The organism is Microbaculum marinisediminis (assembly GCF_025397915.1).
In the GTDB taxonomy this organism is placed as follows: Bacteria; Pseudomonadota; Alphaproteobacteria; order Rhizobiales; family Tepidamorphaceae; genus Microbaculum; species Microbaculum marinisediminis.
The window spans coordinates 1-183,901 of record NZ_JALIDZ010000012.1; the positions used below are offsets into that span (position 1 = coordinate 1).

The window sequence follows — 183,901 nt, forward strand, 5'->3', positions numbered from 1 at the left end:
CGCGACGTCAGACCAGCATCGACATGGGCTTCTCGATGAAGCCCTTGAATGCGCTGATCAGCTCCGAGCCGAGCGCGCCGTCGACGGCACGGTGGTCGGTCGACAGCGTGCAGGTCATCACCGTGGCGATGGCCAGCGCATGGTCCTTGACGACGGCCCTCTCCTCGCCCGCGCCGACCGCCAGGATCGTCGCGTGCGGCGGGTTGATGACGGCGGAGAAGTCCTTGATGCCGTACATGCCGAGATTGGAGATCGCCGTCGAGCCGCCCTGGTATTCCTCGGGCATCAGCTTGCGCGCCCTGGCGCGGGCGGCGAAATCCTTCATCTCGTTGGAAATCGCCGACAGCGTCTTCTTGTCGGCATCGCGCACCACCGGCGTGATCAGGCCGCCGGGAATGGCGACGGCGACGCCGACATCGGCGACGGAGTGCTTCAAGAGGCCGCTTTCGGTCCAGGTGACATTCGCCTCCGGCACCGCCTTCAGCGCCAGCGCCTGCGCCTTGATGACGAAGTCGTTGACCGACAGCTTGTAGGCCGGGCTGCCGTCCACCACGGTCGCCTGCGCGTTGATCTCGCTTCTGAGCTTCAGCAGCGCGTCGAGCGCCACGTCGACGCTCAGGTAGAAATGCGGGATCGTCGACTTCGCCTCGGTCAGTCGCCGCGCGATGACCTTGCGCATGTTGTCGTGCGGAACGACCTCGTAGGTCCCGTCCCGGAACAGCGCCCGGATCTTGTCGTCGGACGGTGCCTGGATCGGCGCAGGCCCGGCAGCCGGGGCACCGGCGGCAGCGGCTGCTTTGGGCGCCGCCTTGGCGGCGCCGGATGCGGCGGCCGCTTCGATATCGCGCTTCACCACCCGTCCGTGCGGGCCTGAGCCCGAGATCGCGGAGAGATCGAGCCCCTGCTCCTTCGCCAGCCGTCGCGCCAAGGGCGAGGCGAAGACGCGCGCGCCGCCGGCATCGTGCCCGTTGGCGGCCGGAGCACTCCCGCCCTTAGAGGCGGGCGCCGAGGCGCCCTCTTCGGGCCGCGGGCTTGGCGGTGTTGCGGCGGCCTCCTCCCGAGGCGCCGGCGCGGCCGGTGTCTCGGCGGCTGGCGTGGCTTGTGCCGGCGCGCTCGGCTTCGGCGCCGCGGCCTCCGCGTCCTTCAGCGCGCCCGCGTCCTCGCCCTCTTCGAGCAGGATCGCGATCTTCTGGTTGACCGGCACGTCGGCGGTTCCGGCGGCCACGAGGAGCTTGCCGACGGTTCCCTCGTCGACCGCCTCCACTTCCATCGTCGCCTTGTCGGTCTCGATCTCGGCGATGATATCGCCCGGCGCGACCGCGTCGCCTTCGTTTACGAGCCACTTGGACAGCGTCCCGACCTCCATGGTCGGCGACAGCGCGGGCATCAGGATGTCGATGGGCATGGTCGTTTCCTAGCGATACCTGGGACGGCCTTGGTTCGGTGTCCGACCGTCAATCCTTGTACGTCACGGCCTTCACCGCCTCGATGACCTCCTTCACCGAGGGCAGCGCCAGCTTCTCGAGATTGGCGGCATAGGGCATCGGCACGTCCTTGCCGGTGACGCGCAGCACGGGCGCGTCGAGCCAGTCGAAGGCCTTGTCCATCAGCTGCGCGGCGATCTCCGAAGACACCGACGCCTGCGGCCAGCCTTCCTCGACCGTGACGCAGCGCCCGGTCTTCTTGACCGACTGAACGATCGTGTCGACATCCATCGGCCGGATCGTCCGCAGGTCGATCACCTCGGCGTCGATCCCCTCGGCGCGTAGCTCCTGGGCCGCCTTCAGCGCATAGGTCATGCCGATGCCCCAGGAGACGATCGTCGCGTCCGACCCTTCCTTGGCCACCTTCGCCTTGCCGATCGGCAGCACGAAATCGTCCATCATCGGCACCGGGAAGGTGTGGCCGTAGAGGATCTCGTTTTCCAGGAACACGACCGGATTGGGGTCGCGGATGGCCGCCTTCAGCAGCCCCTTGGCGTCGGCCGCCGAATGCGGCTGCACCACCTTGAGCCCCGGTACGTGGCTGTACCAGCTCGCGTAGTCCTGGCTGTGCTGGGCGGCGACGCGGGAGGCCGCGCCGTTGGGCCCGCGGAACACGATCGAGCAGGTCACCTGGCCGCCGGACATGTAGTGGGTCTTGGCGGCCGAGTTGATGATCTGGTCCATCGCCTGCATGGCGAAATTGAAGGTCATGAACTCGACGATCGGCTTCAGCCCCGCCATCGCGGCGCCGACGCCCAGGCCGGTGAAGCCGTGCTCGGTGATCGGCGTGTCGACCACGCGGCGCGGACCGAACTCGTCCAGCAGCCCCTGCGAGACCTTGTAGGCGCCCTGGTATTCGGCGACTTCCTCACCCATCAGGAACACCGCCTCGTCGCGGCGCATTTCCTCCGCCATGGCGTCGCGCAGCGCCTCGCGCACCGTCATCTCGACCATCTCGGTGCCTTCCGGCACCTCGGGCAGAGCCTCGGCCTGCTCGGCCGGGCGGGTCTGGGTGGACAGCGCCGGCTGTGCGGCCGGTGCTTCAGCGGGCGCTTCGGCCGCGGATGCTTCGGCGGGGGGTGCCGTCGGGGCGGCCTCGGGTTCGGGCTCCGCCGGCTTCGGCGCAGGCGCGGCCGCGGCGCCCTCGAGCGCGCTGGCGTCCTCGCCCTCGGACAGGATCAACGCGATCGGCGTGTTGACCTTCACCGCCTCGGTGCCCTCTGCAACCAGGATCTTGCCCAGCGTGCCCTCGTCGACCGCCTCGACCTCCATGGTCGCCTTGTCGGTCTCGATCTCGGCGATGACGTCGCCGGCGGTGATCGCATCCCCCTCCTGCTTGACCCATTTCGACAGCGTGCCCTCTTCCATCGTCGGGGAAAGGGCGGGCATCAGTACTTGTACCGGCATGTATCGTCCCTCCCCGGCTCAGCGCAGCACGTCGGTCCAGAGCTCCGACGCGTCGGGCTCCGGATCGGTCTGGGCGAATTCGGCCGCCTCGTTGACGATACCGCGCACGTCGCGGTCGATATCCTTCAGCTCGCCCTCTGCGACCTTGTGCTCCTCGGTCAGGCGCGCCTTCACCTGCTCGATCGGATCGTGCTCCTGGCGCATCTTCTGGACCTCTTCCTTGGACCGGTACTTGGCCGGATCCGACATGGAATGGCCGCGATAGCGATAGGTCAGCATCTCCAGGATGAAGGGTCCATTCCCCGCACGGCACCATTCGGCTGCTTCCTCGCCGGCCGCGTGCACGGCGCGCACGTCCATGCCGTCGACCTGCTTGCCCGGAATGTCGAAGGAGGCGCCGCGATGCGACAGATCCGTGGTGGCCGAGGCGCGGCTGATGCTCGTGCCCATGCCGTACTTGTTGTTCTCGATGACGTAGACGACCGGCAGCTTCCACAACTTCGCCATGTTGAAGCTTTCGTAGACCTGGCCCTGGTTGGCCGCGCCGTCGCCGAAATAGGTATAGCTGACGTTGTCGTTGCCGCGATACTTGTTCGCGAAGGCCAGGCCGGTGCCCAGCGACACCTGGCCGCCGACGATGCCGTGTCCGCCGAAGAAGCCCTTCTCGACGGAGAACATGTGCATCGAGCCGCCCTTGCCCTTGGAGTAGCCGCCCCGCCGGCCGGTCAGCTCGGCCATGACGCCCTTCGGGTCCATGCCGCAGGCCAGCATGTGGCCGTGGTCGCGATAGCCGGTGATGACCTGATCGCCGCCCTTGGCCATCATCTGCATGCCGACGACGACGGCTTCCTGGCCGATGTAGAGATGGCAGAAACCGCCGATAAGCCCCATCCCGTACATCTGCCCGGCCTTCTCCTCGAAGCGCCGGATCAGCAGCATCTCGCGATAGGCTTCGAGCTCCTGTTCCCTGGTGAAATCGGAAGCAGGACTGCCACGAAGCGACGTCTTCGTCCCAGCGCGAGATTTCGCCTTCGCGGCCGGCTTCGATCGAGACCGGGGTTTCGCCGCCGCCGTGCGACGGGAGTCGGATTTGGCGCGAGCCGCCATGCGGGTCCTCCCTGGATGCCCAGTTGTTGCGCAAGAGGTATCGTACCCGCGATCGAAAAACCAGTGACAGAGAAAAATTATCTAATAATACAACCTATTGATAAATATAGAAAAACAGGTTTTTAACCGAAAAACGGTTAAACTAGGGGTGACCGCTGCGGAACCCCGCTTAGCGTTGCCCGCGCATGATCACAATATCGTTGGGATGGGCGACGTTGAGCAGGACGCGCGCCCGCTCTTCCAGCATATCCGGATCGAGGCTTTCGGGCCGCAGCAGCGCCACATGCTGCTCCAGGGACTCCCGTTCCCGGCGCAGATCGGCAAGCTCCTGTTCCAGCTCCGCGACCTCGGCGCGAAGCTGCTGCGAGGCATAGAAGCCGCGCGCGCCGGTAAGGCCGTGATAGACGAAATAGCCGATCACGGCGGCGCCGATTACGGGAATGAGAATTCCGGCCGTCGAGGAACGGACGGTACGCCTCGCCATGGCAAAAGCCTCCACAGGGATTACGGACGGTATCGTCGGCCAATCCCGTTAAGGCTCGATTAACTCTGCCGGCGCGCCATGGCGATTGCAGTGGACGGGCGCCGACGGCCGCAGGCCGCGCCGGTTCCGGTGTCCCGGACATCGCCGGGGGCGTCCCGGACATGGTCGGGGAACTCCAGGCCCCCTTACGGGATTGCCGGGCCTGCGGCCCGGCAATCAAGTCGTGTCGGAGGAGCGGCGCTCCTAGAACGCCTTCAACGCGGCCCGGCCGGCATAGAGCGCGGTCACGCCGAGCTCTTCCTCGATCCGCAGGAGCTGGTTGTACTTCGCCAGCCGGTCGGACCGGGCGAGCGAGCCGGTCTTGATCTGTCCGCAATTGGTGGCGACGGCGAGATCGGCGATGGTCGAATCCTCGGTCTCGCCGGAGCGGTGCGACATCACCGCGCGATAGCCGGCCCGATGCGCCATGTCGACGGCTTCCAGCGTCTCGGTCAGCGAGCCGATCTGGTTGACCTTCACCAGGATCGCGTTGGCGACGCCTTCCTCGATGCCGCGCGACAGACGCTCGGTGTTGGTGACGAACAGGTCGTCGCCGACGAGCTGGCAGCGATCGCCGATCGTCTCGGTCAGCATCTTCCAGCCGCGCCAGTCGTCCTCGTCCATGCCGTCCTCGATCGAGACGATCGGATAGGCGTCCACCAGCTCCGCCAGGTAGGCGACCATGTGCTCGGGATCGAGCACCTTGCCCTCGCCCTTCAGCTGATAGCGGCCGTTCTCGAAGAACTCGGTGGAGGCAACGTCGAGCGCCAGAACCACATCCTCGCCCGGCTTGTAGCCCGCCGTCTCGACCGACTTCATGATGAAGTCGAGCGCCTCTCGGGCAGAGCTCAGGTTCGGGGCGAAGCCGCCCTCGTCGCCGACATTGGTATTGTGGCCCGCGGCCTTCAGGCCGCTCTTGAGCGTGTGGAACACCTCCGCGCCCATGCGCAGGCCCTCGGCGAACGTCTCCGCGCCGACCGGCATGATCATGAATTCCTGGATGTCGATCGGGTTGTCGGCATGCGCGCCGCCATTGACGATGTTCATCATCGGAACCGGCAGTACACGCGCGTTGACGCCGCCGACATAGCGATACAGCGGCAGCCCCACCGCGTCGGCCGCGGCCCGCGCGACAGCCAGGGAGACGCCGAGGATGGCGTTGGCGCCGAGCCGCTTCTTGTTGGGGGTGCCGTCGAGTTCATTCAGAACGGCGTCGATCTGGACCTGTTCTTCCGCGTCCATCCCCGCCAGCGTGTCGAAGATCTCGCCGTTGACCGCGTCCACGGCCTGGGTCACGCCCTTGCCGAGATAGCGCTCGCCGCCGTCGCGCAGCTCGACCGCCTCGTGCGCGCCGGTCGAGGCGCCGGAAGGCACCGCGGCGCGGCCGATCGTCCCGTCCTCCAGAACCACGTCGACTTCCACGGTCGGATTGCCGCGGCTGTCGAGGATCTCGCGGCCGACGATGTCGATAATGGCGGTCATTTTCGTCCTTTCCGGTGCTTACAGCATGCGTTCAGGGGCTAATAGCCGAGCCGCCTGCCACAGGAAAGGGCCATTGGCGCGAAAACCGCCACGTGCGCCCGTGTCCCGCGTGCCGCGGCCCTTCTTCGAAGTGCGCGCCCGAAGGCTTTGCCGCCATGACCGACACCGACCCGCAGCTCGGTCGCGACGGTCCCGCTCCCGACCTCCCCCCGAAGCGGCGGTGCTCGACCGCGTGCCCGCCCCGCACCCCGACTACGTGCTCCGGCAGACGGGAGCGGCTCCGACAGGCCTGCGGGGCCCGGATCGGGGCGTGGCGCCGTACAGGGGGCGCGGCTAGAGCCGGACCGGCCGCCCCTTCGCCACCGTATCGAACGCCATCAGCGTCTCAACCAGCGCCGGCAGATCCTTCATCGCGATCATGTTCGGGCCATCCGACGGCGCCTTGTCGGGATCCGGATGGGTCTCGATGAAGACGCCGGCGACCCCGACGGCGACCGCGGCGCGCGCCAGCACCGGCACGAACTCCCGCTGGCCGCCCGAAGACGTCCCCTGCCCGCCCGGCTGCTGCACCGAATGGGTGGCATCGAAAATCACCGGCGCGCCGAGGCCCGCCAGGATCGGGAGCGACCGCATGTCGGAGACCAGCGTGTTGTAGCCGAAGCTCGCGCCACGCTCGGTGACCAGCACGTTCGGGTTGCCGAAGCCCGCGACCTTGTCGACCACGTTCTTCATGTCCCAGGGCGCCAGGAACTGGCCCTTCTTGACGTTGACGACGCAGCCGGTCTCGGCCGCGGCCTTCAACAGGTCGGTCTGCCGGCACAGGAAGGCAGGGATCTGCAGCACGTCGACCGCTTCGGCGACCATCGCGCACTGCCAGGTCTCGTGCACGTCGGTGAGCACGGGAAGCCCGGTCGTCTCGCGGATTTCGGCGAACACCGGCAGCGAGGCGTCGAGGCCGATGCCCCGCGCGCCCGACGCGCTGGTGCGGTTCGCCTTGTCGTAAGAGCTCTTGTAGACGAGCCCGATGCCGAGCGTTTCGGCCATTTCCTTCAGCGCCCGCGCCGTCTCCAGCGCGTGTGCCCGGCTTTCCATCTGGCACGGCCCCGCGATCAGGCAGAGCGGCCTGTCGTTGCCGAAGCTGGCCGGTCCGATGCTGACGGTAGCGTTTACGCCTGACATGTCGTCTCCCGCGAAGTGAGCCGTCGGGCCCGATGGTGCTCGACCGGTGATTCCGCCAAGGTGTTTACATCGAGGTGTTTACGTCAAATGGCCTGAAGCCGCGAGAGCAGACGCGCGACGGCGTCGTCCAGATCGCAATCCGCAGTATCGATAACCACGTCCGCTGTGTCCCACGGCTCGTAGTGCCGCGCCACCACCGCGTCCCAGGTCGGCAGCGCGAACCCCGGAATATCCGGCGCCCGCGTCTCGACCCGGCGGCGATTCTCGTCCTCGTCCGAGCACAGGATTTCCACCTCGACGGCCCGGACGCCGGCCCGCTCCGCCACCGCCTGCCAGGCCTCCCGCGTGATCGCGATCGGATTGACGGAATCCGCGATCACCGTCCGGCCGAGCCTTAGGTTGTCCTCCGCGACGACATAGGCGACCTGGTAGCCCGCGTCCTCCATCGACTGGACGACCTTGCCGGTCTCCCGCAGCGCCTGCTCGATCGTATCGATGCGGAGGTGCACCGCGCCTAGCCGGCGCGCCAGGTCCCGCGCGATCGAAGTCTTCCCGCTCCCGGGCAGTCCGCCGAGAATGATCAGCACGTCAGGTCCGCACCGCCTCGAAGGCAATCGCCGCGCCCAGCGTCTCGCTTGCCGGCACGATCAGCCTGTCGCCGCGTCGCTCGAAGGGAATTCCGGCGCGTTCCAGGCAGTCCGCCGCCGCCTCCAGACGCTCCACCCCGATGACATAGGCAGCAAAGCGCGGGCTGCGGTAGTCCGCGACCGGGACCGCGTCGCCCCACGTCGCCGCCACCGCCGCCGGCGTTTCGATGCGGATCCGGCCCCGCGCCGTCTCGACCGTCAGGCCCATGCTGGTGGCCCGCACCTCGCGCGTCCCCACGAAGGCCTCGTAGAACATGTGGTGGTCCGCCGGTGTGTCGGCGACCATCACCACCTCCAGGACCGTCTTCGCGGTGTTGGCGTGGCGCTGGTAGTCCGGTTTCCAGAAGTGCTCCGGCGCGCGCTGCTGGCAGGTGAAGAAAGCCGCCTCCGGAGCCGACGGATCCGACGCGAAAGCCAACGTGAAGCCGACCCGCGCGAGCGACCCGTCGGGCAGCTTGGCGTCGCGGCCGAACGCGAACGGCACATAGGCCTGGATGCCCGCCTCGGCGAAGGCTTTCGCGTCACCAGCAGCATCGCTTGAGTCGAGCACGAGCATGCTCATGCCCTCGAATTGCTCGAGAAAGCGGAAATTGAAGCGCGGAAAACTGAATTGTCCGGGCTCGGGTACCGGAAACAGGTCGGGATCGATGATTCCCAGCAGTTCCAGGAAACAACCGTCGAGCTGGACCAGATGGTTCTCGGTGCCGAAGGGATGCTGCGCCTTCGGTGTCACCGTGAAGCCAAGACGTTCGTAGACGGCGCGCGCCCGGTCGAGACCGTGCACGGCAAGAACGAGATGATCGATACCACGAGCCATGATCGAAGCGGCTTAACGCGTCACGCCGCCGCTGGCAATCACGCCGACGGTCACACCAGGCGGCTCTGCTCGACCGCGGCCGCGATGAACGAGCTGAACAGCGGGTGCGGGTCGAACGGCCGCGACTTCAGTTCCGGGTGGTACTGCACGCCGATGAACCACGGGTGCTCGGCGAATTCCACCGTCTCCGGCAATATCCCGTCCGGCGACATGCCGGCAAAGCGCATCCCGTGCTGCTCCAGCCGGTCGCGGTAGGCGACATTGACCTCGTAGCGGTGCCGGTGGCGCTCGGAAATCTCGGTTGCGCCGTAGATCCCGGCGATCTTGCTGCCGGACTGCAGAGCGGCCGGATAGGCACCGAGCCGCATCGTGCCGCCTAGATCGCCTTGCGCGGCGCGTTTCTCCAGATCGTTGCCCTTCAGCCACTCGGTCATCAGGCCGACGACCGGCTCGGCGGCAGGGCCGAATTCCGTGGAACTGGCGTTCTCGATGCCGACCAGGTTACGGGCCGACTCGATGACGGCCATCTGCATGCCGAAGCAGATGCCGAAATAGGGCACGTTGCGCTCCCGCGCGAAGCCCGCGGCCGCGATCTTGCCTTCCGCCCCGCGCTCGCCGAACCCGCCGGGAACCAGGATGCCGTTGACCTGCTCCAGGAACGGGGCGGGATCCTCGCGCTCGAATACTTCGGACTCGATCCAGTCGATATTGACGCGCACCCGGTTGGCGATACCGCCGTGCATCAGCGCTTCGTTGAGCGACTTGTAGGCGTCCTTCAGGCCCGTGTACTTGCCGACGATGGCGATCGTCACCTCGCCTTCGGGATTGCGGACCCGCTCCGCGATCTCCACCCATTTCGACAGGTCCGGCTCGGCGCCGGGCTCCATGCCGAAGGCACGCAGGAGTTCGTCGTCGAGCCCCTCGTCATGATAGGCCAGCGGCACGGCATAGATCGTGTCGACGTCCCGGGCCTCGATCACCGCGGATTCGCGCACGTTGCAGAACAGCGCCAGCTTGCGCCGCTCGTCGTGCGGGATCGGCCGGTCGCAACGGCACAACAGGATGTCGGGCTGGATGCCGATGGAGCGCAGCTCCTTCACCGAGTGCTGCGTCGGCTTGGTCTTCATCTCGCCGGCGCTCGGAATGTACGGCAGCAGGGTGAGATGGATGAACACCGCATCGCCGCGCGGCAGCTCCTGGCCGAGCTGGCGGATCGCCTCGAAGAACGGCAGCCCCTCGATGTCACCGACGGTGCCGCCGATCTCGACGAGCACGAAATCGACGCCCTCGTTTCCGCGCCGCACGAAGTCCTTGATGGCGTCGGTGACGTGCGGGATCACCTGGATGGTGGCGCCGAGATAGTCGCCGCGCCGCTCCTTGGTGATGATGTCCTGGTATATCCGGCCCGTGGTGATGTTGTCGTCCTGCGAACAGGGCACCCCGGTGAATCGCTCGTAATGGCCGAGATCGAGGTCGGTTTCGGCACCGTCATCGGTGACGAAGACCTCGCCGTGCTGATAGGGGCTCATGGTCCCCGGATCGACATTGAGATAGGGATCCAGCTTCTTCAGCCGCACGGTAAACCCGCGCGCCTGTAGCAGCGCGCCGAGCGCCGCTGAAGCGAGACCCTTGCCGAGGGAGGAGACCACGCCGCCGGTTATGAATACGTACCGCGCCATGGGCCCCGAAATTAACTCCGTCGCGAACGATTCGGGGAGTCGTTTTACGCCTCCCCACCCGATTTTCGACATGCAAACCGACCTGCCGCTACGGACAGGTCGGATTTCGTGAAGTCACCGAGCCAGCGACCGTGCCGGCTCCTGTGCCAGTTACTGTGCCGACTACTGTGATTGCGGCGCCTGCGGAGACGCGGGCTGCTGCTCTTGTTCCTCGAGCCGCTTGATCTGATCGAGGACGTTGGCGCCGCCCGTGCCGTCTGCCGGAGCCTCGCCCGCCACCGGCGCACCCGCCGGCGCCCCCATCGGCGCGCTGTCGAAGATCGACGGCGCCTCGCCGCCGCTTCGCGCAAGCAGCGTCAGCACTATCGAGGTCGCGAAAAACGCCGCAGCGAGAATCGTGGTGGTGCGGGTCAGGACGTTCGCGGTGCCGCGACCGGTCATGAAGCCGCCGCCACCGCCGCCGCCGATGCCAAGGGCACCGCCTTCGGACTTCTGCAGCATTACTACGGCAACGAGCGCCACGACCACCATGAGGTGGATGACGATGATGACGGTTTCCATCTTCGATACAAATCCAGATGTCGGGAATTCGCAGGCCTTTTACACCGGGGAAGCCCGACGCGCTACCCCGGCACAATCATTTCGATCAGCTCGTGATCTGGCGATAGGCTTCGGCGATTGCAAGGAAATCGGAAGCTTTCAGGCTTGCGCCGCCGACGAGCGCCCCGTCCACGTTGGCGACCGCCATCAGTTCGACGGCATTCGACGGCTTGACCGAACCGCCGTACAGCACGCGGGTTCTCGCCCCTTCCTCGCCGAAACGATCCTTCAGCCGCTCGCGGATGAACCCGTGCACCTCCGCGACGTCCTTGGCCGTCGGCGTCATGCCCGTGCCGATCGCCCATACCGGCTCATAGGCAACGATCATGCGCGCGGCCATCGCGCCGTCCGGAATCGAGCCGGCGAGCTGCGCCCCGATCCTCTCGAGGGTCTTGTCGTCCTTGCGCTCGGCCTCCGTCTCGCCGACGCAGACGATCGCGGTGAGGCCCGCCCGCCAGGCCGCTTCGGCTTTGGCGCGCACCATCTCGTCGGTTTCCCCGTGATCCTGCCGCCGCTCCGAATGGCCGACGATCACCGCCGCCGCGCCGGAGTCGGCCATCATCCCGGCGGAGATATCGCCGGTATGGGCGCCCGAATCCTTCGCGTGGCAATCCTGCCCCCCGACCGAAAGCGACGACTGGAGCGCGATCTGGGAGAACGCCATGACCAGCGTAGACGGCGGACAGATCATTAGATCGACCCGCTCCTTCAAATCGTCGTCATACCCTTCGATCATCGCGCCGAATTCGGCGGCCGATGCTCTAAGGCCATTCATTTTCCAGTTTCCGGCGACAAGCGGCCGAATGTCGGGTGTCATGTTCTCTACTTTCTTGATGAAGCTGGCGCTGCATAGCAGATCGGCGGAATAAGTCGAACCCAATCGAAAATCGGAAGCTCAGGACCGCTGAGCGACGCCGAAAAGACCGGATCGCGACAGCTTCGGCGTCATAGCGCGACTTTCCATGAGGACGACCGGCAGCGGGGCATCACCGAAGACGTCGAAAAGCGCCGATTGCTCCTCCAGCCCCCAAACCGTTCTGTCCGTACCGGCCTTGTAGTCGTAGCCGGGACCGAGACGGAACGTGAGCCGGAGACCTTCCAGCGCAAGCTCCTCCTGAATCGTCGCGGCGAGCATCCGCGTCGCCTTCTCGACGCACAGCCAGCCGGCGGTTTCGATGAACAGCGCGTCCACCGGTTCGGCCGCCTCAAATCGGCGTGCCGCGGCGGCGTCCATCCCCGCCCCAAGCGTCAGGACGAAGACGATGACCTCCGTCGCTTCGCCCAGCAGCCGATCGAAGGCCCCGCAATTGAACCGGTGCCCCCCGGCAAGCGTCAGAACGCCGTCCGCGACGGAAACGATCGGCAAGCGGACATAGCGGGCCTCGGGCGATGCGATCCCGGCAATCTCGCCGCTCACCCGCTCGGCGATGGTCCGCACGCGTGGTCGGATACGGGCAGGATCCCGATACCCATGAACGCGAAGAAGCCGATCCGGGTCGGCGGCGAAGCCCGCGCTCCGCCAGGACATCACTCCGGGGCTGTTTCCGGCGCCACCCACGGAAGCCCCGCTCAGCCGTCCGTGCCGGCGATAGCGGCCGCGCGAATCGCGTCGTATTGAGCCTCGATTTCCTCGGCCAACGCCTGCGCCGCGCTGATGGCGTCGCCGTCGCGCTCCACCGGTCTGCCGCGACGCCACGCCTCCAGGTATTGGTCGGTGCCCGCCAGGCCGCGGCGTATGGCGACAAGGTCGATCAGCTCCTGGAAACGGGCACTTAATTGTATCTTGTGGCTACCGCTCACATCGCGGGCCTCGATCATCGAGGGGATTTCCTGCCACGTCAGGATGCTGCATTTCGCCATCGCAATCGCCTCCGGCAGCAAGTTCGCTTATATACCCTACCCGGCGGCTTGAAGACGACACGCCGCAATCGCGAATTCGACTGGCGTATCTGCGACCCAGAAGGACCGCTTGCCGCTTGGGCACGAGATTCCTAATATGCGCGCCCTTAGCCGGCCGGAGTCGTGCCGGGTAACGAAGACAAATCAAACGGATACCGTATCGCTATGTTGGAAGCCTTGCGTCGTAGTACGTCCGGATGGATTGCGAAGATCTTGTTGGGGCTGTTGGTGCTCAGCTTCGCGGTCTGGGGCGTCGCCGACATTTTTTCCGGCTATCGCGGTACCGACGTAGCCGAAGTCGGAAATACGCCGATCACGATCGACGAGTTCCGCTCCTCCCTGCAGCAGGAAATCCAGCAGGTATCGCGCCAGGTCGGCACCTACCTGACCATGGATCAGGCCCGTTCGATCGGTCTCGACAACCGTGTCCTCGGACGTCTGATGGCAGAGGCAGCGCTCAACGACGAGGCCAAGACCATGGGCCTCGGCGTGACCGACGCGGTGATCGCCGAAAGCATCCGCAAGGATCCGGCGTTCCAGACTCCCGGCGGACAGTTCGACCGCACCTACTTCGAACAGGTGCTGCGGTCCAACGGCTTCTCGGAAGCCGGTTTCGTCTACCAGCAGCGAAACGTCCTGATGCGCCAGATGATCGCTGAGGCGGTCGGCGGCGACGTTCGCGCCCCGGAAGTTCTCGAAAAGGCCATCGACCGCTTTCGCAAAGAGACGCGGTCGGCTGAGTTTATCGTCATCACCCCGGCAATGGTCGATACCGTTCCCGATCCGACCGAGGAACAGCTCCGCAGCTACTACGACGAGAACAAGGTCGACTTCCGGGCCCCGGAATACCGGAAGGTCGCCATACTCGCGATCGCACCGGCGGAACTGGCGAACGAGATCGAGGTGAGCGAGGAGGAACTGAAAGCCTCCTATGACGCCGATCCGGGCCGGTTCGGCGCTCCGGAGCGCCGCACCATCGAACGGATCGTCTTCAGTGACGCCGCCGCCGCCGAAACGGCGCGCGCGGAAATCGCCGACGGCAAGAGCTTCGAGGACGTGGCGGCCGAGCTCGGCCTCACCGAGGACGACCGCAAGCTCGGCACCCTGACCAAAGACGGCATCCTCGACCCGGCAATCGGCGAAGCCGCGTTTAATCTCGAGATCGGCGAGATCAGCCAGCCGGTGCAGGGCACCTTCGGCCCGGTGCTGGTGCGCGTGACCGAGATCGTGTCCGGCGTGAACAAGACCTTCGAGGACGTTCGCGACGAAATCCGTATCGATCTGGCCACGCAGAAGGCCAAGGATCAGATCCTCGACGTCTACGACGCGATCGAGGACGACCGCGCCGCGGGCATGACGCTCGCCGAAATCGGCCAGAAGCAGGGCCTGCCCTACCGCGAGGTCGAGGCGATCGACAGCAACGGGCTGAATCCGGAGGAAAGCCGCGTTTCCGGCCTTCCGGAGTCGCCGCAGTTCCTTTCGGAAGCCTTCGCGACCGACATCGGCGTCGAGGCCGATCCCCTCCAGACCCGCGGCGACGGCTGGGCCTGGTTGGAGGTGCTCGATATCACCCCGTCCCGCGACCTGGCGTTCGAGGAAGCCCGCGACAAGGTCGCCGAGGCGTGGCGCGCCGACGAGACCCGCAAGGCCGTCGAGGCGAAAGCCAAGGACGTCGCCGAGCAGATTCGCGGCGGCGCCGGCTTCTTCGCCGTGGCCGAGGAACTGGGAACCACGTCGGGCCTCGTCGGCCCGATCGCGCGCGGCGCGACCGATGGTCCGTTCGCCGCACCGGCGGTGCAGCTCCTGTTCACGACGCCGGAGGGCGAGATCAACGCGACCGCCGCCGCGCAGGCGCCGCAGCGGGTCGTCTTCCGCGTCACCGACATCGATATTCCGCCGTTCAAGCCCGGCGAAGCCGAGGAATACACGGCGGAAATCGAGGACGGCATCTCCAACGATCTGCTCAGCCAGTACCTGCAGGAACTGGAGAAGCGCATCGGCACCTTGATCAATCAGGAAGCCCTGCGGGTCGCTCTCGGCGAGAGCAGCCTGTGACACCGCCCTCTACGCCAAGGGCCGCGTCATGGCTTTGATCGAGCCGGCCTACGACGGTTTCGAGGAACGCTATCGCGTCGGCGCCCCGCAGGTGGTCTGGACCCGCCTCGTCGCCGATCTCGAAACCCCCGTCTCGGCTATGCTGAAGATCGCCGGTGACAGGCCGAACAGCTTCCTGCTCGAATCCGTCGAGGGCGGCGCCGTGCGCGGCCGCTACTCGATCATCGGCATCGCGCCCGACGTCGTCTTCCGGGCGTTTGGAAACAAGGCCGAGATCAATACCAGCCCGGACGCCCAGCCCGATGGCTTCCGGCCCTGCCCGGAACCGACGCTGGCCGCCCTGCGGCGCCTGATCAACGAGGCCCGCGTCGACCTGCCCGAGGACCTGCCGGCGATGTCGGCCGGCGTGTTCGGCTACATGGCCTACGACACGGTGCGGCTGATGGAGGATCTGGGCGATCCCAACCCCGATCCCTTCGGGTTGCCGGACGCCATATTCGCCCGGCCGACCATCATGGTAATCTTCGATTCCGTGAAGGACGAGGTCACGGTGGTGACCCCGGTGCGCCCCTCCGCGGACCTGTCGGCGAGCGCCGCCTATACCCGTGCCGTCGACCGGATCAACGAGGTCATCGACGCGCTCGACCGTCCGATCGAGAAATCGGCGAGCGCCGATACCGACGACGTCATCGGCCGCGCCCCGGTATCGAACACCACACCCGCCGAATACCGCGCCATGGTGGAGCGCGCCAAGGACTACATCGCCGCCGGCGACATCTTCCAGGTCGTCCTCAGCCAGCGCTTCGAGGCCCCGTTCACGCTGCCGCCCTTCGCCCTCTACCGGGCGCTGCGGCGGGTCAATCCGGCACCGTTCCTGTATTTCCTGAACTTCGCCGACTTCGCCGTCGTCGGGTCGAGCCCGGAGATCCTGGTGCGGCTGCGCGAGGACAAGGTGACGGTCCGTCCGATCGCCGGCACCCGCCCGCGCGGCGCGACGCCGACCGAGGACCGCGCCAACGCCGAGGACCTGCTGGCCGACCCGAAGGAACGCGCCGAGCACCTGATGCTGCTCGATCTCGGCCGCAACGACGCCGGCCGCGTCTCCAAGGTCGGCTCGGTGAAGGTCACCGACCAGTTCTTCCTGGAATACTACAGCCAGGTGATGCACATCGTCTCCAACGTGGAAGGCGAGATCGATCCCTCGCGCGACTCCATCGACGCGCTGATCGCCGGCTTCCCGGCGGGCACCGTCTCTGGCGCGCCGAAGGTCCGGGCGATGCAGATCATCGACGAGCTGGAAAAGGAAAAGCGCGGCATCTACGCCGGCTGCGTCGGCTATTTCTCCGCCGACGGCGACATGGATACGTGCATCGTGCTAAGAACCGCGGTGGTGAAGGACGGCAAGATGTACGTTCAGGCCGGCGCCGGAATCGTCGCCGACTCCGTGCCGGAAAACGAGCAGCGCGAGTGCATCAACAAGGCGCGCGCGCTGTTCAGGGCCGCCGACGAGGCTGTGCGCTTCGCCTCGGCGGCGAACCGCGGGCAATGATGTAGGGTGCAACGGGAAGCGCTGAGCTGGCGATGATCGTCCTGATCGACAACTACGACAGCTTCACCTGGAACCTCGTCCATTTCCTGGGCGAGCTCGGCGCGCGCGTGCGCGTCCACCGCAACGACAAGATCGCGGTCGAGGACGTGCTCGCCGGCGATCCGACCGGCATCGTGCTCTCGCCTGGCCCCTGCACGCCGAACGAAGCCGGCATCTGCCTCGACCTGATCACGCGCGCCGGCGGGTCGGTGCCGATCCTGGGCGTCTGCCTCGGCCACCAGGCGATCGGCCAGGCCTATGGCGGCACCGTGGGGCGCGCGCCGACGCTGATGCACGGCAAGCTGAGCGAGATCAGCCATACCGGCGCCGGCGTGTTCCGCGGCATCGACGGGCCGTTCCACGCCACCCGCTATCACTCGCTGATCGTCGAACGCGACAGCCTGCCGGAAGACCTCATTGTCGACGCGGAGACCGAAGACGGCATCGTCATGGGTATGCATCATGCCACCCATCCCGTCTTCGGCGTCCAGTTCCATCCCGAAAGCATCGCCTCCGAGCACGGGCATCTGATCCTGCGCAACTTCCTCGAGGCATCCGCCGAGTGGCACAGGCGCGCCGCCTGATACGCGCCAAGCGCTTGCACCAGCGGGCGTTTTGCGGCACGACAAGATCGCACAGGACGAAGAGATGCAACCGACGAGCCTCAAGGACTTCATCGCCAAGGTCGCCGCGGGCGAACCACTGAGCCGCAAGGAGGCGACGCACGCCTTCGACATCATCATGTCTGGCGAGGCGACGCCGACGCAGATCGGCGGCTTCCTGATGGCGCTCAGGGTGCGCGGCGAGACCGTCGACGAGATCGCCGGCGCGGTCACCACCATGCGCGCCAAGATGCTGCCGGTGAAGGCCCCCGCGAACGCCATCGACATCGTCGGCACCGGCGGCGACGCGGCCGGCACCTACAACATCTCGACCTGCGCGGCGATCGTCACGGCGGCCTGCGGCGTGCCCGTCGCCAAACACGGCAACCGCGCGCTGTCGTCGAAGTCCGGTGCCGCCGACGCGCTTGCAGCGCTCGGCGTCGATATCGAGCTTTCCCCGGGCCGGATCGCCGACTGCATCGCGCAGGCCGGTGTCGGCTTCATGTTCGCGCCGGCCCATCACGCGGCGATGAAGCATGTCGGCCCGAGCCGGGTCGAGCTCGGCACCCGGACGATCTTCAACATCCTCGGCCCCCTCTCCAATCCGGCCGGCGTCAAGCGCCAGATGATCGGCGTCTTCGACCGGCAGTGGATCGTGCCGATGGCCGAAGTGCTGTCGTCGCTCGGCTCCGAGCATGTCTGGGTCGTGCACGGCAGCGACGGCCTCGACGAGATCACCACCACCGGGCCGACCTATGTCGCCGAACTGGTCGACGGCGACGTCCGTACCTTCGAGATCGCGCCGGCCGATATCGGCCTGCAGACCGCCAGCCCCGACGACCTGAAGGGTGGCGACGCGGCAACCAACGCCGCGGCGATCCGCGCCCTGCTCGGTGGCGAGCACAGCCCCTTCCGCGACATCGTCGTCTTCAACGCCGCCGCCGCGCTGGTGGTCGCCGGGCAGGCGGCGACGCTTACCGAGGGCGCCGAGATAGCGGCCAGGGCCATCGATGCCGGCGACGCGCTCGCCGTTCTGCAGAAACTCGTCACCGTATCGACCGCGTGAAGCCATGGCCGACATCCTGAAGAAAATCGAGGCCTACAAGCGCGAGGAGATCGCCGCCGCCAAGGCCGCCCGGCCGCTGGTCGATGTCTGCGCGGCCGCGCGCAGCGCGCCTCCGGTCCGCCCGTTCAAGGAGGCGCTCGACGCCCGTATCGCCAGGGGCGAGACGGCGCTGATTGCGGAGATCAAGAAGGCAAGCCCGTCGAAGGGCCTGATCCGCCCGGATTTCGATCCGCCGAAACTCGCCGGCGCCTATGAGGCCGGAGGCGCCGCCTGCCTGTCCGTCCTGACCGATGGCCCCTCGTTCATGGGCAGCCCCGACTATCTGACCGCCGCGCGCGACTCCGTTTCCCTGCCCGTCCTGCGCAAGGATTTCCTGTTCGATCCCTATCAGGTCGACGAGGCCCGCGCCTGGGGCGCCGACTGCATCCTGATCATCATGGCCGCCGTCACCGACGACGAGGCCGCCGCCCTCGAGAACGCCGCCGAGATCTACGGCATGTCCGTCCTGATCGAGATCCACGACACGGCCGAGCTCGACCGGGCGCTGCAACTCAGGTCGAGGCTGATCGGCATAAACAATAGAAATCTCAGAACCTTCGATACATCCCTTCAGACATCAATCGAATTGGCGAGGGCTGTACCGGACGGCTATACCCTGGTCGGCGAGAGCGGCATCTTCACGCCCGCCGACGTGGCGCTGCTTGCCGATGCCGGCATCCATGCGATCCTCGTGGGCGAAAGCCTGATGCGCCAGGACGACGTCACCGCGGCGACCCGCGCGCTGTTGTCGCGAACCGCCGCCGACGCGGCCGTATAGGCTGGAGCGAGCCCCGCCCATGTGCGCCGACAAAGCCCTCACCCACCTCGACGAGACCGGCACGGCGCGCATGGTGGACGTCTCCGGCAAGGCGGTCACCGCCCGTTCGGCGACGGCGGAGGGCTGGGTCCGGATGGCGCCCGAGACAATGGACCTGATCGTCCGTGGCGAGGCCAAGAAGGGCGACGTGCTCGGCACCGCCCGCATCGCCGGCATCATGGGCGCCAAGCGCACCCACGAGCTGATACCACTCTGCCATCCGCTCGGCCTGTCGAAGGTGTCCGTCGATCTCGAGCCTGTTGCCGCCGACAGCGCCGTGCGCGTGACGGCGACGGCCAAGGTGACCGGCCAGACTGGCGTGGAGATGGAGGCGCTGACCGCCGTCGGCGTCGCCTGCCTCACCGTCTACGACATGGTCAAGGCGGTCGATCGCGGCATCGAGATCACCGGCATTCGCCTGCTGGAGAAATCCGGCGGTCGCTCCGGCAGCTGGCACGCCGACGACAGCGGACAGGATGGCTGAGACCATGGCCCTCCTCCCGGTCGAAGAAGCCCTGCGGCGCATCGTCGACGGCGTTCCCCCCAGGCCCGCCGAGCGGGTGCCCCTTGACGACGCGCTGGACCGTGTCCTCGCCGAGGACATCGCCGCCAGGCGCACGCAGCCGCCATGGGACACCTCGGCGATGGACGGCTATGCGGTGCGCGCCGCCGACGTCGCGACCGTGCCCACAACACTGCGCGTAATCGGTGCGGCCCCTGCCGGCCATCCCTTCGAGGGAACAGTCGGGGCGGGCGAGGCCGTGCGGATCTTTACGGGAGCCCCCCTGCCCGATGGCGCCAACGCGATCGTCATCCAGGAAGATACCGAGCGCGCCGGCGACGAGGTCACCGTTCTTGAATCCTCCGGCATCGGCCGGTTCGTGCGCAAGCGCGGGCTCGACTTTGCCGAAGGCGACGTACTGCTCAGCGCCGGCCGCCGCGCCGACCCGCGCGCCATCGCCCTCGCCGCCGCGATGAACCATGCCGACCTGTCCGTTCATGGCCGGCCGAAAGTCGCAATCCTGTCGACCGGCGACGAGCTCGCCCTACCCGGCTCCGATCCCGGACCGGAAAAGATCATCGCGTCCAACGGCTTCGGGCTTGCGGCCATCGTCCGGCGGGCCGGCGGCATTCCCGTCGATCTCGGCATCGCCGCGGACGACCGTGAATCCCTCGCCGGTGCCGTCGCTAAGGCACGGAAGTCCGGGGCCGATGTTCTGGTGACCCTCGGCGGCGCATCCGTCGGCGAGCATGACATCGTCCAGGACGTTCTGGTCGCCGAAGGCCTGTCGCTCGATTTCTGGAAGATCGCCATGCGGCCCGGCAAGCCGCTGATGTTCGGCATGTTCGGCGCGAGCCGCTTCCTCGGACTGCCCGGCAATCCGGTCTCGGCGATGATCACCGCACGGCTGTTCCTCGTGCCGCTGATCCACGCGCTGTGCGGTCTCAGGGAAACCCAGTCCGGCGAGACCAACGCGCGCCTCGGGGCCGATCTCGGCGAAAACGATCAGCGCCAGGACTATCTGCGCGCGATGTCCAGCATCGATCCCGACGGCACCCTCGTCGTCACCCCCTTCGGCCGGCAGGACAGCTCCATGCTGGCCACGCTGGCCAGGGCCGATGCGCTGATCATCCGCCCGCCTTTCGCCCCGGCCGCGACGGCGGGCGAGACCTGCCGCGCGCTCCTGATGGATTTCTGAGGGCGGCCCTCGCGCGGCGCATCAGCGCCGGACGAGATGCTTCCGGCAATAGTCGTAAATCCGGTATTCCTGGCGCCAGAACGTCTTCAGGTTGTCGATGGCCTTTTCCGAAAGGGCCGGTCCTTTCGAAGGCGCCTGATGCTCGGTCTGAAAGGCCTCGGCGATCTGCTCGCGCGACAAGCCGGCGGGCTCAAGCAGACGGAAGACGTCGTCGTTCAGGTGCTCCAGCTCGGCGACGCAGTAGATCCTGTCGGCTGCCTCCTTCAACGGGGCAACGCCGCCGAGATGGAACGCATAGCCGCGCCGCAGATGCCCGATAGCCTGCATGGCGAATTCCGCGGCCGAACGCATCCGTTCGTCGTCGGTGACGAGCGCCTCGGCGAGATCGTTGGCGGTGGGGAAGTAGGAGAAGGCGACGGCCTCGTCCGTGCTCCAGGTGTGGTGATGCGCCGGCCGGCCGCTGCGAAGGCGACTGTTGAAACCGGACACGAAACGGGTCGACGGCTCGCGAATGACGAATCCGACCTTGCAGGACGGCGATTCTTCGAGAACCCGCTGCAGCGTGATCCGATGGCCGACTTTCTTGATCTTGATGTCCTGCCCGTCCTTCCGGAACTTCCTCAGGAACCGGCCGATCGACGTTCCACCCGTCTTGCCGATATGGAGGAGAACATAGTCCTCGAGAATGAGCGACTTCTTGCTCTTATTCGGTTTCCGTTTGGACTTTGATCCGAATGCACGCGGGATGACCATCCCCAATGCCCTTTCATGATATTTCTTTGCGACTGCCCGCGGCGACATAAGCTCGACCGACGTGATCTGGCGGCTGGTGGGTATGGTCATCCGACCGGTTCGCCGGTATCCCTAGCCGGATCGGTCGAGGCTTACAATCGCGATGAACGACCGCGTGCCGCGACCCGCCAGGCCGGATGGTGGCCCCTCGCCGACCCGCACGATCCCGGAGCAGCGCGCCCCCGTGCCCACACTGCGTCCATGCGATATTTGCCATTGCCGAACACAACAAGAACATGTATGTTTGTTCTTGATTTGTACACAATCCGGCGCCCAAAGACGGGCGGAAGCGGCAACGGGAGCGCGCAATGCTCACGCGGAAACAGCATGAATTGCTGATGTTCATCCATGAACGTCTCAAGGAATCGGGCGTGCCCCCGTCCTTCGATGAGATGAAGGAAGCGCTGGACTTGCGCTCGAAGTCGGGCATCCATCGACTGATCACGGCGCTCGAGGAGCGCGGCTTCATCCGACGCCTGCCGCATCGCGCCCGCGCGCTCGAAATCGTCCGGCTGCCCGAGTCGGTGGCGCCGGGGCTAGCCGCGCGCGGCCGCGGATTCGCGCCGAGCGTCATCGAGGGAAGTCTCGGCAAGACACCGCCGCCACCCCCGCCGGAGCCGGTAGAGACCGAGGCCGCCAACTCGAACGCGGTGGCCGTCCCGGTCATGGGCCGCATCGCCGCGGGCACGCCGATCTCGGCGATCCAGAACCACAGCCATTCGATCCAGGTGCCGGTCGAGCTTCTGTCGAAGGGCGAACATTTCGCCCTGGAGGTGCGCGGCGACTCGATGGTCGACGCTGGCATCCTCGACGGCGACACGGTCCTGATCCGCAAGACGGATGCCGCCGACACCGGCGACATCGTGGTGGCGCTGATCGACGACGAGGAAGCGACGTTGAAGCGCCTGCGCCGCAAGGGCGCGTCGATCGCCCTGGAAGCGGCCAACCCGGCCTACGAGACACGGATCTTCGGTCCGGATCGGGTTGCCATTCAGGGCCGGCTGGTCGGCCTCATCCGCCAGTACTGACGACGCCTGCCGGGCTCAGCAGCTCGGGGGCTTAGGGTCCCCGGCGCGTCCAGGGACGATCGCCGGACCGGTCCGCCGCCGTCTCGATGGCAATGCCGTTGGCCGTCTTCGTGAGCGTGATCGCGCCGGACCGCGCGGCATCCTGCGGACCGATCACGATGGCGTCGTCCCTGCACCACTGAGGCGGCGAGATCGGTGTGACGACGACGTCCGCCCAGGCGCAATCCTCCGCGAACGCCACCGGATCGCTCACGTAGGAAACACGCAGACGACCATTGTCGGCGACGCAGGCCCACGTATCGCAGGCCGCCCGTCGTCGCGGGGTCCCCTCGGGCACGAGTCCGGCGCTGCGCAGCCAAACCTCCACCTCGTAGTCCGATCCGGGCTTTGGCAGGAACGCCAGCGCGCCGTCCTGCATTCTCAGCGCCGCCATCCGTAGGTCCCGCGCGACGAAGAGGTCCGGCGGGTCGGAGACCGCACTCAAGACGACGCCGGCCGCAATGAACGGCACCCCCAGGAGGCGCACGCCCGTGCGCCAAAGCAACAGCCAGAGCCCGCCGGAAATCGTCAGGAGCAACGCGGCCACGGGCACCTGCGAGACCATGCGCACCGCCCCCTCCCAGCCGGCGACCGCCCTCGCCACGGCGAGAACGCCCTCGATCCCCAGCCCCATCGGGACAAGCGCGAGGCCTTCCAGGCCGAAGGGCATGAGCAGCACCGCGGCAAGCGCGGACGGCATGACCAGCACGCTGACGAGCGGCATCGCGGCGACATTGGCGATCAACCCGTAGACCGCCACGCGGTTGAAGTGATAGGCGGCGAACGGCCCCGTCGCCAGCCCGGCTATCAGCGCGGTGAACACGAGCCCGAGCACCGCCCGGACGAGAAAGCGGACCGGCGGCGCCATCGCGCTTTCACTCCGCGAAAGCGACCACCACCGCAACGCCTCGTAGGCCGAGACCAGGGCGACGGTCGCGGCGAACGACATCTGGAAGCTCGCCGTCACCAAGGCTTCGGGCGTCAGCACGAGCACGATCGATGCGGCGATCGCGACGTTGCGCAGGGTGATCGCCGGCCGGTCGAGCAGCACGGCAACCAGCATGATCGCCGCCATGATGAAGGCGCGCTGCGTCGCGATCGAGGCGCCCGAGAGCACCAGGTAGCCGAGCCCGCCGATCAGGGCGATCGCCGCCGCCCACTTCTTGATCGGCCGGGTCAACGCGAGACTAGGCGATAGCGCCAGACAGGCACGGGTGAACCAGAACAGCGTGCCGACGACGAGCATCATGTGCAGGCCCGAGATCGCCAGGATGTGCGCCAGGCCGGAGGCGCGCAGCGCGTCCTCGTCGGCGTCCGGTATAGCGCCACGCTCGCCCGTCACGAGCGCGGCCGCGATCGCGCCGACGGAGCCGGGCAGCGACTGCCGGATTCGCGCCGCGATGTAAAGGCGCGTCCGCTCGATCGCGGTCCCGAGCCGCACTGGCAGTCCGACATCCCGCGCGGTCTGGACCGGTTTCGGCGCGCTGGTCAGGAACCCGACGCCGCCGATGCCGGCGAACCAGGCCCGCCGGGCGTAATCGAAGCCGCCCGGCACCGCGGCGTCCGGCGGCGGCAACAGCATCGCGTCAAATCGCACCGCCTGTCCTGGCGTCGGCACCGACCAGCTGCCGCGCATCCACAGCGACAGCAGGGTCGGCAGCTCCGCAGCGGCATCGCGGCCGATCCGCTCCGGCGCCACCGTGAGCCGTGCCGCGCCGTCCTCCCTGAGGTCGACCCCGATGATCCGCCCGGTCACCGGAACCGGATATCCGGTCTCGGACACGACCGGCGCGGCGACCCAGCGGCTGCGAAGCCCCGCGTCCAACATGCCCAGCGACGCCAGGAACAGGCCGATGAACGCGATGCCCCCGAGCCGGCCCGGGCCGCAGCGGACAGCGACGATCCCGGTGACGACGCACAGGACCAGCACCGCCGCGAGCACAGGTTCCCGCGGCAGCGCGAAATAGGCCGCGATGCCGGCGCCGAAAGCGACGGGACCCCAGAGGAACAATCGCTCGCGCTCGCTGTCGGCGATCCTTCGGACCGAAACGCGGCGCGACAGGCGGCTCGACAGGCCGAGCAGCGGCGCCGGCAACGCCGGCCATCGCCGCGCCGCCGCGGAGCGCGATCTGCCGATCAAGGACGCGTCGTCGGACACCGCAGTCCCCCTGGGGCCGCGCCGAAGGTTTGGGCGCGACCGTTGCCCACACCGCTTCTATCTGCGCCGGCCGCCGTGCTACACAACGCCCAGCCTACACCGCACCATCCATACTAGACCGCACGAGAAACCGGCCGCCACCTGTCATGTCCAAACCTGAGATCGTCACCCGCTTCGCCCCCTCGCCGACCGGCTTCCTGCATATCGGCGGCGCACGCACCGCCCTGTTCAACTGGCTCTATGCCCGCGGACGCGGCGGCAAGATGCTGCTGAGGATCGAGGATACCGATCGCGCGCGCTCGACCGACGAGGCGATCGCCGCGATCGTCGACGGCCTGAAGTGGCTGGGCCTGGATTGGGATGGCGAGGCGATCTCGCAATACGCCCGCGCCGAGCGGCATCGCGAGGTGGTCGAGGACCTGTTGGCCCGGGGCAAGGCCTACCGGTGCTACGCGACACCCGAGGAACTCGCCGAGATGCGCGAGACGGCGCGCGCAGAGGGCCGCCCGCCACGCTACGACGGCCGCTGGCGCGACCGCGATCCCTCGGAGGCGCCCCAGGGCGTCAAGCCGGCGATCCGCCTCAAGGCGCCGACGGAGGGCGAGACCGTGGTCGACGACCACGTCCAGGGGCGCGTCGTGTGGCAGAACAAGGATCTGGACGACCTGATTCTGCTGCGGTCCGACGGCAACCCAACCTATATGCTCGCCGTCGTCGTCGACGACCACGACACGGGCGTCACCCACGTCATCCGCGGCGACGATCACCTGACCAACGCCGCCCGCCAGACACAGATCTATCAGGCACTCGGTTGGGCCGTGCCGGAGATGGCGCATATCCCTCTGATTCACGGGCCGGACGGCGCGAAGCTGTCGAAGCGCCACGGTGCGCTCGGCGTCGATGCCTACCGCGCCATGGGCTATCTGCCGCAGGCGATGCGCAACTATCTGGTTCGCCTGGGCTGGAGCCATGGCGACGACGAGGTGATGTCGAGCGAACAGATGCTCGAATGGTTCGATCTCGACGCCATCGGCAAGTCTGCCGCCCGCTTCGATTTCGCCAAGCTGGAGAATCTGAACGGCATCTACATGCGGCAGACGCCCGATGCGGAGCTGTATGACGCGCTGATGGAGAACCTGCCCTATCTGCCCGAGGGGCCGGCGTACGAATCCCGGCTCGACGCGGTAAAGTCGGACCGAATCCGACAGGCGATGCCGGGCCTGAAGGAACGCGCGAAGAATCTCGCAGAACTCCTTGAAAGCACGAAATTTCTTGTCGAGGACCGCCCATTGTCTCTGGACCAGAAGGCCGCCAAGATACTCGACGACGGCGCACGAGAGACCCTGAGCGCAGTCCTGCCTGTCCTTGAAGCCGCCCCACAGTGGGACGCGGCGAGCCTCGAAGCGGCGGTGAAGGCTTTTGCGGAGACCTCCGGCCGCAAGCTCGGCACGGTCGCCCAGCCGCTCCGTGCCGCGTTGACGGGCCGGGCGACATCGCCCGGTATATTTGACGTTCTGGCGGTGCTCGGCCGCGAGGAAAGCCTTGCCCGCATTGCCGATCAGACCGCTTGACCGTACCGGTCCCGCCCTATGTATCGACGATCCTGCCAACGCCCGGAGCTTGCCGATCCCGCTCAAATCGGGTACCGAGACAGTCATATTCCTACCGAACCGCACTCCAGCCGACCGTGGGAGCGAATCCGTATCCCGACGAGCCGAACCTGGGCTGTGCGGGTGCCCGCCACCAGGACAGGAGCCACCTGCCCATGAATGACAAGAACGTCACCGCCGCCAACACTGCGACGCTCAAGCTCGGCGACGCCGAGCATCAGTTTCCGGTCTATCCGGGCACGATCGGACCGGATGTCGTGGATATCTCGCGACTCTACGCCGACGCCCACGCTTTCACCTACGACCCGGGCTTCACGTCGACGGCGAGCTGTGAGTCGAAGATCACCTATATCGATGGTGACGAAGGCGTGCTGCTCTATCGCGGCTACCCGATCGACCAGTTGGCCGAGCACGGCGACTTCCTCGAGACCTGCTATCTGCTGCTCTACGGCGAACTGCCGACACAGGGCCAAAAGGCCGATTTCGATTTCCGCGTGACGCGGCACACCATGCTGCATGAGCAGATGATGCGCTTCTTCTCCGGCTTCCGCCGCGACGCCCATCCGATGGCGGTGATGGTTGGCGTGGTCGGCGCCCTGTCGGCGTTCTATCACGACTCCACCGACATCTCGGACCCGTATCAGCGCATGGTCGCCAGCGTCCGAATGATCGCGAAGATGCCCACGATCGCGGCGATGGCCTTCAAGTATCATGTCGGCCAGCCGTTCATGTATCCGCGCAACGAGCTCGATTACTCCTCGAACTTCATGCACATGTGCTTCTCGGTGCCGTGCGAGGAATACAAGGTCAATCCGGTGCTCGCCCGCGCCATGGACCGCATCTTCATCCTGCACGCCGACCATGAGCAGAACGCCTCGACCTCGACGGTCCGGCTCGCCGGCTCCTCGGGTGCAAACCCGTTCGCCTGCATCGCCGCCGGCATCGCCTGCCTGTGGGGCCCCGCGCACGGCGGCGCCAACGAGGCGGCCCTGAACATGCTTTCGGAGATCGGGTCGGTCGACCGCATTCCGGAATTCGTCGCCCGCGCCAAGGACAAGAACGACCCGTTCCGCCTGATGGGCTTCGGGCACCGGGTCTACAAGAACTATGACCCGCGCGCCAAGATCATGCAGAAGACCTGCCACGAAGTGCTGGCCGAGGTCGGCATCAAGGACGATCCGCTACTCGACGTGGCCCTGGAACTCGAGCGCATCGCCCTGCAGGACGAGTACTTCGTCGAGAAGAAGCTGTATCCCAACATCGACTTCTATTCCGGCATCACGCTGAAGGCGCTGGGCTTCCCGACCTCCATGTTCACGGTGCTGTTCTCGGTCGCCCGCACGGTCGGCTGGATCGCCCAGTGGAAGGAGATGATCGAGGATCCGAAGCAGAAGATCGGCCGTCCGCGCCAGCTCTACACCGGCGCCACGCGGCGCGACTACGTTCCGGTATCGATGCGCAAATAGCGCATCATCTCCGAATTCAGATTTCTATGGCCGGGGCGCCAGTGCGCCCCGGCCATTTTTTTCAAGGACATCCAGGACGACGGCGGCCGCCTTCCGGCTCGGGTTGTCGCCGTCGATCAGCGTCGCGTCCCGGACCTTGTCGATTGCGGCCAGTTGCCTACGCCGCTCCGGACCGTCGTCGAACAGTGGATCGACCGCGTCCGACAGCGTCTGCGGATCGCATCCCTTATGGATGTACTCCGGAAACGCGTTCTCGCCGATCACCAGGTTGGCCATCACCACCGAATGGGTGCGCACCATCCAGCGCAGCGCCGCGGTCAGCGGATCGAGCCGGTAGGTGACGACCATCGGCACGCCGGCAAGCGCCAGCTCGAGCGTGACCGTCCCGGACGCCGCCAGCGCGACCCGGCCGGCGGAGAATGCGTTCCATTTCTCGAATTCGCCCGAAACGACACGCGGTCTGACCGGCCAGTCCGCAACCTCCTGGCTGAGCCGATCGGCCAGATGCGCGACCGCGGGGAGGACCGGATCGAAGTCCCTGCCCTTGTCGCGCAACGCCTTTAGCGTGTCGCGGAAGACCGGCATGAGCCGCTCGACTTCAGTGATGCGGCTGCCGGGCAGCACCAGTAAGGTCGGCTTGCCACCCGCCTGTGCCGCCCTGCCCGGCATCAGCGCCAGCCGCTCGACCGCCGGATGCCCGACATAGACGCAGTCGGGACCCCCGAGACGCCGGTGTACGGCCGGTTCGAACGGGAAGACCGCGAGAACCCGGTCGATATAGGCGCGCATCTTCCGCGCCCGCCAGGGCCGCCAGGCCCAGACGGTCGGGGAGACGTAGTCGACGATCGGAAGCCTTGGCAACCGCCGGCGCACGCGTTTGGCGACCTGATGGGTGAATTCCGGACTGTCGACGATGATCAGGATGTCCGGCTCGAAGGCAACGACGTGATCGACGGCTTCATGTACGCGTCGAATGAGGCCCGGCAGCCGAGCAAGGATCGCGAACGGCCCCATGACGGCGATCTCGGACAGTGGAAATACGCTCGTCAGGCCCGCGCGTTCCATCTCCGGGCCGCCGACTCCGGCGAAGGATATCGTCCGATCCGCATCGGCCTGCATGGCTTCCATGAGGCCGGCACCGAGATGATCGCCCGAGGATTCCCCCGCGATCATCGCGATGCGAAGCGGACGCGACTGCGATCGCTCCGGAACCTGATCGCTCATGGCCGGCGGCTTGATCCGCTACCGGTGTCGATCCCGACGAAGAACAGACCGGCTTCGTCGGCCGCGCGGCGCACGTCGTCGATGCGCGGCACCAGCACCCTTCCCGCCTCGACGGCGATCCCCTCGAGGCCCGCATCCTTGGCCACGCGTATCGTTTCCACACCGGCGACCGGCATGTCGAGCCGAAGTTCCTGGCCGGGCTTCGCCGACTTGATCAGGACGCCCGACGGCGGCGGCACCGATATCCGCCCCTCTCGGCGCAGGTCGGAGCAGCGGGCCACCATCGCATTGGTGCCCTCCGCAGCCTCCACCGCGATCACGCGCCCGTCGAGCACGATGACCGCCTGACCGATATCGAGTGGCCCCATCTGGCGAATTGCCTGGAAGCCGTAATCGATGTCGGCGCGGGCCTTTCGCCCGGGCTTGACGCGTCCCAGCGTTCCGGTCGGCGCGACCAGACGCGGCACGACGTCGGCCGGGCCGACGATCCGGAAGCCCTCGCTTTCGAATATCTGGACGACACCGTTGACCACCTTGTCGTCGCCGCCGCGCTTGAGGCGCATGATGGCCGGCAGCAGCGCCGCCTTGACGGCGCTCATGTCCCATTCGATGTCGGAAAAGCGGGGCCTTCGGAAACTGCCCGCCATCAGGACGTCGCGGCAATTGCGCTCGACAAGCAGCGCCTTGAGGCGCCCGGCGGCGCCGATCGGAAGCCGCGCCGTCGGAAAGGCGGAGAAATCCGCGTCCGCCTCACCGTCCACTGCGATGACGAACAGGGAGCGCCCGGTGTTCCGGACCTCTTCCGCGACGAGGCGCGGCAAATCCCCGGCGCCAGCGATTATGGCCAGCGGTCCCAGGCTTGCCTCCTCCCGGCTCGCCGGATCCGCAGACATCCCGTCACCCTCCGCGTCCGCTACGCGGGGTGCACAAGGCCCGATCGGAATCGGCCCGGATGAAATCGACCACCTTTGTGACCAACGGATGTTCGGGGAACAGCTGGGCGACGTCTTCCACCCGTTCCATCAGCGTGCCTTCGTTCGAAAACAGCAACCGATAGGCCTGGCGCATCGTGTGGATCTGTTCGCGATCGAAGCCATGCCGCTTGAGGCCCACGATATTGAGCCCTCCCAGATGGGCCCGGTTTCCGAGAACCGATCCGTACGGGATGACGTCGTTCTCGACGCCGCTCAAGCCGCCGACGAAGGCATACTCACCGATCCGCACCCATTGATGGACGGCCGCGAGACCGCCGAGGATGGCGTGATCCTGCACCTGGCAATGGCCGGCCAAAGTCGCGTTGTTGATGAAGAGCACATTGTTGCCGACCTTGCAGTCGTGCGCGACATGCGATCCCACCATGAAATAGCAGTTGTCGCCGACCGAGGTCTCCATGCCACCGAACGCGGTGCCCGGGTTCATGGTCACCTGCTCGCGAATGACGCAATCGGTGCCGATGAGCAGACGGCTCGGCTCCCCCGCATATTTCAGGTGCTGGGGCGGTTGGCCGAGGGACGAATATGGATAAATGCTGGTGCGCGCGCCGATGTTCGTATGCCCGTCGAGCACCACGTGCCCGACCAGCTCCACGTCATCTCCGAGTTCCACATCGTCGCCGACGATGCAGTATGGACCAATCTTGACCCTTTCGCCGAGGCGGGCCCCTTTGCCGACGATAGCCGTCGCGTGAACATCTGCCATGGAATATGCTTTATTTATCCGCGATCATCGCACTGATTTCAGCTTCCGCGACCAACGCACCATCGACGCGGGCTTCGGCCGCATACTTCCAGATCGTGCGGCGATTGCGGATCTTGCGAACATGGTAATGGACGACATCACCGGGAACGACGGGCTTTCGGAACTTGCACTTGTCGATGGTCATGAAATAGACGAGCTTCGGCTGCCCCGACGCGTACCGTAAAATACACACAGCACCGGCCGTCTGCGCCATTCCCTCGACGAGCAAGATTCCCGGCATCACCGGCCGATCCGGGAAATGACCGGTGAAATGCGGCTCATTGATGGTCACGTTCTTGATGCCGACACAGGATTCGTCACTGTCGATGTCGACGATCCGGTCTACCATCAAGAAAGGATAGCGATGCGGCAATAGCTCCAGAAGCCGCAAGATATCAAGCGACTCGAGCGTTTGCTGGTCAGTCATGCTCGCGCTCATGTCCATTTCCGTCTGCCTTCTCCTGCGGCCGTCGCTCCGCGATATAGTCGTGAGCGAGCTTTTGAAGCGCCGCAACCTCTTTCAGCCATACGCGCGCCGGTCTGGCGGGAACCCCGCCGTAACGGCCCCCCGGCGCCAGATCCTCCTTTACGGCGCTGAGCGTCGCTACCTGCGCGCCATCGCCGATCGTGACGTGATTCATGACTCCGGCCTGCCCGCCAATCGCAACGAAATCACCCAAGGTGGCGCTTCCGGCGATTCCGACCTGGGAAACGATGACGCAGTGCCGACCGATGACAACGTTATGGCCTATCTGGACCATGTTGTCGATCTTGGTCCCCTCGCCGATCACGGTGTCGCGCAGGGCGCCCCGGTCGATCGTCGTATTGGCTCCGACCTCCACATCGTCCTGAATGATGACGCGGCCGATCTGGGGAATTTTCGCGTGCCCCTTGGCGCTCATCGCGAATCCGAAACCGTCCTGACCGATCCGCACGCCCGGGTGAAAGATGACCCGGTCCCCAACCAGCGCATGAAGCACGGTCGCGGCCGGTCCGATCGAGCAATCCCGCCCGATCTGCACCCGTCTGCCGATGACGCTACCCGCGAGCACGCGCGTCCCGCGGCCGATCCGCGCCTCTGCACCGACGATCGCGCCGGGTTCTACGACGGCCCCCACGTCCACGATCGCGGTCGGATGGACACTGTCGCCCGCCGGTGCATCGTCCCAGACCCGCGCCGGGCGCGCCGCATCCGGATAGAAGCGCCGAACGATCTCGTTGAATGCCACCGAAGGGTTCGTGACCACCAAGGCAGCGCAGCCCGCAGGCACCTGCTCGGCGCTGCGCCGGGCCACGACACAGGCGCGCGCGCCGGTCGCCGCCAGATCGGCCGCGTATTTCGGGTTGTCGAAAAAGGAGATCTGCGTCGGCCCGGCGAGTTGCAGTGTCGCGACGTCCTCGACGACACGGTCCCCGTCGCCGGCCTCGATCTGACCATCGATCCAGCCTGCGATCTCACTCAGCGAAAACGGGCCGGCCCGCTCGAAGAAACGAACATCATCCATTTCGGGAAACTACCCCAACCCGGGCATACTTTATACAGACCAGAAAGCAGGGGCTTTCCAGCCGGATCGCAAAGACATGTCTGGCCCCGCGGCCCGTTGCCGGATCAGACCGGTCACCGGAGATTGCAGCAAATCCATCGGACCGGGTGAAAATGGAGAGGCCGGCATGACGCCGGCCCCAACCGTCAGAACTGCTTGCCCGCGCCGAAGCGGAAGATCTGCGTGTTGTCGTAGTCTTCCTTCAACACGGCGTAGCCCAGATCCGCGCGCAGCGGACCGAACGGCGAGTCCCACAGCAGGCTGAAGCCAACCGAAGCGCGCGGCTCCGTGTCGTCGACATAGCAGCCATTGGCCCCACCCGGCACCACGCCCGTCCAGCCGCCCGGGTTCACCGAGGAACATTCCGCTAGCGTCAGGGTCAGCTGCCGGCCACCCGGCTGGGTGATCATCAGCGGCCCGGTGTCGCCGACATCGAACAGGATGCCCGCATCGGCGAAGAACGCGCCACGGAAACCGAACTCGTCCGGAACGAACGGAATCGGGAACTGAACCTCGGCCGTCGCCGCGGCGTACACCTTGCCGCCGAGCGCGTCGCGCTGGCCGCCCGGGGTCAGGTCGCGCGGACCGTAACCCGAGGTATCGAAGCCGCGGATCGTCTCACCGCCCTTGAAATAGGTGTCGGTGACGGGGATGTCGTACCCACCCCAGCCGTTCATGACACCGCCCGTCAACTTGACGAGGCCCACGACCTCCGGCGCCATCTCCTTGTAGTAGCGCGCCTCGGCGTCCGAACGCAGGTACTTCGCATCGCCGCCTGCGCCAGCCAGATCCTGCGAGAACCGCAGGTACAGGCCGTCATGCGGACGTGTGAAGCTGTCGAGCGTCGAATAGACCAGGTCGTAACCGAAGACGGAGTAGAGCCGCTTGCCCTGCGCCGCGTTGATCGCGATCGAGGCTTCCGGCGCGAAGACATCCGCGATGCCGTCGCCGTTCGTGTCGCCGCCGTTCGGGAACCGGTAGATCGGGCCGCCCGGAGTGGCACGCGCGGGAACGCCGCAGGTCTGCATGGCGAGCGAGGCGGCCGTATTCGGCCCGCAGCCGTCCATCAGATAGGAGTTCGTCTGGATATCCGACTGATAGATCCGGTAACGGCCCTGGAACGACGTCTCCTGGTTCAGCTGGAAGCCGAGACGGGCGCCGCCACCGGCTGCCATGGCCTTATAGGACGACGTGTCGGTGTAATCGAGGTCGCGATAGAAGACGTCGATACCTGCCGCCAGACGCCGCCCCAGGAAGAACGGCTCGGTAAAGCTGAAATCGAAGGCCTGCTTGCGCTCGCCAATCGAGCCACCGATCGTCAGGATCTGACCGCGGCCGAGCAGGTTGCGCTCGGTGATGGACAGGTCCGCAACGAAACCGTCGCGCGTGGAGTAGCCGCCACCGACAGAGATCTCACCCGTCGGCTGCTCGACCACGTCGACATTGACCACGATGCGATCCGGCGCGGAGCCCTGGGCCCGGCTGATGTTGACCGACTTGAAGTACCGCAGATCCTCAAGCCGACGCTTGGCCCGATCGATCATCACGGCATTGAAGGCATCGCCCTCGGCGAAATCGAACTCGCGACGGATCACCCGGTCGAGAGTCCGCGTATTGCCGCGGATGTTGATGCGCTCGATGTAGACGCGCGGCCCTTCCTCGACGACATAGGTGAGGTTGATCGTCTTGTTCTCGTAATCCCGGTCGCCGCGCGGACGCACCTGGGCGAACGCATAGCCGGAGTTGGCGAGCTCAAGCGTCATGTCCTCGAGCGTGCTCTCGACGAGATCGGCGTTGTAGGTGTCCCCGGCGCGCGTCTTGATGATGCCGCGCAGCGATTCCGGATCGACGTCACGCACATAGGCCTGAACGTCTACGACGCCGAAATCGTACTTGTCCCCCTCGTCGACCGTGACGGTGATGTAAAAGGCGTTGCGCTCGCGATCGAGCTCGGCGACCGCCGAAATGACGCGGAAATCGGCATACCCGTGCTTGAGATAGAAGCGGCGAAGCAGCTCCTGATCCGCCTGCAGACGCTCCGGATCGTAAACGTCCGTCGCCTTCAGCCAGCTAAGCCAGTTGCGCTGCGTCGTTGTCATAACGTCGCGCAGCGTGTCGTCGCCGTAGGCGCGATTGCCGATGAAATTGATCCCGACGACACTGGTCTTGTCGCCTTCATCGATCTCGAAAACCAGATTCGCGCGGTTGTCCGGCAAATCAATCACTTTCGGCACGACCTGCGCACCGAAACGGCCGGAGCGACGATAGATCTCCAGGATCCGCTGCGTGTCGCCCTCGATCTTCGCGCGGGTCAGAACGGACCGCGGCTGCGACTCGATCTCCGAGAGCAGAACCTCGTCCTTGACCTTCTTGTTGCCCTCGAACGACACGATATTGACGATCGGGTTCTCGACAACCTTCACCACGAGCGTGCTGCCGCGCATGGTCAGGCTCACGTCGGCGAACAGCCCCGTGGCGAACAGGGTCTTCAGCGAGTCGTCCGCGCCATAGGCGCTGTAGGACTGCCCCGGCTGTATCGAAACATAGGACTTGATCGTCTCGGCATCGACGCGGCGATTGCCTTCGACCTCGATCGTCCGGACAGTCTGCGCCTGAGCCGACGCGACACCGAACCATTCACCCCCTTGCGGGGCCGACATCAGGGCCACCGACACGACAACCAGGCCAGCACCACGCTTTAGAAACCGCACAATTGAATTCATCGGGTTGTCGATCCTTAGATCCCTCTGACCTTCTTGTTCTGCGCGCTTTCCACGCACACTACCAGCGGGGCGCTGAGCGAATCCGCCCATCCCGTCGCGTTTGTAACGGCTTTTAACTGATATGAAAACAGGCATTCAGCCGCCCCACCGACTCCTGTTCAAAGCGTTGCACGGGGGCAACGACTGCCTACAAACGACCGGCGATATTGACGATATCGTTCCACGTCGCGAACAGCATTAGCATTAGCACCATAGCCAATCCGAGCCGGAACCCGATATCGATCGCCCGCTCCGACAAAGGACGCCCACGCACGGCCTCTATGCCGTAAAAAAGCAGATGTCCCCCGTCGAGCATTGGTATCGGTATCAGATTCAGGAAGCCGATTGAAATGGATAAAACCGCCGTGAGGTTCATAAGTGCAAGAAAGCCAAGTTTGGCGACCTCGCCGGACATTTCCGCGATCCGGATCGGACCGCTAAGCTGGTCCGCGGACTCGCGGCCCACTATGATGCCGACCAAATAGTTTACGGTCCGTTCAATGACGAACCAGGTCTCCTTGGTGCCTTCCCAGATGGCGCCCGGCACGGAATACCGCACCTGCATAATCTCGTCGGGTTGAGCGCTGCGCTGAATTCCAAGCAGCCCGATCCGGTGCTTGTTGCCGAACCGGTCCTCGACCTCACGCAAATCGGGCGTTGCCGTCAGGGTCACCCTCTCGCCGCCGCGATCCACCTCGAATTCGAGCGGAACATCTGCGCTGACGCTGACGATGCGCTGCATGTCCGAGAAGCTCTCGATCGGCTCGCCCGATATCGAGATAATCGTATCGCCAGGTTCGAAACCCGCCGTTGCGGCCGCGGAATCCGGGGCAATGGCATCGACCTGCGGCGGCGTCACGAACTTGCCGACGGTCGCAAAGACCGTGGCAAAGATAACGATTGCGAGGATGAAGTTGGCGAACGGCCCCGCCGCGACGATCGCCGCCCGCTGTCCGATCGACTTGAAGTGGAAGCTGCCGCGCCGCTCCTCTTCTGTCATAGCGGCAAGCGCCTCGGGATCGGCGGAGCTCGCGACGGAATCGTCGCCGTAGAACTTCACATATCCACCGAGCGGGATCCATGACAGCCGCCAGCGCGTTCCGTGCTTGTCGTAGAATCCGCCGATTTCGAGTCCGAATCCGATCGAGAACGTCTCGATCTTTACGCCACACCAGCGCGCCACGAGAAAATGGCCGAGTTCGTGGAAGAACACGACGATCGTAAGAACGAACAGGAACGGCAGCACATAGGAAATGGCGCCGCCGCCGAACGCTCCCAAAGTATCGAGAAAACCCATCAGAATTCCTTCCGCCGGCTTCGTCAAACCGCCCGGTCGAGCCGCTCGGGGATTACGGCATGCGCGACATCGCGCGCCCAGCGATCAATTTCAAGCGCATCCTCGAGCGAGGCCGGTTCGCCCGCGCCTTCAAGTATCTGCTTCTCCAGAACATCCTCGACGATCTGGGATATATCGGGAAAGCGAATTCTATTTTGAAGAAATAAATTAACCGCGATTTCGTTGGCAGCGTTAAGAACGGTCGCCGCCCCGCCACCGGATTCCATGGCCCCGATCGCAAGCCTCAGAGCCGGAAACCGCTCGAGATCGGGCTTTTCAAAGGTCAGTTTGCCCAACGCCGCAAGATCGAGGCGCGGCGTCGGCGCTTCGATCCGGTCCGGCCAGGCCAGACTATAGGCGATCGGCGTACGCATGTCCGGTTCCGAAAGCTGCGCGACCACCGATCCATCCCGATAGGCGACGAAACCGTGCACGATGCTCTCCGGGTGGACGAGGACGTCCAGGCATTCCGGCGCGATATCGAACAGATGGTGGGCCTCGATCAGCTCCAGCCCCTTGTTCATCATCGTCGCGGAATCGACCGAAATCTTCGCCCCCATGGACCAGTTCGGATGGCGTACCGCTTCCTCCGGGCGGGCGTCCGTCAGGCGATCGACCGGCCATGTCCGGAAGGGACCGCCGGAGGCCGTCAGCGTCACCCGTTCGATATTCTTCGTTTGCGCGGGATCGAGCGCCTGGAAGATCGCGCTGTGCTCGGAGTCTACGGGAAGAATACACGCGCCGGATTGGCGCGCGGCGTTCATGAAAAGCGCCCCCGCCGACACGAGGCATTCTTTGTTGGCGAGCAGAATCGTGGCGCCGCGCCGCACCGCGGCAAGCGTCGGCGCCAGCCCCGCGGCACCAACGATCGCGGCCATAACCCGGTCCGCGGGGCGCGTCGCCGCCTCGACCAGCGCCTCCGGCCCTGCTCCGGCTTCGATTCCGCTTCCCGCCAATGCGGCCTTCAGATCCGCGTAGGCGTCCGGGTCGGCGACCACGGCGAACGTCGCGCCATGCTTCCTGGCCAGATCCGCGAGCGCGACCGCGTTGCGGTTAGCCGTCACCGCCTCGACGGAATACCGATCGGGCACGCGGCCGATCAGATCGAGCGTATTGAGCCCGATCGAGCCGGTGGCGCCGAGTATGCTGATCCGTTGTGGGGCGTTCGAAGTTGTCATCGCTCTTCCGGCGCACCCTACCATACCAACACTCCCGCACCAGCCGCATCGGGGCCGGACCGCAGGATTCCGAGCGCCGCCGCGAGGACGGCCACCACGACGAGGCCGTCGATCCGGTCCATCAATCCGCCATGCCCGGGAATGAGGCGACTGGAATCCTTGACGTCGTATCGCCTCTTGAAGGCCGATTCCCCGAGATCGCCAAGCTGGGACGCAATCGACAGGAGGGCTGCAAGCCAGATCGGCGCGGCAATGCCATATGCCGCAACCTGAAAGAACAGCCAGCTCGCGCCAATCGCCGCCGCAAGCCCGCCGATGAACCCGGCCCAGGTCTTCTTCGGCGACAGGCGCGGGGCGAGCTTTGGACCACCAATCAGGCGGCCGAACACATAGCCGCCGATATCCGTCGCCCAAACCAGCACCAAGAGCCAGATGACGGCAACAAGGCCAAAATCGGGATCGGAGCGTAGCGCGACCAGCGCGATCCCGGGCAATCCGCCGTAAAGCACGCCGAGCCACAGAGCCGAAGCCGGACCGTCGCCCCTCGCCTTCGCCTGCGCGAGGCCAGCGCCCGCGCCAAGCACGAGGAAGGCGGCGAGCACGAATCCACTCGCGAACCCGATCACCGCGACCGCGGCCGCAGCCCCGCCGATGACGGCAGCCGCGTCGACATAACGCGAGCGGCTGATGCCGCTCCATTCCGATACCAGGATCGCCGATGCCAGGGCGGCCAGCATCACGAACGCCCAGCCGCCGAACCAGACCGCCCCGAGGACGACGGGCGCAAGCACGGCCGCCGACAGGACGCGCATGCCGAGGTCGCCCGCACGGCCGCTCGGCGGGGGGCCCGACAAACCGGACGGCTGGGTCATGTTACGATCCCGTGTGCGCCACGAGCCCGCCGAACCGGCGTTCGCGCGTGCGGTACTCCTCGATGGCCGACATCAAGGCGTCCCGCCCGAAGTCGGGCCAGAACAGGGGCAGGAACACGAACTCGGTATAGGCACACTGCCACAGAAGGAAATTGCTGATCCTCTGTTCGCCGCTCGTCCGGATAAGCAGATCCGGATCGGGAACGCCGGCGGTATCGAGAAAGGCCTCGAACTGCGCTTCGTCGATCGCGGCCGCGTCGAGGGTCCCCGACGCCACGGCCTCGGCGATTCCGCGCGTCGCCCGCAGGATCTCGTCACGGGCGCCGTAGTTGAAGGCGACGACGAGCGTAAGGCCTTCGTTGTCCCGGGTCAGGTCCTCCGCCTCGATCAGCAGGGCATGGATATCGGATTCCAGATCGTCGCGCCGGCCGATCACCTTCACCCGGACCCCGTTGTGGTGGAGCTCGGCCAGGTCCTTGCGGATGAAGCGGCGCAGCAGCGCCATCAGGTCCAGGACCTCGGATTGCGGCCGCGACCAGTTCTCCGAACTGAAACTGTAGATTGTGAGGTATCGGATACCGATCTCACCCGCCGCCCGCACCGTGCGCCGGAGCGCTTCCACGCCGGCCCTGTGCCCCTGCGCGCGCGGCAACCCTCGCTGCGCCGCCCAGCGCCCGTTCCCGTCCATTATGATGGCGACATGTTCGGGCACGTCTGACGTCTGGCTGCCGCCGGGCTTTGCAGTGGCCTTCGCTTCCATTCCTTGCACCGCCCTGGACGATTGCGGAGTGACCTTAGACTTGCAGGACTTCCTGTTCCTTGGCAGCCAACGTCTCGTCAATCTCGGCGATCGTCGAATCGGTCAGCTTCTGAACGGAATCGGCATGCTGGCGATGCTCGTCCTGGCTCATCTCGTGGTCTTTCTCCAGACGCTTGAGATGTTCCATTCCGTCCCTACGCACGTGGCGAACGGCAATACGGGCGTTCTCCGCATATTTGTGCGCAACTTTGACAATCTCCTGGCGCCGCTCGGCGTTCAGCTCCGGAATGGGAATCCGCAGATTCTGCCCGTCCATGACCGGATTTAGCCCGAGATCGGCCTCTCGTATCGCCCTGTCGACGGCGCCAACCAGCGTCTTGTCCCACACGTTGACGGAAATCATGCGCGGTTCCGGAACGCTGACCGTGGCGACCTGGTTGATCGGCATCGGCGACCCATAGGCCTCGACCGTCACCGGCTCAAGGATAATGATCGAGGCACGGCCGGTCCGCAGCCCGGAGAACTCGGTCTTGAGAACGCTGACCGCGCCCTGCATTCGCCGTTTCAGGTCCGCAAGATCGAAACTGCCGTCCATGATGCGTCTCCCGCCCGTCAACCGGGCCGATTCGTTCGGATATATCGGGTTGCCCGATGATGAAATGATACGTCAGCCGCTGACAAGGGTCGCGCGCCCCGTACCCGCAAGCACCGCGTCCAGCGAGCCCGTTTCATTAATGTCGAATACGATTATCGGGATCGCGTTGTCGCGGGCAAGAGCGAATGCGGCGGTATCCATAACCTTCAGGTCGCGGTTCAGCGCCTCCGCGAATGTCAGCGTGTCAAAACGCCTCGCCCCCGGATTGGTTCGGGGATCCGCTTCATAAATGCCGTCGACCTGCGTCCCCTTGAGCAGGGCGTCGCAGTTCAGTTCCGCGGCACGTAACGCCGCGGCCGAATCCGTCGTGAAGAACGGGTTCCCGGTGCCGGCCGCACAGATGACGATCTCGCCCGCATCAAGGCATTCGAGCGCACGGGCCCGGGTGTAGGTCCCGCATAGCGCCTCCATCGGGATCGCAGACAGGGCCCGCCCCTTGCCGCCCGCCTCGTCGATCGCGCCGGCCAGTGCAATCGCATTCATCACCGTGGCGAGCATTCCGATGTGATCGGCACGTGCGCGGTCCATCCCGCGCGCCGCGCCTGCGACACCGCGAAAGAGGTTGCCACCGCCCACGACGATCGCGATCTGAGTGCCGCCCCGCGCTGCGGCGACGGCTTCGCCGGCGATCCGCCCAAGGACGCCCACGTCTATGCCGAAAGCCCCCTCGCCCATCAGGGCCTCGCCCGAGACCTTGAGCAGGACGCGTTTGAATTTGGGAGCTTCCGGCATGGGAGGCGAACCGCCTTAGAGCTGCGCTTTAGCCACGTGCTGCCGCGGCAACCTCGGCGGCGAAATCGGCTTCTTCCTTCTCGATGCCTTCGCCGAGAGCGAAGCGCTCGAAACCGACAACCTTGATCGGCGCGCCGACATCGGCTTCCGCGGTCTTCACCGCCTTCTCGACGGTGTTGTCCGGATCGATGACGAACGCTTGCTTCAGAAGCACGGATTCCTCGTAGAACTTGCGGATGCGCCCTTCGACCATCTTCTCGACGATCTCGTCCGGCTTGCCGGATTCCTTGGCCTGCTCGCGATAGACCGCACGCTCGCGCTCGACCACCGTGGCGTCGACACCATCGACGTCGACGGCGAGCGGATTGGTTGCCGCGACATGCATCGCGATCTGCTTGCCTAGCGTGGCGAGCTTGTCCTTGTCGCCGGCGGACTCGAGCGCGACCAGCACGCCGATACGGCCAACGCTCGGCCCGGTGGCCGAATGGATGTAGGAGGCAACGGCGCCCGGCGTCACTTCGAAACCGGCACTACGGCGCAGTGACATGTTCTCGCCGATCTGGCCGACCATCTCCTGGACGTGGTCTGCGACGGTCTTGTCGGTGCCCGGAAAGGTCGCCTGCGAGAGCGCCGCGAAATCGCCGCCGACCGACAGCGCGACATCGGCGATCTTGCGAACCATCTCCTGGAACAGATCGTTGCGCGCAACGAAGTCGGTCTCGGCGTTGACCTCGACGACAACGCCCTTGTTGCCGTCGCCGGCAACGGCGACCAGGCCTTCGGCGGCCACGCGGCCGGCCTTCTTGGCGGCCTTGGACAGCCCCTTGGCCCGCAGCCAATCGACAGCCGCTTCCATGTCGCCGTCGGTCTCGGCCAGAGCCGCCTTGCAATCCATCATGCCGGCGCCGGTCTGGTCGCGCAGCTCCTTCACCATGCTCGCGGTGATGTTAGCCATATTGGCCTCCTGAACTTTTTGACGTCAACGCGGCCGGCCGGGCCGACCGCGCGCGTGATTTCATGACTGCAACGCAGTCGTCTTACTCGGCTTCGCCTTCGGCAAGACGACGGGCCTGATCGATCCAGCCGTCACGCGTGATACGGCCGTGCAGCGTCAGCTCCTCGTCGATCTTCTGGATGTCGTCCTCTCCCAGCGCAACGATCTGCCAATAGTGGAAGACGCCCATGTCGTTGAGCTTCTGCTCGAGCACCGGACCAACACCGGAGATCTTCTTCAGATCGTCCGGGGCACCGCGCGGGGCGGCCAGCAGTTCGAAGGTCGGCGCAGCCACTTCCGGCACGACGATCGTTTCCTCGGTGGCCGGCTTCGCCTCTGCGACCACCTCTTCCGCCTTGGGCTGGTCCTTCGGCTTCGGCGCTTCTGCCAACGCGGGCTCGATCACGGGCTCTTCGGACGCTCCGACATCGACGCCCATGTCGCCCTGCCCACGCGAAATACCGTCGATCGCCGCACGTGCGACCATATCGCAGTAGAAATTGATGGCGCGGCCGGCGTCGTCGTTGCCCGGCACCGGATAAGAGATGCCGTCGGGATCACAGTTCGAATCGACAATCGCGGCGACCGGGATGCCGAGACGGCGCGCTTCCTTGATCGCGATCGATTCCTTGTTGGTATCGATCACGAACAGCATGTCGGGCTGGCCGCCCATGTCCTTGATACCGCCGAGAGACCGTTCCAGCTTCTCGCGCTCACGGGTCAGCTTGAGGCGCTCCTTCTTCGTCAGCGCCATGGCCTCGCCGGAATCGCCGAGCAACTCCTCGAGCTTGCGCAGCCGCTGGATCGAATGGGAAATGGTCTTCCAGTTGGTCAACGTGCCGCCGAGCCAGCGCGCATTGACGTAGTACTGGGCGCTGCGGCGCGCCGCATCCGCAACTGCCTCGGACGCCTGGCGCTTGGTGCCGACGAACAAGACACGACCGCCGCCGGCGACCGTGTCGCTCACCGCCTGCAGCATGTGGTGCAGCATCGGCACCGTCTGGGCGAGATCGAGGATGTGAATATTGTTGCGTTCGCCGAAGATGTACGACGCCATCTTCGGGTTCCAGCGGTGGCTCTGATGTCCGAAATGAACGCCCGCTTCCAGAAGCTGACGCATGGTAAAGGTGGGCAGAGTCATGGCCCTTTGGTCTCCATATCCGGTTGATCCTCCGCGGGCAGGAGCCGGAACCTTCGGTCCCGACACCGGACTGCGCGGCCACGACGAGGCGGCACGCGCGGAATTGCCCGCGTGTGTGATGGGCGCCTTATATGGGGTCTTCGGCCCGGATTCAAGCGCTTACGGGAAAGGAGCGAACGCGCGCGGCGTTCACGGCAGTCCTCAGAATTCGTGCACGTCGACGACGCCGGGAGCGGCCCGGATCGCCGCGGTAACCTGTGGTGCGACCCGGTAGCGATTGGGCAGGCGGATCTCCACCTCCGAGCGCGGTTCATCGACCATCACGACGATCGAGACCTCGCCGTCGCCGGCCTCGCCTAGGCGCTTGGCGACGCTGTCGACCGAGGCCTTGCCGCGCACGAAGATGCGGATGCCGCCGGTGACGGTCTCGGCGATATCGTCGAGCTTGCGCAGTGACTGCAACCGGACCCGCTGCATGTCGCCGAACTGGTCGACCTGGACCAGCGCCTCGATGCAGGTGCCCGGCTCCAGTATCGGCCGCGCCTCGGCGAGCAGCTCCGAAAAGGCGACCGCCTCCACCTGGCCGGTCGGGTCCGACAGGGTGATGATGCCCATACGGCTGCCGTTGCGCGTGCGGGTTTCCGATTTCGAGCCGATGAAACCGGCGAGCCGCCCCGCGGTCGCCCCGCGGCGCATCGCCTCCTCGAACTCGGCGATCGGCTGGACACGACGCCGCTCCAGCACCGCCTTGTAGCCGTCGAGCGGATGACCGGACAGAAACATGCCGATGGAATCGTATTCGCGGGTCAGCCGGTCTGCCGGCAGCCACGGATCGATATCGGGCAGAGGCAGCGGTTCGGGCTTGCCGCCCCCGAACAGCTCCGACTGGCCGTTGATTCGGGCATCCTCGCTGCGCGCCGCCGTCGACAGGATCATCTCGACGCCTTTGGCCACCCGCGCGCGGTTCTTGTCCAGCTCGTCGAAGGCACCGGCCGCCGTCAGACTTTCCAGCGCGCGCTTATTGACGAAACGCGGACTGATGCGGTGCGCGAAATCGGCAAGATCGCTGAACGGCCTGGAACCGCGCAACTCCACGATGTGCTCGACCGCCTGCCGGCCCACATTGCGCAGGGCGGCGAGCGAATAGCGGATTACCCCGTTCTCCACCGAGAAATCGGCCTGCGACTTGTTCACCGAGGGTGGCGCGATGTCGATCCCCATCCGGGCCGCCTCACGGCGGAACAAATTGAGCTTGTCGGCATTGCCCATGTCGAGCGTCATTGAGGCGGCGAGGAACTCGGTCGGATAGTTCGCCTTCAGATAGGCGGTCTGATAGGCGACGAGCGCATAGGCCGCCGCGTGCGACTTGTTGAAGCCGTAGTCGGCGAACTTCGCCAGGAGTTCGAAGATGTACTCGGCCTGATGGCTCTCGACGCCATGCTCAACCGCGCCGTCGACGAAGCGCTTGCGCTGCTTCTCCATCTCGGCACGGATCTTCTTGCCCATCGCCCGGCGTAGCAGGTCGGCTTCGCCGAGCGAGTAGCCGGCGAGCTCCTGGGCGATCTGCATCACCTGTTCCTGGTAGATGATGACGCCGAAGGTTTCCTTCAGGATCGGCTCGATCTTGGGATGAATGTAGTCCGGCGTTTCGCGACCGTGCTTGCGGTCGTTGTAGGTCGGGATATTGGCCATCGGTCCCGGCCGGTAGAGCGCGACCAGCGCCACGATGTCTTCGAAGCGGTCCGGCTTCATCCCGAGAATGGCCGAGCGCATGCCGCCCGATTCCAGCTGGAACACGCCGACCGTCTCGCCGCGCGACAGCATCTCGTAAGTTTTTTTGTCGTCTAGCGGCAATGCATCCAGATCAATCTCGATGCCGCGCTGCGCCGCCAGATGGATGGTGACATCCAAGATCGTCAGGGTCTTGAGGCCGAGGAAGTCGAACTTCACCAGACCCGCCGCTTCCGTCCACTTCATGTTGAACTGGGTCGCCGGCATCGCCGAGCGCGGGTCCTTGTAGAGAGGGACCAGCTGGTCGAGCGGACGGTCGCCGATGACGACGCCGGCGGCATGCGTCGAGGCATGCCGGAAGAGACCTTCGAGCTTCAGTGCGATATCGAGCAGCCGGCCGATCGCGGCATCCTCGTCCCGTGCCTGCTGCAGCCGCGGCTCGCCGGCGATGGCATCGGCCAGCTTCACCGGGTTGGCCGGGTTGGCCGGAATCATCTTCGACAGCTGATCGGCGCGGCCATAGGGGATTCCGAGCACGCGCGCGACGTCGCGCACCACGGCACGCGCCTGCAGCGTTCCGAAGGTGATGATCTGGGCGACCTGGTCGTGGCCGTACTTGTCCTGCACATAGCCGATCACCCGGTCGCGGCCGTTCGGACAGAAGTCGATGTCGAAGTCCGGCATCGACACGCGTTCGGGGTTGAGGAAGCGCTCGAACAGCAGGCCGAACCGGATCGGATCGAGATCGGTGATGGTCAGCGTCCAGGCGACCAGCGAACCGGCACCCGACCCACGGCCCGGCCCGACCGGGATGTCGTGCGCCTTCGCCCATTTGATGAAATCGGAAACGATCAGGAAGTAGCCGGCATAGGCCATGCGCTCGATGACGCCGAGCTCGAAGGCGAGCCTTTCGCGATACGTCTCCGCGTCCATGCCCGGCGCGGTGCCGTGCATATCGAGCCGCCGTTCCAGGCCCTCTTCGGCCTGCCGGCGAAGCTCGGCCGCCTCGTCGACCGCCGCCCCCTCCCCGTCACCGACGGTGAAGCGCGGCAGGATCGGGTTGCGCGTCGTCGGCCGGTAGCTGCACCGCTCGGCGATTTCGACCGACGACCGGAGCGCTTCGGGCAGATCGGCGAACAGCGCCATCATCTCGGCGCGCGACTTCATGTAGTGATCCGGCGTCAGCTGTCGCCGGTCTGGATCGGCGACCATGCGGCCTTCGGCGATACAGATCAGCGCGTCGTGCGCCTCGAAGTCCTCCCGCACGGCAAAGAACGGCTGGTTGGTGGCAACGAGCGGCAGATCGAGATCATAGGCGAGATCCACCAGCGTCGGCTCGACCGCCCGCTCCGAATCGATACCGTGCCGTTGCAGCTCGACATAAAGGGACTTCGGAAACAGCGCCGCCAGCCGCTCGAGTACCTCGCGCGCCACGTCGCCGTTGCGCTGAGCTATTTGCCGGTCGATGGGCCCCTCCGGGCCGCCGGTCAGCGCGATCAGGCCGTCCGTCCGCCCCGACAGGAGCGCCTCGGGAATGCTCACGTCCCCCGGTCCGTCGCCGTCGATCCAGGCGCGCGAGACCAGATGCATGAGATTGCCGTAGCCGGTCTCGTCGCGCGCGATCAGCACCAGCGACGGCAGCGGCGCCTTGCGCACGCCGCGATTGCCTTTCTCCTCGAGACCGAAATCAACGGCGAGCGTTACCCCGATGATGGGCTGGATTCCGGCTCCGGCCGCCTTCTCGGAAAATTCCAGGGCCCCGAACAGGCTGTTGCGATCGGCGATGCCGAGTGCCGGCATCGCGTCCTTGCCGGCAAGATCGATCAGTCGCGCAATGGGCAGCGCGCCTTCGAGCAACGAAAAGGCCGAATGGGATCTGAGATGAACGAAGCCCGGCATAGAGGTCTCCCCGGCCGATTGTACCGGCCGTTACCGCCACCATACAGACCCTCTCGATTCGCGCCGCCCGGCCTTTGATCAAATCCGCACACCACTGTGGACAATCCCCCGCCCACAGACCGTTCGGCGATCAGCCCGCGCCGACAGCGAGTCCCGCCCAGACGAAGACCGACTGCGCGAATGCAACAACTGCGAAAAACGCTGCGAGATCCTGGACCATCATCCCCTCCTAGAATTCAAGTTCAACTAAGATGTTCATGTTTTGTTCTTTTGTCAATATCCGATCTCAATCGGCAATTCATCGGCTTGAAGAGGCGCCGGGCGAACGCCCGGCAATCGCCTGCCCTGACCCGCGCGCAACACTGGCGAAAATTCCAGTCTCTCTCCGTGCCGCAGCGGAAATGCGACACTGAACTCGTGCTAGATTGCCTCCCAATCTGTCAGATCGTGGTGCACCCCAATGCGCACTTTTCCGAACGCCGCTGTTTCGCTCCTCCTTGCCCTGACGGCCTCCCCGGCCGCAGCGCAGGAGCGCGAGTGGGTCACCGGCACGTCCGAAACCGGCGTCGAGATGATGTACGGCACGCCGGACAGCGACGACATCCTGTTCGCCATTCGTTGCGACGCGAAGTCCAAGGAAATCTTCGTCGGCTTCGCCCATATGCCGATCGGCGTGCGAAACGGCGACGCGATCGATCTGACACTGGTCTCCGAAGCCGGCGAAACCGTGCTGCCGTCCCAGGTGACCTATCTCGAGCCGATGGATATCTGGCTTGTCGAGTCGACGGACGTTCCCGCCGCCGACCTGCGCCGCATCGTCACCGGAGGCTCGGCGCTCAATGTCATGGTCCAGGATGGCGGCGAGGAAATTCCCCTCGCCGGTGCCGCCGAAGGCTTCGAGGCGTTGTTCTCCGCCTGCGGCCCGCAATAGCGCGCGCTTCAAAGCTCGATCAGCTTGCCTTCGCGCAGGGTCACACGCCGGTCCATCCGTTCGGCGAATTCCAGATTGTGCGTGGCGATCAGCGCCGCCAGTCCGGTGCCGTGCACCAGGCGCAACAGGATATCGAACACATACTCGGCGGTATCGGGATCGAGATTGCCGGTGGGTTCGTCGGCGAGCAGGATATGCGGCGCATTGGCGACCGCACGGGCGATGGCGACGCGCTGCTGTTCACCGCCCGAGAGCTCGCCGGGCCTGTGGGTCTTGCGTTCGCCGAGACCGAGGAAGGTCAGCAACTCGCCCGCCCTCTCCTCCGCGACGTCCTGGCCGAGGCCGGCGATACGCTGCGGCAGCGACACGTTCTCGAGCGCGGTGAATTCCGGCAGCAGGTGATGGAACTGATAGACGAACCCGATCTGGCGCCGCCGCACAGCGGTGCGCTCGCCGTCGTCCATCCGCGTGGTATCGACACCGCTGATAAAGACGGTTCCCGTGTCCGGTCGTTCCAACAGCCCGGCGACATGCAGCAGCGTCGACTTGCCGGCACCCGATGGCCCGACCAGTCCGACGATCTCGCCGGGCTTCATCTCCAGCTCGATCCCGCGCAGGACATGCAGGGCGCTGTCGCCCTGCCGATAGGTGCGCTCCACGCCGCTCAGCGCCAACGCGGGCACGCTCTCCGACTCGCTGTAACCGCCCTCCGTCATCGCCATCACTCGTAGCGCAACGCGTCGACCGGATCGAGCCGCGCGGCCCGCCAGGACGGATAAAGGGTGGCGAGGAACGACAGGACCAGCGCCATCACGACGACGGAGATAACTTCTTGCACGTCCATCTCGGCCGGCAGGCGGCTCAGGTAATAGAGTTCCGGCGAGAACAGTTCCGTCCCGGTCAGCCGCGACAGGAACTGCCGGATCGACTCGACGTTCCAGCACACCAGAGTGCCCAGGATCAGGCCGGCAAAGGTGCCGACCACCCCGATCGCCGCGCCGGTGATGAAGAACACCCGCATCACCGTTCCGCGCGTCGCCCCCATCGTGCGCAGAATGGCGATGTCGTGGCCCTTGTCCTTCACCAGCATGATCAGGCCCGAAATGATGTTGAGCGCGGCGACCAGCACGATCATCGTCAGGATCAGGAACATGACGTTGCGCTCCACCTCGAGGGCGGAAAAGAAGGTCTGGTTGCGTTGTCGCCAGTCGCTGACGAAGATCGGCCGATCGATGGCCGTGTCGAGTGCCATTCGGAAATCGTCAACGGAATCCGGATCGTCCAGGAACACCTCGATCCCGCTGGCCAGCGTGTCGAGGTTGAAATAGGCCTGCGCCTCGTCGAACGGCATGAAGATGAAGGCGCCGTCGTATTCGGACATGCCGATCTGGAAGATCGCCGCGACCGGATAGGACTTGATCCGCGGCGTCGTGCCGAACGGCGTCACCGCTCCGCGCGGCGAGATGATCGAGATCCGATCCCCCACCCGCAGCCCCAGCTTTTCGGCGAGCCGGATGCCAACCGCCACGCCGCCGCCGTCGTCGAACCCGTCGAGCGTGCCCTGCAGGATGTTCTGGGAAATCGTTCCCAGCCGCTCCAGATCCGCCTGCCGCATGCCGCGCACCAGGGCGCCGAAGCCGCCCACGGCGGACGAGGCCATCGCCTGCCCTTCGACGAACGGAAAGGCCAGGGTCACGCCGTCCATCTGGTCGATTTTCGCGTCGACCTCGTCGAAGTCCGTGAAGGGCGTGTCGTAGACCTGAACGATCACGTGACCGTTGAGGCCGAGGATCTTGTCCATCAGCTCGGTGCGGAAGCCGTTCATCACCGCCATGACGATGATCAGCGTGGCGACGCCAAGCATGATGCCGAGGAAGGAGAAGCCGGCGATCACCGAGATGTAGCCCGCCTTGCGCTGCGCCCGCAGGTAGCGCATGGCGATCATCCACTCGAATGCCGCAAATGGCCGGGTTTCTTGCGCCGTGTCGCTCATCGTCCCGCCATTCGTACCAGATTCACCGGTATCGGGTGCGAAAAGCTCAACCGATCAATCTGGCGAGCGCGGAGTCCACCGACAGCGACTGTTTCTCGCCGGTCGCACGGTTCTTCAGCTCGACACTGCCTTCGGCCAGCCCTTTCGGTCCGACAACGAGCTGCCAGGGCAGCCCGATCAATTCGGCGGTGGCGAATTTCGACCCAGCCCGCTCGGCCGTGTCGTCGTAAAGCACGTCCAGCCCGGCCGCCGTCAGCTTCGCGTAGAGATCCTCGCATGTTCCGTCCGTCGCGGCGTCGCCGCTCTTCAGGTTGATCAGCCCCACATCGAACGGGGCGACGGACTGAGGCCAGATGATTCCGGCATCGTCGTGGCTTGCCTCGATGATTGCGGCGACGAGTCGCGACGGACCGATTCCGTACGATCCCATGTGTACCGGCTTCTCGGTTCCGTCGGGCCCGGCGACGACCGCCTTCATCGGCTCGGAGTACTTGGTGCCAAAGTAGAAGATGTGACCGACTTCGATGCCGCGCGCCGAGATGCGCCGGTCTTCGGGAATGTCGGCCTCGAACTTCGCGGGATCGTGCTTCTCGTCGGTCGCGGCATACGAGCCGAGCCATTCATTGACGATCGGCGACAGGTCGCCGTCGAAGTCGGTGTCCTCGCCCGGGATCGGCAGGTCGAGCAGCGCCCTGTCGCAGAACACCTCGCTCTCGCCGGTCTTCGCCAGGATGATGAACTCGTGGCTCATGTCGCCGCCGATCGGCCCCGAATCGGCCGCCATCGGGATTGCCTTCAGACCGAGCCGGGCGAAGGTGCGCAGGTAGGCCACAAACATCTTGTTGTAGGAGCGCCGCGCCGACTCCTGATCGAGGTCGAACGAATAGGCGTCCTTCATCAGGAACTCGCGCGAGCGCATGACGCCGAAGCGCGGGCGCACCTCGTCGCGGAACTTCCACTGGATGTGGTACAGGTTGAGCGGCAGGTCCTTGTAGGAGCGGACATAGGCCCGGAAGATCTCGGTGATCATCTCCTCGTTGGTCGGACCGAACAGCATGTCCCGTTCGTGCCGGTCCTGAATGCGCAGCATCTCCTTGCCGTAGTCGTCGTAACGCCCGCTTTCGCGCCACAGGTCGGCGGCCTGGATCGTCGGCATCAGCAGTTCGATCGCGCCGGCGCGATTCTGCTCCTCGCGGACAATCTGTTCGACTTTCTTCAGGACCCGGTGGCCGAGCGGAAGCCAGGCATAGATGCCGGCCGCCTCCTGGCGGACCATGCCCGCGCGCAGCATCAATCGATGCGAGACGATTTCGGCTTCCTTGGGGGTCTCTTTGAGGATCGGCAGGAAGTAGCGTGACAGGCGCATAGGGGCTGGGAATCCAATGTGTTGGGTGTCGCGGGCGACACAAGCGCATCGGCGACGAAAAGACAAGGCCGACGATAGCCTTCCCGGCAACGCTCGATCGGCGGCGACGTGACAATCCGGTCAGCCGGACCATCCAGCAGCGGAAATGGCATTGTTCACATTGCGAACAATCGCGCGGATTGCGGACGAAATGTTGCGATTGGCATTCACGACAAGAAACATATTGCAACGGTCGAATGGCTGCGTATTGTAGCAGCCACAAAAGGCCAAATGCCCAGGCGCACCTTCGAGAAGGTGACATCGGCCCAGGTCTCGGGAGGAAGCTGCTCTTATGCCGGCGCAGTTCGGCGCAGAGCCCTGTGGTTAGGTGGAGGCCGCCGGACCATAGCGAGAAGACTTTTAAGAGCAAGGCGAAAGCCTTGCTTTTTTATTTCCAGTCCTTCGGCGTGAAATCCGGCAGCAACGGGATGTCGTCCAGCGTCAGCCCGCCATAGCCGATGACGGCATAGAGGATCGCGAAGAGCACGGCCGACACCAGCGTCGTGGCGATCAGCTTGCGTACCAGAAGCGGCCGTTCGGGCGCGCTTTCCGTCGACCCCGGAACCACCTCGCCCGACTCCTCCTGGGAGCGCACGCCCCAGGGCAGCACCGCGAACAGGACGATCCACCAGAGAACGAAATAGACTGCAATGGCGCTTGTGATCGGCACGGTCAGAACCCCCGGCTCAAGCCTGTTCCAACTCGACGAGCGTACCGCAGAAGTCTTTCGGGTGCAGGAAGAGCACCGGCTTTCCGTGTGCGCCTATCTTCGGTTCGCCGCTGCCGAGCACCCGCGCCCCGTCGGCGATCAGCTTGTCGCGGGCGGCGATGATGTCGTCGACCTCGTAGCAGATATGGTGGATGCCCCCGTCCGGATTGCGCTCCAGGAAACGCGCGATCGGCGAATTCTCGCCATAGGGCTCCAGCAGCTCGATCTTGGTATTGGGCAGGTTGATGAACACGGTGGTGACACCGTGATCCGGCTGCGGGACGGCCTGCGACACCTCGGCGCCCAGCGTGTCGCGATAGGTGGCCGTGGCGGCCGCGATATCGGGCACCGCGATGGCCACGTGGTTCAGACGTCCGAGCATGTTGTCCCCTTTACCAGGCGCGAGTACGAGCTTCGCCGCGGCTCATACCGCGACGACGAAGACATGACAAACGGGCTTTTTGCCCCAGCCCGCCATCACCGCGTTGCGTACGGCCCGGCGCAGCGAATCCTCCAGCGCATCGGGATCGCGCCGCCGCGCCCGCGGCATCCCCGCCATCACCTTCTCGACCGCGTCGTGAACGATCTCGAGAAACGGCTCGTTGTTGCCGTCACGCTCTGGAACGCCGTCGAGTTCGACCTCCACATCGCCGACCAGGTCGCCCCGGGCGTCGACGGCGAGCGCCACGCCGACGAAGCCGACATAAGCGAGCTTGCGCCGCTCGCGGACGGAATCGCTGTCGGAGCGGACGATCAGCCGCCCGTCCTTGTAGAGCCGCCCCACCGGCACCTTGTCCACGATCTCGGCAGCCCCCGGACCAAGTCGCACCATGTCGCCATTGTAGGCGGTGACGACCTGCCCGACTTTCATCTCGCGGGCCAGCCGTGCGTGCGCGGCCAGATGCTGCGCCTCTCCGTGGACCGGAACGGCGATGTCGGGCCGCACCCAGGCATACATGTCGCGCAGCTCGTCCTGACGGGGATGCCCCGACGTATGAACGAGGGCGTCGCGGTCCGTGACTATCTCGATCCCTGCCCTGACCAGCGCATTGACGACCGTGCCGATCTCCCGCTCGTTTCCCGGGATGGTGCGGGCCGAATAGACGACGCGGTCGCCTGAGACCAGTTTCACGTTCGGGTGGCTGCCGGCCGCGATCCGCGTCAGCGCGGCGCGCGGCTCGCCCTGGCTGCCGGTGCACAACAGCACCACCTTGTCGCGCGGCAGCGAGTCGTACATCTCCTCGCCCAGAAACGCCGGCAATCCGTCGAGCAGGCCGTTTTCGCGGGCGACCGTGATCACGCGCTTCATCGCGCGCCCGACCACGACGACGCTGCGACCGGCCGCGGCGGCCGCCTCGCCGATCGATCGGATGCGTGCGACGTTGGAGGCGAACGCGGTGACCGCGACCCGATTCGGCGCGGTCGCGATCACCTCGGCCAGCCCCTTGCCGACGTCTCCCTCCCCCGGCGACCGCCCGTCGCGCAGGACGTTGGTCGAATCGCAGATCATCGCCCGGCAGCCTTCGTGCCCGAGCGCGATGAAAGGCGCGGGATCGAACGGCGCGCCGACCACCGGATCCTTGTCGATCTTCCAGTCCGCGGTGTGCAGCACGGTGCCCGCCGGCGTCCGGATGACCACGGAGTTCGGCTCCGGGATGGAGTGCGTCACGGGTATCAGCTCGATGTCGAACGGACCGACCGAGAAACGCCCTCCGACCGGAACCGTCTCGATCGGAATATCCGGCGCGCCCGGCTCCTCCTGGATCTTCGCCGCCAGGAGACTGCCGGTGAACGGCGTCGCGTACACCTTCGCCCCGAGCCGCGGCCACAGGTCCGGCAGCGCCCCGAAATGGTCCTCATGGGCGTGCGTCAGCAGGATGCCGACGAGTTCGCCGTGCTCCGCCTCGATGAACGAGATGTCGGGCAGGATGAGATCGATCCCCGGGAGGTGCTCCTCGGCGGCGAAGCTGACGCCGCAATCGACCATCAGCCAGGACCGCCGGCCCGGCGTGCCATAGCCGTAGAGGCCGAGGTTCATGCCGATTTCGCCGACACCGCCGAGCGGCAGGAACACGAGATCCGGTTGGCGCGCCATGGTCGGCTCCTCTAGTCTGTCCTGGGCATCGACGCGGCATCGCCGAAGTGAACGTCACCCGCCGACACCAGAACCCGCTCGCCGGCGGCGGTCCGCACGACCAGCCGGCCGTCGGCATCAAGCGTCTCGAATGTACCGCGAACCTCGCGCGGCCCCGATGTCACCGCGACCGGCCCGCCGACCCCCGACGCCCGTTCGAGCCAGGTCGACCGGATCGCGTCCATGCCCCGGCCGTCATCCCATTGTGCGCAACGCTCGACCCAGCAATCCGACAGCACGGCGAACAGGTCTTCCGCGGTAACGGTCGCGCCCAGATCGGCCAGGCACGTGGCCGGATACGGCACACCGTCCGGCGCGGAGACGACGTTGACGCCGATGCCGACGACGACCGCCGACGCATCGTCATTGCGCGATTCGCCTTCCAGCAGGATCCCGGAGAGCTTTGCTCCGCCGGCAAGCACGTCGTTGGGCCATTTCAGCGTGATCGACGCGTCTCCGATGGCCAAGCGCATCAGCGCATCCGACACAGACAGCCCCGCCACGAAGCCGAGCGTCGCGGCGACATTGACCGGGACCGATGTCGTAAGAAGCAGGCTCGCGGCGAGATTGCCGGGTGGCCCCTGCCAGGCCCGGCCCCGGCGCCCGTGGCCGCTGGTCTGCGACGCCGTGACGAACCACATCGGCCCGCCCTCGCCGGTGCGAACGCACTTCAGGGCCTCGTCGTTGGTCGAGCCGACGGCATCGAAGGCTTCGAGGCGATAGCCGGCGCGCGCGGCGGCGGGCCCGAGCGCGAATCCCATGGTCAGAAGAGCGACTTCGCCGCCGTCCCCGCGGCCTCGACCAACGGCGCCGGATAGACGAAGTAGAGCAGCACGACCACGCCGCTGATGCCGAGCACGGCCTTCAGCTCGCCACCCATGTGCTCGAACGGCGCCACGGGCTCGTCGAAATACATGATCTTGACGATGCGCAGGTAGTAGAAGGCGCCGATGACGCTGGTCAGCACGCCGATGACGGCAAGCGCGTAGAGTTCGGCCTCGATCGCGGCAAGGAACACGTAGAACTTGGCGAAGAAGCCGGCGAGCGGCGGAATGCCGGCGAGCGAGAAGAACAGCACCGCGAGGAAGAACGCCGCCGTTCCGCTGGTACGCGACAATCCGGCAAGATCGTCGATCGTCTCAACGGTCGTGTCGCCACGCCGCATGGAGAGGATGAAGGCGAAGGTGCCAAGCGTCATCGCCAGATAGATCGACATGTAGACGATGACGCCCTGCACGCCCGCCTCGCTGCCGGCGGCGAGCCCGACGAGCGCGTAGCCCATGTTGGCGATCGACGAGTAGGCCATCAGCCGCTTGATGTTGCGCTGACCGATCGCGGCGAACGCCCCGAGCGCCATCGACGCGATCGAGATGAAGACGATGATCTGCTGCCAGTCGGTGGTGACCGTCGGGAAGGCTTCCACGACTACACGGATCAGCATGCCGATCGCCGCGATCTTCGGCGCCGAGGCAAAGAAGGCGGTGACCGGCGTCGGCGAGCCCTCGTAGACGTCAGGCGTCCACATATGGAACGGCACGGCCGAGATCTTGAAGGCAAGACCGGAGAGGAGGAAAACGAGCCCGAACACGACCCCGACCGAGGAGCCGCCGGAGGCCACTGCGTCCGCGATCCCCTCATAGGAGACCGTGCCGCAGAAGCCATAGATCAACGAGGCGCCGTAGAGCAGCATGCCGGACGCGAGCGCGCCGAGCACGAAATACTTCATGCCCGCTTCCGTCGAGCGCACCGAATCCCGCTGGATCGCCGCGAGCACGTAGGCGGCCAGGCTCTGCAGTTCGAGCCCCATGTAGAGCGAGATCAGGTCGGTCGCCGAGACCATGACGAACATGCCCGCCGTCGCGAGCACGATCAGCACAGGATACTCGAACCGGGTCAGCCGGCCGAACCGCATGTAGTCGACCGACAGCAGGATCGCGACGGCCGAACCGATCGCAATCAGCGTCTTCATGAACTTCGCGAACGGATCGAGCTGGAAGCTGCCGCCGAAAATCGGCTCGGGATCGGCCGGGACCAGCCAGACCAGCACGCCGGCGGCGATCACCAGCGCCATCGACAGGCCCGCGGTTATGGAAACCGAGGCGCTGTCCTGGCGAAACGCGCCGAACATCAGCGCGGCCATGGCGCCGACGACCAGCAGGATCTCCGGAGCAATCGACATGAGGTTCAGGGTCATCGGATTACCTCGTCAATTGCCGATCGCGGCAAGCTGGGCGGCGTTCTGCAGGGCCGCTTGGTATTCGGTTACGAGATTTTCGACGGAGACAGCGGTCACGTCGAAGACCGGCATCGGATAGACGCCGAACAGGATCGTCAGGAAGACGAGCGGAGCCAGGATCACCACTTCGCGGGTGGTCAGGTCCTTGATGCCGCGCAGGTTCTCCTTCTCGATCGTGCCGAAGATCACCCGCCGGTAGAGCCACAGGGCATAAGCCGCAGACAGGATTATGCCGAAGGTGGCGAATACCGCGACCCAGGTGTTCACGGAGAACGCGGCCAGCAGCGACAGGAATTCCCCGACGAAACCGGACGTGCCCGGAAGCCCGACATTCGCCATGGTGAAGACCATGAACGCGGCGGCGTAGAGCGGCATCCGGTTGACCAGCCCGCCATAGGCGGCGATCTCGCGGGTGTGCAGGCGGTCGTAGACGACGCCGACGCACAGGAACAGCGCGCCCGAAACGATGCCGTGCGAGAGCATCTGGAAGATGCCACCCTGGATTCCCTGGACGGTGCCGGTGAACACGCCCATGGTCACGAAGCCCATATGGGCGACCGACGAATAGGCGATCAGCTTCTTGATATCTGTCTGCACCAGCGCGACCAGCGAGGTGTAGATGATCGCCACCACCGACAGCGTGAACACGAACGGCGCGAACATGTCGGAAGCTTCCGGGAACATCGGAATCGAGAACCGCAGGAAGCCGTAGCCGCCCATCTTCAAGAGAATGCCGGCCAGGATCACCGATCCCGCCGTCGGCGCCTCGACATGCGCGTCCGGCAGCCAGGTATGCACCGGCCACATCGGCATCTTGACGGCGAAGGAGGCGAAAAAGGCAATCCAGAGCCATGTCTGCATGTTCGCCGGGAAATCGTGGGCGAGCAGCGTCGGTATGTCGGTCGTGCCGGCGTCCCAGTACATCGCCATGATGGCGAGCAGCATCAGCAGCGAGCCTGCCAGCGTGTAGAGGAAGAACTTGAAGGCCGCGTAGACGCGCCGCTTGTGGCCCCAGATGCCGATGATCAGGAACATCGGGATCAGGCCGCCCTCGAAGAACAGGTAGAACAGCACGAGGTCGAGCGCGGTGAAGACGCCGATCATCAGCGTCTCGAGCACCAGGAACGCGATCATGTATTCCTTCACGCGCACGTCGATCGCGTACCAGCTCGCCAGGATGCAGGCCGGCATCAGGAAGGTCGTCAGGATCACGAACAGCATCGAGATGCCGTCGACGCCCATGTGATAGGAGATCGTCCCGCCCAGCCAGTCGCGCTTCTCGACGAACTGGAAGTCGGCCGTCGTGGGATCGAAGTAGATCCAGATCAGCAGCGACAGCAGGAAGGTGATCACCGTCGTCCACAACGCCACGAAACGGGCGTTGCGTACGGCGATCTCGTCGTCGCCGCGGATGGCGAAGATGAACAGCGCCCCGACAAGCGGCAGGAACGTGACGACGGAGAGGATCGGCCAACCGGTCATATCAGTGCGCCCCTCCGGCGAACATGTACCAGGTGATGAGCGCGGTGACGCCGATCAGCATGGCAAAGGCATAGTGGTAGAGATAGCCGGTCTGCAGCTGCACGACCCGGCGCGTCACGTCGATGACGCGCGCCGAGATACCGTCCGGACCGAAACCGTCGATTAGCCAGCCGTCGCCCTTCTTCCAGAGGAAACGGCCGAGCCACTTCGCGGGCCGGACGAACAGGAAGTCGTAGATCTCGTCGAAGTACCACTTGTTGAGCAGGAACTTGTAGAGAAGGTCGAACTGCCGGGCGAGCGCCGGGGCGGCAGCCGGATTGCGGATATACATGTACCAGGCCACGACGAAACCGGTCACCATCATCACCGTCGGCATCCACACGATGATGGCGGGAACCTCGTGCATGGCATGCAGGATGTGGTTCTCCTCGCCGAGGAAGATCGCCCCGCGCCAGAAGGCCTCATAGTCCGCACCGATGAAGAACGACTTGAACGCGAGGCCCGCGCCCAGGGCGCCGATCGCCAACACGAACAGCGGCACGAGCATGACCATCGGCGATTCGTGTACGTGCGCCTGCACTTCGGCCGAGGCCCGCGACTTGCCGTGGAAGGTCATGAAGATAAGCCGCCAGGAATAGAACGCGGTCAGCATTGCGGCGAACAGCGTCAGGCCGAAGGCGTAGCCGGCCATCGGGTTCTCGCCCACGAAAGTCGCCTCGATGATCGCGTCCTTCGACACCCAACCGGCCGTCAGCGGGAACCCGGTCAACGCCAGGGTGCCGATCACCATCATCCAGTAGGTCACCGGAATCTTGGTGCGCAGGCCGCCCATCTTGCGCATGTCCTGCTCATCCGACATCGCGTGGATCACCGCGCCGGACCCGAGGAACAGGAGCGCTTTGAAGAAGGCGTGGGTGAACAGGTGGAAGATGCCCGCCGAATAGGCGCCGACGCCGATCGCGGCGAACATGTAGCCGAGCTGCGAGCAGGTCGAATAGGCGATCACCCGCTTGATGTCGTTCTGGACGAGGCCGATCGTCGCCGCGAAGAACGCCGTCGTCGCGCCGATGAAGGTGACGACGGTCAGCGCCGTATAGGACAGCTCGAACAGCGGCGACAGGCGCGCGACCATGAATACGCCGGCGGTCACCATGGTGGCCGCATGGATCAGCGCGGAGACCGGCGTCGGGCCCTCCATCGCGTCCGGCAACCACGTGTGCAGCAGGAACTGCGCCGACTTGCCCATCGCGCCCATGAACAGCAGCAGGCAGACGATGGTCAGCGCATCGATGTCGCTGCCGAAGATGTACAGCGTCCGGCCGGTGGCGTCGGCGGCATTGGCGAACACGGCGTCGAAATTGACCGAGCCGAACAGCACGAACACGCCGAAGATGCCGAGCGAGAAGCCGAAGTCGCCGACCCGGTTGACCACGAAAGCCTTGATCGCGGCGGCGTTTGCCGACGGGCGCTGGTACCAGAAGCCGATCAGCAGGTACGAGGCCAGGCCGACCCCTTCCCAGCCGAAGAAGAGCTGCACGAAGTTGTCCGCCGTCACCAGCATCAGCATGGCGAAGGTGAACAGCGACAGATAGGCGAAGAACCGCGGCCGGTTCGGATCGTGCGACATGTAGCCGATCGAATAGACGTGCACGAGCGCCGACACCGTGGTGACGACGACGAGCATCACCGCGGTCAGCGTATCGATGCGGAAGGCCCAGTCGACCGACAGCGAGCCCGACGCGATCCACGGCAGCACGGAGACCTGAACGTCGCCGTCCTTGAGACCGACGTCGAAGAACGCGACCCACGATAGGATCGCGGCGATGATCAGGAAGCCGGTGGTGATCAGCTCGGCCGCGCGCGAACCCTGGGCCGCCGGGGCATGGCCGTGTCCGTCGCCGTTCGCCTCGTGGCCGCCGTTGTCGGCATGCATGTCGAGGCCGCTGGGATGCCGGTTGTGGGCCCCGACCAGAGAAATGATGCCGCCGAGAATGGCCCCGAGCAGCGGCAGAAAGACGATCGCCGAATACATTTGAGCGCTCAGCCCTTCATCATGTTGACGTCCTCGACCTCGATCGAGCCGCGATTGCGGAAGAAAACCACCAGGATGGCGAGACCGATGGCCGCCTCGGCGGCCGCGACGGTCAGCACCAGCATTGCGAACACCTGCCCGACGATGTCGCCGAGATGGGTGGAGAAGGCCACCAGATTGATGTTGACGGCGAGCAGCATCAGCTCGATCGACATCAGGATGACGATGACGTTCTTCCGGTTCAGGAAGATGCCGAAGATGCCGAGCGTGAACAGTATCGCGGCAACGGCGAGATAGTTGGAAAGGCCGATTGCCATGTTCAGATCCCCTTTCCGCTCTCGACCTTGCGAACCTCGATCGCGGTTTCCGGATTGCGCGCCACCTGGGCGGCGATCGACTGGCGCTTGACGTTCGGCTTGTGGCGCAGCGTCAGCACGATCGCGCCGATCATGGCGACGAGCAGGATCACGCCGGCCATCTGGAAGAAGAAGACGTAGCGCGTGTACAGCACCTCGCCGATCGCCTGGATGTTGCTGACGGACGGGTCGGCCGGGATCGGCGCGGCGATATTGGCGGCGACGTTCGGCGATATCACCCAGCCGCCAAGGACGAGCAGCAGTTCAACGAGCAGGATGAAGCCGATCAGCGCGCCGACCGGCAGGTAGTTGAGGACGCCCTCGCGCAGCTGCACGAAATCCACGTCGAGCATCATCACGACGAACAGGAACAGCACCGCGACCGCGCCGACATAGACGACGATCAGGATCAGGGCGAGGAACTCTGCCCCCAGCAGGATGAACAGGCCGGCGGCGTTGAAGAACGCGAGGATCAGAAACAGCACGGAATGGACCGGGTTTCGCGACGCGATCACCATCACCGCGGAGGCGATCATCACCGCGGAGAACAGATAGAAAAAGGCAGTCGCGACGATCATGGTCCGGCAGATCCCCCGGTGAGGCAGAGCGCCGGGAATCCGGCGGGCGCGGCCTCTATAGAACGGTTACGGATACGCGTCTACCAACCCTCGGAAGGGGTCAGCGGTAGGGCGCGTCGAGCTCGATACTCTTGGCGATCTCCCGCTCCCAGCGGTCCCCGTTCGCCAACAGTTTGTCCTTGTCGAAGTACAATTCCTCGCGTGTTTCCACAGCGAATTCGAAGTTCGGTCCCTCGACGATGGCGTCCACCGGACAGGCTTCCTGGCAGAAGCCGCAGTAGATGCACTTCACCATATCGATGTCGTACCGCGTGGTGCGGCGGGTCCCGTCGTTGCGCCGCGGCCCCGCCTCGATCGTGATCGCCTGGGCGGGACAGATCGCCTCGCACAGCTTGCAGGCGATGCAGCGCTCCTCGCCGTTGGGATAACGGCGCAACGCGTGCTCGCCCCTGAAGCGCGGCGAAATCGGCCCCTTCTCGAAGGGATAGTTCAGTGTCGCCTTCGGCTTGAAGAAGTACCGCATCGCCAGAAAGAAGGCGGATACGAACTCCTTCAGAAAAATCGAACGGGCGGCCTGATCCAGCATGGCCATGTTGAAACCTCTTGGTTCTACGGCGCCCAGCCGGTGAATTGCAGGACTCCTGCCACGGCAGCGACCATGAACAGGGAGATAGGCAGAAAGACTTTCCAGCCAAGCCGCATCAGCTGGTCGTAGCGGTAGCGCGGCACGAACGCCTTGACCATGGCGAACATGAAGAACACCGCGCAGACCTTGAGGACGAACCAGACGACGCCTGGGATCCAGGTGAACGGCGCGACCTCGAACGGCGGCAGCCATCCGCCAAGGAACAGGATCGTCGTCAACGCGCACATCAGCACGATGGCGACGTATTCGCCGAGCATGAACAGCAGATACGGCGTGGAGGAATACTCCACCATGTAGCCCGCCACGAGCTCCGATTCGGCTTCGGCCAGATCAAAGGGCGGGCGGTTGGTCTCGGCCAGCGCCGAGATGAAGAAGATGACGAACATCGGCAGCAGCGGCAGCCAGAACCAGCCGAACAGCCCCCACGACCCACGCTGGGCCTCGACGATGTCGGTGAGGTTCAGTGACCCGACGCACAGCAGCACCGTGACCAGCACGAACCCGATCGAGACCTCGTAGGAGACCATCTGCGCGGCGGCGCGCAACGCGCTCAGGAAGGGATACTTCGAGTTCGACGCCCAACCGCCCATGATGACGCCGTACACGCCGAGCGAGGAGATCGCGAAGATATAGAGGATGCCGAGATTGATGTCGGCGATCACCCAGCCCGAATCAAGCGGGATCACCGCCCAGGCCGAAAGCGCCAGGATACAGGTGACCAGCGGGGCGAGCAGGAACACGCCCTTGTTGGCACCGTCCGGGATCACCGGCTCCTTCAACACGAACTTGAACAGGTCCGCGAAGGACTGGAAAAGACCGAAAGCGCCGACGACGTTGGGACCGCGCCGAAGCTGCACCGCGGCCCAGATCTTCCGGTCGGCGAGCAGCAGGTAGGCGATAACCACCAGCAGGCAGACCAGCAGCAGAAGACTCTGCGCGGCAATGATGATCAGCGGCCAGAGCCAGGTCCAGAAAAACTCAGCCATGGGTACCGGTCGCCTCCCCTCGGCGCGCCCGCTCCAGCGCACTCATCTCCGCCATCACGGCCGAGGCGCGTGCGATCGGATTGGTCAGATAGAAGTCGCCGACCGCGCCGACGAACGCCGCCTTGTCGAGCTTGCCGCCCGCCTTCGCCAGCGTGGCGACTGCATCGGCCGGCGCCGCTTCGATCGAATCGCGCCGCAGGAAATGCGGATGCGCCTCGTACAGCGCGCCGCGCAATTGCGCCAGCGTGTCGAACGGCAGCTTGTTGCCGAGGACGTCGGACAGGGCGCGCAGGATCGCCCAGTCTTCCCGGGCGTCGCCGGGCGGGAAACCGGCACGGTTGGCGACCTGCACCCGCCCCTCGGTATTCACGTAGGTACCGGACTTCTCGGTATAGGCGGCGCCCGGCAGGATCACGTCGGCGCGATGAGCGCCGCGGTCGCCATGCGTACCGATATAGACGACGAACGGCCCGGCCGGCACCTCGATCTCGTCGGCGCCGAGCAGGAACAGCACGTCCGCCCCGCCGTCGAGCATGCCGGCAACGTCGTTGCCGCCCTCGCCCGGAACGAAACCGATGTCGAGCCCGCCGACACGCGCCGCCGCCGTATGCAGCACGCAGAAGCCGTTCCATTCGCCCTCGATCGCGCCGCTTCCGGCCGCGATCGTCGCGGCCGTCGCAAGAACCGCCGCGCCATCCGGACGGGCCAAGGCGCCCTGACCGACGATGACCATCGGCTGCTTGGCCTCCTTCAGCACCTTGGCGAAGGCGTTGCCGCCCGAGGCGATCTCCGAAAGCGTGTCGGGTCCGGCGCCGAGATAATCGTAGTCGTAGGTCAGGTCCGGCTGCTCGCCGTGCACCACGCCGACCTTCAGGTCCCCGAGCAGCCAGCGCGCGCGAAGGCGCGCGTTCAGCACCGGTGCCTCGTGGCGCGGGTTTGACCCGACGATCAGGATCGCGTCGGCCTCGTCGATGCCGGCGATGCCCGCGTTGAACAGATAGGACGCGCGTCCCGCCTTCGGATCGAGCTTCGCGCCGTCCTGACGGCAGTCGATCGAAGCCGCGCCGAGGTTGTCCATCAGGCCCTTCAGCGCGAACATGTCCTCAACGCTGACGAGGTCGCCGGCAACCGCGCCGATCTTGTCGGGGCTCGTCGCCTTCACCTTTTCCGCGATCGCGGCAAACGCATCGTGCCAGGACGCCGGCTTCAGCTTGCCGTTCTCCCGCACATAGGGCTTGTCGAGACGCTGCGTCCTCAGGCCGTCCCAGATGAAGCGGGTCTTGTCGGAGATCCACTCCTCGTTCACATCGTCGTTGTTGCGCGGCATCACGCGCATCACTTCACGACCGCGCGCATCGACCCGGATGTTCGAACCGAGCGCGTCCATGACGTCGATCGACTCGGTCTTGTTCAGTTCCCACGGTCGCGCCTGGAAGGCGTAGGGGCGCGAGGTCAGCGCACCGACCGGGCACAGGTCGATGACGTTGCCCTGCAGCTCCGACGACATCGCCGATTCCAGGTACGTCGTGATCTCCATGTCTTCGCCACGGCCGATGGCGCCGAGCTCGGGCGCGCCGGCGACCTCCGTGACGAAGCGGATGCAGCGCGTGCAATGGATGCAGCGCGTCATGATCGTCTTGACCAGCGGCCCGATATACTTGTCCTCGACGGCGCGCTTGTTCTCGTGGAACCGGCTGGAGTCGAGACCGTAGGCCATGGCCTGGTCCTGCAGGTCGCATTCGCCGCCCTGATCGCAGATCGGGCAGTCGAGCGGGTGGTTGATGAGCAGGAACTCCATCACCCCTTCGCGCGCCTTCTTGACCATCGGCGTTTTGGTGAACACCTCCGGCGGCTCGCCGTTCGGCCCCGGCCTGAGGTCGCGCACGGCCATGGCACAGGACGCGGCCGGCTTCGGCGGACCGCCCTTCACCTCGACCAGGCACATCCGGCAGTTGCCGGCGATCGAAAGTCGCTCGTGGAAGCAGAAACGCGGGATTTCGACGCCCGCAACCTCGCACGCCTGCAAAAGCGTGTACTCGGCCGGGACGTCGACCTCGGTACCGTCGATGAGGATCTTGGTCATCCGTCTCGCCTCTTACTCCGCCGCCACCAGAGCGGGTTCAGCCTTCGGATTGGCCGCATATTCGTCGATGCGCCGCTCGATCTCGCCGCGGAAATGGCGGATCAGGCCCTGGATCGGCCACGCCGCCGCGTCGCCCAGCGCGCAGATCGTGTGGCCCTCGATCTGATGGCTCACCTCGAGCAGCATGTCGATCTCGCGCTTCTGCGCCTCGCCGCGCGCCATGCGCTCGACGACGCGCCACATCCAGCCGGTACCTTCCCGGCACGGCGTGCACTGGCCGCAGCTCTCGTGCTTGTAGAAATAGGAGATGCGCGCGATCGCCCGGATGATGTCGGTGGACTTGTCCATGACGATCACGGCGGCCGTGCCCAGACCGGTCTTCAGATCGCGCAGCGTGTCGAAATCCATCGACAGGTTCTGGCAGGTGTCGGCCGGCAGGCACGGCACCGACGAGCCACCGGGGATGACGGCCAGCAGGTTGTCCCAGCCACCGCGCACGCCGCCGGCATGCTTGTCGATCAGCTCGCGCAGCGGGATGCCCATCTCTTCTTCCACGTTGCACGGCGTGTTCACGTGGCCGGAAATGCAGAACAGCTTGGTGCCGGTGTTGTTCGGCTTGCCGAGGCCCGCGAACCAGGCCGCGCCGCGGCGCAGCACTTCCGGAACGACGGCGATCGACTCGACGTTGTTGACCGTCGTCGGGCAACCGTAGAGGCCCGCGTTCGCCGGGAACGGCGGCTTCAGGCGCGGCATGCCCTTCTTGCCCTCGAGGCTTTCGAGCAGCGCGGTCTCCTCGCCGCAGATATAGGCGCCGGCGCCGTGATGGACGTAGATGTCGAAGTCCCAGCCGTTCTTGTTGTTCTTGCCTACCAGACCGGCCTCGTAGGCCTCATCGATGGCGGCTTCCAGGTGCTCGCGCTCCCGGATGAACTCACCGCGAACGTAGACGTAACAGGCATTGGCGCGCATTGCGAAGGACGCGATCATGCAGCCTTCGATGAGCTGGTGCGGCTCGAATCGCAGGATGTCCCGGTCCTTGCAGGTGCCGGGTTCGGATTCGTCGGCGTTGACCACCAGGTAGTGCGGCCGTTCGCCGACTTCCTTGGGCATGAACGACCACTTGAGCCCGGTCGGGAAGCCCGCGCCGCCGCGGCCGCGAAGCCCCGAGGCCTTGACCTGGTCGATGACCCAGTCCTGCCCCTTGGCCAGGATTTCCTTGGTGTTCGACCACGCCCCCCGGCTGCGCGCGCCCTTCAGGCGCCAGTCGTGGATGCCGTAGATGTTGGTGAAGATGCGGTCCTTGTCGGAAAGCATTGGCTATTTCCTCTTTCCGGTCCGCTTGGAGAATTCGGTCTCGCCGCCCTCCGCAAGGGTCTTGGCCTGGGAAATCCAGTCCTCGCGGCCGATGCGGCCCTTGAACTTCAGGTAGCCGTCGACCCACGCGACCTGATCCGGCGTCAACGCGGCGATCTGGTCAAAGTGGAAGATACCGAGCGAATGCAGCAGACCCTCGATCTTCGGGCCGACGCCCGAGATCTTCTTCAGGTTGTCCGCCTTGCCCTCGCGTGGCGCCTCCAGGCCTGTCGGCTTGTGTTCGTCGGACAGCGCGGCCGGCTCGGCCTTCGCCGGCTTCGCCGGTGCCTTCTTCGGCTCCTTGGCAGTCTTCTCGGCGGCTGCCTTGTTGGGGGCCGCCTTCTCGGTGGCTGCCTTGGCAGCGGTAGCCTTCGCGGCAGGCGCCTTGGCGGGCTTCGCCTCGCCGTTCAGAACGGTAGGCCCGCCCTGCGGGGCGGAATAGTGCCGGTCGACCTGCGGCCCCGGCTTCGGCGTCCGGCCCGCGGCGAAATCGTCCAGCAGTGCCTCGAAGCTCTCCGGTGTCAGATCCTCGTAAGTGTCCTTGAACACCTGCACCATCGGCGCGTTGACGCAGGCGCCCAGGCACTCGACCTCTTCCCAGGAGAAATCGCCGTCGGCGGACAGCTCGTGCGCGTGCCCGGCGATGCGCTTCTTGCAGATCGAAATCAGGTCGCCCGCCCCGCGCAGCATGCACGGCGTCGTGCCGCAGACCTGCACGTGTGCCTTCTTGCCGACCGGCTGGAGCTGGAACATCGTGTAGAAGGTCGCGACCTCCAGCACCCGGATGTTCGGCATGTCCAGCATCTCGGCGACACAGCGGATCGCGGGCTCGGAAACCCAGCCTTCCTGTTCCTGCACCTTCCACAGAAGCGGAATCACGGCCGAGGCCTGGCGCCCCTCGGGATAGCGTTTGATGGCTTTTTCGGCCCAGGCCGCGTTGTCCGCCGTGAAGGCGAACGAGGCGGGCTGTTCGTGCCAGAGACGACGCACAGACATCAGCGATCCACCTCGCCGAACACGATATCGATAGAGCCGAGGATGGCGGAGACGTCCGCCAGCATGTGCCCCCGGCACAGGAAGTCCATTGCCTGCAGATGCGCGAACCCGGGCGCGCGGATCTTGCAGCGATACGGACGGTTGGAACCGTCGGACACGAGATAGACGCCGAACTCGCCCTTGGGCGCCTCTACGGCGGCGTACACCTCGCCCTCGGGCACCTTGTAGCCTTCGGTGTAGAGCTTGAAGTGGTGGATGAGCGCTTCCATCGAGCGCTTCATCTCGCCGCGCTTCGGCGGCACGACCTTCTGGTCGGTCGAGCTGACCGGCCCCTGCCCGTTCGCCGATGAGAGCTTCTCGACGCACTGCTTCATGATGGCGGTCGACTGGCGCATCTCCTCCATCCGGATGAGATAGCGGTCGTAGCAATCGCCGTTCTTGCCGACGGGAATGTCGAATTCCATTTCCTCGTAGCACTCGTAGGGCTGCGCCTTGCGCAGGTCCCACGCCGCGCCCGAGCCACGCACCATCACCCCGGAAAAACCCCAGGCCCACGCGTCCTCGAGTTTGACGACGCCGATGTCGACGTTGCGCTGCTTGAAGATGCGGTTGTCGGTGAGCAGCCCCTCGATGTCGTCGCAGAGTTCGAGGAACGGATCACAGAACGCGCCGATGTCGTCGATCAGGTCCGGCGGCAGATCCTGGTGCACGCCACCCGGCCGGAAATAGGCCGCGTGCATGCGCGCGCCCGACGCCCGCTCGTAGAAGATCATCAGCTTCTCGCGCGCCTCGAAGCCCCACAGCGGCGGGGTCAGCGCGCCGACGTCCAAGGCCTGCGTCGTGACGTTGAGCAGATGCGACAGGAGCCGGCCGATTTCCGAGTAGAGCACGCGGATGAGCTGCGCGCGCCGCGGCACCTCGATGCCGAGCAACCGTTCGGTGGCGAGCGCGAAGGCATGCTCCTGGTTCATCGGCGCGACATAGTCGAGCCGGTCGAAATAGGGCACCGCCTGCAGATAGGTCTTGTACTCGATCAGCTTCTCGGTGCCGCGGTGCAGAAGGCCGATATGCGGATCCACCCGCTCGACCACCTCGCCGTCGATCTCCAGCACCAGGCGCAACACGCCGTGCGCGGCGGGATGCTGCGGCCCGAAGTTGATCGAGAAATTACGGACTTCCGCCTCAGCCATCACGCGACTCCGGCTTTCCAGTCATCATGGCGATCAGTTCCGGGCCGGTCATCCGTTGTGTCTCGTTGGCGAACGCATAATTGGACGGCTGCTCGTCGACGAAAATCTCGCTGACGAACCGGAACGCCGCCGGATCTTCGAAGGCTTGCGCCGAAACCGCGGTATGCGATCCGTCGCTCATGCGCCAGTACAGCGTCGATCCGCATGACGAGCAGAATGCGCGCTCGCCCCACTCCGACGACGCGTAGACGCCAAGGCTGCTGTCGTCGCCGACCTCGATGGCGTCGCACTCGACCGCCATGAAGACGCCGCCGGACCAGCGCCGGCACATGCTGCAATGGCAGACCGCCATCTCGTCGCTCTTGGGCGTCGCCGTAAAGCGCACCGCCCCGCACAAACAGTGGCCTTGCCGGTTCTCCCCGCTCACGAGCCAGCTCCCTTACCCGCCTTCTCGTCGCCCGGCAGCACGTAGTCCACGCCCTCCCACGGCGACAGGAAGTCGAAGTTGCGGAATTCCTGGTTGAGCCTGACCGGCTCGTAGACGACCCGCTTGGCCAGGTCGTCGTACCGCACCTCGACGAAGCCGGTGAGCGGAAAATCCTTGCGCAGCGGATGCCCCTCGAAACCGTAGTCGGTGAGCAGGCGCCGCAGGTCGGGATGGCCGGAGAACAGAATGCCGTACAGGTCGTAGGCTTCCCGCTCGAACCAGTCAGCGCCCGGCCAGAACTCGGTGAGACTGGGCACCGGCGTCGCCTCGTCGGCGGCGACCTTTACCCGAATTCGCTGATTCTGGCGCGGCGACAGGAAGTGATAGACGACATCGAAGCGCTGCTCGCGTTCCGGCCAGTCGACACCGCACACGTCTATAATGCAGACGAACTGGCAGCGCGCGTCGTCGTGCAGGAAACGCGCGGTCTCGAGCAGCTTGCCGGTGGACACCGTCAGCGTCAGATCGCCATGGGCGACGGCCCACGTGACATTGTCCTCCCCAAGGGCTTGGACAATGTACTCGGCAAGTTCGGTCAGGGCCTCGTCCATACCGCTCCTCTCGGAATTCCGCCGGTTCTGGAATCAGCGTTCGATCGTGCCGGTGCGCCGTATCTTCTTCTGAAGAAGCAGCACGCCGTAGAGCAACGCTTCGGCGGTCGGGGGACAGCCGGGAACGTAGACGTCGATCGGGACGATCCGGTCACACCCGCGAACGACGGAATAGGAATAGTGATAGTAGCCGCCGCCATTGGCGCAGCTGCCCATGGAGATGACATAGCGCGGCTCCGGCATCTGGTCGTAGACCTTGCGCAATGCCGGCGCCATCTTGTTGGTCAGCGTGCCGGCCACGATCATCACGTCGGATTGGCGCGGGCTCGCGCGCGGTGCAAAGCCGAATCGCTCCGCGTCGTATCGCGGCATCGACATCTGCATCATTTCGACCGCGCAGCAGGCGAGCCCGAACGTCATCCACATGAGCGAGCCGGTCCGCGCCCAGTTGATCAGCTCGTCGGTCGCCGTGACGATGAACCCCTTGTCGGCGAGCTGGGCGTTGATATCGGTAAAGAACGGATCGTTCGCTCCGACCGGGCGCCCTGTCGCAGGATCGATGACGCCCTGCGGCGCCGGCGCAACGAGCGGCTGGTCCTTATGGATCAATCCCATTCCAGTGCTCCCTTACGCCATTCGTATATGAAGCCGATCGTCAGCACGGCAAGGAAGACCATCATCGACCAGAAACCGAAGAGGCCGACTTCCTTGAAGGCGACCGCCCAGGGAAAGAGGAATGCCACTTCCAGGTCGAAAATAATGAAAAGGATCGAAACGAGATAGAATCGCACATCGAATTTCATGCGGGCATCGTCGAACGGATCAAATCCGCACTCGTACGCCGACAGCTTCTCCGGATCGGGATTCCGATAGGCAATAACGAAGGACGAGACCATCAAGGCCAGCCCGATCACCGCCGAAATTCCGATGAATACCGCGACGGGCAGATAGTCGTGTAGGATGTCCGGCATGTCGCCTCGGCACCGGTTCTGCGCCGACGCGGAAATGCCCGGCGCGGGTCGAATAACGGCGGTAGGCTTAGCCCACGCTCCGGATGAGGGCAAGCGTACGAAGGCCCAATTTTCCACGATTTTTTGACTGTTGCCGGCATTCTATTCCACCATGGATGGTACATATGCCAATATGCCGCCCGCGACGCAGCCTGCTGCAGCGCACAACTGCGGCATTTTGCCAGCCCCCGATGCGGGGGATTCTGTAGCGTGCTTATCTTGTTCCAGGAGTACCCGGTGTCGGTCGGACGGAAAGTTTTGCCACTTGCGCTGGCCGGCCTGGTGCTCGGCGGCTGTGCGAATTCGCAACAAAGCCCCCAGACCCAGTCCTTCGGCTTCGCCACCAACGGCGAGTCCGCACCGCCTCCGGCGTTCCGGCCCGCTTCGGCGCCGGCCCCGAACGCCTACGCGCCGCGGGTCGATATCCCCGTCGGCGCGCCGATCGTCGAATTCCGCTCCCGAACCGGCCCGGACATCATCGGACATACCTATCTGGTCTTCGGGTATCAGGGCGAGAACGGCACGATCGTGGAGCCGGACCAGATCGGCCTGTATCCCAAGGATTTGTCCGGATTCGCCGTCGGCATGGGCGGGATGGCGGAAGCCACCACCGAGCCGGTTTCCCTCGACATCTCGATTCCGCCCAGCAATGTCTACCGCCACCAGTTGACCGAGGACGAATACGCACGCCTGTCGGCGGCTGCTGCGGCCGCGCGCGCCAATCCGCCGAAGTGGAATTGGACACGGTACAACTGCAACACCTTCGTGGCCGACATGGCCGAGACCGCGGGCATGCAGACGCCCGCCGGCGGCACGCTGCTTGCCCCGGTTCTGTTCGTCGAGAAGCTGAAGTCGTTGAACACCTGACCGGCCGGATAGCCCCGGGAAGTTGAACGGTCGGGAACCGAACGGTCGGTGATGGAACAGGCGGGACCGGAACGGGCCCCGCCTTCGCCGGGAATCAGTCTTTGTCCCGTTGGTGTCCCTGGGATTTCACCGCGGAATGCCGCCGGTGGTCACCCGGTGGCGAGAACAGATGTTCCGGAACGGCGGCAGGCGATTGGTGCGGCCTGCGGCACCAAGCGCACAGATGAAACGAAAGATCACGGGGTCCCGAACAGGACGGACAGAACCTCGATCCAGACACAGCGATTCTCCATTTTAGGGCTGCATTAAAAGGGGGATATGAGTCGTTCGGCTTCTCCGAAGCCGTCGCATCGACAAACATTTGAATGGGTCTGTGAATTCGTCGGCGCCTACGCCGCGCTGCGGCGGTTAAACGGCCAAGACGGGATTTCCAGCGGCGCGAAGCTCTCGGCATCAGCGCGGCCCCAGCGGACATACCAATCGGCAAGCTCCGGGATTTCCTCGCCTGAAACGAGAAAGCCGTCCGGCAGATAGGGATGGGCCTCGTTGCCATCGAGGAAGCTGTTGTCTTCCTGACGGAACATGAGGTGATAGGGCAGGAAGTCGCTGGGGTGCTTGAGGCCGGCTGCACCGGCGATCTCGCCGAGTGCCTTCATGGTATTGCGATGGAATCGCGCGACCCGCTCACTCTTGTCGCCGACGTCGATCGCCCGCTGACGAACCGGGTCCTGCGTCGCGATTCCGACCGGACAGCAGTTTGTGTGGCAGGACTGCGCCTGGATGCAGCCGACCGCGAACATGAAACCGCGCGCGGCATTGCACCAGTCCGCGCCCAAAGCCAGCGTGCGGGCGATGTCGAACGCGGAGACGATCTTGCCGGCCGCGCCGATGCGGATTTGATCGCGAAGCCCTGCCCCGCGCAACGTGTTGTGAACGAAGGTCAGCCCTTCCAGCATCGGCATGCCGACCCGGTTTGCGAACTCCACCGGGGCCGCGCCCGTTCCGCCCTCCGCACCGTCCACCACGATGAAGTCGGGCACGATGCCGGTCTCAAGCATCGCCTTGACCATGCACATGAATTCGCGGCGATGGCCGATGCACAGCTTGAACCCGACCGGCTTGCCGCCGGAGAGGTCGCGCAACTGGCCGACGAACTGCATCAGGCCGATCGGGGTCGAAAAGGTGCTGTGCGCCGCCGGAGAGACGCAATCGATCCCCATAGGGATACCGCGCGCCTCGGCGATTTCAGGCGAGATCTTGGCTGCCGGCAACATTCCGCCATGGCCGGGCTTGGCCCCCTGGCTCAGCTTGATCTCGATCATCCTGATCTGGGGGTCGGCGGCGAGTTCGGCGAACTTCTCCTGTGAGAATCCGCCATCCTCTCTGCGGCAGCCGAAATAGCCCGACGCGACCTGGTAGATCAGGTCGCCGCCGCCCTCGCGGTGATAGCGGCTGATGCTGCCCTCGCCGGTATCGTGCGCGAAGCCGCCCTTGGCCGCACCGGAATTGAGCGCCAGAATCGCGTTCGCGGACATCGAGCCGAAACTCATCGCCGAGATATTGAAGAGGCTGGCGTCGTAGGGCTGCTTGCAGGCGGGCCCGCCGACACGCACCCGGAAATCGGTGTCGGCAATCGACGTCGGGGTCGCCGAATGCGTCAGCCACGCATAGCCCGAGCCATAGACGTCTTCCATGGTGCCGAAGGGCCGCTTGTCCTCCGCGCCCTTGGCGCGTTGATAGACAAGCCCCCGCTCCTCCCGGCTGAACGGCACCTCGTCGTGATCGCTCTCGATGATGTACTGGCGGATTTCCGGCCGGAAGCTTTCCAGCAGGAAGCGGATGTGCCCCGCGACCGGATAGTTGCGCAGGATCGCATGCTTGCGCTGGCGCAGATCATGGATGCCGAGCAGGAACAGCGCGCCCGCGAGGATCGCCGGGACAAGCAGCCACGCGCTGTAGAGGGCGGCGCCGACGAACGAGGCGAGCGATACGAGCGCCACGATGACGAAAACGGCGTAGCGTTGGTAGTTGTAGAGGATCTTCATCATCGCGGAGTGATCAGTCGTAACGTTCCGGAGGGACAGGGAATTGCGCGGATCGACATGGTAGTGTCGTGGTGGCGACCGACGCCAGCCACACGCGTCCCGAACCATGGCGGATATTCGTGAAGAATTGCTTCAGGTCCGGATCGCTGGACTGCCGCTTACCGTATGTCCTGTCGACCGTGGCACCGGACCGGGACGCCTTTGCACGTCCCGGTCCGATACGCGAACCAAAAGATGGGGCAACGTGCCGCATCCTTCCGGATTCGCAACGATCTAGAAATCCGCGCCTTCCAGCTTGGCGATCAGCGCGTTGCGGTCTTCTACCGATTTGATCCGCACCGTCAGTGCCGTGCTTTTCGACGGCACCTGCGGCGGCAACGAAAACGCGACATCAGGCAGGGCCTCGGCCGCCCACTGTTTGAAGCGGGGCAGCTTGTTCGGGCCGCGGAGAGGAAAGGTGTGGCTGTATCTGAAGCTCATTGCTGGCTCCTTTCTGCAAATGCAGGGAACCGCCCGCGCACACCCGTGCGCGGCGCCGGTTCTCCAGTTCTCGATTTCGGGGTGACGGTCTGTCCTGGTGCCGCTCTTGCCATCGCAGGTAGCGACACCAGGCTGTCAGCCGATTTTCGGGTTGCCTTTGAGAAGAGCAGATGTCGCGGCGCGGACGCGCAGCATGCCCGATGTTTCGACGTCACTGTCCATCGGGACACCGTTCCGTCTGCACCATTGTGTCCGGCCGCCCCTTGCCGCGGGACCGGACGAAATCGGCAAGCTCGGCATCGTCGAGCCGGTCGGCGGCCTCCTCCACGGAGAACCAGCGACGCTGCCTCTGCTCCTGCTCCCGCCAGGTGCTCAGCGTGCCGTGCACCCTCATGCCGAACACGGTGACGCGGCACGGCTCGACCGAGCCGTCGTCCAGGGTTTTCATATAGAGATAGTCGGTCAGCGGGCCGGGATGGATGTCGCCGATCACCCCGGCCTCCTCGAACGCCTCGCGCGAGGCGGCAATGACCGGCGGCTGATCCTCGATCGGCCATCCCTTGGGTATGATCCAGCGCCCTCGCCTGCGCGAGGTGATCAGCAGGATCCGCATCTTCCCGTCGCGCCGCGTGCGCCAGGGCAGCACACCGAACTGCTGCAACGCGGCGCCATCGGTATCGGAATCCGACGGACCGACCCATGTCTCGACAGTCATTGCAGGCCTCCCTCGCCAAGCGACGAACCGGACGCCGGCGGAGACTCCCGCTTGGTATCGGTGCGCGGAGTCGCGAGTTGCGTCGGAACGGCTTTGAGGGTCTTGCACCACGGGCAGCGGTTGGCCGCGAGTGGAAGCTGCCTGTTGCAGGCGGGACAGAATGGACGGGATCGGGAAAGGGCCATGAATTCGCTCCGACGCGACGACGCGTGAGCGTCGCAGAAATGAACCGCGGTTCTTGAAGATTGGTCCCCGGAGCGGAGGAAGTATTGCGGCGTTATGGGTTCACGGGACGCCCGCTCCGGGTTGCAGAGCGTGGTTGATCCGTGAGCCTCGATGTCCTGACGAGCGTTCTCATGCACATGCTGTCCATCTAGGCATCGATTGTGGCGAATTGAAGGGCCAGCTCTGTCCCGCCGCCTTATTTCCCACTTTATTTCAGTGCGTTACGCGGGTCGCCCGCTATTGCCCGGCGCCAGCGCACGAGAGCGAGGCCGGGCGCGCGGCCGCGTGTTTGCCTTCCCATCGCGGGTCGCGAAGTACGCGCCTGGCGCTGACCTGGAAAACGCTTTCGACAAGCGCGTCCGTGAGCACCGCACTTACCGGTCCGTCGGCGACAATGCGTCCTTCGGCGACGACGATGATCCGGTCCGCGTAATCCGCGGCCAGGTTGAGATCGTGCAGTATCGCCAGCCCGCCGCCACCGGCGCGGACATGCTCGCGCGCGATGTCGAGGATCCGGAACTGGTGACGGATGTCGAGGCTCGCCGTCGGCTCGTCGAGGAACAGCCAGTTGGCGACCTCGCCTTCTCCAGCCCGCTCCGCTGATGACCACTCCACCGCCGGCCCGAGCTGGCAGAGCACGCGGGCAAGCTGAACGCGCTGCTGTTCGCCGCCGGACAGCCGCTGATAGTACCGCGCCTCGTAGCCGACGAGATCGACCTGCCGCAGCATGTCGCTGATCGTCGCTTTCGCTGCCCGGCTTGCGTTCGCGCCGGCCCGCAAACCGAGCGCCACCACCTCGTGCACCGTGAACGGGAACGCCAGATGCTGGGACTGCGAGAGGACCGCGCGCCGCCGGGCCAGATTGCGTCCGTCCCAACGCGCGATCGGCGTGCCGTGGAAACGGACCTCGCCCGATGAGGGCTCGAGATCGCCGATCAGCGTGCGCAACAGCGTCGTCTTGCCGGCGCCGTTCGGACCGATGATGACGGTGAACTCCGCCGGCGACAGACGCAGGCTTGCTCCCTTCAGCACCTCCCGCCCCGCGAGGCGAACCGTTACCGAATCGGCTTCCAGCATCTCAGAGATCCACGATCGAGCGCTGCCGGAGCAGCAGCCAAAGGAAGAACGGCGCACCGAGGATCGCCGTGACGATGCCGATCGGCAGTTCCGCCGGCGCCACCACCGTGCGTGCGATCATGTCCGCCCCCACCAGCAGGACCGCACCGAGTAACGCGCAGGTCGGCAGCAGCCCCGCGTGACGCGGGCCGATGACCAGGCGCAGCAGATGAGGCACGACGATGCCGATGAAGCCAATGGGTCCGGCCACGGCGACCGAGGCGCCGACGGCCGCGGCGACCGCGAAGATCGCCAGCCTCTTGACCGACTGGACCGGCGTGCCGAGATGGCGCGCCTCCCCTTCCCCGAGCAGCATGGCGTCGAGCCCAGCGGCCAGTCCCGGCAAGACGGCCAGCACAAGAATCAGGAACATCGTGGCGACCCCGACCTTCTCCCACGTCGCACCGGTCAGGCTGCCGAGCGTCCAGAAGGTGAAGTCGCGAAGCTGCCGGTCGTCGGAAACGAAAATCAGCATGCCCGTCGCCGCCCCGGCGAGCGCGCCTATGGCGATTCCGGCGAGCAGCATGGTGGCGACCGACGTGCGCCCCTGCCGCGTCGCGATGGCGTAGAGCAGGGTCGTGGTGATCAGCCCGCCGATGAAGGCGGCGAGCGGCAGCATACAGAAGGCCAATCCGCCGAGAACCGCGCCGAGCGTCCCGGCACCCAGCACGATCACCGTCACCGCGGCGAGCGCGGACCCGGCGGTCACGCCGACGAGCCCCGGATCGGCCAGGGGATTGCGGAACAGCCCCTGCATGACGGCACCGGAGACCGCGAGCGCGGCGCCGACGACGAGGCCGAGTAGCGTCCGCGGCAGCCGGATGTCGAGAACGATCATCGTGTCGCCGGCGCGCTCGCCGATGTCGAAGAGCGCCCTGGCCGCGCCGGCTGGGGTGAACCCGCTCGGGCCGACGGCAAGCGAAAGGAACCCGGTGACGACGACGAGACAAGCCAGCACGCCGCCCAGCAGAACGGCATGGCCGGAGCGGTCTCCCGGGGAGCGCCGCAGCGAGATGGCCAGGCTCATTGCGCCGTCGCCCATGCGCGCGCAGGCAATTCGGGCAGGTCGTGCCCAGGATGGATCGCCGCAGCGAGATCGCGGACCGCATGGGCGACACGCGGACCGAAGCCGAGCAGGTAAAGCCCGTCCATCGCGACGATCCGGCCGTCCTGCGCCGCCGGCGTATGCGACAGCGCCGGATGCGACCGGACCTCTTCGAGGCTCGCCGCGTGATCACCCCGGGCCATCATGACGATGACCTCGGGCGCGGCTTCCAGCACCGCTTCGTCGTTGACCGGCTTGAAGCCGGAGAAGCCCGACAATGCGTTTTCCGCCCCGGCCAGTTCGATCATGGCGGCGGCCGACGTGCCCTCGCCTGCCGCCATCACGCGGCCATTGGCGAGCGACAGAATGAACAGGACTTTCGCGGGGCTTTCGATCCGGCCAACGGCCTCCCGAACGACGGCGAGATCGGCCGCCACCGCGCCTGCCAGCGCCTCACCGGCCTCCTCCGCGCCCATCGCCTTCGAAACGAATCGGATCTTGTCGGCGACGCCACCGGCGTCGGCCCGGCTCGGCACCAGCACGAACGGAACGGACGCGGTTTCCAGGAGCGCGATCGCCTCGGGCGGTCCGGCGCCGTCCTCGGCGAGGATCAGGCTCGGCTCCGTCGACAGCAGGCCTTCCGGCGACAGCGCCCGCATGTAGCCGACATCGGGCTTCTCGGCGAGCGCGCGCGGCGGATAGAGGCTCGTCGTGTCGATCGCCACGATTCGGTCATCAAGGCCGAGCGCGTAGAGGATCTCCGTGACCGCCCCGCCGACCGAGACGACTCGACCGCGATCTTCGACGACCACCGGGCGTCCCGAGGCATCGGTTATCTCCACCGGGTTCGAGTGGGCGATTTCGGAATGGGCAGTTTGGGACTGGGCCGGTCCGGCGGCGATGAATAGGGCCAGAGCGCCTGGCATCACCGATCGCAAACAACGGCCGGCCAAGGCATGCGAGGCAAACGATCGAGGCCCTTCGGGCACGGTCATGGGCGGTCTCCCGGTTCGAAAAAAGGGACTCACGAACGAGGCGCTGATACGCCTTCCATTAAACTTGACTGTAATAGTCGTATTAAACTAGAACGCAAGCTATTGGCAATCGACGCCTCCCGCCGGAGACCGTCGAACGCCGCTGTCAGCAAGCCAAAGACCCTCAGGTTGAGTAGCAAGCCGCGCTTTTTCCAGAAGGCGCTTTCGCTAGTCGCACTGGGGGCTCAGATGACGCTGCACCGCAACCGTTTCCGCACTTTCCGTTCCACCTTGCTTCTGTCGACGGCGCTTGCCGTCGCCGCCGGCGCGGCCGGCGCACAGGAAGCCGACGTCACTAACGTCCACCTCGACGAGATCACCATCGTTCCCTCCAAGACGGAGGAAGAAGCGGTCGATTCGCTGGCGTCGGTGAGCGTCGTCAATCAGTCGGAGCTGCAGATCCTGCAGCCGACCACAACCCAGGACATCTTCTTCGGGATGCCGAACGTCACCGTCGGCGTGTCGCAGGATGCAAGCCACGCCGGCTCGAGCTTCAACATCCGCGGCCTGCAGGATTTCGGCCGCGTACAGGTGATCCTCGATGGCGCCCGCAACAATTTCCAGCGCAACGACCACGGCGCGACCTCCACGGTCTGGATCGAGCCGGAGATGATCAACGCCGTGACCGTGGTGCGCGGACCCGTCTCGAACACCTACGGCTCCGGCGCCATCGGCGGCGTCATCGTCTTCGAGACCAAGTCGGCATCCGACTTCCTGAAGCCCGACGAGACGATCGCCGGTTCGATCAAGGGCCGCTACGAGACCAATGGCGACGGCAGGACGACCGCGGCAACCGGGGCGGCGCGCATCGGCGAGGCCTTCGACGTGATCGGCAATGTCGTCTACCGCGCGGCCGACGACTACGAGGACGGCAACGGCATGACCGTCCCCTATTCGCGCTACGACGTGCTGGGCGGTCTGGCCAAGGCCCGGTTCCGCCCCGCCGACGGCCACGAGATCACGCTGGGCTGGGTCGGCAACCACGACAACTGGTACGAATCCGGCACCGTTCAGGACGTCACGCTGGACGAGAATACCTTTACCGGCAAGTACACCTTCTCCACGCCCGACAATCCCTGGATCGACCTCACCGTCAGCGGATTCCACGTCGACGCGGATCAGTCGCAGACCTCGCAGGATCCCGCGTTCCGCTACAATCCGGCAACGGGCCTGCCGGTGTTCGTGCCCGCCGGCGCAACCCGCGAGTTCACCCTGCAGACGACCGGTTTCGACGGCTGGAACACGTCGCGCTTCGACACCGGGCCGCTACGTCACGCGGTGACCTACGGCGGCGACTGGTTCCGCGACACCGCGGAGACAATCGATCCGCTGAGCGGCGCGCAGGTCTACAATCCATCCGGCAAGCGCACCGCATACGGCGCCTACATCCAGGATCAGATCGAGTACTCGAACTGGCTGGAGGTGATCGGCGCCCTGCGCTGGGACGGCTATGAGCTCACCGGCAGCGGCGTCGACAATTCCGACGCCCGCGTTTCGCCGCGCCTCACCATCGGCGTGAAGCCGTTCGAGGAATCCTTCCTGCACGACGTCCAGATCTACGGCACCTACGCGGAGGGCTACCGCTCGCCGAGCATCATCGAGACGCTGATGACCGGCCTGCATCCCTCCGGCGTCGCATTCCCGTTCCTGCCCAATCCGAACCTGGTCCCGGAAACGGCGAAGACCTGGGAAATCGGCATCAACGTCAAGCGCGACGACGTGCTGGCGCCCGGTGACGGCTTCCGGATGAAGGCGGCATGGTTCCACAACGACGTCGACGACTATATCGGCCTCACCTACCTGTCGCCCTTCGATCCGACGGCCGGCTGCGCCTTCGTGCCGCTTCCCTGGTCGATCCCGATCTGCGCGCAATACCAGAACTTCGACCGGGTCGAGATCCAGGGCTTCGAACTGGAGGCGGTCTACGATACCGGCTGGATGTTCGCGAGCCTCCAGGGCTCGGCGATCACCGGGCGGGACTTTTCGACCTCGCCCGCCTCGCCGCTCCTGTCGGTGCCGCCCGACCAGGTCACCGGCCGCCTCGGCTTCCGCATGCTCGACGAAAAGCTGACCTTCGGGGGCGAGCTGCAGATGGTGCGACCCTATCGGGTCGGGAACTACGCGACCAACCCGGTGCTGCAGAGCTCGATCATCGACGGCTACGAGCTGGTGAACCTGTTCGCCTCCTACGCGCCGAACGACAACCTGCGCTTCGACGTCCGATTGGAGAACGTCTTCGACGTCGCCTACGGGAATTACCTCAACGTCGCCGCCGGATCGCCCATTCTCGAGCAGGGCTTCAACGCCAAGTTCGCCGCGACCCTGCGCTTCGGCGTGGACGGTGAGGAGCTGCCGGACGAGCCGGCCGCCTACAAGCCGTAATCTTCGGGAGCCCACACCATGAACGCCCGCGAGCCCGTAACCGGAAACGCCCCCCTGTCGCACGGCAGGGGGCCAATCCCCCGGTCCCGAAGCCGGTCTCGGCTTTCGTTCCTGGCCGCTATCGCCATGCTGGCGCTCCCGCTCCTGCCGGTCGGCGCCGGTTCGGCGAACGGCAAAGAGACAGCAATTCTGGTCGAGCTCAACCGGCTCGAAACGGTCGAGACCGCCTGCCGGCTGAGTTTCGTTCTGACCAATGGCCTGGACGTTTCCATCGAGACCCTCTCGGTCGAAGCGGTGTTGTTCGACACAGACGATCGTGTCGACCGGTTCCTCCTGCTGAAGACCCGCCCCTTGCCAAGCGGGCGTACGCGCGTCCAACAATTCGACGTGGCCAGCCTGTCCTGCGGACGAATCGCGCGCATCCTGCTCAATGATGTGACCGCATGCTCGGGCGACGGTCTGACGCCTTCGGCCTGTCTCGCCGCGCTCCGGCCGGCCAGTCGGGCGGACGTGCCCTTTACGACCGTGCTCGCCCCGATGGGTGACTAGTCAGGAGAAGACATGGACGAGACAACCGCACCTTCCGCGCCATTGCCCGGGCCCGGCCTCGCCGACGACGGCGTCGGCGGCGCAATCCTCTCGGGCCTGCATCAGATCCTGGACCTGGGAGGTCCGATCGTCGCGCTGTTGCTGGTCCTGTCCGTGATCGCCCTGACGATCGCGCTGGTGAAGGCCTGGCAATTCGTGCGTCTGCGGCCCGCGCGGATCCACCTGATCGCCGCCGTCGAGCGCTGGCGTCGCGGCGAGACCCGGCTGGCTGCCGAACAGGCCGCCCTCTGGAGCGGTCCCCTCGCCGCCGTCGTCAATAGCGCCATGACCGGACTTCTCTCCGGCGCGAGCGAGGATCACGTCCGCGAAGACGTCGAGCAGACCGCCGACGAGGCCGTCGGCGAGCTGCGCGCCTATCTGCGCGGGCTCGAGGCGATTGCCCAGGCCGCGCCGCTGCTCGGGCTCCTGGGCACCGTCATCGGCATGATCGACGCCTTCCGAGTGCTGGAATCGAGCGGCGGCGATGTCGACCCGGCCGGGCTGGCCGGCGGTATCTGGGTCGCACTTCTGACGACGGCCGTCGGCCTCGCCGTAGCGATTCCCGCGGCACTCCTGTTGCACTGGTTCGACGGGCGCGTGGACGGCGAACGGCGGACGATCGAGCGACTTGCGACCTTGGTCCTGACCAACCCGCCGCTGGCCGACGAGGCGGCGGATCCGGCGACAGCGGCTCCGGCGACGGTCGCGTTGCATCCGACAGCGGGCCGCGGCCATGCGCACTAGGTCCCTGCCCTCCATACGGCGAACGACCAGTCTGACGGCACTGGTCGACGTCGTCTTCCTTCTGCTCCTGTTCTTCATGCTGGCGTCGAGTTTCTCGCGCTTCTCCGAGATCGACGTGACCCTCGGCGGCAGCGGTGCCCCCGATATGCCGGTCGCGGAGCTGGCCAATGTCCTGCTCACGGTCGATGCGGATCGCCGTTTTGCCGTAAACGGTTTCGCCGTCGCCGCGGATACGCTTGCCGAGACCTTGCGCGACCTCGGCTCGGCCGAGACCCAGCGGATCCTGCTCAGGCCGACGACCCGGGCGACGGCGCAGGATATCATCACGGCGCTGGAAACCGCGCGCGGCGCGCGCGCCGGCGACGTCGTTCTGGTGCACTGAGGCGGATCGATGCGACTCTCCCCTCCCCCCAAACGCCGGTCCGACGACGGCATCGTGCCGCTCATCAACATCGTCTTCCTGCTGCTCATCTTCTTCCTGATCGCCGGCACCATCGCGCCGAAACCGGAGATAGACGTCGCCTATCCGGAGTCGGAGAGAAGCCCGGGCGCCAACGCGCCGGCGGACGCGGTCTACGTGTCGGCGGACCGTCGGATTTCCTATCGTGGCTTGCCGGTGGATCTCGGCGGGCTGGCGGCGATGGTCGGGGCGACCAATCCCGCATCACAGGATGCGCCGCTCGCCGTGGTCGTCGATCAAGCGCTGCCCGCGAAAGAGCTGTCTCCCGTGCTCGGCACCCTCGCCGCCGCCGGCGTCGTCAGGATCCGGCTGATCACCAGGCGCGGGGGCGGGTCGTGATCGGGGCCAGGCAGTGGGCCATCGCTGCCGCGATCGCGGTCGGATTGCACGGCATCGCGCTGGGCCTCGCCGGATACCCGTCCAAGGTGGCGATGGAAGGGGCGGCAGGCCGGCCCGGAACGGTGTGGGGTTTGCCGGTCGAGACGATCGCGGATGTCGTCGATCTCGCCGCCGAACCGACCGAGACCGGCGAGCCGCAGGCCACGGACACCCCGGAGAAGCCAGAGACGCTTGAGACGGCCGAGACGCCGGAAACATCCAAACCTGCCGGGACATCCGACGTTGCCGAAGCCGTGGCCGCCGATACCCCGGATGCACTCCAGCCGCCTGTCGGCCCCGAAACAGAACCGCTTGCGAAACCGACCGACGACGCCGCACAGGGTCTGGATACCCCGGCGCCCTCATCCTGGGACGGCGGCGAGGCGATCGCGGCACTGGAAACCGAATCGGCCGAATCAGCGGAGCCCGCCGCAACGTCCGGGGTCTCAGACCCGTCAGTCCCAGAACCGCAAATCTCCGCCCCCCGGGTCGCGGCCCTCGCCCCGGTCGATGAGGCCGAGCCCGTCACGGCCACCGACATCACCACACCGGTCCCCAGGGTCCGGCCGGCCGATGTCCCGCGCGTCGCGGCACCGCCAATAAAGCCCGAACCCGCAAAGAAGACGGCGCCGCAGCCGAAGGCCGCCGTCAAGCCATCCCCCTCGCAGTCCGCCGCGCGCACGCCTCCCGCGGCTGCGCCCGCCGGCGAACAGGTCGGCGGCGCCGGCAGGCAGCCATCGGACGGCGGACGGCACCTCGTCTCTTCCTATGCCGGCCGTGTGGCCTCGCATCTGCAACGGCACAAGCGCTACCCGAAGGAGGCCGCCACCAGGCGCCTGTCGGGCACAGCGACCATCACCTTCACCATCGCCGCCAACGGCCAGGTGCGGGCCGCGCGCCTGTCGCGCAGTTCCGGAACGAGCGCCTTCGATCGCGAGGTCGTCGCGATGGTCGGCCGCGCCGCGCCGTTTCCACCGATCCCGCAGGCGCTCGGCAGAAGCACCATGACCTTCACCGTCCCCATTCGTTTCAAGCCGCGTTGAGAAGACCGGCTCGAGCACCCATGTCTCAAGCAGAAGGGAGAATACCGATGTTCATCGCCATGAACCGTTTCAAGGTCGTCAAGGGCTCGGAAGCCGATTTCGAGAGCGTCTGGCGCAATCGCGACAGCCACCTCGACGACATGCCCGGCTTTGTCGAGTTTCATCTGCTGAAGGGGCCGGAACGGGACGATCACACGCTTTATTCTTCCCATACGGTCTGGAAGGACCGCGATGCCTTCGAGGCGTGGACCCGGTCCGAGGCCTTCCGCCAGGCGCACAAGAACGCCGGCAGCAACAAGCCGCTCTATCTCGGCCATCCCGAATTCGAAGGCTTCGAATCGGTGGTGGACCTGAAGAAGACAGCCGCGGCCGCCTGAATCGGCCGACGGCCGTCAGGAATGAGGTCCTCCCTCCTCCCGGCAGATCGGATCGTTTCGGATCACCGGGGCGCCGACGCGTCGGCGTGAAAAAGAACGGCACGGTCGCACCCAGGCGGCCGAAACACGACGCGGGCCCATGGCCCGCGTCGTCATGTGCTGGGATGGTTGCGACCCATAGTGTGTGCCAGCGCCGGGGCCGCGCATGGTGTCGAAGGTGTCCACGCGGCCGGCTTCAGCGCGGCTTGGCGAAGGGAATCCCGAGGGCCGCGGGCATCCGGCTGCTGCGCGAGCCGACCGCCAGCGAGACGATGGCCACGACGTATGGTGCGATCACGAAGAACTGGTAGGGCACCGCGGGAAAGATCGTCTGCAACCTGATCTGGGCCGCGTCGGCGATGCCGAAGACCAGCGCGACCAGCACGGCCGCCACCGGATTCCAGCGCGCGAAGACCACACAGGCGATGGCCAGGAAGCCACGTCCGGCGGTCATATTCTCCACGAACCCCCAAAGGTGCGCGGTCGACAGGAACGCTCCGCCCGCGCCCGCGAATCCGCCGGCGACCAGGACGCACAGGAACCTGACGCGGTCGACGTTGATTCCCGCCGAATCCGCGGCAACCGGCGTCTCCCCGACGGCCTTGATGATCACACCGAGCCGCGTGGCCCTGAACATGTAGGCCATGGCAATTGCGGACGCGACCGCGAGATAGACCAGCGCGTGCTGTCCGAACAGGATGGGCCCGATCACCGGGACGTCCGCGAGCCCGAGAATGTCCAGTTCGCGAAATCCGGGGATCTTGACCGCCGCCCCCGCCTCGCCGAGCGTCAGCCGATAGCCGTAGCCGGACAGGCCGAGGCCGAGGAACAGGAGGGCGATCCCCGACACGATCTGCTCGGTCTTGAGGCGCACCACGAAATAGGCATGCACGCCGGACATGGCGACACCGGCCACGATCGCCGCCAGAAGGCCCACCCATGGGCTTCCCGTATAGACGGCAAACAGGACGGCAACGAAGGCGCCGACCAGCATGATGCCCTCGATGCCCACGTTGATGACTCCGGCCCGCTCCGAGAGCGTCTCGCCGATAGCCGCGAGCGCGATCGGCGCGGCAAGCCGGATCCCGGCCGCGAGCAGCGAGCTCAGGAATACCACCTCATCCATTGGCCGATGCCCCCCGCATTCCGCCCGGGCCGCGGCGCAAGGCGATGCTGGCCGCAAGGAAGATCAGGATGATCGCCCCCTCCATGATGTTGATCAGCGGGAACGGCACAACACCGTTGCGCGCCAGCGCGCCAAGGCCTGAGTACAGCAACGAGAAACCGAACGCCGACACCGGAACAAGAAGCGGATTGAGGCGAGCGACCAGCGCCACGGCTATCGCGGCGATGCCGAAGCCCGGCGCGAACCCTTCCTGAAGACGGCCGTACAGTCCGGCCACCTCGACGGCGCCGGCCAGTCCGGCCAGCGCGCCGGATATCACCAGCACCGTCGCCGCCATGCGCGACGGGCTGATCCCGGCATACTGCGCGGCATGATCGTTCGACCCGACGACCGCGAGCCGGTATCCGAAGCGTCCGCGCATGACGACAAGCGCCACGACGACCACGGCCAGCACGGCGACGATCAGCCCCGCGTGTATCCGCGTTCCGTCGAATAGGACCGGCAGCCGCAGCGCCTGGTCGATCGCGTCGGTACGCGGAATGATCCTCATCTTCTCCTGAAGCGGACCGCGTACGAGCCACGACAGCATCTGCACGGCAACATAGTTCAGCATGATCGTCGCGATGATCTCGTTGCCGCCGAACCGCGCCTTGATGCCCCCGGCGATGCCGCCCCAGACGGCGCCCCCCAGGAATCCGAGGCCCAGGAAGAGCACGATCCCCGCGACGTTGGCGGGAAGAAGCGGCGCGGCGACAACGGCGACAACGCTGCCGGCGATCAGCTGGCCGTCCATGCCGATGTTGAAGATGCGCGCCTTGAACGCGATTGCGATGCCAAGCCCCATGATGGTGAGGGGAATCGTGCGCATCAGGGCTTCGAGCAGGCCGGCGCGCGTAAACAGCGCCCGCTCGACGATGCCGTAGACGATATCGGCCGGATTGGCGCCGGCGAGCAGGATCGCGATCACGACCATCGCGACGAGAAACGCCACGGCGACCAGCGCCGGTTTCCGCAGTTCGGTCCCCGTCATGCCGGCACGTCCTCGTGCCCGGCAATCCAGGCACCGATTGTTCGCCGGTCGACCTCGGCGCACCGCGCCGGTCCGAATGTCCGCCCGCCGGCAAAGACCAAGATCCGGTCGGCGATCTTGAGGATTTCGTCGATGTCGGAAGACAGGAGGAGGATCGACCGGCCCGCCTCCCGCGCCTCGTCGAGCACCTGATGGACGAAGGCGATGGTGTTCAAGTCGAGACCACGCGAGGGATGGGCGGCGAGGATCAGCCGGGGATCGCCATCGAGCTCGCGCGCCAGCACCACCTTCTGCTGATTGCCGCCGGACAGGTTCTTCATGCGCTCGCCGCTGCCCGGCGCACGCACCTTGAACCGGGAAATCCGTTCGTCGACCACCTGCGCCAGGTATCGGTTTCTCAGCAGGCCGAACCGCGTGAAGCCCGGATCGTCGAGATGGCTGAGCAGATAGTTCTTGGCCAGGCTCATGTCGCCCACGATTCCGGATCGCCGGCGGTCTTCGGGTATATGACTGACGCCGGCTCGCCGCAGCCGCGCCGGCGTCCAGTCGCTCATCCGGGAATTGAGGCCCAGGCAGTCGACTTCTCCATCGGCGGGGCGCTGCATGCCGGCGAGGCATCGGACGAGTTCGCTCTGGCCGTTGCCGTCGACACCGGCGGCGGCGACGATTTCGCCGGCGTGGAGTTCAAGCGACAGGCCGGCGACCGCAACCGATCCGTTCGGCCGGTGCAGGGTCACGTCACGGACGCGGCACACGACTTTTCCGGGCGGATGCGTATGTCCGACGCTGTCATCCGCGGTTGCGCCTTCGGACGGTATCTGAACCTCCGCGCGCGCCTCGGCGTCCGCCCCGACCATATGCGACACGATGGTATCCGCGGACAGACCGCGCACCGGAAGACTGGCGGCCACCGCCCCGTTGCGCAGGATCACCGCGCGGTCTGCGACCGCGAAAATATCCTCGAGTTTGTGGGTGATAAGCACCACGGAAACGCCCTGCCCCTTGAGCCCGCGGACCGTCTCGAACAGGCGTGCCTTGTCTTCCGCGCCCAGCACCGCGGTCGGCTCGTCGAGAATCAGCAGGCGGACCTCGTGCATCAGTGCCTTGATGATCTCGATGCGCTGCTGATGCGCGACGTCGAGGCTGTCGATGCGCTGGCGCTTGTCGAACTGGAAACCGAGTGTCTCGGCGACCTTGCCCGCCCGCGCTCCCAGAGCCGAGCGATCGATCTTTCCAAGCCCGATTTCCCGGGCCTGGAGGGCGATGTTGTCGAGCGCGGACAGGGTGGGCACGAGCATGTAGTGCTGATGCACCACCCCGATCCCCGCCTCGACGGAGTCCGCGGGCGTGGCGAAGACGGTCGGCACGCCATCGATCTCGATGGCGCCCTCGTCCGGCGGGAAGACGCCCGACAGCATGTTGACGATCGTCGACTTGCCGGCACCGTTTTCGCCGACCAGGGCGAGGACCTCGCCCTGGCCGATTTCCAGATCGACGGCCCTGTTTGCGACGACGTCTCCGAACCGCTTCGTCACGCCGCGCAGCGCGACGAGCGGCGTCGCGAGGTTCTCGGTCACGGCTGCCGCCGGCTCAGGGCAGATCTTGGATCTTGCCGGCACGGATATCCTCGACCAGCGTGTCGATCCGTGCCTTGTCCTCTGCCGGGATAGCCGCCTCGAAGTCGCGCAGAGGCGCCATGCCGATGCCGCCTTCCTCGAGCCCGAGGACATAAGTCTCCGGTTTGAGGGTACCGTCCATCAGCTTGCTTACCGCCAGGTCGATGTTGACGTCCATGTTGATAAGCGCCGTCGTGATGATTGTTTCCGGCGCCATGGCATGGCTGTCGAACGCGGTGCCGATCGCGAGAACCTCGGCCTTCTGCGCCGACTGGATCGTTCCGACGACGTTCTCGTTGCCCGTCGACGTGACGACGTCCGCCCCCTGCTCGATCAGCGAGGTCGTGATCTCCGCGCCGCGCGCGATGTCGGAGAACGAACCGACATAGGCCGAAAGCACCTCGGTATCCGGGCGCATCGCCTTGGCGCCCCGCTCGAAGCCGAGATTGTAGTCCTCGATGACCGGCACCGGGATCGCGCCGATATGGCCGATCTTGCCGCTCTTCGAGAACAGCGCGGCCACCGCGCCGGCCATGTAGCCGGCATCGCCCCAACGATTGTCGAACGAGGCCACATTGGGTTCGGCGGCCACCTGGGCCGTGTTCACCACGAACCAGGTGTCGGGATAGTCTGCATGGATCTCCATCACGGGCTCAGCGAACTGGAACCCGTGGCCGATGACCATGTCGTAGCCCTCTTCCGCGTAGGACCGGAGCACGTCCTGGATCTGCGCGAAATCGGTGTTCTCGCGAACAGCCACCTCGATATCGTACTTGGCCTTGGCGGCCTCGATCCCCTTGTTCGCGGCGGAATTGAACGTCCCGTCCGTAATCGGCCCGGGGAGCACCAGGGCTACTCGCTTCGTCTCGGCCTGGCCCGGTGCCGTCGCCATGACGACGGCAAGAACGGTTCCTGCAATTAGCTTCCACATGTCGGTTTCCTCTTTTTTGGCTAGGTGCCGCCTGATTTATTTTTTTCTGGAGATGGTCTGCCGGCTTCAGCGATTCAGCCTCTCCAGTATCTCGTCCACGGTCATCACATCTCCGAACTGCTGGATGATGTTCTCGAGCGTGCCGCGGTGCTCGGCCTCCGACAGAGCGGCGGTGCCGTCCGAAACCATCACCACCTTGAAATCCATCATCATCGCGTCGCGGGCGGTGGATTCGCAGCACACGTTGGTCTTCGTGCCGCAGATCAGCAGGGTGTCGATGTTCAGGCTCCGCAGGACGCGCTCAAGCTGGGAGGATCCCGGAACGAGCGCGCTGTAGCGGTTCTTGAAGAGCTTGATGTCCGGCTCCTCGACCGTGAGTTCATGCCAGATATCCTGGCCCGAGCCGCCGGGCGAAAGGCTTTCGATGGTCCGCGAGCGGACATCGTCGGAGACGAAGAAATCGAAGAAGTTGCGCCAGTCGCTGCTGTCGCCCGTGCCCACATTGGCATGCGTGCACCAGACCACGGTACCGCCGGCGCGGCGCAGGCCGTCGGCGAGCCGGTTGATCGATGGCACGATGTCGCGCGACGCCGGCACCTCCGCCGGTGCGCCCGGCTCGCAGAAAGTCTTCTGCATGTCGATCACGACCAGGGCCGTGCGCTTCGCCTCGAGATCATCGAACAGATGCAGACGTCCGCGCCGCGCCACCACCCGATCGATTATGTGCTGACTTATCATTTTAGAGTCCTTCATCAGAATGACAGACCGTCCGAGAAGACCCACAGAAGCTCCGCGGGCCCGTCGCTGTCGTTGTACCAGCGGTGAGGCGTATCCGATTGAAAGTGCAGGGAATCCCCCTGTGCGATTTCAACGATCGTCCCATCGATGTCGTAAGTGATCCGTCCGGACAGTACATGGGCCAGTTCCTCGCCGGGATGGGACATGAACTCCTCGCCGGAATGGGCGCCCGGCCCAATCGTGCCGATGCGCGATTCCAGCAGGCCGGGCACGAACCCGCTGCTCAGGTCTTCGAGCACGAGGGCCATTTCCGGGAAGGAACGCCTGCCCCTCTGGTTGCGCCGGACGACGGAATAGCGCGCATGCTGCGTGCGGGTCCGGTCGAGCAGAAAACCCAGATTGGCCTGCAGCGCCGTGGCCAGGTTGATCGCGTTGACGAGGCTCGGTTTGAGCAATCCGTTCTCGATCTTGCTGATCGTGCTGACCGGCACGCCGGAACGCTTGGCGAGTGCCGCAATGCTCAACCCCTGATCCTGGCGCAGTTGCCGGATCCGGAGGCCGAGCGTATCCGCGGCCTTGCTCATGTCCTTACCCCCTCACCCGATCGATCAGGAACGGCTCGTCCTTGAGGGCGGTTTCCGTGTCCAGGGCGACACCGCAGCCCGGGCAATAGAACCGGCGCAGCATCAGGTTCGGATCGGTCGCAGCGAAGACGGCGCCCGCGCTTTCGCAGAGCGGGCTCTCCTCGAGCCGGGCCGCCTCCTTCCAGATGGCGTCCGCGGAGCACAGCCGGTGGCCGCAGGAGCGGCAGACCAGCGCCTCGCCGGGACCATCCACCGAACGATCGATCGTCGCGGAGTAAGGTCGTTTCTCGCTCATCACACCAGCTCCCTGCCAAGCCGCGCCGCCATCCGGCCCTTGCGCAGGCGTTCCGTTTCCGCCTGGTCGACGGCGCCACCTTCGCCAAGCGCGACACCGTAGATTTCCTCGGCAGCCGACCGGCTGACGAGCCCCTCACGCACATCGCCGGCGACCCGATCGGGATCTCGCGCCAGCGGATCGCCATAGCCGCCGCCGCCGTTCCAGCGCACGTACAGCGCGTCCTTGCCCATCAGCGGAAACACGCCCCAGGACACCGGCTCGGCCCGGCCGTCCAGCCGGTCGTCCTGCACCCCGCCCTCGCCGGGAACCTCGTCATGCTTGATCCAGAGGTACCGGTTCGGCGCACCGGGATAGCCGCCGGCGAGGCCGTCGCTCATCGGATGGCGGGCGCCCTTGCCGGAAATCACGTAGTGGATTCCTCCGTCGGGCGCCTTGTGCGGGACGATCGCCAGTTCGCCGCCGGTGCCGCCGCGCCACTCTCCCGGCCCTCCGGAATCGGTCATCCGCTTGCGGAAGAGATAGCGGACCGGAAAGTTCGCCTCGACGGTTTCGACGTTCGCCATCCGCGAAATCGGGTTGGGAATTTCCCCGCCGATTTCCACGCCGTCGGCGAACGACCGCGCACCGCCGGCCCCGGCGAACGTCTCGGTCAGGATGCCGATCGACTCGCCGCCCTTCTGGTTGCGGCCGAATTTGAAAATGGCGAAATGATTGGCGTGCCAGACTGCGGTCGCCTGGCTGCGATACTTCTCGCTGGCCGCGAGCATCTTGCCGATCGTCGCGCAGGCCGCATTGTTGACGGACTGGATCGCGGCAACCGTCGCCACCGACACCGGCGCCGGCCGGGTGCAGTTCACGATGGAGCCGTCCGGCGCAATCATCTCGACCGGTTCGATGACGCCCTCGTTCCAGGTGATGTCGTAGCACAGCAGCGGAAACAGCGGGGCGAACAAGCCGCCGAGCGACGCCCATTTCGTGCAGTTGATCGCGTAGCGGCTTTGCGGGCTGGACCCGGTGAAGTCGAACACCAGCCGGTCGTCGGACTTGGTCATCGTCAGCCGGACCACCGCGGTCTCGCCGTCCACATCGAGATACTGCCGCGACTGCCAGGACCCGTCGGGAAGTTCGCGAAGCCGCGCCCGGAACAGGTCCTCCGACTGCCGGATCAGTTCCGAGCCCGCCGCATCCACGGTTTCGGGCCCGTATTTCTCGATCAGCGCCTGCATCCGTTCGCGCGCCACGTTGTTGCAGGCGATCATGGAGCGCAGATCCAGCGTCACCATCTCAGGCGAGCGCACCATGTTGAGCATCGTGTCGAGCACGTCGTCGACCATCTCGCCCTGATCGACGATCTTGATGCCCGGAGACGAGAAGCCCTCCGTGAAGATATCCGGCGACTGCGGGCTGAACCCCCCGGGATTCATTGCGCCGATGTCGTAGACATGCACGAAGCAGGCACTCCAGGCGACTAGCTTGCCGTCATAGTGGATGGGCGCCACCAGGTAGATGTCGGACGTATGCAGCGCCGCCGTGTAGGGGTCGTTGAGAAGGAAGACATCGCCTTCGCGGATGCGTCCCTCGAACCGCCGGATGATCGCCTTGCAGGCTTCGGCGGCACTGGTCAGATGGTGCAGGAAACCGACGCCGCCCATCAACAGCGATCCGTCCGCCCGGTACAGCGAGACCATCAGGTCGTGGCCTTCGTTCGTGATGGCGCTGCCGGAGACGTGCTTCAGGGTGATCACCGCCTCGTCGATGATGCGGAACAGACGGTGCCGGATAATCGAAAACGTCATCGGGTCCATGATGGTCACCCCTCCAGCTCGAGCACGATGTTGCGGTAGCCGTCCATCCGGGCCGTCTGGTCTGCCTGTACGGCGATCGTGGTAATCGGCGTGTGGATGACAGCGGGCCCGGCCAGGCGGTTGCCCGGTTCAAGTCGGGTAAAGTCGTAGATGTCGGCCTCCACCAGCGCGCCGTGCCTTTCGGAAAAGACGGGACGCCGGCCGATCTTCGCCGCGCCTGCATCCGCGGCCCCTTCGGCCACCTTCGGAAGGTTCGGACGCTCGATCTTCCCGCTCGCCGTCAGTCGGAACATCGTCATCTCGACACCGGCCTCGCGATAGGCCGAGCCCTTGCCGAACTTGCGCTCGTACAGGGCCTCGAAGTCCGCGATCAGCGTCTCGAGACCGGCCTGGTCGAGTGGCGTCGCCGCGCGGATCGGCGTCGTGACCTCGTGCACCTGCCGGCGATAGCGCAGGTCCACCGACCAGTTCAGGGCGATCCGGTCCTCTGGAAAGCCCTCGCTCAGGAGCTGCTCGCATGCCTGCTCGGCCAGCGGGGCGAAAATCGCGTTGACCTCTTCCGCGGAGGCCTCGGCCGGCAAGGTCGTGGTCGTCGAATACTCGTGGCGGACGTCGGCGGTGACCAGCCCGAAGGCGCAGTTGACCGACGCGGTATACGGAATGACGATCCGGCGCACTTGGAGTTCGCTGCCGAAGGCGGATGCCAGCATGCCGCACGAGCCGCCGAAGGAATGCAGAACGAATTCGCGCGGATCGAGACCCCGCTCGACGGTGATCTTGCGGATTAGGTCGGTGATCTGGGCCGAGGCGACGCGATAGATACCGATCGCCGCCTCCTCCACGGAGACGCCGAGCGGACCGGCGATTCTGTCCTGGAACGCCCGGCGGGCACCGTCGGCGTCCAGCGACATGGAGCCCCGCAGGAAGTGGCCCGGATCCATGTAGCCGATCAGCAGCATCACGTCCGTCAAGGTCGGTTCGGTGCCGCCCAGCCCGTAGCATACCGGGCCGGGACGGGAGCCGGCCGAGCGCGGCCCGACGGTCGGCAGCTGCGTCTTCGGATCCAGCTGGATAATACTGCCCCCACCGGCGCCGATTGAAACAACATCGATCTTCGGCGCCACGTAGTGATACCGGTCGACGAGCGGTTCCCGGGCGAATTCGATCTCGCCCTTCTGAATGACGCCAACCTTGAAGGTCGTGCCACCCATGTCGGCGGCGATAATGTCGGCGTCACCCATCATGTCGCCGAGGAACTTCGCCCCGATGACGCCCGCCGCCGGCCCGCATTCTATCATGCCGACCGAGCGCTCGGAGGCCTCGTTCACCGGCAGAAGGCCGCCATAGCCCTGCATCACCATGGTCTGGCCCCGATAGCCGTTGCGGCGCAGCTGGGCCTCGAGATCGTTGAGATAGTCCCGGGCGATCCGGCCGGCATAGGCATTGATGACCGCCGTCGACGTGCGTTCGTACTCACCGGGAACCGGCGCGATATCGCTCGAAATCGTCACGTAGGTTTCCGGCGAGACCCGCCTGATGACGTCCCGCACGGCGCGTTCGTGTTCGGGGTTGAAGAACGACCAAAGGAACGAGACCGCGATTGCCTCGACCTTCTTGTCTTCGACGAGGAACCGGACGGCCTGTTCGGCACTGGCCAGATCGATCGGCTCGACGATGTCTCCATCGCAATCGACGCGTTCCCGCACGCCGGCAATCGCATCGCTGGCGATCAGCGGCTCGGCCCGGCTGGTCGTCACCGGGTTCTTTATGCCGTCCTCGGTGAGCCCCGACCAGCGGCCGTAGGCCCCGCGCGTGACGAACAGCGTGTCCTCGAAGCCCTCGGTGGCGATGAGCCCGGTCGGCGCGCCGTCCCGCGTCAGCAGCGTGTTGTCGGCAACGGTCGAGCCGTGCATGAAAAGCGTCGTATTTTCAAGCACCTGCTGCAGCGGAAGGCCCATGACCTCGACGGCGGACCCGATCGAGCTCAGGACGCCCGTGGCGAAGTCCGGAGGCGTCGAAAGCGCCTTGCCGATATGAATGTCCCCGGTCGACGATACGATGATCGTGTCGGTGCACGTTCCACCGACATCGGTCGCGACGAGATAGCTGATTTCAGTCATGCGGCCGGGTTTCCTTGTCTTCAGTCTTGCGATGCTGCGCCGTTCGTGCGGACGGCTTCCACGACGAGAACCTGACTGTCGCCGCCGTCCGGGCGCCACGCGCCCTCGACACCGGCGTCGATGTGCAGGCTGTCGCCCCGGCGCAGCTTGATCGTCTCTCCATCCACGTCCACGGAAACGGAGCCCTTGAGGACGTGATAGAAAACGGGGTTGGCGGGATGCGGAATCGATGCGGCGGGGTCGGATGGCGTGACGATGCGCGAGGCCATCCGCGGATCCTGCAACGTCCGGACGAGCGGGGTCACGCCGTCGCCCAGGTCGGCGGCACGTGTGACGTCCGGCTGCGGAGGCTCGGACCGGGCCACCTCGACCAACTCGTCGAGCGTCAGTCCGAGTGAATCGACGACCGCGACCATGGTCGCCAGCGCGGGATTTGAGCGCCCCGCCTCCAGCTCGCGAATTGCCCGCGGCGAAAGTCCCGCGGCGTTGGCAAGCTGGTTCTGCGTCATCCTTTCACGCTCGCGGGCCTGCCGGACCTGGTGCCCGATACGGCGCAGCTCCCTTGGACCAAATAGCGGTGAAAGTCGGACGGTCATCGGCAGAAACTTTCATTTGGTTCCGAAGTATGGTCGTAAGTGAAATTTCGTGTCAACGGAAAATCTCAATGCGCGCCGCATGTCTTCGGCAAGCTGTCCGGTTCGTATGGATCTCCTCGGCAGATTCGCCCTGCGTATAGCCTGAGTTCGAATGGCAGAAATGGTCGTAACGGGCGTGCCCGCTTCGATGTAAGGGCGCGGTTCACCGAATGAGGGCGGCCCGTTGCGCGGGGGGCGGAAAGCAAACACGGATCATTCCGTGCTTGCCGGCCGAACGGCTTCTGCGAAAAGCTTGATGGCACCCCGAATGACGCCCTGTTGAGACGCAACGTCTTCCACACGCTCCAGTGAACACAGGTGCGGACCAGATAATGGATCCACGGCGCATCCTCCCTGCTCTTCCCGGCGCTATCGAAGGCCGATACGAACCGCCGAGCCGCCCCGCACGCGCTGCCGCGAGCCGGCCGTCAGCCGGCTGCAAAACGCATCGGCCCTCGACGCTGAACGCCCTGTGGAAAACCTCGGCTGCGGAGAGCTGTTATGCGCGGGAACAGACTGCCCCCATGTGCAGGGCCTAAGGGCAAGCGTGCCCGGCAGGGCGCGGGAAGACGGGCGCCCCTCACCGGCGGGCTCTTCCGCCTGTCAGCGGCCCTCCCCGGCCGCCTGTCTCGCCATATTTAGGCGCAGGGCCGCACGACGGGGCCGACGATCAAGGACGCAACGATCCGGGAGACCGCGACGCCCTGCGAGAATCGCCAGGGCTCACCGGCGGAGGCCGGGCTTTCTAAGCCGGACGGAAAGAATGTCGAAATGTTCGGGGAAATGGCGGGAGTGACGGGACTCGAACCCGCGGCCTCCGGCGTGACAGGCCGGCGCTCTAACCAACTGAGCTACACCCCCGAACGCGCGGGATGTGTTCCCCGCATCAGGTTGCTTCGACTTAAGTGACCGCCCGATCCAAGTCAAGCGGCCCGATCGCGAATTCGGAGCAATCTGAGCCCCTATTCACGGAAATCTGCCGTCGCTGGCTATGTCCCTGATGTGAGGGACGATTCAAGGACGCCAACAACGGGAAAAATGGTGGGCGGTGAGAGGCTCGAACTCCCGACATCCACGGTGTAAACGTGGCGCTCTACCAACTGAGCTAACCGCCCTCGCCCGCTTTATCGCGGGTGCTTTCGATGTATCGCCCGCCCGGCGCATGCGCAAGGCACAACGACACATCGAAAAGCCCCGTGCCGTTGTCCGGACACGGGGCCTTTCGTCAGTCTGATCAAACAGGCGCCCGGAGGCGCCGCAGATCACTTCACAGCGTCTTTGAGACCCTTGCCGGCCTTGAACTTCGGCAGCTTGGTCGCAGCGATCTGAATAGGCTCGCCCGTCTTCGGGTTACGGCCGGTCGAAGCCGCGCGCTCGGCGACGGAAAACGTCCCGAAACCGGCAATCTTCACTTCATCGCCACTCTTGAGGGCCCCCGTGATCGCGTCCAGCACGGCATCCACGGCACCAGCCGCCTGGGCCTTGGGGAGCGACGAGTCGTTCGCGACCTGCGCGATGAGATCGGCCTTGTTCACGGTCTTATCCTTTCGTCCACGTTTCTAATAGGTGCACTCGGCGAATCGCCGCCTGTACGCGGAGTTTAACGCCAGCGCGCCGAGAAATAAGGTGTTGTCGAGCCGACATCTACAAAAAAGAAAACGCCCGCCGGCCCGGCGGGCGCCTTCATATCGCCCCGATCAGTGCGCCACAAGCCCGGACTGCGCGTCGTCGGCCACAACCTGGGACGCCTCGGCCGGCTCTTCCCATTCGATGGCCTCAGGAACCCGCGTCAGCGCCAGTTTGAGCACCTCCTCCATCCGCGACACAGGAATGATCTCCAGCCCGCTCTTGAGGTTCTCCGGGATGTCGGCGAGATCCTTGGCGTTGTCCTCGGGGATGATCACCGTCTTGATGCCACCCCTGAGCGCCGCAAGCATCTTCTCCTTGAGGCCGCCGATCGGCAGAACCCGGCCGCGCAGCGTGATCTCGCCGGTCATGGCGACGTCCTTGCGGACGGGGATGCCGGTCATGATCGACACGATGGCGGTCGCCATCGCTACACCCGCCGACGGCCCGTCCTTCGGGGTCGCTCCCTCCGGCACGTGCACGTGGATGTCGCGCTTGTCGAACAGGGTCGGCACGATCCCGAAATCGATCGAGCGCGAGCGCACATAGGCCGCCGCCGCCTGGATCGATTCCTTCATCACGTCGCGCAGGTTGCCGGTGACGGACATCTTGCCCTTGCCCGGCATCATCACGCCTTCGATCGTCAGCAGCTCGCCGCCGAACTCGGTCCAGGCGAGCCCCGTCACCACGCCGACCTGATCCTCGCGCTCGGCCTCGCCGTAGCGATAACGCGGCACGCCTAGGAAGTCCTCGAGGTTCTTGCCCGTGACCTTGATCGACTTCTTCTGGGTGACGATCAGCTCCTTGACCGCCTTGCGGGCGAGCGTCGCCAGCTCCCGTTCGAGATTACGCACGCCGGCTTCCCGCGTGTAGCGCCGGATGACGGTGATGAGCGCCTCGTCGTCGATCGAGAACTCCTTGCCCTTGAGGCCGTGCTCGCGAATCGCCTTCGGGATCAGATGACGCCGCGCGATCTCGACCTTCTCGTCCTCCGTGTAGCCGGCGATACGGATGATCTCCATCCGGTCCATCAGGGCCGGCGGGATGTTCAGCGTGTTCGCCGTCGTCACGAACATCACGTTCGACAGGTCGTAGTCGACCTCGAGGTAATGGTCGCTGAAGGTCGAGTTCTGTTCCGGATCGAGCACCTCGAGCAGCGCCGCGGACGGATCGCCGCGGAAATCCGCGCCCATCTTGTCGATCTCGTCGAGAAGGAACAGCGGGTTGGTGTGCTTGGACTTCCGCATCGACTGGATGACCTTGCCGGGCATCGAGCCAATATAGGTGCGCCGGTGACCGCGGATTTCCGCCTCGTCACGCACGCCGCCAAGCGACACGCGCACGAACTCGCGGCCCGTGGCCTTGGCGATCGACTTGCCCAGCGACGTCTTGCCGACGCCGGGCGGGCCGACCAGGCACAGGATGGGTCCGCGCAGTTTGTTGGCGCGCTGCTGAACGGCCAGGTACTCGACGATGCGGTCCTTGACCTTTTCCAGCCCGAAGTGATCCGTATCCAGAACGCCCTGGGCGTGGCCCAGGTCCTTCTTGATGCGCGACTTCTTGCCCCACGGGATCGACAGCAGCCAGTCGAGGTAGTTGCGCACCACCGTCGCCTCGGCCGACATCGGGCTCATCTGCTTGAGCTTCTTCAGCTCGGCAAGAGCCTTCTCGCGGGCTTCCTTCGACAGCTTGGTCTTGGCGATCTTCTCTTCCAGCTCGGAAATCTCGTCGCGGCCCTCGTCTGAGTCGCCGAGTTCCTTCTGGATCGCCTTCATCTGCTCGTTCAGGTAGTACTCGCGCTGCGTCTTCTCCATCTGACGCTTGACGCGGCTCCGGATGCGCTTCTCGACCTGAAGAACGCTGATCTCACTCTCCATCAGCCCGAGAACCTGCTCGAGCCGGCCGGTGACCGAGACGGTCTCCAGGATCTGCTGCTTCTCCGGGATCTTGACGGCCAGATGCGAAGCCACGGTGTCCGCGAGCTTCGAATAGTCCTCGATCTGGGTGACCGCGCCGAGCACCTCGGGCGACACCTTCTTGTTCAGCTTCACGTAGTTGTCGAATTCCGACACCACGGAGCGCGCGAGCGCCTCGACCTCGACCGCATCGCCCTCTTCTTCGGCCAGCGCGATGGCTTCGGCCTCGAAATAGTCCTCGCGGTCGGTGAACTGGGTCAGGCGTGCACGGCTCTGGCCTTCGACCAGCACCTTGACGGTCGAGTCCGGCAGCTTCAGAAGCTGCAGCACCGTCGCGATGGTGCCGACCTCGTAGATCGCATCGGTCTCCGGGTCATCGTCGGCGGCGTTCTTCTGGGTCGCCAGAAGAATCGGCCGCTCGGCCCGCATCACTTCCTCGAGGGCGCGAATCGACTTCTCGCGTCCGACGAACAGCGGGACGATCATGTGCGGGAAGACCACGATATCGCGCAGGGGAAGAACCGGATAGATATCCTGTCCGTCGGGTGTCCCTGTGACGCGCGGCTTCACGTTGGCCATATTTGATGTCCTCTCATATCAGGGGCAGCACACAGCATTACGCCAAGAGGACGCGGCGGGTTACTGACCGGCCCTGAAAACGGCGCGCCGGGCCATCAACGGACCCGGACCGGTCGACTCGCTTCGCTGCGGTGCCGCAGTAGGTCGATCAATAGGTGGCCACGCACCACAGCCAAGTCAAGTGGCGGTCCGGAACCGTCTGGCGGTCCCGGACGCCGTCAGGATCAGGCGCTGCTTTCGACCGACTTTTCGGCCCGGTCCGCATAGATGTAGAGCGGCCGCGCCTTGCCCTCGATCACGTCGGGGCCGAGCACCACCTCCTCGACGCCGTCGAGGCCGGGCAGCTCGAACATCGTGTCGAGCAGGATCGATTCCATGATGGACCGCAGGCCGCGGGCACCCGTCTTGCGCTCGATCGCCTTGCGCGCGATCGCCTCGAGCGAGTCGATCGGCAGGGTCAGCTCGACGCCTTCCATCTCGAACAGGCGCTGATACTGCTTGACCAGCGCGTTCTTCGGTTCCGACAGGATCTGCACCAGCGCATCCTCGTCGAGATCGTCGAGGGTGGCGATGACGGGCAAACGGCCGATGAATTCCGGGATCAGACCGAACTTGAGCAGGTCCTCGGGCTCGACGTCGCGGAAGATCTCGCCGGTGCGGCGGTCGTCCAGCGATTTCACCTCGGCGGCGAAGCCGATCGACGTGCCCTGGCCACGGCCGGAAATGATCTTCTCCAGCCCCGAGAAGGCGCCACCGCAGATGAACAGGATGTTGGTCGTGTCGACCTGCAGGAACTCCTGCTGCGGATGCTTGCGCCCGCCCTGCGGGGGAACGCTGGCGACCGTGCCTTCCATGATCTTCAACAGCGCCTGCTGGACGCCCTCGCCCGACACGTCGCGGGTAATCGAGGGGTTATCCGACTTGCGGCTGACCTTGTCGACTTCGTCGATATAGACGATGCCGCGCTGGGCCCGCTCGACATTGTAGTCGGCCGCCTGCAGGAGCTTCAGGATGATGTTCTCGACATCCTCGCCGACATAGCCGGCCTCCGTCAGCGTCGTGGCGTCGGCCATCGTGAACGGCACGTCGAGGATCCGCGCCAGCGTCTGCGCCAGCAGCGTCTTGCCGCAGCCCGTCGGGCCGATCAGCAGGATGTTCGATTTCGCCAGCTCGACGTCGTTCGACTTGGCGCCGTGGTTGAGCCGCTTGTAGTGATTGTGCACGGCAACCGACAGCACCTTCTTGGCGTGCGCCTGCCCGATCACATAGTCGTCGAGAACCTGGCAGATCTCGTTCGGGCTCGGCACGCCGTCATTGGCCTTCACGAAGGAGTTCTTGTTCTCCTCGCGAATGATGTCCATGCAAAGCTCGACACACTCGTCGCAGATGAACACGGTGGGTCCCGCGATCAGCTTACGGACTTCATGCTGACTCTTTCCGCAGAAAGAGCAGTAGAGCGTGTTTTTCGAATCGCTGCCGCTGACCTTGCTCATTCGGTCACTCCACTTCGCCCCGCGGGCTTCAGGCCCTCCCGGAAAGCCGGTCCGGGGCTGTTTTGGCGTCGCCTCGCCCCGTCGGCGACGCACTTCACCTCGGTGTTATAGCCGCCACGCGACGCTCGGCCAATGCCACCATGCTAGGTACCCACACATCAACAGACAATTAACGCTAATGTCGCCGGCCCAGGGTTCAAGCCCCTGCCCGTTCGGCCGTTTTGCGTCAGCGCCTGTCGCGGGTGCTCCAGCCCCTTATTTCTTCTCCGGCGCCGGCTCCGGCTCCTGTGTCGGATCGCCGCGCTTGTCCATCACCTGATCGACGATGCCGAAGTCCTTCGCCTCCTGCGCGGTCAGGAAGTAGTCACGATCGAGCGTCCGCTCAATGGTCTCGTAGTCCCGGCCCGTGTGCTTCACATAGACCTCGTTCAGCCGACGCTTCATTTTCAGGATGTCCTCGGCATGGCGCTCGATGTCCGATGCCTGGCCCTGGAAGCCGCCGGAGGGCTGATGCAGCATGACGCGCGCGTTCGGCAGCGCGAAGCGCATACCCGCCTCGCCCGCCGTCAGCAGAAGCGAGCCCATCGATGCCGCCTGGCCGGTGCACAGCGTCGATACCGGCGGCCGGATGAACTGCATTGTGTCGTAGATCGCCATCCCGGACGTCACCACGCCGCCGGGCGAGTTGATGTACATGGCGATCTCTTTCTTCGGGTTCTCCGCTTCGAGGAACAGAAGCTGCGCCGTCACCAGCGTCGCCATGTGGTCCTCGATCGGCCCGGTCACGAAGACGATCCGCTCCTTGAGAAGCCGCGAGTAGATGTCGAAGGCCCGCTCGCCCCGGTTGGTCTGCTCGACCACCATCGGCACCAGGAGGTTCATGTAGGTATCTATCGGATCACGCATTTCGGTCTCCCAGTGTCATTCGTGCTGTGTCGCTCGTGCTGCGTCTTCCTCGTGGCGGCGCAGCGCATCGGCAATCCGGTGTCTCCGCCCGCCGATGCGCGCGTGCACGCGGCCCGCCCGGCCCGAACGAATCGTCGATCCGATGATAGGCCCTCGGGCGCACCGTTTGTCGAGCGGCGCGCCCTGCCGTCCTTAACGGATTATTCCTTGTCGGCCTTCTTGGTGCGGCGACGCTTGGGCTTCTCGTCGTCGGAAGGCCCGTGGTCGTGGTCGTGGTCATGATCGTGATCATGGTGGTGATGATCGTGCTCCTCGTCGGGATCGTGGAACAGCTCATCCCGGGACACCGTCTTTTCCTCGACCGTGGCAAGCTCCAGAATGTAGTCGACGACCTTCTCCTCGAAGATCGGCGCCCGAAGCTCGGCCAGCGCGCCGGGGTTCTTCTGATAGTACTCCCAGACCAACTGCTCCTGACCGGGGAACTGACGCACCCGGTCGATCATCGCCCGGTTCAGTTCCTCTTCCGTCACCTTTATTTCGTTCTTGTCACCGATGTCGGCAAGGAGCAGGCCCAGCCGCACCCGCCGTTCGGCGATCTTGCGGTAGTCGGCCTTGCTGTCTTCCTCGGTCGCGCCCTCGTCGGCGAAGGTCTTGCCGGCGCGCTCCAGGTCCTGCGTCACCTGCTGCCAGATCGCCTCGAACTCGCTGTCGACCAGCTTCTCCGGCAATTCGAACTTGCAGGCCTCGTCCAGCGCGTCGAGCAGCTGGCGCTTGACCTTGCTGCGCGACTGCGTCTCGAAGTCCTTGCCGATCTGCTCGCGCACGGCGTCCTTGACCTTGTCGAGCGATTCCATGCCGAGCGACTGGGCGAACTCGTCGTCGATCTTGATCTCGCCCGGCGCCTGGATCTCCTTGACCTTGACGTCGAACTCGGCCGCCTTGCCGGCCAGATGCTCGGCCTGATAGGCCTCCGGGAACGTCACCTTGACCACGATGTCGCTACCCGCCTTCACGCCGGTGAGCTGCTCTTCGAACCCGGGAATGAACGAGTTCGAGCCGAGCTGGATCTGCGCGTCCTGATCGGCGCCGCCCTCGAAGGGTTCGCCGTCGAGCTTGCCGAGATAGTCGATGGTCAGCCGGTCGCCGGTCTCCGACGCCTCGCCGTCCTTGCGCGGCGCGAACGGGCGGTTCTGCTCGGCGATACGCTCGATGCTCTCGTCGACCACCGAATCCTCGACCTTCGCCACTTCCTTCTCGATCTTGATCTTCGAGAAATCGGGCATCTCGACCGGCGGCAGCACCTCGAACGTCACCGAATAGGCCAGGTCCGCCTTGCCTTCGAGGATCTGCTCGATCTCGTCCTTGTCCTCGGTCAGCGCGATCTGCGGCTGATAGGCGGGACGTTCCTCGCGATCGGTGATCGCCTGCTGGCTGGTCTCGTTGACCGCCTGCTCCAGGACCTCCGCCATGACCGAGCGGCCATAGACGCGCTTCAGATGGGCGATCGGGACCTTGCCCGGCCTGAAACCGCGAATGCGGACGCGATCCTTCAGATCGGTCAGGCGGTCGTTGAGCCGGGTATCCAGATCCCCGGCCGGGATGGTGATGCGGAGCTCGCGCTTGAGCCCTTCGTTGAGAGTTTCTGTGACCTGCATGACGTCTCGATCGCCTAACTGCGTTGTCCTGAAGTTCGTGTCGGAGGCGGTACGCGGCCGGAACGGGCCTGGTGCGGGCGGAGGGACTTGAACCCCCACGGCTTGCGCCACGAGAACCTAAATCTCGCGTGTCTACCAGTTCCACCACGCCCGCGAAACGGCCGGCGGGCGGCCCACGCATGGCGGCGGTCTATAACACACCGATTCCGACGGACGCCAGCGAAAATGGCCCGAAAGTAGGGGAAGCGCCAAATCGGCCATTCTCCCGTTCGGGCCTCCAATTTAGGAAGCCGCCGCGCCGGTGCCAACGGCCATGCCCTTGGGATGGGCGGTCCGTCGCGCGCCGGAAGCGACAAAAAAGCGAACATGACCGCAGCCGCGCCGACGCGGCGGGCCTCCCGCGACGGGACTTGTCCGCAAGAGACCCGAAAAGGCCCCCCGGCCGCGGAAGGCTTTGGGGAATGCTGTGTATGGCAACGCGCCCGCGCCGGCCGGAGACAGGACGCCACCGGCCGGCACGACCTTCGAAACGGCCACGCCAACGCTACTTCGCGATCCGCAGCTCGGAGATTCGCGTGGCGATCTCCTTGAACACGGCCCGCAGCGTCGCGGAATCTGGCGAGTTGTAATACATATCCGACTGCGTCGCGCAGTTGCGCATCAGCGACTGGGTATCGGCGTCGTTCAGTTCGAAGGTGATCGTGAAAAGGTCGATGCCGTTGCCCTTCACCTCGTCGCACGCCTCGGCCGTCCGTTCGTCCATTTTCTCCATGAACGTGTATTTGTTCCGGGTGTCGACCAGCCGGCCCGACGCCGCGTAACCGTACGGCCCGTACTCGGACTTGTTGGGGTTGTCCGTTCCGGCCATGTTCGAGCTCCATCGGCTTTCGGACGCGACCTCGTTCTTGCCGTCGGTCAGCAGGATGATGATCTTGTGGTGATCCTCGGTCCCGTACGCCTTGCCTTCCGAGAAAGGCGCCGCCGGAGAAACAACCCGAAGCCCCCACATCAGACCTTCGGTGATGTTCGTGTAGCCGTTGGCCTGCATATCGCCGAGCGCGTCGACGATGTCGGCCTTCCGGTTCGTCAGCGACAGAATCGGATTTGCCGTGCAGCCTTCGGCGGGACCGGGGGCGTTCCTTCCCCTGCTGTTCTGCGCCCGGACGCCGTTCGAATATTTGGCCGTATAGGCCTGCAGCGCCGCCTTCGACGGCCTGGGCCTCTTTTGAACTTTGTCGAGAACGTCGTTCAGATAACTGTTGGAATAGTCGCGCTCCGGATCACCCGCATCACCCGGCTCGTCCGGCGCGAAATACGGCACGAACAGCGTGTCCGGATCCGAGCTGGATGCCTCCGTATCCCTGATGTCGAGCGGATAGGCCCGCGCTTCGACGCACCCCGGCCAGGACACGTTCGAAATCCGGTCATAGAGATCGAACCGCGTCAGCCCCTTTTCGACGAACTCCTCGTCGAAGGTCTCGCTGTGCAGGGGATTGCGCCCCTGGGTATCCATCCAGGACGCGTTCCGATTGCCGGTGCCGACGTTCACGGCGTGCGAGAACGGCACCAACGCCATGTCCAGAAGGGGATGCACCGTGGTTTCCCCGAACAGGTTGGCGACCAGCGTTTCGGCGGCGTCTTTCAGCGCCTCGATCTTCGACCCGCGCATCGAGCCCGTGTTGTCGAGCACCAGGACGACCTCGAAGGAATCCTCGGAGCGCACGATCTCGGAATCGACGTTGGCGGGCAGGAATTCCACGCCGGCGAGATGCATGATGTAGGTCTCGACATCGGCTTTGGCGGCGAGGTTGATCTTGTCGGCGGACGCGACGGTCTTCAGCTCCTTGATCGTGATGCCCGCGCCCTCGCGGAAATTCTCGTGGAAGACTTGAGCGGCGAGCTCGTCGATTTCGTCCTGCGACATCGTATCGACCTGATGGGCGAGCATCAGGCCCGTCGCGTCGAGCGCCGTCTGAATGCGGGCACGCGCCGCATTGTAGCGTCCATAGTCGAGCGCTGAGCCGACCGCCAGAATGATCGGCAGAAGCGCGAACGCGAAGATGATGCCGACGTTGCCGCGCGCATCGGTGAGGAACGTCCGCCTGCGGTTCATGACCGCTTTTGAGCAGAACGGCATTTTCCGCCTCCCCTGTTGAGACAGGAATTATTTTGCCCTTGCCGCTCTGGTTACCGCAGGGGAATTAAATCTCTATTGAAAATTTGAGTTAATGTCCGTCCACTATAATTTTACGCGAACTCGGCAAGCACCGCGGGCAGCCGTTCGCTCAGATCCTCGGCGATGAGCCCCGGACCGATTTCAGCGGCCACCGCGCCGTGCAGCCAGACCGCGGCCGCCGCGGCCTCGAAGGCCGGCATCTGCTGCGCGAGCAGCCCCACGGCCATTCCCGAGAGAACGTCACCCGAACCGGCGGTGGCGAGCCAGGCCGGCGCGTCGGCATTGATCGCCGCACGTCCATCCGGGGCCGCAACCACCGTATCCGCACCTTTGAGGACGATCACCGCGCCGCTCGTTCTGGCCGCCGCCCGGGCTCTTTCGAGGCGGGTCCCCGCCTCCGCCAGATCGGCATCCGTGAACAGCCTGCGGAATTCCCCCTCGTGCGGCGTCAGCACGACGGCACGGTCGGCGTCCGCCTCGATCGCCTTGAACAGTCGTGCCGGCTCGTCGGCGAAGCAGGTCAGCGCGTCGGCATCGAGCACGACGGGACGTCTGGCTCCGAGTGTGACCTGCACCCGCTGGCGGGTTTCCTCGTTGACGCCGGCCGCCGGACCGATCAGCACCGCGTTGCGGCGCGCGTCCTCGAGCGCGCGCGCCAGCCCCGCCACCCCCTCGGCCTCGGTCAACATCACGGCGGTGAGATGGGCGGCATTCGACGGCAGCGCCGCGGTCGGACTTGCGACGGTGACCAGTCCGGCACCGATGCGCAGGGCCGCGCGGGCGGACAGGCGTGCCGCGCCGGTGTTCCAGGGCCCACCGCTGACCACCAGGGCGTGGCCACGATCGTATTTGTGGCTCTGTGGACGCGGGCGCGGCAGGCGATCCCCCCACAATCGCGGCCCGTTCGCGTATGTTTCGGGGGCGATTTCCTCCAGGACGCCGTCTTCGATGCCGATTTGGGCCAGTTTCAGCTCCCCGCAGAGCTCGCGCCCCGGCAGCAGAAGATGCCCCGGCTTGAGACGGAAGAAGGTGACGGTTCGCGTCGCCCGCACCGCAACGCCTCGGATTTCGCCGCTGGTTCCGTCCACCCCCGAGGGCACGTCGACGGCCACGACCGGTACCTGCGATCGGTTGATCGCCGCGACCACCGCGGCGACGGGCCCCTCGATCGGCTTGGAGAGCCCGGCGCCGAACAGCGCGTCGACAATGACCCCGGCCTTGCCGATGCTGTCGGCCGAAAGCGGCTCGACCGCGCCGGTCCAGCGCGCGGCCATTTCGGCCGCATCGCCCGTCAGCCGCGACGGATCGCCCAGCAACGCGACGCGCACCCTGCGGCCCGCCGCCGCCAGATGCCGCGCGGCGACGAAACCATCGCCACCATTGTTCCCCGGACCGCACAGAACCAGAACCTCGCGCCCCCGGTTCAGCGCCAGGGTCGCGGCGGCGACCGCGCAGCCGGCGTTTTCCATCAAAATTTCGCCGGGAACGCCGCCTTCAATCGTCAGGCGGTCGGCCTCCCCCATCTGGATGGTCGTCAGCAGTTCGTTCACCCGATACCTCCACGGAGACCCATCGGCTTGACCATTTCTTGTGCGGTTGCCTGTTTTTTCATCCCACATTTCCGGAGTAGAATGCCCGTTTCACAGGCACCCTGTCACATCCCCTTGAAAACACACCGTATTTTTTATTACGCGGATTTGGCACAAGCCATGCTAACCGAATGCCGGGCATCCCTCCGATCAGGAAGCCCCACGCTAGGAGTCACGTCCAGATGAAAAAAATCGAGGCTATCATCAAGCCGTTCAAACTAGACGAGGTAAAGGAGGCCCTGCAGGAAGTGGGGCTGCAAGGCATTACCGTGACCGAGGCCAAGGGGTTCGGTCGCCAGAAAGGCCATACGGAGCTCTATCGGGGCGCCGAATATGTCGTCGATTTTCTGCCGAAGGTGAAGGTCGAGGTCGTCCTCGGCGACGACCAGATCGACAAGGCGGTGGAAGCCATCCAGAAGGCGGCGCAGACGGGCCGCATCGGCGACGGCAAGATCTTCATTTCGACCATCGAGGACGCCATCCGCATCCGCACGGGAGAGCGCGGCGTGGACGCCATCTGATCGGAGAAACCGGCGCCCGACCGGGATCGAACCGCGTTTCGCGACAGTTCAGACCACGAGCACCGGCGCCAAATCCCAACCAGACCCAGGATCCAGCTGGAAATTAAAGAGGTAGTCAAATGGCTGAAGCTAAGTCCGTTCTCAAGTCGATCAAAGAGAACGACGTCAAGTTCGTCGACCTGCGGTTCACCGATCCGCGGGGCAAGATGCAGCACGTCACGATGGACATCGCCGTCGTCGATGAGGACATGTTCGCCGAGGGCGTCATGTTCGACGGCTCGTCGATTGCCGGCTGGAAGGCGATCAACGAGTCCGACATGACGCTGATGCCCGACCCCGAGACGGCGCATCTCGACCCGTTCTTCGCCGCGCCCACGCTCGCCATCATGTGCGATGTCCTGGAGCCGTCGACGGGCGAGGCCTATGACCGCGATCCGCGGTCGACCGCCAGGAAGGCCGAGGCCTATCTGAAGCAGACCAAGGTCGGCGACACCTGCTTCGTCGGTCCCGAGGCCGAGTTCTTCGTGTTCGACGACGTCCGCTTCTCTGTCAGCCCCTACAATACCGGTTTCGCCATCGATTCCTCGGAGCTGCCGTCGAACACCGGCACCGAGTATGAGGCCGGCAACCTCGGCCACCGTCCGCGCACCAAGGGCGGCTACTTCCCGGTTCCCCCGGTCGACTCCGCCCAGGACATGCGCTCCGAGATGCTCTCGGTCATGGCCTCCATGGGCGTGTCCGTCGAGAAGCACCACCACGAGGTCGGCGCGGCCCAGCACGAGCTCGGCATGAAGTTCGACACGCTGACCCGCAACGCCGACAAGATGCAGATCTACAAGTACGTCGTGCATCAGGTCGCCAACGCCTACGGCAAGTCGGCCACCTTCATGCCGAAGCCGATCTTCGGCGACAACGGCTCGGGCATGCACGTGCACCAGTCGATCTGGAAGAGCGGCAAGCCGGTCTTTGCCGGCAAGAAGTACGCCGGCCTGTCCGAGCAGTGCCTCTACTACATCGGCGGCATCCTGAAGCACGCCAAGGCCATCAACGCCTTCACCAACCCGCTGACCAACTCCTACAAGCGGCTGGTGCCGGGCTACGAGGCGCCGGTGCTCCTCGCCTACTCGGCGCGGAACCGCTCGGCCAGCTGCCGCATCCCGGTTGCCTCCTCGCCGAAGGCCAAGCGCGTCGAGATCCGCTTCCCCGATCCGGGCGCGAACCCCTACCTGTGCTTCAGCGCCCTGTTGATGGCCGGTCTCGACGGCATCAAGAACAAGATCGATCCGGGCGACGCGATGGACAAGAACCTCTACGACCTGCCGCCGGAGGAACTGAAGGAGATCCCGACGGTGGCGGCCAGCCTGCGCGAAGCGCTCGAGTCGCTCGATGGCGACCGGGACTTCCTGAAGGCCGGCGGCGTGTTCTCCGACGACCAGATCGACGCGTATATCGAACTGAAGATGGACGAGGTGATGGCATTCGACATGACGCCGCACCCGATCGAGTTCGACCTCTACTACAGCGTCTGACGACCGTCCGCGAGGCGACACGACAAACGCGACGGGGCGGCCTTGCCGCCCCGTTTTGCATTTGCGCACCCGATAAGATTGGGCGCCGGAAAAAAGCGCGAAAAGGCGCGGATATCGTCACTGGACTGTCAAACGAACCGGCTAGGGTTCCCGTGGGATTGCTGCAACGGCGGTCTTGGCGCCCGGGATCTCCTCCCCGAGTCCCGCAGACTTCATCAGCCCAGGCTTGCACCGCCCCCGCCCCGCAAGCCGATCGCGCCGCCGCCCGAGCGCCGTCCCGCGTATAGTGTTTTTTTTCAACAGGGCCGCCCCGCCAGGGGGGGCCCTTTTTTTGCGGTCCCACGGGCCGCCCGCCCGCTGGCGCGAGACGGTCCCCGGGGCGCAGGACGGTCTTGGGGGCGCGAGACGGTCCCAGGGGTACGAGACGGTCCCCGGGGGCACGAGACGGTATTGACAGGCGCAACGGCGAGGCGCAGACTTTGTCCAAATCCGGAAAGGAGGTCTAAGACAATGTGTCCGCCGACCCGACTTTCGCCGTTTCTGCCGCAATAGACGGACAGAAACGGCCTTCCCCAAACACAATCTAATCTATGCTTTGAGCGCCGGAATGGTTCCGACGATCATGCGGATGCATGAATCTGGGCGGACATCCAGCGCGATCATACGGATCTCCAAAAGAGACCGAATATGGGCGTCTTGCGTCTGCCCCATGAGAGACGAAGCGCACCAGCGATGGCTCCGCAGCCGACGGCGCGGGGCCATTGTCTTTCAGGATGACGCTGTCTTCGGGGGCATCGTCTTCAGCCACCCGTTTTCTTCAACCCCCGGTTTTCCTCAGGGATCGCTTTCTACAAGGGGCCGGCTCCCTTCAGGAATCGCGTCTTCTGAGGCCGAGGCCTTTCGCAGCCCCGCGCCCTTCCCCGCCCTACGACGTGGACGCCCCGTCGGGCGGCGGACAATCCACGATGTTTGCTCTAGGGTCCTCAGGCTCCGAATCGACGACATAGGCGGCATCCGATGCTCCGTGGCCTGAACTGGATCCTTCTCGTTGCCGGGCTGGCGCTGGTCGCGATCTCGATCATCAGCGAGACGGATACCGGCATCGGCGTCTTCCTGATCCCGGCCGTCGGCTTCTTTGTCGCGTTTGCGTACGTGCCCTATGTCGCCTTCGGCGTTCTCAACAAACGGCTCACCCGGACCGTCCCGCTGGCGATCTGCACGGTCGGACTGCTGGGCCTGTCTGCCTTCTGGGTCTGGGGCTTCGGCGGCGCCTTCTGGTGGAACAAGAATCCCGACGCGCAGGATGCCCTGATCCTCGTCGTCCTTCCCGCCTACATGATCGCGGCGACAGGGGCCCTCGCCCTTGGCGCCTGGGGACTGGAACGCTATCTGACGTCGCGACGCTCTTGAGCCGCACGTGAACGCGGTCGATTCGGCGCCGGCGAAATGGCACAATCGCATGTGATTCGCCGACCGCTTCGTCGATTGCGGCAAATCCCAGGCCGAAACCGCTTTCTATAAACGGACCATGCCGAAGTCGCAGGACCTGCCCTCGCTGTTTGACGACGCGCCCCAGTCGGCTGCCGGGCCAGCCGCCTCGCCGGCTGCCAAACCGGCTGCCGCGCCCAAGGCGTCCGCGCCGCGCGTTGTCGCCCGTGGCGCCGAAGACGCCTATACCGCCGCCGACATCGAGGTGCTCGAGGGTCTCGAGCCCGTGCGCCGCCGGCCCGGCATGTATATCGGCGGCACCGACGAGAAGGCGCTCCACCACCTCTTCGCCGAGGTGATCGACAACGCCATGGACGAGGCCGTCGCCGGCCACGCCACCTGGATCGATGTCAGTGTCGAGGCGGACGGGTTCCTGACCGTCACCGACAACGGCCGCGGCATCCCCATCGACCCGCATCCCAAGTACAAGGACAAGTCGGCGCTCGAGGTCATCCTGACCACGCTGCATGCGGGCGGAAAGTTCGACTCCAAGGTCTACGAGACATCCGGCGGCCTGCACGGCGTCGGCGTCTCCGTGGTCAACGCCCTGTCGGACACGCTCGAGGTCGAGGTCGCGCGCGGCCGCCAGCTCTACCGCCAGACCTATTCGCGCGGAAAGCCGCTCGGCCCCATCGAACCGCTCGGCGAGGTCATGAACCGGCGCGGCACGCGCATCCGGTTCCACCCCGACGCGACGATCTTCGGCAAGATTCACTTCCGCCCGGCCCGCCTGTTCCGCATGACGCGGTCCAAGGCCTACCTGTTCCGCGGCGTCGAGATCCGCTGGAACTGCGCGCCCGAGCTTCTGGCCGAGGACGGCGCGGTTCCCGAAAAGGAAGTGTTCCACTTCCCCGGCGGCCTGAAGGACTTCCTGGCCGCCGAGATCAAGGGCGAGACCACGATCGCCAACGACATCTTCGCCGGCCGCGTCGAACGCGAGGGCGGCCATGGTGGTGTCGAGTGGGCGGTGGCCTGGTGCGCCGGCCGCGACGGCTTCGTCTCCTCATACTGCAACACGGTGCCGACGCCCGACGGCGGCACCCATGAGGCAGGCCTGCGCGCGGCGCTGCTCAAGGGCCTGCGCGCCTACGCCGAGCTGAGCGGCCGCAAGCGGGCAACGATCTTCACCGCCGACGACGTCATGGCCTCCTGCACGGCGATGCTGTCGGTGTTCATCCGCGAGCCGGAATTCCAGGGCCAGACGAAGGACAAGCTCGCGACCTCCGAGGCGACCCGCATCGTCGAGCAGGCCGTCCGCGACGAGTTCGACCACTGGCTGACCGCCAGCCCCCAGCAGGCGACCAAGCTGCTCGACTGGGTGATCGAGCGCGCCGAGGAGCGCGCCCGCCGCCGCCAGGAGAAGGAAGTCGGCCGCAAGACCGCCGTGCGCAAGCTGCGCCTGCCCGGCAAGCTCGCCGACTGCTCGCACAACAGCAGCGCCGGCGCCGAGATCTTCATCGTCGAGGGCGACTCGGCCGGCGGCTCGGCCAAGCAGGCGCGCAACCGCAAGACTCAGGCCGTGCTGCCGCTCCGCGGCAAGATCCTCAACGTCGAAAGCGCGGCGTCCGGCAAGCTTGCCCACAACCAGCAGCTCGCAGACCTCATCCAGGCGCTCGGCTGCGGCGCCGGGCAGCAGTATTCGGAAGACGACCTCCGCTACGACAAGGTCATCATCATGACCGACGCCGACGTCGACGGCGCCCATATCGCCTCGCTGCTGATGACCTTCTTCTACCGGCAGATGCCCAGGCTGATAGAGGACGGCCACCTGTACCTCGCCGTGCCGCCACTCTACCGGATCAGCCAGGGCGGCAAGACGCTCTACGCCCGCGACGACGCCCACAAGGACGAACTCATGAAGTCCGAGTTCACCGGACGCGGGAAGATCGAGATCGGCCGATTCAAGGGCCTCGGCGAAATGCTGCCGAACCAGCTCAAGGAAACGACCATGGACCCGAAGCGCCGCACGCTTCTGCGCGTCGAGGTCGAGAACGATCCGGAAGGCACGACCGACGCCGTGCGGCGCCTCATGGGCAACAATCCGGAAGCGCGCTTCCATTTCATCCAGGAAAACGCCGAATTCGCCGAGGATCTGGATATCTGACGCCCATCAGTCTGGCGCCCGTCAATCTGACGTCCATCAGGCGGCGTACCGGCTCACAGGCCCAGGAATTCCTCCAGCACGGTATTCACCGCCTCGGGCTTCTCGAGCGTGGTCAAATGGCCACTGCCTTCGATCATTTCCAATCGCGCACCGGGAATGCCCGCGGCGATTTCCTCGGACAGTTCCAGCGGCGTCAGCCGGTCCCGATCACCGCACACCACGAGGGTCGGACAACGGACGTCGCCGAGGTCGGGGCGTGCGTCCTTACGGCCGATGATCGCCGTCTGCTGGCGAACGAAGGCGTCGACGCCGGTGTCGTCCGCCATCTGCCGGATCGTCGCGACGAGAGCGGCATCGCCGAGACGGCTGTCGTCGACGAACAAGGGCAGCAGCTGGTCTATCACCGGCCCAAGGCCGTCCGCCCGCGCCTGCGCCATCAGCGCCTCGCGAAACGCCGTCTGCTCGGGCCGGTCCGGACGCGCCGTGGTGTCCATCAGCACCAGCTTGGTCATGCGCTCGGGCGCGTGCTCCGCCATCTCCAGCGCGATGTAGCCGCCCATCGACAGGCCGACCAGCACGAACCGCTCGGGCGCGACGTCGAGGATCGAGTCGACGATCGCCTTCATGCCGTCATGGCGCGTGTGATCGGCGACGGTGCACTGCACCCTGCCCTCGAACGCGGCGAGTTGCGGGCCAAACAGCGCCTTCGTGCAGAGCAGGCCGGGCACGAACACGATCGGATCGCACATCAGGACGTCTCCCCTCGCTGCGGCCCCGGCTGCTGCCGTCACTGGGGCCGTCGTTTCGGCCGTGGCACCAGCCCTTTGAATCGGGCATGAACCGGTCGCCGATATTAACGACCGGGACCCGATAGCACATGCGCGCACCGATATCCGCCCTCCTTCTCGCCTTCCTGCTTCTTGTCCCCGGCGCCCGGGCCGACACGGTCGCCAACGGCATCGCCGCCATGCCGGCCGAGGTCATAACCCTGCGCACGGGCGGCGAATGGCGCGGCGGCGCCGGAGGCGGCTACTACCGGTTCGTGCTCGCGCGCTCCCCGGTCCGGCCCTCCGCGGCGCGCCTCTTCGTCCAGTGGATCGAGCGCCGCGGCGCCAGCGAGGGGATCGTGTCGAGCGTGGAGGTCGCCGAGATCGCCCGCACGCCGACGCGGATCACCGATCTGCGGCTCGAGACCGTTTCGGAGGGAACCAATGCCTTCGTCGACGTGATCGACCTGGCGACGGGTGCCCCTGATGAATTCATGCTGATGCTCGGCGGCCCCGGGGCCTACCAGCTGACAACGCTCAGCAACTGAGCGTGGTCCGGCGAGGGTCGTGGCACGCGATCGGGCGCGCCCGCTCGCTGGACAGCGCCAACACCTGCCGGATCGGCGCGAGACGGTCCTCTTTGGAATGGGCCGCCGATTCGGTACCGTGGCGTATCCGTCCCGACCAAGGAGACGTCTCATGCGCAAGATCCTCTTTTCCCTCGCCTTCGCGCTCGCGACGATCGTCACGGCTGGCGTGGCCGCCGCGGCCTATGTCACGGCGGATCTGAACATGCGCAGAGGTCCGAGCACGGGCTACGCGCGGATCGCCGTCATTCCCGCCGGCCATCAGGTCAGCATCCTGAACTGCGGCAGCGGCTGGTGCCGGGTGAACTATCGCGGCATCGTCGGGTGGGTGTCCGGCCGCTATCTCGCCGACGGCGGCGGCTACGGCCGGGCCGCCCCTCCGCCGCCGGTCTACTATCCGCCGCGGGCCTATCCCTATCCCCGCCATCACTATCCGCATCGATGGTGGCACCCGAGGCCCTGGCGCCCGTACTGAGTATCGTGAGCGGCCGGCGGGGAGCTCCCTCGGGCGGCATGACGGCTGCTTCAGCCGCCGTCATACCGCTCCGGAACCACCGCCAAAAGTAACCATTGCTAACCCAAAAATGACAAACAGCGCGGAAGCACCGTTGACACGGCGCGCCTACCGATTATGTTCCGCGAAAATCCAAGCGGAACAAGCATCCTTGAAATCTCTGTGTTTGCGACAATCCCGCCACACGGATCACAGTGGCCGGTAGATGGCGTTTACTGAACTAGGTCTGAGCCCCAAAGTCCTTTCGGCCGTGGAAGCGGCCGGCTACAAGGAACCTACGCCTATTCAGGCGGAGGCGATCCCGCATGTCCTGTCGCGTCGCGACCTGATCGGCATCGCCCAGACGGGAACCGGCAAGACGGCGAGCTTCGTGCTGCCGATGCTGTCGCTTCTCGAGAAGGGACGTGCTCGTGCCCGCATGCCGCGCACGCTGATCCTCGAGCCGACGCGCGAGCTCGCCGCACAGGTCGAGCAGAATTTCACGATCTACGGCCAGAACCACAAGCTGACCGTCGCGCTGCTCATCGGTGGCGTCTCCTTCTCCGAGCAGGACAAGAAGCTCGATCGCGGCGCCGACGTGCTGATTGCCACGCCCGGCCGCCTGCTCGATCATGTGGAACGCGGCAAGCTGTTGCTGACCGGCGTCGACATTCTCGTCATCGACGAGGCCGACCGCATGCTCGACATGGGCTTCATCCCCGATATCGAGCGGATCTGCCGCCTGGTGCCCTTCACCCGGCAGACGCTGTTCTTCTCCGCCACCATGCCGCCGGAGATCGAAAAGCTCACCGGCCAGTTCCTGCAGAATCCGGTTCAGGTCCAGGTGGCGCGGCAGTCGACCACGGCGGAAACCGTCAGTCAGGCGCTGATCGTCTCGCCGGCCGTGCCCAAGGACAAGCGCGCGATCCTGCGGCGCGAGATCCGCGACGCCGAGAACCTCACCACCGCGATCGTGTTCTGCAACCGCAAGCGCGACGTCTCGACCCTGTACCGCTCGCTCCAGCGCCACGGCTTCAATGCAGGTGCCCTGCACGGCGACCTCGACCAGCGCGAGCGCATGGCAACGCTGGCCAAGTTCCGCGCCGGCGAGATCAACCTGCTGATCGCCAGCGACGTCGCCGCCCGCGGCCTCGACATCCCGGCCGTCAGCCACGTCTTCAACTTCGACGTCCCCACCCACGCCGAGGACTACGTCCACCGAATCGGCCGCACCGGCCGTGCCGGCCGCGAGGGTGACGCGATAACGATCGCGACGAAGGCCGACGAGAAATACGTCGCGTCCATCGAGAAGCTCATCGGCAAGCCGATCCCGCGCCGCGAAGGCGCGCCGGATCTGGCGGAGATCGACGCCAAGGAAGACGTCGATGAAACCCGGGGACGTGGCCGCCGTCGCGGCGGACGCGAACGCGCCGAGCCCGCGGCGGAGGTCGCAAAAGAGGATCGCAAGCCGAAACGCGAGCCGCGCGGCGAGCGAACCGGTCGCGGCCGCGACAGGGACAGGACCGAGAAGGACGAACCCGTCGTCGGCCTCGGCGAACATGTGCCGAGTTTTCTGCTGCGCCCGGTCCGGCGCAACGCCACGCCTGAAGAATAAATCAGACTTATCAAATAGTTTTCATAATCCGTCGGATGCCCCCGCGATTTCCGCCGACTTAACCCAGCGTTAAGACAGCGGAAAATACTGTGACTGCGCTCCTTACGCAGCGGAGCACGCGGAGGAATGTCGCGTTTCGGGGGACCATCGCCAGTGACACGAACGGACGAATTCGATCGCTCGATTACCTATGGCGAGGCGGCCCTCACCTATCTCAAAGGCAACCGCACGCCGGCCTACCCCCGCAACTACGAGCTTTGGTATATCTACGCGGCCGGGTTCAATCGCGAACTCAACAAGGCCGTCAATGACGCGTTGAAGCGGCTCGGCCATCTCCCGGAAGATCTGACGGAACGCTTCTACGACGAATTCCTGTCACCGGTCCGCCTGAGCGACCGTGTCGGCGAAGTCAGTGCGCGGGTTTCCAAGGAGCTCGACGAGATCGTCGAAATGCTGGAGGCCTCCAGCGAAACCTGCCACCAGTACGGCCAGTCGCTGCGCACCGCCGCGAGCGGTCTCGGCAGCACCGAGAACAAGCAGCAGACCCGCTCGATCATCGAAAAGATCCTGCGCGCCACCACGGAAATGGAAGCGCGCAACACCTCGCTCGAATCCCAGCTCAAGGATTCGAAGGGCCAGATCACCGACCTTCAGGAAAGCCTCGAGGCGATCCGCTACGAATCGCTGACCGACCAGTTGACAGGGCTCGCCAACCGGAAGCATTTCGACCAGAGCCTGGAGCGCGCCGTCGATATCGCGATGCGGCGCGGCGAACCGGTGTCGCTGGCGATGTGCGACATCGACCACTTCAAGCAGTTCAACGACACATTCGGCCACCAGACCGGCGATCAGGTTCTGCGTCTCGTCGGCGCCGCGATCAGGAGCGCGGTGAAGGGGCGGGACATCGCCTCGCGCTACGGTGGCGAGGAGTTCGCCGTCATTCTGCCGAGCACGGCCCTGGATGCCGCGGTCTATGTCGGCGAGGACATCCGCACCGCCGTCATGGCCAAGGAGCTCATCAAGCGCTCGACGGGGGAAAGCCTCGGACGCATCACGATGTCGGTCGGCATAGCGACGCTGCGCCACAACGACACCCGCGACAGCCTGGTCGAGCGCGCGGACATGGCGCTGTACGCGTCGAAGCGCAACGGCCGCAACCGCGTCACCTCCGAATCGGACCTTTCGGACGAGCCCCACAAGTCGGCCGTCGCCTGAGACCTCACACGGCCTTCTTCGACCGCTTCTTCTTGGGTTTCCTGGCCTGCGCGGCGGCCTGATAGGCGCGCCGCGCCCACGCCGCGAGGTCATCCGGCTCGTCGATCAGCCGTTCCGGCAGCCGCCAATACGGCATCTCGACGGTTTTCGACGTGCTCGAATAGACGAACGGCGTGCTGCCTTCCGCGGCCATGTCGGCCGCCAGCGCCGCGTCGGTGCGCAGGAATATCGTACCGTCCGCGATAAGGCCGATCATGACGTCGTCGTGGAAGATACCGGTGCCACCGAACATGCCCCGCAGCCGCACGGGCCCGAACCCGGCGAACAGCTCGGTGACGAAGTCGCTATATTCGGACGTGATCGCCATCGCCCACCACGTCGGCGCGGCCCAGACGCCTCAGGCGTCGAGCGCGACCGGTGTGATCGCCACCGATTCGCCGCAGCCGCAGGCCGAGGTCTGGTTCGGATTGTTGAACACGAACCGGGCCGACAGCGTGTCGACCTGGAAGTCCATCTCGGTGCCCAGCAGGAACAGCACGGCCTTGGGATCGATCAGGACCTTGACGCCCTTGTCCTCGACGACCTCGTCGAACGCCGCGACGTCCTCGGCATACTCCATCGTGTAGGACATGCCGGCGCAGCCGCCGTTCTTGACGCCGACCCGCACGCCGACGATGGACTTGTCGGAATTGGCGATGATTTCGCGCACGCGCTCGGCCGCCGCTTCGGTAAGCGTCACCACCTTGGGCCGGGGTCGTGGAGTTGCCGTCGTCATGGTTCCAACTGTTTGATCAGGACCGGTTTCCTAAACCCTATATAGGTCAGAAGAAGTCGAGCGCGACCCTCGCCTCGTCCGACATGCGGCTCGGATCCCACGGCGGGTCGAACACCATCTGCACCGTGACGTCGCCGACGCCACTGACGGAGCTGACCGCGGTTTCCACCCAGACCGGCATCTCGCCGGCGACCGGGCAGCCCGGGGCCGTCAACGTCATGTCGATGGCGACGTTGCGGTCGTCGTCGACATCGATCTTGTAGATCAGGCCGAGCTCGTAGATGTCGACCGGGATCTCCGGATCGTAGACCGACTTGAGCGCACCGATGATGTCGTCGGTGAGCCGGTCGAGTTCCTCTGTCGGTATCGCGGAGCCCGTGTCTGCTCCGGTATCGGCGGCCGAAGCGGCTGACGATCCGTCTGCTGCGTCGGGCGCTGTATTCCTGATGTCGTTCATCGGTCCGCCTCCCCTAGGCGAAGAACTGCTGGGCCTTGCCGAGGGCCTCGGCCAGGCGGTCGACTTCCTCGCGCGTATTATACATTCCGAACGAGGCACGGCATGTCGACGTCACCCCGTAGTGCTGAAGCAGCGGCTGGACGCAATGCGTCCCGGCCCGCACGGCGACGCCGTAGCGGTCGATCACCGTCGACACGTCATGGGCGTGCGCCCCTGTCATCTCGAACGAGACGATCGCGCCCTTGCCCGGCGCCGTGCCGAAGATCCTGAGCGAGTTCATCGCGCCGAGCCGCTCGTGGGCGTAGTCGCGCAGCGTCTCCTCGTGCGCCTGGATCGCATCGCGGCCCACAGAGTCCATGTAGTCCAGCGCGGCCGCCAGTCCAATCGCCTGCACGATCGGCGGCGTTCCCGCCTCGAATCGGTGCGGCGGGTCGCCATAGGTGACCGTGTCGGTTGTCACGTCGCGGATCATCTCGCCGCCGCCGTTGAAGGGCGGCAGCGCCTCCAGAGCCTCCTTGCGGCCGTGGAGCACGCCGATGCCCGTCGGCCCGTACACCTTGTGGCCGGTGAAGACATAGAAGTCGGCGCCGATGTCCTGCACGTCGACATTGAGGTGCACCGCGCCCTGGCTGCCGTCGACCAGCACCGGAATGCCGCGCTCGTGAGCGAGCCGCACGACCTCCTTCACCGGCACGACCGTGCCCAGCATGTTGGACATGTGGGTGATCGCCACGATCTTGGTGCGGGGCGTCAGCAGCTGCTCGAATTCCTCGATTAGGAAGCTGCCGTCCTCGGCCACCGGCGCCCATTTCAGGACCGCGCCCTTGCGTTCGCGCAGGAAATGCCAGGGCACGATGTTGGAATGGTGCTCCATGATCGAGAGCACGATCTCGTCGCCCTCGCCCACGCCCGAGCCATCCATGCCCTGCCCCAGCGAATAGGCGACCAGGTTGATCGCCTCGGTGGCGTTGCGGGTGAAGATGATCTCGTCGGGCGACGGCGCGTTCAGGAACGCGCGCACTGTCTCGCGGGCGGCCTCGAAATTCTCCGTCGCCGTGTTCGACAGATAGTGCAGCCCGCGATGTACGTTGGCGTATTCGTGCTCGTAGGCGTGGCTGATCGCCTCGATCACCTGCCGCGGCTTCTGCGCCGACGCGGCGTTGTCGAGATAGACGAGCGGCTTGCCGTAGACCTCGCGCGCGAGGATCGGAAAGTCCGCGCGAATGCGCTCGACGTCGTAGCCGCTCACGAGACGGACTCCTGCCGTGCGTGCTGCATGACCCAGTCATGGGCGAGGCTCGACAGCGCCTCGCCGACCGCCGCGTGGCCGATTTCCTCGACCACCTCGCCGACGAACGCCTCGATCAGAAGCGCCTTGGCGGTCAGTTCGGGGATGCCGCGCGCACGCAGATAGAACAGCAGGTCCTCGTCGATCCGGCCCGACGTCGAGCCGTGACCGCACTGCACGTCGTCGGCGTAGATCTCCAGCTCCGGCTTGCTGTCGACCTCAGCCCGGTCCGACAGCATCAGCGCCTGCATCATCATCCGCCCGTCGGTCTTCTGGGCGTCCTGGCGCACCAGGATCTTGCCCTGGAACACGCCGCGCGCCTGCTCGTCGAGCACCGACTTGAAGAGCTCGCGGCTCGCCCCGTCCGGCAGGGCATGGTCGACGAACAGCGTCGTGTCGCCATGCTGACGGTCGCCAAGAAGCTGGACGCCGGCCAGGTTCACCTCCGCGTGCTCGCCGGTGAAGGCGATCGCGAACTGGTTGCGCGACAGCGCCGCGCCGGTGGTGAACGGCGCAATGGTCAGCTTGCTGCCCTGGCTCACGTCGGCGGCGACGGTGGAGAAATGCATCGCCTTGTCGCCGTCGTGCTGCACCTTCACCCAGGTCAGCGCCGCGTCGCGCTCGGCCGACAGGCGCGTCGCCGAGTTCACGAGATAGCCGATCCCGTCCGGGCCCTCGAAGGTCTCGACGACGGTCACGGATCCGCCGGCGCCGACGTCGACGCGATTGCGCAGGTAGACCGACGCCGCCGTCGGCACGGTCGTGACGCAGGCGATCTGGATCGGCTTGTCGATATGCACGTTTTCCGGGACGCGGATCCCCACGCCGGTGGAAACGAAGGCGGTGTTCAGGTCGAAGATCGCCGACTCGGTGCCCTCCGGCCATTCGCCTTCGAGCGTGCCGGCGGCAAGCGTCTCGCTGAGACGGGAGACCGTCACGCCCTGATCGGCCAGCTCCTTCGGCAGCCGCGGCTCGCCGCCGTCGACGATCACGATCCGCCAGGCATCCAGTTCGCCCAGCGTGTCGGCCCCGATCGGCGCGTCCGATGCGGTTGCCGGCGGCGGCAGTTCGCGCAGCGCGGCGCGCAGGTCGGTGTATTTCCACTCCTCGATGCGCCGATGCGGCAGGCCACTCGCGGCAAAGCGCGCGATCGCCTGCTTGCGAACGGCCGCGACGGCTTCCGTGCCCGGCAGCATCGCGGCAACGGCGGCGAACTGCTCGCTCGCCGCCTGTTCGGCGGCCGTCTGCTTGTTGCGGACCTCGACGTTCATGGTTGTATCTCCCGCCATCCGGCTCACGCGGCTTCCGTGAAGGCCGCGTATCCGGACTTCTCGAGCTCGAGCGCCAGTTCCTTGCCGCCGGTCTTCACGATCCGGCCCGCCGACATGACATGCACCACGTCCGGGACGATGTGGTCGAGCAGGCGCTGATAGTGGGTGATGACGACCATCGCGCGCTCGGGCGAGCGCAGCGAATTCACGCCCTCGGAGACGACGCGTAGCGCGTCGATGTCGAGACCGGAGTCGGTCTCGTCGAGCACGCACAGCTTCGGCTCCAGAAGCGACATCTGCAGGATCTCGCTGCGCTTCTTCTCGCCGCCGGAGAAGCCGACGTTCACCGGCCGCTTCAGCATCTCCTGGCTGACGTTCAGCTGGCCCGCCTTCTCGCGCACCACGCGCATGAAGTCCGGCGTCGACAGTTCGCCCTCGCCGCGCGCCTTGCGCTGCGCGTTGAGCGCGGTCTTCAGGAACGTCATGAAGGCGACGCCCGGGATCTCGACCGGGTACTGGAAGGCAAGGAACAGGCCGGCGGCGGCGCGCTCGTCAGGCTCCATCTCGGTGAGGTCCTGCCCCATGAACAGGATCTGGCCGTCGGTGATCTCGTAGTCGTCCTTGCCGGCGAGCACGTAGGACAGCGTCGACTTGCCCGATCCGTTCGGGCCCATGATGGCGTGCACTTCGCCTGCGTTCACGGTCAGATCGAGTCCGCGCAGGATCTCCGTGTCTTCGTCGGCGATCTTCACGTGCAGGTTCTTGATCTCAAGCATATCGGGTTCCAACAGTTTGCGTATCGAATAACGGTGTCGCGTTTCGGTGCGGTTCCGTAGCGGCGGCTTTCGCGTCTCTCGTAGTGCTGCGCGCGGGCGGCGTATGGGCGTGCCGGATGCGATGGATCATCGATCCGTCCTCGTGCCCGCCTCAGCCCACGCTGCCCTCGAGGCTGATGCCGATCAGCTTCTGGGACTCGACCATGAACTCCATCGGCAGGTGCTGCAGCACGTCGCGGACGAAGCCGTTGACGATCAGTGCCACCGCTTCCTCCTCCGACAGGCCGCGCTGCATGCAGTAGAACATCTGGTCGTCGGAGATCTTCGAGGTGGTCGCCTCGTGCTCGAAGACGGCCTGGGAATTCTTCGCCTCGATATACGGCACGGTATGCGCGCCGCAGCGGTTGCCGATCAGCAGCGAGTCGCACTGGGTGAAGTTCCGCGCGCCGGTCGCCTTGGCGTGCGCCGAGACGAGGCCGCGATAGGTGTTCTGCGAGTGACCCGCGGCGATGCCCTTGGAGATGATGCGGCTCGACGTGTTCTTGCCGAGATGGATCATCTTGGTGCCGGAATCGACCTGCTGATAGCCGTTCGACACCGCGATCGAGTAGAACTCGCCGCGCGAGTTGTCGCCGCGCAGGATGCAGCTCGGATACTTCCAGGTGATGGCCGAGCCGGTCTCGACCTGCGTCCAGGAGATCTTGGAGTTCCGGCCGCGGCAGTCGCCACGCTTGGTGACGAAGTTGTAGATGCCGCCCTTGCCGTTCTTGTCGCCCGGATACCAGTTCTGCACCGTCGAGTACTTGATCTCGGCATCGTCCAGCGCCACCAGCTCGACCACGGCGGCATGGAGCTGGTTCTCGTCGCGCATCGGCGCCGTGCAGCCTTCGAGATAGCTGACATAGGCGCCCTTGTCGGCGATCAGCAGCGTGCGCTCGAACTGGCCGGTGTTGCGCTCGTTGATGCGGAAATAGGTCGACAGCTCCATCGGGCAGCGCACGCCCGGCGGCACGTAGACGAACGACCCGTCCGAGAATACCGCGGAGTTCAGCGTGGCATAGAAGTTGTCGCTGGTCGGCACCACCGAGCCCAGGTACTTGCGCACGAGGTCGGGATGCTCGCGGATCGCTTCCGAGATCGAGCAGAAGATGATGCCGTGCTTGGCCAGTTCCTCGCGGAAGGTGGTCACCACCGAGACCGAATCGAACACCGCGTCGACGGCCACCCTGGCGCCCTCGACGCCGGCCAGAACCTCCTGCTCCTTCAGCGGAATGCCCAGCTTCTCATAGGTGGCGAGCAGCTCCGGATCGACCTCGTCGAGGCTCTTCGGCCCCGGCGTGGTCTTCGGCGCGGCATAGTAGTAGAGATCCTCGAAGTCGATCTTCGGGTATTCGACCTTGGCCCAGGTCGGCTCGGTCATGGTACGCCAACGCCTGTAGGCGTCGAGCCGCCACTCGAGCATCCACTCGGGCTCTTCCTTCTTGGCCGAGATGAACCGGACGATGTCCTCGTTCAGGCCCTTGGGCGCCTTCTCCGTCTCGATGTCGGTGAAGAACCCATACTTGTACTTGTCGACGTCGATCTCGCTGACATGCTCGATCGTTTCGCGCACTGCAGGCATCAATTGCTCCTTCACTCGCGGTTTCAAGGACCACGGGTTTCGCTTATGCCGCTTCAATCACCTCCTGCCGACGGCGGTCGCGCTTGTCCTGTACGCGCCGCCAGGCCTTGATGAAGCTTTCCACGTCACTCTTTTCGCTCGACCAGCCGAGGCTGACCCGGATCGCGCCGGAGGCAAGGTCCGGCGAGACACCCATTGCCGAGAGCACATGCGAGGCGCCGACCTTGCCCGACGAGCAGGCCGACCCCGAACTGACGCACACGCCATCGAGATCGAGCGAGATCATGGCGGTTTCCGCCGAAATCCCTTCCACCGCAAAGCAACTGGTATTGGCGAGCCGCGCCGTTTCACCGGCGAAGACCACCGCACCCGGCGAGATAGTGCGTAGCGCCGACTCGAACCAGTCCCTCAGCCCCGCGATTTCGCCACTTTTTTCGATTTCGCCGGCCGCCAGCCGCGCCGCGACGCCGAATCCGGCGATCACGGCCACCGCCTCGGTGCCCGGACGCTGCGACCGCTCCTGGCCGCCGCCGCGATAGAGCGGCGTGATCGCGACGGTCTTGTCGCGGCGCACCAGCGCGCCGGCGCCCTGGGGGCCGCCGATCTTGTGGGCAGACAGGGTCAGGTAGTCGACGCCCAGCATGGCGATATCGATCTCCAGCCGACCCGCCGCCTGGACGGCATCGCAGTGAACCAGCGTGCCTGCGTCCCGCGCCAGCCGCGCAACCTCGCGCACCGGCTGGATCGCGCCGGTCTCGCTGTTGGCGAGCATAACAGAGACGATCGCCGGGACGGGCGCGGCGGAAAGCCGCTTCTCCAGCCACGCGAGATCGACCACGCCGGCCGGCGTCACCGGAAGCGTTTCGACGGAGGCGGCCGGGAATCGCCCGCCGCCGAGCACGGACGGGTGCTCGATCGCCGAGGCGAGCAGGATCTCGCCGTCTTTGCGCCGCGCCAGCGCCAGCGCGTTGGCCTCGGTGCCACCGCTGGTGAGGGTGACATCTGCCGGCTCCGCGCCGACGAGCGCGGCCACCTCGCGGCGCGCGTCCTCGACAAGCTTGCGGGCGGCACGGCCCGCCGAATGCACGGACGACGGGTTGCCGGTCACGCGTAAGGCTTCGGTCACCGCCTCGATCACTTCGGGGCGGACCGGCGCCGTCGCGTTATGGTCCAGGTAGGCGACGTTCGCCCCCACCATGCCGTCCTCTCAACCTTCGGCACCGCCTCGGTGCCTTGAACTCTTGCATTCCACACAAGATATGTGGTGTGTGTCGGAGCTTCCGGACAGGCCACACGCTCGCAGCGTCGAGCCGCGATCCGGTGAAGCACAGTTTCGAAAACTTCTAAAGAGTTTGTAGGAGGGTGTCGGGTAGGTGTCAAGGAAACGCCAGCGCGCCGACGACCGTCGAAAGCGCGCGAGCGGATAAACCGAGCCGCCAGCCACCCGCGTCCTGCCAACCATAAAAAGAGGACATCGCGTTCAATGCCGGAAGTCATCTTCACCGGGCCCGCAGGCCGCCTGGAAGGACGCTATCATCCGCCGAAGACCAAGAGCTCGCGGATCGCGCTGATTCTCCATCCGCACCCGCAGTTCGGCGGCACGATGAACAATCAGGTCGCCTACCAGATGTACTACATGTTCGCCGAGCGCGGTTTCGCGGTACTCCGGTTCAACTTCCGCGGTGTCGGGCGCAGCCAGGGCAGCTTCGACCACGGCCTCGGCGAGCTGTCAGACGCCGCCGCCGCGCTCGACTGGGTGCAGAGCTTCAACCCGGACGCGCGCGCCTGCTGGATCGCCGGATTCTCCTTCGGCGCCTGGATCGGCATGCAGCTGCTGATGCGCCGCCCCGAGGTCGAAGGCTTCATCTCGGTCGCGCCGCAGCCGAATCTCTACGATTTCTCGTTCCTGGCCCCCTGCCCGTCGTCCGGCCTGATCGTCCACGGCGCCGCCGACCGGGTCGTGACGCCCAACGACATGCAGTCGCTGATCGACAAGCTGAAGACCCAGAAGGGCATCGTCATCGACCAGCAGATCATCGACGGCGCCAACCACTTCTTCGAGGACAAGGTCGACGAGCTGATCGACGTCTGCGGCACCTATGTCGACAAGCGGCTCGAAGCCGCCGCGTCGGAAGAGGACGCGGCCTGAGGGCCGGCACGCTCGCGATGCCCGGGCCGCGCCCGGGCATCCCACATTCCGTCTCTACGTCATTGCCGGGCTCGTCCCGGCAATTTCGTTTCCGGAGCCCCCCGCCACAAATCCGGAACCTTACATCCGGAACACGCCGAACTTCGTCTCCGGCACCGGCGCGTTGAGCGTGGCCGACAGCGCCAGCGACAGCACGCGGCGCGTTTCGCGCGGGGTGATGATGCCGTCGTCCCAGAGCCGGGCGCTGGCGAAATACGGATGCCCCTCGGCCTCGTAGCGGTCGCGGATCGGCGCTTTGAACGCCTCTTCCTCGTCCGCGCTCCACTGCCCGCCGTCGGCCTCGATATTGTCGCGCCTGACCGTCGCCAGCACCGAGGCGGCCTGCTCGCCGCCCATCACCGAGATGCGCGCGTTCGGCCACATGAACAGAAACCGCGGCCCGTAGGCGCGCCCGCACATGCCGTAGTTGCCGGCGCCGAACGAGCCGCCGACGATCACCGTGATCTTCGGCACCTGGGCACAAGCGACCGCCGTAACCAGCTTGGCCCCGTCCTTGGCGATGCCGCCGGCCTCGTAGTCGCGCCCGACCATGAAGCCGGTGATGTTCTGCAGGAACAGGATCGGAATGCGCCGCTGGCAGCACAATTCGATAAAATGCGCGCCTTTCAGCGATGATTCGGAGAACAGAATGCCGTTATTGGCCAGAATGCCGACCGGCATGCCCGAAATCCGCGCAAAGCCCGTCACCAGCGTCGTGCCGTAGAGCTTCTTGAACTCGTCGAACTCCGAGCCGTCGACCAGCCGGGCGATCACCTCGCGGATGTCGTACTGCTGGCTCAGCGCCGCCGGCACCACGCCGTCGAGTTCGCCGGGATCGTAGGCGGGCTGAATCGGTTCCTGAAGATCCAGGTCTATGTCCTTGCGCCGATTCATGTTCGCGACGATTCGCCTGGCCAGTTTCAGGGCATGGTCGTCGTCCAGCGCGTAATGGTCGGCCACGCCGGACAGGCGCGCGTGCACGTCTGCACCACCGAGATCCTCCGCCGAAACCACCTCGCCCGTCGCCGCCTTCACCAGCGGCGGGCCGGCGAGGAAGATCGTGCCCTGCTTGCGCACGATGATGGTCTCGTCCGACATCGCCGGCATGTAGGCGCCGCCCGCCGTGCACGAGCCCATGACCACGGCGATCTGCGGAATGCCGGCCGCCGACATGGTGGCCTGGTTGTAGAAGATCCGGCCGAAATGCTCGCGGTCGGGGAACACGTCGGTGTGGTTGGGCAGGTTGGCGCCGCCGGAATCGACCAGATACAGGCACGGCAGGTTGTTCTGCATCGCCACTTCCTGGGCGCGCAGATGCTTCTTCACCGTCATCGGATAGTAGGTGCCGCCCTTGATCGTCGCGTCGTTGCAGACGATGACGCACTCGCGCCCCTCGACACGGCCGATGCCGGTGATGACGCCGGCGGCATGGATGTCGTCGTCATACATGCCGTGGGCGGCGAGCGGCGACAGTTCGAGGAACGGCGCGCCGGGATCGAGCAGCCGCGTCACGCGATCGCGCGGCAACAGCTTGCCGCGGCTCAGGTGGCGTTCGCGCGCCCGGTCGGGACCGCCGCGCGCCGCGGCGGCACGCTTCGCCTCGAGGTCGGCGACGAGCGCGGCCATCGCGTCGGCATTGCGCTGGAAGTCCTCGGATGTCGTGCTGATTTGAGACTGCAGACGCGGCATTGACGATCCTCCCGGGGCCAAGCGTTAGACCATGCCCCCGTACGCGGCAAGGGAGCGGGCAGCTTCGCGAAAAAATAAGTTCTCCGTCAGTCGCTATTGCCTTGATTCCGCCGCGAGTTGCGCGCAACGCTCCCGGCATTGTTTCCGTCCAACAGGAGCTCTGAAGTGATCGCCAGAAAAGCCAAGGTGATTGCCCCTCTCGCCGTCCTAGTCGCCGCCCTGGCCGGTCCTGCGGCAGCGAAAAGCGGCATACCGCTCACCCCGACCCCGGTCCTCGATCAGGCGGCCAGCGCCGTGATCCTCGCCACCGACAAGAAGAAGGCCAAGGCCGAGACCGAGACGAAGGCCGAGACCGAGAAAAAGCAGGCCAAGAAGCAGACTGCCGACAATCCGGAAAAGAAGAAAAAGAAGAAAAAGAAGTCCGGAAAGAAGACCAAGAACGACGCCGCCGGCTGAGGCCGACCGCATCAAGGACCATGGTCGGGGCCGCGTTCGCGGCATATCCCCGACGACGTGCCGAATGCCGAGCCCCGGGGCTCCCGTCTGGACTTGAGGCGGGCGCCTCGGGACGCACTCCTGAGGACTGAAGGTCCGGACCAGGCCGCCCGGGAACGTCAGATCGGCTCGGTCAGGAAGACATGCGCGGTCTCGCCGTCGGGCTGGCGCACCTTGTGCCGCCCGCCCGTGCCCGGCGTGAAGAACAGGCCCTGGCCCGGCTCGAACACCTCGACACCGCTATCGAACTCGACCGTCAGGCGGCCCGACACCACGAAGCCGACGTGGCCCTTCTCGCACCAGCCGGGCTCCACGAACCCGCCCTGGAATTCGACCAGCCTAATGGTCCGCGGGCCTTCCTGCACCGCCTTGACGCGCAGCCCCGGCAGGACCTCGCTCCAGGCCACGTCGTCGAAATCGATCTTGCGGTAGGCCGCCATCGCCTGCTCGTTCATGCCCGTTTCTCCCCCGGCGCCATTTCCGGTTTCTCGATCGGCCCTCCGGCCTTTTCCCAGCCCCCGAAGCCGCCGTCGATGTGACAGACGGGCGCCAGGCCCATCTTCTTGGCCGTCAGCGTGGCCAGCGCCGAACGCCAGCCCCCGGCACAGAAGAACACGAAGCGCTTGTCCTCGGCGAAAACCGGCTTGTGATAGGGGCTCGCCGGGTCGATCCAGAACTCCAGCATCCCGCGCGGCGCATGGATGGCGCCCGGTATCTTGCCGGTCCGCGACAGTTCCCGCACGTCGCGAATGTCGACAAACACGACGTCGTCGCCGCCATGCAGTGCCATGGCCTCGGCTGGCGACAGCGTCTCGATCTGCTCGAGCGCGTCGTCGACGAGTTTGCGGAATCCGACGGTAATGGTCTGCGACATCGTGGCGTCTCCCTGCTTCGAGACGCTCATATAGCAGACGCGCCGCCCGACGACAGGGTTCCACCGCGTGCCGAGGCGAAAATGCCCCGGACAAACGCGAAGCGGCGCGGTCCTTCCGGACCGCGCCGCTTGCAAAACCGTGATAATACTCAGCGCGCCGCGATGGCGTTCGGTTCGAACCCGCCAAACAACGCAGCAACAAGCATAACGCCGACCAGTACAGCGAGCGACCAAGCGGTTACACGCAGATAGGACGGCCCTACATCACGCTCCATTCGGAACCCCATATTTTTGGTCGGCCAAGACTTGAATGATACGTGAGTCGCCGACGCGGTGCGCTTGGTTACGCTTTCTTAACTTATTGTGCAAGGACATATTGCACTGCAGCATAATCGTCCACAGCCCCGTCAACAGATACGGTTACCGCCTGCATACAGCCCCCACATGTTGGGGGTGCATCGACGCCGGGCGACGCCGCGTTTCAAGGGGCCGGGCCGGGAAGCAGCTCGGGAATGCGACCTGTCAGCCAATAGACCAGCAATCCGGCCCATTCGCGCGATGCCGTATCGACGCGCCGCAGCCCCTCGGACGCGGTGGTGAACGGCCGCCACAGGTCCGACCAACCGCGGGTGCGGTAGTCGACGGGATAGGCCTCGACGTCGAAGCCGACCGCCCGGAAGCAGCCGATGGCGCGCGGCATGTGCCAGGCCGATGTCACCAGCAGCCAGCGCTCCCCCGGCGCCGGACCGACCAGCGCCTTGGTGTAGAGGGCGTTCTGCCAGGTATTGCGCGACTGGTCCTCGAGCATGATCCGCTCCGGTGACAGACCCAGGCCGCCGAACAGCCGGCCGGCGATGTCGGCCTCGCTCGAACGGTCGAACAGGATCTGCCCGGATCCGCCGGTGAACACGAGCTTGGCGTCCGGATACTGCCGTGCCAGATCCGCGAACGCGGTCAGGCGCTCTCCCGCCTCGTTCAGCGCGACGATCCCCCGCCCGGCGCTGACGGCGGTGTCGAACGAGCCGCCCAGCACGATGATGCCGTCCGGCGGAGGCCCATCGCCCTGCGCCCAGACCGGGAACCGGTCGTCGAGCGGCAGCACGAGAAGATTCCCGAAGGGCGAAAACCCGCAGACGACGAGCCCGGCGAGCCCGAGCCCCAGCAGCCACCTGCCGAGCCGGCGAAAACGGCCGAGCACCAGCAGCGCGCCCGCCAGCGACAGCGCGACGAGCAGGTTCGAGGGCTGCAGGAAGAACCAGCCGATCTTGGACAGGTAGAAGAACATGTCCGCACGAAACTAGCCGGATTCGCCATCGGCCGCGCCTTCCGGGCGGCACCGGACACCGGCCGGGCGTCGCTGCGCGATGTATCGTCCCGGCTTGTTTACAGGGAGCGCATCGCCGGGGTCTCGGCCTCGGCCACGGCCTGGGTCGCGCGCGTGCCGAGTCCAATGACCGTCGTCGCCAGCAGGGCTGCAAGCACGATGGTCAGGAACGCTGTTCTCGGTCGCATAACTCGGTCCTCGGATTAACGTCCTGAGTCCTATGCCCCCGTTTATGAACGGAGGCTGAATGACGCACCGCCCGGGCCGGACGACCGGGATTCGTTGTTAATTTCGAGTTACCGGAAGACGCGCGCGGACATGCGGCGAGGTCTCCCACCGCGCCGCGTCAGGGTCCGTGCAGCGCCTCGTCGACCAGCTCCGCGGTGCGCTGCGCCGGCAGGGCGTCGGCCAGGCCGATGCGGAAGCAGACCAGCGCCACGGCCGCCAGCACCGCCATGTCCCAGCCGAATGGCAGCACCCCCAGCCCGCCACCGAAATCGCCGAGGACGGACACCGCGTTCACGCCGGCGATATAGACGAAGAACCAACGGGCATGGCCGATGTCGACGGGCTCGACCTGCGGTTCCCACCGCAGCTTCAGCGCGAAGATGGCGATCCCGGCGGCAAGACCGATATCGAGGCGCCAGATCGTGTTCCAGCCGCTCCAGTAGATGATCAGCGTGGCGATGACGAAGGCGACCGGTGCGACCACGTGAACGAAGGGGATGCGGACTGCCCGAGGCTGGTTGGGGATCTGGCGACGCAGGGCCACGACGGTAAGCGGCCCGACGCAGAACGACAGCACGATTGCCGACGAGTTGAGCGCGACCATCTCCTTGAACGGCAGGCTGAGCATCAGCATGCCGACCACCGCGCCGAGCATCAGCGCCCTGAACGGAATGCCGCGGGCCGACAGCCGGGCGAACATCGCGGGAAAGAAGCCGTTGCGGGCGAGCGCCATGCCCAGCCGCGCATTCGAGCCGGTGGCGATCAGCGCCGAGCCGAACGGCCCGAGCACGGCGCCGCTGTAAAGCAAGGCCAGCAGCCAGGACGCGCCGATAACCGTGGCGATGCCCGCCATCGGGCCGAGATGATGGCTGAAGTCGAGCGACGTCCAGCCGCCGTGAAACGCGCTCGGCGGCACGCCACCGATGAAGGCGAATTGCAGCAGCACGTAGATGACGAAGCAGCCGAGCACCGTGAACAGCAGCGCCAGCGGCACGAACAGCGCCGGGCGCCGCGCCTCTCCGGCCAGGTCGATGATGTGGCGGAACCCCGCGTAGGCGAAAATCACGCCGCCGGTCGATATCGCGCCGAGGATGCCGATCAGTCCGTAGGGGGCGAAGCCGCCGTGGGCGGAGAAGTTCGACCAGTGGAAATCGTGGCTGATGAAGGTCAGCACCACGATCAGCGGCACCAGCACCTTCACGGTGGTGATAATCGCGTTGGCCTTGTCGAGCCAGGCGACGCCCAGCGCGTTGATCGCCACCATCAGCAACAGGATGCAGACGGCGACGGCGTATCCCAGCGGCGTCGGGCCGACCACGTCGCCGATGTCGCCACCGCCCCCGGCCCCGCCATAGATGCCGGGAAGCAGCGGCCCGATATACTTGAGGATCGCCACCGCCTCGATCGGCGGCAGGGTGGCATAGCCGAGCCACGCCGACCAGCCGATCAGCATGCTGGTGAAGTTGCCGTGCGAATAGCGCGGCAACCGGGCGATGGCCCCGGCTTCCGGCAGGCAGCCGGCAATCTCCGCGAACGGCAGCGCGATCATCAGGATCAGCACGCCACCGATGGCCCAGGATACCAGCGAGGCCGGGCCGGCCTGCTGCGCGGCCAGCAGCGGCGCGAACAGCCAGCCCGAGCCCAGCACCGCGCCGATGCCGATGAAGGTCAGCCCGCCGAGCCCGATCGAACGCTTGAGCGCCATCGATGTCCCCCCGCCCCGGCCGCGCGCGTCCACCGACTCGCCCGGCCGTGCGGGGCATCGTGACTCATCGCGGCGGCGGGTAGAACCCCGCACAGCCGCAAACCGGAGGGCGGGGACCCATAGGGCGGGGACCCGGACCGGCGGGACCGCCGATCAGTCCCAATCGGGCGCCCAGCTCGCCCGCACCAGGCGTCCGTCCGCATGCGCCAGGCCGGCGATCTCGGTCATCTCGGCCTCGGACAATTCGAAACCGTCGATATCGAGGTTTTCCGCCAGCCGCGCCTTCGAGCTGGTGCGCGGGATGGCGATGACGCCGGGCTGCTGGACGAGCCACCGCAGCGCCACCTGCGTGGCGGTGCGGCCATGCCGTTCGGCGATCGCCTCCATGACCGGGTCGCCGACCACCTTGCCGCGGGCGATCGGGCAATAGGCGGTGACGGATATGCCGTGCCGACGGCAGGCGTCCATGATCTTGGCCTGGTCGAGATAGGGGTGATACTCGATCTGGTTGGTGACGATCGGCTCCTGCGACACGGCGACCGCCTCCTCGACGAGCGCCGCGGTGAAGTTGGATATGCCGATGTTCCGGGCAAGGCCGGCGCGCTTGACCCGGGCGATCGCCTCCATCGTCTCCTTCACCGGCACCGCCGGGTTCGGCCAGTGCACCAGAAGCAGATCGACGTGATCGACGCCGAGCCGGGCGACGCTCTCCTCGGCGGAGGCCTCCAGCTCGCCCGCCATGATCCGGTCGTACCAGACCTTGGTGGTCAGGAAGATGTCCTCGCGCGCCACGCCGGAGGCGCGGATGCCTTCGCCCACCTCGCGCTCGTTCTCGTAGGAGGCGGCCGTATCGACGTGCCGATAGCCGATCCGCAGCCCCTCGGCGACGATCTCCACGCACTGGGCGCCGCGAATGTCCCAGGTTCCCAGACCGAGCGCCGGTATGCGGGCGCCGTTGCTTTCGACAATGTGCATTTTCTTCCTCCCTCGGCCCGGGCGCACGACACGCCCATACAGGCCGACTTTACCGACAACCTGTGCCATGGTTATTCACCGTGCGAAGCGCCCCATAGCAGGAAACGGCTCGCAGGACGAATTTTCAGGGCGCGAACGCTCAGGCCGCGCCCTATCGGGCGTGATCTCCGTACAGGACCATTGCCGGTGTCGCAGGAAAAGCAGACCGTCGCACTGATATCGCTGTTCGCCAGCGGCTTCCTGGCCGCGTCGAAATTCGCGGTCGGCCTGATGACCGGGTCTCTGGGCATTCTGTCGGAGGCCGTGCACAGCCTGCTCGACCTCGGCGCCACCGCGATCACCCTCACCGCCGTGCGCATCAGCGACCGCCCGCCGGACCGGACCCACCATTTCGGCCACGGCAAGGTCGAAAGCGTCGCCGCACTCGCCGAGACCGGACTGTTGTTCCTGACCTGCGCCTGGATCGTCTGGGAGGCCGGCAAGCGGCTCCTGTTCGAGGACGTGCATGTCGAGGTGACGTGGATCGCCATCGCGGTGATCGTCGCCTCCATCGTCATCGACTTCAACCGCGCGCGCGTGCTGCGCCGGGTGGCCAGGAAGTACAACAGCGAGGCGCTGGAAGCCGACGCCCTGCACTTCTCCTCCGACATGCTGAGCTCGATGGTCGTGCTCGCCGGCCTGGGCCTGACCTGGGCCGGCTATCCCTGGGCCGACGCCCTCGCCGCCATCGGCGTCTCCATCTTCGTCTGCCTGGCCGGTTGGCGGCTCGGCAGGCGCACCATCAACACGCTGATGGACGCCGCCCCGACCGGCGCCTACGAGCGCATCGCCGGAATCGCCAACGAGACCGACGGCGTCCTCGCCCTCGACCGGCTGCGCGTCCGGCCCGGCGGCGCGACCCTGTTCGTCGACATCGACGTGCTGATCGCCCGCACCCTTCCCTTCGACCGGGTCACGGCCATCCAGAACCGGCTCGTCGCCGATATCCGCGCGTCGTTTCCCGAGGCCGATGTCAGCGTCACCGCACGGCCGGTCCAGCTCGACGACGAGACGATCTTCGACAAGGTGATGCTGATCTCGCGCCGGCGTGGCCTCGCCGTCCACCACGTCACGGTCCAGCATATCGGCGAACGGCTGTCGGTGAGCTTCGATATCGAGGTCGACGGCCAGATGCCGCTCGGCCAGGCCCACGAGCTGGCCGACGCGCTGGAGCGGTCCATCGCCGCCGAACTCGGCAGCGACGTCGAGGTCGAGAGCCATATCGAGCCGCTGCACGTCGCCACGCTCGCAGGCAGCGACATTCCCGAAGACCGCCGCGATGCCTATCTCGGCGCGCTAAGGCGGCTGGCGCCGGACACGCGGATGCTGACCGACGTCCACAACGTGCGGGCGCGCGAGAACGAGCACGGCGTCTTCGTCACCTTCCATTGCCGCGTCGAGCCGTCCGCGCGCGTCGAGGAGGTGCACGAGGCCGTCGATGCCCTGGAGCACGCGTTCCGTCAGGAAATGCCGGAGGTGCGCCGCGTCATCGCCCACGCCGAACCGCTCTCCGCGACGGCCTGACCCGCGCCCCGACGGGCGCTCAGGCTACCCTGGGCCCGATCCGCCGCGCGGTCCGGCCGCTCAGGCGGCCCTGGGAACGAAGAACTGCACGCGGTCGCGACCGTTTTCCTTGGCCAGGTAGAGCGCGCGGTCGGCCTCGATCAGCAACGGATCGAAATCCTCGGCCGCGGCACCGGACACCGCGATCCCGATGCTGACGGTCGCCTGCATGTGTGCGCCGTCATTGTCGATCGTCGTATTGGCGAACTCGGCCCGGATCCGCTCGCCGACGGCCATCGCGTCGATCCTGCCGGCGCCGGGCAGGAAGGCAAGGAACTCCTCGCCGCCGATGCGGCCGAATACGTCGCCTTCGCGCAAGTTGGCCTCGGCGACGGCGGCGAAGGCAACGAGCACCCGATCGCCGGCGGGGTGGCCGAAACGGTCGTTGATCTGCTTGAAGCGATCCAGATCGAACAACAGCATCGCGCCCGGCCCCTTCGCCAGGCGCTCCGACGCCGCCGCCAGCGTCGCGCCGCGATTGCGGGTTTGCGTCAGCTGATCGGTCTCGGCGAGCCGGCGTTGCTCGGCCTCCGCCCGGTCCTTGGTGGCGGCGATGACGAGTACGGCGTTGGCGATGCAAAGCACGATCGGCAACATGACGAACAGGGCGGTAAACGGATCGGGTTGCAGATAGGCGTCGGCGGCCTTCGGCGGCACGAACACGGCGGCCAGGGACCGAAGCAGGAAGATTCCCGAAATCAGCAGGAAGGTCGCAGCGAGTGCGGTGCGCGAGGCCAGCCCGTCCGCGCGGCCGCGCCAGTATTCGTGCGCCAGCGCCCCGGTATAGCCCGCGTACATCGCCGAGAACACGGCCACCCGCGCGGGAAGCGAGTCATGGATCGCCGGCACGGCGCACAGCATGAGCCACACCACAGGCCCCACGAAAATCACGAACGGCGAGATCCGACTTCCGTTGAAGGCGCGCGCCCCGGCCCAGCCGAGGGAGATGCCCAGCACCAAGAGGGCGTTGGCGATATCGATGGACAGTATTTCGCTGATATCTCCGTCCAGGACCAAGAGCGTGAGCCCCACCGAAGCGGCGAACAAGCCGCCGCTCCACCACAGCAGCGTGCGCTCCGCCCGGTTCTGCCACCACGACAGGAACAGCAGCCCCGAAACGGGAAAGCACATGGCCGCCGCCGTGAAGAAAATCGTGGGGGTATCGAGAGACATCGAGGGTAGCACCGTCGGTCGTGAGGACACGGCCGACCATGCCAAAGGGGTCTTAACGATTGGCCAAACTATTTGATTAATTAAATTAATCGGGACTTAGCCGTCGTAACGTCACTTCGTTTCCTCGAACAGTTCGCGACCGATCAGCCAGCGCCGGATCTCGCTGGTGCCCGCGCCGATTTCGTACAGCTTGGCGTCGCGCAGCAGACGCCCGGTCGGGTAGTCGTTGATGTAGCCGTTGCCGCCCAGCACCTGGATCGCCTCGAGCGCCATCCAGGTCGCGGTCTCGGCCGCATAGAGGATCGCGCCGGCGGCGTCCTTGCGGGTGGTCTCGCCCCGGTCGCAGGCCCTGGCGACCATGTAGATATAGGCCCGCGAGGCATTCATGCGGGTGTACATGTCGGCGAGCTTGCCCTGCATCAGCTGGAACGAGCCGATCGCCTGGCCGAACTGCTTGCGCTCGTGCATGTAGGGAACGACCGCGTCCATGCACGCCTGCATGATGCCGATCGGCCCGGCGGCGAGCACCACGCGCTCGTAGTCGAGGCCGGACATCAGCACGTTGACGCCCCGGCCCACCTCGCCGAGCACGTTTTCCTCCGGCACCTCGCAATCCTCAAACACCAGCTCGCCGGTATCGGAGCCGCGCATCCCGAGCTTGTCGAGCTTCTGCGCCGTCGAGAAGCCCTTGAAGCCCTTCTCGACCAGGAAGGCGGTGATGCCGCGCGGACCGGCGTCCGGATCGGTCTTGGCATAGATCACCAGCGTGTCGGCGCCGGGCCCGTTGGTGATCCACATCTTCGAGCCGTTGAGAACCCAGCGGTCGCCCTTCTTCTCGGCGCGCGTGCGCATGGAGACGACGTCCGAGCCCGCGCCGGGCTCCGACATCGCCAGCGCACCCAGGCTCTCGCCGGAGATCAGGCCGGGCAGGTACCGCGCCTTCTGGTCCTCGGTGCCGTTGCGGCGGATCTGGTTGACGCAGAGATTGGAGTGCGCGCCGTAGCTCAGGCCCACCGAGGCGGAGCCGCGGCTGATCTCCTCCATGGCGATGCAATGCTCGAGGTAGCCCATGGCGGAGCCGCCGTATTCCTCCTCCACGGTGATGCCGAGCAGCCCGAGCGCCCCGAGTTTCGGCCACAGCTGGCGCGGGAACTCGTTGGTCCGGTCGATTTCGGCCGCGATCGGCGCGATCTCGTCGTCGGAAAACGAGCGCACCGTGTCGCGCAGCATGTCGGCGTGCTCGCCGAGATCGAAGTTCAGGCTCGGATAGTCGTTGGGGCGTGTCATCGTCAGCCTCGTTTCCCTGAAAGTGTCCCTAGAAGTCTCACTGTCTCGCGCCTCGGACCTGATCCGGTCCCCACCGCGACGGCAACCGCGTCTCTGGGTCCTGGATCAAGTCCAGGACACGCGGCCTGTTTCGGAATTCCGGTCGTGCGCACCTGACCGTGCGATCGTAAGTCTGGCTCGGATCGTCGTTAGGGCATGTCATTCTGACCCTCGTTTGTTCGTTGATCTCCCGGTCTCGTGCCCCGGACCTGATCCGGGGCCCACCGCGACGGCAAACGCGTCTCTGGATCCTGGATCAAGTCCAGGACACGCGGCCTGTTTCGGAATTCCGGTCGTGCGCACCTGACCGTGCGATCGACGGGCGGGCTCGGCCAGTCGTTGGTGCGCATCATTCTGACCCTCGTTTGTTCGTTGATCTCCCGGTCTCGTGCCCCGGACTTGATCCGGGGCCCAACGCGGCGACTGCCGCGTCCCTGGGTCCTGGATCAAGTCCAGGACACGCGGCCTGTTTCGGAATTACGGTCGTATGCACCGGACCTCTCTCAGCATGCCGCGGCACGGCCGCACCGTGTCGCCTTGGGTTCCCGCTTTCGCGGGAACGAGCGGCTGGGGGAACAGTCTCGCCTCCCCTCCGCTCACGCCCGCGAAGGCGGGAGTCCGGCCCCGGTGCAGTAAGGCCCTGCCACGCACGCCGCCCCTTCCCGCGAAGGCGGGGTTCCAGGAGCCGCAAGCGTCAGATCCGGACATCCGATCGAACCGATCCATCACACGCATCGCCAGCCCCTCAATCCAGTTTCGGCCGGGTGCGGTCGACGATCGCCGCCTCGTCCAGCCCGTCCGGAAGCAGGCCGAAGGCCAGGCCGATGCCCTCCCCCAGCCGCGTCGCGCAGAAGGCGTCTGCCACATAGTCCGGCGCGTGTCGCAGCATCAGCGAGCCCTGCAAGCCGAGCGCCAGCTCCATCGCGATCTGGCGGGCGTCCGCCTCGCCGAACCGCTTCGCCGCGATGCGCTCGCCGAGCCTGTCCAGATGCGCGTCGAAGCGCCTGTCGACGCCGGCAGCGAGCCGCATCTCCGCCAAGAGCGCCTCCATCGCGCCGGGCTCGCGGCCGATGGCGCGCAGCACGTCGAGCGCCATGACGTTGCCCGAGCCCTCCCAGATGCCGTTGAGCGGCGCCTCGCGGTAGAGCCGCGCCATCTCGCCGGTCTCCACGTAGCCGTTGCCGCCGTGCAGCTCGAGCGCCTCGGCGACGAGCGCCGGCGTGCGCTTGCACAGCCAGAACTTGGCGACGGCGACCGCGATGCGGGCGAACGCCTGCTCGCTCTCGCTCGTCGCCGACTCGTCGAAGGCGCGCGCGACCCGCATGGCGAGCATCGTCGCCGCCTCGCTTTCCACCGCGATGTCGGCGAGCACTCGGCGCATCGCCGGCTGGTCGACCAGCTTACGCTGGAACGCCGTGCGATGGCTCGCGTGATGGATCGCGCGGGCGACCGCGGCACGCATGATGCCGGCCGCCGAGATACCGGTGTCGAGGCGGGTGTGATGCACCATCTCGATGATGGTCCTGACGCCGCGCCCCTCCTCGCCGACGATCCGCGCCCAGGTGTCGCGATACTCGATCTCGGACGACGCGTTCGACTTGTTGCCGAGCTTGTCCTTCAGCCGCTGGATCAGGAAGACGTTGCGCTCGCCGTCCGGCGTCCAGCGCGGCACGAAGAAGCAGGTGAGCCCGGCCTCGGTGTTGGCCAGCGTCAGGAACCCGTCGCACATCGGCGCCGAGCAGAACCACTTGTGGCCGGTCAGCAGGTATTCCCCGTTCCCGCCTGCGGGCACCGCCCGCGTCGTGTTGGCGCGCACGTCCGACCCGCCCTGCTTCTCGGTCATCGCCATGCCGATGGTCGCCCCGGTCTTGCGCGGCATCGGAAGGAACCGCGGGTCGTAGCGGTCGGAGACGATCTTCGGTTCCCACTCGGCGGCGAGATCGGGCTGCTGGCGCAGGGTCGGCACCGCGGCGAAGGTCATCGTCACCGGGCACAGCACGCCGATCTCGGCGAAGTTGAACAGGAAGTGCAGGCCCGCGCGCACCACCTGCGCGCCCGGCTTCGGCTCGGCGAAGGGCAGCGCGTGGATCTCCTCGGCCACCGCCTTGCCGATCAGCTCGTGATAGCTGGGATGGAACGTGACCTCGTCGATGCGGTTGCCGACCCGGTCGAAGGTGTGCAGCTCCGGCGTGCAGGTATTGGCCAGTCGGGCGAGCTCCTGCGTGCGCCCGCTCGCCACCCATTCGCCCAGAGACACGTGCCGCTCGCGGCCCCACGCCCCGCCCTCGCGCGCCATCGCCTCCACCAGCGCGGCATCGTGCAGGAAGGCGTTGAAGCCCTCCAGCGGCGGCACTTGATTGAAGACCTCGTGGGTCGCGCCCGGATCGCGCATGGCTGTCTCCCTGAAAGCGGCCGCCTTATGGTCGGGGCCCGCCTTGATCCTACCTCATGAACTAGGGTTCGATCCCCCGTCGTCGCGGTCGCGGACCGGCGGTGCGTCTTGCATCGTGAGTCGTCGCGGCGGCCGTCTCAGTCATCGAGCCCCTCCAGACAGATCATCGAGAACAGCCCCGTCGCCACGTGGGTCTCGCGCTCCCCCTCGATGCCGTAGACGTCGCCGCGGCAGATCGTCAGGGTCCGCCCCGGCTTGATGACGCGTCCGCGCGCGATCAACCGCTCGCCCTTGCCCGGGTTGAGCAGGTTGAGCTTGAACTCGGTGGTGAGCACGCCGGTGCCTTTGGGATAGAGCGACAGGGCGGCGTAGCCGGCCGCCGAATCGGCAAGCGTCGTCGTCGTGCCGGCGTGGAAGAAACCGTGCTGCTGGGTGAGTTCGCGCCGGAACGGCAGCGCCAGGTCCACCGCCCCCGGCGCCAGATGCGCGATCTCGGCGCCGAGCATGGTCATGAACGCCTGGCGCGCGATGCTCGCGCGCACACGCTGTTCCCAATCGGGATCACGGGGCTCGAAGCCGCTCATTCTTGTTCCTTTCCCAGCGAGGCGAGCCGTTCGCGGCACCCCGTCTCCACGTCATCGAGATCGGCCAGCGTCAGGTCGATGTCGCGGCGCTTGGCCTCCAGCTCGGCGCGCCGCTCGGCGATGCGCGCCATCAGCAGGTCGAGCTGGCCGCGCTCGCCCGGCGGCGCGTCGTACATGTCGACGATCTCGCGGATTTCCGACAGCGAGAAGCCGAGGCGCTTGCCGCGAAGGATCAGCTTCAGCCGCGTCCGGTCGGCCGGCCGGTAGAGCCGGGTGCGCCCGCGTCGCAGCGGATCGATCAGGCCCTGCTGCTCGTAGAAGCGCAGCGTCCGCGTCGTCACGTCGAACTCGCGGGTCAGGTCCGTGATCGTGTAGTGCGCGCGAATGCCCGCCTCCCGGGTTACAGGAGGCAGCTTCAGTTACCTTGACGTTAAAGTCAATATTATTGAAAAGACAAGCGATTACAGTATATTAAAGGAAGATATTGAAGCCCGCATCACGCAGACCGCAAGCTGGAGGGGCGCGGTCCGCCCTTCAGTAGCGGTCTTGCAGGAACAGCCGCCAGTCGGTCTTGGTGCCGACGAAGGCGTTGCGGTCGACATTGCCCTCGATGCCCGGCACCCGGCCCTCGGCCGTGTATTGCCAGAACGTCCAGCGCCGCTTGCCGTATCTCAGGCTCGGATAGCCGGCGACGCTGCGCACCCAGAAATGGTGGCCGGTGAACAGGCCCTCTAGGATGTCCTCGTGGAAGTCGACCGAGGTGTAGATGACCGGCCGCTTGCCGTAATATTTTTCGAGCCCGTCGGCCATGATCTGCATGTCGCGCAGCAGTTCGTCGCGCGGCGGACGGCGGCGGCAGGTCGTGGACTCGTTGTTCCACTCCATGTCCATCACCGGCGGCAGCGCGTCCGGATCGTAGGGCACGTTGGCGATGAACCAGGCGAGCTGCTCCTCCACCGGCCGGCAGAAGTACCAGAAGTGATAGGCCCCGCGCGGCACGCCGGCGGCCTTGGCGCCGTTCCAGTTGTCCATGAACTTCGGGTCGACGTAGTCGCCGCCCTCCGTCGCCTTGATCCAGGCAAACGCAACGCCGCCATGCCCGGCCTTCACCCAGTCGACGTCGCCCTGGTAACGCGACAGGTCGATCCCGTGCACGGGATAGTCGTTGGGACGCGGCAGCCGCGGCTCCAGCCCGGCGCACGAGGCCGCGACCAGCGCGAGCGCCAGCGCGGCGACCGGGCCGCGCTTCACCGACGCGCCGCGGGGCGCGCGCAACAAACTCAAAACCGGGAATCGCATCGCCTGTCCGTACCGTCCGATAGCGCAAGAATCCGGCGGCCCACCCCTGCAGCCGCACGCGCCTAACCCAGCCGCCTTTAGGTTAAGGCAGAGTAACCAAGGTCGGTAAATTTTTGGACAAGAGCGCGCGGGAGCCGCCGGGCATCGCGCCCCGCTCCCGGCGCGGCACGGAAATGCCGCTTCGGTATCGAACGCCGCGGCGTTTCAGCGCGCGTACTGGACGAAGGGTGTCAGCCTGGCGATGCGGTCGTAGAGTTTGCGGGCGGTCTCGTTGCCCTGCTGCGTCGCCCAGTAGACACGCTCGGCCTTGCGGTCGTCGGCGGCGGCATAGACCGCCTCGATCAGCGCCCGGCCGCAGCCGCCGCCGCGCGCGTCAAGATCGACGAACAGGTCTTCGAGATAGCAATACGGCCCGTCCGCCCAGGTCGAGGGGTGGAACACGTAGTGGCAGAGGCCGACCATCCGGTCGCCGTCATGGACGCAGAGCCCGTGCAGATCGAACTGCGGATCCAGGAGCCGCGCCCAGGTGCGCTCGGTGATCGCCTCGGGCAGCGGCTGTTCGTAGAAGGTCAGATAGCCCCGCCACAGCCGCTCCCACGCCGCCCGGTCGGCCGGCTCGAGCGGTCGTACACGGGGCGTGACGCCACTCAACCGACCGCTTTCCTCAGGCAGTCGACGACGAACCGGACCTCGCGCCCCTCGATGTCGCCGTGGATCGGCAGGCTCAGCACCTCATCGGCGAGCCGCTCGGACACCGGCAGAGACAGGCCGTCCGGCGCCCATTGCTTGAACGCGGGATGCTTGTGCAGCGGCACGCGGTAGAACAGGCCCGTGCCCACGCCCATCTCCGCCAGCCGCTCGCGCACCTGGTCGCGGTTGGGCACGCGGATCGTGTAGAGCGCCCAGGCGCTGCGCATCCCGGCGGGAACGACGGGCGTCGCGAAATCGCCGGCGAGCAGCTCGGTATAGAGCGCCGCCATCTGTTCGCGCCGGTCGAGTTCGGCGGCGAAGGCCTCCAGCTTTATCAGCAGCACCGCCGCCTGGATCGTGTCGAGCCGCGCCGTCATGCCGATCCGCATCGCCTCGTCGCCCGATCCCTGGCGGCCGTGCGTGCGGATCATCTTGATTTCCTCGGACAGCGCCTCGTCCTCGGTCAGGATCGCGCCGCCGTCGCCGTAGCAGCCCAGCGGCTTGGTCGGATAGAAGCTGGTCGCGGTGATCGGCGCCAGCGTGCCCACCCGGCGGTTGCCCATGATGGCGCCGAAGCTCTGCGCGGCGTCGGCCAGGACGCGCATGCCGTTCTCGGCCGCGATCGCCGAGATCCGGTCGTAGTCGGCCGGAAGGCCGTACAGATCGACCGGCATGACAACCTTCGCATTGAGCCGGCCCTCGGCCTTCACCGCCGCGATCGCGGCCTTGAGCGCGTCCGGGTCCATGTTGAAGGTGTCCTCGTCGACGTCGACGAAGACCGGCACCGCCCCCAGCGGCGCCACCGCGGCCGCGCTGGCGGAAAAGGTGAAGCCGGGCACGAACACCGCGTCGCCGGGCTGAACTCCCAGCGCCATCAGCGCCATGGTCAGCGCGTCGCGGCCGCTGGACACGCCGATCGCGTGATGCGCCTCGGCGAAGGCCGCCAGCTTCTCCTCCAGCTCCACGACCTCCGGGCCGAGGATGAACTGGCCGTGCCTGAGCACGTCGTCGATGCGCGCCTCGATGCGCGCGCCGAGGCGGTCGCGCTGGCGCGTGAGATCGAACAGGCCGACGGACGTGACCGGCTCTTCGGTGGTGACAGGCGCCAGGGTCTCTGCAGTAGCCACGCGGCAATGCTCCTTTTGTTCGTTCAGCCCGCCAGCTTCGCTTCGACGCGTGCGCGGTGGCTGCGAATGCTGTCTGTGATCATGGTCGCGACGTTGAGCGCCTCGCGGCCGACCCGTCCATCGACGGTCGGGCGACGCCCGGTCTCGACGCACTCCAGGAATTCGGCGATCTCGTTGCCGAGGCTGTCCTCGCGGGCGATGTCCCACGATTCCATCGAGATCGCATCGGGGCCATCCGCCGCAGCCTCCGGATTCCGGGTGAACCGCGTCACCTGGTGGTCGGCGAAATCGCAGATCAGGTAGTTGTCGAGCTGGAACATCCGCAGCTTCCGCTCCGTGTGCCCGGCGATTCGGCTCGCGGTGATGTCGGCCACGGTGCCGTTCTCGAACGTGATCCGGGCGTTGGCGATGTCCTCGGAGCTGTTGAGCACCGGCGCGCCGAGCGCCTGCAGCGTCTCGACCGGGGAATCGACCAGGCCCAGCACCAGGTCGATGTCGTGGATCATCAGGTCGAGCACCACGTCGACGTCGGTCGCCCGCGGCTTCCACGGCGAGATCCGCCGGCTCTCGATGAACAGCGGCCGGCTTACCTTCTCCGCCAGCGCCTTGAAGGCGGCGGAAAAGCGCTCGATATGGCCGACCTGCACGACGACGCCATGCTTTTCGGCGAGTTTGACCAGCGTATCGGCGTCGGACACGCTTTCGGTGATCGGCTTCTCGATCAGCACGTGCACGCCGTTCTCGATGAAGAACCGTGCCACTTCGTAGTGCTTCGAGGTCGGCACCGCGATCGACACCGCGTCGACCTGGCCCGGCAATTGGCGATAGTCGGTTACCGGCGCGCCGCCGAACTCGGCGGCGATCTCCTCGGCGCGCGCGGAATCGGCGTCGCACACGGCGACGAGGTTGGCCTTATCGTTGGCGGCATAGTGCCTTGCGTGGAACCGGCCGAAATAGCCAAGGCCGACCACCGCTGTCCGGATGGGCAATTGCATGATGCCCGTCATGGCACTTCCGTTTCACATAAGCAAGACAGTGGCGAGGCCCAGAAAAGCAAAGAATCCAACAACATCTGTAACAGTTGTGAGGAAGACGGTTGATGCGATGGCGGGATCGATGCCCATCTTGTCCAGGCCGACCGGAATGGCGATCCCGAACAGGCCGGCGCAGAACAGGTTGACGATCATCGCCGCGGCGATCACCGCCCCGAGCTGAACGTTGGTGAACCAGGTCGCCGCCACCACCCCGATGATCACCGCGAACAGGACGCCGTTGATCAGCCCGACCATCAGCTCGCGGGTGGCGAACCGGCGAATGTTGTAGCCGGCCAGTTCGCGGGTCGCCAGCGACCGGACGGCGACGGTCATCGTCTGCGTGCCGGCGTTGCCGCCCATCGAGGCGACGATCGGCATCAGGATCGCCAGCGCCACCATCTGCTGCAGCGTCGCGTCGAACAGCGCGATGACGCCCGAGGCCAGGATTGCCGTGGCCAGGTTGACGAAAAGCCAGGTGAACCGGCTGCGCGCCGTGTAGGCGACCGTATCGGAGATCTCCTCGTCGCCGACGCCGGCCAGGCCGCGGATATCCTCCTCGGCCTCTTCCTGGATGACGTCGACGATATCGTCGAACATCAGGACGCCCACAAGGCGGTCGTGGTCGTCGACGACGGCGGCGGAGACCAGGTTGTAGCGCTCGAAGACGCGCGCCGCCTCCTCCTGGTCGAGATCGGCCCGGATCGACTGGACGTCCGGGTCCATGATCGTTTCGATCGGGATCGGCCGCTTGGTGCGCAGCAGCCTGTTGAGGGCGACGGTGCCGACCGGCTTGAACTGCTCGTCGACGACGATGATCTCGTAGAACTCGTCCGGCAGGTCCTCGGATTCGCGCATGTAGTCGATGGTTCGGCCGACGGTCCAGAACGGCGGCACGGCGATCAGGTCCGTCTGCATGCGCCGGCCGGCGCTGTCTTCCGGGAAGTCGAGGCTGCGCCTGAGGACGGCGCGCTCGACCGCCGGCATCCTGGCGAGGATCTCGGCCTGATCCTCCGCTTCCAGGTCTTCGAGGATGTAGACGGCGTCGTCCGATTCCAGGTCGCGAACGCCTTCGGCCACCGCCTCGTTGGGCAGCGCCTCGATGATCTGTTCGCGGACGGTGTCGTCGACTTCGGTCAGGACCGCGTAGTCGAAGTCCTCGCCGAGAAGCGCGACGAAGAGAGGACGCTCGTCCTGATCGAGCATCTCCAGGATGTCGGCGATGTCGATCTCGTGCCGGTCGGCGCACAGCGCCCGCAGCGCCGCGCCGTCGCCCGCCTCGACGGCCTCGGAGACGGCCTGCAGAAACGGCGCGGCGATCTCGCCGTCCGCGTCACGCACGGCCATGCTGCCGCCGGTTTCGGCCGGCGCCGCCTGTTCCGCGTGCTCCTGCACGTCGCTCTCCTTGGATGGTCCGCTCCCGGCCGGCCGGGACCGCTCAAGTTCTATAGAAACCGGTGCGGTTCGGCAAAGGCTCTGGCCGCGCGCGGAGGACACTTGAATCGATTTGTGAGCAGAATACGGCGAGCCGTTACGATATCGCCGGTTTCCACACCGAAACGACTCTACGTCACCGGATCGGCGACCATCTTCGCGACCCGCTCAGCCACCGCCAGCGACGCGGTCAGCCCCGGCGATTCGAATCCCAGCAGATTGATCAACCCCGGCCCGCAGGCGGAGTCTATGCGGAAATCCGGGCTCGCCGCGCCATCGAGCTTCACCCGGATGCCGCTGTAGTCGGGATGCAGCGATCCGTCGGCCAGGTCCGGCCAGTAGGCGCGGATTGCCGCGTAGAACGGCTCCGACCGGGCCGGATCGACCGCGTAGTCGATGTCATCGCCGTGCAGGACATCACCGTGCAGGACATCGTCCTGCCGAGCATCGTTGAGCCATTCGACGTCCGGGCCGAACCGCGCCTGCCCGCCCATGTCGAGCGTCAGGTGCACGCCGAGCCCGCCGGCCTCCGGCACCGGATAGATCAGGCGGGAGAACGGGCATGTCCCCGTCAGCGAGAAGTAGTTGCCCTTGGCATAGGCGACCCGCGGCACCGCCCGCGGCGGAACGCCCTCGATCGACGCCATCACGCGATGGGCGAACAGTCCGGCGGCGTTGACGACGAGACCGGCCTCTAGCGCGAACGGATCGTCGCCGCCGAAGCGCAGCGCGACGCCTGTCTCCGTCAGGCGGCCGCCGATGACCGGCGTCCGGAACGCGAAGGCCGCGCCGGCGTTTTCCGCATCGCCCTGCAGCGCCAGCATGAAGGCGTGGCTGTCGACGATTCCCGTCGACGGCGACAGCAGCGCGCCGGCACCGCGCAGGGCCGGCTCCAGCTTCGACAACGCCAACTTGTCGACGAACGTCAGATCGTCGACGCCGTTCGCCCCGGCGCGCGCCTTCAGGTCTTCCAGGTCCGGAAGCTGCGCCTCGGTCGCGGCGACGATGAGCTTGCCGATCCGGGCGTGCGGCACGTCGCGGGCGGCGCAATAGGCGTAGAGCCGCTGCTTGCCCTCGACGCACAGCCGCGCCTTGAGGCTGCCCGCCGGATAGTAGATGCCGGCATGGATCACCTCGCTGTTGCGGCTCGAGGTCGCGGTGCCGATCGCCGATTCGGCTTCGACGACGATCACCTCGCGGCCGGCCAGCGCGAGCGCGCGGGCAACCGCCAGGCCGATCACCCCGGCGCCGATCACCACGCAGTCGACTGTGTCCACGCTGCCTCTCCAGCCACCGGGCCGCGGATACGAAAAACCCCCAAAAGCGAAGCGCTTTCAGGGGCCCGAATTCAGCACGTTCAATTTGGTGCGGTCGAGAAGACTCGAACTTCCACGGGTTTTACCCCACAGCGACCTCAACGCTGCGCGTCTACCAATTCCGCCACGACCGCAATTGTCCGCGAGGCCGAAAGGGCCGCGAACACGGCGGTGATGTAGCAAAGGAACACCGCGCGAACAAGGGGGGCCGTAGCGTTTGCCGGGCACAATGACGCGGCGATGACGGCTCAGACCGTCCGGTCATCCGGCGTCGCGGCGCCATCGGTTGCCGATTCCACCGGATTTGCCGGGTTTTCTGGGTCGCCCGCGGCCGCGGGCGCGTCCATGTCGCCCTGGCTCCCCGCATCCGCGTCAGCCGGAATTGCCGGCTTCGCCGTGCGCCGGCGCTCCGCCGGCAACGGCAGCATCCGGGTGATCGTCACCTTGATGTTCTCGCCCTGCACCATCACCTGCGCCTTGGCGATCGGCGTGTTGTGGGCGAGCAGCACCACGTCCTCCGATTCGAGCTGGTCGAGCGCGATCACCGCGCCGCGGCCCATCCGCAGGAGCTGGTGGACCGGCATGGAAGCGGTGCCAAGCTGCACCGCCAGATCGATCGTGACGTTCTCAACGGTGGACATGAACGCCGTCCGCCCTTCATTTAGTGCTGACATGTCGCCTGGACGCGGCTCAATGCTTGGTCGAACGTGGTTAGCGGATGGTTAATTTCCTGGAAACAGCACCCGAGAATCGGACCGGAACGTCGGTGCCCGGAATCGAGTGGCAGGTCAGCGACGCCCCCGTCGCCTACGAGGACGCGCTGGCGCGTATGGAGGCGCGCGTCGCCGAGATCCATGCCGGCACCGCGCCGGAGCTCGTCTGGCTGCTCGAACATCCCCCGATCTACACCGCCGGGACGACGGCGTCCGACTCCGAGCTGACCGACCCGACGCGATTCCCGACGGTGCGCACCGGCCGCGGCGGCCGCTGGACCTATCACGGCCCCGGCCAGCGCATCGCCTACGTGATGCTCGATCTGAACCGGCGCGACCGCGACGTCCGCCGATTCGTCGCCGACCTGGAAGACTGGGTGATCCGCACGCTGTCCGACTTCGCCGTCGACGGCGAGATCCGCGAGGGCCGCGTCGGCGTCTGGGTCCGCCGCCCCGACAAAGGCCCTGGAATCGAAGAGAAAATCGCCGCGATCGGCATCCGCGTGCGCCGCTGGGTGTCGTTCCACGGCATCGCCATCAACGTCGAGCCGGACCTCTCGCACTTCTCCGGAATCGTTCCGTGCGGCATCGCCGAGCACGGCGTCACCAGCCTCGCCGATCTCGGCCGCATCGTCTCCATGCCGGAGGTCGACATGTCGCTGCGTGCCCGCTTCGAGGACGTGTTCGGAAAGACCGTCAGCCCGAACGACGGATAGAAAACCCGTCCGGAACGACACCGCCTTCCGACATCACGGTCACATTGGCGACGATCGCGGCGCGCGGGCCCTCCTCGCAGCGCCTCAGCATCGTCGCCACGGCGACCGGATCGCCCGAGAACACCGCTTCCACCGCCGCGCCGCGGCAGTTCTGCACCCAGCCCGAAAGCCCGAGGGCGCGCGCGTTCTCCGCCGTCCAGGCGCGGAAGTAGACGCCCTGCACCCTGCCCTCGATACGGACATGGACGGTTCTCATCGGCTGCGCGTCGGTCATGAGACTAGGCGAGCAGGATAGGCGCAGCGGGTCAAGGGTGGAGGCCGCGCAGAATCGAGAGCGCCGCGCTGCGATTTCCACGGCATTGCCAAGCCTGCCCCGGCAATGACGGGATAACGGGTCCTGTGTGAATCCCTGCCCTGCGGCCCAGGATTCCCGCTTTCGCGGGAATGAGCGGGGATTGGGGGAACGGCTCGGCCACATTCAAAGGCCGTCATGCCCGGACGTGGTCCGGGCATCCATGACCATGACAGTCAATGGGGCAATCTCCGCCCGTGTTCATGGATTGCCGGGACGAGCCCGGCAATGACAGGAGGCGGGATATGCAGGCACAGACCCACCCGCTCATTCCCGCGAAAGCGGGAATCCGGGCACTTCGCGACGGATAAATGCGTGGCCTATTCCGCCGCCCGCTTCCGCGTCCGCTTCGGTTTCACAAGCGCCCGCTCATCGTCCACGATGAAGTCGCGAATGATCGGCACCGCGTCCCGCTCCCGCGACAGCAGCAGCTGGAACACCATGTTGGAGCCGTGCAGGAAGCCGAGCTCGACGGCGGAGAGATAGAACTCCCACATGCGGCAGAAGCGCTCGTCGTAGAGCGCCTTGGCCGCCTCGCGGTTCTCCGCGAAGCGCTCCCGCCAGTGCCGGATCGTATAGTAGTAGTGCAGCCGCAGGATCTCGTTGTCGCAGGCCCAAAGCCCCACCCGTTCGAGCGAGGCGAACACCTCCGACAGGGCCGGCACGTAGCCGCCCGGGAAGATGTACTTGCGGATGAACGGCCCGGTCGTGCCCGGCGGCGTCATGCGGCCGATGGCATGGATCATGGCGTAGCCGTCATCGGTCAGAAGGTCGCGCACCTTGCCGAAATACTCGTCGAAATAAGTGACGCCGACATGCTCCATCATGCCGACCGAGACGATGCGGTCGAACTTGCCGTCAAGCTCGCGGTAGTCGCGCTCGAAGAACGTCACCTTGTCGCCGACGCCGGCCTCCTCGACGCGCTGACGCGAGATCTTGAGCTGTTCGGGCGAGACGTTGATCGCCGTCACCTGCGCCCCGCATTTGGCGAGCTGGATCGCCAGCGATCCCCAGCCCGAGCCGATCTCGGCGACCTTCATGCCGGGCTCGAGACGCAGCTTCGCGGCGATGTGGATGAGCTTGGCCCGCTGCGCCTCCTCCAGCGTCTCGTTGTCGGGATCGCGGAAATAGGCGCAGGAATAGTTGAGCCCCTCGTCGAGGAACAGCCGGTACATGTCCGTCGACAGGTCGTAGTGGTGGCGGGCATGTTCCGCGGCGGCGCCGAGCGGATTGGCCTGCTGCCACCGCTTCAGGCCGCGCCAGGCGCGGCGCAACAGCTTCTGCGAGCCGGCCGACGCCAGCCCCGACCGGTTGACCGAGAACAGCTCCAGGAACTGATGGACGTTCGAGCCGTCCTCGAAGGTCAGCGTGCCGTCCATGTAGGCTTCGGCGGCGATCAGCTCGGGATTAAAGGCAAGCTTGTGGTGCAGCGCCTTGTCGTGCAGGCGAACCGTGACCGTCGGTCCGTTCTCGCCCGAGCCGAACTCGTGCAAGGCCCCGGCGGCGTCGTAGAGCCGCATCCGACCGTTGCGCACGAATTTTCTCAACAGGCCCGACAACATCCGCATGCCGTCCCCCTCTCCGCCAGTTGTAACGCTGTCGCGTTATAGCGAACGCGCGACGTTTGGATAGCCGCGTTGTGGACCGGCAGTGCTTGCCCGCGGCAAGGCACACGTCACGGGCTGCCGGTGTCTAGCGCGGGCGGAAAGCCGAAATGCCGGATCGCGCGGCACCGACGAACCAGCCCGGGTCGGCCGAACGGACGGCCGGCGATCCTACTCGAATTCCATGATCACCGCGTCGACGGCGAGGCTGTCGCCCTGGGCGGCGTGGACCTTGGAGACGGTCACGTCACGCTCCGCGCGCAGGACGTTCTCCATCTTCATCGCCTCGACGATGGCGAGCGTCTCGCCGGCCTTGACCTCCTGGCCTTCGGCGACGGCGATCGACACGACCAGCCCCGGCATCGGGCAAAGCAGCAGCCTGGAGGTGTCCGGCGGCTCCTTGATCGGCATCAGGGCGGCGAGCTCGGCTTCCCTCTCGGTGAAGACATCGGCCTCGAGCGATACCCCGCTATGGGCGAGCGCGTAGCCGGTCAGCGTTGGCTTGACCTGTACCGAGACGCCCTCGCCGTCGATGGTTCCGCTCCACACCGGCTTGCCCGGCACCCAATGGGAATGGACGTGCACAGGCTTGTCGTCCCCGTCTTCAAGGAAGGCGATGGAATAGTCGGGCATCTCACCGGAAACGGACAGATGCACCTCGCGCCCGTCGAGACGGACGATGCGCCGGTTCGGGAACCGGTAGCCCTCGCGGTTGAGCTGGCCGGTGATGGCCCGCCGGCGGGTGTTGTAGAGATGATCGACGCAGGTCGCGACCGCGCAGATCACGCGTTCGGCATGGCCCGAAGGCGAGCGCGGCTGGAAACCGTCGGGATATTCCTCCGCGATGAAGGCCGTCGACAGGTTGCCGGAGATCCAGCGCGGGTGCTCCATCAACGCCGACAGGAACGGAATGTTCTGCTGGATGCCCTCGATGTAGAAGGCGTCGAGTGCCCGGCTCATGTGCTCGATGGCGCTTTTGCGGTCCGGCCCGTGGGTCACCAGCTTGGCGATCATCGGGTCGTAGAACATCGAGATCTCGCCGCCTTCGTAGACGCCGGTGTCGTTGCGGATCGTCAGACCGTCATCGTCGGTGCCCTCCATCGGCGGCTGATAGCGCACCAGGCGGCCCGTCGAGGGCAGGAAGTTGCGGAACGGGTCCTCCGCGTAGACGCGGGACTCGATCGCCCAGCCGTTGAGCTTGATGTCGTCCTGGCCGAACGGCAGTTTCTCGCCCGCCGCGACCCGGATCATCTGCTCGACCAGATCGATGCCCGTGATCATCTCGGTCACGGGATGTTCGACCTGCAGGCGGGTGTTCATCTCCAGGAAGTAGAAGGACTTGTCCTGGCCGGCGACGAACTCGACGGTTCCCGCGGAGAAGTAGTCCACCGCCTTGGCCAGCGCGACCGCCTGCTCGCCCATCGCCTTGCGGGTCTTCTCGTCGAGAAGCGGGCTCGGTGCCTCCTCGACCACCTTCTGGTTGCGCCGCTGGATCGAGCATTCGCGCTCGCCCAGATAGACGACGTTGCCGTGCTTGTCGCCGATCAGCTGGATCTCGACGTGGCGCGGGTTCTCGATGAATTTCTCGATGAACACGCGGTCGTCGCCGAACGAGGACTTCGCCTCGGATTTCGCGCGGGTGAAGCCTTCGGCCACCTCGTCGGCCGAATAGGCGACGCGCATGCCCTTGCCGCCACCGCCTGCCGACGCCTTGATCATCACCGGATAGCCGATCTCGTCGGCGATCCTGACGGCTTCCTTCTCGTCCTCGATCACACCGAGATAGCCCGGCACGGTCGAAACACCGGCGGCGTCGGCGGCCTTCTTGGATTCGATCTTGTCGCCCATCGCCTCGATGGCGCCGACCGGCGGGCCGATGAAGGCGATGCCGGCCTTGTCCAGCGCCTCGGCGAACTTCGAATTCTCCGACAGAAAGCCGTAGCCCGGATGCACCGCTTCCGCGCCCGTCTGCCGACAGGCGTCGAGGATCTTGTCGATGATCAGATAGGACTCCGCGGCCGGCGGCGGGCCGATATGCACCGCCTCGTCGGCCATCTCGACGTGCAGCGCGTCCTTGTCGGCATCCGAATAAACCGCGACGGTCGCGATGCCCATCTTCCGGGCGGTCTTGATAACCCGGCAGGCGATCTCGCCGCGGTTGGCGATCAGGATCTTGGAGAACATCTTCTGTGGGAGTCCCTCGGATTTGCGTGGTCCGGCCGCGCGCTAGTCTGTATGGCCCCCGTCTTTTAATCGTGCCGGGCGCGCCCGTAAATGCTCCTAACCGGGTATCAGGCCCGGCTGGAGGCCGCTGATCCAGTAGACCGCGACAGCAACACCCACCGCCAGGGCCATCGCGGCGGCGAAACGCACGGAAAATGCCCGTGTTCCGGCAATCGCTCCCATTACCGCCTTGGAGAAGGAGTTGGAGAAGCTGACGACCAGGATGGCCAGCACGGCGGTATCCATCGGCATTTCCCCGCCCGCGTGCCGGGACATCGACAGCGTGATCGCGTCGACATCGGCCAGTCCGGCCGCCGCAGCAAGCCAGACCGCGCTGTCGGGTCCGAACCACGCCCGCAGGGCCGCCGCCAGCAGCATGACGATGCCCAGCAGCGCGGCGAACCGCAGAACGAAGCGCAGATCGAAGGGATTGCCGAGATCCGGAGAGGCGTCCGCGTCGTGCGGATCGATCTGATGATTGGCGAGCACGAGCCCGATGCCGCCGGATACCAGGGCTGCGGCGACCATCGGCATCACAAGCTCCGCGAACAGCGCCGGTTGGATCACCGTCGCAACACCCAGGATACGCAGGAACATCACCGCGCCGGCCACCGCCGCTCCGCCGGCCAGCAGCGCGCTTCGACCGCCGTCGTCACTGGAGCGCCGCGCCAGGTCGAGCGTCACCGCGGTGGAGGCGACCAGTCCTCCCGCCGCGCCCGCGATCAGCACGCCGCGCTTCTCGCCGACCATGCGGATCACCACGTAGCCCGCGAACGAAACGGCAGCGATGAGCACCGCCATCAGCCAGATCTCGTAAGGGTTCAGCGCCTGGAACGGCCCGTAGCCGCGGTCGGGCAGGATCGGCAGTGCCACGAAGGTCATGGCCAGCAAAACGACGGCCGAGCGGATCTCCGGCCAGGTCAGGCGGTTCAGCCAGCCGTGCAGCATGCTCTTGAACGCCAGAAGGGTGGCGGTCGCGACCCCGCCAGCGGCGGCTACCGTCATGTTGCCGAGAACAGCATAGGCGCCGAGCACGAAGACCAGCATGGCGGCGACCACCGCGGTGACGCTGTAATCGTTCTCCGCCTGCCCCTCACGCCACTTGTAGGCGGCGAAGACGGCGCTGAAGGCGACGAAGATCAGGCCGACCGCGATTTCGCTGATTTCCCGTCCGATCAGCCCTGCGATCCCGCCGAGAAGACCGCTCAGCGCGAAGGTCCTCAGGCCCGCCGTCCGGCTGCCCTCCGCGCCGGCGCGCTCCTTCCAGCCGCGCTCGACGCCGACGAGGAAGCCGATCGCGAGTGCAAGGCCCAGACGCTGGAAAAGTTCGAAAAGATCCATATCTGTTCCGAAACCGTTTTGGCGGATCATAATCTCAGATCGCCGGGCGGTCAGTGATATTGAGCGATTTGCCGGAAACACTGGTTCCCGAGCCATGGATTGGTGTAGGCAAAGCGCCTTCAACTCAATTGGACGCCAATTCATGCCCAACGACACCCCGACCGTCGGCATCGTCAGCCTCGGCTGCCCCAAGGCACTGGTCGATTCGGAGCGCATCCTGACCAAACTGCGCTCGCAAGGCTACGCCGTCTCGCCCGACTACGACGGCGCCGACGTCGTCATCGTCAACACCTGCGGCTTCCTCGATTCCGCCAAGGAGGAATCGCTGGAAGCGATCGGCGAAGCGATCGCCGAGAACGGCAGGGTGATCGTCACCGGCTGCTTGGGCGTCGAGGAATCCCGTATCCGCGATCAGTTCCCGGACGTCCTGTCCGTCACCGGCCCGCACCAGTACGAGGCGGTCGTCGGCGCGGTGAACGAGGCGGTGCCCCCCAGGCACGATCCCTTCGTCGACCTCGTTCCGCCGGAAGGGCTTCGCCTGACCCCGCGCCACTACGCGTATCTTAAGATTTCCGAGGGCTGCAACAACCGCTGCACCTTCTGCATCATCCCGCAGATCCGCGGCGACCTGGTCTCGCGCCCGGCCGACCGCGTGCTGATGGAAGCCGAGAAGCTGGTCAAGGCCGGCGTGAAGGAGCTGCTGGTGATCAGCCAGGACACCTCGGCCTACGGCGTGGACCTAAAGTACGAAGAGAGAAAATACAAGGAACGCACTGTAAAGACGAGATTTTTCGACCTATCAAAGGAATTGGGCGAACTCGGCGTCTGGGTCCGGATGCACTACGTGTATCCCTATCCGCACGTCGACGAGGTGATCCCGCTGATGGCCGACGGCAAGGTGCTGCCCTACCTCGATATCCCCTTCCAGCACGCCAGCCCGAACGTGCTGAAGGCGATGCGGCGCCCGGCCCACGCCGAGAAGACGCTAGAGCGCATCCGCCGCTGGCGCGACATCTGCCCGGACCTCGCCATCCGCTCGACCTTCATCGTCGGCTTTCCGGGAGAGACGGACGAGGATTTCGAGAGCCTGCTCGACTTCGTCGCGGACGCGGATATCGATCGCGTCGGCTGTTTCCGCTACGAGCCGGTCGAGGGCGCGAAGTCGAACGAACTGCCCGGCGCGGTGCCCGACGACGTCACCGAGGAGCGCTGGGCGGCGCTGATGGAAGCGGCGCAGGAGGTGAGCGCCGCGCGACTTCAAACCAAGGTCGGCCGCGAGATCGACGTCATCATCGATTCAGTCGACGGCGACGGCGCCACCGGCCGCACGGTCTGGGACGCACCGGAAATCGACGGCTCGGTCTTCATCCCGCACGAGGATGACCTCACACCCGGCGACATCGTCCGCGCACGGGTGGTGAAGGCCAGCGAATACGACCTGGAAGCCGATCTGGCGTGACCATCCACCGCCCCCCGTCGGCAAGCTTTTGATGCCGTGATCGGCTAGGGTCGCCTCCGATTCGCGGATATGGAGGCGGAATTGATGGAAACCGTATCGACCAATCGGGCGTTCGAGGGCGTTCAGGGCGTCTACCGACACGAATCCGCGACCTGCGGCTGCCCGATGACCTTCGCCGTCTACGTGCCGCCACAGGCCAAGGACGGCCCCTGCCCGGTCCTCTGGTACCTGTCCGGCCTCACCTGCACCCACGCCAACGTGATGGAGAAGGGCGAGTACCGGAAGGCCGCGGCCGAGCATGGCGTCATCATCGTCTGCCCCGACACCTCGCCGCGCGGAGAGACGATCGCCAACGACGAAGCCTACGACCTCGGTCAGGGCGCCGGCTTCTACGTCGATGCGACCGAGGCCCCGTGGGCGCCGCATTTCAAGATGTACAGCTATGTCACCGAGGAATTGCCGGCGCTGATCGCGGCAAACTTTCCGGCGGACATGAACCGGCAGGCGATCTTCGGCCATTCCATGGGCGGCCACGGCGCCCTCACGGTCGCGCTGAAGAACCCGGGAACCTATCGCTCGGTCTCCGCCTTCGCCCCGATCACCAATCCGATCGCCGTCCCCTGGGGCCAGAAGGCGCTTGCCGCCTATCTCGGGCCCGATCAGTCAGCCTGGCGCGCCTATGACGCCACCGCCCTCGTTGAGGACGGCAGCAAAGTTCCGGAAATCCTTGTCGATCAAGGAGATACGGACAATTTCCTCAGCCAGCAGCTCGATCCGGCAGCCTTCAAGACGGCCTGCGAGACCGCCGGCATCGCCCTCACGCTCAACATGCGGCCGGGCTACGACCACTCGTACTATTTCATCTCGACCTTCATGGCCGACCACATCGCCTGGCACGCGGAGCGTCTGACCAAGGGCTGATCGGCCCACAACATCCCGCCGTCACAGCGGGATGTTGTCGTGCTTCTTCCAGGGGTTCTCGAGGTGCTTGTTGCGCAGCATGTCGAGCGCGCGGGCGATCCGCTTGCGCGTCGAATGCGGCATGATCACCTCGTCGATATAACCCCGCTCGGCGGCAACGAACGGATTGGCGAAGCGGTCTGTGTACTCGTCGATCCGCTTGGCGATCTTGTCGGGATCGCCGAGCTCGGAACGGTACAGGATCTCGGCCGCGCCCTTCGGGCCCATCACCGCGATCTCGGCGGTCGGCCAGGCGTAGTTCACGTCGCCGCGCAGGTGCTTCGACGCCATGACGTCGTAGGCGCCGCCATAGGCCTTGCGAGTGATGACGGTGACCTTCGGCACGGTGGCCTCCGCATAGGCGAACAGCAGCTTGGCGCCGTGCTTGATCAGGCCGCCATATTCCTGCGCGGTTCCGGGCAGGAAGCCCGGCACGTCGACGAAGGTGACGATCGGGATCGAGAAGCAGTCGCAGAAGCGCACGAAGCGGGCGGCTTTCCGGGAAGCATCCGAATCGAGAACGCCGGCGAGCACCATCGGCTGGTTGGCGACGAAGCCGACGGTGGAGCCGCCGATTCGGCCGAACCCGGTGACCATGTTCTTGGCGAAGGCTTCCTGGATCTCGAAGAAATCGCCCTCGTCGGCGACCTTCATGATCAGTTCCTTGATATCGTAGGGCTTGTTCGGATTGTCCGGGATCAGCGTGTCGAGCGAGTCCTCGATCCGTGCCGCATCGTCGAAGCTCGGCAGCTCCGGCACGCCCTCCTCGTTGTTGGCCGGCAGGAAGTCCATCAGCCGGCGCATCTGGATGAGCGCGGCGACGTCGTTGTCGTAGGCGCCATCGGCGATCGAGGACTTGACCGTGTGGATGCTCGCCCCACCCAGCTGTTCGGCCGTCACCGTCTCGTTGGTGACCGTCTTCACCACGTCCGGTCCGGTCACGAACATATAGCTCGTGTCGCGCACCATGAAGATGAAGTCGGTCATTGCCGGCGAATAGACGTCGCCACCCGCGCACGGCCCCATGATCACGGAAATCTGCGGGATGACGCCGGAGGCGAGCACGTTGCGCTGGAACACCTCGCCATAGCCGCCGAGTGCGGCCACGCCCTCCTGGATGCGTGCGCCGCCGGCGTCGAACAGGCCGATGATCGGCGCCCTGTTCTTCAGCGCCATGTCCTGGATCTTGGTGATCTTCTGGGCGTGCGTCTCCGACAGCGAGCCACCGAAGACCGTGAAGTCCTTGGCGAAGACGAAGACGGTGCGACCGTTGATCGTGCCCCACCCGGTCACTACGCCATCGCCCGGGATCTTGGTCTCCTCCATCCCGAAATCGGTGCAGCGATGCTCGATGAACATGTCGTACTCCTCGAAGGAGCCTTCATCGAGCAGGAGCGCCAGCCGCTCGCGCGCCGTCAGCTTGCCGCGTTTGTGCTGGGCCTCGATGCGTGCGGTGCCACCGCCGACCTGCGCGACCGCGCGCCTGGACTCGAGCTGTTCGAGTATCGCCTTCATGACTGGACGGATCCCGTTTCGTTTTCTCGGGATGGGTCAATAGCATGGGTATCGGCCGACGGGGAGTCGGCAAAGTCCCGTCAATTTTCCGGGCTACACCTTGCCGTGCAGAGCGGGCGGACCGATATATTCAGGTTCACGAATATGAAATGCCACCACCCGCGAAAGGAGCACACTCATGAGCGACTACCACTTCTCCCGCGCCGTCGACATGTCCTTCGAGGACGCGATAGCCGCCGTCACGGCCTCGCTTGCCCGGCACGGCTTCGGCGTGCTCACCGAGATCGACGTGACCGCGACGCTCAAGAAGAAGCTCGATGCCGACTTCAAGCCCTATCGTATTCTGGGCGCCTGCAGCCCGTCGCACGCCTACAGAGCGCTCCAGGCCGAAGACAAGATCGGCACCATGTTGCCCTGCAATGTCATCGTCCAGCAGCACACCGACGGCACGGTGGAGGTTTCGGCGATCGATCCCATCGCCTCGATGCAGGCGATCGAGAACCCGGCGCTCGGCGAGGTGGCTGTCGAGGTGCAGGCGAAGCTGCGCGAGGTGATCGACGATATCGAAAGCGCCGCCGCAGCGGCCTGATCGCCGGTCCGATCTCCAGCCTGATCGTCCGACAGTGGCTACGGCCGCCGTGCCAGGCGCGCGGCGGCCTCCAGCTCGCGCCAGTTGCGGCCGCGCCGCTTCATCGCCTCCTCGTCCTCGCCCCACTGGCTGATCTGCCAGTCCTCGTCGACAAGGGAGGCGGCCCACGCCTCTTCCGGCGACAGGCGCCCGTGAACCACCGCGAGCGCGATCACCAGCGATCCCGTCAGCGACGTCATCACGTGCACGCCGGTCAGCGTGAATGCGTCGAATTCCGCCAGGTGCGCCAGCGCCGCGTCCAGCGTCTCGGGCGGCTGGGCGACATGGATCACCCCGGCGGCCAGGTTGAACTTCAGTCCAAGATCGCTCCTCGCCCACTCGACGAGCGGGTCCCAGACCTCGGTCTGTCGGGCGACCAGCCCTTCCGGATCTTCAGCGCGGTAGCACAGCAGATCGCTCTCCGCGAAGCGGGCCGCATCCTGCGCCACGGCTTCCATCGTCTCCGCAACGCCATCGATCGCCGTGTTGACGAGCCGGGTCATCGGCATCGCGGCCGGATCGATGACATCTTCGACCGCGTCCCATTCCGCTGCGATCGCCTCGGCAAGCGCACGGTCCGGCAGAACCGGAAGGCGCTTCTTGGGCGTGCGCAGCGGCCGCTCGTCGAGGCGAACGAACCAGCCGCCCTCGCCTTCGGCGACATCGGCGGTCTTGTAGAAACGCTTCGGCAGGGCCGCGCGCGCGGCCTCCTGCGCCTTTGCCATAGAGTTGTCTTGCACGGTCTCGTCGCTCATGCGGCGATTTCGGATGCCGCCCAACGCCGTTCCAGCCACGGCGGCAGGTCGTCGAAGCGCGTCAGTACGATCTCCGCACCCGCTTCGGGCAGCGTCTGCGGTGCATGATAGCCCCAACTCACGCCGACGGCACCCGTGCCGGCAGAGCGGGCCATCATCATGTCGTAGGTCGTGTCGCCGATTACGACCGTGTGGGCGGCATCCGCCCCGGTCGCCGACAGCGCCTGCAGGACCATCGCCGGATGCGGCTTGGACGGTGCGTCGTCGGCGGTCTGGATCGTCACGAAACAGTCGAGCAGACCGTGCCCGCCAAGCACCGCGTCGACCCCGCGGCGGGATTTTCCCGTGACGATGCCGAGCAGCGTATCGTCACGGCTGGCCAGCGCCGTCACGACCTCGCGGGCGCCGGGATAGAGCGGCTCCAGCACACCGTCCTGGCGCCGGCTCTGAAACTGCTCGCGATAGGACACGGCGACCTCCGCCGCGCGATCGGCCTGGTCGCCGAGCAGCGTCGCGATCGCCTGCTCCAGCGACAGGCCGACGATTGCGAGCACCGCATCGCGCGAGGGCGCGGCAATTCCATGCATTGCGAATGCGGCATGCATGGTGGAAACGATGATGTTCTGGCTGTCGACGAGCGTGCCGTCACAGTCGAAGAGGATCAGGCGCATGTACGAACTCAGGGATTCGCCGGTGTGGGTACCGGCCGGTTGACCAGATAGATGCCGGCCGCGACCAGCACGAGGGCGACGCCGAGTTTCCAGCTGATCGGCTCGCCAAGCAGCAATCCGCTCAATAGCACGCCGGCAACCGGTGTCAGAAAGGTGAAAGAGGTGAGCCGCGCCGCCGGATAGTTCCGGATGAGCCAGAACCAGACCAGGAACGTGGTCGAGACCACGATGACCACCTGAAAGGCGAGCGCGCCGACGACAAGCGGCGTGACATCCCGTATCAGGGCACCGAAGAGCGGCGCGAGCGGGGTCAGCACCACCGCGGCCACGACAAGCTGGTAGAGCAGCACCTTCTCCGGTTTGGCGAAACGCAGCTTCGTCGTCTTGATCACGATCGTCGTCGACGCCCAGAGGATCGCCGCCGCGATGCACATGAGATCGCCGATCCAGGCATCCGGCGACGGCAGGCTGAGCCTGTCTGAAAACACGAACGCCACACCGGAGAACGCCAGCACCAGGCCAATGAAGCCCAGAGCGCTCATCCGCTCGCCTGGCACGAACAGGTGCGCGCCGAGCGCGACGAAGAACGGCATCGTGTAGGTGAACACCACGCTGCGCGATGCGCTCGTATAGTCGAGCGCGGTCTGGATGAAGGCGAACTCCGCACCGAACAGAAGCCCCGCGATGATGCCCGGTATCAGGGTCCCGTCGGCGCCGAACAGCGGAATCCGCCGGAAAAGGCACCAGCCGAATATGACGACGGCGGCCAGCGCGAACCGCAGGCCGGCCACGAAAACCGGCTGGAAGCCCTGGTTGACCACCTTCATCGAGACGTAGTTCAGGCCCCAGACCAGGCACAGGATCACGACCAGCGTCGTCGCCACCGCGTCGAGCCGGTCGTGTACCCGGTAGTCGTCGGCCGTGGTGGATTGCGCCGCCATCGTTCAGTCCTCGCCCCCGTCGCCCGTCACGCGATTGACCTGGAAGCCGAGGACGGCGAACGTTCTCGTCATGTGTTCAGGCAGGGGCGCCGTAACGTCGACAGTCTTGCCGGTCGCGGGGTGCGGAAAGGCAATGCGGCGCGCATGCAGATGCAGGCGGTTTTCGATGGCGTCCGGCAATTCCCGGTCGTCGCCATACTTGTCGTCCCCGATGATCGGATGGCCGAGCATGGCCATGTGCGCGCGCAACTGGTGCTGCCGGCCGGTCACCGGCTTCAGCGACATCCACGAGAACTTCTGCGCGGCATGGTCGACCACCGAGAAATGCGTGACGGCCTTCTGCGCCTCGTCGTGCTCGCCCGGGCGCGCCGCGCGCACGCGGTCGCCATCCGGCGTCGCCGCCTTGATAAGCGCCGCGTCGACCTTGCCCTGCGGCGGCTTGGGAAGGCCGCGCACCACCGCCCAGTAGATCTTGCGCACCGAGCGGGTCTGGAACATGCGGCCCATCTTGGCCGCTGCCTGCCGCTTCTTCGCGACGACCAGCACGCCCGAGGTGTCACGGTCGAGGCGATGCACCAGCCGCGGACGCGTATCGGCATCCTCGCCAAGGCCGGCGAGCAGTCCGTCGATATGCCGCGTCGTCTTGGTGCCGCCCTGCACCGCGATGCCGGACGGCTTGTTCAGGATCAGGAGGTCGTCGTCCTCGTAGAGCGTGATCGACTCGAGGAAATCCCGATCGGCCGCCGACAGGCCCGGTTTCGGACGCGGCCGACGCTCGTCGCCCGACGGCACCGGCGGGACACGTATTTCCTGGCCCTCGCTCAACCGATCGGCGGCCTTGGCGCGGGCGCCGTCGACGCGCACCTGACCGGTGCGCAGCAGCTTCTGCAGATAGCCCTGCGTGACCTGCGGGAAATGGTGCCGGAACCAGCGATCGAGGCGCATCCCGTCCTCGTCGCTGCCGACATGCAGACGCTGGACGCCACTCACGGTTCGAGTCCCCGCATCACCCAGAGGCCGAAGAACACCGCCAGGATCGACAGCAGCACCGAGCCGGCGACGTAGCCGAACGCCGTCATCGTCGCGCCGCGCTGCCACAGCACGGCGACATCCAGCGAGAAGGCGGAAAACGTCGTGAAGCCGCCGAGGATCCCCGTGGCCAGGAACAGGCGAATGCCCTGCCCGCCTCCCACCGGCATCCATTTCACCAGCCCGCCGATCAGGAGCCCCATCGCGAAGGACCCGACGATATTGACGATCAGCGTGCCCCACGGAAACGACGGCCCGAGCAGCTTCAGCGCCATCTGGTTCACCAGATGGCGGCCGCCAGCGCCGATCGCGCCGCCGCCGGCGACGATCAGCAGATGTGCAAGATGAACCGGCATGAAAACCCTCGGACTATCACGCTTGCGCGCTCGTCTTGGATTGGCCCGTTCCGCCGGCAAGGTCAAGGAATTCACGGGACAACCATTCATAAATTCCCAGGGGCTATGTTTACCCTCCGATCAGCCGTTGCTCGCGGACGCACAGTCACACCGGTAGTTTCCCCTTGGGGGTGACAGCCGATTGGGCCGTGCGAACGCAGCGCGTCGGGTCGTCGATGAAACCGGTCGAGAAAGGCTGCTTCCATGAACTACGCGCCCACGCGGGATTTTTCGAGCGGTACGACCGCTTTTGCCCGAGTTCAGGTCGCGACGACCCGGGATATCGAGTCGCTCGAGGCCGCCTGGCGCCAGTTCGAGACCACCGCCGTCTGCCACGTCTTCCAGACCTACGAGGTCCTGTCCGCCTGGTGCCGGCACGTCGCGCCCAAAGAGAATATCGAGCCGGTCTTCGTGACCGGAACGGGCGAAGACGGCCGCCTCCTGTATCTGCTGCCGCTCGGCACACGGCGAAAGCTCGCCAGCCGCACCGTCGAGTGGCTGGGCGGCGACCAGGCGGACTATCATGGCGGCCTGTTCGACGAGGCCTATCTGCGCCACCTCGCCGGGGACAGATCGGCCTTCGACGCCTTCATGACCGGCTTCGTCGAGGCGATCGGCGGCGCCGATGTCCTGCATTTCGCCAAGATGCCCACCGACCTGCGCGGCACGGCGAATCCGTTCCTGCAGCTTCGCACCTACCCCAACGCCAACGGCGCCCATGCGACGCGGCTGGAACCGGACTGGAACACCTACTACGAATCGAAGCGCGGAAAGGGATGGCGCCGGACCGACCGATCCAAGGAACGCCAGCTTTCCGAACACGGTGAGCTATCGTTCGTCATCGCCGAGGACCGCGCGACCGCCGACGCGATCCTCGACGCGATATTCGCGCAGAAGCGCGAAGGGCTCGCGCGCATCGGCGTCGACGACATGTTCGCGCCGCCCGGCGTGGCCGATTTCTATCGCCAGCTCGCGCACGGCAGCGTGGATCCCGATAGCGTCGTCCAGCTCTCCGCGCTCTATTGCGGCGACCGCATCGCGGCGGCGAATTTCGGCCTCGTCTTCGCCGACACCTACTATTACGTCCTGCACAGCTACGATCTCGACACCTTCGCCAGGTACTCGCCGGGCCGACAGCTCATGTACCGGCTGATGCAGTGGAGCTTCGACAAGGAGCTCGCGCTGTTCGACTTCACGATCGGTGACGAGGGCTACAAGGACAACTGGTGCGAAGTACCGATCGAACTCGTCGATTCGGCCGTCGCGTTGACCAGTGCCGGCGCGGCCACGTCCGGCGCCTTCCGGCTGTGGCAGCGCACCAAGCGCGGCATCAAGCAGAACGACAGGCTGTGGTCCGCCGTCGTCGAAACCCGAAAGGCGCTGCTGAACCTGCGCCGCGGCGACAGCGCCTAGCGCCTGTTTCGGCACTAGCCGCCGATACCTACGAGAAACTCCTCGATCGTTTTTTCGAGTCCGGGCCAGTCGGTCAGCTCGTAGTCGCGGCTGGTGTCGGTCGGCTGTCCGTGCCGCAGGGCGATGTATTTCATCGCCCACCGCTTGAAGAAATCATATTCCGTGTACTTGAACGCACCGGCGACATGCTCGACACGCGCCGGTGCCCATCCGGTCGCGCGCAGAAACCGGTCCGTGCAGCGCGCGACATCGCTCAGGTCGCTTTCATCACCGGCCGCCGCCAGCGAGATCGACAGAAACAGCGTCGGCAGCGCGGCCAGCCGGTCGCGATTCGCCTTGATGACGTGCTGAACGGCCGACTGGTAATGCCCGACATGGACCGAGGCGGCGACGATCACCGCGTCGACCGGCGGGATCTCGAAGTCGGATGCCACATCAGCCGCATCGACGACAACTGCCATGTGCCCGGCGTCTTCGACGCGGTCCGCGACGAAATGGGCGATCTTGCGTGTCTGGCCTTCAGTCGTTCCGTAGAAAATGAGGACTCGCATGCGTGTGGCCCGGGTCTTCGAGGAATGGACGTCCGGGCAAGTAAACACCGGAATTCGACGGTTTTGCGAGCGGCCCGCGCGCACTCAACCTTCAGGTTCGCGGCCCCGCGAGCCAAGGCGAAGGCGACGGGCGCTATTCCTCGTCGCCCGCCTCCCGCGTGCGCCGGCGTTTCGCCCAGTAGTCGAGACGCTTGCGGATTTCCCGCTCGAAGCCGCGCTCGGGCGGATCGTAGAACGCCTGACGTTCCATTTCCTCCGGGAAATAGTCCTGCCCCGAGAACGCATCGGCCGAGTCGTGGTCGTATTCGTACCCGTCCCCGTAACCTTCCGACCTCATCAGCTTGGTCGGCGCGTTGAGGATATGCTTGGGCGGTGTCAGTGACCCATATTCCCGCGCGGCGCGACGGGCAGCGCCGAACGCCTTGTACGCGGCATTCGATTTCGGCGCGGTCGCCATGTAGATCACGGCCTGCGCGATCGCCAGTTCGCCTTCCGGACTGCCGAGAAAGTCGTAGGCGTCCTTTGCGGCATTGGCCTGCACGAGCGCCTGCGGATCGGCAAGCCCGATATCCTCGACGCTCATCCGGACCACGCGTCGCGCGATAAAGAGGGGGTCCTCACCGGCGGCGAACATGCGCGCGAGATAATACAGCGCCGCGTCCGGGTCGGACCCGCGTACCGACTTGTGCAGGGCGGAAATGAGATTGTAGTGGCCGTCCTGGCCCTTGTCGTAGATCGGCGCGCGGCGCTGCACGACCTCCGTCAGGCCGGCGATATCGAACATGTCGTCCTGCGATGACGCCCGGTAGAGGTCTTCGGCCAGCGTCAGCGACGCCCGTCCGTCGCCGTCGGCCATGCCGATCAGCGCCTCGCGCGCTTCAGGCGTCACTGGCAGCCGTCTGCCCTCGATTTCCTCGGCCCGCGCCAGCAGCTCTCCGATCCCGGCGGCGTCGAGCCGACGGAACACCAGAACCTGGGCGCGCGACAGAAGCGCGGCGTTGAGCTCGAAGGACGGGTTTTCGGTCGTCGCCCCGATCAGCACCACCGTGCCGTCCTCCATCACCGGCAGGAAGCTGTCCTGCTGGGCCCGGTTGAACCGATGGATCTCGTCGACGAAGAGCAACGTGCCCTGCCCCATCGTCCGGCGCTGGCGCGCCGCCTCGAACACCTTCTTGAGGTCCTGGACACCGGAGAAGATCGCCGAAAGCTGTTCGAAGGCCAGATTTGTCTCGCCCGCCAGCAGCCGTGCAACGGTCGTCTTGCCCGTGCCCGGCGGTCCCCAGAGAATCAGCGAGCCGAGGCCGCCAGACCTCAGCATCCGGGTCAGCGCCCCCTCGGATCCGACCAGATGATCCTGGCCGACGACATCCGACAAGGTCTTCGGGCGCAGGCGATCAGCGAGCGGACGAGGCAGGTCGCGCTCCATGCCGGCGGCTTCGAACAGAGTACTCATCGCAATCCCGGGCTGCTCATGAAATCTCGGAAAACCAAGGGCTTACCTATCATGCCGTTCTAAATGTGGCACGCATTCGATCCAGGCAAGCCGACTGCGAGCCTCGCTCCTGCGAAGCCACCGTTGCCCGACGTGTGACCCGCGACACACGCAGTTGGGCTTTTTTGGTGCGATCTTCAATTCGCGCTTGCGCGATAATGAATCCATTATTTACATTCATTTTCGTGAATACGAATACGGTCGTGGCCGGTCCGTGTTCGTCCCGGCTCCCGCACCAATCACCAAAAAATCCGGCCGGTATGGGGGAATCACGTGACGTCCATTTCAAGGCTCATTCGGATAGCGCCAGTCTTCGCGATGGCATCGGCAGTTGCGGTTATTCCCCAGGCGGAAGCAACCGAAGGCCAATTCGCGCTCGGCTACGGCGTCGCCCAACGCAGCACCGGCGGGGCCGGTGTCGCACAGGCCACGGACGCGATGTCGGCGGCGATCAACCCGGCCACGGCGGCAGACATCGGACGTGAATTCCAGGTCGGGATCGAGTTCTTCGCGCCGTTCCGCGGTTACGAGGCGAGCGGAACCATACTCGTCGCCCCCGGCGACGTCCGCAGCGACCGGAACCTCTTCTTCATCCCCAACCTGGCCTACAACCACCCGATCGACGAGAACTCGGCGATCAACTTTTCCATCTATGGCAATGGCGGCCAGAACACCGATTATGGCGACGTCCTGAACCTTGCGCCCGGCTGCGGCGGCTTTTCTCCGGGCGTCTTCTGCGGCGGCAAGGCCGGGGTCGACTTGATGCAGGTCTTCATCTCGGCGACCTACGCCTACGACTTCGGCAATGTGGCTATCGGCATCGCGCCGACACTCGCCGTCCAGTCCTTCGAGGCCACGGGTCTCGGGGTCTTTGCCCCCTTCTCGTCCAATCCTCTCGCCCTCACCAACAACGGCCATGAAATGTCGTTGGGCGGCGGCCTGCGTGCCGGCGTTCTCGTCGATGTGACCGAAAATGTCCGCATTGGCCTGTCCGGCCAGACCAAGATGTGGATGCAGAAATTCGACAGCTACGCGGGCCTGTTCGCCAATCAGGGCGAATTCGACATCCCGCCGTCAGTTTCCGCGGGGATCGCCGTCGATGTCGTCGACGACCTGACGCTGATGTTCGACTATCAGCGCATCTTCTACACGGACGTCGACGCGATCGGGAATCCGTTCTTTCCCGCCCCCCTCGGTTCCAGCGACGGACCGGGCTTCGGCTGGGATGACGTCGACGTCTTCAAGGTGGGCGTCGAATGGCGCCAGAACGAGCGTTTCACCTGGCGCGGCGGCTACGCCTTCGCCACCAATCCGATCGGCTCCGACGACGTCACGCTGAACGTAATCGCGCCGGGCCTCGTCGAGCACCACCTGACCGGCGGCGGCAACATCAGGATCACCGAGCGCGATTCGATCGACTTCGGCCTTCTCTACGCCTTCTCGAACTCGGTCACCGGCCCTGAAGTCACCCCGTTCGGCGTGACCCCGGGCTCGTCGATCGAGATCGAGATGCACCAGTTCAGTGCCTCGGTCGGCTGGAAGCGGACGTTCTGATATCCGGGCGCAGGCCGGCCCCGCCCGCCAGGCCCGCCGGCCCGCCGCGCTCCCCTATCCGCCGAATACCGAGGTGACCATGCGTCCGTCGCGCACGATCGTGACCTTCCAGGCGCGACGGCGCTCCTTGACATAACCGTCGAGCTGTTCGCTGGTTTCGATGGTTTCGCCGTTGATCTCGTGGATCGTGTCGCCGACCCGGAAACCGACCCGCTGGGCCGGCGACCCGCGCTGGATCGACACCACGACGACGCCGGTCGCCTCGCTGTCGAGCGACAATTCGTCCGCAACCGCCGGAGACAGGTTGGCGACGCGGATCCCGGTCAGCGGCGACGGCCCGTCGAGATCGCGTGCGTCGCGCGCCGGCTCCTCGGGCGGCGCGATCAGCGCCACCTTGATCGTCCGCGTCTCGCCACGACTGATCACATCAAGGGTCGTCTCCGTATCGACGCCACGCGTCGCGATGCGGTAGCGGAACGCATTCGGGTCGAGAACCTCGTTGCCCTGGACGGCGACGATCACGTCGCCGGTTTTCAGCCCGGCTTCCGCCGCGGGGCCTTCCGGATGCAGGTTGGCGACCAGAACCCCGACGGGGCGGTCCATGCCGAGGCTGTCGGCGATATCCGGCGTCACCTCCTGCACGCTGGCGCCGAACCACGGCCGCTTAAGACCGCCGCCGCTCTGCGCGCCGGCAACGACGAGCCGCACCATATTGGCCGGGATGGCGAATCCGATGCCGTGCGATCCGCCGGAGCGCGAATAGATGGCCGTGTTGATGCCGACCACCCGGCCCTGCATGTCGAGCAGCGCGCCGCCCGAATTGCCGGGATTGATGGGAGCATCGGTCTGGATGAAGAAGCCGTAGTCGGACACGCCGACCTGGGTGCGCGCCAGCGCCGAGACGATGCCGCTCGTCACGGTCTGGCCGACGCCGAACGGATCGCCGATCGCCAGCACGATATCGCCGACCTCCAGCGCATCGGAATCGGCGAACGCGAGCGCGGGAAACGGCTTGTCGCCCTCGATCTTCAGAACCGCCAGATCGGTCCGCTCGTCCTTGAGCACGACCTCCGCCTCGAATTCCCTGCGGTCCGACAGCGCCACCTTGACCTCGTCGGCGCCGTCGATCACGTGCGCGTTCGTCACCACGAAACCGGACGGATCGACGATCACGCCGGAGCCGAGCGATTTCTGGACCCGCTCGCGCTGACCGAACGCGTCAGGCCCGCCGAAGAACCGCCGGAAGAACGGATCGTTGAAGAAGGGCGGCATGTTCGATTGACGAACCACGCGGCTCGAATAGACGTTGACCACCGCCGGCGCCGCCTGCTTGACGATCGGCGCATAGGAATAGGTGATGGCCGCCTCGCTATCGGGAACCACCTTCGTCTGGGCGGAGGCCGGGAGGGCACCGAAAAGCGCGGCGACGGCAGCAACAAAGAGGGTTCGGATCATCGGGTGCTCGTTCATGAAGCCAATATAGGTGGCGGTTAGGCGAAAAGAACGGCGGCAGCATGACCGGTTGGCACATCCGGTCAACCGCCATGACTATCCGTTCAGCGCATCGAGGAAGGTGCGGCCGAACGCCTCGAGCTTGGCGGCCCCGACGCCGCGCACCCGCGCCATGTCGTCGAGCGAGCGGGGATGCGTGACGACCATCTCTTCCAATGTACGGTCGGGAAAGACGACATAGGCGGGAACGCCCTGTTCGGCAGCGATTTCACGCCTTAGCGCCTTCAGGCGAACCAGAAGCTCCGTTTCCGGTCCGTTCAGTCGCCGTTCCGGCGCGCTGCCGCGTTTGCTCCGGCGCGACTTGCCGGGGCTCGGCAACCGGATCAAAAATTCCTGATTACCGCTCAACACGGCTTCCGCCTTCTCGCCGAGCATCAGGGATCCGAAGGCGCCGGTTTCCGCGTGCAGCGCGCGGGCGGCGACGAGCTGCCGCAGGATCGAGCGCCACTCGGCCTTCTTGCGGCTGGAACCGGCGGCGAACAGCGGCAGCGAATCGTGCCCGCGCGACAGCACCATGTCGTTCGTCTCGCCGGTGAGCAGCGATACGATGTAGGCGGCGCCGTAGCGCTCGCCGGTCGTCCGCACGAGATCGATGGCCAGCCGCGCCACATCACGCCCGTCGGCGAGCGCCGGCGGATCGAGGCAGATGTCGCAGTTGCCGCAGGCCTGCGAGCTCTCGCCGAAATAGGCAAGCAGCGCCACCCGGCGGCAGCTGGTCGCCTCGCAGAATCCGATCAGGGCATCGAGCCGCAACGCGTCGACGCGCCGGCGTTCCGGCTCGCAGTCGGCCTCGTCGATGAACCGCCGGCGCGTGCGCACGTCCTCGAGCCCGTACAGCATGTAGGCGTCGGCCGGCTCGCCGTCGCGCCCCGCCCGGCCGATCTCCTGATAGTACGCTTCGAGACTCGAGGGGACGTCGCCGTGCACGACGAAACGCACGTCCGACTTGTCGATCCCCATGCCGAACGCGACGGTCGCCACCATGACGATCCCGGGCTCGGCGAGGAAGGCTTCCTGGTTCGCCGCGCGGTCCGCAGGCGGCATCCCGGCATGATAGGCAAGCGCCCGAATTCCGGCCGCCGACAGCGCCGCGGCGGTATCCTCGACCTTCTTGCGCGATATCCGATAGACGATGCCGCTCTGTCCGCCCCGTGATTTGACGAACCGCTCGATTTCGGCCCCGGCCCGCGTCTTGTCGGCGACCGTGATGGAAATATTGGGGCGGTCGAAGCCGGACACGAACACCGAAACGTCACCGCCGAAGAGCTTTTCGGAAATGTCGTCTCGCGTCGACCGGTCTGCGGTCGCCGTCAGGGCAATGATGGGCACACCCGGAAACGCCTCGCGCAGCGCCCCCAGCATGAGATATTCGGCCCGAAAACTGTGCCCCCACTGGGAAATGCAATGGGCCTCGTCGACCGCGATCAGTCCGAGCGAAAACTTCGTCAGTGCCGCCTGCATGCGCGGCGTCATCAACCGCTCCGGCGACATGTAGAGCAGACTCACCTCGCCGCGCGTCACGCGCCGCCAGATCTCGACATTCTCTTCGCGCGACTTGCCGGAATGGATTGCCTCGGCTTTCTGGCCGGAAAGCTTCAGGGCGGCGACCTGATCGTCCATCAGCGCGATCAGCGGCGATACGACGATGCTCAACCCGCCCTTCACCAGCGCGGGAAGCTGAAAGCACAGCGACTTGCCGGCGCCGGTCGGCATCACCGCAAGCACGTTGCGGCCGCTCAGGACCGCATCGACGATCTCCTCCTGCCTCGACCGGAAGGTCGAGAAACCGAAGGCATCCTCCAGAACGCGGTATTTGTCGGGATGATCGGGCGAAACCATCCTGTTCCTATAGGGCGCGCCCGCCGATTCGCCGACCGCGGTTATGTCCCCACGAACCGTAGGAACGAAAAAGGGGCCCGAAGGCCCCTTGAAACTCTGTCGCGGCTGCGAGGCGTCTTACGCCACCTCGCCTTCCTCGGCGACTTCCGCCTCGTGCCGGGCACGATCCTCGGCGCCCTTGGCGCTCTCGTCGCGATCCACCAGCTCGATCACCGCAACCGGCGCGGCGTCGCCGTGCCGGAACCCGGCCTTCAGCACCCGGCTGTAGCCGCCGGCGCGATCCTTGTAGCGCTCCGCCAGCGTGTCGAAGAGCTTGGAGACCGCCTCCTTGTCACCGATCTGGCTGACCGCCTGGCGGCGCGCGTGCAGGTCACCGCGCTTGCCGAGCGTGACCAGCTTGTCGATGATCGGCTTCAGTTCCTTTGCCTTCGGCAACGTCGTGACGATCTGCTCATGGCGGATCAGCGACGCGGCCATGTTGGCGAACATCGCCTTGCGGTGGCTCGCCGTACGATTCAACTTGCGGCCGGTCTTGCCGTGACGCATGGCACTCTCCTCGAATTCGTCGCAGACGCGTTACCCGCGTCTCAGTAATGATCCTCGTAGCGCTTGGCCAGCTCTTCGATATTCTCCGGCGGCCAATTCGCCACTTCCATGCCCAGGTGCAGCCCCATCTGGGCCAGCACTTCTTTGATCTCGTTCAGCGACTTGCGGCCGAAGTTCGGGGTCCGGAGCATCTCCGCCTCCGACTTCTGGATCAGGTCGCCGATATAGACGATGTTGTCGTTCTTCAGGCAGTTGGCCGAGCGGACCGAAAGCTCCAGCTCGTCGACCTTCTTGAGCAGCGCCGGATTGAAGGCGAGCTCCGGAACCATCTCCTCGACGACCTCGGCCTTCGGCTCCTCGAAGGTGATGAAGACGTTGAGCTGGTCCTGCAGGATGCGCGCCGCATAGGCAAGCGCGTCTTCCGGCTTCACCGAGCCGTCCGTCTCGATCTCCATCGTCAGCTTGTCGTAGTCGAGGATCTGCCCTTCACGGGTGTTCTCGACACGGTAGGAGACGCGGCGAACCGGGCTGTAGAGGCTGTCGACCGGGATAAGCCCGATCGGTGCGTCTTCCGGACGGTTGCGGTCGGCGGCAACATAGCCCTTGCCGGTATTGACCGTGAACTCGATGCGGATTTCCGCGCCTTCGTCGAGCGTGCACAGGACGAGATCCGGGTTGAGCACCTCGATATCGCCGACCGTCTGGATGTCGCCGGCGGTCACCTGCCCGGGTCCCTGCTTCTTCAGCACCATGCGCTTGGGGCCTTCGCCCTGCATGCCCACCGACACGTCCTTGATGTTCAGGACGACGTCGGTCACATCCTCGCGCACGCCGGGGATCGACGAGAACTCATGCAGCACGCCGTCAATCTGGACCGACGTCACGGCCGCGCCCTGGAGCGACGACAGCAGCACCCGCCTGAGTGCGTTGCCGAGGGTCGTACCGAAACCGCGCTCGAGCGGCTCGGCCACGATGACAGCCAGGCGCTTCGGGTCGGAACCCGGAAGCACTTCGAGCTTGTTCGGCTTGATCAGCTCTTGCCAGTTCTTCTCAATCACGGTCGAACCTCGTTGGATTGCTCTCAATCCGCGCGAACGAAACCGCCATTCCATCCGCAGCGTATCCGGCGAACGGGACGGTCCCGTCGCCGGCGAAAATCGTCAGACCCGGCGGCGCTTGCGCGGGCGGCAGCCGTTATGCGGGATCGGCGTAACGTCACGAATAGCGGTAATCGTGAAGCCTGCGGCCTGAAGCGCGCGAAGCGCGGATTCACGGCCCGACCCCGGACCGCGAACTTCGACTTCAAGCGTACGCATGCCGTGCTCGGCAGCCTTCTTGGCCGCGTCTTCCGCCGCCATCTGCGCAGCGAAGGGCGTCGACTTCCGCGATCCCTTGAACCCCATCGTCCCGGCCGACGACCACGAAATGGCGTTGCCCTGGGCGTCGGTGATGGTGATCATCGTATTGTTAAACGACGCGCTTACATGAGCCACGCCGGAGGTGATGTTCTTGCGCTCACGGCGACGAACGCGCGTGGTGTCTCTGGCCATCGTATACTGTCCTTCTTATAAGCGTCGCGGCTGGAAGCCGATTACTTCTTCTTGCCCGCGATCGCCTTGGCCGGGCCCTTCCGGGTCCGCGCGTTGGTGTGCGTACGCTGACCGCGTACCGGCAGACCGCGCCGGTGCCGCAGGCCGCGATAGCAACCCAGGTCCATCAGCCGCTTGATGTTCATCGCCACGTCGCGGCGCAGATCGCCTTCGACGAGATAGTCACGGTCGATCGCTTCGCGAATCTGCAGGACTTCCGCGTCCGAGAGTTCGTTGACCCGCCGCTCAGGCGGAATACTGACCTTCTCGCAGATTTCCTTGGCCTTGGCGGGTCCAATGCCATGAATATACCGCAACGCGATTTCAACGCGTTTGTTGGTCGGAATGTTGACGCCTGCAATTCGAGCCACGATCTTCGCTCCAATTCCGTCCGGCCCAGCCGGCCGGTTTCTCGATCACTTAAGGTCTGACTTTAACACAACGCAGATACGGGCGCCCCGGCCCAGCTTCAGACCGGATGACACCCCTCGGCTCTATTCCTTGCGGATAGTCGCCGCTGGATATCGTATCGCTATGTGTTTCGTCAACCTCTGCCTAACAATTCCGGATCTGCTCACGCAGCTTCCAGAACAGAAATGATATCCTCCGATACGCGGTCGACATCGGCCATGCCGTCCACCGATCGAAGCATGTTCTTCGCCCCGTAATGGGCAATCAGAGGCGCGGTCCGCTCGTGATAGACATCGAGCCGCTTCTTCAGCGCATCCGCATTGTCGTCCGCCCGCGGTCCACCGACGGTTTCCTTGGCCCGCTTTTCGATGCGATCGATCAGGACCGAATCGTCGACCGACAACTGGACAACGGCATCGAGCTTCATGTTCTTCTGCGCCAGCAGCTCATCCAGCGCGTCGGCCTGGGCGACGGTCCGCGGAAAACCGTCGAGAATGAAGCCGTTCTTGCAATCCGGCTCGTCGATCCGGTCGGAAATGATCTGCACGACCACATCGTCCGGCACGAGATCGCCGCGAGCGATCACATCCTTTGCGGCCAACCCGAGCGCCGTCTCCGCGGCGACGGCGGCGCGCAACATGTCCCCCGTCGAGAGCTGCGGAATCCCGAAGCGCTCGGAGATGCGCACAGCTTGAGTTCCCTTGCCGGCGCCTGGCGGGCCGAGAAGTATCAGTCTCATCGGTTGCGACGCCCCCCTCGCAAGCGAGATTTCTTGACGAGGCCCTCGTACTGATGCGCCAGCAGATGCCCCTGGACCTGCGAAACCGTGTCCATCGTTACCGACACCACGATCAGCAGTGACGTACCGCCGAAATAGAAGGGCACATTCCAGGCCGTTACCAGGAATTCGGGCAACAGGCAGACCAGCGTGAGGTAGATCGCACCGATGACCGTGATCCGGGTCAACACATAGTCGATGTACTGGGCCGTGCGCTCGCCCGGGCGGATACCCGGAATGAAGCCACCATGCTTTTTCAGGTTGTCGGCTGTATCGGCCGGATTGAAAACGACCGCCGTATAGAAGAAGGCGAAAAAGATGATCCCGACCGCGTAGAACAGCATGTACAGCGGCTGGCCGTGACCGAGCAGCGCGGTCACCGTGGTCAGCCACGCCGGCCCCTCGCCGCTCGAGAAGTTCGCTACCGTGATCGGCAGCAACAGCAGCGACGACGCGAAGATCGGCGGAATGACACCGGCGGTGTTCAGCTTCAGCGGCAGGTGCGAGGAATCGCCCTGGAACATCCGGTTGCCGACCTGGCGCTTGGGATACTGGATCAGAAGCCGGCGCTGAGCGCGCTCCACGAACACGATGAAGGCGATCACGGCAACCGCCATCACGAAGATGGCCAGGATGATGCCCGTCGACATGGCGCCCTGGCGGCCCAGTTCGAGCATGCCGGCGATCGCCGATGGCAGACCGGCCACGATACCGGCGAAAATGATCAGCGAAATGCCGTTGCCGACGCCGCGCTGGGTGATCTGTTCGCCCAGCCACATCAGGAACACCGTACCGCCGGTCAGCGTGATGACCGTCGTGAACCGGAAGAACATCCCCGGATCATTGACGACAGTGCCGGCCCCTTCGAGGCCGACCGCGATACCGTAGGCCTGGACCGCGGCGAGGAACACCGTGCCGTAGCGCGTGTACTGATTCAGCGTCTTCCGGCCCTGCTCACCCTCTTTCTTGAGCTGCTCCAGATGCGGCGAGACCGCGGTCAGGAGCTGCACGATAATCGAGGCCGAGATGTACGGCATGATATTGAGGGCGAAGATCGCCATCCGTTCGACGGCACCGCCGGCGAACATGTTGAACATGCCCAGAATGCCCGAAGACTGCTGCTGAAACATATCAGCGACCGCCTGCGGGTTGATCCCCGGAAGCGGGATATAGGTGCCGAGCCGATACACCAGCAGCGCACCAAGGGTGAACCAGATGCGCTGCTTCAGTTCGGTCGCTTTCGCAAGCGCGCCGAAATTCAGATTGGCTGCGAGTTGTTCAGCTGCTGACGCCATTTTCCCCTCCGCCGCAGGTTGCCCGGGTCAATATCGGCCGGGCACCGTTGGCGTTGCCTCAGCCTTGCTTGTCTTCGCTGGCCGCGGACGTCTTGGCCGCCGGCGTCTTCGCCTTGGAAGCCCGCTCCGCGGCCTTCTTCGACTTCGGTGGCTCGGCCGCCGCCTTCGGCGCCAGTGCGGCGATCTCGATGCTGCCGCCGGCCTTCTCGACCGCAGCGACCGCATTCTTCGAGGCGCCCTGCACCTGGAACGACACCTTGGCCGTTAGCTCGCCGCCGCCCAGCAGCCGCACGCCATCCTTGGTGCGCCGTGCGATCCCCGCCGCGACGAGGATCTCGCTGGTCACCGCCTGCTTGGCGTCGAGCTTGCCAGCATCGATCGCCGTCTGGATACGATCCAGGTTAACGACGGCGAACGACTTCGCTGAGATATTGTTGAACCCGCGCTTCGGCAAGCGCCGATGCAGCGGCATCTGGCCGCCCTCGAAGCCTTTGATGGCGACGCCGGACCGCGATTTCTGGCCCTTGTGACCGCGTCCCGCGGTCTTGCCGAGGCCGGAACCGATGCCGCGTCCCACGCGTTTGCGGGCATGCTTGGCGCCGGGACGGTCTGCGATCTCGTTGAGCTTCATTTTATCCGCTCTCTGTCGTTCAATTTTCCTCGACCACCCGGACCAGATGCTGGACCTTGGTGATCATGCCACGCACCGCCGGGGTATCTTCCAGCGTACGCCTCTTGTGCATCTTGTTGAGCCCGAGCCCGATCAGCGTCGCGCGCTGGTCACCCGGACGGCGAATCGGCGAGCCGATCTGCTCGACCGTAATCGTCTTTCCGCTTTTCTTGGCCATAAGACTGTCTCCTGGGCGCTGTCTCAGGCTTCCGCCGCAGCGTCGCCGACGGCGTCACGACGCCGCGACTGAAGGGCAGACACCTTGAGACCGCGACGAGCCGCAACCGAACGCGGGCTGTCCTCGGCCTTCAGCGCCTGGAACGTCGCGCGAACCATGTTGTACGGGTTCGACGACCCAAGCGACTTGGCGACGACGTCCTGCACACCGAGCGTCTCGAACACCGCGCGCATCGGGCCACCGGCGATGATACCGGTACCGGGAGGCGCGGCACGCAGAACCACGCGACCGGCGCCCCAGCGTCCGGCGACGTCGTGATGAAGCGTACGCCCCTCGCGCAGCGGCACGCGCACCATCGACCGCTTCGCGGCGTCAGTCGCCTTGCGGATCGCCTCCGGCACCTCGCGCGCCTTGCCGTGGCCGAAACCGACCCTGCCCTTCTGGTCGCCGACAACCACCAGCGCGGCGAACCCGAACCGGCGGCCGCCCTTGACGACCTTGGCGACACGATTGATGTGGACGAGCTTGTCCACGAATTCGCTGTCGCGCTCGCGATCTTCTCTTACCCGGCCTGCCACGTCTCTATTCCTCTTTCTGTCGCGTTTCTCGCCGGCCTCAGAATTCGAGGCCGACCTCGCGCGCTGCGTCGGCGAGTGCCTTTACCCGCCCGTGATACAGATAGCCGCCACGATCGAACACCACCTGTTTGATGCCAGCCTCGACCGCGCGCTCGGCCACGAGCTTGCCGACCGCTTCGGCCGCAGCCCGGTCGGCGCCGGTCTTCAGGGCACCGCGCAGATCCTTCTCCAGCGTCGACGCCGAGGCCAGAGTGCGGCCGGCGGCATCGTCGATGACCTGCGCGTAGATGTTCTTCGAGGAGCGGTGCACGCTCAGCCGCGGCCGGCCATTGGCCGCCCGGCGGAGTGCCCGCCGAACCCGCATTGTCCGCTTCTCGCGGCCTGTCAAACCCTTGCTCATCGCCGATCTCGCTACTTCTTCTTGCCTTCCTTGCGGAAGACATATTCGTCCTTGTACCTGACGCCCTTGCCCTTGTAGGGCTCCGGCGGGCGGAAGCGGCGGATCTCGGCGGCCACCTGGCCGACCCGCTGCTTGTCGATGCCACTGACGACGATCTCGGTCGGCTTCGGGCATTCGATGCTGATCCCCTCGGGGATCGGGTAATGCACGTCATGGCTGAAGCCCAGCGCAAGCTGCAGCTTGTTGCCCTGAACCTGGGCGCGGTAACCGACGCCCTGGATCTCCAGCTCCCGCTTGAAGCCGTCGCTGACACCGACGATGATGTTCGAGACGAGTGTCCGCGACAGGCCCCACTTCGCCCGCGCGTCCTTGGAGTCGTCGCGCGGACCGACCTTGATCCCGTCGTCGGTCATCTCGACGGACACCTCGTCATTGAGGACCACCGACAGTTCACCTTTCGGCCCCTTGGCCGAAACGCTCTGTCCGGCGATCGTCGCCGTTACGCCGCTAGGTACGGCTACCGGCCTTTTTCCGATACGCGACATCGAAATCGTCTCCGATCGTTCCCTTTGGCCGTCGTCAGAAGACGCGGCACAGTACCTCGCCGCCGACATTCTCTTCGCGCGCCTGCCAGTCCGGCATGACACCCTTGGGAGTCGACACGATCGACACGCCGAGGCCGTTGGAGACCGTCGGCAGGTTCTTCACCGAGGCATACACCCGGCGGCCCGGCTTGGAGACCCGCTCGATCTTGCGGATCACCGGCTCGCCGTCGAAATATTTGAGTTCGATCTCGAACTCAGCCTTGCCACCGTTGAATTCCACTTCGGAATATCCCCGGATGTAGCCTTCGGCCTGCAGTACGTCGAGCACGCGGCGGCGCAACGAAGACGCCGGCGTATTCACCTTGTTCTTGCGCCGCATCTGCGCGTTGCGGATGCGGGTGAGCATATCGCCCAGCGGATCACTCATGGCCATTGCTCGTTACCTCACCAGCTCGACTTGACCATGCCCGGGATCATGCCCCGAGACCCGAGTTCACGCAGCGCGATGCGCGAGAGCTTCAGCTTGCGGTACACCCCGCGCGGCCGGCCCGACACTTCGCAGCGGTTGCGGATGCGCGACGGCGCCGAGTTGCGCGGCAGCGCGGCAAGCTTCAGACGCGCCTGGAAACGCTCTTCCATCGACAGCGACTCGTCTTCGGCGATCGCCCTCAGCCGCTCGCGTTTGCCGGCATATTTCTTCACCAGGCGTGCGCGGTTCCGGTTCTTCTCGATCGCACTTTTCTTCGCCATATTAAAAAAACCTCCTGAGGTCTCCCGTTGCCGCGATCACGCGCGGAACGGGAAGTTGAAGGCCTTGAGCAAGGCCCGGGCCTCATCGTCGGTCTGCGCCGTGGTGCACACAACGATATCCATGCCCATTACGTGGTCGACCTTGTCGTAATCGATCTCCGGGAACACGATGTGCTCCTTGAGACCCATTGCGTAGTTGCCCCGACCGTCGAAGCTCTTCGGGTTCAGCCCGCGGAAGTCGCGAACCCGCGGCAGCGCGATGTTCACGAAACGGTCGAGAAATTCGTACATGCGCCCCTTGCGCAGCGTGACCTTGGCGCCGAGAGCCATGCCCTCGCGCACCTTGAAGCTGGCGATCGAGGTACGCGCATGCGTAACCAGCGCCTTCTGGCCGGCGATCAGGGTCAGGTCGTTCGCTGCCGCTTGGGCGCGCTTCTGGTCGCCAACCGCCTCGCCGACGCCCATGTTGAGCACGATCTTCTCGAGGCGCGGCAGTTTCATCTGGTTCGAGTAGCTAAACTCGTCCATGAGCTGACCACGAACGACGTCGCGATAGTGCGTCTTGAGCCTCGGCTCGTATGCTGCTTCAGCCATCGATCACTTCTCCGGACCGCTTGGCGAAACGCACCTTGCGGCCATCTTTCAGAATCTTGAATCCAACCCGGGTCGGTTTGCCGTCCTTGGGGTCGATCAGCGCCAGATTCGACAGATTGATCGGCGCTTCCTTCGCCTTGATACCGCCCTCTTCGGACGCCGTCTGCTTCTGGTGGCGCTGCACCATGTTCACGCCCTGAACGATCGCGCGGCTCTTGGCCGGCTCCATCTTCAAGACGTCACCGGACTTGCCCTTGTCGCGGCCGCTCAGCACTACGACACGGTCGCCCTTCTTGATCTTCGCCATCGACATCACAACACCTCCGGCGCGAGCGAAACGATCTTCATATGGTTCTTCGCACGCAACTCGCGAGGCACCGGGCCGAAAATACGGGTTCCGACGGGTTCTTTCTGGTTGTTCACCAGAACCGCGGCGTTGCGGTCAAAGCGGATCACGCTGCCGTCGGGGCGGCGGATATCCTTCGCGGTGCGCACGACGACGGCCTTCATGACGTCGCCCTTCTTCACACGTCCGCGCGGAATAGCCTCCTTCACCGACACCACTATGATGTCGCCGACGTGAGCGTACTTGCGCTTGGAACCGCCCAGCACCTTGATGCACTGCACCCGGCGCGCGCCCGAATTGTCGGCGACATCGAGACTTGTCTGCATCTGGATCATGGCCGGCCTCTTGTCCTTCTCTTCGCGGGCCCCTGCTTGAAATTATCGGGCGCGCGATGCCTTACCGTTAAAGTTCGTCTCTATTCCGCCAACGCTATCCAGCGCTTGTTGCGCGAGATCGGGGCGCATTCCTGGATCCGCACAATGTCACCGACCTTGAACTTATTGTCGGCATCATGAGCGTGATACTTCTTGCTCGTGCGAACCGTCTTCTTTAGCAGCGGATGCGCGTAACGGCGCTCCACCTGGACGACGATGGTCTTGTCGTTCTTGTCGCTGACGACGGTCCCGTGCAGAATTCGCTTCGGCATTTCACCTAACCTCAAGCCTTGGCCGCGCGGGCCTTGCCGGCGAGCACGGTGTTGATCCGCGCGATGTCCCTGCGCACCTGGCGCACCCGCGACGTGTTCTCTAGCTGACCGGTGGCCTGCTGGAAGCGCAGGTTGAACTGCTCCTTCTTCAGGTTAGCCAGTTCGCCCTTGAGCTCGTCTTCGGTCTTCGACCAGACCTCGCTCGCCTTCATTTCACCTACTCCGTTCACTCGCCGATGCGCGCGATGAAGCGCGTCTTGATCGGCAGTTTGGCAGCGCCGAGCCGCAGTGCCTCGCGGGCGACATCGGCCGGAACGCCGTCGATCTCGAACATGATCCGCCCGGGCTTGACCTTCGCCGCCCAGTATTCCGGCGTGCCCTTGCCCTTACCCATGCGGACTTCGGTCGGCTTCTTCGAAACCGGCACGTCCGGGAAGATGCGGATCCACACGCGACCGGCACGCTTCATGTGACGCGTGATGGCGCGACGCGCGGCCTCGATCTGGCGCGCCGTGATCCGCTCCGGCTCCATGGCCTTGATGCCGAAGGATCCGAAGTTGAGCTGGTTTCCCGTGCTCGCAACACCGCGAATGCGGCCTTTGTGCTGCTTACGGAATTTTGTGCGCTTGGGTTGAAGCATGGCTCTTCTCGTTCAGTTCCTGTGGGCCTTACTCAGACCGACGGCCCTCGCGACGGCTCGGACGTCCGCCGCCACCACTCTCGGCAGCCTCGGTCGCGCGACGCTCCGACGCCATCGGGTCGTGCTCGAGGATCTCGCCCTTGAAGATCCAGACCTTGACGCCGCATGTGCCGTAAGCCGTGATTGCCGTGGCCTCGCCGTAGTCGATGTCCGCGCGCAGGGTGTGAAGCGGCACACGGCCTTCCCGGTACCACTCCATCCGCGCGATCTCGGCGCCACCGAGGCGGCCGCCGCAGTTGATGCGGATACCGTCGGCGCCAAGGCGCATCGCAGACTGCACCGCACGCTTCATCGCCCGGCGGAACGACACACGCCGCTCCAGCTGCTGGGCAATCGAGTCAGCGACCAGCATCGCGTCGACTTCCGGCTTGCGCACCTCGACGATGTTGAGGTGCACCTCGGAGTCCGTCATCGCGCCGATCTTCTTGCGCAGCTTCTCGATATCCGCGCCCTTCTTGCCGATGACGATGCCCGGCCGAGCGGTATGGATGGTCACGCGACACTTCTTGTGCGGACGCTCGATGACGATCTTGGCGACCGCGGCCTGCTTCAGATCCTTCTTCAGCATCTCGCGGATCTTGATGTCCTCGTGGAGCAGCGAACCGTAGTCACGCGGGTTCGCGAACCAGCGCGAGTCCCACGTGCGGTTGATGCCCAGCCGCAGGCCGATCGGATTTACTTTCTGGCCCATCAGGCGGACTCCTCGACTTGTCTCACGACGATGGTCAGATGCGAGAACGGCTTGTGGATGCGGCCGACGCGACCGCGTGCACGCGGCGTCCACCGCTTCATCACCAGCGCCTTGCCGACATAGGCCTCGGCGACGACCAGGTCGTCGACGTCGAGGTCATGGTTGTTCTCGGCATTGGCGATAGCCGACTCCAGCGTCTTCTTGACGTCCTTGGCGATCCGCTTCTTCGAGAAGGTCAGATCGGCGAGCGCCGACGCCACCTTCTTGCCGCGGATCGCGGCGGCCACGAGATTGAGCTTCTGCGGGCTGATACGCACATTGCGCATCACCGCTTTCGCCTCGTTCTCGGGCAGAGTGCGTTCGCGAGCGGCCTTGCCCATCGCTTACTTCCTCTTCGCCTTTTTGTCGGCCGTGTGGCCGTAATACGTACGGCTCGGCGAGAACTCGCCGAACTTATGGCCCACCATGTCTTCGCTGACCTGCACCGGGATGTGCTTCTGGCCGTTGTAGACACCAAAGGTGAGGCCGACGAACTGCGGCAGGATCGTCGAGCGACGGCTCCAGATCTTGATCACCTCGTTACGGCCAGACTGCCGCGAGGCATCCGCCTTCTTGAGGAGATAGCCGTCTACAAACGGCCCCTTCCGGACTGAACGGGTCATCGGTTAGCCCTACTTCTTCTTCAAGTGACGCGAGCGCAGAATGAATTTCTGCGTCGCCTTGTTACGACGGGTCTTCTTACCCTTCGTCGGCTTGCCCCACGGGGTGACCGGGTGGCGACCGCCAGACGTACGGCCTTCACCGCCGCCGTGCGGATGGTCGACAGGGTTCATGGCGACGCCGCGAACCGCAGGACGCTTGCCCCGCCAGCGCGACCGGCCAGCCTTGCCGTCGTTGATGTTGGAGTGGTCCGAGTTGGACACGGCCCCGACAGTAGCCATGCACGCACCGTGCACCAGGCGCTGCTCGCCGGAATTCAGCCGCAGGATTGCATACCCTGAGTCGCGGCCAACAAGCTGCACATAAGTGCCGGCGGAACGCGCAATCTGACCACCCTTGCCGGGCTTCATCTCGACGTTGTGCACGATCGTCCCGATCGGAACGGCCGACAGCGGCATCGCGTTGCCCGGCTTCACGTCCGCCTGCTTGGAAGCGATGACCGTGTCACCGACACCCAGCCGCTGCGGCGCCAGGATGTAGGCCAGCTCGCCGTCCTCGTACTTGATCAGCGCGATGAACGCAGACCGGTTCGGATCGTATTCGAGCCGCTCGACTGTGCCGCGAACATCGAATTTCGTACGCTTGAAGTCGACAACGCGGTAGAGCCGCTTGTGTCCGCCGCCGCGCCGGCGCGCCGTGATACGGCCCGCGTTGTTGCGTCCGCCCGACTTGGTCAGGCCTTCGGTCAGCTTCTTGACCGGGCCGCCCTTCCACAGATTGGCGCGGTCGACGATCACCAGCTGGCGCTGGCCCGGCGTCGTCGGATTGAAGGTCTTGAGTGCCATTGTTCTATTACCCTCGCCTTACGCGCCTCAAAGGCCCGTCGTGACGTCGATGGCGTGGCCCTCTTCGAGGGTCACAATCGCCTTCTTGACGTCATTCTGTTTGCCCTTGATGCCGCGGAAGCGCTTAACCTTGCCCTTCCGCACGAGCGTATTCACGTTCTTCACCTTGACCGAGAACAGCGCCTCGACGGCCGCCTTGATCTCCGGCTTGGTGGCCGTCGGGGCCACCTTGAACACGACCTGGTTCTGCTCCGAAGCCAACGTCGACTTCTCGGTGATCACCGGCGCGACCAGGATGTCGTAGTGCTTGAGATTGGTCATTTGAACCGTTCCTCCAGCGCCTCTACGGCGGCCTTGGTCAGCACCAGCTTGTCGCGGCGCAGGATGTCGTAGACGTTGATGCCCTGCACCGGCAGCACATCGACGGACGCCAGGTTGCGCGAGGCCAGCCGGAAGTTGTTCTCAAGCTCCTTGCCGTCGACGACGAGCGCCGAGGTTAGGCCGAGCTTCGCGAACTTCTCCGCAAGCGCCTTTGTCTTCGCGCTGTCGGCAGCGGCGCTGTCGACCACGATGAGCGCATCCGACTTCGCCTTGGACGACAGCGCGTGCTTCAGCGCCAGCATCCGCACCTTCTTCGGCAGATCGTGCGCATGGCTGCGGACGACCGGTCCGAACGCCTTGCCGCCGCCGCGGAACTGCGGCGCGGTGCGCGCACCGTGCCGGGCACGACCGGTGCCCTTCTGCTTGAACATCTTCGCAGTGGTCCCGCTGACCTCGCTGCGGCGCTTGCTCTTGTGCGTGCCGGCCTGCCGTGCGGCAAGCTGCCAACGCACCATGCGCTGCAGAAGGTCGGCGCGCGGCTCCAGTCCGAAAATCTCATCGGAGAGATCGACCGATCCCGATTTCTTGCCGTCGAGCGCGATTACGTCGATTTTCATTTTACTCAGGCCTCCGCGCCGCTGTCAGCTTCGGGAGCGGCATCGGTTGCAACTTCCGCAGCCGGAGCCTGCCCGCCAGCATTGCGGACCGCACCGGGGACCGGGATCCCTTCCGGAGCCGCGATCTTGACGGCGTCGCGCATCAGCACCCAGCCGCCCTTCGCACCCGGAACCGCGCCGCGAACCATGATGAGCCCACGCTCCGCGTCGGTGTTCACCACCTCGAGGTTCTGCGTGGTGACCCGCGTGTCACCCATGTGGCCGGCCATCTTCTTGCCCTTGAACACCTTGCCGGGGTCCTGGCTGTTGCCGGTCGAACCATGCGAGCGGTGGCTGATCGACACGCCGTGAGAGGCGCGCAGACCACCGAAATTGTGCCGCTTCATCGCACCGGCAAATCCCTTACCGATGGACGTCCCGGTCACATCGACCCGCTGGCCGGGCACGAAATGCTCGGCCGTCAGCTCGGCGCCGACCTCGATGAGGTTCTCCGGGCTTACGCGGAACTCCGCGAGCTTGCGGCGAGGCTCCACCTTGGCGACCGCGAAATGTCCGCGCATCGCCTTTACCGTGTTCTTCGCCTTGGCAAAGCCCGCACCGAGCTGCAGCGCGGTGTAGCCGTTCTTCTCGTTGGTCCGGTGGGCCACCACGTGGCAGCCGTCGACCTTCAACACGGTAACCGGAATCTGTTCTCCGGCGTCCGTGAAGATACGGGTCATCCCGACCTTCTGAGCGATCAGTCCTGAGCGCATGACCGTGTCGCTTTCCTCGTCCTTACAGCTTGATCTCGACGTCGACGCCGGCGGCAAGATCGAGCTTCATCAGGGCATCGACCGTCTGCGGGGTCGGCTCGACGATATCGAGCAGCCGCTTGTGGGTCCGCATTTCGAACTGCTCGCGGCTCTTCTTATCGATGTGCGGCGAGCGGTTGACGGTGAATTTCTCGATCCGCGTCGGCAGCGGGATCGGACCGCGCACGCGCGCGCCCGTCCGCTTGGCGGTGTTCACGATCTCTCGCGTCGATGCATCGAGAACCCGATGATCGAACGCCTTGAGCCGGATGCGGATGTTTTGCCCGTTCATTATGACTGTCCTGGGTGACTGTCTCGAAACCGGTCGGCGCGTCCTTGCCGGACGCGCCGTCCGACTACATTACTCGATGATCTTGGATACGACGCCGGCGCCGACGGTGCGGCCGCCCTCGCGAATGGCGAAGCGCAGACCGTCCTCCATGGCGATCGGCACGATCAG

Annotated in this window: 181 protein-coding genes and 4 tRNA genes; 36 read left to right on the forward strand and 149 right to left on the reverse strand. The window is 65.6% G+C overall.

Features of this window, described 5'->3' with window-relative positions; translation table 11 throughout:
* Positions 1 to 7: 7 nt before the first annotated feature.
* From MUB46_RS20960 to MUB46_RS21020, 13 genes are all read right to left on the reverse strand, one after another.
* Positions 8 to 1,405, reverse strand: a complete 1,398-nt coding sequence (locus tag MUB46_RS20960) for a pyruvate dehydrogenase complex dihydrolipoamide acetyltransferase (protein WP_261617926.1) — start codon at positions 1,403 to 1,405, stop codon at positions 8 to 10.
* Positions 1,406 to 1,454: 49 nt separating this feature from the next.
* Positions 1,455 to 2,891, reverse strand: a complete 1,437-nt coding sequence (locus MUB46_RS20965; protein ID WP_261617927.1) for a pyruvate dehydrogenase complex E1 component subunit beta — start codon at positions 2,889 to 2,891, stop codon at positions 1,455 to 1,457.
* An 18-nt stretch (positions 2,892 to 2,909) separates the two neighbouring features.
* Positions 2,910 to 3,998 (reverse strand): pyruvate dehydrogenase (acetyl-transferring) E1 component subunit alpha, encoded by a 1,089-nt coding sequence (gene pdhA / locus MUB46_RS20970; protein WP_261617928.1) that lies wholly within the window; start codon positions 3,996 to 3,998, stop codon positions 2,910 to 2,912.
* A 169-nt stretch (positions 3,999 to 4,167) separates the two neighbouring features.
* Complete coding sequence (locus tag MUB46_RS20975; protein WP_261617929.1) at positions 4,168 to 4,482, reverse strand: FtsB family cell division protein; 315 nt, start codon at positions 4,480 to 4,482, stop codon at positions 4,168 to 4,170.
* 243 nt (positions 4,483 to 4,725) lie between these two features.
* The gene (gene eno, locus MUB46_RS20980; protein ID WP_261617930.1) at positions 4,726 to 6,003 is read right to left on the reverse strand and encodes a phosphopyruvate hydratase; all 1,278 of its coding nucleotides are present in this window, start codon (positions 6,001 to 6,003) and stop codon (positions 4,726 to 4,728) included.
* A 333-nt stretch (positions 6,004 to 6,336) separates the two neighbouring features.
* The gene (gene kdsA / locus MUB46_RS20985) at positions 6,337 to 7,182 is read right to left on the reverse strand and encodes a 3-deoxy-8-phosphooctulonate synthase (RefSeq protein ID WP_261617931.1); all 846 of its coding nucleotides are present in this window, start codon (positions 7,180 to 7,182) and stop codon (positions 6,337 to 6,339) included.
* 83 nt (positions 7,183 to 7,265) lie between these two features.
* Entirely contained in the window at positions 7,266 to 7,769 is a 504-nt protein-coding gene (locus MUB46_RS20990) for a P-loop nucleotide/nucleoside kinase family protein (protein ID WP_261617932.1), read from the reverse strand.
* A 1-nt stretch (position 7,770) separates the two neighbouring features.
* Positions 7,771 to 8,646, reverse strand: coding sequence for a VOC family protein (locus MUB46_RS20995; protein WP_261617933.1), 876 nt, complete (start codon positions 8,644 to 8,646; stop codon positions 7,771 to 7,773).
* Between the two features lie 50 nt (positions 8,647 to 8,696).
* Complete coding sequence (locus MUB46_RS21000; RefSeq protein ID WP_261617934.1) at positions 8,697 to 10,325, reverse strand: CTP synthase; 1,629 nt, start codon at positions 10,323 to 10,325, stop codon at positions 8,697 to 8,699.
* 162 nt (positions 10,326 to 10,487) lie between these two features.
* Complete coding sequence (gene secG / locus MUB46_RS21005) at positions 10,488 to 10,886, reverse strand: preprotein translocase subunit SecG (RefSeq protein WP_261617935.1); 399 nt, start codon at positions 10,884 to 10,886, stop codon at positions 10,488 to 10,490.
* 85 nt (positions 10,887 to 10,971) lie between these two features.
* Positions 10,972 to 11,742: a triose-phosphate isomerase gene (gene tpiA, locus MUB46_RS21010; RefSeq protein WP_261617936.1), complete on the reverse strand. Its 771-nt coding sequence runs from the start codon at positions 11,740 to 11,742 to the stop codon at positions 10,972 to 10,974.
* A gap of 78 nt (positions 11,743 to 11,820) precedes the next feature.
* Positions 11,821 to 12,363 (reverse strand): hypothetical protein, encoded by a 543-nt coding sequence (locus MUB46_RS21015; protein WP_261617937.1) that lies wholly within the window; start codon positions 12,361 to 12,363, stop codon positions 11,821 to 11,823.
* Positions 12,364 to 12,494: 131 nt separating this feature from the next.
* On the reverse strand, positions 12,495 to 12,785 hold the full coding sequence (locus MUB46_RS21020; RefSeq protein ID WP_261617938.1) for a virulence factor: 291 nt from the start codon (positions 12,783 to 12,785) through the stop codon (positions 12,495 to 12,497).
* A gap of 204 nt (positions 12,786 to 12,989) precedes the next feature.
* On the opposite strand from MUB46_RS21020, the gene MUB46_RS21025 reads away from it, so the two are divergent.
* The 7 genes from MUB46_RS21025 to MUB46_RS21055 all read left to right on the forward strand — a co-directional run bounded on the left by MUB46_RS21025 (position 12,990) and on the right by MUB46_RS21055 (position 20,691).
* A complete protein-coding gene (locus MUB46_RS21025; RefSeq protein ID WP_261617939.1) occupies positions 12,990 to 14,879 on the forward strand; it encodes a SurA N-terminal domain-containing protein in 1,890 nt (629 codons plus the stop codon).
* A 28-nt stretch (positions 14,880 to 14,907) separates the two neighbouring features.
* Entirely contained in the window at positions 14,908 to 16,428 is a 1,521-nt protein-coding gene (trpE, locus tag MUB46_RS21030) for an anthranilate synthase component I (protein WP_261617940.1), read from the forward strand.
* Between the two features lie 32 nt (positions 16,429 to 16,460).
* The gene (locus MUB46_RS21035) at positions 16,461 to 17,051 is read left to right on the forward strand and encodes an anthranilate synthase component II (protein WP_261617941.1); all 591 of its coding nucleotides are present in this window, start codon (positions 16,461 to 16,463) and stop codon (positions 17,049 to 17,051) included.
* Between the two features lie 64 nt (positions 17,052 to 17,115).
* The gene (gene trpD / locus MUB46_RS21040) at positions 17,116 to 18,135 is read left to right on the forward strand and encodes an anthranilate phosphoribosyltransferase (RefSeq protein ID WP_261617942.1); all 1,020 of its coding nucleotides are present in this window, start codon (positions 17,116 to 17,118) and stop codon (positions 18,133 to 18,135) included.
* 4 nt (positions 18,136 to 18,139) lie between these two features.
* Entirely contained in the window at positions 18,140 to 18,952 is an 813-nt protein-coding gene (trpC, locus tag MUB46_RS21045; RefSeq protein WP_261617943.1) for an indole-3-glycerol phosphate synthase TrpC, read from the forward strand.
* Positions 18,953 to 18,971: 19 nt separating this feature from the next.
* Positions 18,972 to 19,475, forward strand: a complete 504-nt coding sequence (moaC, locus tag MUB46_RS21050) for a cyclic pyranopterin monophosphate synthase MoaC (protein ID WP_261617944.1) — start codon at positions 18,972 to 18,974, stop codon at positions 19,473 to 19,475.
* Between the two features lie 4 nt (positions 19,476 to 19,479).
* Positions 19,480 to 20,691, forward strand: coding sequence for a molybdopterin molybdotransferase MoeA (locus MUB46_RS21055; protein ID WP_261617945.1), 1,212 nt, complete (start codon positions 19,480 to 19,482; stop codon positions 20,689 to 20,691).
* A 21-nt stretch (positions 20,692 to 20,712) separates the two neighbouring features.
* On the opposite strand, the gene MUB46_RS21060 is transcribed toward MUB46_RS21055, so the two are convergent.
* Entirely contained in the window at positions 20,713 to 21,534 is an 822-nt protein-coding gene (locus tag MUB46_RS21060; RefSeq protein WP_261617946.1) for a sulfotransferase family 2 domain-containing protein, read from the reverse strand.
* A gap of 257 nt (positions 21,535 to 21,791) precedes the next feature.
* On the opposite strand from MUB46_RS21060, the gene lexA reads away from it, so the two are divergent.
* A complete protein-coding gene (lexA, locus tag MUB46_RS21065) occupies positions 21,792 to 22,511 on the forward strand; it encodes a transcriptional repressor LexA (RefSeq protein ID WP_261617947.1) in 720 nt (239 codons plus the stop codon).
* A gap of 31 nt (positions 22,512 to 22,542) precedes the next feature.
* On the opposite strand, the gene MUB46_RS21070 is transcribed toward lexA, so the two are convergent.
* The gene (locus MUB46_RS21070) at positions 22,543 to 24,690 is read right to left on the reverse strand and encodes a ComEC/Rec2 family competence protein (RefSeq protein ID WP_261617948.1); all 2,148 of its coding nucleotides are present in this window, start codon (positions 24,688 to 24,690) and stop codon (positions 22,543 to 22,545) included.
* Positions 24,691 to 24,854: 164 nt separating this feature from the next.
* Here MUB46_RS21070 and gltX point away from each other — a divergent pair, with 164 nt between their 5' ends.
* On the forward strand, positions 24,855 to 26,279 hold the full coding sequence (gene gltX, locus MUB46_RS21075; RefSeq protein WP_261617949.1) for a glutamate--tRNA ligase: 1,425 nt from the start codon (positions 24,855 to 24,857) through the stop codon (positions 26,277 to 26,279).
* Between the two features lie 194 nt (positions 26,280 to 26,473).
* Positions 26,474 to 27,784 carry a citrate synthase gene (gene gltA / locus MUB46_RS21080; RefSeq protein WP_261617950.1) on the forward strand — a complete coding sequence of 437 codons (1,311 nt, stop codon included), beginning with the start codon at positions 26,474 to 26,476 and terminating at the stop codon, positions 27,782 to 27,784.
* 24 nt (positions 27,785 to 27,808) lie between these two features.
* On the opposite strand, the gene lpxB is transcribed toward gltA, so the two are convergent.
* From lpxB to dnaE, 15 genes are all read right to left on the reverse strand, one after another.
* A complete protein-coding gene (gene lpxB / locus MUB46_RS21085) occupies positions 27,809 to 29,008 on the reverse strand; it encodes a lipid-A-disaccharide synthase (RefSeq protein WP_261617951.1) in 1,200 nt (399 codons plus the stop codon).
* A complete protein-coding gene (locus MUB46_RS21090; protein WP_261617952.1) occupies positions 29,005 to 29,901 on the reverse strand; it encodes an LpxI family protein in 897 nt (298 codons plus the stop codon). The genes lpxB and MUB46_RS21090 overlap by 4 nt, the downstream gene beginning before the upstream one ends.
* A 4-nt stretch (positions 29,902 to 29,905) precedes the next feature.
* Positions 29,906 to 30,706: an acyl-ACP--UDP-N-acetylglucosamine O-acyltransferase gene (gene lpxA, locus MUB46_RS21095; protein WP_261617953.1), complete on the reverse strand. Its 801-nt coding sequence runs from the start codon at positions 30,704 to 30,706 to the stop codon at positions 29,906 to 29,908.
* Positions 30,707 to 30,716: 10 nt separating this feature from the next.
* The gene (gene fabZ, locus MUB46_RS21100; protein WP_425256298.1) at positions 30,717 to 31,190 is read right to left on the reverse strand and encodes a 3-hydroxyacyl-ACP dehydratase FabZ; all 474 of its coding nucleotides are present in this window, start codon (positions 31,188 to 31,190) and stop codon (positions 30,717 to 30,719) included.
* Positions 31,165 to 32,250, reverse strand: a complete 1,086-nt coding sequence (gene lpxD / locus MUB46_RS21105) for a UDP-3-O-(3-hydroxymyristoyl)glucosamine N-acyltransferase (RefSeq protein ID WP_261617955.1) — start codon at positions 32,248 to 32,250, stop codon at positions 31,165 to 31,167. Before lpxD ends, fabZ begins: the two co-directional genes overlap by 26 nt.
* Positions 32,251 to 32,435: 185 nt before the next feature.
* A complete protein-coding gene (gene bamA, locus MUB46_RS21110; protein ID WP_261617956.1) occupies positions 32,436 to 35,012 on the reverse strand; it encodes an outer membrane protein assembly factor BamA in 2,577 nt (858 codons plus the stop codon).
* Positions 35,013 to 35,199: 187 nt separating this feature from the next.
* Complete coding sequence (gene rseP, locus MUB46_RS21115) at positions 35,200 to 36,348, reverse strand: RIP metalloprotease RseP (protein WP_261617957.1); 1,149 nt, start codon at positions 36,346 to 36,348, stop codon at positions 35,200 to 35,202.
* A 23-nt stretch (positions 36,349 to 36,371) separates the two neighbouring features.
* Positions 36,372 to 37,589 (reverse strand): 1-deoxy-D-xylulose-5-phosphate reductoisomerase, encoded by a 1,218-nt coding sequence (locus tag MUB46_RS21120; RefSeq protein WP_425256299.1) that lies wholly within the window; start codon positions 37,587 to 37,589, stop codon positions 36,372 to 36,374.
* Positions 37,583 to 38,437, reverse strand: a complete 855-nt coding sequence (locus MUB46_RS21125; protein WP_261617959.1) for a phosphatidate cytidylyltransferase — start codon at positions 38,435 to 38,437, stop codon at positions 37,583 to 37,585. Before MUB46_RS21125 ends, MUB46_RS21120 begins: the two co-directional genes overlap by 7 nt.
* Before the next feature lies 1 nt (position 38,438).
* Positions 38,439 to 39,197, reverse strand: coding sequence for an isoprenyl transferase (locus MUB46_RS21130; protein WP_261617960.1), 759 nt, complete (start codon positions 39,195 to 39,197; stop codon positions 38,439 to 38,441).
* Between the two features lie 34 nt (positions 39,198 to 39,231).
* Positions 39,232 to 39,792 (reverse strand): ribosome recycling factor, encoded by a 561-nt coding sequence (gene frr / locus MUB46_RS21135; RefSeq protein ID WP_261617961.1) that lies wholly within the window; start codon positions 39,790 to 39,792, stop codon positions 39,232 to 39,234.
* Positions 39,793 to 39,864: 72 nt separating this feature from the next.
* The gene (pyrH, locus tag MUB46_RS21140; protein WP_261617962.1) at positions 39,865 to 40,584 is read right to left on the reverse strand and encodes a UMP kinase; all 720 of its coding nucleotides are present in this window, start codon (positions 40,582 to 40,584) and stop codon (positions 39,865 to 39,867) included.
* 28 nt (positions 40,585 to 40,612) lie between these two features.
* The gene (gene tsf, locus MUB46_RS21145; protein ID WP_261617963.1) at positions 40,613 to 41,539 is read right to left on the reverse strand and encodes a translation elongation factor Ts; all 927 of its coding nucleotides are present in this window, start codon (positions 41,537 to 41,539) and stop codon (positions 40,613 to 40,615) included.
* A gap of 82 nt (positions 41,540 to 41,621) precedes the next feature.
* Positions 41,622 to 42,719 (reverse strand): 30S ribosomal protein S2, encoded by a 1,098-nt coding sequence (locus tag MUB46_RS21150; RefSeq protein ID WP_261617964.1) that lies wholly within the window; start codon positions 42,717 to 42,719, stop codon positions 41,622 to 41,624.
* A 201-nt stretch (positions 42,720 to 42,920) separates the two neighbouring features.
* Positions 42,921 to 46,349, reverse strand: a complete 3,429-nt coding sequence (dnaE, locus tag MUB46_RS21155; RefSeq protein ID WP_261617965.1) for a DNA polymerase III subunit alpha — start codon at positions 46,347 to 46,349, stop codon at positions 42,921 to 42,923.
* A 460-nt stretch (positions 46,350 to 46,809) separates the two neighbouring features.
* Between dnaE and MUB46_RS21160 the strand changes: the two genes are divergently transcribed.
* The gene (locus MUB46_RS21160; RefSeq protein ID WP_261617966.1) at positions 46,810 to 47,280 is read left to right on the forward strand and encodes a hypothetical protein; all 471 of its coding nucleotides are present in this window, start codon (positions 46,810 to 46,812) and stop codon (positions 47,278 to 47,280) included.
* A gap of 8 nt (positions 47,281 to 47,288) precedes the next feature.
* Here MUB46_RS21160 and MUB46_RS21165 read toward each other — a convergent pair whose 3' ends face one another.
* From MUB46_RS21165 to MUB46_RS21270, 22 genes are all read right to left on the reverse strand, one after another.
* Positions 47,289 to 48,002: an ABC transporter ATP-binding protein gene (locus MUB46_RS21165; protein WP_261617967.1), complete on the reverse strand. Its 714-nt coding sequence runs from the start codon at positions 48,000 to 48,002 to the stop codon at positions 47,289 to 47,291.
* On the reverse strand, positions 48,002 to 49,273 hold the full coding sequence (locus MUB46_RS21170; RefSeq protein ID WP_261617968.1) for a lipoprotein-releasing ABC transporter permease subunit: 1,272 nt from the start codon (positions 49,271 to 49,273) through the stop codon (positions 48,002 to 48,004). The genes MUB46_RS21165 and MUB46_RS21170 overlap by 1 nt, the downstream gene beginning before the upstream one ends.
* 46 nt (positions 49,274 to 49,319) lie before the next feature.
* Complete coding sequence (gene proS, locus MUB46_RS21175; RefSeq protein ID WP_261617969.1) at positions 49,320 to 50,639, reverse strand: proline--tRNA ligase; 1,320 nt, start codon at positions 50,637 to 50,639, stop codon at positions 49,320 to 49,322.
* Between the two features lie 427 nt (positions 50,640 to 51,066).
* Positions 51,067 to 51,348 (reverse strand): DUF1467 family protein, encoded by a 282-nt coding sequence (locus tag MUB46_RS21180; protein WP_261617970.1) that lies wholly within the window; start codon positions 51,346 to 51,348, stop codon positions 51,067 to 51,069.
* A gap of 16 nt (positions 51,349 to 51,364) precedes the next feature.
* Positions 51,365 to 51,769 carry a methylmalonyl-CoA epimerase gene (gene mce / locus MUB46_RS21185; RefSeq protein WP_261617971.1) on the reverse strand — a complete coding sequence of 135 codons (405 nt, stop codon included), beginning with the start codon at positions 51,767 to 51,769 and terminating at the stop codon, positions 51,365 to 51,367.
* A 42-nt stretch (positions 51,770 to 51,811) separates the two neighbouring features.
* Positions 51,812 to 53,482, reverse strand: coding sequence for a ribonuclease J (locus MUB46_RS21190; protein WP_261617972.1), 1,671 nt, complete (start codon positions 53,480 to 53,482; stop codon positions 51,812 to 51,814).
* Between the two features lie 11 nt (positions 53,483 to 53,493).
* On the reverse strand, positions 53,494 to 54,282 hold the full coding sequence (locus MUB46_RS21195; RefSeq protein WP_261617973.1) for a biotin--[acetyl-CoA-carboxylase] ligase: 789 nt from the start codon (positions 54,280 to 54,282) through the stop codon (positions 53,494 to 53,496).
* A gap of 2 nt (positions 54,283 to 54,284) precedes the next feature.
* Positions 54,285 to 55,715: an NADH-quinone oxidoreductase subunit NuoN gene (gene nuoN, locus MUB46_RS21200; protein ID WP_261617974.1), complete on the reverse strand. Its 1,431-nt coding sequence runs from the start codon at positions 55,713 to 55,715 to the stop codon at positions 54,285 to 54,287.
* Between the two features lie 12 nt (positions 55,716 to 55,727).
* Positions 55,728 to 57,239: an NADH-quinone oxidoreductase subunit M gene (locus MUB46_RS21205; RefSeq protein WP_261617975.1), complete on the reverse strand. Its 1,512-nt coding sequence runs from the start codon at positions 57,237 to 57,239 to the stop codon at positions 55,728 to 55,730.
* Position 57,240: 1 nt separating this feature from the next.
* The gene (gene nuoL / locus MUB46_RS21210) at positions 57,241 to 59,271 is read right to left on the reverse strand and encodes an NADH-quinone oxidoreductase subunit L (RefSeq protein ID WP_261617976.1); all 2,031 of its coding nucleotides are present in this window, start codon (positions 59,269 to 59,271) and stop codon (positions 57,241 to 57,243) included.
* An 8-nt stretch (positions 59,272 to 59,279) separates the two neighbouring features.
* A complete protein-coding gene (gene nuoK / locus MUB46_RS21215; protein WP_261617977.1) occupies positions 59,280 to 59,588 on the reverse strand; it encodes an NADH-quinone oxidoreductase subunit NuoK in 309 nt (102 codons plus the stop codon).
* 2 nt (positions 59,589 to 59,590) lie between these two features.
* The gene (locus MUB46_RS21220; protein WP_261617978.1) at positions 59,591 to 60,205 is read right to left on the reverse strand and encodes an NADH-quinone oxidoreductase subunit J; all 615 of its coding nucleotides are present in this window, start codon (positions 60,203 to 60,205) and stop codon (positions 59,591 to 59,593) included.
* 100 nt (positions 60,206 to 60,305) lie between these two features.
* On the reverse strand, positions 60,306 to 60,797 hold the full coding sequence (nuoI, locus tag MUB46_RS21225) for an NADH-quinone oxidoreductase subunit NuoI (RefSeq protein WP_261617979.1): 492 nt from the start codon (positions 60,795 to 60,797) through the stop codon (positions 60,306 to 60,308).
* Positions 60,798 to 60,814: 17 nt separating this feature from the next.
* Positions 60,815 to 61,837: an NADH-quinone oxidoreductase subunit NuoH gene (gene nuoH, locus MUB46_RS21230; protein ID WP_261617980.1), complete on the reverse strand. Its 1,023-nt coding sequence runs from the start codon at positions 61,835 to 61,837 to the stop codon at positions 60,815 to 60,817.
* Positions 61,830 to 63,920 carry an NADH-quinone oxidoreductase subunit NuoG gene (gene nuoG, locus MUB46_RS21235; RefSeq protein ID WP_261617981.1) on the reverse strand — a complete coding sequence of 697 codons (2,091 nt, stop codon included), beginning with the start codon at positions 63,918 to 63,920 and terminating at the stop codon, positions 61,830 to 61,832. Before nuoG ends, nuoH begins: the two co-directional genes overlap by 8 nt.
* A 12-nt stretch (positions 63,921 to 63,932) precedes the next feature.
* The gene (nuoF, locus tag MUB46_RS21240) at positions 63,933 to 65,234 is read right to left on the reverse strand and encodes an NADH-quinone oxidoreductase subunit NuoF (RefSeq protein WP_261617982.1); all 1,302 of its coding nucleotides are present in this window, start codon (positions 65,232 to 65,234) and stop codon (positions 63,933 to 63,935) included.
* A 3-nt stretch (positions 65,235 to 65,237) separates the two neighbouring features.
* On the reverse strand, positions 65,238 to 66,269 hold the full coding sequence (nuoE, locus tag MUB46_RS21245; protein WP_261617983.1) for an NADH-quinone oxidoreductase subunit NuoE: 1,032 nt from the start codon (positions 66,267 to 66,269) through the stop codon (positions 65,238 to 65,240).
* Positions 66,269 to 67,459, reverse strand: a complete 1,191-nt coding sequence (locus MUB46_RS21250) for an NADH-quinone oxidoreductase subunit D (protein WP_261617984.1) — start codon at positions 67,457 to 67,459, stop codon at positions 66,269 to 66,271. The genes nuoE and MUB46_RS21250 overlap by 1 nt, the downstream gene beginning before the upstream one ends.
* Positions 67,452 to 67,886 carry a GFA family protein gene (locus MUB46_RS21255; RefSeq protein ID WP_261617985.1) on the reverse strand — a complete coding sequence of 145 codons (435 nt, stop codon included), beginning with the start codon at positions 67,884 to 67,886 and terminating at the stop codon, positions 67,452 to 67,454. Before MUB46_RS21255 ends, MUB46_RS21250 begins: the two co-directional genes overlap by 8 nt.
* Positions 67,883 to 68,497 (reverse strand): NADH-quinone oxidoreductase subunit C, encoded by a 615-nt coding sequence (locus tag MUB46_RS21260; protein WP_261617986.1) that lies wholly within the window; start codon positions 68,495 to 68,497, stop codon positions 67,883 to 67,885. The genes MUB46_RS21255 and MUB46_RS21260 overlap by 4 nt, the downstream gene beginning before the upstream one ends.
* A gap of 33 nt (positions 68,498 to 68,530) precedes the next feature.
* Positions 68,531 to 69,112 carry a NuoB/complex I 20 kDa subunit family protein gene (locus tag MUB46_RS21265; protein WP_261617987.1) on the reverse strand — a complete coding sequence of 194 codons (582 nt, stop codon included), beginning with the start codon at positions 69,110 to 69,112 and terminating at the stop codon, positions 68,531 to 68,533.
* Positions 69,103 to 69,468, reverse strand: a complete 366-nt coding sequence (locus tag MUB46_RS21270) for an NADH-quinone oxidoreductase subunit A (RefSeq protein WP_261617988.1) — start codon at positions 69,466 to 69,468, stop codon at positions 69,103 to 69,105. The genes MUB46_RS21265 and MUB46_RS21270 overlap by 10 nt, the downstream gene beginning before the upstream one ends.
* Before the next feature lie 249 nt (positions 69,469 to 69,717).
* Here MUB46_RS21270 and MUB46_RS21275 point away from each other — a divergent pair, with 249 nt between their 5' ends.
* Positions 69,718 to 70,374: a hypothetical protein gene (locus MUB46_RS21275; RefSeq protein WP_261617989.1), complete on the forward strand. Its 657-nt coding sequence runs from the start codon at positions 69,718 to 69,720 to the stop codon at positions 70,372 to 70,374.
* 389 nt (positions 70,375 to 70,763) lie between these two features.
* Here the strand turns inward: MUB46_RS21275 and MUB46_RS21280 are convergent, their stop codons facing one another.
* The 6 genes from MUB46_RS21280 to MUB46_RS21305 all read right to left on the reverse strand — a co-directional run bounded on the left by MUB46_RS21280 (position 70,764) and on the right by MUB46_RS21305 (position 76,926).
* Positions 70,764 to 72,422, reverse strand: coding sequence for an FMN-binding glutamate synthase family protein (locus tag MUB46_RS21280; RefSeq protein ID WP_261617990.1), 1,659 nt, complete (start codon positions 72,420 to 72,422; stop codon positions 70,764 to 70,766).
* Between the two features lie 270 nt (positions 72,423 to 72,692).
* Positions 72,693 to 72,899: a hypothetical protein gene (locus MUB46_RS21285; protein ID WP_261617991.1), complete on the reverse strand. Its 207-nt coding sequence runs from the start codon at positions 72,897 to 72,899 to the stop codon at positions 72,693 to 72,695.
* Between the two features lie 211 nt (positions 72,900 to 73,110).
* Entirely contained in the window at positions 73,111 to 73,614 is a 504-nt protein-coding gene (locus tag MUB46_RS21290; RefSeq protein ID WP_261617992.1) for an NUDIX hydrolase, read from the reverse strand.
* 462 nt (positions 73,615 to 74,076) lie between these two features.
* A complete protein-coding gene (locus tag MUB46_RS21295) occupies positions 74,077 to 74,916 on the reverse strand; it encodes a heme ABC transporter ATP-binding protein (protein ID WP_261617993.1) in 840 nt (279 codons plus the stop codon).
* 1 nt (position 74,917) lies between these two features.
* Positions 74,918 to 75,982, reverse strand: coding sequence for a FecCD family ABC transporter permease (locus MUB46_RS21300; protein WP_261617994.1), 1,065 nt, complete (start codon positions 75,980 to 75,982; stop codon positions 74,918 to 74,920).
* Positions 75,979 to 76,926: a heme/hemin ABC transporter substrate-binding protein gene (locus MUB46_RS21305; protein WP_261617995.1), complete on the reverse strand. Its 948-nt coding sequence runs from the start codon at positions 76,924 to 76,926 to the stop codon at positions 75,979 to 75,981. Before MUB46_RS21305 ends, MUB46_RS21300 begins: the two co-directional genes overlap by 4 nt.
* 297 nt (positions 76,927 to 77,223) lie before the next feature.
* Here MUB46_RS21305 and MUB46_RS21310 point away from each other — a divergent pair, with 297 nt between their 5' ends.
* The 7 genes from MUB46_RS21310 (at position 77,224) to hmuQ (ending at position 83,006) form a co-directional block, all read left to right on the forward strand.
* Positions 77,224 to 79,416 (forward strand): TonB-dependent hemoglobin/transferrin/lactoferrin family receptor, encoded by a 2,193-nt coding sequence (locus tag MUB46_RS21310; RefSeq protein WP_261617996.1) that lies wholly within the window; start codon positions 77,224 to 77,226, stop codon positions 79,414 to 79,416.
* A 126-nt stretch (positions 79,417 to 79,542) separates the two neighbouring features.
* A complete protein-coding gene (locus tag MUB46_RS21315; RefSeq protein ID WP_261617997.1) occupies positions 79,543 to 79,965 on the forward strand; it encodes a hypothetical protein in 423 nt (140 codons plus the stop codon).
* A 12-nt stretch (positions 79,966 to 79,977) separates the two neighbouring features.
* Positions 79,978 to 80,748 carry a MotA/TolQ/ExbB proton channel family protein gene (locus MUB46_RS21320; RefSeq protein ID WP_261617998.1) on the forward strand — a complete coding sequence of 257 codons (771 nt, stop codon included), beginning with the start codon at positions 79,978 to 79,980 and terminating at the stop codon, positions 80,746 to 80,748.
* A complete protein-coding gene (locus MUB46_RS21325; protein ID WP_261617999.1) occupies positions 80,738 to 81,130 on the forward strand; it encodes an ExbD/TolR family protein in 393 nt (130 codons plus the stop codon). Before MUB46_RS21320 ends, MUB46_RS21325 begins: the two co-directional genes overlap by 11 nt.
* Positions 81,131 to 81,139: 9 nt before the next feature.
* Positions 81,140 to 81,547, forward strand: coding sequence for an ExbD/TolR family protein (locus MUB46_RS21330; protein ID WP_261618000.1), 408 nt, complete (start codon positions 81,140 to 81,142; stop codon positions 81,545 to 81,547).
* Positions 81,548 to 81,591: 44 nt separating this feature from the next.
* Complete coding sequence (locus MUB46_RS21335; RefSeq protein ID WP_261618001.1) at positions 81,592 to 82,629, forward strand: energy transducer TonB family protein; 1,038 nt, start codon at positions 81,592 to 81,594, stop codon at positions 82,627 to 82,629.
* 47 nt (positions 82,630 to 82,676) lie between these two features.
* Positions 82,677 to 83,006, forward strand: coding sequence for a heme-degrading protein HmuQ (gene hmuQ / locus MUB46_RS21340; RefSeq protein WP_261618002.1), 330 nt, complete (start codon positions 82,677 to 82,679; stop codon positions 83,004 to 83,006).
* Positions 83,007 to 83,241: 235 nt separating this feature from the next.
* On the opposite strand, the gene MUB46_RS21345 is transcribed toward hmuQ, so the two are convergent.
* From MUB46_RS21345 to MUB46_RS21440, 20 genes are all read right to left on the reverse strand, one after another.
* Entirely contained in the window at positions 83,242 to 84,171 is a 930-nt protein-coding gene (locus MUB46_RS21345; protein ID WP_261618003.1) for an ABC transporter permease, read from the reverse strand.
* Positions 84,164 to 85,201, reverse strand: coding sequence for an ABC transporter permease (locus MUB46_RS21350; protein ID WP_261618004.1), 1,038 nt, complete (start codon positions 85,199 to 85,201; stop codon positions 84,164 to 84,166). Before MUB46_RS21350 ends, MUB46_RS21345 begins: the two co-directional genes overlap by 8 nt.
* Positions 85,198 to 86,778: an ABC transporter ATP-binding protein gene (locus tag MUB46_RS21355; RefSeq protein ID WP_261618005.1), complete on the reverse strand. Its 1,581-nt coding sequence runs from the start codon at positions 86,776 to 86,778 to the stop codon at positions 85,198 to 85,200. Before MUB46_RS21355 ends, MUB46_RS21350 begins: the two co-directional genes overlap by 4 nt.
* Before the next feature lie 13 nt (positions 86,779 to 86,791).
* Positions 86,792 to 87,748 (reverse strand): BMP family protein, encoded by a 957-nt coding sequence (locus tag MUB46_RS21360; protein ID WP_261618006.1) that lies wholly within the window; start codon positions 87,746 to 87,748, stop codon positions 86,792 to 86,794.
* A gap of 66 nt (positions 87,749 to 87,814) precedes the next feature.
* The gene (locus MUB46_RS21365) at positions 87,815 to 88,486 is read right to left on the reverse strand and encodes an isochorismatase family protein (RefSeq protein WP_261618007.1); all 672 of its coding nucleotides are present in this window, start codon (positions 88,484 to 88,486) and stop codon (positions 87,815 to 87,817) included.
* A gap of 14 nt (positions 88,487 to 88,500) precedes the next feature.
* Positions 88,501 to 89,070, reverse strand: coding sequence for a helix-turn-helix domain-containing protein (locus MUB46_RS21370; RefSeq protein WP_261618008.1), 570 nt, complete (start codon positions 89,068 to 89,070; stop codon positions 88,501 to 88,503).
* Positions 89,071 to 89,074: 4 nt separating this feature from the next.
* Positions 89,075 to 89,365 (reverse strand): acetone carboxylase subunit gamma, encoded by a 291-nt coding sequence (locus tag MUB46_RS21375; RefSeq protein WP_261618009.1) that lies wholly within the window; start codon positions 89,363 to 89,365, stop codon positions 89,075 to 89,077.
* Entirely contained in the window at positions 89,365 to 91,173 is a 1,809-nt protein-coding gene (locus tag MUB46_RS21380; protein ID WP_261618010.1) for a hydantoinase B/oxoprolinase family protein, read from the reverse strand. Before MUB46_RS21380 ends, MUB46_RS21375 begins: the two co-directional genes overlap by 1 nt.
* 5 nt (positions 91,174 to 91,178) lie before the next feature.
* Entirely contained in the window at positions 91,179 to 93,293 is a 2,115-nt protein-coding gene (locus MUB46_RS21385; RefSeq protein WP_261618011.1) for a hydantoinase/oxoprolinase family protein, read from the reverse strand.
* Between the two features lie 20 nt (positions 93,294 to 93,313).
* On the reverse strand, positions 93,314 to 93,889 hold the full coding sequence (locus tag MUB46_RS21390) for an XRE family transcriptional regulator (protein ID WP_261618012.1): 576 nt from the start codon (positions 93,887 to 93,889) through the stop codon (positions 93,314 to 93,316).
* Positions 93,890 to 94,712: 823 nt separating this feature from the next.
* Positions 94,713 to 94,789, reverse strand: a tRNA-Asp gene (locus MUB46_RS21395).
* A gap of 178 nt (positions 94,790 to 94,967) precedes the next feature.
* Positions 94,968 to 95,043, reverse strand: a tRNA-Val gene (locus tag MUB46_RS21400).
* Between the two features lie 147 nt (positions 95,044 to 95,190).
* Entirely contained in the window at positions 95,191 to 95,463 is a 273-nt protein-coding gene (locus tag MUB46_RS21405; RefSeq protein ID WP_261618013.1) for an HU family DNA-binding protein, read from the reverse strand.
* A 162-nt stretch (positions 95,464 to 95,625) separates the two neighbouring features.
* The gene (lon, locus tag MUB46_RS21410; RefSeq protein WP_261618014.1) at positions 95,626 to 98,049 is read right to left on the reverse strand and encodes an endopeptidase La; all 2,424 of its coding nucleotides are present in this window, start codon (positions 98,047 to 98,049) and stop codon (positions 95,626 to 95,628) included.
* A 224-nt stretch (positions 98,050 to 98,273) separates the two neighbouring features.
* A complete protein-coding gene (clpX, locus tag MUB46_RS21415) occupies positions 98,274 to 99,542 on the reverse strand; it encodes an ATP-dependent Clp protease ATP-binding subunit ClpX (protein WP_261618015.1) in 1,269 nt (422 codons plus the stop codon).
* Between the two features lie 255 nt (positions 99,543 to 99,797).
* The gene (locus tag MUB46_RS21420; RefSeq protein WP_261618016.1) at positions 99,798 to 100,448 is read right to left on the reverse strand and encodes an ATP-dependent Clp protease proteolytic subunit; all 651 of its coding nucleotides are present in this window, start codon (positions 100,446 to 100,448) and stop codon (positions 99,798 to 99,800) included.
* A 200-nt stretch (positions 100,449 to 100,648) separates the two neighbouring features.
* Complete coding sequence (tig, locus tag MUB46_RS21425; protein ID WP_261618017.1) at positions 100,649 to 102,103, reverse strand: trigger factor; 1,455 nt, start codon at positions 102,101 to 102,103, stop codon at positions 100,649 to 100,651.
* A 69-nt stretch (positions 102,104 to 102,172) separates the two neighbouring features.
* Positions 102,173 to 102,257 (reverse strand) — tRNA-Leu (locus tag MUB46_RS21430).
* Positions 102,258 to 102,647: 390 nt separating this feature from the next.
* The gene (locus MUB46_RS21435; protein WP_261618018.1) at positions 102,648 to 104,240 is read right to left on the reverse strand and encodes a TadE/TadG family type IV pilus assembly protein; all 1,593 of its coding nucleotides are present in this window, start codon (positions 104,238 to 104,240) and stop codon (positions 102,648 to 102,650) included.
* Between the two features lie 110 nt (positions 104,241 to 104,350).
* Positions 104,351 to 105,802 carry an NAD(P)H-hydrate dehydratase gene (locus MUB46_RS21440; RefSeq protein WP_261618101.1) on the reverse strand — a complete coding sequence of 484 codons (1,452 nt, stop codon included), beginning with the start codon at positions 105,800 to 105,802 and terminating at the stop codon, positions 104,351 to 104,353.
* Between the two features lie 248 nt (positions 105,803 to 106,050).
* Here MUB46_RS21440 and MUB46_RS21445 point away from each other — a divergent pair, with 248 nt between their 5' ends.
* The 4 genes from MUB46_RS21445 (at position 106,051) to parE (ending at position 111,510) form a co-directional block, all read left to right on the forward strand.
* Positions 106,051 to 106,389 carry a P-II family nitrogen regulator gene (locus tag MUB46_RS21445; protein ID WP_261618019.1) on the forward strand — a complete coding sequence of 113 codons (339 nt, stop codon included), beginning with the start codon at positions 106,051 to 106,053 and terminating at the stop codon, positions 106,387 to 106,389.
* Between the two features lie 119 nt (positions 106,390 to 106,508).
* A complete protein-coding gene (gene glnA, locus MUB46_RS21450) occupies positions 106,509 to 107,918 on the forward strand; it encodes a type I glutamate--ammonia ligase (RefSeq protein WP_261618020.1) in 1,410 nt (469 codons plus the stop codon).
* Positions 107,919 to 108,935: 1,017 nt separating this feature from the next.
* Entirely contained in the window at positions 108,936 to 109,328 is a 393-nt protein-coding gene (locus MUB46_RS21455; protein WP_261618021.1) for a hypothetical protein, read from the forward strand.
* 118 nt (positions 109,329 to 109,446) lie between these two features.
* A complete protein-coding gene (gene parE / locus MUB46_RS21460) occupies positions 109,447 to 111,510 on the forward strand; it encodes a DNA topoisomerase IV subunit B (RefSeq protein WP_261618022.1) in 2,064 nt (687 codons plus the stop codon).
* Positions 111,511 to 111,563: 53 nt separating this feature from the next.
* On the opposite strand, the gene MUB46_RS21465 is transcribed toward parE, so the two are convergent.
* The gene (locus tag MUB46_RS21465) at positions 111,564 to 112,259 is read right to left on the reverse strand and encodes an alpha/beta hydrolase (protein ID WP_261618023.1); all 696 of its coding nucleotides are present in this window, start codon (positions 112,257 to 112,259) and stop codon (positions 111,564 to 111,566) included.
* A gap of 128 nt (positions 112,260 to 112,387) precedes the next feature.
* On the opposite strand from MUB46_RS21465, the gene MUB46_RS21470 reads away from it, so the two are divergent.
* The 4 genes from MUB46_RS21470 (at position 112,388) to MUB46_RS21485 (ending at position 116,187) form a co-directional block, all read left to right on the forward strand.
* Complete coding sequence (locus MUB46_RS21470; protein WP_261618024.1) at positions 112,388 to 112,825, forward strand: hypothetical protein; 438 nt, start codon at positions 112,388 to 112,390, stop codon at positions 112,823 to 112,825.
* A gap of 151 nt (positions 112,826 to 112,976) precedes the next feature.
* Positions 112,977 to 113,339 (forward strand): SH3 domain-containing protein, encoded by a 363-nt coding sequence (locus tag MUB46_RS21475; protein WP_261618025.1) that lies wholly within the window; start codon positions 112,977 to 112,979, stop codon positions 113,337 to 113,339.
* Positions 113,340 to 113,583: 244 nt separating this feature from the next.
* Positions 113,584 to 114,972, forward strand: a complete 1,389-nt coding sequence (locus tag MUB46_RS21480) for a DEAD/DEAH box helicase (RefSeq protein ID WP_261618026.1) — start codon at positions 113,584 to 113,586, stop codon at positions 114,970 to 114,972.
* 153 nt (positions 114,973 to 115,125) lie between these two features.
* Positions 115,126 to 116,187, forward strand: a complete 1,062-nt coding sequence (locus MUB46_RS21485) for a GGDEF domain-containing protein (protein ID WP_261618027.1) — start codon at positions 115,126 to 115,128, stop codon at positions 116,185 to 116,187.
* Between the two features lie 4 nt (positions 116,188 to 116,191).
* Here the strand turns inward: MUB46_RS21485 and MUB46_RS21490 are convergent, their stop codons facing one another.
* The 8 genes from MUB46_RS21490 to MUB46_RS21525 form a co-directional block, all read right to left on the reverse strand.
* Positions 116,192 to 116,554 carry a TfoX/Sxy family protein gene (locus MUB46_RS21490; protein WP_261618028.1) on the reverse strand — a complete coding sequence of 121 codons (363 nt, stop codon included), beginning with the start codon at positions 116,552 to 116,554 and terminating at the stop codon, positions 116,192 to 116,194.
* A 30-nt stretch (positions 116,555 to 116,584) separates the two neighbouring features.
* Positions 116,585 to 116,962, reverse strand: a complete 378-nt coding sequence (gene sufA / locus MUB46_RS21495; protein WP_261618029.1) for a Fe-S cluster assembly scaffold SufA — start codon at positions 116,960 to 116,962, stop codon at positions 116,585 to 116,587.
* A 46-nt stretch (positions 116,963 to 117,008) separates the two neighbouring features.
* A complete protein-coding gene (locus tag MUB46_RS21500; RefSeq protein WP_261618030.1) occupies positions 117,009 to 117,419 on the reverse strand; it encodes an SUF system Fe-S cluster assembly protein in 411 nt (136 codons plus the stop codon).
* 13 nt (positions 117,420 to 117,432) lie between these two features.
* A complete protein-coding gene (locus MUB46_RS21505; protein ID WP_261618102.1) occupies positions 117,433 to 118,704 on the reverse strand; it encodes a cysteine desulfurase in 1,272 nt (423 codons plus the stop codon).
* Complete coding sequence (gene sufD / locus MUB46_RS21510; protein ID WP_261618031.1) at positions 118,665 to 119,978, reverse strand: Fe-S cluster assembly protein SufD; 1,314 nt, start codon at positions 119,976 to 119,978, stop codon at positions 118,665 to 118,667. Before sufD ends, MUB46_RS21505 begins: the two co-directional genes overlap by 40 nt.
* Before the next feature lie 23 nt (positions 119,979 to 120,001).
* Positions 120,002 to 120,754 carry a Fe-S cluster assembly ATPase SufC gene (gene sufC / locus MUB46_RS21515; protein ID WP_261618032.1) on the reverse strand — a complete coding sequence of 251 codons (753 nt, stop codon included), beginning with the start codon at positions 120,752 to 120,754 and terminating at the stop codon, positions 120,002 to 120,004.
* 151 nt (positions 120,755 to 120,905) lie between these two features.
* Positions 120,906 to 122,375, reverse strand: coding sequence for a Fe-S cluster assembly protein SufB (gene sufB, locus MUB46_RS21520; RefSeq protein WP_261618033.1), 1,470 nt, complete (start codon positions 122,373 to 122,375; stop codon positions 120,906 to 120,908).
* Positions 122,376 to 122,418: 43 nt separating this feature from the next.
* Entirely contained in the window at positions 122,419 to 123,573 is a 1,155-nt protein-coding gene (locus tag MUB46_RS21525) for a cysteine desulfurase family protein (RefSeq protein ID WP_261618034.1), read from the reverse strand.
* 285 nt (positions 123,574 to 123,858) lie between these two features.
* On the opposite strand from MUB46_RS21525, the gene MUB46_RS21530 reads away from it, so the two are divergent.
* A complete protein-coding gene (locus MUB46_RS21530; protein ID WP_261618035.1) occupies positions 123,859 to 124,524 on the forward strand; it encodes an alpha/beta hydrolase in 666 nt (221 codons plus the stop codon).
* Positions 124,525 to 124,644: 120 nt separating this feature from the next.
* Here the strand turns inward: MUB46_RS21530 and MUB46_RS21535 are convergent, their stop codons facing one another.
* Positions 124,645 to 126,252, reverse strand: a complete 1,608-nt coding sequence (locus MUB46_RS21535) for a carboxyl transferase domain-containing protein (RefSeq protein WP_261618036.1) — start codon at positions 126,250 to 126,252, stop codon at positions 124,645 to 124,647.
* 165 nt (positions 126,253 to 126,417) lie between these two features.
* Here MUB46_RS21535 and MUB46_RS21540 point away from each other — a divergent pair, with 165 nt between their 5' ends.
* Complete coding sequence (locus MUB46_RS21540; protein WP_261618037.1) at positions 126,418 to 126,708, forward strand: hypothetical protein; 291 nt, start codon at positions 126,418 to 126,420, stop codon at positions 126,706 to 126,708.
* 158 nt (positions 126,709 to 126,866) lie between these two features.
* On the opposite strand, the gene MUB46_RS21545 is transcribed toward MUB46_RS21540, so the two are convergent.
* From MUB46_RS21545 to MUB46_RS21570, 6 genes are all read right to left on the reverse strand, one after another.
* Positions 126,867 to 127,202 (reverse strand): cupin domain-containing protein, encoded by a 336-nt coding sequence (locus MUB46_RS21545; protein ID WP_261618038.1) that lies wholly within the window; start codon positions 127,200 to 127,202, stop codon positions 126,867 to 126,869.
* Positions 127,199 to 127,621, reverse strand: coding sequence for a rhodanese-like domain-containing protein (locus MUB46_RS21550; protein ID WP_261618039.1), 423 nt, complete (start codon positions 127,619 to 127,621; stop codon positions 127,199 to 127,201). Before MUB46_RS21550 ends, MUB46_RS21545 begins: the two co-directional genes overlap by 4 nt.
* A 481-nt stretch (positions 127,622 to 128,102) precedes the next feature.
* Positions 128,103 to 128,906, reverse strand: coding sequence for a YdcF family protein (locus tag MUB46_RS21555; RefSeq protein WP_261618040.1), 804 nt, complete (start codon positions 128,904 to 128,906; stop codon positions 128,103 to 128,105).
* Between the two features lie 98 nt (positions 128,907 to 129,004).
* On the reverse strand, positions 129,005 to 129,133 hold the full coding sequence (locus MUB46_RS21560; RefSeq protein ID WP_261618041.1) for a hypothetical protein: 129 nt from the start codon (positions 129,131 to 129,133) through the stop codon (positions 129,005 to 129,007).
* A gap of 158 nt (positions 129,134 to 129,291) precedes the next feature.
* Positions 129,292 to 130,878 (reverse strand): APC family permease, encoded by a 1,587-nt coding sequence (locus MUB46_RS21565; RefSeq protein WP_261618042.1) that lies wholly within the window; start codon positions 130,876 to 130,878, stop codon positions 129,292 to 129,294.
* A 153-nt stretch (positions 130,879 to 131,031) separates the two neighbouring features.
* Positions 131,032 to 131,853, reverse strand: coding sequence for an aldo/keto reductase (locus tag MUB46_RS21570; RefSeq protein ID WP_261618043.1), 822 nt, complete (start codon positions 131,851 to 131,853; stop codon positions 131,032 to 131,034).
* Positions 131,854 to 132,039: 186 nt separating this feature from the next.
* On the opposite strand from MUB46_RS21570, the gene MUB46_RS21575 reads away from it, so the two are divergent.
* The gene (locus MUB46_RS21575) at positions 132,040 to 133,416 is read left to right on the forward strand and encodes a cation-efflux pump (protein WP_261618044.1); all 1,377 of its coding nucleotides are present in this window, start codon (positions 132,040 to 132,042) and stop codon (positions 133,414 to 133,416) included.
* A 60-nt stretch (positions 133,417 to 133,476) separates the two neighbouring features.
* On the opposite strand, the gene MUB46_RS21580 is transcribed toward MUB46_RS21575, so the two are convergent.
* The 13 genes from MUB46_RS21580 to MUB46_RS21640 all read right to left on the reverse strand — a co-directional run bounded on the left by MUB46_RS21580 (position 133,477) and on the right by MUB46_RS21640 (position 146,468).
* Positions 133,477 to 134,628: a GGDEF domain-containing protein gene (locus MUB46_RS21580; RefSeq protein WP_261618045.1), complete on the reverse strand. Its 1,152-nt coding sequence runs from the start codon at positions 134,626 to 134,628 to the stop codon at positions 133,477 to 133,479.
* A gap of 111 nt (positions 134,629 to 134,739) precedes the next feature.
* Complete coding sequence (locus tag MUB46_RS21585; RefSeq protein ID WP_261618046.1) at positions 134,740 to 135,915, reverse strand: isovaleryl-CoA dehydrogenase; 1,176 nt, start codon at positions 135,913 to 135,915, stop codon at positions 134,740 to 134,742.
* A 784-nt stretch (positions 135,916 to 136,699) separates the two neighbouring features.
* A complete protein-coding gene (locus MUB46_RS21590; protein WP_261618047.1) occupies positions 136,700 to 138,346 on the reverse strand; it encodes an acyl-CoA dehydrogenase family protein in 1,647 nt (548 codons plus the stop codon).
* A gap of 137 nt (positions 138,347 to 138,483) precedes the next feature.
* Entirely contained in the window at positions 138,484 to 138,930 is a 447-nt protein-coding gene (locus tag MUB46_RS21595) for a PaaI family thioesterase (protein WP_261618048.1), read from the reverse strand.
* The gene (locus MUB46_RS21600) at positions 138,927 to 139,316 is read right to left on the reverse strand and encodes a MerR family transcriptional regulator (RefSeq protein WP_261618103.1); all 390 of its coding nucleotides are present in this window, start codon (positions 139,314 to 139,316) and stop codon (positions 138,927 to 138,929) included. Before MUB46_RS21600 ends, MUB46_RS21595 begins: the two co-directional genes overlap by 4 nt.
* Before the next feature lie 148 nt (positions 139,317 to 139,464).
* Complete coding sequence (locus tag MUB46_RS21605; protein ID WP_261618049.1) at positions 139,465 to 140,229, reverse strand: glycoside hydrolase family 25 protein; 765 nt, start codon at positions 140,227 to 140,229, stop codon at positions 139,465 to 139,467.
* Between the two features lie 204 nt (positions 140,230 to 140,433).
* Positions 140,434 to 140,880, reverse strand: a complete 447-nt coding sequence (locus MUB46_RS21610; RefSeq protein WP_261618050.1) for a GNAT family N-acetyltransferase — start codon at positions 140,878 to 140,880, stop codon at positions 140,434 to 140,436.
* Entirely contained in the window at positions 140,877 to 142,046 is a 1,170-nt protein-coding gene (locus tag MUB46_RS21615; RefSeq protein ID WP_261618051.1) for a DegT/DnrJ/EryC1/StrS family aminotransferase, read from the reverse strand. The genes MUB46_RS21610 and MUB46_RS21615 overlap by 4 nt, the downstream gene beginning before the upstream one ends.
* Before the next feature lie 23 nt (positions 142,047 to 142,069).
* A complete protein-coding gene (locus MUB46_RS21620) occupies positions 142,070 to 143,053 on the reverse strand; it encodes a Gfo/Idh/MocA family protein (RefSeq protein WP_261618052.1) in 984 nt (327 codons plus the stop codon).
* A 12-nt stretch (positions 143,054 to 143,065) separates the two neighbouring features.
* The gene (gene mgtE, locus MUB46_RS21625) at positions 143,066 to 144,472 is read right to left on the reverse strand and encodes a magnesium transporter (protein WP_425256300.1); all 1,407 of its coding nucleotides are present in this window, start codon (positions 144,470 to 144,472) and stop codon (positions 143,066 to 143,068) included.
* 170 nt (positions 144,473 to 144,642) lie between these two features.
* Entirely contained in the window at positions 144,643 to 145,788 is a 1,146-nt protein-coding gene (locus MUB46_RS21630) for an NAD(P)/FAD-dependent oxidoreductase (RefSeq protein ID WP_261618053.1), read from the reverse strand.
* A gap of 86 nt (positions 145,789 to 145,874) precedes the next feature.
* Positions 145,875 to 145,961: transfer RNA gene (locus MUB46_RS21635), tRNA-Leu, on the reverse strand.
* A gap of 114 nt (positions 145,962 to 146,075) precedes the next feature.
* On the reverse strand, positions 146,076 to 146,468 hold the full coding sequence (locus tag MUB46_RS21640; protein WP_261618054.1) for a FliM/FliN family flagellar motor switch protein: 393 nt from the start codon (positions 146,466 to 146,468) through the stop codon (positions 146,076 to 146,078).
* A 77-nt stretch (positions 146,469 to 146,545) separates the two neighbouring features.
* On the opposite strand from MUB46_RS21640, the gene lipB reads away from it, so the two are divergent.
* On the forward strand, positions 146,546 to 147,256 hold the full coding sequence (gene lipB, locus MUB46_RS21645) for a lipoyl(octanoyl) transferase LipB (RefSeq protein ID WP_261618055.1): 711 nt from the start codon (positions 146,546 to 146,548) through the stop codon (positions 147,254 to 147,256).
* On the opposite strand, the gene MUB46_RS21650 is transcribed toward lipB, so the two are convergent.
* From MUB46_RS21650 to MUB46_RS21665, 4 genes are all read right to left on the reverse strand, one after another.
* Positions 147,237 to 147,512, reverse strand: a complete 276-nt coding sequence (locus MUB46_RS21650; protein ID WP_261618056.1) for an acylphosphatase — start codon at positions 147,510 to 147,512, stop codon at positions 147,237 to 147,239. The genes lipB and MUB46_RS21650 overlap by 20 nt on opposite strands.
* Positions 147,513 to 147,928: 416 nt before the next feature.
* Positions 147,929 to 149,176: an SAM-dependent methyltransferase gene (locus tag MUB46_RS21655; protein ID WP_261618057.1), complete on the reverse strand. Its 1,248-nt coding sequence runs from the start codon at positions 149,174 to 149,176 to the stop codon at positions 147,929 to 147,931.
* Positions 149,177 to 149,383: 207 nt separating this feature from the next.
* A complete protein-coding gene (gene accC / locus MUB46_RS21660; protein ID WP_261618058.1) occupies positions 149,384 to 151,396 on the reverse strand; it encodes an acetyl-CoA carboxylase biotin carboxylase subunit in 2,013 nt (670 codons plus the stop codon).
* A 96-nt stretch (positions 151,397 to 151,492) separates the two neighbouring features.
* Positions 151,493 to 152,776, reverse strand: coding sequence for an MgtC/SapB family protein (locus tag MUB46_RS21665; protein ID WP_261618059.1), 1,284 nt, complete (start codon positions 152,774 to 152,776; stop codon positions 151,493 to 151,495).
* A 142-nt stretch (positions 152,777 to 152,918) separates the two neighbouring features.
* On the opposite strand from MUB46_RS21665, the gene rimO reads away from it, so the two are divergent.
* Positions 152,919 to 154,235, forward strand: a complete 1,317-nt coding sequence (rimO, locus tag MUB46_RS21670) for a 30S ribosomal protein S12 methylthiotransferase RimO (protein WP_261618060.1) — start codon at positions 152,919 to 152,921, stop codon at positions 154,233 to 154,235.
* A gap of 84 nt (positions 154,236 to 154,319) precedes the next feature.
* Positions 154,320 to 155,156 (forward strand): S-formylglutathione hydrolase, encoded by an 837-nt coding sequence (fghA, locus tag MUB46_RS21675; RefSeq protein ID WP_261618061.1) that lies wholly within the window; start codon positions 154,320 to 154,322, stop codon positions 155,154 to 155,156.
* 21 nt (positions 155,157 to 155,177) lie between these two features.
* On the opposite strand, the gene MUB46_RS21680 is transcribed toward fghA, so the two are convergent.
* Positions 155,178 to 156,710, reverse strand: coding sequence for an acyl-CoA carboxylase subunit beta (locus MUB46_RS21680; RefSeq protein WP_261618062.1), 1,533 nt, complete (start codon positions 156,708 to 156,710; stop codon positions 155,178 to 155,180).
* Positions 156,711 to 156,888: 178 nt separating this feature from the next.
* On the opposite strand from MUB46_RS21680, the gene MUB46_RS21685 reads away from it, so the two are divergent.
* Positions 156,889 to 157,299: a DUF302 domain-containing protein gene (locus MUB46_RS21685; RefSeq protein ID WP_261618063.1), complete on the forward strand. Its 411-nt coding sequence runs from the start codon at positions 156,889 to 156,891 to the stop codon at positions 157,297 to 157,299.
* Between the two features lie 38 nt (positions 157,300 to 157,337).
* On the opposite strand, the gene MUB46_RS21690 is transcribed toward MUB46_RS21685, so the two are convergent.
* From MUB46_RS21690 to crcB, 5 genes are read right to left on the reverse strand one after another with little or no spacing between them, the layout of a single operon-like run.
* The gene (locus MUB46_RS21690; RefSeq protein WP_261618064.1) at positions 157,338 to 158,093 is read right to left on the reverse strand and encodes an ATP12 family chaperone protein; all 756 of its coding nucleotides are present in this window, start codon (positions 158,091 to 158,093) and stop codon (positions 157,338 to 157,340) included.
* Positions 158,090 to 158,764 (reverse strand): HAD-IA family hydrolase, encoded by a 675-nt coding sequence (locus MUB46_RS21695; protein WP_261618065.1) that lies wholly within the window; start codon positions 158,762 to 158,764, stop codon positions 158,090 to 158,092. Before MUB46_RS21695 ends, MUB46_RS21690 begins: the two co-directional genes overlap by 4 nt.
* Positions 158,765 to 158,772: 8 nt before the next feature.
* A complete protein-coding gene (locus MUB46_RS21700) occupies positions 158,773 to 159,705 on the reverse strand; it encodes a DMT family transporter (RefSeq protein ID WP_261618066.1) in 933 nt (310 codons plus the stop codon).
* Positions 159,706 to 159,708: 3 nt separating this feature from the next.
* Positions 159,709 to 160,695: an RluA family pseudouridine synthase gene (locus MUB46_RS21705; protein ID WP_261618067.1), complete on the reverse strand. Its 987-nt coding sequence runs from the start codon at positions 160,693 to 160,695 to the stop codon at positions 159,709 to 159,711.
* Positions 160,692 to 161,090: a fluoride efflux transporter CrcB gene (crcB, locus tag MUB46_RS21710; protein ID WP_261618068.1), complete on the reverse strand. Its 399-nt coding sequence runs from the start codon at positions 161,088 to 161,090 to the stop codon at positions 160,692 to 160,694. The genes MUB46_RS21705 and crcB overlap by 4 nt, the downstream gene beginning before the upstream one ends.
* Before the next feature lie 243 nt (positions 161,091 to 161,333).
* On the opposite strand from crcB, the gene MUB46_RS21715 reads away from it, so the two are divergent.
* Positions 161,334 to 162,542: a GNAT family N-acetyltransferase gene (locus MUB46_RS21715; RefSeq protein WP_261618069.1), complete on the forward strand. Its 1,209-nt coding sequence runs from the start codon at positions 161,334 to 161,336 to the stop codon at positions 162,540 to 162,542.
* Between the two features lie 14 nt (positions 162,543 to 162,556).
* Here the strand turns inward: MUB46_RS21715 and MUB46_RS21720 are convergent, their stop codons facing one another.
* Complete coding sequence (locus MUB46_RS21720) at positions 162,557 to 163,093, reverse strand: flavodoxin domain-containing protein (RefSeq protein WP_261618070.1); 537 nt, start codon at positions 163,091 to 163,093, stop codon at positions 162,557 to 162,559.
* Between the two features lie 133 nt (positions 163,094 to 163,226).
* Positions 163,227 to 164,546: a replication-associated recombination protein A gene (locus MUB46_RS21725; protein WP_261618071.1), complete on the reverse strand. Its 1,320-nt coding sequence runs from the start codon at positions 164,544 to 164,546 to the stop codon at positions 163,227 to 163,229.
* Positions 164,547 to 164,903: 357 nt separating this feature from the next.
* Between MUB46_RS21725 and MUB46_RS21730 the strand changes: the two genes are divergently transcribed.
* A complete protein-coding gene (locus MUB46_RS21730) occupies positions 164,904 to 166,139 on the forward strand; it encodes an OmpP1/FadL family transporter (protein ID WP_261618072.1) in 1,236 nt (411 codons plus the stop codon).
* Positions 166,140 to 166,193: 54 nt separating this feature from the next.
* On the opposite strand, the gene MUB46_RS21735 is transcribed toward MUB46_RS21730, so the two are convergent.
* The 30 genes from MUB46_RS21735 to MUB46_RS21880 form a co-directional block, all read right to left on the reverse strand.
* Positions 166,194 to 167,594: a DegQ family serine endoprotease gene (locus MUB46_RS21735; protein WP_261618073.1), complete on the reverse strand. Its 1,401-nt coding sequence runs from the start codon at positions 167,592 to 167,594 to the stop codon at positions 166,194 to 166,196.
* Between the two features lie 93 nt (positions 167,595 to 167,687).
* Positions 167,688 to 169,490: a DNA helicase RecQ gene (gene recQ / locus MUB46_RS21740; RefSeq protein ID WP_261618074.1), complete on the reverse strand. Its 1,803-nt coding sequence runs from the start codon at positions 169,488 to 169,490 to the stop codon at positions 167,688 to 167,690.
* 117 nt (positions 169,491 to 169,607) lie between these two features.
* Entirely contained in the window at positions 169,608 to 170,036 is a 429-nt protein-coding gene (gene rplQ, locus MUB46_RS21745) for a 50S ribosomal protein L17 (RefSeq protein WP_261618075.1), read from the reverse strand.
* A gap of 41 nt (positions 170,037 to 170,077) precedes the next feature.
* Positions 170,078 to 171,148, reverse strand: coding sequence for a DNA-directed RNA polymerase subunit alpha (locus tag MUB46_RS21750; RefSeq protein WP_261618076.1), 1,071 nt, complete (start codon positions 171,146 to 171,148; stop codon positions 170,078 to 170,080).
* Positions 171,149 to 171,196: 48 nt separating this feature from the next.
* Entirely contained in the window at positions 171,197 to 171,586 is a 390-nt protein-coding gene (gene rpsK / locus MUB46_RS21755) for a 30S ribosomal protein S11 (protein WP_261618077.1), read from the reverse strand.
* 41 nt (positions 171,587 to 171,627) lie between these two features.
* Positions 171,628 to 171,996, reverse strand: coding sequence for a 30S ribosomal protein S13 (rpsM, locus tag MUB46_RS21760; RefSeq protein ID WP_261618078.1), 369 nt, complete (start codon positions 171,994 to 171,996; stop codon positions 171,628 to 171,630).
* Positions 171,997 to 172,199: 203 nt separating this feature from the next.
* Positions 172,200 to 172,775 carry an adenylate kinase gene (locus tag MUB46_RS21765; protein WP_261618079.1) on the reverse strand — a complete coding sequence of 192 codons (576 nt, stop codon included), beginning with the start codon at positions 172,773 to 172,775 and terminating at the stop codon, positions 172,200 to 172,202.
* A complete protein-coding gene (gene secY, locus MUB46_RS21770) occupies positions 172,772 to 174,109 on the reverse strand; it encodes a preprotein translocase subunit SecY (protein ID WP_261618080.1) in 1,338 nt (445 codons plus the stop codon). The genes MUB46_RS21765 and secY overlap by 4 nt, the downstream gene beginning before the upstream one ends.
* 58 nt (positions 174,110 to 174,167) lie before the next feature.
* On the reverse strand, positions 174,168 to 174,740 hold the full coding sequence (gene rplO, locus MUB46_RS21775; protein WP_261618081.1) for a 50S ribosomal protein L15: 573 nt from the start codon (positions 174,738 to 174,740) through the stop codon (positions 174,168 to 174,170).
* A gap of 19 nt (positions 174,741 to 174,759) precedes the next feature.
* Positions 174,760 to 174,957, reverse strand: a complete 198-nt coding sequence (gene rpmD / locus MUB46_RS21780) for a 50S ribosomal protein L30 (RefSeq protein WP_261618082.1) — start codon at positions 174,955 to 174,957, stop codon at positions 174,760 to 174,762.
* 23 nt (positions 174,958 to 174,980) lie between these two features.
* Positions 174,981 to 175,535 carry a 30S ribosomal protein S5 gene (gene rpsE, locus MUB46_RS21785; RefSeq protein WP_261618083.1) on the reverse strand — a complete coding sequence of 185 codons (555 nt, stop codon included), beginning with the start codon at positions 175,533 to 175,535 and terminating at the stop codon, positions 174,981 to 174,983.
* A 37-nt stretch (positions 175,536 to 175,572) separates the two neighbouring features.
* A complete protein-coding gene (gene rplR, locus MUB46_RS21790; protein WP_261618084.1) occupies positions 175,573 to 175,935 on the reverse strand; it encodes a 50S ribosomal protein L18 in 363 nt (120 codons plus the stop codon).
* 11 nt (positions 175,936 to 175,946) lie between these two features.
* On the reverse strand, positions 175,947 to 176,480 hold the full coding sequence (gene rplF / locus MUB46_RS21795; RefSeq protein ID WP_261618085.1) for a 50S ribosomal protein L6: 534 nt from the start codon (positions 176,478 to 176,480) through the stop codon (positions 175,947 to 175,949).
* Positions 176,481 to 176,514: 34 nt separating this feature from the next.
* Entirely contained in the window at positions 176,515 to 176,913 is a 399-nt protein-coding gene (rpsH, locus tag MUB46_RS21800; RefSeq protein WP_261618086.1) for a 30S ribosomal protein S8, read from the reverse strand.
* 11 nt (positions 176,914 to 176,924) lie between these two features.
* Positions 176,925 to 177,230 carry a 30S ribosomal protein S14 gene (gene rpsN, locus MUB46_RS21805; RefSeq protein ID WP_261618087.1) on the reverse strand — a complete coding sequence of 102 codons (306 nt, stop codon included), beginning with the start codon at positions 177,228 to 177,230 and terminating at the stop codon, positions 176,925 to 176,927.
* Positions 177,231 to 177,266: 36 nt separating this feature from the next.
* Complete coding sequence (gene rplE / locus MUB46_RS21810; protein ID WP_261618088.1) at positions 177,267 to 177,824, reverse strand: 50S ribosomal protein L5; 558 nt, start codon at positions 177,822 to 177,824, stop codon at positions 177,267 to 177,269.
* Positions 177,817 to 178,131, reverse strand: coding sequence for a 50S ribosomal protein L24 (gene rplX / locus MUB46_RS21815; RefSeq protein WP_261618105.1), 315 nt, complete (start codon positions 178,129 to 178,131; stop codon positions 177,817 to 177,819). The genes rplE and rplX overlap by 8 nt, the downstream gene beginning before the upstream one ends.
* 5 nt (positions 178,132 to 178,136) lie before the next feature.
* Complete coding sequence (gene rplN / locus MUB46_RS21820) at positions 178,137 to 178,505, reverse strand: 50S ribosomal protein L14 (protein ID WP_261618089.1); 369 nt, start codon at positions 178,503 to 178,505, stop codon at positions 178,137 to 178,139.
* 80 nt (positions 178,506 to 178,585) lie between these two features.
* A complete protein-coding gene (gene rpsQ, locus MUB46_RS21825; protein WP_261618090.1) occupies positions 178,586 to 178,816 on the reverse strand; it encodes a 30S ribosomal protein S17 in 231 nt (76 codons plus the stop codon).
* A gap of 11 nt (positions 178,817 to 178,827) precedes the next feature.
* Positions 178,828 to 179,028, reverse strand: coding sequence for a 50S ribosomal protein L29 (gene rpmC / locus MUB46_RS21830; protein ID WP_261618091.1), 201 nt, complete (start codon positions 179,026 to 179,028; stop codon positions 178,828 to 178,830).
* 14 nt (positions 179,029 to 179,042) lie between these two features.
* Positions 179,043 to 179,456, reverse strand: coding sequence for a 50S ribosomal protein L16 (gene rplP / locus MUB46_RS21835; protein ID WP_261618092.1), 414 nt, complete (start codon positions 179,454 to 179,456; stop codon positions 179,043 to 179,045).
* Between the two features lie 28 nt (positions 179,457 to 179,484).
* Entirely contained in the window at positions 179,485 to 180,207 is a 723-nt protein-coding gene (rpsC, locus tag MUB46_RS21840; RefSeq protein ID WP_261618093.1) for a 30S ribosomal protein S3, read from the reverse strand.
* On the reverse strand, positions 180,207 to 180,587 hold the full coding sequence (rplV, locus tag MUB46_RS21845) for a 50S ribosomal protein L22 (protein WP_261618094.1): 381 nt from the start codon (positions 180,585 to 180,587) through the stop codon (positions 180,207 to 180,209). The genes rpsC and rplV overlap by 1 nt, the downstream gene beginning before the upstream one ends.
* A 3-nt stretch (positions 180,588 to 180,590) precedes the next feature.
* A complete protein-coding gene (gene rpsS, locus MUB46_RS21850) occupies positions 180,591 to 180,869 on the reverse strand; it encodes a 30S ribosomal protein S19 (RefSeq protein ID WP_261618095.1) in 279 nt (92 codons plus the stop codon).
* Positions 180,870 to 180,878: 9 nt separating this feature from the next.
* A complete protein-coding gene (rplB, locus tag MUB46_RS21855) occupies positions 180,879 to 181,712 on the reverse strand; it encodes a 50S ribosomal protein L2 (RefSeq protein WP_261618096.1) in 834 nt (277 codons plus the stop codon).
* 27 nt (positions 181,713 to 181,739) lie between these two features.
* A complete protein-coding gene (locus tag MUB46_RS21860) occupies positions 181,740 to 182,033 on the reverse strand; it encodes a 50S ribosomal protein L23 (RefSeq protein WP_261618097.1) in 294 nt (97 codons plus the stop codon).
* Positions 182,030 to 182,650 (reverse strand): 50S ribosomal protein L4, encoded by a 621-nt coding sequence (rplD, locus tag MUB46_RS21865; RefSeq protein ID WP_261618098.1) that lies wholly within the window; start codon positions 182,648 to 182,650, stop codon positions 182,030 to 182,032. Before rplD ends, MUB46_RS21860 begins: the two co-directional genes overlap by 4 nt.
* Positions 182,651 to 182,655: 5 nt before the next feature.
* On the reverse strand, positions 182,656 to 183,402 hold the full coding sequence (gene rplC, locus MUB46_RS21870; RefSeq protein ID WP_261618099.1) for a 50S ribosomal protein L3: 747 nt from the start codon (positions 183,400 to 183,402) through the stop codon (positions 182,656 to 182,658).
* Positions 183,403 to 183,424: 22 nt separating this feature from the next.
* Positions 183,425 to 183,733, reverse strand: coding sequence for a 30S ribosomal protein S10 (gene rpsJ / locus MUB46_RS21875; RefSeq protein WP_261618100.1), 309 nt, complete (start codon positions 183,731 to 183,733; stop codon positions 183,425 to 183,427).
* Between the two features lie 69 nt (positions 183,734 to 183,802).
* On the reverse strand, positions 183,803 to 183,901 hold a 99-nt coding region (locus MUB46_RS21880), incomplete at its 5' end, for an EF-Tu C-terminal domain-related protein (RefSeq protein ID WP_425256301.1).

Bases quoted from the DNA above. Each gene is read 5' to 3' on its own strand.
- MUB46_RS20960 (WP_261617926.1), bottom strand. From the start codon at position 1,405: ATGCCCATCGACATCCTGATGCCCGCGCTGTCGCCGACCATGGAGGTC.
- MUB46_RS20965 (WP_261617927.1), bottom strand. From the start codon at position 2,891: ATGCCGGTACAAGTACTGATGCCCGCCCTTTCCCCGACGATGGAAGAG.
- pdhA (WP_261617928.1), bottom strand. From the start codon at position 3,998: ATGGCGGCTCGCGCCAAATCCGACTCCCGTCGCACGGCGGCGGCGAAA.
- MUB46_RS20975 (WP_261617929.1), bottom strand. From the start codon at position 4,482: ATGGCGAGGCGTACCGTCCGTTCCTCGACGGCCGGAATTCTCATTCCC.
- eno (WP_261617930.1), bottom strand. From the start codon at position 6,003: ATGACCGCCATTATCGACATCGTCGGCCGCGAGATCCTCGACAGCCGC.
- kdsA (WP_261617931.1), bottom strand. From the start codon at position 7,182: ATGTCAGGCGTAAACGCTACCGTCAGCATCGGACCGGCCAGCTTCGGC.
- MUB46_RS20995 (WP_261617933.1), bottom strand. From the start codon at position 8,646: ATGGCTCGTGGTATCGATCATCTCGTTCTTGCCGTGCACGGTCTCGAC.
- MUB46_RS21000 (WP_261617934.1), bottom strand. From the start codon at position 10,325: ATGGCGCGGTACGTATTCATAACCGGCGGCGTGGTCTCCTCCCTCGGC.
- secG (WP_261617935.1), bottom strand. From the start codon at position 10,886: ATGGAAACCGTCATCATCGTCATCCACCTCATGGTGGTCGTGGCGCTC.
- tpiA (WP_261617936.1), bottom strand. From the start codon at position 11,742: ATGACACCCGACATTCGGCCGCTTGTCGCCGGAAACTGGAAAATGAAT.
- MUB46_RS21020 (WP_261617938.1), bottom strand. From the start codon at position 12,785: ATGGCGAAATGCAGCATCCTGACGTGGCAGGAAATCCCCTCGATGATC.
- MUB46_RS21025 (WP_261617939.1), top strand. From the start codon at position 12,990: ATGTTGGAAGCCTTGCGTCGTAGTACGTCCGGATGGATTGCGAAGATC.
- trpE (WP_261617940.1), top strand. From the start codon at position 14,908: ATGGCTTTGATCGAGCCGGCCTACGACGGTTTCGAGGAACGCTATCGC.
- MUB46_RS21035 (WP_261617941.1), top strand. From the start codon at position 16,461: ATGATCGTCCTGATCGACAACTACGACAGCTTCACCTGGAACCTCGTC.
- trpD (WP_261617942.1), top strand. From the start codon at position 17,116: ATGCAACCGACGAGCCTCAAGGACTTCATCGCCAAGGTCGCCGCGGGC.
- trpC (WP_261617943.1), top strand. From the start codon at position 18,140: ATGGCCGACATCCTGAAGAAAATCGAGGCCTACAAGCGCGAGGAGATC.
- moaC (WP_261617944.1), top strand. From the start codon at position 18,972: ATGTGCGCCGACAAAGCCCTCACCCACCTCGACGAGACCGGCACGGCG.
- MUB46_RS21055 (WP_261617945.1), top strand. From the start codon at position 19,480: ATGGCCCTCCTCCCGGTCGAAGAAGCCCTGCGGCGCATCGTCGACGGC.
- MUB46_RS21060 (WP_261617946.1), bottom strand. From the start codon at position 21,534: ATGACCATACCCACCAGCCGCCAGATCACGTCGGTCGAGCTTATGTCG.
- lexA (WP_261617947.1), top strand. From the start codon at position 21,792: ATGCTCACGCGGAAACAGCATGAATTGCTGATGTTCATCCATGAACGT.
- gltX (WP_261617949.1), top strand. From the start codon at position 24,855: ATGTCCAAACCTGAGATCGTCACCCGCTTCGCCCCCTCGCCGACCGGC.
- gltA (WP_261617950.1), top strand. From the start codon at position 26,474: ATGAATGACAAGAACGTCACCGCCGCCAACACTGCGACGCTCAAGCTC.
- lpxB (WP_261617951.1), bottom strand. From the start codon at position 29,008: ATGAGCGATCAGGTTCCGGAGCGATCGCAGTCGCGTCCGCTTCGCATC.
- MUB46_RS21090 (WP_261617952.1), bottom strand. From the start codon at position 29,901: ATGTCTGCGGATCCGGCGAGCCGGGAGGAGGCAAGCCTGGGACCGCTG.
- lpxA (WP_261617953.1), bottom strand. From the start codon at position 30,706: ATGGCAGATGTTCACGCGACGGCTATCGTCGGCAAAGGGGCCCGCCTC.
- fabZ (WP_425256298.1), bottom strand. From the start codon at position 31,190: ATGGACATGAGCGCGAGCATGACTGACCAGCAAACGCTCGAGTCGCTT.
- lpxD (WP_261617955.1), bottom strand. From the start codon at position 32,250: ATGGATGATGTTCGTTTCTTCGAGCGGGCCGGCCCGTTTTCGCTGAGT.
- bamA (WP_261617956.1), bottom strand. From the start codon at position 35,012: ATGAATTCAATTGTGCGGTTTCTAAAGCGTGGTGCTGGCCTGGTTGTC.
- rseP (WP_261617957.1), bottom strand. From the start codon at position 36,348: ATGGGTTTTCTCGATACTTTGGGAGCGTTCGGCGGCGGCGCCATTTCC.
- MUB46_RS21120 (WP_425256299.1), bottom strand. From the start codon at position 37,589: ATGGTAGGGTGCGCCGGAAGAGCGATGACAACTTCGAACGCCCCACAA.
- MUB46_RS21125 (WP_261617959.1), bottom strand. From the start codon at position 38,437: ATGACCCAGCCGTCCGGTTTGTCGGGCCCCCCGCCGAGCGGCCGTGCG.
- MUB46_RS21130 (WP_261617960.1), bottom strand. From the start codon at position 39,197: ATGGAAGCGAAGGCCACTGCAAAGCCCGGCGGCAGCCAGACGTCAGAC.
- frr (WP_261617961.1), bottom strand. From the start codon at position 39,792: ATGGACGGCAGTTTCGATCTTGCGGACCTGAAACGGCGAATGCAGGGC.
- pyrH (WP_261617962.1), bottom strand. From the start codon at position 40,584: ATGCCGGAAGCTCCCAAATTCAAACGCGTCCTGCTCAAGGTCTCGGGC.
- tsf (WP_261617963.1), bottom strand. From the start codon at position 41,539: ATGGCTAACATCACCGCGAGCATGGTGAAGGAGCTGCGCGACCAGACC.
- MUB46_RS21150 (WP_261617964.1), bottom strand. From the start codon at position 42,719: ATGACTCTGCCCACCTTTACCATGCGTCAGCTTCTGGAAGCGGGCGTT.
- dnaE (WP_261617965.1), bottom strand. From the start codon at position 46,349: ATGCCGGGCTTCGTTCATCTCAGATCCCATTCGGCCTTTTCGTTGCTC.
- MUB46_RS21160 (WP_261617966.1), top strand. From the start codon at position 46,810: ATGCGCACTTTTCCGAACGCCGCTGTTTCGCTCCTCCTTGCCCTGACG.
- MUB46_RS21165 (WP_261617967.1), bottom strand. From the start codon at position 48,002: ATGGCGATGACGGAGGGCGGTTACAGCGAGTCGGAGAGCGTGCCCGCG.
- MUB46_RS21170 (WP_261617968.1), bottom strand. From the start codon at position 49,273: ATGAGCGACACGGCGCAAGAAACCCGGCCATTTGCGGCATTCGAGTGG.
- proS (WP_261617969.1), bottom strand. From the start codon at position 50,639: ATGCGCCTGTCACGCTACTTCCTGCCGATCCTCAAAGAGACCCCCAAG.
- mce (WP_261617971.1), bottom strand. From the start codon at position 51,769: ATGCTCGGACGTCTGAACCACGTGGCCATCGCGGTGCCCGATATCGCG.
- MUB46_RS21190 (WP_261617972.1), bottom strand. From the start codon at position 53,482: ATGGCGCGCCAACCGGATCTCGTGTTCCTGCCGCTCGGCGGTGTCGGC.
- MUB46_RS21195 (WP_261617973.1), bottom strand. From the start codon at position 54,282: ATGGGATTCGCGCTCGGGCCCGCCGCCGCGCGCGCCGGCTATCGCCTC.
- nuoN (WP_261617974.1), bottom strand. From the start codon at position 55,715: ATGACCCTGAACCTCATGTCGATTGCTCCGGAGATCCTGCTGGTCGTC.
- MUB46_RS21205 (WP_261617975.1), bottom strand. From the start codon at position 57,239: ATGACCGGTTGGCCGATCCTCTCCGTCGTCACGTTCCTGCCGCTTGTC.
- nuoL (WP_261617976.1), bottom strand. From the start codon at position 59,271: ATGTATTCGGCGATCGTCTTTCTGCCGCTGCTCGGGGCCATTCTCGGC.
- nuoK (WP_261617977.1), bottom strand. From the start codon at position 59,588: ATGGCAATCGGCCTTTCCAACTATCTCGCCGTTGCCGCGATACTGTTC.
- MUB46_RS21220 (WP_261617978.1), bottom strand. From the start codon at position 60,205: ATGATCGTCGCGACTGCCTTTTTCTATCTGTTCTCCGCGGTGATGATC.
- nuoI (WP_261617979.1), bottom strand. From the start codon at position 60,797: ATGGCCATGCTGGATCAGGCCGCCCGTTCGATTTTTCTGAAGGAGTTC.
- nuoH (WP_261617980.1), bottom strand. From the start codon at position 61,837: ATGGCTGAGTTTTTCTGGACCTGGCTCTGGCCGCTGATCATCATTGCC.
- nuoG (WP_261617981.1), bottom strand. From the start codon at position 63,920: ATGACCAAGATCCTCATCGACGGTACCGAGGTCGACGTCCCGGCCGAG.
- nuoF (WP_261617982.1), bottom strand. From the start codon at position 65,234: ATGCTTTCCGACAAGGACCGCATCTTCACCAACATCTACGGCATCCAC.
- nuoE (WP_261617983.1), bottom strand. From the start codon at position 66,269: ATGTCTGTGCGTCGTCTCTGGCACGAACAGCCCGCCTCGTTCGCCTTC.
- MUB46_RS21250 (WP_261617984.1), bottom strand. From the start codon at position 67,459: ATGGCTGAGGCGGAAGTCCGTAATTTCTCGATCAACTTCGGGCCGCAG.
- MUB46_RS21260 (WP_261617986.1), bottom strand. From the start codon at position 68,497: ATGGACGAGGCCCTGACCGAACTTGCCGAGTACATTGTCCAAGCCCTT.
- MUB46_RS21265 (WP_261617987.1), bottom strand. From the start codon at position 69,112: ATGGGATTGATCCATAAGGACCAGCCGCTCGTTGCGCCGGCGCCGCAG.
- MUB46_RS21270 (WP_261617988.1), bottom strand. From the start codon at position 69,468: ATGCCGGACATCCTACACGACTATCTGCCCGTCGCGGTATTCATCGGA.
- MUB46_RS21280 (WP_261617990.1), bottom strand. From the start codon at position 72,422: ATGATGAAGATCCTCTACAACTACCAACGCTACGCCGTTTTCGTCATC.
- MUB46_RS21285 (WP_261617991.1), bottom strand. From the start codon at position 72,899: ATGAGCTTCAGATACAGCCACACCTTTCCTCTCCGCGGCCCGAACAAG.
- MUB46_RS21290 (WP_261617992.1), bottom strand. From the start codon at position 73,614: ATGACTGTCGAGACATGGGTCGGTCCGTCGGATTCCGATACCGATGGC.
- MUB46_RS21295 (WP_261617993.1), bottom strand. From the start codon at position 74,916: ATGCTGGAAGCCGATTCGGTAACGGTTCGCCTCGCGGGGCGGGAGGTG.
- MUB46_RS21300 (WP_261617994.1), bottom strand. From the start codon at position 75,982: ATGAGCCTGGCCATCTCGCTGCGGCGCTCCCCGGGAGACCGCTCCGGC.
- MUB46_RS21305 (WP_261617995.1), bottom strand. From the start codon at position 76,926: ATGCCAGGCGCTCTGGCCCTATTCATCGCCGCCGGACCGGCCCAGTCC.
- MUB46_RS21310 (WP_261617996.1), top strand. From the start codon at position 77,224: ATGACGCTGCACCGCAACCGTTTCCGCACTTTCCGTTCCACCTTGCTT.
- MUB46_RS21315 (WP_261617997.1), top strand. From the start codon at position 79,543: ATGCTGGCGCTCCCGCTCCTGCCGGTCGGCGCCGGTTCGGCGAACGGC.
- MUB46_RS21320 (WP_261617998.1), top strand. From the start codon at position 79,978: ATGGACGAGACAACCGCACCTTCCGCGCCATTGCCCGGGCCCGGCCTC.
- MUB46_RS21325 (WP_261617999.1), top strand. From the start codon at position 80,738: ATGCGCACTAGGTCCCTGCCCTCCATACGGCGAACGACCAGTCTGACG.
- MUB46_RS21330 (WP_261618000.1), top strand. From the start codon at position 81,140: ATGCGACTCTCCCCTCCCCCCAAACGCCGGTCCGACGACGGCATCGTG.
- hmuQ (WP_261618002.1), top strand. From the start codon at position 82,677: ATGTTCATCGCCATGAACCGTTTCAAGGTCGTCAAGGGCTCGGAAGCC.
- MUB46_RS21345 (WP_261618003.1), bottom strand. From the start codon at position 84,171: ATGGATGAGGTGGTATTCCTGAGCTCGCTGCTCGCGGCCGGGATCCGG.
- MUB46_RS21350 (WP_261618004.1), bottom strand. From the start codon at position 85,201: ATGACGGGGACCGAACTGCGGAAACCGGCGCTGGTCGCCGTGGCGTTT.
- MUB46_RS21360 (WP_261618006.1), bottom strand. From the start codon at position 87,748: ATGTGGAAGCTAATTGCAGGAACCGTTCTTGCCGTCGTCATGGCGACG.
- MUB46_RS21365 (WP_261618007.1), bottom strand. From the start codon at position 88,486: ATGATAAGTCAGCACATAATCGATCGGGTGGTGGCGCGGCGCGGACGT.
- MUB46_RS21370 (WP_261618008.1), bottom strand. From the start codon at position 89,070: ATGAGCAAGGCCGCGGATACGCTCGGCCTCCGGATCCGGCAACTGCGC.
- MUB46_RS21375 (WP_261618009.1), bottom strand. From the start codon at position 89,365: ATGAGCGAGAAACGACCTTACTCCGCGACGATCGATCGTTCGGTGGAT.
- MUB46_RS21380 (WP_261618010.1), bottom strand. From the start codon at position 91,173: ATGGACCCGATGACGTTTTCGATTATCCGGCACCGTCTGTTCCGCATC.
- MUB46_RS21385 (WP_261618011.1), bottom strand. From the start codon at position 93,293: ATGACTGAAATCAGCTATCTCGTCGCGACCGATGTCGGTGGAACGTGC.
- MUB46_RS21390 (WP_261618012.1), bottom strand. From the start codon at position 93,889: ATGACCGTCCGACTTTCACCGCTATTTGGTCCAAGGGAGCTGCGCCGT.
- lon (WP_261618014.1), bottom strand. From the start codon at position 98,049: ATGGCCAACGTGAAGCCGCGCGTCACAGGGACACCCGACGGACAGGAT.
- clpX (WP_261618015.1), bottom strand. From the start codon at position 99,542: ATGAGCAAGGTCAGCGGCAGCGATTCGAAAAACACGCTCTACTGCTCT.
- MUB46_RS21420 (WP_261618016.1), bottom strand. From the start codon at position 100,448: ATGCGTGATCCGATAGATACCTACATGAACCTCCTGGTGCCGATGGTG.
- tig (WP_261618017.1), bottom strand. From the start codon at position 102,103: ATGCAGGTCACAGAAACTCTCAACGAAGGGCTCAAGCGCGAGCTCCGC.
- MUB46_RS21435 (WP_261618018.1), bottom strand. From the start codon at position 104,240: ATGCCGTTCTGCTCAAAAGCGGTCATGAACCGCAGGCGGACGTTCCTC.
- MUB46_RS21440 (WP_261618101.1), bottom strand. From the start codon at position 105,802: ATGGGGGAGGCCGACCGCCTGACGATTGAAGGCGGCGTTCCCGGCGAA.
- MUB46_RS21445 (WP_261618019.1), top strand. From the start codon at position 106,051: ATGAAAAAAATCGAGGCTATCATCAAGCCGTTCAAACTAGACGAGGTA.
- glnA (WP_261618020.1), top strand. From the start codon at position 106,509: ATGGCTGAAGCTAAGTCCGTTCTCAAGTCGATCAAAGAGAACGACGTC.
- MUB46_RS21455 (WP_261618021.1), top strand. From the start codon at position 108,936: ATGCTCCGTGGCCTGAACTGGATCCTTCTCGTTGCCGGGCTGGCGCTG.
- parE (WP_261618022.1), top strand. From the start codon at position 109,447: ATGCCGAAGTCGCAGGACCTGCCCTCGCTGTTTGACGACGCGCCCCAG.
- MUB46_RS21465 (WP_261618023.1), bottom strand. From the start codon at position 112,259: ATGTGCGATCCGATCGTGTTCGTGCCCGGCCTGCTCTGCACGAAGGCG.
- MUB46_RS21470 (WP_261618024.1), top strand. From the start codon at position 112,388: ATGCGCGCACCGATATCCGCCCTCCTTCTCGCCTTCCTGCTTCTTGTC.
- MUB46_RS21475 (WP_261618025.1), top strand. From the start codon at position 112,977: ATGCGCAAGATCCTCTTTTCCCTCGCCTTCGCGCTCGCGACGATCGTC.
- MUB46_RS21480 (WP_261618026.1), top strand. From the start codon at position 113,584: ATGGCGTTTACTGAACTAGGTCTGAGCCCCAAAGTCCTTTCGGCCGTG.
- MUB46_RS21490 (WP_261618028.1), bottom strand. From the start codon at position 116,554: ATGGCGATCACGTCCGAATATAGCGACTTCGTCACCGAGCTGTTCGCC.
- sufA (WP_261618029.1), bottom strand. From the start codon at position 116,962: ATGACGACGGCAACTCCACGACCCCGGCCCAAGGTGGTGACGCTTACC.
- MUB46_RS21500 (WP_261618030.1), bottom strand. From the start codon at position 117,419: ATGAACGACATCAGGAATACAGCGCCCGACGCAGCAGACGGATCGTCA.
- sufD (WP_261618031.1), bottom strand. From the start codon at position 119,978: ATGAACGTCGAGGTCCGCAACAAGCAGACGGCCGCCGAACAGGCGGCG.
- sufC (WP_261618032.1), bottom strand. From the start codon at position 120,754: ATGCTTGAGATCAAGAACCTGCACGTGAAGATCGCCGACGAAGACACG.
- sufB (WP_261618033.1), bottom strand. From the start codon at position 122,375: ATGCCTGCAGTGCGCGAAACGATCGAGCATGTCAGCGAGATCGACGTC.
- MUB46_RS21525 (WP_261618034.1), bottom strand. From the start codon at position 123,573: ATGGTGGGGGCGAACGTCGCCTACCTGGACCATAACGCGACGGCGCCG.
- MUB46_RS21530 (WP_261618035.1), top strand. From the start codon at position 123,859: ATGCCGGAAGTCATCTTCACCGGGCCCGCAGGCCGCCTGGAAGGACGC.
- MUB46_RS21535 (WP_261618036.1), bottom strand. From the start codon at position 126,252: ATGCCGCGTCTGCAGTCTCAAATCAGCACGACATCCGAGGACTTCCAG.
- MUB46_RS21545 (WP_261618038.1), bottom strand. From the start codon at position 127,202: ATGAACGAGCAGGCGATGGCGGCCTACCGCAAGATCGATTTCGACGAC.
- MUB46_RS21550 (WP_261618039.1), bottom strand. From the start codon at position 127,621: ATGTCGCAGACCATTACCGTCGGATTCCGCAAACTCGTCGACGACGCG.
- MUB46_RS21555 (WP_261618040.1), bottom strand. From the start codon at position 128,906: ATGTTCTTCTACCTGTCCAAGATCGGCTGGTTCTTCCTGCAGCCCTCG.
- MUB46_RS21560 (WP_261618041.1), bottom strand. From the start codon at position 129,133: ATGCGACCGAGAACAGCGTTCCTGACCATCGTGCTTGCAGCCCTGCTG.
- MUB46_RS21565 (WP_261618042.1), bottom strand. From the start codon at position 130,878: ATGGCGCTCAAGCGTTCGATCGGGCTCGGCGGGCTGACCTTCATCGGC.
- MUB46_RS21570 (WP_261618043.1), bottom strand. From the start codon at position 131,853: ATGCACATTGTCGAAAGCAACGGCGCCCGCATACCGGCGCTCGGTCTG.
- MUB46_RS21580 (WP_261618045.1), bottom strand. From the start codon at position 134,628: ATGTCTCTCGATACCCCCACGATTTTCTTCACGGCGGCGGCCATGTGC.
- MUB46_RS21585 (WP_261618046.1), bottom strand. From the start codon at position 135,915: ATGACACGCCCCAACGACTATCCGAGCCTGAACTTCGATCTCGGCGAG.
- MUB46_RS21590 (WP_261618047.1), bottom strand. From the start codon at position 138,346: ATGCGCGATCCGGGCGCGACCCACGAGGTCTTCAATCAAGTGCCGCCG.
- MUB46_RS21595 (WP_261618048.1), bottom strand. From the start codon at position 138,930: ATGAGCGGCTTCGAGCCCCGTGATCCCGATTGGGAACAGCGTGTGCGC.
- MUB46_RS21605 (WP_261618049.1), bottom strand. From the start codon at position 140,229: ATGCGATTCCCGGTTTTGAGTTTGTTGCGCGCGCCCCGCGGCGCGTCG.
- MUB46_RS21620 (WP_261618052.1), bottom strand. From the start codon at position 143,053: ATGACGGGCATCATGCAATTGCCCATCCGGACAGCGGTGGTCGGCCTT.
- MUB46_RS21640 (WP_261618054.1), bottom strand. From the start codon at position 146,468: ATGTCCACCGTTGAGAACGTCACGATCGATCTGGCGGTGCAGCTTGGC.
- lipB (WP_261618055.1), top strand. From the start codon at position 146,546: ATGGTTAATTTCCTGGAAACAGCACCCGAGAATCGGACCGGAACGTCG.
- MUB46_RS21650 (WP_261618056.1), bottom strand. From the start codon at position 147,512: ATGAGAACCGTCCATGTCCGTATCGAGGGCAGGGTGCAGGGCGTCTAC.
- MUB46_RS21655 (WP_261618057.1), bottom strand. From the start codon at position 149,176: ATGCGGATGTTGTCGGGCCTGTTGAGAAAATTCGTGCGCAACGGTCGG.
- accC (WP_261618058.1), bottom strand. From the start codon at position 151,396: ATGTTCTCCAAGATCCTGATCGCCAACCGCGGCGAGATCGCCTGCCGG.
- MUB46_RS21665 (WP_261618059.1), bottom strand. From the start codon at position 152,776: ATGGATCTTTTCGAACTTTTCCAGCGTCTGGGCCTTGCACTCGCGATC.
- rimO (WP_261618060.1), top strand. From the start codon at position 152,919: ATGCCCAACGACACCCCGACCGTCGGCATCGTCAGCCTCGGCTGCCCC.
- fghA (WP_261618061.1), top strand. From the start codon at position 154,320: ATGGAAACCGTATCGACCAATCGGGCGTTCGAGGGCGTTCAGGGCGTC.
- MUB46_RS21680 (WP_261618062.1), bottom strand. From the start codon at position 156,710: ATGAAGGCGATACTCGAACAGCTCGAGTCCAGGCGCGCGGTCGCGCAG.
- MUB46_RS21685 (WP_261618063.1), top strand. From the start codon at position 156,889: ATGAGCGACTACCACTTCTCCCGCGCCGTCGACATGTCCTTCGAGGAC.
- MUB46_RS21690 (WP_261618064.1), bottom strand. From the start codon at position 158,093: ATGAGCGACGAGACCGTGCAAGACAACTCTATGGCAAAGGCGCAGGAG.
- MUB46_RS21695 (WP_261618065.1), bottom strand. From the start codon at position 158,764: ATGCGCCTGATCCTCTTCGACTGTGACGGCACGCTCGTCGACAGCCAG.
- MUB46_RS21700 (WP_261618066.1), bottom strand. From the start codon at position 159,705: ATGGCGGCGCAATCCACCACGGCCGACGACTACCGGGTACACGACCGG.
- crcB (WP_261618068.1), bottom strand. From the start codon at position 161,090: ATGCCGGTTCATCTTGCACATCTGCTGATCGTCGCCGGCGGCGGCGCG.
- MUB46_RS21715 (WP_261618069.1), top strand. From the start codon at position 161,334: ATGAACTACGCGCCCACGCGGGATTTTTCGAGCGGTACGACCGCTTTT.
- MUB46_RS21720 (WP_261618070.1), bottom strand. From the start codon at position 163,093: ATGCGAGTCCTCATTTTCTACGGAACGACTGAAGGCCAGACACGCAAG.
- MUB46_RS21725 (WP_261618071.1), bottom strand. From the start codon at position 164,546: ATGAGTACTCTGTTCGAAGCCGCCGGCATGGAGCGCGACCTGCCTCGT.
- MUB46_RS21730 (WP_261618072.1), top strand. From the start codon at position 164,904: ATGGCATCGGCAGTTGCGGTTATTCCCCAGGCGGAAGCAACCGAAGGC.
- MUB46_RS21735 (WP_261618073.1), bottom strand. From the start codon at position 167,594: ATGATCCGAACCCTCTTTGTTGCTGCCGTCGCCGCGCTTTTCGGTGCC.
- recQ (WP_261618074.1), bottom strand. From the start codon at position 169,490: ATGGTTTCGCCCGATCATCCCGACAAATACCGCGTTCTGGAGGATGCC.
- rplQ (WP_261618075.1), bottom strand. From the start codon at position 170,036: ATGCGTCACGGCAAGACCGGCCGCAAGTTGAATCGTACGGCGAGCCAC.
- MUB46_RS21750 (WP_261618076.1), bottom strand. From the start codon at position 171,148: ATGGAATGGCGGTTTCGTTCGCGCGGATTGAGAGCAATCCAACGAGGT.
- rpsK (WP_261618077.1), bottom strand. From the start codon at position 171,586: ATGGCCAGAGACACCACGCGCGTTCGTCGCCGTGAGCGCAAGAACATC.
- MUB46_RS21765 (WP_261618079.1), bottom strand. From the start codon at position 172,775: ATGAGACTGATACTTCTCGGCCCGCCAGGCGCCGGCAAGGGAACTCAA.
- secY (WP_261618080.1), bottom strand. From the start codon at position 174,109: ATGGCGTCAGCAGCTGAACAACTCGCAGCCAATCTGAATTTCGGCGCG.
- rplO (WP_261618081.1), bottom strand. From the start codon at position 174,740: ATGAAGCTCAACGAGATCGCAGACCGTCCCGGCGCCAAGCATGCCCGC.
- rpmD (WP_261618082.1), bottom strand. From the start codon at position 174,957: ATGGCCAAGAAAAGCGGAAAGACGATTACGGTCGAGCAGATCGGCTCG.
- rplR (WP_261618084.1), bottom strand. From the start codon at position 175,935: ATGAGCAAGGGTTTGACAGGCCGCGAGAAGCGGACAATGCGGGTTCGG.
- rplF (WP_261618085.1), bottom strand. From the start codon at position 176,480: ATGTCGCGTATCGGAAAAAGGCCGGTAGCCGTACCTAGCGGCGTAACG.
- rpsH (WP_261618086.1), bottom strand. From the start codon at position 176,913: ATGGCCATGAGTGATCCGCTGGGCGATATGCTCACCCGCATCCGCAAC.
- rpsN (WP_261618087.1), bottom strand. From the start codon at position 177,230: ATGGCGAAGAAAAGTGCGATCGAGAAGAACCGGAACCGCGCACGCCTG.
- rplE (WP_261618088.1), bottom strand. From the start codon at position 177,824: ATGGCTGAAGCAGCATACGAGCCGAGGCTCAAGACGCACTATCGCGAC.
- rplX (WP_261618105.1), bottom strand. From the start codon at position 178,131: ATGGCGAAGATCAAGAAGGGCGACCGTGTCGTAGTGCTGAGCGGCCGC.
- rplN (WP_261618089.1), bottom strand. From the start codon at position 178,505: ATGATCCAGATGCAGACAAGTCTCGATGTCGCCGACAATTCGGGCGCG.
- rpsQ (WP_261618090.1), bottom strand. From the start codon at position 178,816: ATGCCGAAGCGAATTCTGCACGGGACCGTCGTCAGCGACAAGAACGAC.
- rpmC (WP_261618091.1), bottom strand. From the start codon at position 179,028: ATGAAGGCGAGCGAGGTCTGGTCGAAGACCGAAGACGAGCTCAAGGGC.
- rplP (WP_261618092.1), bottom strand. From the start codon at position 179,456: ATGCTTCAACCCAAGCGCACAAAATTCCGTAAGCAGCACAAAGGCCGC.
- rpsC (WP_261618093.1), bottom strand. From the start codon at position 180,207: ATGGGCCAGAAAGTAAATCCGATCGGCCTGCGGCTGGGCATCAACCGC.
- rplV (WP_261618094.1), bottom strand. From the start codon at position 180,587: ATGGGCAAGGCCGCTCGCGAACGCACTCTGCCCGAGAACGAGGCGAAA.
- rpsS (WP_261618095.1), bottom strand. From the start codon at position 180,869: ATGACCCGTTCAGTCCGGAAGGGGCCGTTTGTAGACGGCTATCTCCTC.
- rplB (WP_261618096.1), bottom strand. From the start codon at position 181,712: ATGGCACTCAAGACCTTCAATCCGACGACGCCGGGCCAGCGCCAGCTG.
- MUB46_RS21860 (WP_261618097.1), bottom strand. From the start codon at position 182,033: ATGACCAATCTCAAGCACTACGACATCCTGGTCGCGCCGGTGATCACC.
- rplD (WP_261618098.1), bottom strand. From the start codon at position 182,650: ATGAAAATCGACGTAATCGCGCTCGACGGCAAGAAATCGGGATCGGTC.
- rplC (WP_261618099.1), bottom strand. From the start codon at position 183,402: ATGCGCTCAGGACTGATCGCTCAGAAGGTCGGGATGACCCGTATCTTC.
- rpsJ (WP_261618100.1), bottom strand. From the start codon at position 183,733: ATGAACGGGCAAAACATCCGCATCCGGCTCAAGGCGTTCGATCATCGG.